Consider the following 201,956-nt stretch of genomic DNA (forward strand, 5'->3'; position numbering starts at 1 on the left):
TTATCACGAGAAAAATTATCACGAGAAAAATTATCACGAGAAAAATTATCACGAGAAAAATTATCACGAGAAAAATTATCACGAGAAAAATTATCACGAGAAAAATTATCACGAGAAAAATTATCACAAAATTGTAAGTTCCGTGTTGTTCACGTCTGCTCCGTGATTTTTTCTGTGAAATTTCCGTGTACTCTGTGTGTTCCGTGGGCGGAGCTACAAAAAATGTTTAGAGTTACCAATAAACGAATTTCTCGACAAAGCTGTTCGGAGACGGTCCTGTCTCCCACGAAAAAACCGAACACGTGAACTCCATCGATTGCCTCCCTTGAACACAAGTCTTCGACAACTCCTTTTATCAGCGTGAGAGGTCCATACTATTCAGAGAAAAATATGAAATATCTTCTGATTCTTGGAGACGGCATGGCGGACGAACCGATTCCGGAGCTTGGTGGAAAAACTCCGCTAGAGGTTGCAAAGAAACCGAACATGGACCGTATTGCCCGCGAAGGAAAATGCGGCATGATGCGTACGGTTCCGGACTCTCAGGAACCCGGTTCTGACGTTGCCAACATGTCGATCCTTGGCTATGATCCGGCAAAATACTATACCAGCCGCGGCGCTCTTGAAGCGATGAGCATGGGCGTTCCGTTTGGTCCAAACGATCTCGCCTACCGCTGCAACTTTGTGACGATTGAGAACGGAAAAATGAAGGACTTCTCCGCAGGCCATATCAGCAGTGCGGAAGGAAAGGAACTGTTCGCATCGCTCTCCGAGCGGCTGAAGGATTTTGATGTGAAACTGTATCCGGGAGTCTCCTATCGAAATGTTCTGATGCTGCCGAACGGTAAAGGTTCGGTAACCAAAGCACCGCACGATATCGTTGATGAAGTGATCGACCCTTACCTCCCGGTCGGCGAGGATGCAGCTGTGCTCCACCGCTATATGGTGATTTCCTATGATGTGTTCGCAAACCACCCAGTCAACAAGGCGCGTATTGCCGCAGGAAAAAATCCGGCAAACATGATCTGGCCTTGGAGCGGAGGAGCAAAACCTGCGATGCCGGCATTCTCTGAGATGTTCGGCAAGAAAGGTGCGGTCATTTCCGCGGTTGATCTTTTGTTCGGTATTGCCCGCTGTGCCGGCATGGAGATTGTAAAAGTTCCGGGCGCGACCGGCTATCTTGATACGGATTATCTGGGCAAGGCAAAGGCAGCAGTTTCGACGCTGAAAGGCGATGTCGACTTTGTCTATATGCATGTCGAGGCACCGGACGAGGCTGGGCATCTTGGATCTGTTGAAGAGAAGATTAAGGCAATCGAGCAGCTGGATGAGGCGGTCGGCTACATTCTTGACAACTTCGACGGCTGTGTGATGCTGATGCCGGATCACCCGACGCCTATTGCGAAGAAGACGCATACAAGAGATGCAGTGCCGTTCGCGGTGCTCGGTCTTGGCGAAAAGGATTCAGTCTCGATGTATACAGAAAAAGAGGTTGCCGCGAAAGGCGGGTACGGATCGGTTCAGTCTGTGGATCTTCTTCGGATGATCTTTGCAGAAAAATAATTTTTTTTGATATCTGTGCAACCTTGCGGGAAAGATCGTTTGGGATCAGTTTTCTGAATTTGTTTTTGGTTTGTATTTTTCTGGATGATATCCTGTCTTCTGATAGATCATCTGAATACTTTCGAACGCGTCAATGTCTTTTTGTTTTGCTTCTTGATTCAGGCAGGAGTATGGTATCATGTCGGGATGCAACATCTGTTGATCATCCCGCCTTTCATTCAGATGCCATCCGTTCGCAAGCATAACTGCCCACCAACGGTTGTGTTCGAGTTCCGCGAGGAATGAGATGCCCTCTGTCGTGAGCTGCTGCTGGAGCTGATTCCATTTCTTCGGATCTTCTCCCGGACAGATGCGATAACCAAGGATTGCAAATTTGATGAGATGATGTGCGGCCTGGCAGATGTTTTGATCCTGCTGAGTTGGTGTTAGTTCATTCCAGTGGATTGGTTTGTGGTGTTTGTGTGCGTAGCGGCTGTGTACTGCTTGTGCGATAAATTCAGTTTGGTCTGTTTCTCCAATGTCGGTAATTTCCTCGGTCAGGATAGATGTTTTTGAAGAGATGAATTTTGTTTGATCGAGATGATTTCGATCGATGATCACTGCGTATTTTGTATTTTGGATCGGGGATATAGTGAGATCCGTCAGTTTTTTGAAGGTGATTGCTGGAAGGGGAAGGCAGGCATCTGATATGCCGGTAAGATGGCGAATTGTTTCCTGTTCTTTTTTCTGCGTGTCAGGATGGAGAATGGGAAGTCTGGCGACGATTTTATCTCGCACTGCTTCAGGTGAGTCAGCGAAGACAATTATCACAAGCGGGTGACAGAAGTGTCCGAGTTTGGTGAACACTTCTGCTGTATCGAGGATGAAACTATCATCACCTATGAGGAAGATCAGTTCAGGGAGGGAAAGGCATAGCTCGGTGATTTTTTGGGTGAGTGTCAGTGATACCGAGGTTGTTGGGTTCATATTCGTTTTATGGGAATGTAATCTGCGTAGCTGAAGGAAACCTGCATCTCACAGACGGCGAATCGGTCTTTGTCTTCATCTCCTTTGTCGTGGAGATCTTCAAACGGCAGCATGTTCGGGTGATGTTTTAGAGGGTCATTGCGTACTGGATTGTAGTGCCAACCTGCCAGGAGTTGTTCTGCCCACCATCGCTGGTGTTCCAGACGGGAAAGCCACTCCACATTAGATTGAAGTTCACTCTGGATTTCTGTCCATTCCACCTTTTCATATCCGTCAGGGATATTTTTTCCTTCTTTGAGTTTTTTCTCTGCGATGACTGAATAGCCAAGGAGATTGAGTTTGATGTAATTGTGATACACCTGATCCCTGTTCTGTTTTTGTTGGATCTCTGGAAGTTCATCCCATCTCTTCTTCCTACTCATTTTTAATTCTTCACGTGCTTTTTCGTCCAACGATTCTTCGTTGTCCAAAGGTTCTATGTTTGGCCCTCCTGAGGAGAAGATGTCTTTTGTGTAGTCGTGACGACTGTAGCAGGCGTCAGCTCCCTGAGCGATTATGTCAACTTTGTCGTGTGTGCTGTCTTTGTGATAGGTAAATGCAGACCAATTCGCCAGCGGCTGGATATGAGTCGGGCAGCCCGAGGGACCCGGGGTAGTTTTGCCGGAAGGATGTCTGATTATTTTGGTGTAGGCAAGACTGAGTTTGTTGTCGCGAGAGTTTCCAAAGAATGCATCAAAACCACCGAATTTTTCGTAGTAGATAGAGATGATTGGTCTTGTCGCATTTTGATCTGGGCCGGCGAGAGTATCAAATTCATGTTCAATGGAGAGAGCAGTTGATACTGTTTTGGCATCATCTCCTGTGGCGATGATGACTGCGTCCGCTTTGTCTTCAAGAATTTTCGCTGCAAGTTTGTTGAGATTGTAGGGAAGTGCAATGTCGCATGTATGGAATGTAATATCGGGAAGCGGGAGAGTCAACGGATCGGTTTCGATGGGAGTTCCGGATTTTTTAATGGATGCTATTTCATCTTCCGCAGAGAGCATAGAGATGGATACATTGATTGGTTTTATTTTTCGAAGAATGGGATATGCCTGATAGAGGTGTTCTTCTGCTTCCTGGTCTTTGTCGATTACATGAATGACAGCGGGTGTGTGATAGGTATATCTTTCTGTCACATTATCATGTTGAACCGAGTTTTTGAGGTGGCAGAGACGTGCAAGATCTGCAATGATCTCCTTGCCAATGTGCCCGGCACCGATTACATAGAATACTGGTGGTGTTGTGGTGTGGTCTTCAAATCTTGGATTTTTCGCGATCAGGTTTCGTATGCCTTTTGTTACGGCACGTTGCGAGAGGTACTCATGGGAGTAACAGAAATCAAAATCGATTGGAAGCTCGATATCGGACGCCTCATTGCTGCGGATGGTGATCTTTCTATCCATGAGCTGACGGTGGAGATCAAGGTTGTAGATGGATAGGTAGCATTTGATCCTATTCTGGGATATCTGTTCTTTGAGATAGATGTCTGTGAGAGTGTTGGCAACAGCGATGTTGCAGCCGTCACTCGGAAGGAAGCAGAATATTTTTGCGGCATGTTCGGGCCGTGCGAGCGTGAGGATGTCTGCGTCGCGTGCATCTCCGATGAAGACAGTGATTCCTTCGTCCTGGCAGGTTTTGATTGTCGGGTTGTTCGGATCTTTTTCAATGACGATAATCTTCGGAAGTTTTTGTTTGTTTCGCTCTGTTTCCCGGACTGCATCTATAATGAAGGAGGTCCCGCGGTCGCCAAGGCCGCAAATGATGGTGTGATGTTTGAATCCATGTGCCTGAAACCGATGAAGATATACTCTGATCAGGGCGAAGAGACCGACTATCGCGGTAGGTGGATGAGAGGAATATCCGTAGCATAATTGATAAATTGATGTATTGATAGATAGAGGTTACTATTTGATGGATAATGGGGTGATGGAGAGATCTACCCCTCTTTTTTCGGTACATCGGGTGGATGTACCAAAAATATCTGCAATATGCCATTATTTTGAGATTTTAGGTAATACTCTGATGATATTAGCATATTTTTGGATGGAGAAATAACCTTCCGAAAAAAGATCTCATCTCTATCGCCGTATAATGAGGTCGGTGGATGGCAGTTCATAGAACTGCATCCCGGACATGTTTTTTGCCGGACTTTCTTCCTTCCGACATTATCCGATAGATACTGTGCGTTCTATCGGATATTATCAGCAGGGCAGTGCTGTTTCCACCGAGATTTTGGCCTGTTCTGATTGGAATTTTAGTTAGGATTCATCGAATTCTTTAACTTCCATCCGATGGATTCCACGAAGAATTCGTTGTACCTCATCCTCCTGTTTTCCGAATCTTTGCTCTTTTTCGGCGATGAGTTCTCCGGCAAGGAGTTTGTGAAGAGTAAACCGGAAGGAGTCCAGCTCTTTAGTTAGGAATCGTGTTTCCGCATGAGCGTCATGTCCTTTTTCATCAGCACTCAGATGGAGAATTTCGGTTACGGTACTATATGATGCGGTAATCGTTGAAGGAATATCTATCACGGTCATGTTTCCATCCCCGTCCATCGTATAGCGGAATTCAACACCCCGAAACTGTCCATTTTTAATATATCCACTCCTGGGTACATTTTTGGTGTAATATGCCCAGATGTTTTTACCCAGATTCGGCCCGATTGTTTTTGGAAGAAGGATTTCCATGCGTATCTTCTCCTGATCCGGATGATGAGTTTCTTTGGTCTCCTGATCTTCAAATCCTTTGCCGATATTTTCCCAGAACCGGAGAATGAAGTTGTTGACATAGCCGTCTGCGGTGGAGACTGCAGCTCCGATTACGATAGGCGAAATATGTCTGGCATGTTTGCTGATGTGTGCGAGAACGTCGTCGAGTTTTTTTTCCAGATCGTGAGGAATTTCATTGGAATATGTGATGTTGGTGACACCGATTTTTCCAACCTCGATGCCGCTGAGATCTTCAGGTATGCGAATGTCATCTTCGATGAGGAGAAGGACACGGTCTGTTCCTAAGCTCATGGTACAGAGACCGGCTTCAAAGAGTACGTTATCCCGCATAATTCTCTGTCTTTCTTCGATGGTGAGTTCTTTTCCCCGGAGACTTTTGAGTGTGTCAACTCCGTCACTGAGTATTATGGCGAAGTCGAATGTGGGAATTTTTTTGAGCAGCATGGGAAGAAGGGCGATCATGTTCGCATCACGTGCGGTGGCAAACAGTTCCCGCCAGTCGCAGGCGTTATGTCCGTTTTTCTGCAGATAGGATTTTACGATCGGAAGGTTGCCATTTTTCTCGGATTCTCCGGCTGAGAAGATAATGATGTGTTGTGGTCTGAGTTCGTTTTGTGTCATGATGTTTCCTTTGTTGGTGAGATGGGGCTGTTCTGCCTCCATGATGCGGCGTTTGTACTCCTGCTGTTTCTGATGTTCTTCTTCAAAGATGTCGGGCATGATTTTAGAATCCTCTTGATTGGATCAGAAATTCTCCAATGCATTTTTTGCCATTGCATAACGCTCGTGATATACCGGATGATCAGTATTTTGGGCGAGTAACTCCCAGATTGTTGCTGCTTGAATGAAATGTTGTTTAGCTTCTTCAATAATCTCCAAACGCAATACAACGATACCAAGATTCCAGTGGGAAACTGCCAGATCGTCATACGCTTCAAGTGTTGTGAATTGTATTGCGAGCTGTTCACGAATCTCCATCGCCTGTTGATATTTTTGTTGTGCCTCTTCGAGTTTCCCCTGGCTCTCGAAAATATTTCCGATATTGTTCAGACTGACTGAGAGATCTCTCTTTGCCTGTGGTGTTCTGAGTTGTTTTTCGAGCTGTTCACAAATTTCCATCGCCTGTTGATAGTTCTGTTGTGCTTCTTCGAGTTTCCCCTGCCTCTCGAAAATATTTCCGATATTGTTCAGACTGACTGAGAGATCTCTCTTTGCCTCTGATGTTCTGAGTTGTTTTTCGAGCTGTTCACAAATTTCCATCGCCTGTTGATAGTTCTGTTGTGCCTCTTCGAACTTCCCCTGCCTCTCGAAAATATCTCCGACTTTTTCCAGACTGACTGAGAGATCTCTCTTTGCCTCTGGTGTTCCGAGTTGTATTGCGAGCTGTTCATCAATCTCCATCGCCTGTTGATAGTTCTGTTGTGCTTCTTCGAGTTTCCCCTGGCTCTCGAAAATATTTCCGATTTTGTTCAGACTGACTGAGAGATCTCTCTTTGCCTCTGGTGTTGTGAGTTGTATTGCGAGCTGTTCAGCAATCTCCATCATTTGTTGATAGTTCTGTTGTGCTTCTTCGAGTTTCCCCTGGCTCTCGAAAATATTTCCGATTTTGTTCAGACTGACTGAGAGATCTCTCTTTGCCTCTGGTGTTGTGAGTTGTATTGCGAGCTGTTCACGAATCTCCATCGCCTGTTTATAGCTCTTTTGTGCCTCTTCGAACTTCCCCCGTCTGTCGAAAATATCTCCGACGTTGTCCAGACTGATTGCAAGATCTCTCTTTGCCTCTGGTGTTCCGAGTTGTATTGCGAGCTGTTCATCAATCTCCATCGCCTGTTGATAGTTCTGTTGTGCTTCTTCGAGTTTCCCCTGGCTCTCGAAAATATTTCCGATATTGTTCAGACTGACTGAGAGATCTCTCTTTGCCTCTGGTGTTCCGAGTTGTATTGCGAGCTGTTCAGCAATCTCCATCATTTGTTGATAGTTCTGTTGTGCTTCTTCGAACTTCCCCTGCCTCTCGAAAATATTTCCGATTTTGTTCAAACTGACTGAGAGATCTCTCTTTGCCTCTGGTGTTCCGAGTTGTTTTTCGAGCAGGTCAAAAATTTTCATCGCTCTTTGATATTTTTGTTGTGCTTTTTTGAGTTTCCCCTGCTTCTCGAATACTTCTCCGACTTTGTTCAGACTGACTGAGAGATCTCTCTGTGCTTCTGAATTTTCCTCCACATTTGGCAGAGCCTCCAGTCCATACCGAAGTTTATTCATCAAAAAGAGACTAATTGGCATCTCCTCTATGGAGTCTATGAACTGTTCATCTACCTGAAACAGGAAAAACTGGATGCATCCTTCTGCATATGCTCTTCCTGCAGCTTCTGCCAGGCCGCCAAACCATTCACTGCCTCCGGAAAGACAGATGTCCCTGACTGCGGATGCGGTGATCTGCAGAACCTCAGATTCATGCCGAACATATATGTCACCAAAGTACGCAATCAAAAACTCCTGTTGATCTGCCGCGTACGCATGGTACACCATCTCGCTTATTCGAACCGGATCATCATCTTTCAGTTCTGCAAGATGTGAGAAGATCCATTGCCGATACTCCGGCAGCCGCTCTGTGTCATTTCGCAATCCCTCCCGAATACTTTTGTGCGTGAAGTTGACTCTCCCATCCCCCAGCTCCATGAAATAGATCGCAAGATATCGCTTTAACAGCGTGAAGTCCACAGTATCCCAGACAAGATCATGCGCAGAAAAAATCTCGGCAAGATCCGTCTCCCTCAGTCCATACCGTGAGGCTGCAATCAGATCTGTGGCGGTATCGACAAGACTTGCATTAATCCGCTCTCCTGCCTCATCGATGAGTGCAACACACATCCCCTCAAGATCCTCTGGCAGTTCATGGATGATTCTGATCATGTAGTTGCTGACGGCATCATCTGGATTCATTTCCTTTTCAAGAGCGGCAATCTCTGCAAAATCCTCAGTATCAAACATTATCAGCCGCTGCAGAACCATACTCAGATACAGAATATTTCCTGTTCCGGATTTTTGCAAAAGCTCCTCAATCACCCGTTTGTCCAGCTCCTTCCGGTTTGCGAAAAGAATACCATGAATTGCATCCCTGATATCCTGATCGCTCAACTCCGGCAGTTGCCACTCTTCCGCAGACCGCATCAACGGCAGATGCTCGGAAATTCTGTGATTCGCAAGACAGGAGATAAGAACAACTGATCCTTCCGGCAAAATTTCTGGTAAAAACTCCAGATTTCTGGCATTCTCATCCTGCAGCAGCTGGTCAAGAGCATCGATCAAAATAACCGGTGTTTTTTTGGTCTGGAAGATGTACATACCCATCAGTTCTCCAAGCCGATCCCGCCAGTCCTTGAGTGTAGGTGTACTGTTTTTCTCACCAGACACACTTTGGTCCAATTCTTTGGAATGTTTCTCTGTTCCAAAGTGATCTGTGATGCCAAGCATCTGTTCAAACCGGTACACCAGACTCTGTAGTACATTCCATCCAGTTGTTGAGTATGTACTGTTCCCGCAGAAGATCGAAACAACCGCATGTTCCTTATCAGCAAACTCCCGCGAAAGCTGACACATCAGAGAACTTTTTCCTGATCCTGCCTCCCCGCGGATGATCAGAAGAGAGGTATTTTTTTCCTCAACAAACTTCTTGCAATGCGCAACAGCTTCCTTGCGTCCTACAAAATGACTGCACTTCTCTGCAATAAAACACCGATCAGAGATCAGTTCCCGATCCTGCCAGGTCAGTTCTTTTGGTGACTCTCCCCACTCCTCCAATAAAAGCGTCTGCAGATCCTCTGTAATTTTTTGGGCAAATGCATCCAGTCCGGTTATTCCCTCTTCTTCATCCCATTTCACATGATACGTACAGATCCTTCCACCTTTATCCATGATGGTTTTTTTGAGTTTCTCTATCTTCTCTCGATCCTCTTTCTCCCCATAATACATTTTTTTCTGTTCTTCCGTCATCCGTCCCTCTGGAAGCGGTTTGCGAAAATAAAACAGACAGCGATCCAGTTGATCAGGATTTTCCAGTGCCCCGAATCGGATCTCAAGCTCTGTCATACTGATCTCTTCATCTATCTCCGATGATGAAGAAAATTGTATCTTTTCTGCAGAGGTGTTGATCAGTTTTCGTTCGAATGTCGATCCATATCGATCCCCAAGAAGTACAATCATATACGGACGGCAGCGGTTGATCTCATCAAGACATACCTTCAGAACCTTTTTTGCCCCTTCGTTCGATTCAAGATCTGTCGTGTTGACTCCCCACCGTAGATCCGTAAACCGCACCGATCCGCCGTACTTTCGGGCGAACTCATTCAGTTCCGGAACCACTCGCCTGTGCAGCACATCTCGTTCCTTCTGCATATCCTTGAACGTACTTGACACAAAAATCGATTTGCTGAATGGAAACGTGTACTCCTGGCGGATGGAACTCGCCATGGATGAAAGAAAAGAATCGGTATTTGAATTTTCTTTTGGTGTTTGTATTTTTTTGAATGTATCAAATAACTTCATGATCAATCATATTTCATTATGATCTTCGGCATACTTATATCTTGCATCTGTTAAATTGAGGAACAAAACAAATGTCTGCACAACTTATATCATTTACAATACCCAATTAACCAATACCAAAAACGGAGCACATACCAGAATGTTTTTGACCACTGCCCTTATCCTCTCCTATGCAATCCTTGCTGCGACTCTCATCTTTCTCATTGTTTTTCGCCTGTTCCGGAAAAAATGGTACCGATCCATTCCGGTTCTCGGCATCTTCCTTGCCGGAGTTGCAGCCTACTACCCGTTAAGCCAGGAGTACAGCGTCTTCTCAACACTCGTCCATGCAATCGTTGAGTCTTGGCAGATGTTCCTCTTAGAGATCAACTACGGTGACGTCCTCTCACATCTTGCTGGAAACTCCGAAGAGCTCATCACTGGTTACGAAATTCTTCTCGCCATTCTTCATCTCCTTGCCCCTGTCTGTACTGCCGTCATCATCTTATCCGTCATCGGCGACTATCTTGCCTACGGAAAAATATGGATATTCCGATTCACCGATCGTCACATCTTCAGCGACCTCAACGAAAAAACCCTCTCCCTCATTCGGGACATGAAAACACACAAAGTTCCAGGTAGCTACATCATCTGCGGCCTTAGCCGCAGTGAACGCGAAGAAAATCTCCTATATGAAGAAGCAAAAAAATGCGGCTGCATCATCATCGACAGATCAGTACAAAACGTACCTCCTGCACACAAAAAGAAAACCTCCTACTATCTCATCTCCTCAGACGGAAGTATCAACCTTGATCTTGCTCTCTCCCTCATGGAAAAATCTGCATCCCACAAAAATCGTGACAACATCCGCATCTATGTAACCTCCAATGAAACCGAAGCTGAATATCTGCTCGATCAAAAAACCCAAACCCTCGGAAACAATGCAGTCTACACCCGCCACATCGACGAGCCGCAGCTCATGGCCTACGAACTTCTTTATGACAATCCACTCTACCTCGCTGTAACCGATGATTGGAAAAATGTCTCCATGCTCCTTATTGGTGCAGGATATGTCGGCCTCGAAGTTCTCAAAAGCTCTCTCTGGTGTAGTCGAACAAATGGCCAGTACACCTTCTCCGCAACCGTCGCCGACAAAAACGCTGAACGAACACATAGCCTCTTTGTCCGTGACTGCCCTGCGCTCGAACCCAACGACTACAATCTCACCTTTTTGAAAGACGATATCGATGCCGAAACCGCAGACCTCATCAACCTCCTTGAAAAAAACAAAGGCAATTATAACTACATCGTTATCGCAACCAATGACGATGAAATCAACATCCGTGCAGCCCTTGACATACAGGCATGGTACTATAAACAAAATTATCCGGCGTACATCTCTGTTGTAATTCGTGACATCCAGAAGTACAAACTCTTGACAGAGGTCCAGAAGAAATCCCAAAACACCTCCGTCAAAATATTTCCTTTCGGCTGCAGCGAACGCATGTACTCTCATGAAAAAATCATTGAAAACAAACTCGAACAGCGTGCAGTCTGCATCAACGAAACCTATAACCTTGTAGGGAACAGCAATCCTGACAAACCTGATTATACTAAAGCGCTTGCATCCTGGAAGGAACTTCCACTTCTCAAAAAACGTTCCTCAACAGCACTCGCTGTATTCATCAAGTACGTACTCTGGATGAGAGGATATGAAATCAGCACAACAGAAGAAAACGAAACATATCAGATAACCGATCACGAACTCGAAGAGTACTCCCAACTTGAACATCAGCGTTGGAATGCCTATACCCTCACTGAAGGCTACTATCCCTTTGAGTACGACAAACTCATCAGTCATAAGAACAACCTCGCCCACATCAATGGTGACCTTACTAAAAAACTATACGTCAAAGATGAAAACAAACGTCTGCATGGATGTATCACTGACTGGGACACTATCTGTAAAATTGCCAAAGATGTAAATGGAAATTATGCAGAGTACGACCGAAATTTCATCCGGAGAATCCCACAGATCATCAGTGGTTACAATGGAACATTTGGCTACAAATACTATATCCGAAAAAAATAATCTCCTTATTTTTCAAAAAAATCGCCTCACCATCCGTTCACACTGCACGAGATCAAGACCACTTCACCTCCTCAAAATGATCTTCTCCCAAAAATAATTTTTTTTTAATAACAGGGCTTGCCGGTCAGATACCGGTACAGCACCATGTATTTTATCGCCGAACGCGGATAATCGGACTGCACTTCAAAATAGGTTCCGTTTTTGCAGGAAAATAAGATCTTCATCTGTAAGGAAAATGCGAATCCTGCAATCTCCTCAAACAAAAATATCCGTACCTCATCACCCTCGCCGAACTCAAACCTGTCCGTGAACAGAGCAAACCGGCCGGTCGCAAGATGCTCTGTTTCTCCATCCTTGATCTTGTACAGACGTTGATCAGCATCCGAGACGATTGGCTCAACGGACGTTGTCTCTAAGAATGCCGGAATCTGATCCTGCAGATACCTTCTCTGCCACTTGTCCCAGTCAGCGATGTTATCAAACGGCATAGCATACTCGCAGGCGTTTTCAAACAGACCGTACTCATTGTACCGGACCGCAAACCCGCAGTCGCAGGAAAAAAGATCATCTTTGCTGTGGAGTTTCGCGATCCCGCAACAGTGCGGGCAGACATACAGCACCGTCTCCAGATCCTCGGCAAGCCGCTCGCCATGGTAAACTGCCGGACGGATCTTTTGATCATCGAACGCGTTGACATAGAGATCACGACGAATCGCCGCATTCACCTCATCAACACTCATCTCTGCAAGCTGGTCTCTAGTGTACTCGGCAACCATCTCGCCGTGCATCGGACCTTTTCGCTTGACCGCAGCCCATCTCGGACTGCGGAGATAACCGCCGTGAATCCGGTAGGTCACAAGTCCTGCCCCGCTCTCCTTCACCAGTTTTCCTGTCGCAGGCGAGATGAATGCGGTCTCGCCATTGATGGAACGAACACCTTCAGGAGACATCCAGACATTTGCTCCTTCGGCAAGTGTGGTCTTGATCTTTTCGACGACCTCGGTTGCCGGAACACCTTTTCGTCTGATGATCGGCTTCACTGTGCCGTTTGCCAGAATTCTGAGCCAGCGTTTGCGAAACAGATGTTCGCCGGCAACAAAGTACATGTGTTTCGGACATGCAGCACCGATCAGCAGATGATCCCAGAGTGTTGTGTGATTGCAGAAGATCAGTGCAGTGCTGCTTTTTTGCACACACTTTTCGTATCGATAAGAGAGACCGAGCCGGACGACCGGAATTATGCAGAGTCTGGCTGTTTTATAGACGATTACATGCCAGAGATGATATTTCAAAACGTTGCTCACAGAAATTTCGCCCAATGGAAAATCTACAATCTGTTTGCCGTATTGGATAATTATATTACCGCTTCGGCAGGACTCAAAAAAAAAGAATCAGGCGGTTGCCCGTCTGACCAGATCAAAGGCAACTCTCTCGGACTTTGCAAGAATTTCCTCAGCACCCGGAATGAATCCTTCATGCATCAAAACAGCTCCGTCGCAGATCGTTGTGTCAACCGCAAGCCCGGAGGTTGCATAGACCGCATTCGACGTCGTATTGAACGCAGGAGTTGTAGTAACTGTTTTTCCAACAAGAATGATGTCTGCGAGGAATCCCGGCGCAATCACTCCGGCATTGATGCCAAGAGCCTTTGCCCCGTTACGGGAAGCAATAGTGAGCGCTTCGCTTGCCGGCATGATGGTCGGGTCGTTCCAGAAGAACTTCTGAAGAATTGCTGCGGTTTTCATCTCGCCGAACATGTCGAGGTCATTGTTGGAAGAAGCGCCGTCAGTTCCAAGAGTCACGTTGACGCCTGCTGCTTTCAGCTCCGGGTACGGCAGGGCACGACCGACCGAGAGTTTCATGTTGCTGACCGGATTGTGAACTACAGTTACACCGCGGTCTGCGAAGAGACGGATGTCATCCGCATCAAGCCAGCAGCAGTGAGCGGCGATGCAGCGATTCGAGAGAACACCGCAGTGGTCAAGCCACTGGGCAACACGCATGCCGTGAGCTTTGATGCAGTCAGGATTTTCATCGGTCTCGTCGACATGGATGTGGAGCGGGATGTTCTCCCGCTCGGAAAACTCGGCACACCAGCGGAGGCCTTCTTCAGAAACGGTGTAGACTGCGTGCGGGGAGACGCCCGGGATGATGCGGGGGTTTGCACGAGCTTTGAGGGTGGCGACGGTTTTTTCCATGACCGAGCACTCCTTCTCGAACTTTTCATGGTCTCCTCCGTCGATCATGCAGTAGGATAAACATGCCCGGATGCCGGCTTCATCGACAGCTTCTGCGACATTGTTCATCATGAAGTACATGTCGTTGAAGGTGGTGGTGCCTGTTCTGATCATCTCCAGGCAGGCGAGTTTTGCTCCCCAGTAGATGTCTGACTCTGTCAAATGGGCTTCGGTTGGCCAGATTTTGGTGGACAGCCACTCAAAGAGCGGCATGTCGTCTGAGTAGCCGCGAAGGAGACTCATGGGGGAGTGGGCATGCATGTTGACCATGCCGGGAAGGGCGGTTGCGCCGTTTCCGTCGATGATGAACTCTGCGTCATGGTCTTTGATTTTTTCTCCGACGCTTGCGATGTTTCCGGTTCCGTCAAGATAGATCTCGGCCGGTTTGCCGTCAAGGCGGATGTTTCTGATGAGGGTCTGGGTTTTGGTTCCAAAGATGTCGGGGTCTGTTTGTGTCATGAGAGTTTCTCCACAATGCTGGTGATGATTTTGCTGATCCGATCGCCGTTCTGTTTTGCGACGGCGACGATTTCGTCATAGTCAGGGGCATCAGCGCCGCCAATGCCGTTTGCGTAGTTGTCAACTGTGCAGAGGGCAGCTACCGGAATGCCGAGTTCGTTGGCAAGCGTGAGTTCGCTGGCAAGCGTCATGCCGACGATGTCGGTGTGCGAGGCATAACAGGCAATTTCTGCCCGGGTTTCAAATCTTGGGCCGTGCGCCTGGAAGTAGGTTCCAGAGACTGCGTCCGGAACGATTTTGTCGAGCGCCTGCCGGAGCGTGTCGTCCACGGACGGGGGGACGTGATGAATGCTGTTGTCATGCATGGTGGGAATGTCCCAGGGGCAGAAGTAGTCGTCCGGGATGACGATTGATCCCGGGCGAATGGTTTCTTTCATGCTGCCGGTGGAACCGATCAGGATAAGCCGGTCAACACCGAGTATTTTGCAGGCTGCAAGATGCGCTTTGTGGTTGAGGTTGTGCGGCGGGGTGGTGTTCTGATGCCTTGGAACGAAGACGAAGGAGCCTGCGAGTACTTCGGTTTTTCCAAACGGTGTTGCGACTGTTTTCTTTTCGAGAGGCGGGAGTTTTGCTGCAAGGAGTGCGGTTCCTCCGATGATTCCTAACATTTCTGTGTACTCTTTTTTTCGGCTGATACGATAAAGTGATGGCTCTTGCTTTTGCGGAGAAAAGCAATATCTATTTATTTGTGCTGAACGAATGTATTAAAGCACAACTTGGTTGGGCCGGTAGATCAGTGGTAGATCGCGTCATTGGCATTGACGAGGCCGCGGATTCAATTTCCGCCCGGTCCATTTTTTCTTTTGATTTTTTGTCAATCCGGATAAAATACAAGGGATGTCTACTTATTCAATCTTTCAGACATCCAATCGGAACTACATATACACCATCATCACGACGGTAGGCGAACTCGCCACCTGTAAGTACAAGCAAAAATGATGGCTCATACATTTTCTCTGCATTGATTTTACTTTGCAGCTTTTGGAGATTTTTTGCAGCTTCATCGATCGAACGTGATCCGAGTTTTACCTCGACCGCACCCCATCTACCATCCCGCAGCTGGATGATGGCATCCGCTTCCAGATCATTTCTGTCATGATAATGAAACACTTCTCCATCAATTGCTGATGCATAAATGCGGAGATCCCGTATGCACAATGATTCAAACAAAATTCCAAAGGTATTGAAATCTTCCAGAAGCCGTTTTGGGGTTGCACGCAGAACCGCTGCTGCAATGGAAGGATCCACAAAATGCCGTTTCGACGATGTACGGATGGCTGTTCTCGATCGAAGTGCAGGACTCCACGCAGGTTGTTCTTCAATCACAAAAATACGTTTGAGAGCATTGATATATCCTGATATGGTTTTTTCGGAGATGCTTTCTTCATCTGTGGCCATATCACTTTTTATGGTTGCTATTGTCGCCATTGTTCCTGCATTTCGGGCGAGTGAACGCAGCAATGCACGTACACGCATCGGATTTTTTTCCACACCGTCAACCTTTGAAATGTCATAGTTGATTACTGCTTCCGTGTAATCAACAGCTCGTTTCAATGCGGTTTTTTCCGAACCTGTTACCGAGGCAGGCCAACCTCCGCGGGCAATGGCGAAGGCAAGTTGTCTGATATCAAGGGAGGAGATGCCGGAAATGTTTGTATTTCCAGCAAAGAGGGAGGAGAGGGAGACAGATCCATCTGATTCACCAGATTCAAACAGGCTCATCGGACGCATGAAGATCCGAGATATTCTGCCAGTTCCGGTGTGCTGAACCAGATTGTCCTGTGGGGATGCAGAGCCTGTCAAAATAAACTGGCCTGTTTTTTGCCGTTGATCAACTGAAAAACGAACTGCATCCCAGAGAACCGGTGCCATCTGCCATTCATCAATGAGACGCGGGGTTTCGCCCGCAAGAAGGAGTGATGGTTTGGTGTCAGCTATCTGAAGATATGAGGATGTTTTGTCAGGGTCCTGCAGGTAGAGTACGCTTGCTGCTGCATGGTTTGCGGTCCATGTTTTTCCGCACCATTTCGGCCCTTCGATAAGCACGGCTCCAGAGGTGGATAGAGCCTCTTTAAGAGTGGCATCAGCGATTCGAGGAATATATTTTGGCGTCATGAGTTTTTTTGATAGTAATTATTTCCGACTTTTGCAGTATTTCACTTCCGACTTTTGCAGTGTTTCACTTCCGACTTTTGCAATTGTTATGTGGTGGTGGATATTATATATGGATTGTGCTGCGAGATGTTTGTACCTAAAATCAGATTAATTTTAGCTCAAGACCTGCATTCAATAGAAAATGTGTCTGGCAAGAATCTCCATGCCGGAAACCTCCCGTAACCTTCATTACCTCTCCCCAACCACCAAACACAGACAAAAGGCAGACAACACATGCTTATCAAAACCCCATCCAGACTGCACATCGCCTTAATCGATCTGAACGGTTCCTACGCACGAATCGACGGAGGAATCGGGCTCACCCTCGAAAACCCCAAGTTCATCCTTGAAGCCGAACCTTCAGACGCAACTGCCATCGAGTTCGCGAAAACCATTTCTAACTGTCCGGAGAGGTCTGCCTGCATTGGAAAAGTCACCGCTGCCACAGAAAAAATCATCTCCCATTTTTCGCTTGAAGAAGGCTATCATTTCACCGTTCACCAACTCTATCCTGCCCACTCTGGTCTTGGTTCCGGTACCCAGATGTCCTTGGCCGCAGGAAAACTCATCACTGAACAGATCGGTGAGACGATCTCCAGCGTAGAACTTGCAACCATCATCGGCCGCGGCGGAACCTCCGGTATCGGTGTTCACGCCTTCGATCACGGAGGATTCATCGCCGACGGGGGGCACAGCTGCAAGGAAAAGAAAACCTTCATGCCTTCATCCGCCTCCGACGCAAACCCGCCCCTTCTCCTCGGCCGCTACGAATTCCCTGAAGACTGGGGAGTCCTTCTCGCGATACCAAACAAAGGAGCATGCTTCAGCGGAAAAGAAGAGCTCGACATTTTTCAGACCCATTGTCCGCTTCCCAGACATGACGTCGAACAGGTATCCCACCTCATCTTCATGAACCTCATCCCCTTCCTGCTCGAAAAAGACATCGAATCCTTTGGTCATGTTCTTGATCAGATTCAGGCAACCGGCTTCAACAAGGTCGAACTCACGCTTCAACCGCCGGAGGTCACAAATCTCATGAACGCCATGAGGGATGCAGGGGCTTTTGGTGTTGGCATCAGCTCCTTTGGCCCGGCCGTGTTCACCGTCTACGACCGGTCAAATCAGGATATTGTTGCGTCAACGCGGGAGTACCTCGGAGATGGCGGCATGGTGATCGCAACCAAAGCCCAGAATCATGGGGCAGAAATTTTCAGATAAGGCCAAACATTATTCAATGCGTGTATGATTTTTTTCGATGGTTTTGTTTGGGGTAACCACGCCAAAGAATTTCAAAAAATGATTTTTTTTGTGGAACAAATAATTCGTGTTCCCTCCTTCAGTGACATCACGAAAATATTTCTGCGAAATTTTTTTTGAATAGGACTTACGCGGTGATGAGTTTCATCGTTTGAGATTTTTCTGTCCTTGGCCTCACTCGGATTATTCTAAGAAAAATCATACCGTGTAACTCCTATTTGAAAAAATTCCTGGATGAAACCAATGAAATTTTTTGTGAGAGTACAGTGTTTCAAAAAATCGAATGACTTCTCTTGAAAAAAAATTATTCTGCATCCAAAATTTCCGGATGGTTGGCTGCAAGGATCATAAGAAAAATTCCGGCAACAGTACAGACAACTGCTCCAAGGCACCGGAGCATAAATCCAACACCTGCACCGGAATAAAAGTTCGCGAAACCCAAAAGACCGCAAGTCAAAGCAGCAAGAAGAATGAGAGGAGAGATTACGCCAAAAAATCTGGGAAGCCCGGGAGATTTTACGATAGGAATGGTGAACCAGACAGGAATGAAGAGGAGGAGGACGAACGGAAGAAAGACGTAGACTATTGTTGATACGATGCCGGAGAGATTGGGAAGAATGAAGCCGTAGCCGGTAATGCTGCACAGTACGAAATAGATCGCGAGGGCGATTGAGGAAACTGCGGCAAGCATGTATTTTTTCGCAGGCTTTGCGACTCGGACATATCTTACTGCACCGTCAGCAGGAAGAACAAGGAAGAGCAGTACTACAATGAAGGCCGGGATGCTGAAGAGCAGCGAGCCGAAGAGGACTGAGTACTCCAGTACAATAGTAGGGATTTTAAAAAATGCCGTGGCGAGGTAGTGAAGGACGAGTGCGAGAAGCGGGATGAAGTAGATGAGGGAGAGCTCCAGTACGGCGAGGCGGGCTGATTCGGTGCCGGTGCTTTTTTTGGTGTTCATACAGTAGTCCTTTTGATGAAATGGGTTGGGTGGGTGATCAGAAATATTATTTGATGTCCGGGTGAGTGATGCCGCGATAGAGGAGAAGGATGCCAAGGATGATACTTACGATTACTGTTGCTCCGAAAAAGATCGGCATTACGAGCGGGGAATAGGCAGGAGAGATTGCACCGACCGGACAATCTGGGCGCTGGAAGTAGAAGTAGATGAAGAACAGGGCCAGAATTGGTGCAAGGACTGCAAGTATCTGTGGAATGCGGAGCGGCTCGTCTGCATGCGGGATGGTAAACCATGCGGGAATGAGGATGAGGAGGAAAATCGGGAGGAGGAAGAAGAGGAAAATCTGTACACTGCCATTAATGCCCGAGGGTGTGAAGCCGCTTGCGAGGGTGAAGAAAATGAAAACGACAGCAAATACTGCTGATGCAACTGCGAGAAGGATGAATCGGTTGTCCGGGTTGGCGATTTGTACGTAGAGAAGTGTGCCTATTCCTGGGAGAAGGAGAAACAATGCTACGATGATGAAGAGGAGGTAGGCGAGGGCAGGGATTTCACGGAACGGGATTATGTGTCCCATAAGGAGCATGGTTATGAGCGGTAGAAAGTAGAGAAGCGAGAGAAAGACTACACTCAGTTTGGCGGTTTGGGTTTGATTCATGATAAGTTTGGATGTTGTTTGTTTTCGGGTGACTGACGGTTAATGGAATATTGTTCTGAGTGGTATATAATTACATTGACCAAAGTGTGATGGGATGAAAATGGAGTTTGTGTTGTCATCACATTCAGAATATTACAGAAATCATGGCAGCGAAGACTTCGTCTGAGGTGTGAGATACCTGCCACAATGTATTTGATTTCAGCGATCTATAGATAAGATCACCATGACTGAGGCAGTCACCATTACCCTTCCACCGGAAATTGTGCGGAAATTAGACGAGCTCAAGTTAGAAAAGGATTCCAGCTATGAGGATGTCATCTCACGAGTCCTTGAGTACTTTATGGATGCAGACAACTATGTCACTGAAGAGGAACGGCAGGAGATCCTTGCAGCATTGGCAGATGTTGAAGCGGGGAATTACTATACTTCTGAAGAAGTTGACGCGATGCTTCAGGCTAAAATCGAGTGAGATTTGTGTATCGTCTCATTTATACATCCCAAGCGGTAAAATATCTGGACAGTCTTGAGATATCTACTGCATTTCGGATCCGGGATAAAATCAAGAGTATTCTTATGGAACCTTGGCGATATACTGAACCTCTGGTCGACATGGACGGGATGCGTAAACTCAGGGTCGGTGATTATCGGGTAGTTCTCTCCATAGATCGTGAACAGGTGATAGTTACTATCGTCAATATCGGTCACCGAAAAAATATCTATAAGTGAATTATTTTTATTTTTGACAGGACTTACGTGAAGTGGTGCTGCAAAAAGATCTTGTTCTTTTTTCTGAAAAAAATTATGGAGTCAGGCTCTGGAACATGACGGCGAAACGTGTGATGAGGACAGCAAGAAGGAAGTAGCCGCTGAGTACCTGAGCTGCGAGAAGGAGTCTGCTTGGCCCTTCGAGTTGATCGTAGAGACTGCCAAAACCGAAGGTGGCAAGAATGGTGTCGGCAAAAAGTTCCGGGTTGCATATGTTTGCAACGATGGTATCAACGAGGAGTTCCAAACTACCTATGTTTGTAAGGATAGCACCAGTAAGGAGTTCCAAACTACCTATGTTTGTAAGGATGGCACCAGCGAGGAGTGCCAGACTGACGATATTTGTAAAGATAGCACCAACGAGGATCAGATTACCTATATTTGCAAGGATAGCATCAATGAGAGGCGCTAGACTATCCATGTTTGTATTGACGGCAATGACACAAGAATAGATGAAAAAAGCCATTATGATCAAAAAAACGAATGCTTTTATGCAACGGGTGGAAATGGTTCCATAGTCTGAAAGCCACCAGAAGAGACGGGTGGGCCACTCCAGAATTGCATGTTCATCATACCACTCTTCCCACTGTTTTTTTCTGATATTGCATTGCAATCGAGTTAATGTACGTGGGTCTATACGCGTACAGGAAATAGATGTTGAAGTAAAATCGGTGTCCGTATCATAGGTACAATCCATAAAGTGAGTATTTCCATCCAAACATGCATCACGAAAAGACGCTCCTTGTAATTTTGCTTTTTTAAAATCTACACCTTGTAAGTGAGCTCCATCAAAACAGGCATTTCTCAAATCTGCTTTACTCATGTCCGCTCCATCAAGATAGGCTCCCTCCAGATGTGCACCCCTCAGATCCGCTCTCCAAAATCGTGACTCTTCCAGATGTGCGTTCTCCAAATGCGCATCCATCATATCTGCTTTAGGAAACTGCGCTTTTTTCAGATAAGCTCCCTTCATGTTCACAGATTTCAATTTACCTCCATTAAACTTTGCCTCGTTCAATAGACCATTATCAACATGCGCTCCCTCCAAATGCGCTCCCTCCAAATGTGCTCCCGTTAAATCAGCTTTTTCCAAATATGCTCCATTCAAATGGGCATCCTTCAGATATACATTTCTTAATTGTGCTTTGTTCAATTTTGCAGATTCCAGATGGACATTATACAATTTTCCGTCAGTCACTTTCGCACTATACATTTCCACATTTTCAAGATGTGCACCATTTAGAACAATATTGTCCAGATATGCATTATTTAATTTTGCCCCCTCTAAACAAGTTTTTTTAAGTGTTGCACCCTCAAGATGAATTCCCTCCAAATATGAATTTTTTAGATCTACTTCACTCATCACTGCCTTTTCGAGATGTGCATTATTCAGATGAATTTCTCTGAGGGAGGACCCTTTTTTTAAAAAAAGTCCCTGCAGATATAATATTCCACCTTCATTATTACTATCAGCTTCTTGATACTTTCTATACCATTCATTCCACTCCGATGTGTCACCCCCCACAATCAAAGTCCTAAATAATCCATAGCACTTATTATCGAATTTTAGTTTCTTATCGTAATCGTTCACACATCAATATATCAACCACATGAAAAATAAAGTTGACGGTCAACAAAACTATCCACAACATTATCACCCATTCACACACCATCAATCCGCATAAGCACAGCAAACCGCCATCCCGAGACAGACTACACCCCGCTATCCACCAAAACCCTTACTCAAACACCCAAAAAATCACATACCACCACCGCAAAACCACTTCTAAGAAATACAACCAAACCCTTCATCACGAAAAAAATAAAAAAAATTGATCAGAGTTCAGGGATCCCAGGGAGTAAACATACCAGTCGTACTGCCCAGCCGATAATATTTCCCATCGATCTCGATGAAGGCAGGGTTGGCAAAAGTTCCGCTGAACTTCGAGGAGACATGCTGTAAATAGAAATCCTCGGAGTACGTTTTCTGACTGAGTCTGACCTTTCCTTTCGGATTTTTCATGAGTCCACGCAGTTCAGGAACCTTCAGAAAATCTTCTTCGGTAAACTGAACAATGGTTGAGCCGGGATCCTTTTCCATTCCATTGGAGTTCACAAGATAAAGTTCCCAGTAGTACTCAGGCTGGTAGTTCGGATCATCATCGTATTTTTGTCTTTCTTCCATGACCCATTTGACCCAGGGGTCATTGGCAAACTCAGGATCCTGCATGCGTTCATCCCATCCGGGCTGACGAACGGCAACATGCAGCGGGTGAGTGGTGTTTTCGGTGAAACTCCTGCTCTGAATAGGAGTGAGTTCAATTGAGGAGGAGTTCCAGAGGAAGTCGGTTTGTACGAGATTGCCGGGACCAAAGGTTATCCAGAAGTCAGAGGCTGCATCACTCATGGTGATTCTTCCTCGGTAGGTAACAATCGAGGGATCATGGCCGAAACTTTCTTTCTTGAGAATGCGGTGATAGGGTTCTCCGTAGATGGTGAAGTCCAGAGCGATGACCTCGTCAAAGGATGCGACCGGTTTGTCGAAGGTGAGGAATACAACATCCTTTGCTCCTTCAGGCATGGTGACCCGACCATACTCTTTGGTGAAATCCCAGCTGTCAGTATTCATAGAGGGAAGGATGGTGGTGTGACCGTCAATTGCAAAGGGGACCTGGGAAATATCAGGAACGAGATTTCCTGAAGGGGTCGGGGTAGGAGATGTGGTTGAAAACCCGGGCTGTGAAGCCGGGCTTTGATCCAACAGCCAGACGCAGGCGATACAACAAGCGGCAACCAGAATAACAATGACAATTATGAGGAGGGTGGAGGATTTTTTTGAAGATGTCATGTTTCCTCCGAGATATTACACGGTCTGCATGGTATGTATCCAAGAGCATTGATCGTTTTGCTACTGAGAGTGTTTGATACCTGTTTCATGTTCTTTCATGACTCCAAAAATCCGTGAACCAGCTTGAAGAATGATCCCGGATTTGCCACTTGAATCTATGACGAGTCATTCATTATAAATAATCTGACCAAAGTGTGATGGGTTTGATGTGTACTTGATCATGATGAGATCATGAATATGGAATTTTATCCAACCTATCACACTTTGGTCAGACTATTTATAATGAATGAGGGTAAAATATCTTCGCATAAGATATATTCAGACCGTGCCGATAATCATCATTTACTCAGAGAATCGGATACCGTTTGAAATTCTGACAGAAAAACAAAGTTTTGTTTAGAGGATCTTTTGAGGCTGCTAAATATGGTACGAGAACAGTTGCGGGAAGTCGGCATTATCGCACTGGTAATATTGATTCTCTTCAGCGCAGTGGTTGTTCTGTTCTTTGCAGAGGGCGGAGAGATTCGCGGGATCAATCACGATCCAAATGGTCCGGCAAAACCATTAGTACATAGTAAATATGTGATTGAAGTGGTCGAGGAGGAGATTGTTCCGATTTACGACGGAAGAGAGATCAAAACTGTCGAGTTATGGGAATTGCCGCCAAAAGAGATCATCAGGCATCTCATAGCAGCCCCCACAGCCTACATCCCACCAATTACCGGACAACTCATTACCTTCTTCATCTCTGCTCTTGGTTTTGGTTTCGCCTTCCTCTACCTCCAAGACACCGGCAGAAAAAATCAAAACGAAATCAATCGTCCGGAAAAAATTCTTGCCTATATCACGAAAAATCCCGGAGAGTCCATGCAGCAGATAGCTGCCGGAACAGAGATTCCCCGCAGCAGTCTTCGCTATCATGTTAATAAGATGCAGAAAGCAGGACAGATTTCACAGAAAGAGTACTGCGGCAACCCGCATTATTTTTCTCTGGAAAAATCCTATTCGGCAACCGAACGGCTGGTACTTGCGGTGTTCTCCCGGGAGAATGAAAAGCAGGTACTCGTGGAGCTGCTCAAACATCCTGAGAGTACCAGGCAGGATCTCGCAGAACGCCTGCATATGAGTGAGATCACAGTTCACTGGTACCTCCACAGGCTGGATGCCGCAGAGCTGCTGATGGTTCATGCTGAGGGAGGCAGGAACCACTACCAGTTGACAGGGGAAGCGGAAAAAGCATGCGGAAAATTTCTTGAGATGGAAGCCGCAGCTCAGGCCAAGTGAATTGCAAATATATTATAACAGAAAAATTCTGCCAACCCATCACACTTTGGTCAGACGATTTATAATGAATCGGGAGAAAATATTTTCGCACGAGGTACGTTCAATCAATATTGATTGCAGAAAGTTTTCAGGGATGTGATGTGATCGATGCACATGGGCAGACAGGCGGACGAACATTTTGATCATTAACAGCTACTAAAAATGGAAAAAGAACAGCTGCGGGAAATTGGTATTATCATACTTGCAATACTGATTCTCTTCAGCGCAGCGGTTGTTCTTTTTTTTGCTGAGGGTGGAGAGATTTACGGATTGAATCATGATCCAAATGGTCCGGCAAAACCATTAGTACACAGTAAATATGTCATTGAGGTGGTTGACGAGGAGATCGTTCCTATCTATGACGGAAAAGAGATCAAAAAAGTAGAGTTGTGGCAGTTGCCTCTTCGAGATATTCTTGCAGATGTGATAACTACTCCAATGGCGTACATTCCCCCTATCACAACACGGCTCATCACCCTCTTCATCTCTTCCCTCGGTCTTGCATTCATCATCCTCTTCCATCGGGAAACCAGGAAAAAAGATCAGCAGGATAGTGAACGTCCGGAAAAAATTCTCACCTACATCACCGAAAACCCCGGGCAGTCCATACAACAGATCGCCAACGGAACAAATATTCCCCGCAGCAGTCTCCGTCATCATCTCAGAACAACACGGATGAAGAGTCAGATCCTAGAGTTCAGGTACTCCAAAAACCCGCACTATTTTTCCAAGAAAAAATCCTACACTGACATTGAGAAGCTGGTGCTTGCCGTACTCTCCCGCGAAAGCGAGAAGGCGGTGTTCGTTGAACTGTTCAACAATCCGAAAAGCACCAAGCAGGATCTCGCAGAGCATCTAAATGTCAGCGAAAGTGCAGCGCACTGGCATCTCAAGAGGCTGAATGCCGCAAAACTGCTGGTGGTCGAAACTGACGGAAAACAGATTCGTTATCGACTGACCGAGGAAGCGGAGAAAACATACAGGAAATTTCTTCAGATGGAAGAAGCCGCACGGGCAGGATAAATTGCAAACACATTTTCATTGGGAAAATAATGTTGGCCGAAGTACACAAGATGAAAACATAATCATCAGAAAAATTTTGCCAACCCATCACATTTTGGTCAGACGATTTATAATGAATCGGGAGAAAATATTTTCGCACGAGGTACGTTCAATCAATATTGATTGCAGAAAGTTTTCAGGGATGTGATGTGATCGATGCACATGGGCAGACAGGCAGACGAACATTTTGATCATTAAGAGCTACTAAAAATGGATAGAGAACAGCTGCGGGAAATCGGCATTATCATACTTGCAATACTGATTCTCTTCAGCGCAGCAGTTGTTCTTTTTTTTGCTGAGGGTGGAGAAATTCGCGGCATCAATCATGATCCGAACAATTCCAAAACATCCTTGGATCCCCAAGGGATTGTTTTTGAAGTGGTTGATGAAGAGATTGTTCCCATTTATGACGGAACAGAGATTAAAACCATCGAACTATGGCAGATGCCTCCAAAGGAAATTCTCAGAAGACTCATTGTGTTTCCCATGGGATACATCCCCCCAATTACAGGACAACTCATCACCTTCTTCGTCTCTGCTCTCGGACTTGCATTCATCATCCTCTATCATCGTGAAACCAGGAAAAAAGATCAGCAGGATAGTGAACGTCCGGAAAAAATTCTCACCTACATCACTGAAAACCCCGGTCAGTCCATACAGCAGATCGCCAACGGAACAAATATTCCCCGCAGCAGTCTCCGTCATCATCTCAGAACAACACGGATGAAGAGTCAGATCCTAGAGTTCAGGTACTCCAAAAACCCGCACTATTTTTCCAAGAAAAAATCCTACACCGACATTGAGAAGCTGGTGCTTGCCGTACTCTCCCGCGAAAGCGAGAAGACGGCGTTCGTTGAACTGTTCAACAATCCGAAAAGCACCAAACAGGATCTCGCAGAGCATCTAAATGTCAGCGAAAGTGCAGCGCACTGGCATCTCAAGAGGCTGAATGCCGCAGAACTGCTGGTGGTCGAAACTGACAGAGGTCAGAACCGCTACCGTTTGTCCGTGGACGCGGAAAAAACATACAGGAAATTCCTTCAGATGGAAGAAGTCGTCCGTGCCGAGTAAAACGGTAGCCGGCATGCGGTTACAGAAAAATCTGATGAATTATTACTCGAATGAAAAACAAATCCTGGAGAATCAATTTTGCGAAAAAGTGTAGCCGATGTAGCCGGAAAATCAGTACTGTTCTCTTGAGAAAATATTTACTGAAAACCACAATAACAAAATACCTGCTACACAAAATGCAACTCGCCGAAAACTGAATTATTTTTGAAATAAGGGGTTGGAACCATCCTGATTTGTAGCCTCATGTATCGACTACATCGGTTTCAGTTACGCGATGCTGGAAAAAAAATTTTAGTTCTTTTTTGAAAAATGCAAGTTGGTGAGTGGTGAGTGTGGCCTCGTGAGAAAAAAACGCCACGGATTCACACAGATATTTAATTTGCCAATCGTCATTATCTTGCGTTCGGTCGGGACTCCGGCTAATCGCCTCCGTCCATTTCGACCTCACTGGATAATGGCTGGCAAATTTTTTTTGGTTTTTTGTTGAGTGATAGTGGGAACGATGAGAAAAAACAATGATGGATTCACACTGATTGCATTTTTTAGAAAATGTGAGCGGGTGGGGGGTGAATGAATATGATGAGAAAAAACCACACTCACCACTCCAACAAAAAAACGATGAAAATTTGCCAGCTGTTATCCAGTGAGGGCGAAATGGACGGAGGCGATTAGCCGGAGTCCCGCCCGAACGCAAGATAACAGCGATTGGCAAATTTGGAAATCTGCGAAAATCTGCGGTTGGTTTATCCTGTGCGTCCACACTCACCACTTACCCGCTTACGTTTTCCAGAAAAAATATCCACCACTAACCTCACCGCTTCGCAACCAACTCCCTCAGCTCCTCTACGCTCCCGACCGGAGCAGAACACATCCCGTCACAACAGAAGTACAGCATCACCCCACTCTCAGGAACCGGATACGCAGCAGTAAACGACGCAACCTCCGCAAGAACATCAGCAGAAGACGCCCTCTTCAAGAGAACAGCAGCATGCGACGCTTCAGAAAACTCCAACACATCCCGTAAAACCTCATCTTCAGCAGAACAGCACACAACCTCGCCCGCAGGATACAACATCTCAAGCATCGCAAGAAGCAAAAGACAGTACCCGGCAGGATACCGCTCCGCAACTCCCGCAGCAAACGAAAGCTGACGCTCCGCAATCTCCTGCCATCGTACATCACCAGTCAGACGGAAAAGCCTCACAAACACCAGAGCCGCCGCAGAATTTCCCGAAGGCATTGCCCCATCATACACCTCCTTCGGCCGCCCGATCAACTGCTCGGCATCAGACGCATACAAAAACAGACCGCCGTTCTCCTCATCAGAAAACAGCTCAACCATTTTTTCCGCCAGACGAACAGCATCCAAAAGACACGAAGCATCAAAATTCGCCGCATACAACTCAAGAAGCGACCAGGAGTAAAACGCATAATCAGAAAGTTGGCCCAAAACAGCCGCCTCACCATCCCGGTACCGGACAAACAAACGCCCGTCAGCATCCCGCAGATATTGATCAACAAACTCACGGCAGCGAACGGCTGCCGCAAGATACTCCTCGTTTCCAAAAACCCGGTAACCTTTCGCAAACGCAGAAATCATCAGAGCATTCCATGACGTCAGCACCTTATCATCAGTCAACAGTTTCGAACGGTCTCTCCGATAATCGTACATTCGCTCGCGAAGCAGCGCCATATGCGGAGTTTGCTTCGCAAACTCCGCATTCCCCAAAAGATTTGGCACACTCTTCCCCTCAACCATCCCGTGCTCCAAAATCCCAAACCAATCGCAGAACTCAGATCCGTCCTTCGGACCCAGAACATCCAGAACCTCAGAGCGGGAAAACAGATAGAACCTCCCCTCAACCCCCTCACTATCCGCGTCCTGCCCGCAGAAAAATCCTCCTTCAGGACTCTGAAGCTCCCGCAGAACATACGAAAAAATTCCAATCCCAACATTCTTGAAAAAAGAATTCTTCGTCAGACGAAACATCTCCGCGTACGAATACGCAAGAAGAGCATTATCATACAACATCTTCTCAAAATGCGGAACAAGCCAGGACCCATCCGTCGAGTAGCGCGAAAACCCTCCGCCAACCTGATCACAAATCCCTCCGCGGGCCATCTGCGTCAGCGTCTTCTCAGCCATCGATCTTGCAAACGCATCATGCTCAACCTCAAAATACCGCATCAGAAACAACAGATTATGCGGCATCGGAAACTTCGGAGCCGGACCAAAACCCCCGTTCCCGGAATCAAAACTCTGCCGGAACTGTCCAACCGCAGACCGCAGAAGACTCCTGTTCACAGCTCCCGGGCGGCCGGCGGCCACCTTTGCAGCAAACGCTGCAACCTCATCAGCCGCAGAAAGAATCTGATCGCGGTCCTTTTTCCACAGCCCGAGCACCTCAGGCAGAAATTCCAGAAGTCCGGGCTTCCCGAACTTCGCATGCTTCGGCAGATAAGTTCCGGCAAAAAACGGCTTCTGATCAGCAGTCATCAGAACTGTCAGCGGCCAGCCGCCCGAACCCGTCATTGCCTGGCACACATTCATATATACTGCATCAATATCAGGCCGCTCCTCACGATCCACTTTGATCGAAACAAACCCCTCATTCAAAACCGCAGCAACCTCACAGTCCTCAAACGACTCACTCTCCATCACATGACACCAGTGGCAGGTCGAGTAGCCGATGCTCAGAAGGATTGGCTTTCCTTCTGCCGCAGCCTTCGCAAAAGCCTCCGGTCCCCACGGATACCAGTCTACCGGGTTGGTGGCATGCTGCAAAAGATACGGAGATTTTTCTTGGGAGAGATGATTGGGCATGATGAGGGACCTTTGTTCAACAGTTAGCGAAAAACAGAGAAAAATGTATCAGTGGCGGCATGATTTTTTTATGTATGAACCGCCCACGGAAAAACGGAACACACAGAATATCACGGAAAAAAACATCACGGAGCAGACGTGAACATCACGGAATTTGAAAGTAATTCAGTTTCATGATGTTTTCGTCTCATAGTGATGTTTTTTTCTGTGAAGTTCTCTGTCTTCTTTGGGCTATTCAGGCGAACATCACAAAATTCGAAAATTCATTTCCGTGATGTTCATGTCTGCTCCGTGATGTTTTTCCGTGTAATTTCGTGTGTTCCGTTTTTCCGTGGGCGGAGCAACAAACAATGCCGGACATTGTTTGCCAATAAACGAATTTATGGGCAAAGCCGATTTTTTCGCAAGAAAGAGAGACACAATAATTCAAGATCAGGATTCAGGATATTTTTATATAGAAACAGGTAAATTTTCATGTATTATGAATGAAATTGAAAAAACCGAGATCAGAAATTACCTGTCAGCAGCAGGATTTCTCCTCATCGCAACGTACCTGCTCTATCTTGCGGTGTCTCTTGGACTGAATCTTCTCACCAGTCCGGGAATACTCAGTGCAGGTTTGGCCCTGCCGTTGATCATCCTCGGAGTTCTCCTGCTTGTTATGCGAAACCGGGATCTGACCGCCATCACATTTCTGATGTTCGGACTCAATCTCGGCATTCTGTATCTCAGGCCTGAGAAGGTCTTCCCTGACAACGGAATTTTGACGGTCGGAGTCTTCTTTTTGATTCTTGCAGCAGTTCTCTTAACCAGCACGGAAAAGAAAAAGTATCTGCTGTTCCTGTTACCACTGTTTATCGGTCTGGAACTTATCGGAGGAGGACTCGGAATAAAATCGCTCGCAATCTTCACCGCCGCAATTGGCGGTCTTCTTGCACTCTACTTTGCCCTTGCCGTGTCTGCTGAGCGGTGCAATCTGCCGTGCGGCACTCTGCTGAAGTCTGATGCCCAGACTGATTTCAAAGTAAGCGGAGCAGTGCTTGGCTATCTTATCTTCGGGCTGCTTCTTGCAGTGGACGTGGTCTATTACTTCACCAACAGTGTCGGAACCCCGCTCGAAAATGTTGTCGCCGTAAAAATGATGGGCGGCATCATGCTCTGTCTTGTCGCGGTCCTTCTCTGGACGCTCGGTAGGATGAAGTACACACCGGCCATGTTTTTCCTGATGGGAGTGTTCTTCTTCCTCGGCAGTCAGATTGCAAATGTTACCGTCGCAGGAGATGCTTTTGTTGTGAGCGAAGCATTCTATCTGATCGCTGTCATGATGGCGGTAGTAGGCATCATCACTCTGCTGAAAACCGAGTCGAGAGTTCTTCCTGCGGTTATGATTTTGGTAACTGCCGTGTCCTACGCACTGATTGGTGTGTTTGTTGTGTCGCTCTCTCCGATTCAGGGAGTTGTTGCTCTGATTCCAACACTCATTGCGATATATCTCGCGTTTGCGGTGTTCAGCCAGAGTAAGAAACTTCCGCTGTTCTGAAAGGAACAGCCACTTTTTTTGTGAAACGCGAAGCGGTGAGCAGGCCGAAGGCATGCGATTCGCGTTTCCTATTCAAAATATTTTTTTTCACACACCTGACCGTCTTCCGCGGAAAAGTCCCGCAGTAACCCAGTACACAACACCGATAACCACACCCACAACACCGATCGCAAGGAACAGACCCTGATAGGTTCCGGTCAGCGCCAGAAGCTCGGCTCCGACAAACGACGACGCGAACACACCAAAGTAGACCGCCACAATCTGGCCTCCCATGATCTTGCCCAGATACTTTTGCGGCGTAACCGAAGACAGCCACATCGCCCCGGTCGGTGTTCCAAGACCAAGACCAAAACCCACAATAGCCGCACCAAGCGCAATGATTGGCACACTAACTGCAGTCCCGATCACAAACAAACCCAGTCCCTCCATCAGAAACATCAGTGAAAACATCTGAAGAGACGTAAACCGTCGTGCAAACCGCCAGAACGAGTAGCTCGAAACCGCACTGAAGAGAGCACAAAGACCAAGAACCAGACCGCAGACCGTTGTCGAAACATCCGCTACCTGCGTCAGCAGATACGCAATCTTCGACGAAACCAGATACATCATGATCAGCGAAAGAAACAGCGTCACGTACACAATCAGCACCGGCTTGATATCAAGCTTCGTCGGCCTGCTGCTTTTGATATTCAGGCCATCATCATACACAGACTCCGTCTCCTCCTCACGCTTCGGCTCCTTGATGAAAAAGAACACCAGAGGGATCACCAGAATGCCGAACAGATAGATCAGGAACGGTTCGCGCCAGGAGATCTCAGCAAGAATGCCGCTGCCTGTCTGCATCACAAGCCCCCCCACTCCCATCGCCGCAGACATGTATCCCAAATAGCGTGCACGGGTAGGGCCATTATAGTACTCGGTCAGAAGCGTCGTGACCGTCGGCATGAGTCCTGCAAGGCCAATGCCAAGCCACATCCGCCAGAAGATAATTGCCGTAACCGAGTCAAGGAAAAATCCGGAAACTCCCGCAAACCCGAACAGGGCAAGGCTCACCAGAAGGACCTTCTTGCGCCCGTACTTGTCAGAGATGGCACCGACAAGAAATCCCGACAGAGCGGTCGCAAGAGGAGGAAGGGTGATGATAAACGAGATCATCGTCTCCGACACATCAGGAAACGCGGCACTGATCAAAGGAAGTGCCGGAGCCACCGCAGCAGTCCCGAGAAGGGCCGGCATCGCTGCAAGCAACAGAACAATGAGCGTCCATTTTCCCGGGACAAATGGTTTGTCGGAGCCAAACATGTGCAGAGAGATTCACACTGTAAATATATCAATATGATGCAGCTTAGTGAGTCGTGTTTTGCTGCCGCCCACGGAAATTTCACAGAAAAAATAGTTCAGACCATCTGTTCAGGCGAGCCCTGCATGTACTCGCGGCAGACGGTTGTTGCATAATGGCCGGGCGGAAGCGTAAACATCAGCGTGACATCACTTCCTGCGACCGAGTACTCGATCTCGGTGCGGAGCGTAATTTTTCTGTGAGCTCCGTCGAAGTTTGTTCCGGTAAATGCAGCAGCGTCGGCAAAACTCTGCATCGTGACGCCATCTGCTTTCATCAGCGAAAACATTTCTTCTTCCATTGGTCCCGGAGTCACGGGAAGTGTTGAGCCCGGCATCCATGCGGCGACCGCACACCGTCCGCGTTTCATATGCTGACGGGCGGTTGCGATATTTTTCTCAGTCACGGTATCGATGCGGTCGTTGGTGAAGATGAGATGTTCGCCTACCGCCGCGTCTTCGAGGGGCACGCCTCTCGCACAACGGGCTGAGAGTGCAGAGTTGAAGAGCCAGGACTGGTACGCGGAGACAAACATCGAGAGAAGTTTGGGCGGCATCGCCTGAAGTGCACGGCCGTAGTCGCCCGGCTGCTTCATGAGCGAGTCAAGCATGATGCGTTCGTAGGAGAGCTGGACCGGAAGGTCATGAAGAGCTGCTTTTGCATCGCCGGTCTCGGCGAAGGCACGCCGTGCGGCTTTGACTTCGTCGGACTCTCGCGGGAACACGTCGCCGACGTACATTTTCACCGCTTCCTCGTACTCGCCGCGGAGAATGTGGAGGCCGACGCGGTGGGTGACCGGCTTTAGTGCGCCGAATCGCTGGATTCCATAGTAGTTGGGGATGCCGGACTCAAGGATGTCTTTGGTGATCGATTCAACGCGGGCGGTGAGGTCTTCTGCTTCGCAGCCGCGAAGGGTTATGGTGAAGCGGTTTCCTTCAAGACTGCCAAGGCCGAGGGAGAACTGATGACGGGTGATTGGTTCAAGCGTGATGTCTTTGATGGCAACTTTGGCGAGGTCTTCTTCGGTGACGTCATAAAGGGAGATGTACTGGGTGGTGACTGCGTTGCGGTCTTTGGTCCCTCCCCATGCAAGCCGCTTCGGACTGATCCCGAGGCGTTTGGTGATCTCCCGCATGGTATGCTGGTGTTCCCAGGATCGTTTGGTAAGTTTTACGATGAGGTAGGGGCCGGTGCCGGTAAATTTGACCGGCAGTTCTTCGACGATGAAGTCTTCGGGGCTGTTTCTGAGAACGCCGCCGATGCCTTTGGCGTCGGTTGCGTAATAATTCATGCCGAGGGACTGTTCGAGTGGGTAGGCGGATGGTTTCATGATTGTTAGAGAAGCGGGAGACCGCCGGTGATTTTGTCGATGAGTTCAGCTTTGGCAGGGCCGATGCCAAGAGCGGTGACGGTTCCGGGCGGTATTTCGGTGTAGCCTGCGTCGATGATTAAGGAGACGGGGAGTCCCTGTATTTCAGCGGTTGCTTTGAGTTCGTAGAGTGCCCGTTCACTCACCGCTTTGAGTGCTACTTTTTTCTGGCCTTCCCGCATCCATGCTTTTTTGTCAAGGAGTGAGGCTTTTTCAAAGGCTCCTATTGAGGCATGGGCTGCCTGGGCACACATTTTGCCGCAGCTGAGTTTGAGGTCGGTTCTGAGGATGAGGCATTGTTTGTATTTGAAGACTTCTTCGCCGCCGGTCATTGCTGGGATTGTATTGGACGGGAGGGAGGATAAAGAGAGTGGGAATGGGGGATGGACAAAAGTAACCAATCATACTTTGGTCAATCTCTTTATCATGTCTTACGGAAAAAAAATACTACTAAGATACCCATGTCCCGCAGTACCGTCGCAATGACTGTTGTCACTCTCATCTGTTTTTCTGTTGCGATCATTTTCCTCGGACTTGCCACGTTGTACACGGAACCTGACGGACTCAGTGTTGTCTCTCACGGTCTTCGCATTTCACCGGAAAATTCTGCTGAGCTGAAAGAAAAACTGGAGATACTTGCCGGAGAAAATTATCAGTACTGGCTTGCTACCGATTACTATGATGGTGTCCGCGGTAAATTATTTGGAACGGTAGTCACGATAAACTATCCAACACCTATCGACATAACGTGGACGGAGTATACTGCGGACTCCGATCCGGAGATGATTCCCGTTACCGTGAGTAAGATCATCGCAATCATCCCTGACAACTCAGATGAGTGTCGTCTTATTGTGTATCGTCCGGCTCCCGAAACCGAACACTCCAATCCAAGTGTCTATGTGTTTCGCATGCTGCCTGATCAGGCAAACGAACTGCTGAAACTGATCTGACTTGAACCAGTTCAACAAAAGTAATTTTTTTATTCCAAATGTTCCAGCTTCTCAATCAGCGTACACGCCGCACACAACCTGTTCTGCGTCGGCTCGCCGCATCGCTCGCAGACACCCATCTCCGTCACCTCGCCCTGTGCAGTCCCGAGTTTTGCAATCAGTCTCTCCTGACCTGACACAATATTAAATAGAGTTCCCGGATACTTATGCTCCAGAATGCCGAGTTCGGTCCGCACATCAGCCCGGAGGGCATACTTTGTGTACGGACACTCAGGCAAAGGTGTAAGCAAACGATTCACAATCCCGTAAGCAACCGTCGCCCGTTCCGTGCAGCGGCAGAGCGGCTTGATTCTTGGAATAAACAGATCGCCTGCATTCGTATGATAATTCTCAGCAACTCTCCTGATATCACCACGCAGATAATTCATCAGAACAGACTGCGCCTCATCATCCATACAGTGGCCGGTCGCAATCAGACTCGCCCCCGCATCGCGGGCAGCAGCATTCAACGCCCGCCGCCGAAGCGTCCCGCAGACCGAACATGCCCGTTCCGGCGCAGACACTAAAAGATCATCCAGCGTTTTTCCACAGACATCAACAAACGAAACAATCCGGTGCTCAACACCAAGCCGCTTCACCAGTGAAACGGCTGCCGAAATCGTATCATCGCGATAATTCGCAATCCCCTCATCCACCGTAATCGCCACAAACTCTGCATCAAGATTCAGCTTTGCAAGAACAGTCAGAAGAACAGTACTATCCTTCCCGCCCGAAAGCCCGACCGCCACCCGGGAACCGGAAGGGATCATCGCATACTTTTCAATCGCATCCCGAACGCCCTCTTCATACCATGCCGAAAAATGATCCCCGCACAAAACCGCTCCGCTCGCAGGATCACGCCAGACAGCCTTTGATGCGCAGAGATCACAGACCGCCACTACTCATCCTCCATGTACTATAGATGTGGTCTCAAGTATCTGATCTTCTGCGACGAAGTCGTCAGCAAGAAGAAGCTCGCCTTCAGAGGTCACTAAAATCTCATATGGATTCAAACCAAGACCTGCTAAAATCTCCTCAACCGTTCCTGCCTTAGCATCAGCGACCGAACCGTTCGGGAGATGTACCCTAACCATGAACAAAAGTATTGGCTTTGTGAAAATAAAGTCATCACCCCCTACAGTGCTATATCCCGCAACTCTTTATCACCAGCAGTAAAAGTACTATCGCAATGAAAAACCTGACCATAAAGGGTGCCCGCCAGCACAATCTGCAAAATATCACCCTTGAACTCCCGCGTGACAAACTCGTCGTCGTCACCGGAGTTTCAGGATCCGGCAAATCCACCCTTGCCTTTGACACCATCTACGCCGAAGGCCAGCGGAGATATGTTGAATCCCTCTCATCCTACGCCCGCCAGTTCCTTGGCATCATGAACAAACCGGATGTTGACAGCATCGAAGGACTCTCCCCCGCAATATCCATCGAACAAAAAACCACCTCCAAAAATCCCCGGTCGACGGTTGGAACGGTCACTGAGATCTACGACTATCTGCGTCTCCTCTACGCAAGAGTTGGTGTTCCCTACTGCCCGAAACATCAGGTAAAAATTCAGTCGCGAACGCCTGAACAGATCGCAGACGCAATCACCGCAGAGTTTCCCGCAGGCTCGATGATTACTATCTTCGCGCCGATCATCCGCAAGAAAAAGGGAACCTACGAACAACTCTTCCGCGACCTCAATGCCGACGGGTTCACCAGAGTTCGGGTCGACGAAGAAATTTTCCGAACTGATGACGAGATCAAACTCGCCAGATACGTCATGCACAACATCGACATCGTGGTCGACCGGCTCGACCCTGCCGACCGCAGCCGGCTTGTCGAAGCAATCGAGTCAGCACTCAAACGTGCAGAAGACGGACTCGTCTACGCTGCCGGAGCTGAAGGACCGGACGCAGTTTACTCCGCAAGAATGGCGTGTCCAATCTGCGGCCTCTCCTTTGAAGAGCTTCAGCCCAGAATGTTCTCTTTCAACAGCCCATTCGGCGCATGCCCGACCTGTAACGGCCTTGGCATCCAGATGAAGTTCGACCCTGAACTGATCATCCCTGACAAAACCAAATCCATCGCTGACGGAGCGGTTGCAATTTACCGAAACTTCCTTGACGGCTACCGTGTCCAGTATCTGGACGCAGTAGCCAAACATCTCGGCTTCACCATGATGACCCCGATCGAGGAACTGACCGAGAAACAGTACAACGGTCTCATGTACGGAACAGACGACACCCTGAAGTTTGTCATGTCCTCGAAAAATGCCGAGTGGTCGCATAACGGCCAGTGGGAAGGACTGCTTCCCCAGACCGAACGGCTCTACCGCGAAACAAAGTCCGAGTACCGCAAAGAGGAACTCGAAAAGTTCATGCGTGTCCTTCCCTGTCCCGAGTGTCACGGCAGAAGACTCAAAGATCATGTGCTTGCCGTAAAGATCAATGACAAATCGATTGCCGACGTTGCCGACCTCTCGATCGATGACGCACTCGTGTTTTTCAACACTCTGCCCTTGACGGAAAAGGAGGAGGAGATCGCAAAGCTGATCCTTCGTGAGATCAACTCACGGCTCTCGTTCCTCCAGCAGGTCGGCCTCGGCTACCTGACGCTCTCCCGCAACGCTGGCAGTCTTTCCGGCGGCGAGGCACAGCGTATCCGTCTCGCGACCCAGATCGGATCGAATCTGATGGGTGTGCTCTACATTCTTGATGAGCCTTCGATTGGTCTTCACCAGCGTGACAACCAGAAGCTGATCGGAACCCTGCAACATCTCCGTGATATCGGCAACACGCTGATTGTGGTGGAGCATGATGAGGACACGATTCGTGCTGCCGATTATGTGGTGGATATCGGTCCCGGAGCCGGAGTTCACGGCGGTCACGTTGTGGCAGAAGGAACTCCTGACCAGATTGCAGCAGCGCCCGAATCGATCACCGGCCAGTATCTGTCAGGCAGACAGGTGATTCCGGTGCCGGAAACCCGAAGGCCTGCGAAAAAGTTCATCAGAATCAACGGGTGCACAGAAAACAATCTGAAAAATATCGATGCGAAAATTCCGATGGGAACCCTGACGGTTGTCACGGGAGTTTCCGGCTCCGGCAAGTCGACGCTGATTTACGACACGCTCTATCAGGCGCTGATGAAGGAGATCTATAAATCCCGCGTGACGCCCGGGAGTTACAAGGATCTGATCTTCGAGTCCGAGATCGATAAGGTGATTGTGATTGATCAGTCTCCGATCGGACGAACACCGAGATCGAATCCGGCAACTTACACGAAGGTGTTTGATGACATCCGTAAACTTTTCGCTGAGACGAAGGAGGCGAAGCTTCGCGGTTACGATCCGGGACGGTTTTCGTTCAATCTGAAAGGCGGACGATGCGAGGCATGTTCGGGCGACGGAGTTATCAAGATCGAGATGAATTTCCTGCCTGATGTTTACATCGAGTGCGAGGAGTGTAAGGGAACCCGCTACAATGCAGAGACGCTTGAGGTGAAGTACAAGGGCAAGTCGATCTCCGATGTGCTGAACATGAGTGTGGACGAGGCGTTGGAGCTGTTTGCGAATGTGCCAAACATTCGTGCAAAAATTGAGACGCTGGCTGATGTTGGTCTCGGCTACATTAAGCTCGGTCAGAGTTCGACGACTTTGTCAGGGGGCGAGGCACAGAGAATCAAGCTGACGAGGGAACTTGCGAAGCGTGCGACCGGAAAGACGGTGTATCTCTTGGATGAGCCGACTACCGGTCTGCACTTCCATGATGTGAAGAAGCTGATCGGTGTTCTTGACAGTCTTGTTGCGAAGGGCAATACGGTTGTGGTGATCGAGCATAATCTGGATGTGATCAAGTGTGCGGATTATGTTATCGATCTTGGACCGGAGGGCGGTAATGCGGGCGGAAAGATCATTGCGGAGGGAACGCCTGAGGATGTGGCGAAGGTGAAGAAGAGTTATACCGGACAGTTTTTGAAAAAGATGCTGTGATCCTGCACTGGGGGATAATCCCTTACGTTTTTTTTGTTTATTATCTATGATACTTTTCCTCTTGTTCCATGAGGAGGTCGAAGTCTGATTTGTAGAGTTTGTCCTGCGTGATGCGATACTTTTCGTACTCAGACTCGGCGTGTTCTTTTGCAATCTCTGCGGAGATGGTTCCTGAATTTTTCAGGATGTTTCGATCATCTGCAAGGAGAAATTTATCGATCCGTTCCGCCCAGTCCTGCATGGTCATGGGTATGCGTTTTTTTGCTCTGGCTTCGGCGAGGTCAAGGAATGCACTGACAATCCGTGACAGGTCGCTGAGCTCTTCTGTGTTGAGATAATTTTTGGCAATAATGACATCGCTTTTGAGAATTTTTCCATCAGGCGAGTTTTTCCATGAGGTCAGTCCCATACATGGTTTTTCAGCCGAAGCACGGGTATAAATTATTTCAGGGGCGGTCTTTTGGGTTACTGCGTAGTGCATGGCGTTTTGTACTTTGGCGAAAAACTGTTTGGTAAGGGTTGAGTCTTTGTCATAATCGATTGCAGTCGCGTAGAGGTCAGTGATCTTTTGGTAGAATCTTCGCTCGCTGATACGGATTTCCCGGATCTCTTCGAGAAGTTCTTCGAAGTAGTCTTCGCCAAGGAGTCCTCCATTCTCCATGCGTTTTTTGTCGATGATGTAGCCTTTGATGGTGTATTGTTTGAGGACTCCTGTCGCCCAGCGGCGGAACTGGGTTGCCCGCACAGAGTTTACGCGGTAACCAACAGAGATGACGGCGTCCAAATTATAATGAATGATGTCCCGGGTTACCTGACGATCCCCCTCGGTTTGAACTACTCGAAAATTTCGAGTAGTTCGATCTTCGAGCAGCTCGCCGTTTTGGTAGATGAGGGTCAGATGTTCGCTGAGGGTAGATTTACTGACGTCGAATAGCTGTGAAATTGCTTTCTGCGTGAGCCAGAGTGTTCCGTTTTCGTAGCGGACTTCGATGCCGTCGGCTTCATTGTGGAGAGAGAAGATGAGGTACTCGGCGGTACTGCTGGTGAGGTAGAGATTTTTTGTCATGATTGTGGCCGGGCAACTGTTCGGAATTTCCGAACAGTTGGAATGGAAGAGGTCGAAGATTTTTCTGGAGGAGATGCCTCATGTTCTTCTTATTCATCTAATATATTTTTCAGACACAAATAGCTATCCCCCGTAATTCAATTTAATACAGGTAATATTCTAAAAATAAACAAATTAACTACGAATCTCAGTAATACTGTTTTTCGGTCTAACTCTGATATAGTAACGTACGTCAACCTGTGACAAGATAAATTCCCACTACTTTTATCCTCTCCCGTGTCCCATACAAAGTAGGTATGTACGAGGGAACGGATGTTGGAACGAGCAGCTGGATAATTTTTGCGGTGGTCATTATCGGCTGCCTCATCCTGATTGCAGTAATCTCCCGCATCGAAACAAAATACAACAAACGATTCGTGAGCAAGCGTCAGGAAATAATTCTTGAGAATGCAAGTGAACGTGCGCAGGAAATGTTTTCCGAGGAAGAGCAGCCAGAGTTTGTCGTAGGACAGGTGTATCAGATGGAAGACGGAACACTTGCAAAGTATGCGGCCGACAAAAAATTTTACAAAATCAAAATGGAAAAATAATTTTTTTCACATCACGAAATAATATTTCCAATACTTGCGTACCCGTCGCCCCGCTCTTCAGCACAACCAACCGCAGACGCCTTCGTCACATCGATCTCTTTCGTTGTCCGCTCCCGCAGACAAAACGCAAGAGCCGGCGAACGTTCCGCAACACCCGCAATCACAAAGTAGCGGGAGTGCAGACAGAACCTGCACTTCTCCGGCGTTACTGATGTACCATCAGTACACCGAAGTTTTCCCTGCTGAACAGAAATCTCATTCACCGTCATAAAACAACACCGAGTATCCATGACCGCGGAGGAGAGCGGTGATCTCTTCGCGTGACCGATCTGGTTGCTTTTGCACACCATCAAGCCAGATATTTTTCAGATCCTCATCCTGCGTCACCAGCGAAACCTTGCCTTTGACGCGGGCGACCTCCTCACCATTTTTGCTGATGCGTGCAGCACAGCAGTGATAATCCTTACAAATGAAAAGCCTGCCCGGATGCACCGTACAGACATACTTGCCGTCCGCACGTTTGCGAACAAAAAAACAGGCTGAACGATGTTCATCCTGAATTGAGTGATCACTGTCAAAAATGTCGCGGTACTCAGGCGTGACGAGGACAGCTTTTGTCTCACCCACCACTTCATTTTTGATATAAAATCCGTACTTGGAGATCTGGCGGTCCATCCTGACAATCTCACCGATCCCCAGGCAGCACAGTCCACACTGCGTACACTCAAAACAGCTCATGGTACTAGTATCATCGACGTTTCAGCGTAATTAAAGTATGAGTTGGGTCATTTCAGACCCGGTGCATCTCAAACGGTATATCCATATTCAAAATCTCTGACTCCACCACACCAAGCTTCTTCGGATTGAGAGTCATGGTGAGGACTTCGCCGTCAAGTGAAAACTCAAGGGTCTTATCGCCGTACGTCCCAAGATACTTTCCGTTACCGAGATTTTCCCAGATGAAGTTCGCATCAAATATTTCGTCACGGCCTGCTCCCTGGAAATCGCCAGCGGCAGAACCTGAGTAATCGTCACGGAATGTCGCCGTCGCAGAGCCGTGAGCACTTACAAAAACAATTTTCATGGTTTTCTCTCCGGCCCAGTTACCGAGAATAGGATCACCTGTAGCAGGAGCTTTGGCAGGTGCTGCGGCAACCGTCTGGGAAACGGTGGGGCTCGTACTCTGTGCTGCTGTGGTCGCGGTCGGCTGGGCGAGCGTTTGTACAGTTTCCGTCGCTCCAAGCGTGGTGGCTGCCGGCACTGCTGATGTGGTCGAAGCAACCGATGGCGCTGTTGTCGGTACCGGAGATGTCATCATTTCCGGTGTCTGGGTAACTGTTTCGTTGTCCGGATCTGCGATTGTCTGATAGCTCTGCAATGCAGAAATTCCCGAGGAGACAATAAGCAGCACTCCCACACAAATCACTGCAAGAATTAGAATCGTTCCAAGTTTTGTATTATCTGCCATATATTCACCACACTTACACGGAAAAACAGTTACGAAAAACGTGAGTCGGAGTGATAAGCCTCCTCCTGTTCGTTGCGGCATTCGGCTAAGCGTCGTACCCGGACCATGGCGTTCAGGCGCCGCACGAAGGTCCTGTTCCGACTTGCACCCGCAGGGATTCGCCGTTCCATCGATCCCTCTACATCAGCGCTCGACGGGTTAGGTGCCGTCTCATTACTCCGCAGAGGACGTGTCGTTTCTGTTCCAGAGCCGTGACTCTCGCCACCCGTGCTTGCACACGGCTGCGTTACCTGAATGGTGGGAGGACTTTCCTCAGCAATCCCGAAATGATCACCGTCGGCCGCATGCTCCCTCTCACGTGAGAATTATATTGGAGTTCGCGGATTATGAATATGTCTGACGATGGGGAAACAATATTTTTTTGAGAGTAATGGTATTCGTACCATTTCAGAAAATTTCGCCGATTTACTTTTCACGAAATATCTGGCCTTCAAACAAAAATATATTGCACGAGCTCTCACGCCATGCCGACTGCGGAAGGCCGGCCTTGATGCAGGTCTGGCTGAGAAACTCTGCCGGCGTCCAGCCGTACTCGGTTGCAACCTGCGGCAGAAGAAGTCCGCTTCTGCTGCCGGCTTTTGCAATCAGTCCGTGACGTCCGACCTCCACATGGTCGGGACGCTCAGCAGGACTACAGATCAAAGCTTCGGGCGGTGTCAGCACAGTTACTTCGATGCTGATATCTGCAAGCTCTGCTGGCGAGACCGGCCGGAACCTTGGGTCCCGGACGGCTGCAGAAACCGCCGCATCCTCCAGAGCTTCGGAGAGCGGCATCACAGGATAAGGAATCCCAATGCACCCTCGAAGATCGCCGAACTCACTCAGCGTTACAAACACTCCGCGCTTTGCTGAAAATGCCGGAGGGTATGCAATCTCTTCCACCGGTTTTCGCTTCACAACCCCCTCGACAAGCGTTCTTGCCCGGGAAAGGGCGAGCTCTCCGTCCTCGTCAGTTAGCAGGTTCATGATACTCATATTGTTCGGATGGGTTATCAATTCGCGTTCCCGGGTGTTTGATCTTTTTTCATGAGAATTTTGTCACCGATCAAAGTACGGACTTTTCCCCGTGACCGAGAGGGGAATTGCATACGCAATCGTTGAGTGGGGGAGATGGCCGAGGGCAAGAGCCGCACAACCTGCAGAGTACATGATGCGGTTGTCGACGTTGAGGATTGATGCGGTTTTGACCGCAGAGCCTACGGCTATACCGAGGTCGGATGATCTGATGGCACAGACCGGACCTTTGAAGAGGGTGTCGGTTGGTGCGATGGCTATAGCAGATTTCATTTCCGCACAGGTTGCGTGACCGCATGCTCCGCAGTTGAGACCGAGCGTGGAAAATCCGTCCGCACCGATCACGAGACAGGTTTCGCTGTTCCGAATGTTTCCAGCATCACGGAGAAAAAATTTCATGCCGGTTGTTGCTGCGATTGATTCCATTTCAACGGCGAGGGCTTCAAGCTGATCATGTTTGAGAATTTTTATTTCGATGACGTCAGAGCCTTTGCCTTTGGGGGCTGTCCGTGCAGATATTGCCATGAGTTCTGCAGCGGTTGTGAGTGCTGAAGAAAATTCCATGATGATGTGTATTGCAGTAGCCGGTTATCTTTGTTCTGATATCACCAAAAATCAATATAGCATCATTTGGTTTATTCCATCTGCGTGCGAAGTACTTCGATTGAAAAAGTGGAGGGTTACTCTCCACCCGAGGCGAGTGGGAAGTAGTTCTGGTATGCTTTTCTGCGTTCGTCAAGGTCGGTGTGGATGTATATTTCGGTGGTCTGAATGGAGTTGTGGCCGAGGTTTTCCTGAACGACACGGAGGTTATGAGATCGTTTGTAGAGTTCGCTGGCGTAACTGTGCCGGATTTTGTGCGGCGTTATGCCTGCGGGAGCGTAGAGGTTGAAGATGTGCTGAACGGTGCGGGGAGAGATTGCAGCCCCGCGGTTGCCGAGAAATACCGGGCCTTCGATTCTTTCGCCCAGATGTTCTCTGATCATTGCAAGGGTGTCAGGGTCGCAGAAGACGATTCTGATTTTGCCGCCCTTACCTCTGACGCGGATGGTCTGTTCGTCGAAGTTGATGTGTTCGGCACGAAGGCCGCAAAGTTCGGAGACACGCATGCCGGTTGCGTAGATGGTTCTGATTAAGAGTGCGTCGCGGGGATTTTCAAGGGAGGCGATGAAGGTCATGACTTCTTTATGCCGGAGATATTTGAGTTCGCGGTCTTTGATTTTGGGCCGTTCGACGCGATCCATGGGGTTTGCGTCAACGATGTTCTGGGAGATTAAGTGACGGTAGAAGGAGCTGAGGGCTGAGTCGTACTGGTGCAGGCTTGCCGGGCTGAGGTGGCGTTCGTTGCGGATGATGGTGAAAAAGTCGCTGATTTCGTAGGCGTCAGCGTCGATGTCAGCACCCATGCCGCTGTTCAAAAGTGCGGCGAGGTTTTCCGGGATTTCTCCGTCATGGTCGAGGAGGTAGGTTTTGTAACGGGCGAAGAGTTTGAGGACGCGACCGTAGGCTTCTATGGTATTCTCAGAGTAGTTTTTGGTTTCGATGCTGCTGAGGTAACGAGGTATCCAGATGCTGAAGGTTCGTTTTGGCGGGGCCATGATGCACTCAATCAGGTATTTGGTCTGTATGCAGATAATGTTTGCGCATAATAGACATTATGCGCAATATTTCAGGGGTTTTTGAGGGTTTGAAACGACGACAAATTGGACGTTAAATGAAGAATTGGTCGTTTTTATTGGGTTTTTGGATTTTCGTTTCCGAGGTGATTTCAGTGCCCGGAAAATATTCTGATGAGATCCTGCTGAGATGAAAAAACAGGGTTTTGAGGCTGACGTGATCAGATATGATGAATCACCTTGGCAGGAGAGTGAAGTGGGCTTGAATGCCGTTTATGAAGGCTGGATTTTTCGGGTGCCGGGGAAAAATTCGTATAGGTTTCTTCGATGACGGATATTGTGATGTTGAAGATAAAAAAATCTTGAGAGAGAAAATTGCTGTTGGGTAATTGGGTGCGGCGAAAATCATCAGAGCCGTGAAACTATTTCGTCATAATTTTTTCTGAGAGATACTGCGATTGAGGGCAGGTGGTAGAATGAAGATCTGATATGCCGAAATGAGATAGAAGTTACGCGGTGTGATTCAGGTACATGCGGTTGTGTGAAGTAAACACGAATTACACGAATCGCATGCCACTTCGCGGCCTGCTGGACTCTCACAAAAAGATTTAGTCCGTTATTTTTCTGAAAAATGTAAATGGGTTAGTGGTGAGTTGGCATGATGAGAAAAAGAAACCGCAAATCCACGCAAATGCGGCACGGCGCAGACGTGCTCAGCTAAGCGAGCCCAAAGGGCTTGCCGCTCTCGCCCTTCGGGCTCCGCAAATCGCATTTGCGAACCGTCGCTCTCCTTCCCGCCCAGAGCTGGGCGGGTGGAGCACCTAATCGGTGACGCGACTGCAAATGCTGGACGGCGCCTGTCGGGCGCCGCCATGGGTTGAATGGATCGCATCTGAAGTGTGGGACAATCTGAAAGTTTTCAACTCAATGACATTTCACGCAGTTATACACCATGAATATTATCGATAAACAATAGGCGGCGCCCGACAGGCGCCGTCCAGCGTTTGCCGGAGCGGTTGCGATAGCAACGAGCCCGCCGGAATCCGGCGGGATGAGAGCGACGAAATAGCAAACGCGATTTGCGGAGCGAGCATCAGCGAGCGAGATTTGCGTGGATTTGCGGTTTCTTTTTCTCATCATGCCAACTCACCACTGACCCACTTACTTTTTTCAGAAAAAAAACGGACTAAATCTTTTCCACAGCATCCCATATCACCTCCTAAAATATTCCAAAGAAACCAAAAACAAAAAACATCATCCACCAGACCAACCTCACCCGCACATGAAATAAACCACATGATGCTATACAACATTTTCGCACAAAAATAACTCCCAAACCCTCAATACCAATCAACTCCCAATACACTCACAATGGACTCTGACCCGTACCCGACTATCCCTGATGAAGAAGACCGGACAGAAGAGATCAACAAATATCAGAAATTCAAAAAAGTTGACGGAGCCACCTACCGCAAAGTCAACGTATTCCTTCGCAAACGCACCTACATCACCGCACGCGAATGGGCAATCGCCCGCCTCTGCTCAGACTTCAAAACACCCTACGGCGCAGAAATGACCTTCATCGGCCAGCACCTCCCCGAACTCGTCCCCTTCATGGAGGAACCCTACAGCCCGCAGGCAGTCAACCAGGCAAGAAACGCATTCAAACGAAAGGTACGAAAATCCGGAGCAACCTTCTTCTATGGAGCCATGTGCGGATTCTTCACCCTCGACGAACTCGACGACATCCTCTTTGAATCCAGCGAGATCGCCAGATTCCTGCTCGAGATCGAAGGAACCTCACTCTCCATCGACGACGAACTCGACATCGAAGACAAAATCACCGAGATCATGCGAAAACTCGGTGAGTCTGCAAACGTCCTCCTCAACAGCCGCAAAGGATCAACCGTCGACGAAGACGAAGACGATGATGATGACGACGACGATGAAGAATAACCCACTCTCTTTTCGACACGTATAATCTACACACCCGCCAATACTAATCCAAGGAAATTGGTATGGCACTCGCAAAACTCGAAAAACAGTACTTCGGCACTAACGGCGTCCGCGGCGTAACCGGAATCGACATGACCCCGACGCTCGCACTCGAAATCGCAGAAGCGTTTGGCACCATGCTTGGCCCCGGAAAAACCGTCGGCCTCGGCCGTGACACCCGCACCTCAGGACCTGCACTCGCCGCAGCAGTTCGGGCAGGCCTTCTCACCTGCGGCTGCAATGTCATCGACTTTGACATCGTCCCAACGCCTTGCCTCCAGTACCTCGTCCTCGACCACCACCTCGACGGAGGCGTCATGATAACAGCCTCCCACAACCCGCCCGAGTACAACGGCATCAAAATCGTCGAAGCTGACGGCACCGAGATGGGCGACGAGCGAACCATCCAGCTTGAACAGACCATGATTCACAAACAGTTCGTTGCCGCGCCCTGGAATAAACTCGGCTCACTCTCGGTCGAACCTGACGCACGTGAACTCTATATTAGTGCAATTGTCTCCCAGTTCCCCAAAGACTGCGGACGAGGCATCACCATTGCTGTTGATCCCGGAAACGGACCGGCAGGCGCAACCACTCCGGAAATTCTCCGAAGACTCGGCTGCACCGTTCACGTCATCAACGAACCCTTCGACGGAAACTTTCCGGGACGGCTGCCCGAACCAACCGCCGAAGGACTCAAGGAACTCTCAGAACTTGTGGTCAAAACAGGAGCCGCGTTTGGCGTCTCCCATGACGGAGACGCGGATCGCGCCATCTTCGTTGATGAACACGGCGTCTTCATGGACGGAAACATCACGTTCGGTCTTGTTGCCTCCTACTTCTGCCGAAAAAATCCAGGGGGCGTTGTCGTCACTCCGGTCAGCACCTCAGGCGTCGTCGAAGCAGTCGCAAAAACCTGCGGCTGTAGTACCAGCTATACGGTTGTCGGCAGCATTTACGCAGCGCGTACCATGCGTGCACTCATCGAAGAGGGACAGCCGGTCATCATCGGCGGCGAAGGAAACGGCGGTATCATCTATCCGAACCATCAGTTCTGTCGTGATGGCGCAATGACTGCGGCAACGATGCTTGACCTTGTTGCCGAACGAAAACAGCCGCTCTCATCACTCATCACAGAGCTGCCGGTCTTCACGATGTATCAGGAGAAAAGAAAAACCAAACGTGCCGCAGAGATAACTGAACACATGAAAAAATACTTCGCAAACTGTCCGATTGACTCACGCGACGGCATCCGCATTACCCGCGGCGGCGCATGGGCATTGATTCGTCCGTCAGGAACCGAACCACTCGTTCGCGTCTATACCGAGTCCAAAGATCCTGTGGAAGCAAAGCAGCTCATGGATGAAATACTTGGAGAGATCTCCGGTTATCTCGAATAACTTTTTTTTTCAATCAGAGAGGAGTTCATTTCTGTGAACGGTTCGGAATACTCATGCAGCGCTAACAATACTACTAATACCAAAAAACGCAAAAGAGATAGCTATGAAGATTATGGGATGTTCTGACAGAACTGTCAGACTCACCGCAGTGCTTGTCCTCCTCTGTGTCGCATTCTGTATGAGTGCAGGATGCATCGGCGTGGCAAACCCGACGCCCAATCAGGCCATGGTCCGGGAAAATCTCATATTTATGGACCCTGACTATGTGGACGCGGAGTTTATCTGGAGTCTCCTGCTGAGTCCGAATGCATATGATGCGGAACTTGTTGCTGCTGTTGACAAATATATGCCGATAGAAAATCCGGTGATTGAGCTGGGTGCAGGAGTTGGTGTTCTGTCAACGTACGTGAATGATCGTCTGATACTGCCGGTAAACCAGATCTCGGTAGAGCCGAACCCGTATCTGCAACCATCTCTGAGCCAGACCAGAGATGCCAACATGGCAGGGTTTACGATTGTGCCAAAAGCGGTTGCGTATGGTTCGCAGAATGTAACCTTCGCGGTAGGTTCCAATATTGTCAAAAACCGGATTACGGACAACTCGATCTTTGTGGAGACGGTGACTGTTCCCACAACGACAGTTCAGCAGCTGGCATCCGATGCAAGGTTCTCAAATAACATCACCCTTATCATGAATATTGTTGGATACGAACATGATGTTGGACAACGAGAGCCGGAGTTCCTGAAAAATAATGTTTCAACGATTATTTCTGCTGTGTATACGGTAGGGAAAAATACTCCTGATACGTTTTCCGAGCGGATGAAGTATCTTGGTTTCACGGAAATGAGCAGGGCAAATGATGAGGTGGGCGGCTATACGGCGATGACATTCCAGAAGCTATAATATTTTTTTTATTCGCGTTTCGAAATATTCGTTACCGCGTAATTTCTATCTAAGTTATTTTCAGCAGAAATTTTTTTCAGAAAATATTTTGAATCGAAAACATTTTTTTTCAAAAGAGTTTTTTCAAAACGTGGGGTCGGTGAGATTTGAACTCACGATCGACGGGTCTCTCCGACAAGCGAACATGTGGAGAACAAATTTTGCATCAGTGCTCCAACGGGTCATCATCTATCAATCAGTAGACCCGATAGTTCATCATACGCTAAGACCGCTGGAGCCCATCGCCATTCCGGACTAGGCCACGACCCCCATCGTTTGCGTAATTAATGTCTATGTCTACTCATTTAAGGATTACTATTTTTCAAGAAAAGACAGCGCCGAAACGATCAGCACCGGAAAAGTCCGCGCCCTCGCATTCGGCAAGCCTCGCATACATACCAGAGAGATCAGCATTACGAAAATCCGCATCCGCAAAAACCGCACGCTGGGCATAACAGCGGCGAAGGTTTGCGGAGGTAAAATCTGCTCCGGTAAAGTCGCCGCCCGACAGATTTGCCAGAGAGAGATCTGCTTCATGGAAAACCGCAAACGCCGCAAAAACTCCTGACATATCTGCGGAAGAAAGATCTGCGCCGGAAAAGTTCGCTTCATCAAGTGAAGTACCGCAAAGATCAGCTCCCGCAAGAGAGGCCCCCGCAAAAACTGCCGCAGTCAGATCAAAGTTTCTGAGGCATGCGCCGGAAAGATCTGCACCGGTAAAGTCCTGACCAAGCAGGATCATGATTCCCTCATCAGACTCGCGAAGATATTTTGTGTACCAGCTGTTCCACTCAGTGTAGTCATTGTTTTCGACTGCCTGAAAGAAAAGCTGGTGTGCGTTCAACGAAGTCCACCACCGAAGATGACCGCACAAAGAAACACGGCAGCAAGGATGATGAAGATGAGAAGAAAAAGAATGTCATGCTTTCCGTCTCTGGCATCTTCAGGAAGAGGAGGAGTCCGTACTTTTTCCTCATGCTGCTCGATGTAAGGATGGTCCAGTTCAAGTTGTTCAAACTCCGCATGCTCTTCTTGCGTAAAGTCAGGATCAAGTTCGAGCCCTGCAGAAGTATCAGGATGGGGACGATTCAAAGTACTGAATATGTGCGAGCCAACAGGTCTAAAAGGTTTGGCAGAGGGATAATTTCGGAACATCCGAAACTTCCGAAACAGTTTTGGGAGAGATATTTGGCGACCTAAGCGTCAAGTATAGTATGGAGTTTTACACTCCATGCCATGTATGATCAAGTGAACAAATTCCCTTCACGGGACTACAAGGAGGATACCATTGACCTGGATTCGCTAACAGTTGATAAACCAGCCACTATTCGGATATAACCTCATCCTGCAGTTGCAGGTTACTACGAATGTCCATTCCTATACAATAGTATCTCGGTGAAGGCTGAGAGCTAATTTCTTTTCTCTTGCGGTTTCGCGTTTTTATGTATTGCTCCGCCCACGGAAAAACGGAGTACACGGAAATTTCACGGAAAAAATATCACGGAGCAGACGTGAACATCACGGAAATATTTCTGATACCTCGTATCAAATACTCCCACTACGAAAAAATTGTTTTCAAATTCTGTGATGTTCACGTCTGCTCCGTGATGTTTTTTTTCAGTGTAATTCCGTGTGTTCTGTTTTTCCGTGGGCGACTCAGAGATTCAGAAGCCAGAACACCCAAAAACCCATGGACAAGAGAGACTCAGAATCAGTCACAGAATTAAAGTTGTCCAAGAACCAATAAGTACCCGTATATTCTCAAGCCAGTAGCGGAGTGAACAAATTTGTACGAGATAGTGAAAGCACACCCCTTGTCCGAGGCGGTTTTTGAAATGTGGATTCGTGCACCGCAGGTTGCACGCAATGCACAGGCAGGACAGTTTTGTATCATTCACCCCGACAAAGCAGGCGAACGCGTGCCCCTGACAATCTCAGGAACCGACGGCGACTTAATCCGTCTCTCGTTCATGGCAGTTGGCACGACAACAAAACTGCTTGCATCCCTTTCTGCGGGCGACTGCCTGCGTGACGTGGTAGGTCCCCTTGGCATGCCAAGCGATATTGCACAAGGTCCTGAGACCGTAGTCGTTGTTGGCGGCGGCGTTGGCGTTGCCTGTACGCCGATTATTGCCCAGGCAGCAAAAGATGCCGGCAACCATGTCATCGGCATTATCGGTGCAAGAAACAAGAGTCTGTTAATTCTTGAGGATGAGATGCGGGCAATCTGCGACGAACTGTTCGTCACAACCGATGACGGATCGTATGGCATCAAAGGATTTGCAAGCGGCCCTCTTCAGACCCTATGCGAAAACGGAAGAAAAATCGACAAGGTCTGGATTATCGGCCCCGGCATGATGATGAAGGTAACAAGCGGCGTTACCAAACCGTTCGGCATCAAGACCTATGTTTCGCTGAATCCGGTTATGGTGGACGGCACAGGAATGTGTGGATCTTGCCGGGTTACCGTTGGCGGCAAGATGAAGTTTGCCTGTGTTGACGGCCCTGAGTTTGATGCCCATCAGGTTGACTGGGACGATCTTCTGGCACGTCAGCGGATGTATGTTCCTGAGGAGAAGCAGTCGGTCGAGTACCGCGAAGCACATCACGAGTGCAGATGCAGGAAGGTGGCGTAAATGGACAGAGATGCAAATCTTCGCGTAGCAGACTTCGCCGAAGTGGATCTCGGATTCACGGAGGCCGAGGTTATAGCAGAAGCCGCCCGGTGTATTCAGTGTAAAAAGCCGAAGTGTGTGGGCGGATGTCCGGTGGGAATTGACATTCCGGCATTTATTCGTGCATGCGAGATGGGTGAATTCCGCGAGGCTGCCAGAATCATCAAGAAGGACAATATGCTGCCTGCCATCTGCGGACGCGTGTGTCCGCAGGAAACCCAGTGTCAGGGCGAGTGTGTGCTCGGCAATAAGGATACGCCGATTTCGATCGGCCACCTCGAGCGGTTCGTCGCCGACTGGGAGCGGGCGAATGGTATTGAAACACCGGTCCGCCTTCCACCGACCGGCAAGCGTGTTGCGGTTGTGGGTTCAGGACCGGCCGGTCTTTCAGCAGCCGCGGAGCTTGCACGGTTCGGCCACTCGGTGACTTTGTTTGAGGCGCTGCATGAGGCCGGCGGAGTTTTGATGTATGGTATTCCGGCGTTTCGTCTGCCAAAGGATATCGTGCAGGCCGAGATTGATCAGGTGAAGAAGCTTGGTGCTGAGATCAAGACGAATCATGTTGTCGGCCGGAGTGTTCCTGTTGAGGAGCTGCTCGGCTACGATGCGGTTTTCCTTGGAACAGGAGCCGGGCTGCCGTACTTCATGAACCTCCCGGGAGAAAATCTCTGCGGCGTCTATTCGGCGAACGAGTTCCTGACACGGGTGAATCTGATGGGTGCTGCAAGTTTCCCGGCAAATGATACGCCGGTGAAGTTCGGGAAGCGGGTTGTGGTGATTGGCGGCGGAAATGTTGCTATGGACGCAGCCCGTGTTGCCCGAAGGATGGGAGCGGCAGTGACGCTGATGTACCGCCGCGGAGAAGCTGATATGCCGGCGAGACTGGATGAGGTCCGCCATGCGAAGGAGGAGGGCGTGGAGTTTATGTGCTGCACGAATCCTGTCCGGTTCGTGGAAGGCGAGAACCGATCGGTCAAAGGCGTTGAGGCGATCAGGATGGAACTCGGTAGTCCGGGAGATGACGGTCGTAGTTCGTTTGAACCGATTGAGGGAAGCAACTTTGTGGTGGAGGCGGATGTGGTGGTCGAGGCTATCGGTCAGGGACCAAATCCGCTGCTGCTGCGGATGCTGCCGGATCTTGCACGCAACCAGAATGGAAGTGTTGCGGTGAACTGTCTTGGCCAGACTTCGATTCCAACGGTTTACGCCGGAGGAGATGTTGCAACAGGAGCTGCAACGGTGATTCTTGCGATGGGTACGGCAAAGGATGCGGCCCGTGCGATTGATAAGATGCTGCGGAAAGTTCCCCAGTTCTGAAGAGTGCTGATAGGCATTCTCGGAAATTTTTTTTTGGCGGTGGCTTTGTTCGTAAATTTATTTTTTGGCAAACACTGTTCGGTATTGTTCGTTGCTCCGCCCACGGAAAATCTGAAAACACGGAGCTTCACGGAAAAAAAACATCACGGAGCAGACGTGAACAACACGGAAATGAATTGGTTTCGGATTCTGTGATGGCAGTGACGAAATAGGTCATCAACTGAATTCTTGCTGACGTCAGATGTCAGACTTCAGATGTCAGATATCACATCGGTTTTATGAAAAGATATAACTGGAAAATTTTTGCATCTCCTCTCTTCATCGAAGATGAGTGAGAGAGAATATCTCCTCTTGTGGTATAGTTATGACATTGAGTATATAAATAGAATCACTTTGTCTCGATTTTTGGCAAGGGAATTTTTTCGGGGATGATCTTTTTTTTCAAAAACATAGGTGATATCTGACATCTGATATCTGACGTCTGACGTCAGTGAGAAAGCACCACAGCCAAACATTATTATTCAAATAATGATAATCTAAATAATGATAATTCAAATAATCATTTTCAAAAGATATGAACTTCATTGGCAGAACACAGGAACTCGCAGCGCTTGAGGAAAACTACCAGAGAAACGCAGGTTTCGTTGTAATTTACGGTCGGAGACGTGTTGGAAAAACAACCCTCATCACCGAGTTTATCAAAAACAAATCCGCTCTCTACTACCTTGCAACCGAAGAGCGAGAGCCGCAGAACATGCAGAACTTCCAGCAGCAGCTTGCCGCATTCACAAACAAAGACTACCTGCGTGCGACTCCGATCACCGACTGGACAGCACTGCTCTCCCTCTTTGCCGAACACAACCCGGGCGAGAAAAAAATTCTCATCATCGACGAGTTCCAGTACCTCACCGAAATCAACCCGGCATTTCCCTCGATCCTTCAAAAAATCTGGGACGAAACACTCTCACGCCACAATATCATGGTTATCCTCTGCGGATCGTACATCAGCATGATGAAAACCCATGCTCTCTCATACGAAAGCCCGCTTTACGGAAGAAGGACAGCACAGATACGCCTGCAACCACTCACCTTCACCGAACTCGCCGCATACTATACCGACAAACCGTTCAGCGAACTCGTCACTCTCTACGCTATAACCGGCGGCGTTCCCAAATATCTGGAGTTCTTCGACAACGATGCAGACCTCTTCGAAAACATCAGCCGCCACATCCTCAACAAAAACGGCTACCTCTACGAAGAGCCGCTCTTCCTCCTCGAAAAAGAGGTGGACACCTCGATCACCTACTTCTCCATACTCAAAGCCATCGCCGCAGGAAAAACCCGGCTTTCCGAACTCGCCGCAGCTCTTGAGATGAAAACAACCACGCTTGTTCCTTACCTCACCACCTTAATCGACCTCCACCTCATCGAACGCCGCGTTCCGGTAACAGAACAGACACCCGAACACAGCAAGAAAGGCAGGTATCACATTCAGGACAGCTTCCTCAGGTTCTGGTTTCTGTTCGTTTCCCCAAACAAAAGCGAACTGGAGATTGGAAAAACCGATGTCGTTCTCGAACGCATCAAACCGCATTTCATCGACCGGTTCGCAAGTTTCGTCTATGAAGATGTCTGTCGAGAATTTTTCTGGGATTTATGTGCCAGCAAAAAAATTTCCTTCGAGCCCGCACGTGTCGGTTCCTTCTGGGGAAAAGGAGATATTGAGATCGATGTTGCGGCAGTGAACCGTTCAGAAAAAAAATTGTTCGCCGGAGAATGCAAATTTTATTCCGGCGAAAAAGTCGTTGACATGAGTGTCTATGCAGATCTACAAAAGAAATGCCGGACACAGGAGCTTGCCGGATATGAAATAGTCTACGGACTCTTTTCAGTCACCGGTTTTGATCAGCGGCTCAAAGAACTCGCAAAAAATAATCCTGATCTGTATCTTATCAACGAAAAAAAAGTGGAATGATTACTCTTCCATCTTCGGAAGAATTTTCTTGAAACAGACGATCTCAAGCACACCATTATGCAGATGCGTCTCGGTCAGCGCCGGATCGATTGGCGGCACCGGAATCACCGCCGAGTACTCCCGCCGCTCGCCTGCATTCAGCTGCAGTTTTCCATCCTGATACGCGATGAAGAAATCATCCGGACAGGCATGCGGCAGCTCGGTCTGAATAATAACCGTCCCTTCATCCTCAAACACCTCGATAGGAATCGTCTTTGGCTGAGGATTGATCGGGGCAAGATGAATCGTGCCCCCGTTCAACACAAACTTCACTCCCATGATCGGCGGGAGCTTCTCCTCGCCATCGCCCGAAACATGAGCAGTGATAATCTGATGGATAATATCCATCAGATCTTTGTAGGCATCATCCGGTGACTCTGGCATTCTCTTTCACATCCGAAAACCGGGGCTGGGGGGTGACCCCCACCAGCTTCAGTTTTCCATCTTCTTAAGTATCTCTTTGATTGCGCTAAAGTCTTTCTGATGACTCATCAGCAGCTTGTCCAGCTTTGCAGTCTGCTCCTTTACAGCCGCATCCTCATCATCAGCCTTGTACTCGGCCATCTTCAGCGCAGTTAACGCCTTGTCAAGCGTCGCACGCTCCTCCTCATTGAACCGGTACGGCCAGGAGTCGCGTTCCGCATTCCTGCGTCCTTCCTTATCCAGCGACGGACGCACGCGTTTCAGCGCCTCGTCAAAGTGGCGTTTATAGATCCTCACACTGCCGACCGCAAGCGAGATCTCCTGTGCCTCTCTGCCTGCCATCGCCTTCACGAACTCGCGGATGGCAACCATCTTTGCCTCGCGAACCAGAGCCTCAATGTCTGCTCCGACAAACCCGTCGGTTGCGGCAACCAGATCGTCCACATTCAGATCCTCGGCAAGCATCTCCTTCACACCCTTGAGGTAGACCTCAAGAATCTGCTTTCTCCCTTCCTCATCCGGCGGCGGCACAAAAATGTGCTGCTCAAGCCTTCCGGGACGGAGCAGCGCCGGATCGATCATATCCGGACGGTTGGTCGCACCGATCACGACCACGTTCTTCAGCTCCTCAAGTCCGTCAAGCTCAGTCAGGAACTGACTGACTACACTTTCGGTTACATGGGACGAACCCTCGTAGCTCCCTCGTTTGGGAACGATCGAGTCGATCTCATCAAAGAAGATGATCGACGGCGACGCAAGTCTGGCCTTGCGGAAGATCTCCCGTACGCCCTTCTCGGACTCGCCAACCCATTTCGACATCAGCTCAGGACCTTTCACCGCAATGAAGTTGCACTCGGACTCGTTCGCGACAGCTTTTGCCAGCAGCGTCTTACCGGTGCCGGGCGGTCCGAACATCAGGAATCCCTTCGGGGATTTGGTGGCAAACTGTTTGTAGACGTCCGCATACTTCAGCGGCCACTCGACCGCCTGCTGGAGCTCTTCCTTGACACCGTCAAGCCCGCCGACATCAGACCAGTGAATGTCCGGCACTTCGACAAGCACCTCACGCATTGCGGAAGGCTGGACCATTTTCAACGCGGACTCAAAGTCTTCGGCGGTGACCTTCAGACCTTCGAGCTTCTCCTTGGAGATGGTCTCGTCAGGATTCATGCCAGGGAACTCGCGGCGTAATGCATGCATTGCGGCCTCTTTGACGACGAGTGCGAGATCCGCTCCCACAAATCCGTGAGTGGTGTTCGCGTACTTGATCAGGTCAACGTTCTCTGCGAGCGGAACGTTTCTTGAATGGATCTGAAGAATCTCTTTTCTTCCTTCTTTGTCAGGCACGCCGATCTCAATCTCGCGGTCGAATCTTCCGCCGCGACGGAGAGCCGGATCGATTGAGTCCGGCAGGTTGGTTGCGGCAATCACGATGACTTTGCCGCGGCTCTTTAAGCCGTCCATCAAAGACAACAGCTGGGCGACGACACGCCGTTCCATCTCGCCTTTGGACTCCTCACGTTTGGGTGCGATGGAGTCGATCTCGTCGATGAAGATGATTGCTGGAGAGTTCTCTTCTGCTTTCTGGAAGATGTCACGGAGTTTTTCTTCGGAGTCTCCGTAATATTTTGACACGATTTCAGGACCTGAAATCGTGTCAAAGTAGGCACCTGCTTCGTTGGCGACTGCCCGGGCGATCAATGTCTTGCCGGTTCCGGGTGGACCGTAGAGGAGGACGCCTTTTGGCGGTTCGATGCCGAGCTTTTCAAAGACTTCGGGGTGTCTGAGCGGATACTCGATCATCTCGCGAACCTGGGAGAGTTCACGACCAAGTCCGCCGATGTCTTCGTAATGGATGTTGCCTGCGGATTTTCCTTTCGGGGCATCTTCGCCTTTGTAGACCGAGTCTTTGTAATGGACTGCGGTTTCGGATCCAATGATTGCGATGTCGCCCGGAGAGACGTCAGAGATGACGAATGCATAGTATTCGGTGCTGTAGCTGGAGAATCCTCCCCATCCTGAGAGGAACGGGTCTTCTCTCGTCTGCTGGGTTGCGAGCGGGATGGAGATTATCTGACCTTTGGCGATCGGTTTTCCGGCGTACTGGCCTTGGATGAACTGTTCCAGCTGGCGGCTGTCAAGTTTGATGCTCTGGGCTGCGGGCTGGATGGTGATTTTGGCGGCGGTCTGCGGTGCGGTCTTTTCCACCATGACGGTGTCGCCAATACCTGCTCCTGCCGCACGACGGGTGTCACCGTCAATGGCAATAGTGCCAGAGCCGCTCACTGAAGAACGCATGACTTTGGCGACGCCGGTTCTCTTGCCGGTGATTTTTACAAAGTCGCCGGAGTCAACGCCGAGTTTTGCCATGACGTCGTTGTTGATTCTTGCGTATCCGCGTCCAACGTCGCTGCTGTCTGCCTCCTGTACAATGAATGGAAGAGTAATTTTGTCAGTCATGAAATTGTCACCTGCATGTTATTGCTTACTATGCGTAAGCGTTAAGTCATATTTAAAGTATTCGTGCGGGCAAAGACATTGAGGCAGTAAAAAGAGATTTATAGAACCACATTACGCGAACGTTTCGGGCGCGCGGGATTGCAGGTGATAATTCCGTTTTCGGTGACAATCCAGTCCATTTTCCGGTCGTAGGGTTCTGCCGGAATCCGGTCAGCTTCCTGACAGGCATAGGCGAGACCGATGCGGGGGATGTCAGGATATGCGTCGAAGAATCTGTCATAGTATCCTGCACCGTATCCGATGCGGTTGCCGGAGCGGTCAAAACTGATCAGGGGCAGGAGGGCGATCTCGATTTTGTCGATGTCTGCCGGAATTTCTGCGGAGAGGGGTTCAGGCACCTGAAAAGTTCCCGGTTCAAGGTCTGCGACTGAGGTAAGGTAGGAGAGGCGGAGTGTTCGTGTTTCTGTCTGAATGATCGGAACGATAACAGTTTTTCCTTCGTCAAGAAGGCAGTTGATGATGACAAGCGATTCGACCTCAGGTTCTTTGGAGACATAAGCGAAGACTGTTTTATAGGGCTTGAGGAATTTTCTGAGATGCTCGGTGATGTAGTAGCTCTTTTCGCGGCGTTCTTCAAGCGTCAAAGCATCGCGAACGGATCTGAGGTGTTCCCGTATCTCTGCTTTGCTGGGCATAGTTGAGTTATCAGCGTGGGAATGGATAAACATTCGGGTTGTGTAGGTATTGCCCATTAATTCCTGCCTCCCACGGAAAAGCGGAAAACACAGAAATAAAAATATCACGGAGCAGACGTGAACATCACAGAAATGAATTATTTTCGAATTCCGTGTTGTTCACGTCTACTCCGTGATGTTTTTTTTTCGGTAAAGTTTCCGTGTGCTCCGTTTTTCCGTGGGCTGAAATTTTAGAATGATGCATTTCGGTATTGTTTCGGTCTGTCAAATTTTTTCAGAAGGGAGTTCATGAAGCACTGCTTATCACTTCCAAAAGAGCACTTTCAGTACGCGCGGTCCTGGGTTTAAATCCCCTCATGCCGATCATAATGTGTAATGTCGGAGCTGATGCAGAAAATCGAACGGGCGACAAGTTCAACCTTCTTCGACCAGACCGGTCGCAATGAGGGGTCCAGCAAATGCTGCAAAATCATGCGGATTCTGCTTGAGGGAACCTGTTCGTTTGACTGTGCCTACTGCGGCGTCTGTGGTAAAAAAACCGGCGTCAGCTTTACTCCAAAAGAACTTGCCCACGGATATCTTACTCTGCATCGACAAGGACGCGTCGGCGGTCTTTTGCTCAGTACCGGAATTCCCCGGGGCGATGTGGATCTTGGTATGGAAAAGCTGACCGAGACTGCACGCCTGATTCGTTCCGCCGGGTATCGCGGGTATCTGCATCTGAAGGTTCTTCCGGGAGCGTCCCGCACCGACATTGCCGAACTTGCAAAGTATGCAACTCGCTTAAGCATCAATCTGGAAGCGCCGAACTCCTCCTATCTCGCAGAGATTGCAACGGTGAAAAATTATCGATCTGATCTCCTTACCCGCCATCAGTGGCTTGCGGAGATTATGCCGGACCGCCACTCAACCCAGTTTGTGGTGGGAGCTGCGGGAGAGAGTGACAAGGATATCTTCGACACTGTTGCGACGTCCTATGAAAAGTATCATCCTGCAAGGGTTTACTACTCGGCATTTTATGCAATTTCCAATACACCCCTGGAAAAGCATGAGAATACGCCGGTGTGGCGGGCAAACCGCTGGTATCAGATGGATGCTCTTCTCCGGCTGTATGGCTACAGCCGCGGGGAGCTGACTCCCGCATTTGATGAGGAGGGGATGCTGTTGAACACCGATCCGAAAGTTCTTCTCGCACAAAATCTCCCTCTTCTCAATCCGGACACGGCAGAGAAGTCCGAGCTGCTTCGGGTGCCCGGTATCGGTGCGGTCAGCGCTGAGGCGATTGTACAGACAAGAAAAGTGCAGAGTGTCAGAAACACATCAGCCCTTCGGGGCTGTGGTGTGGTGATGAAACGGGCACTGCCGTATCTGTCACTTGGAACAACACGCCAGACGACTTTTTCGTCCTGGTGCTGAAAAAATATACTGAGGTATTTACATGAATTATACTGCAGAAGTAAAGGATCTCCCCTGCTGTACGATCTACTATAAACAAGGGATGATCAGATCCTTTGAGGAAATTCCTGAGTTTGTTCTCGGGTCAGCCGAGGAATGCCGGAAGGTAAATCCGGATCTCCGCTGTAATGAGTACGGCTATACCGCTTATCTGGAACCCTGCGATGTGCTGCCGGAGAAGGAGATCATGATCGAGTACGGTCAGGCGGTGGAGGCGGTAGGAAAAGAAACCGAAACCATCCGATTCAGAGAGCTGGAGGCGGTTCCTGCTGTTTGTGTTCTGCACAAGGGAGATTATTCAAGTCTTGGCGATGCATATGCGTTCGCCTTTGCCTGGGCTGACGAACATGGTTATGAACTTGCGGCCCCGCCAAGAGAACAGTACATTCACGGTGTCTGGGACAGAGAAAATCCTGATGAGTGGGAGACCGAGGTTCAGATTCCGGTGAAAAAACTGTAGAGTTTTTTTCATATTACTTTTTTGAATATTACGTTCTGCCTCCCACGGAAAAACGGAAAACACGGAAATATCACGGAAAAAACATCACGGAGCAGACGTGAACATCACGGAACATGAAAATAATTAATTTCTGTGATGTTCACGTCTGCTCTGTGATGTTTTTCTGTGATATTTCCGTGTTTTCCGTTTTTCCGTGGGCGACTAAACAAAAAAATATTTTCAAAAAAAATTACTGAAGTTTGGCAAGGACGCGGTCCTTCTTTTCCCGTGCTGCAACAGCCGCCCGATCAATACCTTTCTTCATCTCCTCAAAGTCGCGGCCTGACCGGTCGACAACTTTTTTCAGCGGAGTGTAGGGAGCCTCGCGGAACTTTGGCAGAAACTCTCCTTCAACACCGTTTCTGATGAGGCGAGACACACCGGGTCCCTCGCGGACAAATCCTATTCTTTCCATCCGAACACCTGCCTTTCCAACGGTTGCAATAATTTCATCCGCATACTCTGGCGGCGCCACAACTAACAGAGCATCCAGACTCACGCCAAGATAATCGATGCCGAGCTTGTCAAGAAGAGCCAGAACCTTCGGGGCGACAAGACCGCGAAGCGGAGCATCATCCACAACAACCGTACAGCTCGCCGTCTCTGCCATCTCAAACACATCGCCGCGAAGACCGCCGTTGGTCACATCGGTCATCGCATGAATCCGGGAAAACACCGGCGATCTGATCAGAGCATCGCAGGCTTTGAGGAAATGCAGATTGATCGTCTCCTCCACAACCTCAGCATTGCCTGAGTAAATCGCCGCGGTCGCAATCGTCCCGCCGCCCGAGCCGGTCGTCATCAGCAGCACGTCTCCGGGAGCTGTCGACTTTCTGGCAGTCACGTGATCGGCTACCCCTACCACACCCACACAGCCGGTCATCCGGTCACCTATCACCATATCCCCGCCAATGCGAAGTGTGGACCCCGCAATCAGAGGGACATTCAGGGCATCCGCTACCGTAGTGATTCCTGCCGTGTAGTCAAATAATTTCGCCACATCGCCGTCATCAGCGATGTGAACATCGGAGATGAGGCCTACCGGCCTTGCTCCCATCACATACACATCGCGAAGCGTCGCACGGGTTGCATGAAATCCGGCAAGGAACGGAAAGTCAGACAGCCGCGAGTGCATGCCGTCAACCGTTGTGATAACATACGTCCCATTCGCCCGGACAACGCCGCCGTCATCCATCTGGTCCACGCCAACATCAGCCGAAGTCTTGCCGATCACCTCGGCAATTTTTCTATGAGCGTAAAAATCCCCGGACCCACGTGAACCGACACCGAACTCTCCCATGGTCACGCCGGCGTGTTCATAGGAAAACAGATCGCCGGTCAGCCCTTCGGTTATCTTCACTTCGTCGATGACCGCACTGGCAAACTCGGCAGCGTAATCTGCATCGATATTTTTTATTTCAAGAATGCGTTCCTGCAGCAGTTTCAGAACCTCTTCTTCAGAGATCCCCTTATGCAGACTGCGGCGGACATATCCTTCAACATCCATATGATACTTGCGAGATAACAGCCTATAAAGATAGTCAATTGGAAGGATGCGAGAACTCTTATGTTCCAGCATACAAAGGATATCAGTATGAGATATATGCCGGATACACCGGAAAAAAATCCGCAAAAGTCTGCCGGGGATCCGCTCAAGGGAGTGGCGTTTGCTGTATCCGTTGCCGGTTCTGACCCGTCAGCAGGTGCCGGACTGCAGGTTGATCTGAAGACGATGACGGCATGCGGTGTTTGGGGAATGACAGTCGTTGCTGCTCTTACCGCGCAGAATGCAAACCATGTGACAAGCACAGCGTCTGTTGAGCCTGAGTTTATCGGACAACAGATAGCAGCTCTTGAGGAGGATTTTCCGATCGGCTGCTACAAGACAGGGATGCTGAAGAATGCGGAGACGGTTCGTGCTGTTGCGAGATCTCTGCCGGAGGATCGGGAGCTTGTTATTGATCCGGTCCTTCTTGCGACCCGCGAGTACCGGCTGCTGGATGAAGGAGGAGAACGTGAACTTGTCGAGTCGCTGATTCCCCGTGCGAGTGTGGTTACGCCGAATCTGCCGGAGGCAAAGGTTCTCTCAGGTATCGATATTGTCGATGCCGCATCGATGGAGGAGGCAGCAAGCTGGTTCCTGGATCTCGGGGCAAAGTCTGTTGTCATCAAGGGAGGGCATGCAGATTTCCGCAAGGCAACGGATGTGTTTGCGGATAAAAACGGAACAGTGCTTCTCCACGGCAATGTGTATCCGCTTGAGGATGTTCACGGTTCGGGCTGCTGTTTTGCATCAGCCATTGCATCCCATATCGCCCTCGGCTATCCGGTCAGGGAGGCATGTGCGGAGGCGAAGCTCTTTGTGGATGGAGCAATCCGTTATGCAGTTGAGTATGCTCCGGGAAGATTCACGATGAATCCCGGATGGCAGCAGCATACAAGCTACGGTAAAAAATTCTAAACGCGAATAGCGCGAATAGCGCGAATAGCATGCCTGCGGCCTGCTCACCGCATCGCGGAATAAAAAATCGCCAATGGCGATTTTTTTTTATAATAGGAGTTACGCGGTGTACTGTTGAGTAATGAAGTGTTGCCTCGCGAGAAAAAAACCGCCACGGATTCACACGGATTCCAAATTTGCCAATCGTCATTATCTTGCGTTCGGTCGGGACTCCGGCTAATCGCCTCCGTCCTTTTCGACCTCACTGGATAATGACTGGCAAATTTTTTCGGTTTTTTGTTGAGTGGTACATGTGGCTTTATTTGAAAAAAAAATCAATTGCAGATTCACAGAGATTGTATTTTCGGAAGAGTGGGCGTGAGTGAAGTAAGAAAAAATCACACTCGCCACTTCAACAAAAAACCGAAAAAAATTTGCCAGCTGTTATCCAGTGAGGGCGAAAAGGACGGAGGCGATTGTCCACGTGCTACGCACGTGAGACGTCTCACGAGGTCATAGACCTCGTGGACATTAGCCGGAGTCCCGACCGAACGCAAGATAACAGCGATTGGCAAATTAAACATCTGTGTGAATCCGTGGCGGTTTTTTTTTCTCGTAGTTCCCACTCACCACTAACCCGATCAACATTTTTCAGAAAAAAAAAACGGATAAGTTTTCCTTGACATCACACCGCGTAACTCCTATAATAAATAAAATTACATTTTTCAATACCACTGTGGACCCCGAGGCGCGAAGCGCCGAGTGCGTCGGAATTTTCGATTTCTGTGGGGCTTTCCCCTGCCGCGTTCGCGGCAGGAAAAGCCCCACATTAGAAATCGGAAATTCCGACTCGCAACCTTAACAATCTCAGAAGCCAACATATACGATAATGACTGATGTGAAGGTTCCTCTGGACGTCCCCGAATGTATGCGGGACCAGTATATTGCAAACTACAATATGATCACCGCAGGATCCGGCCGGCTCATGCTGTTTGCCGGCGATCAAAAGATCGAACACTTAAACGATGACTTCTGCGGCGACGGAATCCCCGCAGACGACGCAGATCCGGAACATCTCTTCCGCATCGCATCAAAGGCAAAGATCGGTGTGCTTGCCGCACAGCTTGGACTCATCAGCCGCTACGCAATGGATTATCCAAACGTCCCGTATCTGGTGAAGATGAACTCAAAGACCCACCTTGTCGGCGTCTCCCAAAAAGATCCGGTCAGCCCGCAGCTCTGGACTGTTGATCAGATCGCAGACATTGCAGACCGCGGCGTAAAAATCGCAGGAATCGGCTACACCATCTACCTCGGCAGCGAAGAAGAAGCAGACATGCTTGCAGAAGCAGCCCAGCTGATCAACGCAGCCCACCAGTACGGCATGGTCACCGTCCTCTGGATTTACCCACGCGGCAAAGCAGTCAAGGACGAAAAAGACGCACACTTAATCGCAGGAGCTGCAGGTGTTGCCGCATGTCTTGGCAGCGACTTTGTCAAGGTCAATGCACCCAAAAAAGAAGGAACAAACTCTGCAGAACTTCTCCGCGAAGCAGTCAAGGCAGCAGGCAGAACAAAGCTCGTCTGTGCCGGAGGCTCATCAACCTCGGAAGAAAAGTTCCTCAAGGAACTCTATGAACAGATTCACGTCGGCGGTGCAGCAGGTAACGCAACCGGAAGAAACATTCACCAGAAGACACTGGATGAAGCAGTAAAGTTCTGCAACGCAATCTATGCAATCACGGTTGAGAACAAAACCGTCGCTGATGCAGTTGCCATGCTCAAATAAATTACAAAAAAATATTTTTTTTATTTTTACGAATGTGTTCCGGAAACCGACCAGGCACCATTTGCACTGACCGATACCAGACACACAACCGTTCCGCCGGCCTTTGGATTTTTCAGCAGATACTTGGAATCAGTAGCGCCCGCAGGAATCACCACATCGCCGACAACCGTTCCATCAGCCTGATAAAATATCAGCTCGGCAGGAACGGTGCCTGAGTTTGACATGGTCAGCATCTGATCGCCGGTGATGGCATAATACTGCGTCACCTCATCGCCGTTGCCGGAGATGGAGGAGAACGGAATCGGATTCACCGGAAGCGGCTGGGTGACCTCAAAGCCCCAGCTGCCGGTCGTGTCTACGTTCAGTGTATAGGATCCTGCTACCTGCACCGGATACACAGCTTGCGTTTTTGCAGGACCTCGTGAATCCGAGTCAATCATTCCTGCCGACACCCCGTTCACATACAGGGTTGCCGAAATCGAATCTGTTCCCTGATAGTAGCCGTTAAACACTGCGACCCCTTTTTCCAGAGTGAACGGTGCAGAGGTCATGGAGTTTGATCCGGTAATGAACATAATCCCGTTCGAACGATACGTATTGAAGGACGCAATGCTCGCATCGTACGGCCCGTCCACTATGAGCTGCCAGGTGCCCGAAGCGATCACATCAAACGTGTAGTATCCGGCATCATCAATCTCAAACGCGGTCTTTCCTTCGTACGAGTTGAGTTCATTGAACAGCATGTCCACATGCTGACCGTTCTCACAAAGCCAGACAACAAAATTTCCGGTGCCGTAATTTTTGCCGGTGATGATGGAGACTCCGGGATCCAGCCATATCTGCCAGGTCTGCATGGTTCCGGACCCGTCAATCTGATGCATGGGCATCTGAGTCATCTGGGGTTTTGGTGTCTGGGTCTGAACAGCTGTTACTTGGGTAGGAACATCTGTTGGAATCTCCGTCATCGTTTCGGACGGAGTCGGGGTCGGCGTTACGGTCTGCCCCGGAATATACTGGATGCATCCTGCGCCAAATGCTGCGGCGGCAATAAGCAGCACGACGGCAAGGATCAGCAGATATTTTTTCATATGCTATTCTCCTATGACGGCAGAACTGATAATTATTCGGGAGGAAGGAAAATCATGATCACAATATTCAAAAGAGAAACACGCTGATTATTACCTATTCACGGGAATTTGAATTTCCGTGGCGTTAGTAAAAGTGGAAGTGATGTTTTTGAAAAAAATTCTCTACATGATTCTTATGGTGTTCGCCGTCCTGCTGCTTGCCGCAGTATCTCCTGTTGCAGCAGCTGGTGAGAACAGCGGTTATATTGAGGTTTCCTGTAATGTTGACGGAGCCTGGGTCGAGTTAATTGATGTAAACGGCAATGTCGCAGACAGCGCATACTGCTACGGAAGACTGACGTTTGACGTTCCTGTTACGGGAACACCGATTACTCAGGTCAGGGCAAGCAAGAGCGGCTACTATGGTGACAGCTCTTCAGTCTCCATGCCCGCAGCCGGAGAGTATGTCTCGGCATCTCTTACCCTTGTGTCGATTCCTCCGACATCGGTCGGCGGCGATGTTGGATACATTCAGGTGTCCTGTAATGTTGACGGCGCATTCGTCGAACTCCTGAGTGCATCAGGTTCAGTTCTCGACAGCGGATACTGTTATGGTCCGACAACGTTCACGGTCTACACAACCGGAACGCCGGTAACCGATGTCCGGGCAAGTGCCTCAGGATTTTATGAACAGACTTCTCCGGTCACGATGCCGGGAGCTGGACAGACAAGCTACGTGTCCATCACGCTGAGTATGCTTCCAGGCCCCATTCCGACTCAGTCGCCAATGGGCTTTGCACTCTTCGGACTTCTCGGTCTCGTCGCAGTTGCCGCGGTTCTGAGACGTAACTAAAATAATTATTTTTCTTTTTTGGGAGTATTAACGTTCGTCGCAGCTCCGCCCACGATTCGCATGCCTTCGGCCTGCTCACTGCTTTGCAGCTCCGCCCACGGAAAAACAGAACACACGGAAAAACATCACGGAGCAGACGTGAACATCACGGAACTTGCATCTGAAACAATATTTCTGTGACGCCACGAAAATAATTCATTTCCGTGATGTTCACGTCTGCTCCGTGATGTTTTTTTCCGTGAAATTCCGTGTGTTCTGATTTTCCGTGGGCGGAGCTGCGAAAAAATCGCAAAAAAAATCAGGGACTCTGGCCCTGGAACATCACCGCAAACCGCGTGACAAGAGCAGCGAGGATAAAGTATCCGAGCAGAACATGCACCAGAGAAAAGAGCATAGGAATGTATCCCAGATTCTTCGTTGCAATATCGGTGATACTGAAAAGAATCATCGTCGTCTGCATGAATCCCATTACCGGCCCTGACGTATTTGCAAGAAGCGGCACAGGATCAATACCGCTCGGCGTCAGCGCAGGCAGAACAGGCACAACATACAGATACAGGAACGTGAACACCAGATTCAGCAGGATGAACGCTCCGACAATCGGCCAGGTCTTACTGCCGTAGTCAGAGATTTTCCAGAAAAGTTTCACCGGCAGGTTCACGAACACCGACTCAAAGACCTGAACAATACCTTCAAAAAGTGTCCGGACAGGTTTCTCGGAAAACCGTTTCTTCCACTGATCGGCTCCTGACGATGAAGATGAGACAAAATTTCTCAGCCTTGCAGCGACCGAAGAGTTTTCGGGAACGTACGGCTGCTTGATCTTTGGAAGCTCGGGCTCTTCGGGAACTCCTGCCTGCCTGCCGATCCAGCGGAGAATTTTTTTCTCGGCATACCACTCGCCCCACCAGATCTTGCGGATATTGCGAAGAAGTCGGGACTGAAGTTTCGGATCGACTCTCGCGGCTGATATGCCCACACCGGTAAAGTCGGTGTTGCCGTCAATCGCACACTTCGCAATAACGGTCCTGCCGTCAACACTGGCAAGGTAACAGGTCGTACCGAACAGCGTTGCGTTGCGGAATTTTACGCCTTCGAGGTACGCCTCGGAAAGATCAGCGCCGGTAAGATCAGCACCGGAGAGGTCAGCCTCCTTGACGTCAGCCTCGCGAAGGTTTGCCTCGACAAGTTTCACCCGCCAGAGAACTGCGTCCTGCAGGTCGGCCTGTCTGAGATCAGCCTTGGTCAGGTCGGCTCCTTCAAGCCTTGCCTCTTCGATCACGGCATTTCTGAGATCGCATCTTGACATTTTTGCTCCCCGCATCTCAGTACGCATGAACGTTGCGTTTCGCAGATCAGCAGCAGTCATGTCAGCGCCATCCATCACGGCACGACGGAAGTCGGTGTGTTTTGCAGAGACACCGCGAAGAACAGCTCCTGAAAGAAGGGATGCTTCAAAATTTGCGTTGTCAAGCCGGCATCCTTCCATGTTCGCCTGAGTCAGATCAGCTTCGCCAAGGGCAGCGCCCGAGAGATTTGTTCTGATAAGCGTGGTCTCGCGAAGTGTTGCTGCCCGCAGATGTGCGCCAACTAAATCAGCATCGGTGAGGTTGGCATTTTTCAGATCGGCCCGGTCAAGTTCAGCGTCATGGAGGTCAGCACGGAGAAGGTTTGCGCCGATAAGTTTTGCGTCGGAGAGGTTGGCACGGGAGAGTTTTGCGCCGTCAAGTTTTGCCTCCGTAAGATCTGCGTCGCAAAGATTCGCCTCGCGGAGGTCAGCTTCGCTGATCTCTGCTTCGGTAAGTACTGCGCCTGAAAGATCTGCTTCATAGAGATTAGTTCTGAGAAGGACCGAGTAGGAGAGGTCTGCGTCCCTGAGAACGGCAAGGCCGAGTTTTGCTCCGCGCATTCTGGCACTGCCGAGTTTTGCACCGGAGAGGTCAGCCTTGAACAGGTCGGCTCCTTCAAGGTTTGCCTCGCGAAGATCTGCACCGGAAAGGTTTGCTTCGCGAAGGTCAGCGCCTGAAAGGTTTGTCTCACGAAGGTCAGCGCCCGAAAGGTTCGCCTCCCTGAGGTCGGCTCCTTCAAGAACTGCGATGCTGAGTTTTGCACCGGAGAGATCAGCTTTGAACAGGTCAGCTCCTTCGAGGTTTGCTTCCCTGAGGTCGGCATCGCAAAGGTTTGCTGCTTTGAGATCTGATTCGACAAGGTTTGCTTCCCGCATGTCAGCACCGGAGAGGTCAGCTTCATGCAGGTCTGCTCCGGTAAGGTTTGCACGAAAGAGTGAGGATTTGGCAAGGTGTGCACGGGCGAGTGAGGCTTTTTCCAGATTGGTTTTGTAGAAGTTGGCACGTTCCAGCCATGCGTCCCGAAGTTCGATGCCTTTGAGGTTGAGTTCTGCGAGGCCCGCGCCTTCGAGGCGGACACCATGATCTCCGGCGCTATCGTAGACGGTGTCGTGAAGTCCTGCACGATCCATCCAGATGTCTGAGCCTGAAATGGATTTGAGTTCTTCGACGACGGCGAGGTATGGTTTGTTCCACTCGCTGAGGTCGCCGGTCTTTGCGCAGTGAATCAGCCGGTTGTACTGGTTTTGATCGAATCCCGGTCCGGGATTCTCCGGACATCCTTCTCCCTCTCCCATAGATATCCGTTTAATCTGACGGCAGATATCATAAGGGTAACGTGTTGCAGCGAACGCTTAAGCGTCCTTGCAGACAAGGTACATATGAATGCAGCTTTTTCAAAGTGTGGAGACCGCAGTTGTTACGGAAGGATTTCTGCTGATGATGACGATTCTCGGGTATTATCTGATCAGCGGACAGGTTGCAGGCACGGGAGATACGCAGCCGCTGGATGTTTTTGTAATTATTATGGCTGTTCTGCTTTCAGTTCCTCCGCTGTGGATCCTTCGGTATTATCAGGGGAAAATGGTATGAACGCTGAAAAATATTTCTCCATCTGTCTCCTTCTCTTCGTAGTTCTCGCAACTTTTACCGCAGGATGCATTCAACTCCCGGATCGAGGGGATGCGTATCTGAAAAATATCTCAGAGTATGTCATCATACAGGCAGACCGATTGAATGTAACACTCTCCGACGAAGAGATCAATCGTATTGCTGACGAAATTGCTGAAAAATACGCTGACACCTACAACACCAAACGGGAAGGATGGTACTCAATAGATCACAACGATCTCCACATCACAATCGGTCGTGCATTCGGCCTCAGCAACAGAGAGATCACATCCTACATTGAAGAGATCAATCGCAGAGATGCGATAGCCTATCATCATCCGCCAGTTACTGGTTAGAGATATGATCTAAAAACAAAAAAATCGAATTACTTCCCATCAATCATATTCAGGAAGTAGGCATGCACTCGTGTATCGCAATCAAGCTCAGGATGAAATGCCAAAGCCAGCTGATTTTTCTCGCGGACCGCAACGATGCGTCCGTCAACGACTGACAAAATCTCAACATCCGCTCCAGGCCCTTCGACGCATGGCGCACGAATAAACGTCATCGGAACATCCCCCACATCCGCGAACCGTGAGACCGTCTCAAAACTTCCAAGCTGTCTGCCGTAGGCATTCCGAACCGCCGTGATATCCATCGTTGCAAGACAGGGAACTCCTCCCTCAACGCGTTTTGCAAGAACGATCAACCCTGCACAGGTACCCATCACCGGCAGACCCGCAGAAATTTTTTCCCGGAGATCAGAAAAGATCCCCAGGTCATGCAGAAGTTTCGTAATAGTGGTGCTCTCGCCTCCCGGAATGATGAGACCGTCAAGCGGCTGGTTGAGATCAGATCTCTTCCGAATCTCAACAGCCTCAACACCAAGCGAGCCAAGCATACAAATATGCTCGGCAAACGCTCCCTGCAGTGCAAGAACACCGATCCGCATGGAATTATTTGCCCCGTTCTGCCATCAGAATCGAGATCTCTTCAGCATTGATGCCAACCATCGCAGGACCAAGATCCTCGGAAAGTTCGGCAAGAACTTTTGCATCATTGAAGTTGGTGACAGCCTTCACTACAGCTGCCGCACGCTTTGCCGGATTGCCGGACTTGAAGATACCAGAGCCGACAAACACACCTTCGGCCCCAAGCTGCATCATAAGAGCTGCATCAGCAGGAGTCGCAACGCCGCCTGCGGCAAAGTTTACCACCGGAAGTTTGCCGTTCTCGTGAACAAAGCGGATGAGATCGTACGGGACCTGCATCTGCTTTGCCGCTTCGTACAACTCGTCGCCACGCATGCCGACAACACGGCGGATATCGCTGTTCAGATCACGCATATGGCGGACTGCCTGCACAACATCTCCGGTACCTGCCTCACCTTTCGTGCGAATCATCGTCGCACCTTCAGCGATGCGGCGAAGGGCTTCACCGAGATTTCTTGCGCCGCAGACGAACGGCACCTTGAACTGGTTTTTGTCGATGTGGTAGACATCATCAGCCGGAGAAAGTACCTCGCTTTCATCGATGTAATCGATCTCAATTGCCTCAAGAATCTGGGCTTCCACAAAGTGACCGATGCGGACTTTTGCCATGACCGGAATAGAGACCGCGGCCTGAATGCCTTTGATCATCTTCGGGTCGCTCATCCGGGATACACCTCCTGCTGCACGAATGTCAGCCGGAATGCGTTCCAGTGCCATAACTGCACATGCGCCGGCAGCTTCTGCTATTTTTGCCTGTTCGGGAGTCGTCACATCCATAATGACTCCGCCTTTGAGCATTTGTGCAAGCTCTTTGTTCAGTTTCGGACGATTTTCAGTCATGATTTTCACATCAGTATTGGTTTTTGAACGGGGAGAAAACTCAGCCCCCAGAACTGTTTACATTTATTTTGCTGACATGATATGAGACTTCCGAAAGTGCCCACTTTTGGGAGGGAAAAATTTTGTAAAAGGTGTCGTTTCCTTTATCGTATTCTGGGTGCAAAATGATCATCAGATGCAGTTTTCACAGTTCCGTTTTGCTTCGGTTCATAAAAAATATCTGATAGTCGAAGGCGATGTCCCAAATACCTGCGGGTATGAGTATCCGGGAGATGGAAACAGTTTTCTTGCGTACTGTTTCTATGATACTGCGAAAGGGCTGAGCTGTTTTGTGCTCGGGACCACCATCTTCGCAGACCAGAAGCTGACCTTTGTCTCAGAAACACCCGAGGACTCTCTGGTTACGCTTGACGGAGGTGATATTGCGGAGAGAGAGTGCACGCCGCTTCGCAGCGATGTATTTGATCTCTCCAGATTTTCATACATTGAAGCCGAAGCTGAGAAACGTGACCCTTCACCAAAGACGGTGGAGAAAATTCTCCTCAGCAGACTCTGCGGTATCTGCATTCACCATCACGGACGAAACGGCTGGCGTACATGTCCGGCATTTTCAACAAAAATTCCTGATGAAATATGGAACGCAGAAGCTGATCCAAAAGTTCCCTGCAGTGAAGGTATCGGTTTTGTCCAGAAGGAGCCGCAGCTGTTTCTTGAGGTGATCGATGCGGTGTCCGGAAAAGTGGTCTACCGCTACGAGGCAGTTGGTGATCCTCTGCATCCAAGAGAGATCTATGAAAGCTCAGATCTTGGCGAATCCATTCTTGCAGCATTCAAAGATATGATGGATGACTGGTATGATCATGTCTCAGAACCCATGAAGGAACTCCTTCACTGCAAAACAAGTGACGGAGCGTTTGTTGCGGAACTGTCCGCAATCAATGTGGCAATGACCATCAACAAACAGATGGGACGGGAAGTATACCGGATCATCGACGAGTTCCCCGAGTACCCTGATGATGAATGTCTGAGAATCTGAACCGCGAGGAACGCTAAGAACGCGAATAGCACGAATAGCGCGAATAAAAAATCGCCATTGGCAATTTTTGAAAATTTACTAAAAAATATTTCAAACAGATTTTTTTGTTCCAAAATGTAGAGAGAATTTTTTTTGAAAAATCGTCATTGGCGATTTTCGAAAATTTACTAAAAAATATTTCAGACAGATTTCTTTGTTTCAAAATGTAGAGAGAATTTTTTTGAAAAACCGCCATTGGCAATTTTTGAAAATTTACTAAAAAATATTTCAAACAGATTTTTTTGTTCCAAAATGTAGAGAGAAATTTTTTTTAATTCGCGCTATTCGCGTTATTCCGCGAAGCGGTGAGCAGGCCGAAGGCATGCGATTCGCGTTTCATTTTTCAAAAAAAAATAATTTTCAATCAGCCGAGTCTCACATACTCGGCAGAGTCGCCGCAATCAGCGACGGATGATCACCCTTCGCAAGTTCTGCGACCCGCATCTGATCAAGTCCCAAGGCCTTTGTCATCCGCTCGCCGTACTCAGGATCAGCCCACACGCAGTGAACAGCGTGGCGGTACTTGATGTTCTCAGTACATGCCTCAATATTTCTCGCAGTGTTTTCGATCAGAAGAACTTTTTTGTCCTCTGCAAGAACTCTCCAGAGATCTCCTCCGGCACGGAAACAGTCGTCGGTTGGATCATCGGTCGGGTCATACGCATACATTGCGCCCGAAAGATCAAGCGGCGGCTCCAGAACATCCGGCTGCGCAGTCCACACACCGTAACTGTTCGGCGTGTAGGCAGGAGTTCCGCCATAATTTCCGTCGGTTCTCATGTGACCGTCGCGGTGATAATCATGAACCTCACACTTCGCACGATTGACCGGAATCTGATTGTAGTTTACCCCGAGACGGTATCTCTGAGCGTCACCGTACGCAAACAGACGACCCTGAAGGAACTTGTCGGGACTGAAACCAATTCCCGGAACAACATGGGCTGGCGTGAATGCGGACTGCTCGACCTCGGCAAAGTAGTTCTCAGGATTGCGGTTCAGCTCAAGAACGCCGACTTCAATTAAAGGATACTCGGCATGCCGCCAGATCTTGGTGATGTCAAACGGATTTTCGTAATGATTTTTCGCCTGCTCCTCGGTCATGATCTGTACATACATCGTCCAGCGAGGGAACTCGCCGCGTTCGATCGCCTCAAAAAGATCACGGCCATGACTCTCGCGATCGTTTGCAATGATCGCGGCGGCTTCTGCGTCAGTGAGATTTTTGATTCCCTGCTGGGTTTTGAAATGGAACTTGCACCAGACACGTTCGTTGTTTTTGTTGTAGAGGCTGAAGGTGTGTTCGCCGAAGGTGTGCATGTGGCGGTAGCTTGCAGGAATGCCGCGGTCCGACATAACGATGGTGACCTGATGGAAACACTCCGGCAGCATGGTCCAGAAGTCCCAGTTGTTCTGGGCTGAACGCATGTTGGTCTTCGGGTCGCGTTTTACCGCACGGTTGAGATCAGGGAAGTGATGAACGTCGCGGATGAAGAAGGTGGGTGTGTTGTTGCCGACGAGATCCCAGTTGCCTTCTTCGGTATAGAACTTGCAGGCAAATCCGCGAATGTCGCGTTCTGCATCAGCAGCCCCCCGTTCTCCGGCAACGGTGGAGAACCTGACAAACAGATCGGTCTTTGCACCGGGCTGGAGAACTTTTGCTTTGGTGTATTTGGAGATGTCATGGGTTACGGTGAGCGTTCCGTACGCCCCGGATCCTTTTGCATGCATTCTTCGTTCCGGGATGACCTCGCGGTTGAAGTGGGCGATCTTTTCAAGCAGCCAGACATCCTGCAGCATGACCGGCCCCCGCGGTCCTGCGGTAACGGCGTGATCATTCTGGCCAACGGGAGCACCGACTTCGTTGGTAAGTTTGCCGTGTTCTGACGGTTTCATAATGTTAGATGATTGACGGGTCATTAGTTAAAGATTGAGATAGGGGATATTTTTTCGTATTACCCATAAACTCGTTTATTGGCAACTAACGTTTGTCGTAGCTCCGCCCACGGAAAAACGGAACACACGGAGTTTCACGAAAAAAAAACAACACGGAGCAGACGTGAACATCATGGAAATATTTTTTTGAGTAGGAGTTTCGTGATGTTTTTTTGTGGACGACTCGGGATCAAGTACCACTAGTGAGCCAATCAAAAAATATTTTTCAAAAAAAATATTTTACATTTTTTTTATTTGTTCAGCCAATCCTGATCTGCGATGCGGTTTCAACTCTGGTCTGCAGAAGTTCCGTAGAGGCTGGAGCTGGGACTGTGATGATTCACCCGATCGATTTTCTTTTGCTCGGTATCTGCAGTAACGAATGCATCGAACTGTTCTTCGGTAAGGCCGAGGATGTTTTTCACGGCATGGTGGTAGTCGCTGATGTTGGTGATATGATAGCCCATCGCTCCTTTTTCCCACGTGGCGTCAAGATGACTGTTCAGCTCTTCTGCGTATTCGTCAAGTGTCTGGTCGGTAAGGTTCCAGCCCATTTTTTCGTTCCAGTAGGAGAGGTATCGGTGTGTGTCGCTGATCCAGAAGGTAGGTTCCCCTGACGATGGGGGAGCTGTGGGGATGGGTGTAGGAGAAGGCGCCGGTATCTGCGGCTGTATTTCCGTCGGCTGGATGCAGCCAGAGGTAAAAGCGGCGAGGACAACGAGGAGGAGGAGAAGCGGGAGGAGAGGTTTCATTTGTGTACGTCCTATGATTGGTTGAAAATTTGTCACAGGGAGTATATAATAAATATGGACAAACTCTCGTTTTGAAAAAAAGACTATCTTATTTCAAATATCTATTCAATGGAACGAATCAGCTGATGGATTTGGAGATTTTTTCGTTGACCGAAATAATTAGGATTCAGGGTAATGTTGAACATTTCGGTCGAGATCACGGTAATGCAAACCAAGTGATTACTGAGTGATGCGACGAATTTTTTTGAGAAGATGGGAATTTTTCAGGAATTACAGAAACCCAACCGGAGTCAGTATCGAATGGGCTCGATACAGTAATAATTTTATGAAAGGTGCCAGACATATCATTTGCCTGTCTCAAGATATTGGTATATTTTGAAGACGTATGATAAGCAATATGAACAGATATCGATCTATTTTCCGATAGGATCTTCTCAGGAAGATAGAACATAGTCACATATTTCGAATCAGATGAACTTCCTTGTTCAGAGTCAATAGCAATTTGCGGTGAGAACTGCAAGTCCGCAAAATCAGCTACAGGAACCTGAAAGACGGGAGGATTAGATTGTTGAACAAGTATTTCAAGATCTTCGAGTGGAGAAACGGTTGAAGTGAAGGCAATCATTTCTCCAAACTCTGTTTGGGTGAGAGATGAGTTCCAGCTGTCAGGAGTTCGTGTGAGAAGATCACTTTGGAAGGCAGGTCAGCCGCATATGAGAGGTAATGGTACTAAGATTGTTACCGGTTCGATAACTGAGAAATTTTCCAGACCGGTGATAGATATTTCATAAGATATACTTGCATGCGTCATGTTGAACCAAAGGTTCAGCATCATTGGAGTACACAGTATGGCTGTGAGAATGATACCTATGACAAAGAGAATAATCCATTTTTTCTTCATGATACTGGAAAATTATTCAGTCGGATTACAGGATATGATTGCGGTCGCACTGGGATCCAACCGGAAATATTTCCGGGAATCTGTTCGATGATAACTGTGGTGTAATATCCTCTCATGTTGTTTGGTTCTGTGAAGAGATTTCCGTATTTTGATCTCGTCTGATATTCGATGAAGATGCTGAGGTTTGAGATATTATGATACAGAGTATCTGGAATGTAGACGAGAGTTGGACCGATGTCTTCCCTGCTGGAGTACCTTGGACCTCTCTGATAGGCTGGTAATGATGGGTCTCGGGTGGCCACGATTACACTGGGAGGAAATGTGCCGATCTGCGTATCTACTGGCAACGAGGGCTCAGTAATCCGGTCATGCAAGGAGTACGGCGTTGTTGTTTCGGCAGTCTCCGGAGAAAATCGTTGTCCGGCGAGTGTCGATACAGGAACATCATCAACAAACATGTTGTATCTCCCGTACGTTGCACGTAGATTTTTGAGCGGAGAGGAGACTGAGGTGAACGAAAGCATTGGGCCGTATTCGGTCAAAACGACAGAACTGTTCCAGCCGTCAAACTCAACCGTAAATGATGCGTTTGAAAATGCAGGCTGATCATTCATAAGAGGTAATGGTACCAGAAGGATCACCGGATGATTTTCGGCGGAGACTCCTGCAAGACCTTGTATTTCAAGGCTGTATTCAACATCTGCGTTGTTGAGATTGTAACAGAAGGCGAAGAGAGCTGGAACTGCGAGTATGAACACAACGACGCAGACAATACTGATGAGAAAAATATGTTTTTTTGTGAGTTTTTTTTTAATCATGATCACGATCCTATCCCAGAACATATATTGCAGTACCACGACAATAACGTGTAGCCTCTCTCACACAATCAGATGTAATACTGATTAACTCCGTGTTTGAGGACCAGGTGTTTTCATTGGTACCCATAATATAATCTACAGTACTGAGATATGGATAAATATAATCTGCTAGGTTGTATGCTGAGATTTCAACATCTGTGACTGCATAGTAATACGGCTCATTATGCATAATATTGGAATAATTTGCATTTAAGCTCCAGTTACTATTTAGATATTCTTCGTATCGCGTGTGTCGTATGTAATTCTGAATACCACTCCCAGTATGATATGGTTGAGACATGTCTGACATCATGTGGATAGAATGGGCTAATCTTCTAAACCCTTCAAATGTATTAGATTGATCAAGGTAGTTTTTCGCATCATTTGCATAGGTTTTGGCCAGCCCAGGAGCCCCAGTCCCAGAATAATGTGTTGCACAGTCTGCTCCTCCCCACCATGTATCCGGTTCTTTTCCATATATCCCGGCAATAATAGCATTTTCTGCACTTGCTCCTGCATACAAACAGGCATCTCTAGCAAATTCATTGTGGGGCCCTCCTTCAATGATACCATGTCCAGGATCATATCCTCCCCAATATGGTGTGATTCCAGGATCAGGTGCTTCAGATTGATCAATTTCAGCTAAAATATCGGACATGGCCAATCTGATAAGACTAACGTCGTTTTCAGTTACATCCGGAAATACAGCTTTTATTTGAGTTAATGCAGATACACGTTCATCTATCTCACTAGGTGTCAATAAGGCACTGGAATTCGTTCTCTCAATAATGTCATCAATAATTCCGACCGTAATTCCTCCTAGATGTACTTCATTGGAATTGATGGGTTCTGGGATTGCTATGAGTTCATTGGTTGCACTTACAGGCACAGTCATCACCACCGCTGCGAGCAGCAGGACGAGCAGTACCAATTTCGTTGAAATGATCTTTTTCCATTTCATTTTCGTTCACGTTTCCTGCAAACCCTTCCTTCATACCACACACCTGTTTGTTCAGGAGTACGTCGGATTTACAAACGAGCATATCTTCGATAACCCTATATGAAAAGATTGGACAAAACATAGTTTTTTGAAAAATATCTCTCAACCCAGTGTACTCCGGCGCATGGACGTTTCTGAAAAAACTATATTTTGACCAATGTATTCATATCATTTTATGAAAAAAAGTAGTTCATGAGATTTTCAATCTCGATTCTGGTAAGTATAGTAGTAGTACTGGCCGTTTGTATACTGCCTGTAGCCGCTGCCTCCTGTTCTGCAACAACAATTGACATGAAAACAGTTGAGCTGGGTGTGATATCCGTAACAAAAGCGCCACCGATTTATGGAGAAGTAAGACAGGGAGAAGTTGATCCCCACCAGTATTATGTACCCTCCGGACACAGGACTCTTGAAGTCTCACTTCAGTGGGATCATACAACAAACAATGATCTCTCCCTCGCCATGTATCCTCCCAATGGAAACCCATTAGTCTGGAATGATGCAAACGATGGACAGACAGATGGTGAAATATCATTGAGTACTCCCTTACCATCCCAGATGACTGGGAAGTACTGGAGTTTTGATGTCACCGGTCTGAGAGTTTCAGGAACACAAAGTTATACTCTTACGATAAATAGTTACTAATACGAATGTTTCAGAAAGAGAAACTTTGGGACCTTGTTGTGATTATCATCATAGCATTGATAATTTTTATTCCCTCAGTTTGTCTTTTTTTTATTGACGGTGGACAGATACGAGGCATCAATGATGATCCTGCCACCCGTCCAAATCTTCTTGGACAAAACATTGACGGCCTCAATTTCACTTCAGCTACCGGAAAAATACAACCTATCTATGACGACACAGAGATAGTTCCCCTTTCGTTTTGGCAGTTATCACCCAGAGAGATACTGTTAAGAGTCATTACCTACCCAATGGCGTACATTCCTCCCTCAACGGGAAAAATCATCTCTCTCCTCTACCTCGCATCCGGTCTCGCCCTCATCATACTCTACCGGAGAAAAACCAGCCGAAAAGATCCGGATCCAAACTCCCGCAGAGAACAAATTCGCAGATACATCAGTGAACATCCAGGAAAAAATACACAACATATCGCTGATGCCCTTTCTTTACCCCGCAGCTCTCTCACCTATCATCTGAACCGGCTTCAGGAAACACAGGACATCAGGCAGGTCCCATACGGCGGACGTTCACATTTTCTTCCGGCCAATACCGGTCTCACCGAAAACCAGAAAATTCTTCTTTCCCTTCTCTCCAAAGAAAAAGATCACCTGATACTTCAGACATTAATAAATCAGCCATCCCTTACCAGAAAAGAGATCGCCGCACAACTCGGTATTTCCACAACCACTGCTCTCTGGTATATTCACAGACTGGAACGGTCTCATCTGCTCACCGCAAAAAAGCAGGAGAGAAAACTTCGGTACAGTCTCACCCCTGAAATTGTGACGGAATATCAGGAACTTGCAGAAATATTTACACCGAAATCTGACGATCACTCGACCTGATCTTCCTCTTCTCAGAGCATCCATTCTCCGGTATCTTCAATTATGTCCATAAACTCGTTTATTGGCAACTAACGTTTGTCGTAGCTCCGTCCAGAGAAAAACGGAACGTATGCCTGTTTACTGTTTCGCAGATTCACAGGAATACACGGATATTTTCAGCATCACTACGAAACGAAAACATCACGAAAATATTTTTGAATTTGAGTTCCGTGATGTTCACGTCTGCTCCGTGATGTTTTTTTTCTGTGAAACTCCGTGTGTTCCGTTTTTCCGTGGGCGGCAAAACCTGACAGACAAAAACGGTATCTCCAAAGAAACTACCTCTCCTCAGAGTCACTTTTTGCATTATAACACTCGAACGCCAATATCACTGCAGAGCATCATGAAAAAAACATTCAGAATGGAAAACCTTGAATGCGCCCACTGTGCAGCACTCATGGAAACCGGCATCAGAAAAATCGACGGCGTCAGCGAAGCCTCGATCAGCTTCATGACCGAAAAACTGATCATCGACGCTGAGGAAAACAGATTCGATGAGATCATGACAGAGGTCAGAAACATCTGCAAAAAAATCGAGCCTGACTGCAGAATCAGATAAGAATGATCACAACACTCTCACCAAAACAACAAAAGACACTGATCAGAATCATCCTAGCCTTTGCAATCCTTGTCTCTGTGATAATTTTACAGCAGACGAACATCGTCAGCGAAACAGCAATCCTTCTCGTGCTGTATCTTGTACCGTACGCAGTTATCGGATATGATGTACTGACTCGTGCAGGAAAAAATATTTTTCACGGAAAAATTTTCGATGAAAATTTTCTGATGACAATCGCAACAATCGGAGCGTTTGCTCTCGGCGAGTATCCTGAAGCAGTCGCCGTGATGCTGTTCTATCAGGTCGGCGAACTGTTCCAGAGTTATGCGGTAAGCAAATCGCGAAAATCCATTGCCGCACTGATGGACATCAGGCCGGATCATGCAAACATCGAATCCAATGGACAGCTCATCGAAGTGGACCCAGGCGAACTGAAAACCGGAGACGTAATCATCATCAAGCCGGGCGAACGCGTGCCGGTTGACGGTGTTGTCATCTCAGGCTCCTCAGATCTGAACACCATGTCTCTGACCGGCGAGTCACTGCCGCGACCGGTTGATGCAGGAGACGAAGTCATCAGCGGATGTGTGAATATGTCAGGACTTCTTCGCGTGAGAGTTCAGAAACCCTACGGCGAATCAACCGTTGCCAGAATTCTGGATCTGGTGGAGAATGCCGCAGCAAAAAAAGCGAAGACCGAGAACTTCATCACAACCTTCTCCCGGTACTATACGCCTGTGGTTGTCGGAGTTGCGGCAGCTCTTGCAGTGTTGCCACCGATACTTTTCGGCGAGCCGTTTGTCGACTGGGTTGGGCGTGCGTTGATCTTTTTGGTGGTATCCTGCCCCTGTGCTCTGGTGATCTCAATTCCTCTGAGTTTTTACGGAGGAATCGGCGGGGCGTCGCGAAACGGAATTTTGATCAAAGGCGGAAATTATCTGGAGGCTCTGGCAAAGACAGAGACTGTTGTGTTTGACAAGACCGGAACGCTGACGACCGGTAGTTTCCGCGTTAATTCGATCAAACCTTCGGGAGAGATGACCGAAGAGCAGCTGATTATGTATGCGGCACTCGCGGAAAGTTCGAGTACGCATCCGCTCGCTGCCTCCATTCGTGCGGCGTACGGAAAAGAAATTGATCGGAGCGTTGTTGCAAATGTAACAGAGACCGCGGGAAGAGGAGTCTCGGCAGAAGTCTCCGGCAGAGTTGTTCTTGCAGGAAATGCAAAACTGCTTGCGGATGGGGGAGTCGCAATTCCGCCTTCAGCTCCGGCAGGAACAGCGATTCATGTGGCAGTTGATAAAATCTATGCAGGCTATCTTTTGTTTTCTGATACGGCAAAGCCGAGTGCAAAAAAAGCGGTAAATGATCTGAAAAAACTCGGCGTGAAACACACCGCAATGCTCACGGGCGATGCGGAGGCTGCGGCAAAACTGACGGCTGAAGAGCTTGGTATTGATTCGTATCGTGCAGGACTTTTGCCGCAGGAGAAGGTGTCCGGTCTTGAGGATATCATGGAAAAGTTTGGCGGCAGTACTGCGTATGTGGGTGACGGGATTAATGATGCCCCGGTACTTTCACGTGCAGACGTCGGTATTGCGATGGGGTCGCTCGGCTCGGACGCTGCCATTGAAGCGGCGGACGTTGTTCTGATGGATGATGATCCGGCAAAGGTTGCAACAGCGGTGAGAATTTCCAAGAAAACATTCTGGATTGTTCGGGAGAACATCGTCTTTGCTCTGGGTGTGAAGTTTTTCGTACTCGCTTTTGCTGCGGCAGGGTTTGCGACGATGTGGGAGGCGGTGTTTGCGGACGTGGGTGTTGCGGTGATTGCGATACTGAATGCTATGCGGACGCTGGGATTTTCGGAAAAATAATTTTTTTATTCGCGTCATTCGCGTTTCATATCCTCATCCTACCCTACCCTACCCTACCCTACCCTACCCACACCCTCATATTATCCAAACAACATATTAACAGACAGAAATCACATGTCTGCCGCAGAATATCGTTATCGTCCCTCAGAGTTTCCCGCCCCGCCTGTAGTCGTCCGCCACATCAATCTCACCTTTGACATCGCCGAAACACAGACCCGCGTCATCGCCGAGACCACCTTCACCGTTCTTGCAGAAACGCTCGACGTCCTCACTCTCAACGCGAAAAATCTTGAGATACGCAAAGTCCGCATCAACGGGAAAAATGCCCGCTACCTCTACGAAGACGATCTCTTAAAAATCCAGCTCTCGCACCCCTCCCACCGCGGAGCACACCTCACCCTCTGGACCGAAACCATCTGTCGTCCAACCTCGAACATTCTTGAAGGACTCTACTATGACGCAAGTCCTGCCGGCCTTCCCAAAACCCAGATAACCCAGTGCCAGCAGTGGGGATTTCAGCGGATTGCTCCCGTCATCGACGACATGCGGGCAAAAAGTACCTGGACCACCACCATCATCGCCGACAGCAGGTACACCAATCTCATCAGCAACGGCGACATCAAAAGTCCTCGTACATCCCATGACGCGACCCGCGACATCATCACCTATCAGAACAACTACCCCATGCCGCCGTACCTCTTTTTCCTCGGCGTCGGCACCTGGGACACCTTCACCCGCAGCCTCGAGTACCCTGACGGCAAAAAGATCAGACTCGAACTGCTCGCAGAAAAGGGAGCGGATCCTGCCGGAGCACGTGCTGCTCTTGACATCCTCGCCGACAGTATCCTCTGGACCTGTCTTTTCACCGGACCCGAACGCTACGAATCCCCTGACGTCCGGCTCGAACTCTACCGGCTGTGCAGAACCCGCGACAAAATTATTTCGGAAAACCCCGGCAACCCTGAAGCAGCCCTTGCCCCGATCCGCAGACAGATCTCAATCCTTGCCTCTGACCTCGTCTTCGGCTACCAGTACCCTTATGATGTTTATCGCGAGATCTCCATGCAGAACAGCGACTTCGGCGGCATGGAAAACACCGGCAACACCACCATCATCCAGAGCAGGATCATGCCGACTCCTGAGATCACCGACGCGTCGTATGAGTACATGATCGGCGTCAAACAGCATGAGTTCTATCACAACCTCAACGGCTCAAGCGTGACGGGAGACACTCCGTTCTCCATCTGGCTCAACGAAGCGGTCACCGTCATGATGGAGGATGACTACCTTTCCTTCCTCTTCGGCAGCGACTATATCCGGCTTCAAAACATTCTTCAGATTTACACTCCCGGCACCGGCACGTTTTCTCTTGACACGGGGGCAGCCGCGATGCCGATCGAGCCTGAAGGATTCAATGATCCAAACGATCTCATCACCTCGGTTACGTACGTCAAGGCTCCAGAGTTTGTTCGCATGATTCAGGTAATGCTTGGCAACCGTGCCTTTACGTGGGCACTGGACCTCTACCACCGCAGGTTTGCCGGCGGTAACGCTTCTCCCCGCGACTGGTTTGATGCGATGGAGAATGTCAGCAAGATTGATTTTTCCACCATGGCAGGACGCTGGCTCAAGCAGACCGGATACCCGACAATAACGGTGTCGGCAGCCTACAACGCAGAGGAGGAGGTCGCAGAAATTATTGTGGACCAGACAGGTTTCGGTGACCAGAGTCCTTGGATTTTTCCGCTGGTTGGAACACTCATCACCGACAAGGGTGTTGCCGTTGCTGAGTTCGTAGAAAAAATCGACGGTGCTCATCATGAGTTCACCGTCCCGTGCGTGGGAGCGTTCGCTGCCGCCATCTGGAATCCCGGCCATGCGGCCTACGTCCGCATCGCGAATGACGCTTCAGACAGCGAGCTCTATCTTCTTCTCAAGTATGATACTGATGTGGTGAGCAGGTTCCTTGCGTATCAGACCCTCGTCGACCGCGAGATGGCCAGACTCTGCCGTGACCCGGACTATGTTCCTGACTCCCGTCTCGTTGACTGGTATGTTGCTACGCTCTCAGACAACAATGCGATGCAGAGCACTGGGTCACTTTCCCTCACGATATTTGAGTCGGTGAATGATCCTGAGTTCACGCACCGCTATGCTGTACTCTACTCTGCGAAAAAGCGGTTCATGCGTTCTGTTGCCGCCGCTTCCGAGCAGCGTCTGCTTGCCCTCTACACGGCATACAATACTGCGGAAAAGCCGACGACTGCTCCGGCAGATCTTGCCAGGATCTTTAAGACACGCGCTGTCAAAAATCTGATCCTCTCTCATCTCGCAACACTTGACACGCCGGAGGTCTGGGATTTGATCAAAAAATCCTATGAAAAATCCTCGAATGCGACCAGCCGTATTGCGGCTCTGTCCCTGTATCTCTCAAGCACTGCGCCCGACCGCTTCGAGGTCCTGACGCTTGAGCTTGACCGGTCCAAGGCCGACCCTGTTGCATGGGAAAATTTCCTTGCCGCAGTTGCCGGTACTTCGTCTCCTGATACGGTTGCGTATCTCAGGATGATTGAGAAGTCGGAAAATTTCCATGTGGAGCAGGCAGGACAAGCCCGGTCTCTGTATCTTCGGTTTGCAAACAATCGCAAGTTATCTCTGGAGACAGAGGAGGGCCGAGCCTTCCTGCGTGATTCACTGATCTCGCTTTCCCGGGTAAACGAGTACATCTCAACCGGCATTCTCTCGGTCTTCTCGCATCTCGACAGTTACGATCAGCCAGTTCGCGATGCATGTTTTGCGATCCTTTCTGATCTGGTGGCAACAGTTTCTGACACCGAGGCTCCGGCAGTAATTCGCACGGCCCGCCGCATCATTGCGGGAAGTCCGAAGGCTCAGGAGGCGTCTACGAAATAATATCCGGAACCACTCCGAAAAACCGCGCGAAAAAAGTATCATGAAACGCGGGGAAACCCCTTCCCCACTATTATAATAAACAGAGAAAATGGTTTATATATCTGACTGAGCGCACCGCTCCTGAATGCCTGATTTTTTTATTCGCGTCAAATCATGCCAATTATGATTTTATTGAGTATAATCGTGTGAAATTCGTTTTTCTCAAAATATACTCACCTGATTGTTAATTTGAGCAAATAACTCTTTCAAATGCTGTTTTTATCAATTTTGCAGGGTTTTCCTCTTACGTTAATTTTAAATATGCATACACTGACCTATTATCATCCAAAGTTTGTCGGCGTAATATATTCTGAGTGTGGCCGCAGACTTTGAAAAGTATGGAGAAATCCCAGTCTATGAAACAGATGGTAGCAAATGGTATGACCGATCAGGAGGTCATTACAAGATTTAAAGAAGAGAACTGCTGGGGACTCTGCACCTCAATTGATCTCAAGGAATGCGATCCTGCAACGATCCGCGATGCAGACAAGATTCACCAGTTCGTGCTCGAACTCGCTGATCTCATCGACATGAAACGCTTCGGCGAACCGCAGATCATCCACTTCGGCCCCTGCGACCGCGTTGCCGGATACTCAATGACCCAGCTCATCGAAACCTCGCTTCTGTCGGCACACTTTGCCAACGACACGAACGCAGCATACATCGATGTCTTCAGCTGCAAAGAATACATGCCGAGCGTTGCCGCAGAATTCTGCAGAAAATTCTTCGGTGCAAAGGCAATGAACACGACGGTCTTCTTCCGCACAATCTAATCGCCGCACAAACGCTGCGGTGATGTGCCGCAGAATGCCGCACTCTTTTTTTTATCTGATAGTCTTCTCACAATATCTGAAAAATAATTTTTGTAGGTGGTCTCGCTTGGGGTAACCACTGAATGCACAGAGCACACAGAACCTCACGGAATAAAATGCACGGAATATATTTTTTTATTTTTTTGAAAAGGCAAGTGAGAAATAAATTTTAGCGAAAATCTTTCCGTGCATTCCGGCGCCGCAGGCGTTCTCCGTGCATTCCCGCGAAGCGGTGAGCAGACCAAAGGTATGTGATTTTCAGTGAAGCTCCGTGAAATTTCCGTGCATTCTGTGGTTACTCCAAGCGAAGCCAAGGACAAAAATAAAATCAACCGAATTTTACGAGAACACTCAACCCAAACGCACTTTCACACCGCGCGGTCTGATCTTTATATCACCACTCGGCATAGTAGTTGTATCACATACCCGAGGTGACCACAAAATCATGAAAACGCTCCACCTTCCCCCGCGCTTTGTCTGCAGGAGAACATCAAAATATCTCTCTCCCGAGAAAACCTACCGGCTGCCTGACGGCCGCATCATGTACATCAGCTACCACTCTAACCCAATTGCAAAAACCGCACGTCCCTACATCGCCGCAGACTGTATTGGAGAATCCGGCCACTGCGCATACATCCCTCCGCTCCCAATGCAGATCCTGCAAAAGTATCCCATCCTCAATCCAAAAAACATCCGCACCGTGACCGCAGCACAGCTGGAGCTTGCCGGACTTCTGAAAATTCCGCGGTCAGGAAATATCGTGAACAGCGCTGACCGGCTTGCTGAATTAATCGACTGGCTTGCCATCATGTACCGGCTTGAAGAGACGGTGGCCTCCGGCCAGAAGGACGGCGAGACCGCACTATTATAATACTCAGGACTCAGGCCTGCGCATCATGCAGGTCACCCCTGATTTCCTGCACAAAAATCCATCAATCATCATGATAGAGTAGTAACTCTTTTTACCCCAAACAACATCACCACTAAACTACTATTTACAGGTCGCAGAAAAATGGTCTCTGAAAACGATGTTCTTCATATAGCTGAACTCGCTGATATCGGCATCGCCACAGCAGAGCTCGGCAAATTCACCGAGCAATTCAACGCAATTCTCGAGTACTTTGATATCCTTGACACCCTTGAGGCAAAAGACTCCCTTGAACGCCCGCTCGTCAACGTTTTCCGCGAAGACGAAGTAAAACCCTGTCTTTCGCAGGAAGAGGTTCTCAGAAACTCTCACAACCCTGAGGACGGATACATCCGCGCACCGAAGGTGATCTAACAATGCAGGACACATACAACGCCTTCCTTTCCACCGTCGAAATTCCATCTTCGGCCAAAGGAGTACTTTCCGGCATCCGCGTCGCCGTCAAAGACAACATATCCACCAAAGATATTCCAACAACCTGCGCCTCCAAAATTCTTACCGGATACATTCCCCCCTACGACGCCCACGCAGTCGAACTCCTCAAAGCTGCCGGTGCAACCATCGCAGGCAAAACCAATATGGACGAGTTCGGTATGGGCACAACCACCGAAAACAGCGCGTTCGGTCCCGCCTTAAACCCGCGCGACACCTCCCGCGTGACCGGCGGTTCGTCCGGAGGCTCTGCAGCAGCAGTTGCCGGCGGACTTGTTTCGATGGCACTTGGCTCTGATACCGGCGGGTCGATTCGCTGCCCGGCATCCTACTGCGGCATCGTCGGACTCAAACCATCCTACGGCCGCGTCAGCCGCTACGGTTTAATCGCCTACGCCAACTCCTTTGAACAGATCGGCCCGATGGCAGCAAACGTCACCGACACTGCAAAACTCTTCTCGGTCATCGCAGGTCACGACCGCCGCGACTCAACTTCTGTTGCAAAGCCCTACGACTTCGCAGGACTTCACGCAGAGATCAAAGGAAAAGTCATCGGCGTGCCAAAAGAGTACTTCGGCGAAGGCGTCGACAAGGACGTTGCCGCATCAGTGGAAAAATCAATCCAGAAACTCGAAGAGCTGGGTGCAGTCACCCGCGAAGTCTCGCTGCCGTCCATGCAGTATGCACTTGCCGCCTATTATGTCACCTGTACCTGCGAAGCAAGTTCCAACCTTGACCGGTTCGATGGTGTTCGGTACGGACCCGAACCTGAGATGAACCTCCCCTGGCATGACGCATACACCAAAGTTCGCGCAGCAGGATTTGGTCCTGAAGTGCGGAGAAGAATTCTCCTTGGAACCTTCGCACTTTCCGCAGGCTACTACGGCAAATACTATGTCAAGGCCCAGCATGCAAAACAGTTGATCCGCCGCGATTTCCTGCGAGTGCTGACCGACTGCGACATTCTTGCAGGACCCACCATGCCCAACGTCGCACCAAAGCTTGGCGAGATGACCGCAAATCCGCTGCAGATGTACCAGACCGATATCCTCACCGTCCCAATTAACATCGCAGGAATTCCTGCAATCTCAGTTCCCTGCGGTACCGCTCACGGCATGCCGGTCGGTCTCCAGCTGATGGGACGGATGTTTGGCGAAGAGGCACTTCTCAACGCTGCACTTGCATTCGAGGAGGCGGCGTAAATGGCTGATGAAGAGATGAAAGTCATCATCGGACTTGAAGTCCACTGTCAGCTTGACACCGCTTCGAAATTATTCTGCGGTTGTTCCGCAGATTTTCGTGCGGACGCTCCAAACACGCATGTCTGTCCGGTTTGTCTTGGATTGCCAGGCGCACTGCCGGTCCTGAACAAGAAAGCGATTGAGTACGCGCTGAAGGTCGCCAAAGCACTCAACTGCACCATTCCTGAAGAGGGAGAGTTCTGCAGAAAAAATTACTTCTACCCTGATCTTGTCAAAGCCTACCAGATAACGATGGGCGACGACCCGCTTGCTATCGGCGGCTACATTGAGATCGAAGACGACGCCGGCAACCCGAAGACCGTCAACATGACCAGGATCCATGTCGAGGAGGATCCTGGCCGACTCGTTCACATGGGCAACAAGGAACGCGGACACTACACGCTTGTCGACTACAACAGATCCGGCATTCCGCTGATTGAGATGGTCACCGAGCCGGAACTCTCCTCGCCGAAGGAAGCACGTCGTCTCTTAAACAAACTGAGAGCGACCCTTGAGTACCTCGACGTCTTCGATCCTGAGAAGGAAGGCTCCATCCGAGTTGACGCAAACATCTCCATCAAAGGCTACGAACGCGTTGAGATCAAAAACATCTCCTCGTACAAAGGTGTCGAAAAAGCGCTGACCTTTGAGATCACCCGTCAGAAAAATCTCATCCGCAGAGGCGGAACCATCGCCCGCGAGACCCGCCACTTCCAGGAAGGAAAAGGTACCACCACCAGCGCACGGTCCAAGGAGACCGCAACCGACTACCGCTACTTCCCGGAACCCGACCTGCCGGTCATTCGCGTCTCGGACTGGGTAAAGGACATCGTCCTTCCCGAGCTCCCGGACGCACGCCGCGACCGGTTCATGCAGCAGTACGGCATCGCTGTAAACCATGCCCGGACTCTGACCGGCGACCTCCGGCTTGCCGAGTTCTATGAAGCGGTTGCTGACGTCGGTGCTGCAATTGCCGCGTCATGGATTGCCGACATCTTAATCGGCGAACTCAACTACCGCGACATGGCGCTTGGTGTTGTCACCGCGAACACACCTGCATTCAAGGAGATCATTATCCTTGTTCGCGACAAAAAGATCACTGATAAAGCAGGTGTTGAGGTCCTTCGTGTCTGGCTTGACAACCTCCAGACCGGAGCGAAGAGCGAGACCCCTGCTGAGATCGTTGACCGTCTCGGACTTGCCCGCGAGGAAGGAGAGTCTTTCAGAGTAATCGTTGAACAGATTCTTGCTGCCAATCCGCAGGCTGTTGCCGATCACAAAGCCGGAAAGAAAGGAGCTCTCAACTTCATCGTCGGTCAGGTCATGAAAGAAACCAAAGGAAAATCCGACCCGCGTGAGATTCACGCAATGATTGCGGAGCTTGTAGGAGAATAACCCATGCATCTGATCATCGCCGAAAAGAACATTGTCGCAGAACGCATCGCAGCCTTTCTGTCAGGAAAACAGAAAGTCCAAACCAAACGCGACGGCGTAGCAACCGAGTACACCTTTGGCGACACGATTGTTATGGGACTGCGCGGTCACGTGGTGGAGCTGGACTTCACCAAAGGCTACAGCAACTGGCGCAGCGAGGAACACCCGCCGCGTTCCCTCATCAATGCAGAGATCGAAAAGCATCCGACCGAGAAAAAGATCGTTGCCCTGATGCAGAAGCATGCAAGAAAAGCAGACCGCGTCACGATCGCAACGGACTTTGATACCGAAGGAGAGCTCATCGGCATGGAAGCCTTTGAGCTGGTCCGCGCTGTCAACAAAAATGTCAGCGTGGATCGTGCGAGATTTTCTGCAATCACGAAGGATGAGATCACCAAAGCAATCGATGAAGCAAAGTCGATCGACTTCAACCTCGCAAAAGCCGGCGAGACCAGACAGGTGATCGATCTTGTCTGGGGAGCGTCCTTAACACGTTTCCTCTCGATCGCCGCCCACCGCGGTTCCGACAGTATCCTTTCCGTCGGTCGTGTGCAGAGCCCGACTCTTGCGATGATCGTTGACCGCGAGAGAGAGATCGAAGCGTTTGTTCCGGAAAAGTACTGGATGCTCTCCCTTGCTGCAAAGAAAGGGAAGGAGGAACTCTCGTTCCGTCATGCCCACGGTCGGTTCACGATCAAGAGCGAGGCGGACGCAGCGTTTGCCGGAACGAAAGATCCTCTCACGGTGACCGAGGTCATCACCGGCAAGAAAACCGACAAAGCCCCAACACCGCTCGACACCACTTCTCTGATTGTTGGTGCAGGAAGGCTTGGCCTTTCCGCGGCGTCGGCAATGAACCGGGCTGAGGATCTCTACATGCGCGGATTTATTTCGTATCCGCGTACCGACAACACGGTGTATCCAAAGAGTCTCAACCTCCGCCAGCATCTGAAGATGTTTGCCGGCGACGAGTTTGAGCGCGATGCAAACACGGTCCTTGCGAACATGAGGGCCGCACCGACTCGCGGCAAGAAAGAGACCACCGACCACCCGCCGGTCTACCCGACATCGAAAGGCACGAGAGAAGAGATCGGCGATGATGCGACGTGGAAGTTGTATGAGTTCATCGTCCGCAGATTTTTCGCAACGCTCTCGCCTGATGCAGAGTGGAAAACGCTGAAGGTCAACATGACCGCAGCAGCCGAGCCGTATACTATTACAGGCGGGCGGCTCACGGTTCCCGGCTGGCGTGCGGTCTATCCGTACAGCAAAGCTGAAGAGAATATTCTTCCCGAGTTTACGGTCGGCGAGAAACTGACGCTTGCTGATAAATTCTGTGAGGAGAAGGAGACGCAGCCTCCTGCACGTTACTCACAGAGCAGACTCATTCAGAGAATGGAAGAGCTCGGACTTGGCACGAAAAGTACGCGCCATGAAGTTATCAGTAAACTGATCGGCAGAAAGTACATCGAAGGAAATCCGATGAAGCCGACAATCGTCGGCAGAGCGGTTACTGAGTCGCTGGAACAGTTTGCCGGAACCATCACTGCTCCCACCATGACCAATACGCTTGAAGAGCATATGGAAGAGATTGCGGCAGGAACCAAAACCATGAACGCGGTCCTGACCGAGTCCAAGACGATGCTCTCCTCCATCTTCGATGATCTTGAGGCGAACAAAGACGCGATCGGTCAGGATCTGATGGACCGCACGATCGAAGGACAGACGGTCGGTCCGTGCCCTGTTTGCGGCAAGCCGCTGCGGATTCGCCGTGCCGGCAGCTCGCAGTTTATCGGTTGTTCAGGATATCCTGACTGCACCTTCAACACGAGCCTGCCGCCGGCAACCTGGGGCAATGCGGTGCGGATGGATGAGGTCTGCCCAGTTCACCAGCTGAATCATGTGCAGCTCCTCCGCAAAGGCGCTCCTGCGTGGAAAATCGGCTGTCCGCTTTGCTCCCACATCCAGACCAATGCCGAGGCGTTCCGCATGCTGCCCGGCATGACAGAAGCTGGGATTGAGAAGCTGAACAAAGTTCACATCTATGCAATCTCGGAACTTGCGAGTATATCGCCTGACGAGCTGATGAGGCGTTTGTCAATCGCCCGGCCTGAGGCTGAACAGATGATCGCTGATGCGGAAAATGTTCTTGCACTCCTTCGCAAGCGCACTGAGCTGAAGAAGTTCATCTCAGCTCACGTTGCCCCACGACGCGGACGCGGCCACTCGAAGGTCAGCAATGCATTCTTCTCCAAAGGAATCGTTGATGTTGCGGGTCTCTCAAAAGCAAAGATGAGTGACATGACCTCGTCTGGTCTTTCTGAAGCGGAAGCAGAGACTCTGCTCTCCGAAGCCAAAAAAGTTGTGAACATTGCTCAGATGAAAGAGTACGGTGTTCCAACCGTTACGCTGAAAAAATATGTTGCCGCAGGGTATGAAAATCCTCAGATCTTTGTTGCGGCAAACCCGGCAGGTCTTGCTCTCGCAACAGGAGCGTCGGTTACGACGATCTGCAAACATCAGAAAATTGTTGCAGAAAAAATTGGCGTTGCTCCCGCAGAAGCGGTCAGCAAAGCTTCGTTTGATGAAGGAGTTGCGACTCTCGCTCCTCTTGAAATTGAGCCTGAGATGCTCGCATCTCTTGGTCTTGCGGGAGTGTACAGTTGCGATCTTTTGAAGAAGGCGAACATCGAAAAACTTGCCCGACAGACCGGCATTGATAAGGAAATTCTGTCGGACTTAAAAGCAAAAGCAAAAATGGTGTGTGGAAAATGATGAACTGGAAAGAGTGGAGACATATTACCAAGCTTGATCCTGACAAGGTTTTAGGCGATGGTGCGATTGCAGAGATTGCGGCAAGCGGAACTGATGTTCTGATGCTGTCAGGGACACTGGATGTTACGCCGGAAAAACTTGCAGACCTGTACGATCAGGTCCGCGACTCAGGACTCCCTGTTGTGGTGGAACCTGCTGACCCGACCGGCGCAAGATTTGAGGGAATGGATCTCGTGTTTGTGCCGACCGTGTTCAATGCGGCGCATCCGATGTTTGTCTGCGGCCTTCACAAGGAGTGGGTGCAGCACTTCCCGATCGACTGGAACAAGGTTGTCGGCGAGGCATATGTGGTGCTGAACCCTGCGTCATCGGTTGGCAAACTGACGCATGCAAAGTGCGATCTGACTCCTGAAGAGGTCGCGGCCTACGCGGTGGTTGCTGAGAAGTACTACCGCATGCCGGTGTTCTACATTGAGTACAGCGGAACCTACGGCAATCCTGCTGTGACGAAGGCGGTCTCTGAGGCTGCCGAGGATATTGTGGTGTTCTACGGCGGCGGCATCAACTCTGCTGAGAAGGCGGCGGAGATGGGGCAGTATGCTGACGCGATTGTAGTGGGCAATGCAGTCTACGATGCGGGACCTGCGGTTTTGAAGGATACCGTTAAGGCGGTCCGATAACCCGATGCCGCAGGTTGATATCGTTCTCGTAGAGCCGCTCTACGAAGGAAACATCGGGTTTGCCGCCCGTGTCATGAAAAACTTCGGGTTTCACAATATGGTTTTGGTGAACCCGCCGAAGATGACGATGGAGGCAACCGCCCGTGCTTCTCATGCGAAGGATGTGCTTGAGTCGGCCGAGGTTTTAACACTTGAAGAGGTGTTTCGCCGCAGCGATCTCGCGGTCGCGACAACCGGTGGTCTGGCAAAGTCGGTGTCGCATCCGATGCGGATGCCGTACTACTCTCCCCCTGAACTTCGTGAGATGATCAAAAATGTGGACGGCAGAATTTCAATTCTGTTCGGTCGGGAGAACTGGGGCCTGAACAATGAGGAGATCGCACGCTGCGATATCGTTGCTACGATTCCAACGTCTGCCGAGTATCCGGTTATGAACATCTCGCATGCGATCGGTGTTGTCTGCTATGAGCTTGCCCATCTGCCGAGGGGCGAGTATCTGCTTGCAAACAAAGTGGAGATGGACGCTCTGTATGCACATTTTGCAAGATTTTTGGAAGGCATCAGCCATCCGATTGAGAAACGGGAGACGACACTTCTGCTTGCAAAGCGTGTGCTCGGCAGAACGAATCTGACGGTTCGCGAGGCAAGCACGATTCACGGCGTTCTCCGGAGAACCGAGTGGCATCTGAAGCATCCCGGCATGGCGTACGAGGAGAAGAGCCGCGAACACTGGGATGAGGAAGAGTAATTTTTTTCGGATTACCGGACTTCGCATTATTATTTTTGAGTCACTGTGATATTACAAAAAAGATTTAGCTCTTTTTTCTGAAAAAAAGGAAACTTAATTTTTATCGCATCACACACGTGATGTTTCTTCAGTGTGCTCTGTGTTTTTTCGTGGGTGTTGAAACACAAAAAGATCTTCTGCGGCTGTTTGATCAATCAACCGCGATAGATGAAGGTGTAAATGTGGTGCGTGAAGGTGTAAATGAAGGTGTAAATTTCGATGATGAAGGTGTAAACACTCTCCTTGATCTCATCCGAACTGAACCAGGCCTCAATGCCCGCACCCTTGCAGCAAAAACCGGCAAAAGTCTTTCCACTACCGAGCGTCATATACGAAAACTGAAAAATGAAGGAGCGATCGAGTTTCGTGGTGCGCCAAAAAACGGCGGGTATTATTCCCTCACTCCCAAAAAATAATTACTCTTTTGGATGCAGATACCCGCCGGTATAGGTGGAGTCCAGTGCGGCATTCGAGTTTTTCTGCGTCAGCAGACTCACGATAATCATCGCTGCAATCGAAAACATCAGTGCATAAATCGAAAAGTGCATCGGCAATTTTTCCACAAACTGATCATAGTAGCCGAACCCTAACGCAGTTACAAGACCTAACGCCATACTTGCAATCGCTCCCGCAGTCGTTGCCCGCCGCCAGTAAAGTCCTGCAATAAGCGGCACCGCAAACGATGCGAGGATGAGACCTATCGCAAGGAAAATCAGAAACACCAGAACCTCCGGTGGATTGATCGCAAGAAGCAGAGAGATGATAACCGCGACAAGCATTGTAATCTGACTGATCCTGATAACCTGCTTTTCTGATGCTTCGGGTCGTAAGATGATCTTGAAAATGTTCCAGGAGAACTGGGTTCCAACCGTGAGCATCAGTCGGTCCGTCGTCGACATCACTGCTGAGAGGATCATCACCGCAAACAGCCCCATCGCAAACATTCCGCCGGCAGCAGCACTGATGCCGTAGACAAACGAGTAGTCCGCGGCATTCACAACATCAGGGAGCACCACCGTTCCCTCTTCAACAAGCGTCCTCACTCCCATGCCTGAGAATCTGACCAGCATTGAGATCGTCAGATACACCGCAAACGCAATTAATGGTGCCCAGCGGAAGTAACGGATGTCCTTTACCGCAAGAACATTGGAGACCACATGTGGAGCACAGGCAAGGCCAACGATCAGCAGAACGCCGAACGAGAAAATGATCTCAGGCGTGATGTATGCATACGCCGCGTACCTCTCGGGGAACGCAGGCATCACAAAGTTCGGGTCGATCGAGGCAAGCACTATATTGATGTGTTCGAGTCCTCCTGCATACATCACAATCATTGGTGCAAAAATGAGCATGCCAAAGATCAGAATCAGTCCCTGAATCATGCCGGTCCATGAGACCGCATACAGACCGCCGAGGACGGTGTAGGTTGTGATAATTGCGGCCGCAATCAACAATGCCTGCCAGTGTGCAATGCCGAACAGCCAGACAAGCACGATGCTGATCGCCGTGTACTGACCGACGAGATAGACGAGCGAAACTAAAATTCCAATCACCGCAGACAGCATCCGAAGCTCGCGGGTGTTTTCGTATCTGAGGGAAAAATAATCTTCGAGCGTTACGATCCCTTGTTTTTTTCCGATCAAATTCAATTTGGATCCAAAGAACACAATACAGAACACCGCAGAGAGCGGAACAAAGATCTGATCCCAGATGCTTGGCCAGCCGTACGTGAATCCCATGCCGCTTCCACCGATGAGAGTCACTCCGCTGCAGATGGAGGTGATGAGGAGCAGGAGAAAAATCCAGAACCCGAGACTTCGTCCGGCAAGAATGTAGTCCTCAGAGTTTTTGATCTTTTTTGCTGCCCAGACGCCGATGCCGATCAGCAGGGCAAAGTACATCACGATGAGAAAAAGGGCAATCCAGGTGTCAGTCGTCCAGTTCATGTCAGCTCCATTTTGATCACACCAGTATGCACACGTGACCGAAATTTTCGTTGCCGAATTTATCGGTTGTTAGGATATAAGAGTGTAATGGTTTTGCGGGGCTTTATGTTGGATTATTACCAAATAGTAGAGTATGACTCTTACAGGCCGCAGCATCTCAAAAGGTGTCGGAACCGGCGAACTTCTCTATACCGATACGCCGATCTCCTTCCTTGGCGGTGTCGACGCGAAAACCGGCATAATTATTGATCAAAAACATCCTCTGCACGGCAAAACTATCGCAGGAAAAGTTCTTGCATTTCCGTACGGGAAAGGATCAACTGTTGGATCGTATGTGATGTATGGTCTGGCGAAAAATAATGTCGCGCCGGCAGCGATCATCAACACCGAGTGCGAGACGATCATTGCGATTGGTGCAATCATCTCCGGCATTCCGATGGTTGACCGGCTGAACGGCGATGCTGCACAACTTTCCGGAGTCGTTACGGTTAACGGCGACACCGGCGAAGTGTCTGCCGCACAATGATTGCGGTCTGGCGTTACACTCCTGCATCACGAAACAGCTACGCGGTTTTGTATGCTGCCTGCGAGCAGTACGGTTTCATCCTTGAACCGGTCGATGCGCCAAAAGGCGACATCGTCTGCTACAGTGTAAACAGTGTGGAGTTTTCCCGCTGTAAAGATGAAATCGCATCTGCTGATCAGATTACAATCTCCGGCGGTCCTCATGCTTCTGCCGAGTGGGAGGAGGTTGCCGAAGTTGCCGACTATGTTATAGTCGGCGAAGGAGAGCGAACGCTACCTCGTCTGCTCTCCGCACTTTTTTCAGGAAACTCCGGTGAGGGAATTCCGGGCGTTGCAACGAAAGCAGGCCTCACTCGAATTGATCACTCTGTCCGCCTCGACGGTTTCCCCTGTTTTACGCGGATGAAGGGTTACATGGAGATTTCCCGTGGCTGTCCGTTCCACTGCGGCTACTGCCAGACGCCCAGGCTTCACGGAACAAAAATGCGTCACCGGTCACGCGAGTCGATTGTGGAGGTGGCGAGCAATTACCGCGACGCACGATTTGTGACGCCGAACGCGTTTGCATATGGATCACCTGACGGCAGAACGCCTGACGTGGAAAAACTGGAGCGGCTGTTGTCGTCGATGCCGAAAAATCATCTCTACTTCGGAACATTTCCCTGCGAAGTGCGGCCAGAGTTTGTGAGCCGCGATACTGCGGAACTTGTGGTCCGGTACTGTGCGAATACGAAACTCCACTTCGGCGCCCAGTCCGGCTCAGACGCAGTTCTCGAAAAAATGGGACGCGGCCACACGCTTGCCGATGTGTATGCGGCGCTTGATGTGTGTAAAGCAGTTGGTCTTGAGCCGGTCGTTGATGTTATCTTCGGATTTCCTTTTGAGACCGATGAAGATGAAGAGGCAACGCTTTCACTCGTGAAGGATGTTGTCAGGTTCGGCAAAGTCCATGTTCATTACTTAACGCCGCTGCCGGGAACTCCGCTTGCCGGTGTTCAGCCACGCGATGTAATTCCTGCGGTTGACCGGGCGCTTGGAAAACTTGCGCTCGGCGGACGCGTCACGGGGACGTGGCATGACAAGTTTGGGGACGCGTAAAAAAAGAAAAAAATCTCAGCTCTGAACAACCGTCCAGTTGCCAAGACCGGTCACCGTCACGTAATAATACTGCGTTGAACCGATATCAATCGTCACCGTCTCATCAAACGCACCGCGTTTGTAGAACGGCTGCACTACATCCGCACCATGCAGCGTGATATCCATCGTAAACGTACCCGGCCCGTCGAAGGTTGCATGGAACGTTGTCGGCCCTTTTTTCATCAGCACGCTCTGGTACTCATGCGTCCCGTATCCTGCGGCATTCAGCGTCTCATCCTCGGTCAGACCGGTTGGTGAAAACGTGGGCGTCGGTGTGGGAGTTGGCGTCGCCACAGGTTCAGGTGTATCTGGCGTTGTAACGCATCCGGCAGAAAACACCAGTCCTGCGCACACAATTAAAACTACAATCAACAGTCTCTTCATTATGCAATCAGATTGATTTCGATGCGGATAATTATTTGGATACCGTCTTCGTCTTACAGGAAAACGACAGGGCCGCAGCAATCAGACAAAAGATCATTCCGCAAAAGAATGACCAGTGCATCGCATCAAGAAATGCATCAAGGTTTGCCGCCATATCAGTAGTGGTTCCCAGATAGATTGAGATAAAACAGGTCGCCAGACCCATGGACAGAACCATTCCCATCTGCCGCATCGTTCCGATAATACTGTTCGCACTGCCGTAATCATGGCGCTGCACGGTCCCGAGGATCATGTTGTTGTTGGGGGATGCAAAAAGCGCGACTGAAAATCCCATCACCATAAGTGTTGCAATAAGCGTTGGAAGACTTGCTTCCCTGCCAAGCTGCAAAAGAACAGCCAGTCCTCCGGACATCACCAGCATTCCTGCGGTTGTCAGATACCGAGGCTCTATTTTATCGGAAATTTTTCCTGCCAGCGGTGAAAAGATCATCTGCGTAAACGGCATCGCAACAAGCACGATCCCTGCCTCTGCCGGTGTGAGTTTTCCTGCGAACTGCAGGTACATGCTCAGGAAAAAACTGATCGCATACGTTGCTCCGAAGTTAATCACCGTTGCAATGTTGCCGCGGGTGAACACCGGATTTTTGTCGAACAGCCGGATTGCGAACACCGGGTATGCGGTTTTTTTCTCCACAAAGAAAAACATCGGCAGAAAAACACACACGCCTACTGCAAATAATCCGACTGCCCAGAGTTCAGGCAGATTGATCAGTCCGAGCACGATTGAAACGATCAGAAGCATGTACACCAGCGTGCCCAAAATGTCATACGGCTCTCCGGCACTTTCCTGAATATCATGTGAGATGGAAAACCATATCGTCGCCAGCGAAACTACGCAGAGCAGAACAACAAAGTAAAAAATGCTGTGCCAGCCAAACATCTGCGTCAGAATGCCGCCGAGTACCGGACCTGCGGAGAGTCCGAGAAACACTGCTGACACCGCAATGCCGATCACTGCTCCGCGTTTTTGCGGCGGATACACTGCAGACAGGAGAGCAATTGAGTTGCTTGTGATTGCTGCAACTCCGACTCCTTCCAAAATTCTACAGAGGATCAAAATTTCTATCGTGGGAGAGTGAGGGGCAAGGAAGGATGAGATCGCGAGAATAAAAATTCCTGCGAGAAATATTTTTTTTCTGCCTACAATATCTGCTACCCGGGCGGCAGGCACCATGAACACGACGGAGCTGATCAGATACGCGGTTGAGAGCATCGCCAGCGACTCGGCGGACGCGGTATATGTTACACCGATCGATGGGATTGCGACGTTCACCATCGAACCAAGAAACGGACTGAGAAACGAGGCGAGCGCAGCAGCAACCAGTACCATCCGCATTTCCCGAATGCTGTACTGGTAAGCCGCCTGCATACTTTGTTATCGACGCGGACTCGTATAATAGTTATGAATGGGTAGAACAAATTTCCGAAACGCGAATCGCAGGCCGGAGGCATGCGATTCGCGCTATTCGCGTTCTTCGCGTTTCAGATTCAGATCACCCTTACGAACTCTTCTTCGCCGTCCAGCCAACCGCAGCCGCCGCAAACGACAGGACTGCACTCACCGCAAACGTCGCATGCATTGCAGCAACCAGTCCTACGCTTGAGTTGTTGCTGTAGAACAGAAGAATAAAGCAGGTTGCAATTGCCATGGAGACCACCATTCCCATCTGCCTTGTCGTTGCAAGAATACTGTTTGCACTGCCGTTATCTTTTCTCTCCACCGACCCAAGAACAAGATTCGTGTTCGGTGCGCCAAACAGTGCAATACCAAAACCGACAACAGCCAGATTGATGATGATGCCAATCTGATTGTAATCGGTTCCGATAAATCCGAACAACGCCATCCCGATACCGGTCACAATAAGACCTGCGGTCATGATGATCCTCCCGTCGATTTTATCAGATAGTTTTCCGGTGATCGGAGAGAATATCATCTGCACCACCGGCATTGCCATCATAACAAAACCTGCTTCCATCGGCGTCAACGCACCGATCTGCTGCAGATACAGACTCATGAAAAAACTCACGGCAAACGTTGCGCCATAGTTGATCATCGTTGTCAGGTTCGCTCTCGCGAACACCTTGTTCTCAGTAAACAGCCGAACCGCAAACACCGGATAGGGAATTTTCTTTTCAAACCAGACAAACATCACCAGAAAGACTGCACCTATCACCAGACTCACGATCGCTGCGGGCTCCGGGATTCTGATGAGGCCGGACATCAGAAAGAGAATGGTTACCCCGTACAGAATGGACCCCCGGAGATCAAACGGCTGACCGGGTGTTGCAATGATCTCAGACTTTACCGATACCCTGATCATTACTGCGGTCGCGAGGCACAAAACACAGACAAAGAAGTAGATGCTTGTCCAGCCAAATCCTTGCGTCAGCGCTCCTCCGATCAGCGGTCCTGCGGTAAGACCAAGATAAACTCCGGCAACCGCAATACCAATCGCCGCCCCTCTTCTCATCGGCGGATAGGCAACCGAAAGAATGGCAATCGTGTTGCTGATAACGCACGCAAGTCCGATGCCTGCCACTGCGTGGCAAATCAGCAGCATACCAATCGAGGACGAGAACGGTGCAACAACTGTCGCAAGAGCCGTGATACAAAGACCGGTGACACACACTTTTTTCAGACCCACAATATCGGCGAGCCGTGCTGCGGGGACGAGAAAAATTACCGAGCTGACAAGGTACGTGGTCGAAAGTATGGCGAGTGTCTCTGAAGGAACAGCGAACGCTGCACCGATCGCCGGAAGTGCGATGTTTACCATCGCAACAAATATCGGAATGAGAAACGACGCGAGGGTTACGGCAATGAGGATGACCACTAATTCGTGTCTGGTATAGGTAGGTGTTTGCATCATTATCACATCCGTCGCCGGCCGCCGCATCACGAAAACCATTCTGGCTCTCCAAAAAACCTGCATCAGTCTGTTTGCGGTTAATGGTATGCAGAAAAAATGCGTGATGCAGAACCCGTGACTGCGATCAAAACTGATCCGCGATTCGGGTATTATATTTCTCCTCAGGTTATATCTGTATTTCTTTTAGCTCATCGCTTTGATTTTAATTTTACCGGCATACTTTCTTTATTTACGAGGTGTTTTTCATCATAATCATACTATTTCAATCACCAATGATCCAATTATCAGGGGTTCATATTATTATTTCTCAAAACGAAATTTATAGGATACACTCTCTGCATAGCTTGGGTGTAAAGAGATACAATGAACCGGAAAATTGTTGCTGGAGTTGTAGTTGTAGTTGTCCTCGCCTTTGCCGCGGTATTTTCCGCCGCATGCATCGTGCCCGGGTCTGACAATGAACTGGAAGTGAAGTATGCAGAACAGATGGATGCAGTCGTTTCCCTTGCCGACTCCATGACAAAAAATCAACTCACATACATGGATCTGATCATCCCCGGAGCCAGACTGATCGCAAGTGATCCTGACAACATGACGCAGACAACTGCCATTCTCTCAGATCTCTACTCATCCATTCCCACCTTCACTATTGTAGCTTTTTCAAACGAGACCGGTCATGTGGCCGCTGTTTTTCCAACAAACTATCGCGACACGGTGATTGGAAACTGGTCTGAACACCTGAACCGGTACAATACAACAAAATCCCCCGCATTTGATATATTCAATGTAAGAGATCATTCCGTGCCCGGAATTGTGTCCCCCTGCATTTCTGACAACGGCACAACCATCGGGTACATTATCTCCATGATTGACCCAACCTATCTCTTTGGCGAAGTAGCGGCGAAGTACGAGAATGCCTCATCCTGGCGGTACTGGGTGGTCGAGGATGATGGTCTGATCCTCTATACCGAGTATCCGAAATTGTACGGCAAAAATATGCGCAGCCTCGACACCCCTGACAGAGCAGGACTGTACCGCGTGTTTGAACTTGCTCGTGAAAATAAATCAGGTTCTGCTGTCTACACCGGTTACAGCTACAGTGATCTGAAACTCATGGACTATTTTGTAACCTGGGACACGGTCCCAATTGATGAGACCGGCGATCATAAGCACCTTGTTATGATTACTGCCAAACTGAACGGGAGACAGAACCAGGTCCGGCCGGTGTCGTCCACTGATCAGACGCTGGAAGAGTTTGTCCACTCAGCGCTGATATTTGCAAATGATGTCGGAAAAGATGCAGCTCTTGCGGAGTTCTCCCGCCCGGACGGACAGTTCACCACAAAAGAGTACAGTGTCTTCGCCTTTGATCGGAACAAAACCCTGCTTGCCGATGCCTACACCTACAATATCATCGGAAATTCTCTCAGCTATGTTGTTGACAGCAACGGAGTTGAAGCAGGAGATCTCATCCACAGGCGGGCGATGCAGGGAGGAGGATATGTTCTGTATCTGTATCCGAATCCTGCAGAAAATATGACCGAACAGCTGAAACTGAGTTATATTGTTCAGGCCGACGACGACTGGTACATCGCAGCAGGTGTCTTCATAGACGACTCCAACCTGCACGTTCCAGCCGAGGTCAGGGAAAATGTCACCAGTTATCTCAGGTCTGTGCAGAAGTATGCCGGATCAGTCGATAAAGATACGGCGGTCGCAACTCTCAATGATCCAAACGGTCCCTATGCTCCGGAGGATCTGCGATTTTTTGCCATGGATTATCATGGAACCATTCTCGCAGACCCCCAGTATCCGGAGTTTGTCGGAGAAAATTATCTGGGTATGACAGATGTCTTTGGAAGCTCCATCACCAGAGACGCGATCATTCTTGCAAAAGAGGGAGGCGGCAAACAGTATGTCTACTCCCCCAAAGAGAGAGATGAAGAAGGGTCTGAACTCAGGCTGGAGTATGTTCTCCCTGCCGGAGATGACTGGCTGATTCTTGGTGCGGTTACAATAGAATAACTTCTCTTTTACTGATGTTTTCCATGAAATTCTGTCTCCCACGGAAAAGCGGACCACACGGAGCTTCACAGAAAATAAAATATCACGGAGCAGACGAGAACATCACAGAAATAGATTATTTTAAAATTCCGTGTTGTTCACGTCTGCTCCGTGAAGTTTCCGTGTTTTCCGTTTTTCCGTGGGCGGAGCTACGATCAATGCCGAACACTGTTTGCCAATAAACGAATGTATGGGCAAAGCCCATTTTACTGTTTTTCCACACCGCGGAGATAGTGCGCAGCGGTCACGCCGCCGGATGCTATTTCTTTGATCTGTTCCTTGAGATCTTTTGGATTTTCCCCTTCAAGCACAGCGGTGTAGGCTGCCGTCATTCTTCTGATGTACTCAGGTGATCTGCCGCGGGCGTCGATTGAGATGACGTCCACTCCTGCTGCGGCAAGTCTTCCAACATGATCGATCAGACATATCTCTGCTGCGTTCAGAATATGGCCGCGGCAGTCTGCATCGGTCCGCACGCGGAAAATGCGGCCGGTACTGTCCTTCAGCGCCCATGACTGGTTGCAGCTCCGGCATCCGAGAGCGGTTGCAGGGATACAGTTCTGGGTAACCATCACCTCAAGGTTGCCCTGAACGATCACTTCGGTCCTGGGCGGGTGAGAGTATGCGGCAAGATGTTCAATGAGGGTTTTGATCTGTTTGCCGGAAAGCTCAGGCGACAGGCAGAGCTGTCGGCAGGTTTTGCCGTACACCATTGCGGCACGGGCATTGGTGATGTTGAGTCCGGCACCGCCGTACTTGGGTATCCCTTTGATCTCTTCGGCAATACCGATGCCGTCGACCATGACCCCTGCGGCTGATGCAGGAATTTTTGCCAGAGCTTTTGCCAGCTGTTCCTCGTGAAGGATTCGCGGAAGTTTGTAGATGATCGCATGATCATAGATCTCGTCAAAACCTTCGTAGACAACCTGCGCAGCCCCCGCTGAACACGCGGTCTTTGCGCCGACAACGCTGTCGGTGTATACCTGAAGAATCGGTGTTGTCTTTGAAACTGCCGCGGTTCCTTTGTCGGTGAACGGCCGGTGGTCGCGAACCTGCGGTGTTGCAAGCAGACTCTCGCATGCGGCAAGGTATCTTCTGCGAAGATCGTTGATTGCTCCCATCGGCAGGAACTTTGACCCGTCATAGTTCATCGCAATACTGCGGATGACAAACGGTGTGCCGCCGGTCTTCTCCAATTGTTGCGCAAGCGCGTCGGCCGTGACCGGCCGCGTCTGTGCATCCTGCATCGGAGTTTCGCTGACCGCAGCAGCCCCGTGGCCGATGATCGCGAGATGTCCTTCGTCATTGATGCCGACCGTGATGTCGAGCGGGATTCGTCCCTGCCGCTGGCGGGAGATGATCGCGGCTGCCTTTCGCTCGGTCTTCATCCGGCGGGTGATCCACAGCTCGCTGCCGACGACCACATCCTCAGGCGCCGGAATTTTGTAGGCATCGCCTTCCGGGAAAATGTACGGCTCTTTGTTTAAGGCAAATCCTGTCTCACGGCCAGCGAACCGGAAGACAAGTCCGTCGCCGGTGTCAGGGATCGGGCCGTCGATTTTTACGATGACTTTGCCGCGCCGGTCGTCAATACCGTTGACGACTCCGGCATACACTCCGCGGTTGTCCGGTTTTTTGGTGTTGATGAACGCAGGCCCTTTGTCTCCGAGAAGATAGCCTTTGGTGAAGCCGCGGTTGAAGGCAAAGGCGAGGTCTTCCATGACCTCGGTCTCTGGTTGAAACTCTTCTCCTGCGGCAATGGTGTCAAGCGCATGACGGTAGGCGTCGGTAACAATTGCAACGTACTCAGGGGTTTTCATCCGTCCTTCAATTTTGAGTGCGGCAATTGGTGCATCACAGAGCTCTCCAAGGTACGGGTAGAGGCAGAGGTCGCGGGGCGAGAGCGGATAGTTTCCCTGCGTGGCGACAACGTCGCCGTCTGCGAGGAGAGTGTAGGGTTTTCTGCACGGCTGCGCACACATGCCGCGGTTGCCGCTCCTGCCGCCGATGACAGAAGAGAAGAGGCACTGACCCGAGTATGCGTAGCAGATTGCGCCGTGACAGAAAACTTCGAGCTCAACGCCGTACTCTTTTGCCACTTCTCCGATCACTCTGATATCTTCGATCGGCAGTTCTCTTGCAAGCACCACGCGGGAGATGCCGTGTTCTGCTGCGAACCTGATGCCTGCGGTGTTGTGAATGGTCATCTGGGTTGAGGCATGCAGCGGGAGATTTGGCGCAACCTCGCGTGCTGTTGCAAGCACTCCCTGATCCTGCACAAGGACTGCATCAACACCAATTTTGGAGAGAAAGATCAGATACTCGGCAATTCCTTCAAGCTCCTCGTCGTCAGCGAGTGTGTTGACGGTGACGTAGATTTTCACGCCGTTCTGGTGTGCGTAGGTGACTGCGTCCGTGAGCTCCTCGCGGGAGAAGTTTGCTGCGTACTGGCGTGCTCCAAAGGTCTTGCCTCCGAGATATACGGCGTCCGCTCCTGCGGCAACTGCGGCTCTGAGGGCAGCGGGTGAACCCGCGGGGGCAAGAAGTTCAGGGACTTGGGGCATAGATGACAGATATATTGGTTGTGCGAGAGGTTAAGGACTCTGCCGAGTGGGATGGATAAACATTCGAAACGCGAATAACACGAATAGCGCGAATCGCATGCCTCCGGCCTGCTCACCGCTTCGCGGAATAAAAAAATCGCCAATGGCGATTTTTCAAAAAAAATTGTTCCTCATTGAATGAATTTGGGTGTCTGAAATAAGTAATATTAATATAACCATAAAATATAATCCTAAAAATCGCCATTGGCGATTTTTTATTCGTGCTATTCGCGTTTACCAGCACTTACCCGCCGACTCAAAAATTAGCGCCCCACTTCCCAAATGCAATAATGTAATTATTGTCCGCACCCAATACATACACCAAGAAATGTATCTTAAAATCCACAATATCCCGGGACAGGGTGAGGTCGTCGCAGTCTGTGACCGCGAACTACTCAATACCACGCTCACCTGCCCTGCCTGTGACATCATCGTCGACCCAGGATTCTACGGCAGCGTACTTGCCGAAGAAGCCGCAGTCCTCGCCGCCCTCACCTCCGCAGCAAATGCCAACCTCATCGGAAAACGTGTATGCGAACTCGCCATCGCCGCAGGACTCATTGACAAACAGTGCTGCATCATGATCGGCGACATCCCCCACGCACAAATCTACGGACTCTAAACAATGACCCTCACCTCAGGATTCTGCCCCAAATGCGGAGCACCGTCGGAAAACGGAGAGCTCTGCGGAAAATGCCGCGTAAAAGACACCATATGGGTAACGATGGAACCCCGCGTCATCTGCACCTACTGCCCGACCTGCGGCTCCACCAAAACCGCCGGCCTCTGGACCGACTGCCCGGTCGACCGTGAAGAGCTCGCCTACAACCTTGTCAACGGCGCGATATCCCTGCACAAAGATCTCCGGGATATCCAGAAAGACATCCATATCATAGACCTCAGCGTCAACCGGTCCATAGCCACCGTATTTGTATCAGGAAATCTCTACGGCATGCCGGTCGAAGTCACCGAAAAGATCAAAATCGTCTGGGCGCGTGAACAGTGCGACCGGTGCTGCAGAATCTCCGGCAGCTACTACGAAGGAATCATTCAGGTGCGTGCAAACGGAAGAAAACCCACGCCCTACGAACTCCGCAGAGCTGCCGAGATCGCCTACCAGATCGAAGACCAGCTACAGACCGCAGGCGACCGCTTATCCTTCGTCTCCGACATCGACGAACAAAAAGACGGACTTGACATCATCTTCAGCTCGCAAGCGATCGGCAACGCAATCTCTGTTGACATCTGCGGAGCGCTCGGCGGCTCCTTTACCACGCACCCGAAACTCGTTGGTGAAAAAGCAGGCATCAAACTCTACCGCGTCACCTACTCAATTCGGCTGCCCCGCTTCTCCCGCGGCGACATCATCAGACACGGTCGCGACTACTTCCAGATTCTCCGCCAGACCAAAGACATGCTCTTCGTCCGCGACCTAAAGACCGGTCAGTCCCGCAACTTCCGCGAGGATGTGGATGACCCGCTTTTTGGAAACATCAGAACCGCAGAAGTTGCAACAGTCATCTACCGTGACGCAGGTATCCTGGGCGTGCTTGACCCTGTCACCCAGAAAACCGCAGAAATGCCGGACCACGCATGGATCGGTGCTGACGCCGGAGACTCTGTTTTCTTTGTGCGTGACGAAGAACAGCTGATTCCGGCAGGCAAATCCAATGAAAGTCCGCAGGATATTGAAGAGTTCACTGCCGAATCTGTCCAGGACTGAAACCTGGCGCGACAACAGCCGCAGCATCTACTGCGACGGCGAGTACGCTTACGTTCCGGTTTTGGACGGCTGGCCGTACGATCTTGAGATCCCTGAGCGTGCGCCGTACAAAGGCCCCGGGTACCAGCGGCTCGGCGACACTCTGCTTTTGCACGGCGCGTCGCCGACGGATGACGAGCTTAATGATCTCATCGCATGGGAGCAGCCAGCCTGCATTCTGCATCTGCAGGAACACGCAGGCGTCATGCGGCTGCCAAAGGCTGTTGTCCTCTACGGCAAACCGCATGACGTGACATTCTCTGAAGCAGGAATTTTTTACACGCTCAACCCTGCAGAGATTATGTTCTCGCAGGGCAACCGGCGCGAAAAGATGCGGCTGCGGTCTCTCGTGCGGTCAGGCGAAAAGGTTGCCGACATGTTTGCCGGCATCGGCTACTTCACTCTCACCGCCGCATTCAAAGGAGCCGAGGTGCATGCGATGGAGATCAACCGCGTCTCGTTCGTGTACCTGATCAAAAATATTCATGACAACTATGTTTCCAAAAACGTTCGTGCCCAGTGCGGCGACTGCCGCGACCTGCTATCCGGCACCTACGACCGGATACTGATGGGACATTTTGACGCAGTCGATTTTCTGCCGCACGCTCTTGCTCACGCCGGACCCGGGACCATCCTGCATGTTCACGGCGTCGGCGACCGGTCGGCTGAGGTTGCCGCTGCTGTCGAAGGAGCAGGTTTTAGGTATTCTCTCAGCGAACATAAAGTAAAGAAGTACGCGAGCCGCACCTGGCACTGCGTATGGGACGTTGAACTGAGATGAACCGGACGCTTGAACACAAACGGATTGTGCTTGCGGTCACAGGCAGCATTGCTGCGGTTGAGACCGTGAAGCTTACCCATGAGCTGCGGCGGCGCGGCGCTGAAGTGATTGGCATTCTGAGTCCTGCGGCATGCGGCATCATCCACCCTGATGCGCTGACCTATGCGTGCGCGAGACCGGCGCTGACGAAGATCACCGGCATGGTCGAGCATGTCCTCTACTGCGGAGAGGGCGGTGAGGCCGACCTCCTTCTCATTGCGCCGGCAACCGCGAACACGATCGGAAAAATTGCCTGCGGTATTGATGACACCATTGTCACCACGTTTGCAACGACCGCTATCGGCAGAGGAATGCCGGTCGTCGTTGTTCCTGCAATGCATGAATCGATGTACCGCCATCCGGCTGTGGTAAAAAATATTGAGACGCTTCGTTCGATGCAGATCGAAGTGGTTCCGCCGCGAATGGAAGAGGAGAAGGCAAAGATTGCCGGCATCGAAGAGATCTGTCTGTATGCGGAACGTGCACTCTCGTCCTGCCCGCTTGCAGGAAAACGTGTTCTCATCACGAGTGGTTCCTGCCGCGAGGAGGTTGATGATGTGAGAATTCTGACGACCCGGTCGTCAGGGACGATGGGACGCGCCCTTGCACTTGAAGCGTTCCGGCTTGGTGCCGAGGTGGCGGTTGTTGCAAACACCGCGGTCCACGGCGTGGTCCCGAATGTCAAAAACATCTGCATCACCAGCGCTTGCGATATGCATGAGGCGGTGCTCCGCGAGGTTGCCGAGCACAAGCCGGATATCTATATCAGTGCTGCGGCAATCTCAGATTTCTCGCCGGTCCGCACCGCGGGGAAAATTCCAAGCGGTGAAGCATGCGATCTCAGGCTCACACCGCAGCCGAAACTGATCTCCAAACTCTATCATCAGGGAATCAAAGTTGTCGGGTTCAAGCTTGGCGAAAACGCGGTTACCGAGGCAGAGAAACTTCTCGAACAAGAGGATGTTGTTCTTGTTGCGGCAAACAAGCCTGTCGTGATGGGGTCCCTGTCGGGAGAGTATCTGCTGATGAAGAAACATGCGAGCCGGACGGTCTCCGGCAGTAAAGCAGAAATTGCTCAGGAATTATGGAAGGAACTGCTGTAGCTTTTGCGCCGGGCCATATCTCGGGATACTTCAAACGCATCGACGGTGACTCGCCGAAGACCACCGGCAGCTGCGGCGCAGGCATTGTGATCGACCGCGGCGTTACCGCATCAGTAACTCCTTCTCCGAAAACTTCGGTCATTGTCACCGACCGAACGCCTGCCGGCGAATCCCTGATCAGCTACGGCTCAGGTCTTATCGAAGAACTGCTTTCCGGTCTTGGAGTTTGTGCAAAAGTTGAGACAACGTCCGGTCTTCCAATTGGTGCAGGGTTTGGCATGAGTGCTGCGGCAATTCTTGCAACACTCACTGCGGCAAACGCGGTGTTTGAACTTGGCATGAGTGCTGAAGCGATCTCAGAACTCGCTCATGAGACCGAGGTTGCGCACAACACCGGCCTTGGCGATGTGGCGGCGGCAAGCAGCGGAGGGGTTGCGGTCCGGACGGCCCCGGGGATTTTCGGGGTAAGCAGCCGGTTTTTCCCGGATGCTGAGATATGTTCGGTGACGTTTGGGTCGATATTCACTCCTGACGTTATCGGATCGCCCGAAAAAATGGCTCAGGTCACTGCGGCGTTTCCTGTCGGGGAACCCGCAACGTTTACGGAGTTCATGATGAAGTCCCGGCAGTTTGCCGAGGCAAGCGGTCTTATCCCTGCACGAATTCGTCCGGTGCTTGATGCCTGCGATGAGGCTGGCATCCTCGCAAGCATGACGATGCTCGGCTGCGGCGTGTTTGCCGCATCCGATGCTCTTGAAATTTTGTCAGAGTTCGGGACTGCGGTTCCTTTGAAGGTCTGTCCGCACGGTCCGACTCTTTTGGAGGTGTAAAGTATGTCTGATATTCCGAAAAGTCATCCGCGCTATAAGTCGCTTATGACAAGACAGCGGCTTGCCGAGCATGCTGTAACTGGTGTTGTGTCCATGGAGGGGCTGACCTCTCACGGACGCGGCGAGGCATTTGATTATCTGATCGGGGAAAAAACTCCGGCCGTTGCTCTTGAGGCAGAGAAACTCGCGGCCCGCGTGCTTCTTGCGGCCCGCCATCCGGTGCTTTCGATCAACGGAAACACTGCGGCTCTTGCGGCCCCACAGATTGCGGAGCTTCAGCAGGCGTCGGGTGCTGAGGTTGAGGTGAATCTGTTTCACCGGACCGAGGAGAGGATTACTCTGGTGACCAACGTTTTGCGGGATGCGGGCGTTGTGGTCTCCGAAGGACCGGTCGAACGGTGTGTTCCACTGCCGCATGACCGTGGTCTCTGCAGGCCTGAGGGAATCGGCAACGCTGATGTGGTGCTTGTGCCGCTTGAGGACGGCGACCGGTGTGAGGCTTTGGTTGGTATGGGCAAAATTGTGATCACGGTTGATCTCAATCCTCTTGACCGGACCTCAAAGATGGCGACGATCCCGATCATCGATGAAGTCACGCGGGCACTGCCAAACATTGCTGCCGAGTGTAGGAGGCTGCGTGCGGCCGGGGATACTTTGGTGATGCCGGAGTCGTTTGACGGAAAGTACTTCCTTGCCGGAGCAATTGACGCAATTGCGGAGACGCTGCATCATGCTCTGGATTGAGAAGTACCGGCCCAAAACATTTGATGAGGTGCTTGGTCAGGAGCCTGCGGTCCGTCAGCTGCGTTCGTATGCTGCAAGCGGCAACCTTCCACACTTAATGGTCATCGGACGATCAGGCTGCGGGAAGTCATCAGCCCTTGAGGCATTTTCGCGGGAGTTTTATCCTGAGTCTGCATCAGAGAACACAACTGTTCTGCCGGTGTCGGTGATGTTTTCGCAGGGGCATGCGTATTTTTCCGAGAACGATAGGTTTACCGCGCTCTACCAGAAGGACAAGTCGGTGCTGGCGAACTTCAAGTACATCGTGAAGTGGCATGCGTCACTGAAGCCGCTGTCTGCTGAGTTCCGGTTGATCATTTTTGACGGGGCTGGCGATCTGCCGAAGGATGCGCAGGCTGCTCTTCGGAGAATTATGGAGCGGTACAGCAGGACATGCAGGTTTGTGTTTGTGGCAAACTCGATGAGTTCTTTAATTGAGCCGATCCGTTCACGATGCGTGCCGCTCTACTTCCTGCCAATCGAAGCCGCACTGATGCAAAAAAGGCTGCTTGAGATTCTCGCCCGCGAGGGAGTGCCGGGAGCGGTGTCTGAAGAGAGTCTTGAGATGCTGATTCTTGGTTCGGACGGTGATCTCCGTCGTGCGCTGGTGTGGCTTGAGCTGATGGCGCTGCACGGGGTTACGGAGCTTGCAGAGCTCTCAGACACCGAGACCGGAACGCTTGCGAATGCTGTCGCTGATGCATGCAGACGCGGGGATGATGAGGCGGCGCGAAAGATTGCGGAAAATCTGATGATTGAGTACGGGCTTTCAGGATCCGAGGTGCTTGGTCTTATCCGGGGAGCGTTCCGTGGCACGCTTACGCCGGACGCGGCACTGCTGTTTGCGGACGCAGATCTTGCGATTCGTGCGGGCTCAAATGAGTATCTCCAGATGAATGCGTTTGTTGCCGCACTTTCTGCGATGGTTCGCGGATAAGTTCGGCATGGTATTTTGAAAACGCGAATAGCGCGAATCGCATGCCTCTGGCCTGCTCACCGTTTCACGGAATAAAAAAAATCGCCAATGGCGATTTTTCAAAAAGAAATTTTCTGTGTATCTTAATACGAAAAAAATCTGAAAAAATTATTTTGATAAATTTTTAAAAATCGCCATTGGAGATTTTTCAAAAAGAAATTTTCTGCGTATCTTACTACGAAAAAAAAATCTGAAAAAATTATTTTGATAAACTTTTAAAAATCGCCATTGGAGATTTTTCAAAAAGAAATTTTCTATGTATCTTACTACGAAAAAAAAAATCTGAAAAAATTATTTTGATAAATTTTGAAAAATCGCCATTGGCGATTTTTTTTATTCGCGCTATTCGCGCCATTCGCGTTTCATTTTTCAAAAAAAAATTACAACGAGCAGTACGTCGCAAGTTTTCTGATCAGATTGTCCACCTGAACCTCAGCAAGACCGATGTATGCATCAGGATTCAGGAGACCGACAAGCTCCTCAGCAGACACGTACTTCACCACATCATGCTTTGCAGAAAGAATTTCCGCGAGCGGTTTTCCTGCGGCAAGGGCCTCCATACTGCTCTCGCGGATGATCTCATGCGCATCCTGACGCGGCATTCCCCTTCTGGTCAGCTCAATCATCACCGACTCCGCAAGCGTAATCCCGTGCAGCATCAGAAGATTTCTTCTGATGTTATCAGTATTGATCACAAGATTTTCGAGAACTCCGGTCATCAGCTTCAAACAGTGATCACAGAGAATCGTTGCCTCGGGAAACGTAATCCGTTCGCATGACGAGTTCGTCAGATCCCGTTCATCCCACAGAGTATTGTTCTGCAGGGCAGGCTCGATCATCGCACGGACAATTCTTGCAAGACCGCAGACCTGTTCGCTTTTGATCGGGTTTCTCTTGTGCGGCATCGTGGACGACCCGACCTGTTTCTTGCCGAACGCCTCTTCCACCTCGCCGATCTCGGTTCTCTGCAGAGATCTGATCTCAACACCGATCTTATCGAGGGTGGTTGCAATGTTTGCAAGCATGAAAATGTACTCGGCATATCGGTCGCGGGCGATGACCTGGCTGGACACATCAACCGACCCGATCTCCAGATACTTCATCATTGCAGCCTGCACTTCGATGCCGTGAGTACCCATCGCTGCCATCGTGCCAACCGCTCCGGTCATCTGACCAACAACAACACGCGAACGGATCTCACGCAGACGATCGATGTGGCGGGCGACTTCCGATGCCCAGTTCGCAAACCGCAGACCATACGTTGTCGGGACCCCCTGCTGACCATGCGTGCGGGAGGCGCAGACCAGACTTTTTGTTGAGCCGGCACGGTCCAGCAGCACCGTGAGGAGAGCAACCAGCTTTTTTTCAAGCGTGGTGAACGCATCTTTGAGCTGCAGACCGGTTGCGGTGTCTAAAATATCGTTCGAGGTAGCCCCATAGTGAATCCATCGTCCTGCATCGCCGCAGACCTCAGAGATTGCCCGGATCATTGCCATGGTGTCATGGTTGATCTCAGCTTCAATCTCCTTTGCACGAAGGAGGGATGCAGAGAGAGCATTCTGTTCGATGATTTTTGCGTCATCTGCCGGGATCATGCCGACCTCGGCCTCGGCATGGGCGAGTGCAATCTCTGCACGGACAAGACAGGTAAAACGATGCTCTTCGCTCCAGATGCTCCGCATCTCAGGAGTACCGTACCGGAAATCGATCGGATGGATTGCCATAACTGATGAAATTATTGGTGCTGAAATCATATCAAAGGTCTTGCTTGGACAGTTTTGGTTATGATGCCGGGGCTTGGGTGAAGAGAGCTGGCGATATTTTTTTCGCGGCTGCTTCACGGGGTAGCATACAAAAAAATTTACAAACGAAAATTATTTTTCAAAAAAAAATTATTGATCAAAACCTGCATCACAAAAAATTTTTCAAATAGGAGTTACGCGGTGGTGAATGTTTTGTACTGTGAAAAATATTGATCGAGTTAGTGGCGAGTGGGGCCTCGTGGAAAAAAGAACCGCAAATCCACGCAAATCTCGGTCGCTTCGCTCCCTCCGCAAATCGCGTTTGCTGTTCGTCGCTCTCATCCCGCCGGATTCCGGCGGGCTCGTTGCTATCGCAACCGCGACGGCAAACGCTGGACGGCGCCATTCGGGCGCCGTCTTGTGGATGAGAGCAGATTTTATCCATATACCTGTGACTGAAAAACAACCCCCCAAACAATAAAATATCCTAATTCATGAGAAAAGCTATCCCATTTTCAAGGCGGCGCGCGAATCGCGCCGCCAGCGTTTGCCGTCGCGGTTGCGATAGCAACGAGCCCGCCGGAATCCGGCGGGATGAGAGCGACGAACAGCAAACGCGATTTGCGGAGGGAGCGAAGCGACCGAGATTTGCGTGGATTTGCGGTTCTTTTCTCCACGAGGCCACACTTGCCACTCTCCCGATCTACATTTTTCATAATGCGATACAACAGTTCCACCACCTCATACAATCACACCGCGTAAGTCCAGCTAAAAAAAATTTTACAAACGAAAATTATTTTTTCAAAAAAAAATTATTGATCAAAACCTGCATCACAAAAAAAATTTCAAAAAAAAATCAGATGCAGATCATAAAGATCAGCAGCGTCACCAGAAACGAAACCAGCAGCAGCAGCACCGACAACGGCAGAAGATTTGTCACCATCGCATTCACCGTTGAAGACAACTGCACAGTTCTGGTCGGGCCGAACACCTCCACATCGCGACAGAGACCGGTTGCAACCGCAGCCTCGGCAGGAGAGAGATCAGCGATCGCCTCAAGAATTGCCTCAAGCAGATGCGGAAGAATTTGTTGCGGAGATACCGCCATGCCGACCGGATTTCTGCCGGAGATCGTGTTCACCACATGCGAATCGGTCGTAAGAATCTCGGCCTCATCAAGGCCCAAGCCAAGTACAGCGTTTCGCAGCACTTCCCGGACACCCATGTGAACATTGTTCCCGTCAAACAGCACATACGCAGTTTTTGCGCCGAGAACTTCTGTAACCATCACTAAAACACCCATATCGCCAAAACCCTCCTCGCGGGAGAACGGCAAAATCTTCTGGGACACACCAACCGAAAACGAAGTCAGCTCCGCATTCGACTGAAGCTCCATCGCATTTCGCGACGCAGTAATGTACTCAGCTCCGGTTTTTGAAGCTGGCAGCACAACAGACGTTACCTCAACCATACAGTTGTGCGCATCCACAAACCCGATATTCTCATACCAGTGATGACCTTCCGCCATCACAATCGCCCCGACCGAGTAATCGAGATCCTCGGTCATCTCAGGAGACCGGGTGGTGACCAACAAAATTGAGTTGCCAAACCGCTGGGAAAGTACCGACACCGTTCCAAAGCTCGTCCGCTTCGGCATACTTGCGACCGGTGTATAGACAAGACTCTTCCGCGTCTCATTGATCGCGTCGGCAATTTTTTCGCACTCATCTTCAGAGACTAAGTTAAAATCATGCGTCGCACAGCCGTGCGAGATGAACACCGTCTCATTCTCGGAAAACTCATCATGCAGATGCTTCGGATAGTTGCCGCCGCCAACTTCAGACAAAGGTCCCGGGTGAAGATTCGGGACAACAAACAAAATATCCTTCTTGCCCTGACGGCGGAAGAAGAAACTTGTCTCCGGCACCGTGACTGCTTCACCGATCGTGCGGAAATAATCCTCCAGAGACTTCGAGCCGTCCGTCAGATGTGCAAGAAATGCATTGATGAACTGCATCGCAGAAATCCCGTGGGCTTTTCGAAGCGGCCGGTCGAACAGGATCAGGAAACTGATGATGCCGATCGAAAAGATCACAATCGAGAGAACCGCCGGCAGAAGGTACGAGGTCCCAAACAGATACACACCAAGAACAACACCAGCAATCGTCTGAACAGCCGCAGGCAGGTACATCCGAACAATCCGGTAATCGGAAATTGCCGTCAGCACCAGCAGACGAATCGCAAGAATAAATCCGAGACCAAACACATACGCAAGTGCTGCGTCCAGCACAAGCCCGATCAGCATCCAGAATAAGGAGAAGATCATGCCGGCAAGAGCTACAAGAGCCGATCTGTTCCAGGTAAGCTTCTCGGTTCCCAGCAGATCGACCAGAGGTTTCGTGAGAAACAGCGCAATAACTGCGGCAACGGCAAAGACCGTGCCGTACATCATCTCCCCCGGTCCCCCGACCAAGTATCCGACCGCGTCCACAAGAGCGCCGATCACGAGAATTATTATCAGCGACTGCCACCAGACCGGCGCTGAGAAAAGATATTTTGAAAGGTTTTCCGTTTTTGCTTCAGTAGCCATTGTATTTTCACCAGAATTTTTCTATATGGACGATTCCTCTGCCGCAGGAGAGTTCGGTTGTACATCCTGCATACAGAACAGGCGAGGAGAAACAGGGTGCCGCAAGAGTCAGCGACTCATACTCACCGCCTTCTCCTGCAATGTGAATTCTCCGTTTCGCAGAAATTTTGCAGAGCACATCGATCAAAGAATCATCGATGCGTTTGCCAAGAACATTTTCTCCAAGACCGTCAGCCGCGGTTACCACAATGAGTACATCCATGCGGTCTGCAACCTCGCGGAGAAGAGCGAGAGGATCCATCTTCCACAGCGGAGCAAAGAGCGCGATGCCAAGTTCATCACAGATTGCCGCAACCCGTGATCTTTGGTACTCAGACTCAATTGCGCCGACAATGACCCCCTCAATGGGAAGAGCGGCAAGACCGTTCTTCAGATCCAGCAGCTCGGCCTCCTTCTCGCCGTCACTCGGGATGCCGACATAGATAAGACCGCACCGTTCGGCAATCACGGGAACCGCGGCAAGGTTTGCCGAGTGGAACATGTAGGAGTCAGGATTTTTCGGGACGACCGTGACCATGTAGGTGACATCCATTCCGGCATCAAGTGCTTTCTGCAGGGCAAGTATGGAATCTTTTCCTCCGGATGTCAGCGCTGCCCAGGTCATGATCACTCGTTCTTTTTCAGCGTGCCGAAATGGTCGGCATACCGCTGCTCCATCTTCGTCCAGTCAGGAAGATTGGTCTGTGTTCCAACTTTTTCCACCGCAAAGGAAGAAGTGACGGCACCAATCTTACAACAGATGGGAAGCGCAAAGCCCTTCCTGTATGCGGTGAGAAGTCCGGCGCGATATGCGTCTCCTGCTCCGGTCGGGTCCACCAGCGTCACCGGACATGCAGGGATTGCAACCGCATCACCATTTTTGTGAAGGACGCTGCCGTCCTTTCCCTTCGTGATGATGGCTGCGGGAACTGCGGCGATCAGATCAGTCTCGGTCCAGCCGAGCTTTTCACACATGATCTCAACCTCGAAGTTGTTACAGATCAAAATGTCAATCGATGCAAACAGCGATTTGAGATGATCTGCTGCATAGTATTTGACGTCCTGGCCCGGATCAAAGGTGGCAAACTCTGCCTGCTCGGCAATTCTCACATTGAACGCTGCGTCACCGGTCGCCATGTGAACGAAAGAGAGAGCCGGAGCAACTGCTGCCTCGAACAGTTCGCCTGCCCCCCACTCGAAGTAGGTGATCTGGTTGCCGCCGGCGTCGTTGACCATGAAGGCGGTTGAACAGTTTTTGGCATCTGTTGCAAAAAGGCGGGTGGCAACACCAGTCTCTTTGAGGTGGCGTTCGTAGCTGCTGCCCGGATAATCCCTGCCTACTGCGGAGATCAGTTCAGCAGAGCCGCCAAGTTTTGCAATACCGACCGCGATGTTTGCCGCTCCTCCGCCAAAGTAGTTCCGGCGGTCGAGGACTCTGCACGAGGTACCAAGCTTCGGGTACTCGGCGATGGAGAGGATATAGTCATTGCAGAGATGGCCGGTGACGGAGATGAGCTGATCAGGCATGCTCTTCTCCTTCGATTGTATCGATACAGTAGGTCGCAAGCGGAATGTCGCGGACTGCTTTGCCGATGACGGATTTTGCAATCCGCTCTGCGTGGTCTTCGCCTTCTGCGTTGAAGACTTTCATGGACAAAAGAAGTCCGACCATTCCGGTCCGGGCAACGACTAAGGCACTGTTGATCTCATCTCCGCAGTACGGACACGGCATGACCATGACGTCAACATCCACAAACTTTGCCGAAGGGTGCAGACGTTTTCCTGCTTCACTCACGGCAATGCCGATGACGTCCTGTGTGGTCGTCACATCCTTTACCGTCCAGGCTGCTTCCAGTGTCACTCGATAGTCCGGCATAATTATTATGGTACTATTGGTGCCTGCCAGATATCATAGTGAGCATGACCTGAAGGGGCCATCCGCTCAGGTCCGCGAGCCGGAGCTTCGCCTTTTCCGACGCAGAGGAGAGCGACCGGGCGGATATGAGCAGGGAGATCAAGTATTCCTTTGACTTCGCTGTCATCGAACGCCCCGATCCAGCAGGTGTGAAGCCGACGTGCGTGGGCTGCGAGCATCATGTAGGTCGCGGCAATTGTTGCGTCTTCGACAGCAAACATGATTCCGCGGTCGCCGTACCGTGACATGGAGCGGATATAGTTGGCACAGACGCAGAAAACACAACCCGAGTCTTTGATCTGGTGCTGGTTGCCGGCAGCGTCAGAGAGCAGTTCAAGCTGGCCGGGGTCGGTGACGATCACAACATCCCATGCTTCAAGGTTTCCTGCTGACGGGGCTTTGGATGCTGCCGCGAGGAGATACTCAGCGTCCTCTTCGCTGATGCAGTTTCCGTCGTACTCGCGGACCGAGACGCGGGTTGCGAGGAAGTGGAGGAACTCAGAGGAGTCCATGGCTGTGGAGTACTTCCCATGCGGCGGCGGCGGCAGTGGTGATGGGGACCATGGCTTCTCCCGCTTTTTCAGATGCAAGACCAAACTGGTTGGACTCTGCGAGGTTGATGACTTCGTCAAGGACGCCGGCTGCTTTGCCGAACTCTTCACTGCCGGTGAAAGAGGCGGCGGCATTTGAGTCTGCGGCAAGGGCTTCGGTGATATTGATGAGTATGCGTTTTGCTCCTGCTTTTTCTTCTTTTTTGAGGGAGGGGATGGTAAGGAACTGGTGGGCAAGCATCATGATGTCGAGCTTGAGCCGCTCGGCAAAATGATACTGGGTCAGGGCGTCCTTCGCTTCAAGTGTCATGCCATATAGTTAGGAGGGACGATTCAATAAAAATGTGGTATTGGATGAGGGGTGAATAGTTCTGTCCGGGTCACTCCCGGAAATAAATTCAAATAGGAGTTACGCGGTGTACTGTTGAGTGATGAAGTGTTGCCTCGCGAGAAAAAAATCGCCACGGATTCACACGGATTCCAAATTTGCCAATCGTCATTATCTTGCGTTCGGTCGGGACTCCGGCTAATCGCCTCCGTCCTTTTCGCCCTCACTGGATAATGACTGGCAAATTTTTTCGGTTTTTTGTTGAGTGGTACATGTGGCTTTATTTGAAAAAAAAGCAATTGCAGATTCACAGAGATTGTATTTTCGGAAGAGTGGGAGTGAGTGAAGTAAGAAAAAATCACACTCGCCACTTCAACAAAAAACCGAAAAAATTTGCCAGCTGTTATCCAGTGAGGGTGAAAAGGACGGAGGCGATTAGCCGGAGTCCCGCCCGAACGCAAGATAACAGCGATTGGCAAATTAAACATCTGTGTGAATCCGTGGCGGTTTTTTTTCTCGTAGTTCCCACTCGTCACTAACCCGATCAACATTTTTCAGAAAAAAAAACGGATAAGTTTTCCTTGACATCACACCGCGTAACTCCTATCCAAAAAAAAATTACCTCTTCAGTACACCCATCTCAGACAACATATTCGGCAGATACTCTTTCGTCACGAAATCAAGACCATGACTTGCGAACGCCTGCTGTTCAGACTTCAGCCCCATCTCAAGCTGAAGATTGATCTCCTTTCGCCAGAAATCATTATCAAACCGCGGGTCGGAAAGCTCAGCCCGAAGCGCCGCAACATCCTGTTCACTCAGCTTATCAGCCGGCAGATTATAATCACGAATATCAGAAGGCTTCACCCCGACAAACTTCGCCGCAGGAGTTGCCAGATGTTCAGACATATGAGCCGCCTTAATCGAGCCGTACGCAACAGACGCATAAATACGGTACGACCAGGGATCGCCGTCAGTGAAAACAACCACCGGAATATGCATCTCCTCATTCATCCGCTTCAGCATCCGCCGTGTTGCCCGTGACGGCTGACCGCTTAAGTGCAGAAGGATCGTGTTGTATTCTTCATCAAACCCGTTCTCCTGCAGACGCGAAAACATACCACCGGTCTCAATCGCAATCACACACGATGCATCATGATCCACCAGCTCCACATTCTCCACATTGTTCGGAATATGATAACCAGCCTCGCCCACATCATCCTGACAGTGAATCTCCTTCATCCCGCGGCGGGTACTTTCTCGCACCCGGATAGGACCAAATATCGAAGCCCCGTCCTCCTCAGGACGCATATGGAAAAACTCACGCTGAAGATTTGTAATGATCTCCAAGTCCTCAACAAGATAGTTGCTCTCGTTTTGGGCACTGAACTTCGCCTGCTTCCAGCCTTCCGAGATGTAATACATCTCTCTGAGCGTTGAAGACCGGTTTTCCGCAAGCTGCATCTTGATGAACCCCATCACATACGCCATCTTCAGCATATGAACAGCAGATTTCGCCGTTCCGGCGTTCCTCGTACTCTCCTTTGAGCCGTACGTCCATACCTCGGACGAATCATTGAACTCAAGATTATACTTCGTCCTCGTCGGCAGAGTAATCGACGGCACATCTCCAGCCCCCATCTGATCATACCAGACCTGGGCAATTTCCATCAGCCGCTTCGTTGTCGCGACATCACGTGCATTTGGTTCAGACATCCAGATCCACCACCACTTTCAGATTCTCGGCAATCCCTTGCAGATCCACAATACCGCCGCCGGCACCCGTATACGTAACCTCAAAGTTATCTCCAGAGTGCAGCAGACGTTTCCAGATCTTCGTGTACTCACCGTCCATCTCGGTCACAAAATCCGGAGGAACAGTTGCATCACCGGCAGAGTCGCCGGAAATATCATACAACGCCATCTCCTGATCTTTTGTGGTATAGTTGTCAACCCTGATCAGAATTTTCCCGGCTGATGATCCCTTCTTCAGCACAACCCGACGCATGATACGTCCTTCGATCAGCGAAGTGTCAGGAGCCGGACGTTCCACAATCTCGCCAACTTTCTGGGCGATCAACGGAATCACCGAACAGATTGCCCGGGCACGGTCCTCCTGTTCCTTGCTTTTGTCGCGGCGCGACAGAAACATCTTCAGATCGCGGCCAAGCTCCTGCAACGCAAGTGTAACTTCCTTCTCAACCTCGGGAACCGAGGCGACCGCATCCTTGGACTCGCTCGTGAACGGCACATTCGTTGCCGCGACATGCACGAGAATCAGAACCGGACCCATCGGGAGCCCCTGTTGGGAAACGCCGTAAGCCTTCCAGTTCACGCCGGAAACCGCAGACGTAATCGCACACGCTCCCTGCTGATACAGCAGAGGCACGCGGTTGGCAAACCGAAGAAGCATCGCACTGCCTTCAACCGGCAGTTTTCCGCCGTAACCGATAGCGGCTTCCACGATGAAGGAGTTGCCGCCAAACACACTGCTCGGACGCGTTCGTGCTTTGATGAAGTCAAGCTGGAACTCTTTTTCCATTCCCTTCACGATCAGCTCTTCAGTGATCGGGGAGAGACACTGCAGGGCAGAAGGAGCCGGAATTTTGACGGTCTGCATTGCTTCAAGCAGAGGGTTGAGCTGTTCGAGCGACAGCTTGTTTGCCGAAACTTTCGAGTCCAGTTTTGCAACCGCACAGATCTCAAGAGCGGTTTTTTCGCCAACTTTGGAAAAACTTTCAATCAGGAACTCTTTAAGCGGCAGATCGGACGCCGCGGTCATGCGCTTTAACACGCCGAGTTCAATGCCGTACGGATGCGGCTTGATGGCAACCGGACACGGCGGAACGTCGTGTGAGACACGGTCAAACGTGAACGACTCGTCATCGATCTCGACACGGAACCGTGCATGCGGGTTGACGATGGAAGTGTACTTGAGATACTCCAGCATCTTCTTCTTCGCAGCCATGGAACTTTTGAACTCAAGCTCGATGCGGGTTCCGTGCGGAAGCACCCAGTCGATCTCTTCATGCGAGAGAACTTCAGGCTCGTTGGTCTCAGTCTTGATGACGAGCGTCATCTTGTGTGCCGGAGATTTTGCATCGGTTCGGGAGATGACAAGCGTTGGCTTTCCGGTCGTCAGCTGTGCATACAGAACTGCCGCGGAAATGCCGATACCCTGCTGACCGCGGGTCTGGCGGACCTGATGGAACCGTGAACCGTAGAGAAGTTTTGCAAAAACCGCCGGCATCTTATCCGGCACAATGCCCGGACCATTGTCTTCGACCACCACGCGGTAAACGTCGCCGCCGACTTTTCGTACCGAGACGAGAATGTCAGGCAGAACCTCGGCCTCTTCGCAGGCGTCAAGCGAGTTGTCGATTGCTTCTTTAATGGTGGTGATGATTCCCCGTGTCGGGGAATCAAACCCAAGCATGTGTTTGTTCTTTTCGAAGAACTCCGCTACACTGATGCTTCGCTGTTTCTTGGCGAGTTCGTCAGCAAGTGCCATTGATTACCTCAGCGACAGCGTCCGCAAGAGGCATCTCTTTCTGGCTTGCGGCGGCAAGATTTTTCAGCGTGACCGTGCCTGCGGCTGCTTCGTTTGCGCCGATAAGGACCGCATACGAAGCGCCGGACTTGAGTGCAGAGGAGAGCTGGGCGCCAAAACTCCGGTCCATTAAGTCCATCACTGCGGTGATGCCGGCCGACCTGAACGCGGCGGCGGCGGCGTACGCCGGCCCCCGCGTTTCTGCGGTCGCAACGACCGCAACGACCGGAGCGGCAGCAGGAACGATCTCGCCGAGCGAGACCATCACACGGTCAAAGCCGATGGCAAACCCGCAGCTCGGGACATCTTTGCCGCCGAACAGATGAGCAAGCCGGTAAACTCCGCCGCCGAGGATCTGGTTCTCGGCACCGAGATTGTCGGCGAAGGCTTCAAAGACCATGCCGGTGTAGTAGTCAAGACCGCGGGCGATACCGAAATTTTGCACGAACGGAATGTTCTGGGCTTTGAGGTAGCTGAAGGTCTCTTCGATTCGTGCTTTTTCAGGAATGTCTCCGGTGACGGCAAAGACCTCGTCAAGGGTTTCTGCGGTGATGAGCCTGACGAGTGGTTCATAGAGATCCGCATGGCCGATTGAGGCAAGCGTGTTTTCCAGAAGTTCCATGTCACGCTTGTCAAGAGCTGCCATGACTTTTTTCTGTTCGACTGCGTCAAGGCTTGCAAGCATGTGTTTCATCGGGGAGAGGTGGCCGATCTTTAAGACGAACCGAACGCCGGAACAGTTCAGAAGTTCAGCTGCAAGGGCGATGACTTCAGCGTCAGCTGCCGCAGAGTCGGCACCGATCAGTTCGCAGCCGAACTGCCAGAACTGCCGGTAGCGTCCTTTCTGCGGACGTTCGTACCGGAAGCATTCGGCGAAGTAGAACCAGCGGAGTGGTTTTGGTGCGACCTGGGCTTCGTTTACATAAGCCCGGACAACTGCTGCCGTGATTTCGGGGCGGAGTGCTATTTTTCTGCCGCCTTTGTCTTCGAAGGCGTACATTTCGCCGATGATTCCTTCGCCTGATTTGACGGTGAAGAGTTCCTGCTCTTCAAACATGGGGGTGACGACTTCGCCGTAGCCGAATGAGGCGGCGACGTCTCTCATGCGGCGTTCGATACTTCTCCGCTGTGCCATTTCTGCGGGAAGGAAGTCCCGCGTTCCGCGTGGTTTCTGCAGCATTCTTATTTCCTCTCAGGAACGCGTCGTGGGGCGGCTCCGGTAAATCTCTGCCATGCTGATTCGTCTCCTTTCCATACGTTGCCTCGGGTGATTCTGGACTGCAGGTACATTGCAAGCAGTATGAGACCGCAGGCGAGGTAGAGGAAGGTGTTGTCGGAGAATCCTGCAAGGGCTGCGGCGAACCAGCCGAGTCCGGTGAAGAGTACTCCCTGGTAAGCTGCCTTGCGGTATCCTTCAATGCCGGTCCTGACAAAGATGCGGGTGTCTCTAAGCCAGAGGAAGGAGACGACGATCGCACCGAAGGCGACGATGTAGGTTATCGGATCAACGAAGGGCATAAATGATAATTATTTGGTGCGAGTTGTCTTAATGCTGGGGGTTTGTGCGGGATGTTTTATGTGGTTGTGTTTCCTATATTCTGGATAATGAGTTCCGGAGTTCTGATCTGAAATGAGGCCTGGCTCTTCTATTAAGTTGTTTCAGGAGAAGACGATCCGGTCAACATGGAATGAGGAGGAGGAACTCTGGTATTTTTCGCTGGTGGATATTGTCGAGGTGCTGACGGATTCGGTAAACCCGCGAGATTATCTGAAAAAACTTCGCCGACGCGATCCTGAACTTGACGGCTACCTGGGGACAAATTGTCCCCCTGTAGCTATGGTCACCGAGAGCGGGAAGATGCGAAAAGTTCTTGCGGGAAATGCCCGGCATATTTTCCGTCTGGTTCAGTCGATTCCTTCGCCGAAAGCTGAGCCGCTGAAGCTCTGGCTGGCACAGGTCGGGTATGAGCGGCTGCAGGAGATTGAAAATCCTGAACTTGCTCAGGAACGGATGAAGGTTCTGTATGAGGAGAAGGGTTATCCAAAAGATTGGATTGATAAGCGTCTTCGAGGAATGGCGATACGTCAGAATCTTACTGATGAGTGGCAGGAGAGAGGTATTTCGTCGGACAGGGAGTTTGCAATTCTCACGGCGGAAATTTCAAAGGCAACGTTTGGAATGACGCCTGCAGAGTACAGAACATTGAAGGGGATTGCGAAAAAGAATGAGAATCTTCGGGATCATATGACGGATCTGGAGTTGATTTTTACGATGCTTGGCGAGCGGGTGACGACGGAGATTTCGCAAAAGGAGCAGCCGGAGAGTTTTCCGAAGAGTCGCGAGGTTGCACGCCGCGGCGGAAGGGTTGCGGGTGTTGCCAGGACGGAGACGGAACGGGAGCTTGGGCACAGTGTTGCGACATCGGATAATTTTCTTGATGAGAGTGATTCCAGTAAGAGACGAAGAGTTGCTTCTGGTAAGAGGGACTGATTTGTCTCTACCCGATCTTTTATCGTCTGCGTTCGCGTAGAGTTTGCTATGCAGCAGAAGGATGAGGTAAACGAAGCATTCAGGGAAATTTATTTTGCCGGCGGATGCTTCTGGGGTGTTGAGGAGCTGATGCGTTCAGTCCAAGGAGTTGTTGATGCAGTATCCGGATATGCGAACGGCAGAAGCGGCCCTGCTCCATCGTATGAGGAGGTGTGTTCAGGGAGAACAGGGTTTTCCGAGACGGTGAGGGTTGTCTATGATCCGGCCCGAGTAAGCCTATCAGGATTAGTGTTTTTGTTTTTCCGGGCGATTGATCCGACAGATTCAGGGGGTCAGGGAAATGACCGGGGAACACAGTACCGCTCAGGTATCTATTATACTGATGAGGAGTCGGCAGTTGTTGTCAGGCGTGCGGCAGATGTTGAGCGGCGGAGGCATTCTGCGTTTTATGTGGAGATTTTGCCGTTGCTGAATTTTTATCCGGCAGAAGAGTTTCATCAGCGGTATCTGGAGAAGCACCAGGGCGGATACTGTCATATTCCAAGAGAGTTGTTTTCCTATGCCGGATCGATGCGGGTGGATCCGGAGCTGTACCCGCGGCCAAGTGATGCGGAGATTTCGCGTCGGCTTTCGTCTCAGGAGTTTTCCGTGACCCAGGAAGGGGCAACTGATCTGCCGCATTCGCATCCGCTGACGACTGAGGTGCGGCGGGGATTGTATGTGGACGCGGTTACCGGCGAGCCGTTGTTTTCCTCAAGAGATAAGTATCAGAGTTCCTGCGGGTGGCCGGCGTTTTCAGAGCCGGTTGATGGAAACACGATGGTGTTTTCCGAGGACCGGTCGCATGGGATGCGCCGGACTGAGGTGCGGAGCAGGGCAGGAGATTCACATCTGGGACATGTGTTTGGGGGTGATGAGGAATCTCCTTCAGGAGTGAGGTTTTGCATAAACGGCTCGTCATTGAGATTTGTGCCGTATGAGAAGATGGAGGAGGAGGGGTATGGGGAGCTGATGGATCTGGTTTGAAAAAATGTGTTTTGTTGGGTTGTGATATCACGAAAAGAGATCTTGCGAAAAATAGTTCCGGGAGTTGTTTACTCCCGATTTTCATTGGCGTTCTGTCGATTGGATGTTTTAGTCCTTATCTTCCCCAGCAGTCGCCCGATGTGTCCGGTCAAGCCATCGATCGTTCCATGCGTAAATAGGGCCGGCGAGAATGAGGACGGCGCCGGTAATGCCCTGTGCAGCAATGCCGATAATGAGGATAGTGGTAATAGTGTCCATGATGTTTCTCCTTTTTAGTATTTTTCAAATATTTCCAATCAACGTGGTCACCGAGTCCCGAAGGGACTCGAGATGCCGAGCCGGTTTAATCCTGTGGGGGTTTACCGCCTGCGGCGGTAAACCCCCCACATTAGGATTGAAGCGGGGCGGTCAGTTGAGGTTTTGGATGTTGTCCGCCCACTCCTCAACCTTAGCGAGAATCGCATCACTCTCGTAAGAACTGATCTTCAGATCCTTTCTGGTGAAGCTGAGGAAGTAGATCTCGCCGGTCGGATCATGAATCTTGAGACGAACGTTCCAGGAATCCTTAGTGTTGTCGCGGTCAGCGACAGCGTTCTCATCAAAGGCAGCGGTGAGAGTGTCGTCTGCAAGAATGTGGGCAACAACCGCATCGTAAACAGCACGAGTCGGAGCATCAATAACAATACTGCCGATTACCTCGCCGAGGGGAGAGAGGTAAGCAATAGTTGCCTTGTAGTATTCGTTCGCAACACTGACACCGTCGATAGTCTCACCGGCGGTCTGGTAGGCAGTTGCGCCGAGCGGATTATCGACTGCCTTCAGCGCAGCAATGTTTGCATCAAATGCAGCAGCAGTGGTGATCGGTACAGTAAAGCTGCGTCTTGCAGCCTTCACAATAGAGGTCGGGGTGAAATCGAGTGGCATATTCTATCGTATCCATGAGAATGCGGGCGTATTCGTAATCGTGCCGCATCACTCAGATAACTATAGACAATGAAAAATAATAAAGCTAAATTTTGTCTTAGCTTCTAATTTGGAATCAAAACATCCGAAGTTTTCGCCTCACCTCCTCAGGAACATCCGCCACATAGGGTCGTGCAATCCGGTGGTTTCGCAGAGCAGAAACAACCGAAGTTTTGCCGCATCCAAGTCTCTCTGCAATCTCTCTGACGGTGAGTTTCTCCTCAACAACCAATCCAAGAAGCCTCTCACGACTGGCAAGATCAGGATACAGATACCATCTCACGGAGTCTCCCCCAGAGGAACAATCATCGGCAGCTGCGGCTTTTTCACGACACTGATATACGCAGGAATCTCACTTTCAGCAAGGACCTGCCGAAGATCCCCGAGATTCACCTGTTCAAACGCAATGACCCGGTCCGGAGATGCCGCTTTCGCAAGTTCGTAGAGATGTTTTCGTCCGAGAATCTTCTCTGCGTCGCAGGATCTGATGAAGACGATTTTTTCAAACACTTCCGGAAGATTTCGCCTGAGTTTGCCGATGTCAACCATGCGGGTGAGCGTATACGGGGTTTCGATGGTGTAGTGAACAGAGGTCAGGCCTTCGATGCAGATCCGATCGATTACTGCTGCATGCTGCTCCTCAAACCTTTCGGCAAGCTGCCGGAACACCTCGGCAAACTCTGCCGCCCAGATTGCATTTTCAAAAGGATCGCATGGCTCAGGATAAAAGATTCCGATCTTTTCGGCGAAAAGAATACCAGGATTGATGGGAACTTTTGTCATACTCCATCCCTCAGGCTGATGTTTTCTGCGGTGCGTTCAGCGATGATCTGTCGTACCTGTTTTTTTCGGATCAGATATTCGGTGATTGCAGTACGTTCCTCAGCTCCGGTGCGAAGCGTCGGGCCGCCGCAGTTCGGACAAAGGAGAATCGGAGGATGGTCGGGGGACGGACCATCCGTCCAGTCAGAGAACTCAAATGCGGTGCCGCAGAGCGGACAGCAGTAGCCGGTGAGATGATAGGTCCGCTCAGTCATCGGTCTCCACCTCGGTGTAGGTTACCCAGCGGATGATGCGGGAGACGGAATGACGGGAGATGCCGAACTGAACCGCGAGTCGTTCCTGAGTTACCCCGCCTGCGGCATAGAGCTTGCGAATGGTTCGGACGGTTTCAGGACTGAGGGCGGTGGGTTTGGCACGTTCGTTCTGGAGATGGGTGACGAGCCTGAGGTTCTGGATTCTACAGTCGGTTTTGTTGTGGTTGATGTGATCGATTTCAAGGGAGGCATCTACCGGAAGACCGAATCTGATGTTTGCAACTACCCAGATTGCCCGATGTTTGAGAATATCGGTTCGGACGCCTTTGTGCAAAACTGATGTTGTGAGGTAGCCGTTGGACTGTTTGCGGAAGGGGACTGGACCACCTGTTCTGCGTGAGTAGATTTCTCCTGCGGAGAGATCGAAGATCCACTGGCCGCTGGTGTATTTTTCGCAGGCAAGGTAGTCGCCCAGATGGATGCCGGGAACCGGCTGGTGGACGAGTGTCATGGAGCGTCCTCCGCAAGATACTGTTCTTTGAGGGTTTCTGTCCGGTGTTGAATGATCTCGGGCATATGGATCTCTTCAAAGATGCGGGCGAGGGTTTCCATTTCTTCAGATGGCGGGATCATGCCGCAGCGTTCAAGCATGCCGCGTTCGAGGTCTTTTCTGAGGAGACGATATGCAGGCCTGCTTCCACGCATGGCGATTGCAGGGAAGGCAAGTTCATGGAGCAGATCGAAGTAGGTTTCGCGGATTTTCTCCCGAACTGCTGCTGCGTCATGAAGGTTTCCGAGCCAGTTTTCCATGAGGGGACCGGGTGTTCTGGTTTTGTCGGTGTGTTTTCCGTAGAGGAAGACGCGGGTGCATGCGGTGAGGAAGTCGGTTCTTGATTCAAAGGGGGTTTGTTCGAGTTTTTTGTCGAGAAGCTGTACTTCGTTTTCGCTTACGGCGATATAGGTAGTAATTCTCATGATCGTTTTGATGGGGGATCTGCTGACATCAGATGTCAGATGTCAGATATCAGATATCAGATGTCAGGCAGATCTTTTTCGTCAGAGGGGTCTGACGTTTTTTTATTTTTCGTGTGTGTTTTCCGAGACAGATGAGTTATATATATACTATCAAGGACAAAGAGTACCTATGAACATGCAGTAATGCAGTTGTTCGTTCTATTTTGAACAATGCAGGAATTTTTGTGATGCAGGGGTGATATCTGACATCTGATATCTGATATCTGTTGTCAGGTACTGTAGTGGGATGAGTTACTGCCGGTACGACGACGACGAGAAAGGAGTTTGGAAAAGAGCTGAGTTTTGGCGAATGGTACAGGGACGCGGTCTGCGATCCTGGTTCTCCGGTGAGGGAGAGTTTGCTTTTGTGTGTCGGTTCATGATTTTTGTCTCAGGTCAGGCATGTCTGGTGCCTGCCCGATTTTTTTGTTGGGTGTGAGAATATTTATGTGTTCATTTTGTCTTAGTATTTTGTGAGTGAGCTGTTGCCCATGCAGGTTTCGGGCGGTATTTTTCCGATTCGGCCAGTTCTTCTAACTCGTCATCGAAACCAATTATCTGTATTTTTGCGGGATGCGTGAGTTTGTAGTCAGGACACCATGTCTGCTCTCCCTTCCACATGAGATATCTCAGCCCGCACTCGGTCAGATATGTGTATAAGGCGTCTCTGTCATCGCTTATTTCCGGAGGCAGTTTATTTTTGAGTGCCGCTAACTTCTCTTCATTTGCTTGTATTTTCTCTTCAGTGTAGGGAACGTACTCTTTTCTTTGGTAGGTTTCCACTGTTGCCAAAAATGAGATGATGTCGCCTCGTTTTAACTCCAATTCTTGAAATCCTTTGGTGAGATTGAACGAGAGTTTTTCTTTGATGGAATTTCCGTTTTCATCGGTGATGTTGATAAGCATGACGACGTCTTTGATATACCGGGTATTTTTCATTTTTATGGTATACCACCCGAATCGGGAGAAGGTTCCAATGAATGTGCATCGTTTCCCAACGAGCTCACGTAAGTTTGTTGGTTCTGCCATGTCAGTAACTTATCATTCAGGGGTTATGTAATTTCGGTTCGTCAGGGGTTTTTGGTTGGGGAAAAGACAGAACATCACGAAAATGCGAGAACGCGATGTAATTTCGTTATTTTTTTAGTAGGAGTTACGCGGTGTACTGTTGAGTGGTGAGGTGTCGCCTCGTGAGAAAAAAACAGCCACGGATTCACACGGATTCCAAATTTGCCAATCGTCATTATCTTGCATTCGGTCGGGACTCCGGCTAATCGCCTCCGTCCTTTTCGACCTCACTGGATAATGACTGGCAAATTTTTTTGGTTTTTTGTTGAATGGCACATGTGGATTTGTTTGGAAAAAATCAATTACAGAATTGCACAGATTGCATTTTCAGAAAAAAATCTGAGTGGGTACGATGCGAAAAACCATAATCACCACTCCAACAAAAAACCGAAAAATTTGCCAGCTGTTATCCAGTGAGGTCGAAAAGGACGCAGGCGATTAGCCGGAGTCCCGACCGAACGCAAGATAACAGCGATTGGCAAATTAAATATCTGTGTGAATCCGTGGCGGTTTTTTCTCACGAGACCACGCTCATCAGTTACTCGATCAACATTTTTCAGAAAAGAACGGATAAATTTTCCTTGACATCACACCGCGTGGTTGAGGAAGTTGTTTTGTATGTATTTTACGCAGATAACATGACTGGCTTCTACGATCAATATTTTTTGTGAATGTCGCCGATTGTTCCAAACGATACGATATTTACTTCCTTTTTTTCCTTGTCGATCTCATAAATTGCCGAGTAGGATCGCCCGATATGTATCCGGTATCGATTCTGGTATCCTTTCAGTTTTTCTTTATCTCCGCCACTGCCTGGATACGGATTGATTGCAAGAAGACCGAGAGCTGCAGAACATTGTAGATATTCATCGTCGGAAAGATCGTTTAGTGCTTTATCTGCTTTTGGATGAAGAAATAACTCAAACATTTCCCTTGCCTTTTGCTGCGGCCCGGTGTTTCATGCTCTCTTCCAAACTGATCCGGCATTCAGGATGTTCCTTCATCTCATGGGAGCGGCGATCAAGTTCTTCCTTGGAAATATCATCAATACACGGGATCGCGGTACGGCGTTTCTTCTCCTCAAGTGCAGTTATGGAAGCGGCAACTACATCTCCATACGTCTCATTTCCTTCGCGGAGTGCGACGATTCGCCGGTGGACATCAGCGGAGACGGTGACGGATTTTTTTTCTCTGTTCTCAATCGCCTGCATGATAGATAATGAGATTGACATCATGAAAGACTTTTTGGCATGGGAAAAAGTGGCGGGTTACTCCCGCTGCTTTGATTCAGATGGTCGTGTATTTATTGATAGGTATTCGTACAGGATGGCTGCAGAGAGGGCGATCATTTTGTTCACTCCGTAATGAACTCTTTATGATTTTTCGCCAGAGATGTACTTCTGTGGTGAAAAAATATGACAAGGACCTAATCGAGGGAGGCGAAGGTTTTGACATCCGGTGTTTCATTCTTCGGGGAGGAGGGATTCATTCGATATCCGGGTTCGTAAGAGCTGGTACTCGGTCCGGATCTGTTTGAGTTGATTGGTTATCCGCTGCATTTCTTCATGGATGTCCGTGATCTGATCTGAGGTAGTTTCCCCAGTGTTTTCACCGATGGTGAGCCGCATTTCCGCTTTCCGGTACTCCTCCTGCATGTCTCTTTTGCTTAAGCGGCGATAGGAGCCGGAGAGGTAACCGGTGTGTCCGGCAAGTTCTTCGGCAACTTCTGCAGAGGCGGCGAGTTTGAACTCGGTGAGGAAGAATTTGCGGAACGAATGAAAGTGAATAAGGGAGCGGCGGGTTTGCGGGTCGATACGATATGTGCCGGATGCCTGAAGGAGTCTGTTCAGTTTTGCGGTTTCATTGGTAACAGAGTAGGGAAAAATGCGGTTATCGGCAGCCGGTTCTTTGCCTTTCAGCATATGGGGACCATTGCGCACAAATATCCATTCCCGCAGGGCAACTGCTGCTTCTTTGCTGATGAATACAGTACGGGAGGTTTCGTTTTTGGTGATGTGGGAAGGGATGTAGATTTCTTCAGGAGATGCAGTCAGGTTGATGTCATCGAAGGTTATCCGGAGAATTTCTCCAATCCGCATTCCGGAAGATGCGGCGATGAGTATTTCGGCACGCTGGCGGACGTCGGCATGAACAAGAATCGTACGGATAATCTCGCGGGTGAGTTCTGCCTCTCTGGTGATGGGCCGGTTTTTCGGGCGAATTTTTTTGAGTCTGCGAAGCTGCGCCTCATCAGAAGCAAGTCCGCATTCCCGGAGATACAGCAGAGTTACCTGAAAGTAGAGATTGATGGTTTTGGGAGAGAGGTTATGGTTCTTGCACTTTTCTGGAAACAACTGCAGGTCATGCATGATGTTTCTGCCGGAAAAGAGGTAGATGTTCCACAGTTCGTCAAGATTCTCCTTTGTTACTGAGAGTCCCAGAGTTATCCGGAGATAACTGCACAAAGCAGATGTGTAGGCCTGTCTTGTCGATTTTTTCGTACAGTACTGAAGAAATTCGGATATTGCTGGCATGCAAAAAATAGGGTATGACATTACGTGAAGATATGGACGGGAAAACAGACTTGTTTTGAGGTAAGATTAAGCTGCCGAAGTAACGAAAGAGGTGGAAACATCAGCAGCCATTTTATCGATGTCTATGGTTACGACATCTTTGGGGTGAGAAGATTTTCCGGATGAGACTGATTGGTATTCTACAGCATCATCCTTCAGTAATCTATCTCCAGAACTCCCCTATAATTAATACTTATTAATTTCGATATCGTGGGTTTTGTATTGGAGTTAATCTGTTATTTCGTATGAAAAACTGCCACATATTTATACCACATTCATTAAACAGAGCATATTCGACGGAATTTGTTATCTTCACTAATTCGGACTTTTAGGAAAACATATCATTAATATCCATACCGCATAGTTTTTTATATTTTAATAAGTATTAATAAAACAACCAATACTTGTATGGTATTTGGAATAAAATCATATTTCTCCTGCCCTATGGGAGATACGATGAAAATTTGTCCGGAAAGGGCGCCTGATTTCCAAAACCCTGACGGTGGTGATCTCAATGTATCAATTTAATGATGATACAAGATTCCATCTGGGATGGCTGTCAGCTCTTCTTCTTTTAGGTGTGGCTATAATTCTGGGCTATCTTGGGCTTGCCCCCATTCTTTGCCTGGGTATATTTTCCCTTGGACTTGGACTTGTATTGATCGTTCTCGCCTTTTTTGTCGGTACTGTTGAGATGGTGCTGGCGGGTTTTGGCGTCCTGATTGCTGTAATTGGAGCAACAGCTATTATTACCACATTTACTCATGCAGCACTTATTCTGGTTCTTACCGGTATTCTCATTGTTGCCGCAATTGTGGGAATCATCAGTCTGCTTGTTATCAGGAGGCCAACGTAAAACATATTTTGAGGTGAATATATGGTTGATTTACGAGAAAAAATTGAAGAGGAACGCGGACTGCACAAAAAAATTCAGCTCGCCTTCCCTGGCTATCGTGGTTATCGTCTGGAAGAAGATGCCCGCGCATCTGATCTCGAACTGAGAAAACAACTCGGAAAAAAGATTGAATCAGATGTTATCGCCGTTCTGCAGGAAACTCAGGCAGCATTACTCGCTGACGGGGAGTTTATGTCCGCTGGAGAGGTAAAAGATGCAGTTGATCCGGTCAGACGAATACAAATTGGAGTAACCCGACTTCAGACCGGCGGATTCAGTTTCGGTGTTATGAACAATTTCTACATGACACCTGAACGAATCAATGCCCTGTATGATTACGACTGGTCGATGATTGAAACTGTCATTCATCTGGAAGAAACCGCACAAAACATCTCGAGTGACGCTGCAGCTGGTGATCTTTCCCGACTGAAGAGTTACCTCAAAGAGATCCGTGAAGAAGTACAGCTTTTTGAGAAAACTTCCCGGGAACGAATGGATACCATTCAGGGAAAAAAGGTGTTTGAGTGACGCAGGAGAGGTGAAGTATGGGATTATTTGGATTGAGTAAAAATGCCTATGTGTGGGATGACATTGACAAACCGGTTACGGTCGTAAAAAAAGTCAGGCCAAGAAACGGGAAGTTCAATATCAATGATGATATCATCATTGGCCCGACTGAAGCAGCGATCATCGTCTATAATGGTGCAGTCAAGCAGGTCTGTACCGGACAGCAACGAATTACCCTAAACAGTGACAACGTCGGTATTATCAAAGCAATCACCGGAGCAGTCAGTCAGATTGATGTGTACTGGGTCAATACCCAGCGGTTTATGGACAAGTACGGCGGTTCAGCCCAGATCAGAGATCCGACGATCGATGATGACGACGCCTTTGTCGATATTCATGTACACTACTCCTACTCGTTCAAGGTAAATTCCGAGGAGATCTCGCTACAGCTCTTATTTGATGCATTTGGTTTCAATGCAGACATTTCCAAAAGAGAAATAGTGGAGCGGCTGAACAAAGACACCGAACTACAGATCGGCACGGTTCTTGCAACGGAACTGGAGCGGGTGGATGAAAACGGGAAACGGGTAATGTCAGTCTTTTCCATCAAACGGGAAAGTATCAAACTGGCAAACGCATTCTCCGCCGCATCGGACAAATCCTGTATGGAACGGTATGGAATCCACATTGTTGACATCAACAACTTCGAAGCCAAACCTGACAAAGAGTACGAGGAGATGAACCGTGCCAACGTTACTGCCGGCTCCTTTGCGTCACGCGGCAGCAACCAGTATGCCAAAGCCAATGTCGGCGGTATTCAGATGCAGCAGATGCTCAATCAGAACAAAGTTCTGGAGGGAATGGCCGCAGGAGCCGCAACAGGAAACAGTGGAAGTGGGGGAATTGATGCTATGGGAACCATGATGGCAATGTCCATGATGAACCAGATGCAGCAGCAACAGCAGATGCAGTCAGGTTTCCCAATGGGGCAACCTACGGAGAAGTGCAGCAATTGCGGCGGAAACCTGCTTTTCGGAGCAAAATTCTGCCCGACATGTGGTACATCAACTGTTCGAACATGTTCTTCCTGCAGTAAGGAAGTTCCTGCAAATGTGGCATTCTGCCCGTACTGCGGGGAAAAATTAACTTAAGGAGGTAAAATACAATGCCAATTATTAAATCAGATTCATTCTCCGGAGGTTCATCCGGAAGCAGCCCATCAGGAGGATATCGGCATAAAAGTCCGTTTCTGGCCCTCATTCTGTCGTTCTTTATCGTCGGTCTTGGTCAGGTGTACAATGGACAGATTCTCAAAGGAATCGGATATTTTATTACCGGGGTTATTCTCGCTCTCCTGGGTCTGGTGACCCTCGGACTCTTGTTCTTCCTCCCGCTGATCTGGTGGATCTGGAACATGTATGATGCATATCACACAGCTGTTAGAATCAACGGTGGATACTAAGCGAAAAGATGTTCCTGTGAGTAATAAACGGAGACAAAAAACATGCAAATAGATTGTCCCAAGTGCAGAAACACCTTCGAGTTTACCCATGCAGCAGATCAGTTTACCTGTCCTTACTGCGGAACGATCACCAGTCTGAACAAAGCAGATACCCTGTATCTGTACACCATGCCTTTTACGATCACCGATCAGCGGGCAAATGATGTGTTCAAAAAATGGGCAGCATCATCGGATAAAATTCATGATCTTCTGGTAAAATGTACCGACAAACAATGGAACAAGTATTATCTTCCTGTCGGAAAAATTGTTCGTATTCTGGATGGAATGGAACAGGTATCCATTTTTTCTCTCAGTGAGAACAATCCCGTAAATCAGGATCTTCACATTGATACAATCCCTCCCGGAGAACTTCTCTTCTACGAAGGAGGAATTCTGGATGCTCAGGCCATTATGCCGGATAGAGACATGAATGTTCTGCTGACCGAGTACATGGGCAAACCCAAAGAACAGGCTGTGATATTTGTACCGGTATATCATCTTCAGTACAAATACGGTGGAACTCCCTACTCTCTGCTTATCAACGGAGTGACAGGTACAGTTTATACCGATGCCTTTCCTAAAGCCACGGACAATATTTACCGTGAGTGTACAAAAAAATATCTCTATATAGGGATAGTATGCGGAGTTATCGCAGGGATTATAGGTTTATTCCAGAATACTATCTTTAGTTATGTGAATGGTTGGATGAATATGTCATACCTTCTGGGCGTGAATCCTTGGTTTGCACTGCGAAACATTGTATCCTTGATTATATTCTTAGGATCCATCATTGGTGTGATCTACTTCTCCCATCGTGATGGTTCGGTTCTTCTTGATGAGTTGGAAAAGAATCGTTCCTATGAGGAAACCACGGAGACTGAAGCATGAATGCCGATGTAGTCCGGTCAGCATCAACCGATATGAACAGCAACGTTGAAGGATATTTCTGTACAAACTGCGGTTCGAAACTGGTACTGAACGAGAAAGAGCCTGTTGTGTATTGTGAAAGCTGTCACAAAGCCTATGTTTCTACGAATTTTTATGGATTAGAAAAGTATGTTGCCAGAGCAAAAATTCTGGAGAAAGATGCATGGGATAGAGTAAACCAATGGTTCAAAGAAGGAGGAGCACGGGATCTGGCAACCTCTGCGGAACTTGCCAGTGTCAAAACCATGTATCTCCCGTTTTGGAAAACCAAGACAGAAACACGGACAGTTGTCTGCGGATACAATGTGTACAAAGACAATAAAGGAAACCAGAGATACGAGTTCCTTAAACGCATGTACAAAAAGAACTATGTATGGGACGATATTGCCTGTGATGGTTCTGAATACGGAGTCCAGACCTATGACATATCAGTCCCTGTAGTCCCATTGTTTGAGATTCAGGAACAAATTTCCCTTGTACCGGTAACCATATCCGAATCTGATGCAAAGAAGGCCAGTACAGATGCAGTTATTGATACCGCACAGGATGATGCAGGTGCCGGGATAAGCAACGTAACGTTTCTCAGAATATTTCCCAAGTTAAAGGACTTCAAACTGATATACCTGCCGTATGTTGTTGTCCGTTACAAGTATCACGGACGTGAGTACTCGGTTGTCCTTAATGGTCGTACCGGAAATGTTGATGCCGGTACAAAACCAGGGGACAAAGGACAACAGGCCACAAACTTCAGTATCTGTTTCGGTATTGGAAGTACACTGATCGGTGCAGGAATTGGTATCCTCGCAGCTGAACTGATTACGATGATATGGTGGTATTCGATGTTGGATGACTATTTATTATTCCTTCTTATGTCCGATAGCCAACTTCTCCTTGGGTTTATCCTAACAGCGGTAATGGCAGTTATTCTGATATGGATTGGTCGCAGCCTTCACAAGAAGAGTCTCCACATCCTCCAGTACGGATCAGAGATCACCACCGGCAATCAGAAAACCGAATCAAAAACATCCAGTGAGGTGAGATAAATGGCATTAAAAGCACTTTCCTGCCCGGAATGCGGACATGAGATAACAGGGGAAACAGGTTTTGGTGTGGTACTGGAGTGTCCCAACAATCATTATGTAGGCGTCTCCCGCGATACACATGACGTGTACTCTGTCCCAACCCAGCTGGTAAAACCCAGTGGGCTTGATCCCAAGAAGGGAAGACTGATATTTCTTCCATTCTGGGGATTTAACGTATTCATCAATGTACGTGATCGGAAGATTCAGGGAGGCGGACTTTGGAGACTGTTTTCCGGACAGAAACTCCTAAGCGGCGATTGTGCGATGTACGTCTGTGCCGCACAACTCCCGGATGACGACGTGGATGAACTCAGCAAACACTACTCTCTCAACAATCCTCCGGGCTCCTCCAACCTGGAGGATAGTTATCGGGATGATTTTGAAAAACTTCCTGTCTTTATCGATGAGAACACCGCATTCCAGCATGCCGAGTTCATTTTCCTCAAAAATGAGTTCGACGTCTCAGGAACATTGCAGTGGATAGACTACACCTTTGAATTCAAAGAGTTCGGTCTTGTTTATCTGCCGTTCTACATGGACACCAAGCGAAAAGACACCTACCATCAGATCATCTAAAAGGGTTATACATTATTATGCAGATCGATGGAAAAAGCGTTGCTGTTGCCGCAACATGTATCCTTCTCGGACTTTGTTGCGGTGTTCTCCTCACCCTCGTCCTTGTGCCTTGGGGTGCGGAAAATCATGCAACCTTCGATTTTTTGGAACAGAAAAGCACTCTTGAACCTGTGATAGGAACATGGTTTGGTTCCACCTCTTTTGCCGGAATTTTTACTCTTCAATCAACCCTCGTTTTTTATGATGATCAGTCCGGCAATGTGGTGTATGAACTCAGTTCTCCTTTGATATCTGTACAGAAAACCGGTTTTGACTTCACTTGGGAAAAAGCGGATGAACAAACTTACACTGCAAAAAATTCGGTTTTTGTCATGCCGTACTCCCTTTCGGACGGAAAACATACACTGAAGACCATCCTCAATCCTTCAATCATCGGAATGTCAGATCTGGATGTTCTTTCCATTGATCTCCGATATGTAAAACAGAATGCCGGATAGAGGAAAGGATATCTTTTCTGTAAAATGTCGAAACCAATGGGCACTCCCGAAGAAGATCTCAGGATTCTTCGGGAGATACTCGTTCCTGAGATGATTCTTGAACCGGACACCGGCACCGACGGCAAGCCCCGTCTGAAACTCACCGATCCTGACAACCCGAACACCTGTGTCACGATCACGGGCCTGCTTCCGCATACGATCGCCGTAAAACCCGATGTTGCATCATGTACAGGCAGGTGTTTTCAAAGCAGCAGGGGTGAGGCAAGACGTTCGGACTACATTCTTATCTGTGCCGGAGAGAAGGAGAGATGGGTGGTCTTCATTGAACTGAAGGGGTCCATGAAGTATGCGTCCCTGCATGGGATTGCAAGCCAGCTGCTTGGTTCACGCTGTTTTTTTGAGTATGTACGGTTTACCGGCAGGGTATTTTGGGAGTGTCCGGATTTTCTGAGTGCGTATGCGGAGCGGTATGTGGTGTTTCCCCGTTCGTCAAGGAAAGGGGATGGGGGTATTGATGCGGGGTGTATGGAGGCTCTCGGGGTGATTGAGGTACGGAGGATAGGGGAGAGGATGGGGGTGCGGTTTCGGAGGATGGTGTGAAAAGGGTCAGTGTTTATTATTTACATTCCATTCTTCGATCTTATTTGGCAGTGAATCTACCGTACAGCTCATTATCTCATTTTGAATCCATTTCGGAAGATTTTTCTTAATATATCTCTGTAAATATCGTCCATCTCCTAGTATGAGCAGCCCGCGATCATTTTCAGTTCTGAGAACACGGCCGAGTGCCTGAAGTGCTTTGTTCACTGCTGGTAGATTATAAGCGATAAAACTACCATCCTCAATCCCATATTTTATAGAATATTGATCATTTATGAATATTTGACTTGCTGAATATACGGACAGTGGAAGCCCAATGACGAGTGCAGCCACAAGCAATTCACCCTTGAAATCCAATCCTTCACTCCATTTACCCCCGCAGACACCAAAAAGAATTCCAGATTTACCACGTTCTGGAAGTTTCATAAACTTCTTAATCTGTCGGTCCGCTTCATCTGAATCTCGAGGTTCCTGAAACAGGATTTTTTTATTTATTGATGATCCCAACTTCCTTTTATAATAATTCATCTGATCATAGGACGTAAAATATACAGCCACATTGCCAGGATATTCTATCAATATTCGAATATACTTCAGGATGTTCTCAACATTTTCCGGTTCAGATCGTCGATTCAGCTTTGAACTAATATCAGAGCCACAGAGAATCAACCTATTTTGTGGAGGAAAAATATTTGGTACTGTAAAAGACTTAACGTCCAGATCATTAAAATAATATTTTTTATAAAGATGAATTGGCGACAGAGTACCGCTTGCGAGAACTACCGATTGAAATTTCTGAACAAAATTTTGTATAAACTCTCCCGGATTGATGTACTTAATATGAAGAGAGGGTTTATCCTCGTTCTTTGATAGATAAAACAGGTATTCTCTGTTGTTTTGAATCTGGGCAAGTTTCGAAACGAAAGAATGTATCGTGTCAAGTACCGAATTTTCATCATCAAGCCCAATGATGAGATCAGAGATATTTTGAAGAAGAACTCCAGGATTTTTCCAGTCAGAATTCGTGACTAAATTCTGCAAAATGCTTTCAGGATCAAGTATCATTTCCTGTTCGGTTATTGGTACGGGCGTTTTTAAGAGAGCACGTAATCGATTTAGAAGATGCATTGTAGCAGAAAGATCGAATTTATCTTTGTTTACACCTTTACGCAGCATCTCCATTTCTTCCTCTGCTTTATTTATAGTTATCTCTGAAAGAGTATTTTTTAGGATGGACTGTACTGTTTCCCCAAGATTATGTGCTTCGTCCAGCAACAGCAGAACATGATCCGGCTCGGTGATAAGATTTTTGAATAGGGCATTTTGTATGTCAGTTCGGAAAAGATAGTGATAATTGACAATAAGAACATCTGCCTTTGGAGCAGCTTGCCACAGGACAGCATGAGGACAAAAACTACCGGAAAATTCCATGATGTCCACAGGATCGACGCGATGGGTAAGTAATTCATTACATTTGCCTATCATTGATTGTACGGGTTTTTTTGTGCTATATTCATCAGACCAGTCCTCTGTATCTGCTGAATAGTCGTAACTGTTAAGATAATATTGACAAATGGTAGGAGATTCCGAATCCTCTCTCTTTAAAATTTCTTTGAGGAGAGTACTTTTAAGGGGATTTATACCCGGATCCTGATCAAGTATCTGATTCAGAAGAGTAAGAGTATGTCGTCGAAGTTTTTGACATTTTTTGTAAATGTTTCCAGATGCTGTGGTAGCATAGGGACACAGTTTTGATTTACCAATGAGATAACTATAGGTAAGATCACTCTGCTTGTTTTGACGAATTTGTTCCAGTTCATTAATGAATATTTTAAGTTGTGAATTTGTACGAACTGCCACAATAATTTTATTCCTATTACGCTCAGCTAAAAATGGAATAACAATACTGGATTTTCCAGTGCCTGTAGGTGCATCAACCATCAGAATACCCTGTTCTTGTATCGTTTCAGATACGACTCTAAGCATCTCTTCCTGATGAGGACGATAGGATTCATAGGGAAAATAGTCTGATATTGCAGGCATTGAATGATAGTTATTCTTTCAAGAATATATACTGATAACCACGCACAGTGAAAGTGCATTTTGTTTGAAAAATATTTTATGTTGGATTTTTACAATCATCTATTGTCTGCTTTATGACCAATGCATATTCAGTGACATCAAGATAGTCAGCAATAGTATTTCCCTCTTCAAATAGATTATCATAGACTGCATCCGCAATTCCTATTGCTTTTATCTCTTTTCCTTTTCCTGTAAGAATAGCCAATCCTGCGGGTGTATAATAATCTTCAAGTTCTCCTTTTCTTAGGATGTAGATATGTTCTTGCTGAAATAATGCATCCAGAATATCTTCTAGAGAGTCACTAAATTTATCCTCACCAAGTGATCGAAGAAGACTCAGTGACATTTTCTGTTTTAGGTGCTTTTGTTTGAGGTACTCCCAAATATTTTTGAGGTCATCGCCTACCTCACCGGTAAGGCATGCTGTTTCTATAGCATCGCAGAAGGCTTTTGCATCAAGACTCTGGGAATTCGATACAGATCTTTTGAGAGAACCACAATTTTGAGGTAATTTGCTAGAAATTGTTGATATTTTTGAAGACAATGCGTTGAGAAGATCACTCCTATCGTACACTTTGCTTTCCGTACTCGGTAAATATAATGTTGCATCATCGGATTTCAGAGATAATAACTCTTTTCCACCATGTAAATAGTCGAAATCTGCAATTACATAATATCTTATCCCGAGTTGAGTTAGTAACCAGATATATACAGAGAAATTGCTTTTCCCACCCACATTAATCACAGATATATTATATTTATCCAATGGATTCTCAGGATATCCACTTTCTTTTTCCAGATCCGCAATTAGTGGTAAAAGATACTCCTCGCCGCCCTCGACAAGAATTACAGCATCAGCAAAGAATAATTCTGAGGATTTAGAATTTATGATCTTCTCCAACTTTTGGTTATATTGTTTGTAATCACCTTCATTAGGAACACCAACAATGATTGATTCTCCCGTTTTTGGATCTTTTCTAACTACTTGGATATTCTCAACAGGAGTATTTTTCAAAAATTCAGTAGAATGTGTGGTGAGAATTATCTGATTATCAGGTTTGCCTCTATCATCGCCATGGATAAAATCATCAAGAGAAGATGACAAAGAACGTCTTGCGTGAGGATGCAAATAACATTCAGGCTCCTCGATTGCCAACAATGATCCTGATTTGTGGATCATTTTACAGTAATGGGCAAATAATGAGATGATAACTGTACTCTGTGTACCAGTACCCTTATGATCTAATGTTGTTTCAAATCCACAATCATCAACGTAAATAGAGGCTGTTCTGTACATTTCATTAGTATGCTTTGTCATCAACTGAAAATTGACGGATGTGGCATTGATAGTATTACAGACCTGGGAGGTAATCCCATTAATACACGGAGAGAAAATTTCATTTGCTTTTTCTCTGACACTGTGATTCAGTTCTTCTAATTCATGCCGAAGAGTATCATCGCTGGAATACCAACGCTCTTTTAACATTTTAGAGTACCAGGAATAATTATTTATTTTCAAATTAGAATAGGGACTCCGCACAGCCGGAATAATCACGCTGGTAATTAGAGCGTCTCTCAGATATTTATTAACACCATAGATAAAATCATAGGAATTATCTTTTTTGATAACAATTCCATAGTTGTTTAAAAATTCATCCTCATTATGTTGAACATGTAAAAAGATAGAGATAGAATCAGCTGAATATAATAGAGGTGAAATGAGATCAGCTTTTTTCCAATTTACAGATATACCAGGATATTCTCTTCCATCATAATAGAGATATCTCTCATCAATATCTCCAGAATCATTTATAATCGGCACATCAACAAATGTGTAAAAAACTATATTTCGAGTATATTTCAATAACTCACCCTCGTTAAATGCGGATGCCCGTACTTCCCCATGTTTCAACTCTACGACGACAGTGAACGAGTCAGCATACTGAATGTTCCCAGTGTCATCTTTTTCCGCATGAAAATCATCTTTTTGAAAGGTCAGATATGTGGGATATTTTTCTCCAATGACCAAATCAATTGCCTTAATTATATTACTCTTACCAGAGTTGTTTTTTCCTACAATAACATTCTTACCTTCATGAAAATTCAAATCCATTGATTTAATACTGCGAAAATTCCTGATCTGCACTTTGTTAATATACATACCAATCTCCAAAATTACTTATTAATCCCACGACAATCACACTGACATTCAGTTTGACATATACTTTTTTTATAATATGAGTATTAGATGGCAAATGGGATTAAAGATTGTACTTTGAAAAGATACATACTAAATGGAGTGAATCGGGTGATATGATCTATTGCACGTAAAAAATGAAATTATACATGTAATTTACGGTATACCAAAAGCACTCAATCTCGTTACAAGGTTCCGCAGCCCACCAAATCATATATTCAACCACTAGCCTCATCTTCCTTCAAGCAATCACATAATACATATCATTTTTGCGTCACACCACTGCAAAATACATATGAAAAAATGTGATGAGAGTACATAAAATGGCACATATCCCATTAAATCTCAGAATACTGAGAAAGGAAAACAACAGTCTGCTTGAACTTCCGCTCCCGCTCGTGTGGAAAATGAAGGATTTCGCAGAAGAACTCCTCACGCCGCCTTAAGCTTCTCCTCATCCAGCATATCAAGCTTCGCCGCCACCTGCACCATATCGATTGGAACCGCCACCATATTCAGCGCCGTACTCAGGAAATCCAGCAGAATCTCAAGCACTACTGCAATACCCAGTGCCTCAACAGGAATCCCTAACTGCAGAAAAAGAATCGAGTAACACGCAATACCTCCTCCCGGTACCGGCGGAACCGCAAGAGCCAGAAGACCGCAGGTCAGAATCGCCATAAAAATCCATGACAACGTTATTGGAACCCCGTAATAACTTGCCATAAACATGCACACGCAGAAAAAGATCGCCGCATGCCCTGGCCTTGAAAACGCAGTTCCAAGCGGCACACCAAAGTTCACCAGTCTCGTTGAGATACCGAGCCTCTCTTGACACGTCTGCATGTTCGTCGAAAACGTTGCCGCAGAAGAAGCCGTTGTTAAAGCAATCAAAAACGAAGGGAACAGTTTCTTTGCAAGAAGCACCGGAGAAATTTTTCTGCCGAGAACAACACCGCCGCCCATCAGAACAAGGTTTACCGCAACGCAGAGAAGAATCACGGCAAACAGTTTCCAGAGATCACCGAGATTCTCAATATCGGTCAGCATCAGATGCAGAATACTCACAAAAATGATCACCGGCAGAAGCGAAGTTATCCACTCCATCACCAGCTGAATCAGTGTGCTTGCCTGCCCGACCAGCTGAACAAGCGTTGGAATCTTCTTGTTCAGAATCAGCATCGCAAGACCGAACACCACCGCAAGGAAGATGATTTGCAGCGTGTTTCCTTCCGCGAACGGTGCAATGATGTTGGATGGGACGATGGAGAGCAGCATCGTAAAGATTGCCTGGAATTCGCCGATCCCTTGCGTTCCTCCCGAGGCACTGAACGGGAAGAAGAACAGACAGATGAACGTACAGACGACGAGCGTAAAGTAAATTCTTCCGAAGTAGCGGCCGATAACTTTGTTGCCGATGTTTCCAAGAGTCGCCGTATCCCCGATACTGTAGATACCCCAGAGCAGGGAGAGAAACATCATCGGAAGAGCGATTGCGATCAGAATGCCGATGAAGGTGTCAAATAAGGGAGTGACCAGACCTTCGGCGATGGCATGCGAAACATCGGACGGAAGAGACCGGCAGGCGAGACCGGCGATGAGTCCTGCAATCACGGAGCAGATCAGGTAAACGATCGGGTTGATCTTTTTCCGTTTCGGCATCAGGGCGATCTGGTTTTCGCCGTTGACGTAGTGATAGGACGGGACAAGGCCGATGTTTGCAAGAAGTGTCTGCACCGAGTTGCCGCCGGTTAAGACGCAGTCCTCTTCACCGCCGAACGGGTTAACCCGTGGGCCCGGAACTGCGAGTGTGATGTACTGGCGGCCGAGTCTTCTGCCGCTGCGGAACGTACACTCGCTTCCTTCGCCTAAGACGGAGAGCCATTTGAGAAGAACTTTTTCAACTGCTATCTGCAAGTTTTTGGCATCGTCTGCGTCGATCTGTCCTTCCTTCAGGGTTTTTGCGGTGAGGGAGCTGAGTTCGGTAACTGCCGTTCCGGAGAGGCGGTAGGTGAGGGTTTTCGGGGTGATGTCAAGCTGCATGGATAATCGGTTGTGTAAGTGTACTGTTTGTTGTGGGGGGATAAATAGGGGGGGAGTTGTGAGAAAGGCTGGTCTGTTTATATGGGAGAATTGCCTATATTGTGGTAATGATCACCGGGGTTTTGAGGAATAAGATTGACGGGTTGTGGGAAGTTTTTTGGACAGGAGGTCTGACAAATCCTCTGGATGTGATTGAGCAGATTACGTATCTGATGTTTGTTCACGATCTGGATGATATGGATAATGAGCGATCGAAGGAGAGCGTGATGCTGGGGTTGTCGTACTCAAGCATTTTTGATCGGAAGGTGAGGATTTCAGAGGAGCTTTGTGATGCGAAGATTTTGAAGTGGTCGGTGTTTCGGGATTTTCCGGCAGCAAGAATGTATGAGGTGATGCAGTCCGGCGTTTTTCCGTTTATCAAATCTCTTGATTCGAATCGTGATAGTGCGTACTCGCAGTATATGGGAGATGCGATTTTTAAGGTGCCGACTCCGGCGAAGTTAACGCAGATTGTGGATGCTCTGGATGGGATTTATGGTTTGATGAAGCAGGGGGAGATGGATGATACGAAGGGGGATGTGTATGAGTATCTGCTTTCAAAGATTTCAACGTCGGGGACGAACGGGCAGTTTCGTACACCGAGGCATATTATCCGGATGATGGTGGAGCTGATGGCACCAAAGCCGGGAGAGGTTATCTGTGATCCGGCGTGTGGGACTGCCGGGTTTTTGGTTTCTGTTGGAGAGTATTTGCGTGAACGATATCTTGAGGAGATCTTTTATGATAAGGATCAGCTGAGCCATTATCATGCGGGGATGTTTTTTGGGTATGATATGGATCGGACGATGCTGCGGATTGGGGCGATGAATATGATGACGCATGGTGTTCGAAGTCCGCATATTGAGTACCGGGATAGTTTGTCGGATCAGAATACGGATGCGGGAAAGTTTTCTTTGATTCTGACGAATCCTCCGTTTAAGGGTAGTCTGGACTTTGATATTGTGTCGAGTGATCTTTTGCGGGTTGCGAAGACGAAGAAGACGGAGCTGTTGTTTCTGGTTTTGTTTTTGCGGATGCTGAAGGTTGGCGGACGGTGTGCGGTGATTGTGCCGGATGGTGTTTTGTTCGGGTCGTCTTCAGCACACAAGGCGGTGCGGAAAGAGTTGGTGGAGAACAACCGGCTGGAGGCGATAATTTCGATGCCATCCGGAGTGTTCAAGCCGTATGCGGGAGTTTCAACTGCGATTGTGATCTTTACGAAGACCGGACATGGTGGGACGGATAAGGTGTGGATGTATGATATGGAGGCAGACGGTTTTTCTCTGGATGATAAGAGATCTCCTGTAGGGGATAATGATATTTCTGATATTGTGTCAAGGTTCCATAATCTGTCGGGAGAAGAGGGACGTGCGAGAACGGAGAAAAGTTTCTTTGTGCCAAAGGAGGAGATTGTTGGCAACGGCTATGATCTGTCGGTGAACAAGTATCGGGAGGTTGTGTATGAGGCTGAGGAGTTTCCGCCGACGATTGAGATTTTGGCGGAGATTCGGAGGATTGAGGGGGAAATTATGAAGGGGATTGATGAGCTGGAGAGGATGATCTGAATGGAGGAGAAGAAATCCAATAGACACCTCATATCACAGGGAGATCAATATTTAGAATATTTAATGTCCCTAGAGTTCAAAAAAATATTTGATGACATTAACCAAAATATGTCAGAATTAAACTTAAATTTACAGAAAATTCAATTTGGGTTCGGCGAATGTTTCAAGCTCTGGGAAAATCTAGTAAATGATGTATCCTATTCACTGACTAAATCACCATATGCATTTCATCATCGTTTGGGAGAATTAAATTGGGTCCTTCCAACAAAAATATGTGATATCCCGCGCGACTTATTAGATTCAAATACATTATCTGATGACATCGTAACACTTTATATGAGAGATAATGCCAAAATATTCAATCGGGTTGTATCCGATATTCATGATAGATTAAGTACTGAATTTCAAAAAAAAGTATTTTCAGAATCAATATTGACCTTTAATGCAAAATTATATCATTGTTGTTGTATATCACTATCTCCATTGATTGAGAGTTTATTGATTGATCAAAACAACGTAATGAAGACCAAGATCAATAAAATGTTTCAAAACACGTATCAGAAAGTCTTTCACATCGAGATTGCCGACCCCAATGCGTTGCTCCTCCTCTCATTGAGAGGATTTATCGAGAACTATTCCGCGCATAAAATGTTTTCAGAAGCTGAACCAGCCCACTTAAACAGACATTGGTTACTTCATGGGAGAATGACAGAACATCTTACGAAATATCATTGTTTACAACTATTTGGGGCATTATGGGGTTTAACAGAATTAACCCATTATCTTGAAGATGAGGCGGGTACTGTGGATGATGTCGGAATAAATGTCGGAATAAATGAGAGGCAGGTGCTTGAGGAAATTTCGAAGAATCCGTTGGCTACAGCAAAAAATATTTCGCAAAATGCAGGGATTACGGACAGACAGGTCGAACGTATTCTGTCACAGCTGAAGGAGAAGGGGGTTATCAGGAGAGTGGGGTCGAAGAAGACCGGGCATTGGGAGGTCGTTTTGGAAGGTGATTTGCATGAGTAGGTGTTTGGGGACATGCCGATGTCACTGTAAATATCACGGTAAATGTCACCATTGTCAGGATATGATTTGCCGCATCAGAGAGGTGGAATACAATGAGTGAAATGGAGGGAGGTGATAGTATGAAAGGAATTGAGAGGCGGGAGAGGATGAATCTAACGGGAGGGAAAAAGGAAAAATGGCCGATGGTGCGACTGGGGGATGTGTGTGACATTTTAGATAGCCAAAGAGTACCTGTTACCGAATCAAAAAGAGTAAAAGGTCCTTATCCATATTATGGAGCAAACGGGATTCAAGATTATATCAATGACTATATCTTTGATGGTGAATTAGTCCTGCTTGCTGAAGATGGTGGATATTTTGGGGACAAAACGCGACCTATTGCCTATCGCGTGTCTGGGAAATGTTGGGTAAATAATCATGCACATGTTCTTAGACCAAAACAAGACTCACATTTAGATATAGATTATCTCAATTATTCTCTGATGTATTATGATGTATCGAAATTAATTAATGGGACTACACGCTCAAAATTAAATCAAGCTGCAGTTAGAAGGATGACAATCCCTCTCCCTCCGCTTCCAGAGCAGCAGCGTATCGCGGCGGTCTTAGATCACATAAGTTCGCTGATAGCTCTGCGGAAGGCGCAGATAGAAAAGCTGGATATGCTGGTGAAAGCGAGGTTTGTGGAGATGTTCGGTGACCCAGTGAAGAATGAGATGGGGTGGGATCTAAGAACAATTGGATCTTTTGCCAATGTTGTTACTGGAGCAACACCCAATAGAAACAATTCAAAATATTATGAAAATGGAGTTGTCCCATGGATAAAAACAGGTGAAATTGAGGCTGGATACATTTATAATTCAGAGGAATATATTTCTGAAATGGCTCTAACAGATACTAATTGTAAGCTACTGCCCGTAAATACGATTATGGTTGCAATGTATGGCCAAGGAAAAACCCGCGGACAAGTTGGCATTCTAAAAATTGAGGCGGCAACAAACCAGGCGTGTGGAGCAATATTACCAAACAATAAATATTGTCCAGAATATCTTTATTATCATCTTAAGCTAGAATATAATCAATTAAGAGGATTAGGAAGAGGTTGCCAACAAACTAATTTAAATTTATCAATAGTAAAAAATTTTCCAATAATGGATGTACCTCTTGATATCCAACAAAGATTCATACCAGTTATAGAAAGAATAGAAAATGAAAAATGTATCTGTATCCAAGCATTGGAAAAACTAGAAATTATGAAAAAATCCCTCATGCAGGAGTTTTTTGGATGACAAAAGAGATAAAAACATATATCTGTAACTATCCCTACCATTCCAATATCCTGGCCTTTCAAAATTTTTGTAAGAGAAGAGTGTTTGGAATTGATCTACTTTGCGGCATTGGTCTCTCATTGGTTGGTGGGGCGATCCTACTCATATTCATCTCAGGTGTATTTTTCAGTTCTCAGTCCTTAGAACAGATATTACAGATAGCTCTTTCTCCCCCGATTCAATTTATCTCTCTACTTTGGCTTCTCTGTATGTTGTTTGTCATTATATGTGAGAAAAAGCACTGGGCGAATTTCAAATTTTATATAATATTTCCGCTCATCACTGCTCTCCTTGCCTCAATCTATTATCTATATCCGACACAAATTCTCTCTAACTGGTGGTACCTCAATATCTGTCTTTCTGGATTGTTGCTTTGTGGAGGGGTAATGTTCGCAATTGGACTTTTATCCTCTTATTCAGTTATCGAAGGACACCTGATTGCAAAAAAAATCCTGACCTCCCTCGACGAATATCACTCACATCATCCTCACACTGGAATTCTCATCCCAATAAACATTCTACGTCTGGCAGATTTTTCCAGCATCGAAGGAATATCTCCATTGGCAGAAGGCTTTTTCAAATCAAAAAAAGAACCATACCGAATTTATTTCTGTTTCACTAAAAATGAAGTTGCACGTGTCATCGAAGATTCAAATGTCATTAATCTCTGGATATTTGGTCATGGAAGTCGGGGCGGGGTTGATGTGAATGATGGACCATTTTACTATGACAGTCTGAAAAATTCAAACATCCCAAAAAAAGGATATATCCACCAATATCATTGCAACTGCTGGATAGATGAACATGATAACACCTCTTTGGTCGATCTGCTTGTGGACGCAGATGATAAGAAGAAATCAACCGATACTGGAACGCAAAACAGGATCCTGAAACTGTTTTGCAAAATACCTCTGTTATCATATATTGGAAATTATTTCCTGAACTCCAGAAATCCCTGGATCAACAAAAAAGGGATAAAACAGTATCTGCAAGAGCAGAAAAGTATTGAAAAATCCGAAATTGAATCATAACATACATATCATGAAAGAAGCATCAGTTCAAACTGTTCCCTGTCCCATTTGTGGTCAATCTTGTTCCTGCAACCTCTACGAAGGAAAAATACCGTTATACAACTGTCCGGTGTGCCATCAATTTGAACTTGCGGATGAAGAAATACCATATATCCAGGAAATAAAATCGACATTAGCAGGATACCTGTATGAAACATATCTGGAAAGGAAAGACCCTATTCTGATAAATGGCGATACCATTCCAAAAATTCTCTCAGATCCCCACATCCCTAAAACTGCAATGCAGAAACTGGATAAGATCATCCTGACCATGTATCGCTCTGGAGGAGATTTCACCCACATTAATTTTTGGGAAAAGACTCCTCCTGCAATGGGGTACGCCAGAAATTTAAAAGAATTATTTTCAATGATGGGGGCATTGGATGATCTTGGATATGTGAAATCGAGAAAAGTCATGTATGGTATGAACTCAGAATACCCCAGCCATGCGGAATATATGCTCACGATTCAAGGCTTAACCTACGCCGAATCTCTTCTCACCACCAACATAAATTCCACCAAAATATTTGTCGCCATGAAATTTTCCGACGAACTCTTCTCTATCCGTGACGCTGCCATCAAACCTGCCTGTGAAGCATGCGGCTTCACCGCGTTTACCGTCAACGAAGAGGAACACAATGACGACATCACCGATAAAATCATCAGCGGAATCAAAACATCCCGGTTCATCATCGCCGACTTCACGTACAACAATCTTGGTGTCTACTACGAAGCAGGTTATGCCAAAGGGCTGGGTAGAATTGTTATCAAAACATGCAAAAAAGACTGGTTCGAAGAGACGGATGCAAACGGACTGCGGAAAAACCAGCTGCATTTCGACATTGCGCATGATAACCTGATTCTCTGGAAGGATGCGGACGATCTACGCGAACTTTTGGAGGCAAGGATACGGGCGACGATACTGTGAAAATATATTGATATCACAATGGAATAGCTTTCGAAAAATGAGGAACACACAATAGTTTCTCACCATTCTCTAATACAAACGCGTGATGGGGTATTGACTATACTTCCTGTTCCACTCATCAATAGACACAATATCAAACTCATCAATCAGAGATTTACTTCCCTCAGGCATACAGGGGAATTTTCGTGGCAGATATTTAATGATTTTATCACGAATCAACTTCCGCGACGTCCGATCTACTCTTGAAGTTGTTTCAAGAACATATAGATATATGTATTTTTTCTCCTTCCGGGAAACTAACGGGTATAACACACTGTGATAATACTTTCCCGCAATATCCTGACAGTGTTTATCTGTTTTGATCTTCTCGCCTTCAAATACTTCAGGACATCTCGCACCAGCATATGCTGAATTTTTTATTTCTACAAAAAAAATCTCCCCTTGTGTCTCCACAATAAAATCCACATCCTTTAACAGGGAATTACTACAGATTCTGTAATGATCATGCAAACTCTTCGTAGCCCAGACAGCCCCAGAAAAATTGAAACGCACATTACTTTCTTCAAAAACCATATCAGGACTCATTCCTGACAACTCCATTCCTTGGCAAAAACCTCATCAAGAAGTTGATCATATGCAGCAGCAATGGGATTATGGGTCAGTTCGCCGAACACACTCCTGCTTTCACACAGCACCAGTTTTTTTGCATTCTCATCCTGAAAATAGAGAGAGTGATAAATTACCTCGTTACCAGGCTGTATTTTCACCTCAAAATACTTCGCCAGCAGATAATCATGAGTGGAAATAAACACCTGAACCCCATCCTTTTGCAGTTGCAACAACAGATCTACCAGAACAGGAATATACTTCGGATTAATATTTGCTTCCGGCTCATCCCAGAACAAAACAGAACCATGCTCCAGAGTTCCATTCTTAATCAACTGCCACAGTAGTGCAATTTTTCGGATACCCTCTGCAACAAGGGCAAATTCCAGTTTATTATTCCCTGACATCAAATAGAACTTCTCATTATCAACGAAAACTTTCCCAGAGGTTATCTTTTGCAGAATTTCAAGATATTTCTTCCTGCTAGCTGGATCTTTTCCCCGTGAAATATCCACCTTCGCAGACGCGATAATATCCACGTACGTTGCATCAAAATCCACGTTATTCTTTGCAACCGCGGCCTCCAGATTCCAAGCATTCGATAAAATTTCCTTTGCCGGAATAAAAGTACTCGTCAAATCTCCCATTTGCTTTTCCCATCTGTCCTCTCCGGAAACCATTGCATCCCATTTTTTCGTTTTTCGATCAAAGGTACAGGAAATATTTGCTTTTTCTGAGAATACTGTAATTTTCGCAGTAACTGCTCCATGCGCCCTCTGTGCAATCCTCTGGATCATCATATTGTCCGGTTTGAACACACGGACAAGTTTCTCATTAAAAGAAACATCTGGTCTGGTTGCCTGGCAAGCACTATAGAGTATTTTCATAAGATGAGTCTTACCAGTACCATTTTCTCCAAGAAAAATATTAATTCCATTCACCAAAGGTAAATCCAGCGACTGGAATACCGTAACATTCTCTAATGAAATCTTGGTAAGCGTCATCTTGTCAGGCTCTATATTAGTAATATGGGATGAAAACTATAATAACTATCGTCAGAAAATCTCCCCTATGCTACACATCTTTGAACCTCATGTGGGAAATCTCCTATGAGCATCCATCTAATCTCTGCATTCCTGATACATCCGAAAAACCGGCATATCCAAATTACTAAATCCGAATTACTAATTGTCACAAATTGGTAATTCTTAGTAATTCTCCAACTCACAAAAAAATACCCGACCCATTCACCCAAAGCCTTTAACCTCTCTCACAACAAATACCAAAAACATCCAAAACACATGCCACCAGCATCTGATAATCAACCCCCGAAATACCAAGACATTCTTCAAACAGCTCAGGCCGCCGAAAAACTCCGTTCAATTGACACAGCAGCTGCAATCATCACCTGCCGCAGAGCACTCGAACTCTCTCTTAAGTGGCTGTATGCCCACGATAAAACACTCATACCTCCCTATCAGGACAATCTCGCCGCTTACCTCAACACTCCCGAACTCCGAAGCCTTCTCGGACCCGACCTCCACAAACGCATCAACTACATCCGAATCCTCGGAAACACCGCAGCGCATAGCACCACCAGTCCGGAACCGGAACAAACAGACCTTGCCTGCCAGAATCTCAACGTTTTCCTTGATCACCTCGCTGTCAGTTACCTCTCGGATGAAATCCCTGCCGGACAAAAAATATCATCTCCAAAACCCCTCAACCTCTCAGAATACAAAACCCGAAAACTCTACATCGACACCCTCCTCATGGATGCAGGATGGACACGCGGCCGCGACTGGCTCGAAGAGTACGAACTCGCCGGAATGCCCAACAAAGCAGGCCTAGGTTACGCTGACTATGTCCTCTTTGGAGACGACGGCAAACCCCTCGCAGTAATTGAAGCCAAAAAAACCTGCAAAGACCCAGCGATCGGACGTCAGCAGGCAAAACTCTACGCCGACCTCCTCGAACAAAAATTCGGCATCAGACCAATCATCTTCCTCACCAACGGCTTTGACACCAAAATCTGGGACGACGCTCACTACCCGGAACGTCCGGTCTCCGGCATCTACGCCAAGTTCGACCTCCAGAAAGAACACAACAAACATACCCAGAAAACCTCTCTAGATCAGATCACCATCAACGAAAACATTGCCGGACGATACTATCAAAAAGAAGCAATCACCGCAGTTGCCGAAACATTCGGCAGACAAAACCGCAGACATGCCCTCCTCGTCATGGCTACCGGCAGCGGAAAAACGAGAACAGTCATCGCCTTAGTTGACCTCCTTCTCCGTTCCGGTTGGATCAAAAACATCCTCTTCTTAGCAGACAGAACCAGCCTTGTCACACAGGCAAAACGATCCTTCGCCAACCTCCTCCCCGACCTTGCCGCAGCCAACCTCTGCGAAGAAAAAAATGTCGCAACCGCCCGGGCAGTATTCTCCACCTATCAGACCATGATGAACGCCATCGACGATATTCGGGATGAAGAAGGAGGAAAACTCTTCACCTGCGGCCACTTCGATCTCATCATCATCGACGAAGCCCATCGCAGCATCTACAACAAATACAAAGACATCTTCACCTACTTCGACGCTCATCTAATCGGACTTACCGCAACCCCAAAAGACGAGATTGACAAAAATACCTACGAAACCTTCCGCCTCGAATCAGGCATCCCCACCTATGGCTATGATCTCGCTCAGGCAGTTGCCGACGGCTACCTCGTTGACTTTGTCTCCATCGAAACAAAACTCAAATTTCTTACCGACGGAATCATCTACGATGAACTCACCGACGAAGAAAAAGAAGAGTACGAAAAACTTTTCCTCGATGAAAACGGAGAAATTCCTCAGGCAATCGACAGCTCCGCACTCAACGAATGGATATTTAATGCCGACACCATCAAAGAAGTACTTGCAACACTCTTTACCCACGGCATAAAAATCGGCTATGGAAGTAAAATTGGAAAAACAATTCTTTTCGCCAAAAATCATGCCCATGCCGAAAAGATCTACGAAATCTTTGGAAGAGAGTACCCAAACTATCCGCCCGGCTACGTCCGTGTCATTGACAACTACACCAACTATGCCCAAAGCCTCATCGACGAATTTTCAAATTCCGAAAAGTACCCGCAAATCGCAATCTCCGTTGACATGCTGGATACCGGCATTGATATCCCTGAAGTTGTCAACCTTGTCTTTTTCAAAAAAGTTCTCAGCAAAGCAAAGTTCTGGCAGATGATCGGACGCGGCACACGACTCTGTCCTGGCCTCATCGATGGCTCCGACAAAGACAAATTCTACATCTTTGACTTTTGCGGCAACTTCGAGTTCTTCCGCGTCAATGATCACGGTCGCGAAACCAACACGATCATGACTGTGCAGGAACGCATCTTCACTCTTCAGACTGAGATGGCCTATAAACTTCAGGAGTACGAGTATCAGACAGAATCTCTCCGCAGCTTCCGGCGTGATCTCATCTCTGATCTCCTGACAAAGGTCAGGGAACTTAACCGAGATAACTTCGCCGTCCGTCAGCATCTGCGATACATTGATCGGTATCGGGAAGAAACTGCCTGGCAGGCTCTGACCTACGAAGACACGCTCAAAATCTCTGAGGAGATTGCACCTCTCATCCTTCCCAATAGCGATGAAGCATCAGCCGTACGATTCGATGCTCTATTATATGGTCTCGAACTCGCATGGCTGGTAAGCAAACCCTACCCAAAAGCCAGAAAAGATCTTCTGAAAAAAGTCAGGGCAATTGCCGACATCTCAACCATCCCTGAGATTCTTGCACAAAAAGAATTGATTGGAAAAATTCTCCACACTGACTATGTCAAAAATGCCGGTATCAGTGAACTTGAACATATCCGGAACAAACTCCGTGACCTCATGAAGTACCTTCCGGCAGGATCCAAAACAATCTATGACACAAACTTCAGTGATAAAATCCTGGAGACAGAATGGCATGTATCTGATCTGACCGAGGATTACCTGAGAACCTATAAAGAAAAGGCGATAGCATATCTGCGTGAACATCAGAATGTTCCGGTCATTTCGAAACTAAGAACAAACGTTCCATTAGATAGCAATGACATTACTGTTCTTGAAAATATTCTCTGGAAAGAGGTGGGAAGTCATGAGCAGTACAAAGCAGAATATGGAAGTAAGCCCCTCGGAGTGTTTGTGAGGGAGATTGTTGGCCTTGACATGAACGCGGCTAAAGAGGCATTTTCCGTCTACTTGCAGGATGCCCGTCTCAATCAACAGCAGATATATTTCCTCAACCGGATTGTTGAGTACATCGTCAAAAACGGCATGATGACAGATATGTCAGTCCTTCAGGGAACACCGTTTACTGACAAAGGAACTGTCGTAGATCTTTTCTCAGGGGACCAGGGTCTCTGGAATGGCATTCGGCAGACCATTGAAAAGATCAATGCAAATGCCCAGACCGTATAGTCCATCACCCTAATATCTCCTGCCGCCCTACTATAGTACAACCATGCCGGAACATCACACCCTCCCTGAAATACTCGCACAGGTACGGGACGGCACCCTCTCCCCAACAACCGCCGAACAGCTCATCGCAGGTCTTCCGGTGGACGAAGTCGCAAACCTTGATCTTGCCAGAACCGACCGCTGCGGCATCCCTGAAGTCGTCCTCGCCGAAGGAAAGGACACAGGTTCCCTCATCAAAATCATGCACAGCTACGTCCGTGCCGCAGGACGCGTTATTGCAAGCCGCATCACCCCCGAACAAACCGCAGCAGTACTTGCCGCTCTGCCTTCAGGCATCACCGCAGACTATCGAGAGATCTGCCGTATCCTCATTCTCTCGGACGGCACTGTCCCGAAATCCGTAGGCGGCACTGTTGCCATAGTAACCGCCGGAACCTCAGACATCCGCGTCGCAGAAGAAGCCAGAGCCATCGCCGAAGAAATGGGGACCGCTGTGCTCACAGCCTACGACGTCGGCGTTGCAGGAATTCACCGGCTCTTCCCTGCACTTGAGCGGCTCAAAGAAGCCGACATCTACATCGTCTGCGCCGGACGTGAGGGGACTCTTCCCTCAGTCGTCGCAGGCCTTGTCAACAAACCGGTCATCGGCGTTCCGGTCAGCACCGGCTACGGCTACATGGGCCACGGCGAAGCAGCTCTCGCCTCCATGCTCCAGTCCTGTGCCGCAATCACCGTCGTCAACATCGACGCAGGATTTACCGCAGGCGCAGTAGCTGCCAGAACCGCAGCACTCATCGGAGGAAAAAAATGAAACGAGGCCTCTACGTTGGAAGATTTCAGCCCTATCACAACGGCCACAACGCCGTGATTGACAGCATCGCCCACGACGTCGACGAACTCATCATCGGAATCGGCAGTGCAGAGATCAGTCACGATCTCCGCCACCCTTTCACCGCAGGCGAACGCGTCCTCATGATCAGTCGCGCCCTCAAAAATATCGACATCCCCATCTACATCATTCCTCTGGAGGACGTCAAGCGAAATGCCCTCTGGGTCTCCCATGTCAAATCCATGACGCCGCCCTTTGACACCGTTTATACCTCAAACCCGCTCGTCATCCAGCTCTTCCGCGAAGCAGGAATAACCGTCACCTCGCCTCCCATGTATCAGAGAGAAATGCTCTCCGGAACATCAATTCGTGCCCGCATGATCGCAGGCGAAAACTGGGACGAATGCGTTCCGCCGGAAGTCGCAGACGTCATCCGGGAAATTCACGGCATTGACCGTATCCGCCAGATCGCCAAAACCGACTGACAACTCGTTCGAGATAAACTATATCGTGACGCGCATCGCAGTAATCGAAAAAAATCGGTGAATATTTGTGAATGTCATTGAAAATCCACTCTATCAAAAACTCCTTCTGACAGCCGTTGCCATAGGTGTTATTATGGACGGACTTGACGGGTCCATCGTCAACGTTGTCCTGCCGGTGATAGCAGCGGATTTTGGAACCGACACCGGAACAATCTCCTGGGTCATCATCACCTACCTCCTCATGATGGCCGGATTTCTTCTCGTGTTCGGAAAGTTCGCCGACCGCGGCCATATCCGCAAAGTCTTCGTCGGCGGATTTGTCATCTTCACCATAGGCTCTGCGGTCTGCGGTCTTTCAACTGATCTCTCATGGCTGCTTGGGGCACGTATGTTTCAGGGCGTGGGCGCTGCAATGATTGCCGCAGCCGCCCCCATGCTCTGCGTCAAATGCCTGCCGGCACGAATGCTCGGGTTTGCTCTTGGAGTTTTAACCATGGCAAGTTCGATCGGATTTGCGGCAGGTCCGGCACTTGGAGGAATCCTCACGCATTACCTCTCCTGGCACTGGATATTTTTGATCAACATCCCAATCGGCATCGCCGCAATTCCTTTCGCTCTTCGCGTCATCCCCAAAGATGTGCCGGCAGAAAAGAAACCATTCGATCTGATCGGTGCCGTGCTGCTGTTTGCCATGATGGTCTTCGGCATCTATGCACTCGAAAGAGTTCCGCATCTGGGACTCTCCAATCCGCAGATCATTCTCTGTGCCGCATTCTGTCTGATCTTTGCCGTACTGTTTGCGGTCCGGGAGCTGAAATGCAGATCGCCTCTGATCAACATCAGAGTGTTTACCGCCTGGAAATTTTCGTCGGTCGTTGTGGCATTCCTGCTCATCAACGTGATCTACATGGGAGTCATTTACCTCCTGCCGTTCTATCTGCATACAGGAATGCATTTTGACACGGCGGCAAGCGGCATGTATCTCCTGATTCCTCCAGCACTTACGGCAGTTCTTGGAATTCCGATCGGCAGATGGTCGGACAGAACCGGACGGCGGAGCTTTGCGGTCGCTGCATGTGTTATGCTGATACTGTTCAATCTGATCTTTGTCATGATCATGCCGGAGATGGGAGTTGTTCCGCTTCTCTGTGCTCTGGTACTGATGGGGGTTCTCTGGGGTCTTGCCGGCGGACCTGCCGCAAGCCGGATTGTGGAGAATGCGCCGGAAGGAGAGCGGGGAACCGGCTCGTCACTGATGGCGGTCTGCATTTACCTCGGCAGCGTGATTGGAACCGCATTGTATGCAACAATCTTTACCTTCGCAACGTCGCCGTCCGGAACCGTGGTGGCGTTTATGGATCTGGATCCCGCAACATTTCTGAACGGATTTCATTTCACGATTTTCGTAGGTCTTGGTCTTGCGGTGCTGGCAGTAGTTCTGTCGGCGGTTGTCCGTGACCAGAAGAGAGAAGAGGTAGAGGCATGACCGCAGTTGGTGTGGCACGATGTGATTCCTATGAGAGGGACGCGGCAACGGCAGCGGTTGCAAAGGCGGTAGCCGCGGCCTGCGGTCTGCCGATGGTTGCGGGAAAAAAAGTTCTCATAAAACCAAATCTTTTGTCTGATGCCGGACCCAACTCCTCGGCAACGACGCATCCTGAGATTGTGTATGCGGTCTGCAAAATGGTCCTTGAAGCAGGCGGGACACCAATCATTGCAGACAGTCCGGGGGCAGGTATTGTGTATACGCCGAGGACTCTGCGAAGAGTTTACGAACGGTCCGGCATTACGGCCGCAGCAGCTGATCTTGGGATTGAGCCGTTCGTTGACACAGAGTTTTCCGAGGTTTCCTTTCCGGAAGGAAAAATGATGAAACGATTTTCGATCATTCGTGCTGCAACCGAGGCGGATGTGATAATCTCGGTCTGTAAGCTGAAGACGCATATGTTCACCGGTTTTTCCGGGGCGGTGAAAAATACGTTCGGCGTAGTCCCGGGGCTGGAGAAGCCGGTGTTTCATTCAAGATTCCCAAAGTCTGAGGATTTTTCCGAGATGCTGGTGGACTTAAACGAACTCATCAGACCGGATTTTGTGGTGATGGACGCGGTTGTCGGGATGGAAGGAAACGGTCCCATGGGAGGCGAGCCAAAACATTGCGGGTACGTGTTTGCCTCCTCTTCGATCTATGCTCTTGATGTTTCGGCGCAGAAACTGATCGGTATGGAGCCGGAACGGATTGGAACAACTGCTGCTGCACAAAGACGCGGTCTTTTGGATCTGGATTTTGTGGAGGAAACCGGAGACGAAGTTGTGAGAATCGCTGACTTTGCTCTGCCGCCGACCTATTTTGTGCCGCAGAACAATACCTGGTTTCGCAGGATGATCTTATCACGCCTGTTTCAGATGGGAAAAGTCTACGCACCTGCTCCACACATTGCAAAAGAGAAATGCATCGGCTGTGGTCAGTGTGTACGAATCTGTCCGAAGAAAGCGGTTCTACTGCGGGAAGGAACGGCGGGTATAAACTTGCGAAACTGTATTCGCTGCTACTGCTGTCATGAGATGTGTCAGGAAAAAGCGATTGATCTCAAGAGAGGTTGCTTGGGCGAACTTCTCCACAAATTCGTGCGGTGAGTTCACCGCCGTTCGTATCTGACCTCTTCTTCCCGCACAACCCACTCTGAAAGCAGTTTCGCGAACTCCTCCTCTTTTGGGAGACACAGCATATATTTTGACGCAAACACCTGCGACTCTCCTTCGGGCAGCGTGTACTTTACGACGGCATCAGATTTGTCTGCACACAGAACGATTCCAATCGGGGAACTGTCTCCCTCGTTCATCAGTTCACGCGTGTAGTAGTTCACATACATCTGCATCTGGCCGAGGTCCTGATGCGTCAGATCGCCAAGCTTCAGATCCACCAACACGAAACATTTCAGAATATAGTTGTAAAATACCAGATCGATGTAAAAATGCCGGTCATCAAAACTTATCCGCTTCTGTCTGGCAACAAATGAAAATCCCCGGCCGAGTTCCAGCAAAAAATCCTGCAGTGAGTCGATCAGTGCCTGTTCAAGATCTTTTTCGTACCAGTCTGATCTCCCTTTCAGATCCAGAAACTCCAGGACATATGGATCCTTGATGATTTTTTCATACTCTGGTTTTGGTTCCACACGAAAAATTTCCTCTGCGACTCCTTTGGTGTCCCTGCTTGCAAGCAGTCTCTCATAATAGAGTGTTGATATCTGACGTTCCAGCTGACGCGTACTCCATCCCGCCTCAGCACATTCATGCAAGTAAAACAAACGTGCTTTTTCGCTTGAAACACGCATCAGCAGGCGATAATGCGTCCAACTCAATTCGAGACGCAGTGCGTCTCGAATTGGAAATAATATATAAAACTGTCGCATCTTACGAAGATTGGTGGAGTCAAATCCGTCTCCAAACTCCTTAGTCAGCCGTTTCGCAAGATATGCAATGAGCGATGCCCCGTACTCGGCCCGGTCTCCCACAGCCAGAAATATTTTTTCGCCGATCTCATGATACGCGAGAACCATCGAAACATTTACTGCAGAGTAGACTCTTCGCTGTGCTGAAATCACTGAGCCGCGAACGTCGCGGTAGACAGCATCAGAATCGGGAAAAATATTTTCCGGCATAAATATCTCCTCTCAAATTGCGGGTGATAAAAGTAAATGGACCTGAGGGAAGATAAAAAGAACTGACAAAAAATAATTATGGAAAAATATACCGCGGAAAAATTATTTTATTTCATATTTGTTCCCGGCATTCTTCCGAGACTCCATGGGAGTAAAATATGATTTGTTTTCATGAATATGAATTACGCGGTGTACTATTGAGTAGCGAAGTGTTGCCTCGTGAGAAAAAAACGCCACGGATTCACACGGATTCCAAATTTGGAATCTGCGTGAATCTGTGGTTGATTTTTCCAAGTAAAGCCAACTCACCACTAATCAGTCTACATTTTTGTTTCGTGTGTTTCGTGTTTCAAAAAATCGCATCGCGTAACTCCCATAATGAAATCATGATTCATCGCCATCAAATGCAATTTTAATCAGAGATGGATCCAACTGAAATTTATCAAAATTATTGTTCATACAAAATCGATTATAGTCATTAATGAACCAGTGATGTTTTGCACGAACTCTCGCTGAAGAGATATCGGGTTTTGTGGGTAATTTGTCAAGAATTTCTTTATATGTATCTCTAAATTTCATCAGTTTGTTTTTTTTACCTGCTTGCATAGCAGGAGAGTCATCCTCATATTCTTCAAGCATCAGAGTCAAAAAATCCAGATAATATATTCCATCGAAATCCTGTTCAAATTTCAAAAATATTACGACCTCTGATTTGGAAGTTTGAACTTCGTGTATTAACTCATCAGTAATAATTACTCTTGGATAAATGGAAATATTTTGCTCCGCATTATATGCATCGACAAGCCCTTTACCCCAAATCATATCTGAATCAAGATAGACATCCCCACAAGCGATCGCTCCTCTAAACATCCACCCACGTTCTATTAACGCATAATATAAGAGATCACTCACTACCCCAGATATCCTGAACAACCCCTCAATGATATCAACAGGATCGGTTTTGTTCGTAGTTAATTCTTGGACAAATACAATGTTGTCTGAGAATATTTTAAATTGAACAGTCTGAAATTTTCGAAAATTTGGATTATTATCTTTTTGAAGTGCTATAACCTCATCATAGATCCCACGCATTTTATTCAGATTTTGTTCCTGTGAGTCGTCACCTAAAATAAGTTTAGTTGCCCCTAACAAATCCAAGAATGCAATTATACATTTTTTTGAATGAACTGGTTTACTCATAGTATTTTCTCCTTTGTACTAAAATCATCGAAGAACAGATCTCCTGATATGTCATATCCACACTCATCAAAAATTCGTTACCCGAATCGAATAACGATGACAGAAATAATTACGCCCTCACAACAGATAAAGAAAACGAACCATCCACGTGAAAAAAAGACAACAGAATCAAAAACGATTCTGCGGAAAAAAATTATTTCTTCCCGTACTCCTTTCCGGCGTACTGGTACTTCTCCGAAGTTCCCCCGTGCCTCACAATATACAGCCACTGGTAAATCGACTTCATCGCCCCAAACTCAATATACCGCCGCATCGAAAACCCGACCTTCAGATTCGTATCAAGCTTCACCTTTCCATACAGCTTCATCCGGCGGGCAATCTCAAAATCATCACCCGCATCAGCCGTAATATACATCCCGGCCTCCATAAACAGATCCTTCCGGAACGCAGTATTACAGCCGAGCGTCATATAGATAGTTCCCGTCCAGTAGCCGAGTCTTGACACAATATTGTATCCGAGAAGAGACAGCTTATGCTTAATTCCCGGCTCAAGCGGATACACAATTCCGTAAATTGTGGATGCATCAGGATATTTTTTGAAATCCGCAAGAACTTTCTCCAGCCAGTCGCGGGGGAGAAAACAGTCCGCATCAGTTGTCGCAAGAATATCGTACTTCGCAGCCATCGCACCATCATTTCGTGCGCCACCAACCTTCTTGCTCGTCTGAATAAACACCAGATCCGCATACTTCTCCGCAATCTCGCGGGTCTTATCCTTCGAGTTGCCGTCCACCACGATGATCTCGTATTGATCTCGCGGAAGCGTCTGATCACACAGACTCTGAAGGCATGCCTCCACGCCCTCCTCCTCATTAAATGTTGGAACTATAACAGAAATCATGCCAAAAGCCTCTCATACAAATCCACATGCATCTTTGCAATGCGATGAATATCAAACTGCTCAACCGACGCCCGGGACGTTGTTGCCGACCGCCGCCAGAGATCCTCGTCCCGAATCAGGGACTCAGCCTCCTCATTGTTCGAGAAAAATCCGCAGATGCCGGAGAACACCTCGCGGAACTCAGGCAGATCACGGGAGATAACCGGCAGACCGCTCGCAAGCCCCTCCAGAGCAACAATCGACATAATCTCGCCGTAGGAGGGCATGAACAACAGATCTGCTCCGCAGTAGACCGCCGTAATATCAGGAACAAAACCGGTGAAGATAACATTCGAGCCGGCCTTCGCCTTTCGTTCCTCAATCAGCTTGCGGTCGCTCGACAGCAACCCGTACGGATAACCGCCAACCCACACAAACGTGTACTCAGGCATCGTGTCTGCAATGTTCAGAAAATCATAGATTCCCTTTCGAGGGGTCTGCTGGGCAACAGTCAGAACAACCGGCCGGTCATCCGAAATTCCGAGGAACTCACGAAACTCACGACGCTTCTGATCTGACGGAGCAAAACTGGTCAGGTCCACGCCGTTTGGAATCATCGTTATCGGCATATCGGGAAGCATGTCCTGCACCTCGCGGGTACTTGGCGGCGTAATCGTTACGATGTGATCAAACTTCCGATAGATCGGCGGGTAAAAGCGATTGATGTAGGATGCTCCGGCAACATTGCCGGTGTTCAGACGAGGCGTTGAGTGAGCGGTCAGAATGCTGATGCCTTTGTTACGCATCCGGTTGAGATGGACGCCAGGCCCGAACGAGTGGTAGTGCGTGACATCCATCGAAGGACTTGAGCTGTTGTAGTAGGCCTCAACTCCCGGAACTGCGGCGATGCCTTTGTAGAGCATGCGGGCGAGGGTGGAACAGCCGATGTACTTGAACACCCAGTAGTCTTCAACGTAGATGTTGACCTTCATTGCCGGTTCACAAAGTCCAGAACGCTGCGAATGCAGCCGTCCATATTCAGATATTCAAACTGGGAGAATCTGCCGACGAGATCAACTCCGGCAGTTCCTTCCAGATAATTTCGAACGGTTTTGATATTTTGCAGATAGTCGAGGTCGTAGACAACGTAGGCGAACTTGAAGTGATCGACTGCGGCGTGAACGACATCAGCCTTGCCTGGAACGATGCCCATCCGAACGAGACCGTCAACCGTGTGAGAAACAAGTTCTGCATCGGTCATCTTGGAGATGTCGTCGCCTTCGTTGTAGGTGATCTCGGCGAGAACTGCGGCGCAGCCTTCAGGAGCTACGTGATGCGAGAAGTTGGAGGGGAAGGAGAGGCGGTTGAACATTCCCCATTCGTCTTCGGGGACGTACATCCATGAGATGTCTGGGGCAGTTCCTTTGAATCCTACGCTGATGCAGGCGATGGAGTTGTACCGGAGAGCGTCACAGGCGATCCTGACGGAGTCAGGAACACCTTCAAGCATCGGAAGAAGAATCTGTAAAGGAACAGTGGAGATGAACCGGTCTGCTGTGATGGTCTGTTTTCCGTTGCTGATCTCCCAGCCGTTCGCAGTCTTTTTGACGGTTGCTGCTTCGAAGTTGGTGATGATCTTGTTTTTGATCGGAGCAGCAATTGCGGTGACCAGGGATTCAATGCCGCCGTCTATTGGGTAGGAGAATACTGCCTGATGAGTGTATCCTTCGGTTTCGATGCCGATCGCGGATTTGATGATGTCGTCAACCGGCGGGCGGGGAACTCTGCCGTCCATCCAGTGTTTGGACATTTTTTCGGTCGGGTAGTTCCAGATCTTTTCATTGTAGGGAACAAGGTAGCACTCGGCGATTCCTTTGCCGAAGTTTGCATAGATCCAGTCGCGGAAGTTTTCCGGGACCGGGACTTCTCCTTTTTCAGTGGCGATGAGATTTTTGATGTACTCGCTGATGCAGAAGTAGAGGTCTTCTTTGGGCAGGTCGGCGAGGCCGTTTTCAAACGGGTATTTGATGTACCTGTGTTTATAGTAGATTTTGGTATTTCGGTTGCGGGTGTCCCGGTTGTCTTCGAGGACATCCTGCATGAATCCAAGGACTTCGGTGTCCTTGGAGAATATGATATGTGACCCGCCGGAATCAAAGGTAAATCCGTTGCGTGTTTCTGATTGACAGAGTCCGCCAATCTTTGTTTCTTTTTCAAGAACGGTTACGTCATCGCCGCGTTCCGCAAGGAGACGGGCGAGGGTGACACCGGTTAAGCCTCCGCCGAGAATTGCCCACTTCACGGTACTATAATGTGTGTTATAGGATTATACTCTTTATGATGATTTGGTGTTGCGGCGTTATTCATGAGCAGCCCACGGAAAAGCGGAATACACGGACATGTCACGGAAAAACATCACGGAGTAGACGAGAACATCACGGAAATGAATTATTTCGGATTTGGAAGAGATTGTGTCAAAGAATGTCTGAAAGTTCATCCAGCATCCACCAACGCAACTCGTCTCTCGTTCTGCGGTAGTCGGAGAGTTCATCTTCACCGATCCATGGTTCGGGAGATCGGATCGGATGAAAAAGTAATTTTTTTGTTTTGGGAAAATGATCTCTTGCTCCCCATGCATTTTCGCAGAGGACGATGATTACGTCATACGTTTGGTCCGGCAGTTCGGTGAGATGTTTTGCCTGCATCTCAGAACAGTCACATCCTGATTCTTCGAGGCACCGAACGACGTACGGAGAGATGTTTCCTCTGGCAACTCCTGCCGAACAGATGTTCCAGTCAGGATGAAGTTGTCTGCATACGCCTTCGGCGATCTGGGAGCGGACAGAGTTATAGGTGCAGATAAAGAGAACCAAAGGCATTGAAGAAGTATGTACTGCGGTCAATGATGAAATTGTTTACTGGAAAAAAGTGTAAAAAATCTCAGGTTTGAAGCCGTGCAGTCAGAAAATATATACACTCTCGAATGAAACAGAAAAACATATTCTCAAAAAATTGTGTGATTGGCATGAAATATACAAAAATCCTCATCGTTCTCCTCGCAGCAGTCCTTTTTGCCGCATGTCTCTGCGCGCCGGCAGCTGCCTGGCATTCAAATACCGATGCAAAAGTGTCCCCCACAGGCGTTCTGATGCCGGGCGACTCTGTGACTGCTGATGTAACCATCACCTATCTCCGCGGCACGACTGTGTACCGGCTGCCCCTCTCAACAAGTCTTTCCAATCAGCAGTGGACAGGTAAACTCACCCGTGATGACGGAACACTGATCACCGAGTTCCCTGCGGGAAAACGGTTCATTGACGGTTACTCGATCACCAAACTGCCGTATGAGGCAATTCTCACCGTGCATCTGGAAGGAACCGTGCCGGAGGGGACCGTTGGACAGGAGCTGACGATCATGAAGGTGGAGGAGATCACCAGCGGCAGCATTGTTGTTTCCACCTATGAAAAGAAGGCCGTGATCGGATCATCATCAGCTACGGCAACACCGACAGCGACCTCCACGGCAAGCGTAACACCAACGGCAACCCAGACTACAACGACCACGGCGACGCCAACAGCGACCGCAACACCGAAGCCAACTCCGTCAACTGCGACAGTTATCATCTCCTCAAATCCGTCAGGCTCTGATATCTTCATCGACAACAACTACAAAGGATTCACACCAACCACACAAACAGATGTCAACCCCGGAATGCATACGATTCTTCTGAAGAAGGAAGGCTATCTGGATGATGCACAGACGATGAGGTTTGATGCGGGCGTCACGTACGACATGAGCTTCACCCTCGCGCCCGAAGCAAAAGCATCCGAGGTAGTGATTGATCTCATCAAAGAGCATCCGACCGCTTCACTTGTCGTGGTGCTGATCTTTGTAGTCGGCGTTCTGATTCTGATCCTGCTCGTCAGAAGACGCTGAACTTTTTTTTTTATTTTTTATTTTTTTGATTCAGAAAAATTATCTGATGAAATTTATTTTTTCATATGGGAGTTACGCGGTGTGATTTCTGAAACGCGAATAACGCGAATAAAAAAATCGCCAATGGCGATTTTTAAAAAATTACCAAAATTATTTTTTTGAACATATCTATCCATTTAGAAATGTATAGGATTTTTTTATTTGTGCTATTCGTGTTATTCCGCGAAGCTGCGAGGCGGTGAACAGGTCGAAGCGACTCCTGAAAGGAGGAGTTGAACACGACGGGATGGCGTGTGGAAGGCATGCGATTCGCGTTTTGAAATATTCGCCATCGCACAACTCCTACTCAAGAAAAAAAATCATTTCATGACAGTGAATTCAACTGCCTCGAATTCGAGGCAATAAAAAAATAAAAAAAGAGTTCCTCTTTACTCTACAATCTGACTCTCGGCGAACCGGTCCTCAGTTGCGAGCAGGAACTCATTACTCATGGACAACGCATCCTTTGAACAGATATCGATGCACTGTCCGCAGAAGATACAGCTGGCAACATAAATCCGAATGCGTTTTTCCGTCTTCGTCTTCTCAGAGACATTGCCTTCAGCATCGGTCACCGAAATTTTCACCGGCGGATAAACCACCTGCTCAATCGCATGAGCAGGACAGACCTTCAGGCAAAGCCCGCATCCATTGCAGGCCGCTCTGTCGTAGACAATTTTTCCGCGGAATGCTTTCGGCTCTGCAACCGGCGGAGTAATTGTTGCTTTGCCGTTTGCAACATCTCCCAAAAATCCGGTGATGGATTTTGGCAGACGAACGGCAGGGAACAGATTCGTCACCGGCTTTTTCACGGACTGCACAAGGATCTCCTTGAGCATGGGAAGTGACCCGCGACGCGGGGAACGAGGCAAATTTTTGGTTTGCGACTGTTTTGCCATTCTCAGATCACCCCAAGCAGATATGCATCAGCCATCATCAGAATAATTGCAACAGCGCCAAGACCGCCCAGCACCAGCCAGTAGAGTCCCATCACCTGCGTAATTCTGAAACGTGCCATCATCGTCCGGACGACTGTGACTGAAACAACCGCGACGAAGATCACCTTCAAGACAAAGAAGATGAGATCCACGACGCCCGCGGCAACTCCGGTAAGACCAAGGAACGGCGAAAGATTCCAGGGCAGCAGGAGAATAATGCCGAACGCCGCCATCGCAACAGTCTTCACTGCCTGGGAAAGCGTGAAGAGACCAAGGTTTCTGCCTGAGTACTCAACAAGAATACCGCCGGCAAGCTCGGTCTCAGCTTCGGGCGAGTCGAACGGAATCTTCGACAGCTCTCCGGGCGTAACCCAGGCGAGCATCACGAGAAGCAGCAGGAGGGCAACAATGCCTAAAGGTCCCACAACATCCCATGCAGAAGTCTGCATCAGGGTCAGCATCGAGAACGGATCCGCAACGCCTGCGGCCATCAGCCGCCAGGCAATCGCAATCACTGCTGCTGCAAGCGGCAGTTCATACGCAATCATCGAAACCATCTCACGCTGGGCACCAACCGTTGCATATGGAGAACCGGATGCAAAACCGCCGATAACCAGAGCAAGTGAGGGGATGATCAGCAGATAGAGCACGAGGATAACATCGCCAAGCTCGCCGAGAATCGGAGCAAAGCTGCCGAACGGCAGATACATCAGAATCGCAATCGCTGATGCGAGGGCAACGATCGGCATGGCATTGAACAGCCAGGGGATCGCATTCGCCGGAATAATATTCTGCTTTGCAAACAGTTTGCGAACATCGGTGAACGGCTGAAGAAGCGGCGGGCCGATACGTGCCTGCATGCGGGCGACAATTCTCCGGTCGATTCCGGAAAGGATCAGACCAAACACAATTGCAAGGATCGCAAGAACAATGGTTCCGCCAATTGCTGCAAGAATTACATTCATTGTCTCATCCTCCGCGTTTTCTCATACGACAAACGGGTCAGCTCCTCTTTGGTGAAGATCTTTGTTCTGGATGCGTCAGCGTCCGTGACAGCCACACGATCAGTGCAGGAGAGACAGGGATCAACCGAAGCAACGATCACCGGAATGTCAGCAAGCTGGGCGCCTTTCAGGATCAGCGGCCAGACATGCAGGTTGCTGTAAGACGAAGCCTTCACTTTCCATGCGATCGGGGAGTCTGATTTGTCCATTGCAACATAATGCAGACATTCGCCGCGGGGAGCCTCATGGCGGCCGACAGCTTCGCCTTCGGCCTTCTTGCATGCGGCAAGAATTTTGGCAACTTTTTCTTCCCAGAGTGTCGGCCCCGCCGGCATGTTTGCAAGACACTGTTCAATGATTTCAATCGACTGGGCGATCTCAAAGATGCGGACAACGATCCTGTCATACGTATCGCCGTTCACTTCGCTGCCGTAAGCAGTGGGTAAAACCGGTTTGAGATCCAGATCTCCGTAAGCTGCATATGGATAATCTACACGAAGGTCAGCCGTGCAGCCCGAAGCTCTTGCGGTCGGACCGACCGTTGAGTAGGCCATGGCTTTTTCAAACGAAAGAAGTCCGGTTCCTTTACAGCGGGAACTGATCACCGCATCTTCGAGGAAGAGAGTCTTGAGTTTGCCGAACAGATCCTTGTAGTTGTTGAGACAGCGAAGGATCTGTTCATGCTGATCCTCGGTGATGTCGCGACGAACTCCTCCGATCTGGATGATGTCATAGTTCACGCGGTTGCCGGTGATGAGTTCGATTGCATCCATCGCCTCTTCGCGGACACGCCATGCAAGATAGAACAAGGTGTCAAATCCAAGTTCGTGTGCCGCAACTCCTGCCCAGAGCAGGTGGGACTGAATGCGTTCAAACTCTGCGATGATTGTTCTGACATAGTCTGCCCGTTCGGGAACCGTGATGTCTGCGATCTGTTCGACTGCCCGAGCGAATGCGAGCGAATGCGTCACGCCGCAGATACCGCAGATGCGGTCGGTTAAGTGAACAATCTGTACAGGATTTCTGGACAGACCCATCCACTCAATACCGCGGTGCGTCTGGCCGGGAGTGAAGTCGGCAGAGATTACCTCTTCACCGACAACCGTCAACTCGATGTGAACCGGCTCTTTTAACGCCGGGTGAATCGGGCCGACCGGCACGATGTAGGGTGCTTTCTTTGCCATGTTACTCATCCCCTCCGTCGAGCGGGGCGGGCGGCCTGTTTACAGGACGGCCGCATGCCCAGAGATCCTTTACCATTGAGTCGGGAATTTTTTTGTCGTCTTTGCGGAGCGGATACACACCGTTCGGGAAGTCCTGCGGCAGGAAGAACTTATGCGGAGCCGGTGCAAGGCCGTCAATAGTGATTCCCAGATACTCGGTCTTCTCATGTTCGGTAAATGCAGCGCCTTCGAGAATATCAGTAAGCGTCGGCAGGCGGGCATCGTTCTTTGGAAGATCCAAAGAGAAGATCACCATGTACTCTCCTCTCGCAACGCCGCCGTAGATCGAGAAGATGTACTGTATCCGAAGATCAGGCGAGTCTGCACCCTTGTCATATCCTGCAATGCAGGAGAGATGCGGATACCAGATCTTCATCAGCTCTTCAGCTGCTGCGTGAACCGCGTCTCGGCGGATCGTTATCCAGATATTGATGTTTTCAATTTTTTTGCTTCCTTCAGCCCGCCGTTGAATGCGGGTGTCAAGAATCGCCGAACCAAGGGCGGCGGTAAGTTGTGCCGTGACCTCTTCAGGCGAGAGAATTTTATCGGTCATGCCTCACCTCCTCCCTGTAATCGTTCAAGTTTTGCAATTGCGGTCACCACGCCCTGAATGATTGCCTCCGGACGCGGGGCGCATCCGGGGACGTAGACGTCGACAGGAATGATCTGATCGATCGGACCTGCAAGGTTGTAGGAGGTGCTGAACACACCGCCGGACTGACCACAGGTTCCAACAACCATCACCAGCTTCGGGCCGGGCATCTGGGCATACACGAGACGCAGGCGGTCCGCCATCTGATTGGTGACGGGACCAGTTACCAGTAACACGTCTGCATGACGCGGGGAGCCGACCAGTTTTACGCCGAAACGTTCGGGATCATAGCGTGGCGTAAGGGTTGCGACAATTTCAATGTCGCAGCCGTTACAGGACCCGCTGTTGAAGTGGAACACCCACAGCGACCGGTTCAGTGAAGTTGTCAGCTTCATAACAGAACCACCACCGCGAAGAGAACAACCACACCGATCAGGAACCATGAGACGTAATCGTTCACAATTCCTGAGTGAAGCGGGATGAGTTTGTCATAGTAGGACTTGAGAGCTGCGGTAAATCCCCAGTACATGTTGCCGGCACGAACGTGGACGGCGCCTTTTGCAGGCTCGGCATTACCGGAGAGGTAGGGCGAAGTCTGTTCGGTGTCCTCATCATAGTCTGACTCGCCGCATCTCCAGATTATCCAGGAGAAGAGGAGAGCGACAAGAATGACGCACAGCCACACGAGAGGATTCCATACGCCAAATCCTGTTGTAAGAGTTCCGATCATAATCCACCTCCAAGAACGGATGCAATATACTGACCCTGATTCAGCAGGGCATCAGCTGCCGGAGCGACCAGAGTATTTACGACGAGGTCAGGCACAAGACCGAACGCGACCACAAAGAATGCGAGAATTGCCATGCCGGCGAGCATTCGTTTTGGGACCTCGCGGACTTTTTCGTACTCGGGCAGTTGTGGGCCCATGAACACGGAGTGGAAGACCTTCATGAACGAAGCAAGCGTCAGGATACTTACGACCATGGCGATTACGGCGATTGCCGGATTGAACGCGAACGTTGATTCATAGATCATCAGCTTTGAGGCAAAACCGTTGAACGGCGGAATGCCTGCGATCGCAAGGGCACCGATTAAGAAGAAGATCATCGTCCACTTCATTTTGTGGCCGAGTCCTCCCATCTCGTTGAGATTCCACACGCCGGTACGGTAAATTACTGCACCAACCGCAAGGAACAGCAGTCCTTTGTACATCGCATGGTTGATGATGTGGAAGAGACCTCCTTCCATTGCCATCCTGCCGAATGCGTCGGTGAGTGCAATATCGCCGAGAACTGCGAGGGCAACGCCGACTCCAAGCAGCATGTATCCGGTCTGGGATACTGCGTGATACGAGAGCAGGCGTTTGATGTCCTTCTGCGGAATTGCCATCGTGACACCGATAAACATCGAGAGAACACCAAGGATGATGACGACCCAGCCGACAGTTTCTGAAGTGAACACATGTCCGTACACCGAGAAGAGAATACGAAACATTCCGTAGAGTCCTGCCTGGCTTGCGACGATCATGAGTGCAGTGATGCCGGACGGTGCAACCGAGTAGGCGTCGGGCGTTGCAAAGTGGAACGGTACTGCTCCTGCTTTGGTGCCGAGTCCTGCGATGAAGAGGACAAGTGCCAGAATGTTTAAGGATGTCAGTGTAAGCTGGGATGCAATCACCGCCATGTTCAGTGAGTTGTACTGGGCGTACAGCAGACCGATGGCAAAGAGAATCATCAGTGCGCCAACCGTGTTGACGATCAAATACTTCAGTGCCCCTTCTGCGGCAAGTCCGCCGTTGCGGTGGTACGCAATTAAGGCGGACGCGGCAAGAGAGTTGATCTCAAGGAACACAAAGAAGTTGAACATGTCGCCGGTTGAGACCATACCGAAGATACCTGCGGTGAGCAGGAGATAGAGGGCATAGAACTCTGAGCGGTAGCTTCTCTTGCTCTGCGAAAGGGTGAGGTAGAGAATTACTGCAAACGAAACGATCGCAGCAGATATCAGCATCAGTGCGCCGAACCCGTCGATCGTAAACAGAATGCGGATAGGAATTCCGCCCGAGTCGGCAGGAATCGTGCCGACGCCGGGAGCAGCGCCAAACACGTAGACGATTGTGCCTTTGGCGTACACCTGTGCCGCAAGAAGAATGGCAACGAGTGATGAGACAAAGGATGCGAGAATCACCCATGCGTCACGGATACTTGACAGGAATCTGCCGATGACCGGTGTTAAGAATGCGCCAAACAAGGGAACTGCGATCAGCAGTGCCGGAAGGTTTGCAAGAAGAACGTCAGCGTTCATTCTTTGAGCCTCCGCATCTCGTTCGCATTCACGGTTCCGTACTTCTTGTAGATCAGCATCACAAACGAGAGCATGAGTGCTGTTGTTGCAACGCCGATAACGATGTTTGTCAGAGTCAGCGCCTGAACGGTCGGCATGACCATCTCAACGCCCTCCGGAGCGCTGGTGAAGATTGGGGCAATGCCTCCTTCACGGTAGCCGAGGCTGACGAGGAAAAGGTTGACCGCTGCTTCAAGGATGCCAAGACCCATGATCATTTTGATCATGTTGCGTTTGAGGAGAACCATCGCAAAGCCGATGCCGATAAGAACAGCGACCGCGATGAACGGAAGGTTTGCGATCATGACTCATCCTCCGTCTGGGCAAAGCTGACAGTTTCAGTTTCGTCCTCTTCATTGAGTGACTCTTTGAGTCCTGCAAACATGTAGAGGAGAACAACCGACAGACCGCCGAAGACTTCGATACCAACCGCAAAGTTGAGCACCGGAATAATTCCTGCGGTGAAGAGGTCTCCTGCATTCACACCGTACTCGACCGGGTTGCCGAAGAGTCCGCCGCTTGCGTTCAGCCAGTTGAAGAAGAACGAAGACGCGAGCACGAGTCCGGCAAGGGCTGTGCAGATGAAGAGGATGAGACCTGCGGATTCAATGAGTTTGAAGTTTTTGGCCTCGATGAAATTTTCCATACACTCGCGGTAGTAGTAACAGACAAGAACAAGGGCAACGCCGGTGGCGATCACTGCTCCTCCCTGGAATCCTCCGCCCGGAGATATGTGGCCGTGAGCTACGACGTAGAAGCCGAAGATGAAGATGAACGGAATAAGCAGGCGTCCTGCTGATCTTCCGATAAGACCTGTTACCATGTTAGTGTCTCCTCCTGAAGAACATTGATACGCCTAAGACGGCGATGAAGAGAACGGTTGCTTCGCCAAGCGTGTCAAATCCACGGAAGTCGAAGACGATTGCGGTGACCGCATTGTTTGATCCAGTGTCAACCTGCGTGTGATCGATGTAGTACTGATCCGTGTTCGAAGTAAGCGGGTGGCCAAACGAGAGGCCGAACGCCGGCAACAGCAGGATCAGCGTTATTGCAATCACGAGGAAAATGGCAAGTTTTGGTGGTACCGAACAGCGTGCCATGTTATTCACTCTCCTCGCGGGTTGTTCCACGGATGGCAATGATGAGAATTGCAGTCGAGATTCCTGCACCAATGGCAGCTTCTGCGATTGCAACATCAGGTGCCTGCAGGATGAAGAACTCGAGAGCGAGCAGGAAACTGAATGCTGCAAATGCGATTGCTGCTGCGATGAGATCTTTGAGGAAAAAGACGGCGATCGCACAGAGAATCATTGCTGCAAGGAAGAGAATGTGTAAGATGACGTAGCTTGCAGGGAAGAGTTCGATCATTTTCGTGCCTCCTGCTGTGCGGTCATTTTGTGTTCGTCCTTTTTAAGGGCGTCCATCTGAATCTTCGGCGTGTTTCCCGAGCGGTATGCACTGCGGGCGATTGCATGGGTCGAGGTTGATGCGGTGACAACAACGATGATTAAGGCAAGCAGCACGTGTGCTCCGTAGTTGAACCATGCTTCGTCTCCTGCGGCATATAATGTGTATGCGTAGAGGAGGACGCCAAGTCCTGCGAAGAGGAGACCAAAGCTTCCAACCAGGCCTGCGGCATGGATTCTTGTGTAGAAGTCCGGGAACCGGAAGAGTCCAATAACACCGAGAACACTGAAGATTATGGATATGACGATGAAGAGGATGATGATTTCGTCAATCATTCGAGGTCACCTCTGATGAGTTTTGCGACATAGAGTGTTCCAACAAAGGAGAGCAGGGCGTACACGATTGCAACGTCGATGAAGCCCGGCTGGGCAAACCGAATCGAGAGGATGATCATGATGATGACAACGAGTGCGTTGATGACGTCAAGTGCGAGCATCCGGTCAGCGTTGGTCGGGCCCAGCCACATCCGAATTCCGCATGCGAAGATGAGGAGGACGAAGATGATTGAGGCTATCATGAAGATGTCAATGTCCATCATTCGGTGATCCTCCGAATCCATTTAACAAGGTTGAGTTTGGCAAAAATATTACCGGGTTCGCGGATTTCTGCCGGATCGTCACCGATGTCAAGGCAGTGGATGTAGAGTTCGCGGGTTTGTTCGTTGACGTCAACCGTGGCGGTTCCAGGCTGGAAGGTGATGGAGGTTGAGAGCAGGAGTGCTCCGGCATCAGTGCTGAGTCCGGGACTGAGTTTGATGATTCCGGGTCTGATGTTTTTGAGAGTAATGATCTTCCAGGCAACGGTGAGGTTGGCGATAATCAGTTCGATTACAAACGGAATGATATAGACTGCAAGCAGCAGCCAGCGAAGCGGGTTAGCCATGGCGTAGCGTTTGCCCTGCCAGAGTTTGAGACATAGCAGCCCGGTAATAATCGAAAGAATTAGCCCGATTACGAGCTCTGATACTGACCAGAGCAGGATTGAGTTGGTAGGGCCTGCGGAGCCGACAGATAATACAAGATAGATGATAAATGCGGCGATAGTTGCCGAGATGAAAGGGATGATGCTTTTTTTGGTCACGGGACTATCTCCTCCGTGAGGTTTGTGTTCAGCGATTTGTTCATACACACCTCCCCAAGACGGGGTTCGAGCAGGTCCGGTTTGGATCTGCATCTATTATAATAGAATGTTCATGCAATTAAGGTGTGTGTTCACAGAGGGGGTAGTGTTGTTGTTTGGGTTGCCTCTGAGTTTGTCTTTGAGTCGTCTCCGAGTTTGTCTATGAGCCGCCCACGGAAAAACGGAAGACGCGGAAGTCCACAGAAAAACATCACGGAGCAGACGTGAACATCACGGAATTAGAAAATAATTTATTTTTGTGGTGTTCTCGTCTGCGTGAGAACGATGAGTAATCTCTACAACCCGTTCGATAGAAAATAAATCATTTCCGTGATGTTCACGTCTGCTCCGTGATGTTTTTCTGTGGACTTCCGCGCCTTCCGTTTTTCCGTGGGCAGAGCGGAAACGTACTGCAACACCAACCTGATCGAAAAAAAACGACTCAGAAATGTTCAGCTACAAATGATCTCGATCTCTTCGGTGATGTTTTCTCCTCCCCAGGTACAGAGCTGGTCGAGGATGGGCATGATTGATCTGCCTTTGTCGGTGAGTGAGTATTCTACTTTGGGAGGGATCTCAGGGTAAACGGTTCTGGTGACAAGTCCGCTTTTTTCAAGGTCCCTGAGTTCTTTGGTGAGCATTCTCTGGGTGATTTTTCTTGGAAGGGCCGGCTGGATCTGGCTGTATCTGAGTGTTTCGTCCATTAAGGCGTAGAGTATGTGGGCTTTCCATTTCCCTCCGATGATGTCAAGGGCTGCGTCAATTCCGCAGATGTATTTTTGTTTTTTGGCGTTTGGAGGGATATTGTCCATTAGTATCATTTGTGTGTGAATAAGACAAATATGTTCCTACCATCTATATGTGGCATACCTGCAAAAAGTATACTTCAGAAGATGCGCCGATTTTTTTGGTGCGTCGGAGCTGATGGTATGAAACAGGTTCTGGTTATTTCGGCAACTCCGCGGAAAGGCGGAAATTCGGATGTTTTGTGTGATGAGTTTGTTCGCGGTGCAAGGGAGGCTGGACATTCTGCAGAGAAGATCTTTTTGTGTGATAAAAAAATCGGGTTCTGTACTGCATGTGATTACTGCCAGACGAATGCGGGCGAGTGTATTCAGGATGATGATATGGCTGAGATTTTGGAGAAGCTTGTTTCTTCTGATGTGATTGTTCTTGCGAGTCCGGTCTACTTCCACACGCTGAATGGCCAGATGAAGACGCTGATCGATCGTGTGTATGCACGATTCACTGAGGTTCGCGGAAAAGAACTGTACTTTATGGTGACTGCTGCGGATACGGAGGTTGCAAATATGCAACGGACGATCGAGTGCTTCCGCGGTTTTGCAGACTGTCTGCCTGAGTCAAAGGAGATGGGTGTGATTTATGGTACCGGAGCGGTGGCAGTTGGGGACATCAAGAAACTTCCGGCTATGGGGCAGGCGTACGAGATGGGCAAGGCAGTGTGAGAGAGGGGATTTTTTGAAATATTTTTTTGGTGAAATTATTTTTGGATGAATTTTTTTTCAAAAAAAAAGAAACGGGTCAGAGTCCCAAGAAAAAACTCAGACAACCGGTTTTATCATATCACTCTGTGATGCCGGAACCATTCCTGCCGGATTCACTGTCTCAGAGATAACCTTCATCAGCACCTCAAGGCCCTGAACAAGCTGCTCATCCTCAATCACCAGCGGCGGCATGATCTTCACAACCGTATCCTCTCTGCCCGACAGCTCAAGAATCAGACCATTCTCAAAGCATGTCTTTCTGATCTGCTGCGTGGTTCCGCACGGATACGCCCCGAAATCAATACCCCACATCAGACCAAGACCGCGGAACGTCAGGGCAGGATCAATCTGCCGCAGGCGTGCTGCCAGATACTCCTCGACAATTCTTCCCTTGCGAACCGCCTCGGCCTCAAGACCATGCTCCACCATGTACTCGATTGCTGCCTTTCCGGCAACAAACGCCAGCTGGAACCCGCGGAACGTCCCGTTGTGTTCGCCCGGCAGAAGAACATCATACTCAGGCTTCACGAGAGCAATCGAACACGGCATACCAATACCGCCGAGCGACTTTGCCATCACCACAATATCAGGGACAATACCCGCACGCTCGAACGAGAAGAACGAACCCGTTCTGCCGCAACCGGTCTGAATCTCATCAAGGATCAACAGCATATCATGCTTATCGCACAGCGCCCGCATATCGCGGAGCCACTCGTTCGACACAATATTAATGCCGCCCTCGCCCTGCACAGACTCAAGAATTATTGCGGCCGGCTTGTCCACACCGCTGTGGTCATCGCTCAGCAGCATATCGATGTAGGCGATCGTATCAAATCCCGGCATCATCGACGGATGCGGAACATGCGTCACATTGCCGAGTGCGACCCCGCAGGCATCGCGTGCCGACCTCTCGGTCGTTAACGCAAGCGAGCCAAGCGACATACCATGAAAGCCGCCCATTAAGGCAAGCACATTCGATCTGCCCTTCACTTTCCGGGCAATCTTCAGTGCGACTTCGACAGCATTCGTGCCGGTCGGCCCGGGGAACAGGACCTTATAGTCAAATCCCCGCGGAATGAGAATCTCTCTCTCCAGACACTCAATGAACTCGCCTTTTGCGATCGAGTACATGTCAAGGCCGTGGAGAAGTCCGTCTCCCATTAAATATTCAACAACTTTTCCCTTGATATAGTCATTATTATGACCATAGTTGCAGCTTCCTGCTCCACAGAGGAAATCAATGTATTCTTTCCCACTCTGATCGATCAGTACTGACCCTTTGGCTTTCGAGAAGATAACCGGATATTTTCTGCAGTACGATCTCACGTTGCTTTCGAAGGTTTCGAATACCGTTGGTTCCATTAAGACGTCGTTTGTGTTTCTCTGACCCATAGACCACACCCCCACTTGGAATAGGATAGTATGAATTTACAGGCAATCTTACTCTGCAGAATTCACTGCGCCGAGATTACATATTCATGTTGCCGCCCTCACGGCTTAAAGGTGTCCCTTGAAATAAAAGGCCTATGGCCTGATTTATGGACTTTCGGACGTTTTACTTGGACTTCAAATACCCCCCTGAAAACCCCAATTCCCCATCCATGACACGGGGGGGGTTAAATGGTTTTTGGCAGAACATTTTTTCAAAAACTCTCTCGCGCATACAAAAGTAATCTCAGCTGTCCTGAATCACTGAAAAAAAGAAAAATTATTTCCCAACGGTGATTTCACCGCGTTCATTGACGCCGATTACTTTTTCACCGGATTCACGAAGGGTTTTGATGTAGAGGATGACCTGTTCGGTGAGTTTTTCTCCCGGACAGATGAAGGGGATGCCGGGCGGATAGGGGATGATGGATGATGCACAGATTCGTCCGGCACCCTGTTCGAGAGGGATGCGTTCTTTGTTTTTGGGGATAGGGAAGAGTTCGAGTTTTTCTTCAAACACGGTGTTGACGGATTTTTTTGGCGTTCTGGCCGTGCCAGTATGTTCGCGGCTGATTGCAGTAAGAGCGGCAATCAGCCGCTCCATATGCTGTCTGGTGTTGCCGATTCCGGTCATGCACATGAGGATGTTGCCGGTTGTGAGTTCTGCGTAAATTCCTTTTGCGATGAGGAGTTCTTCAAGTTCTGCGGCGTCGAGTCCTGCATCACTCATGTCAAGGTTGAGTTTGGTGATGTCGAGATTGATTGATTCTTTGGCATCAAAGGGGTTGCCGATCACAACAAGCCCGGGGATGTTTCCCGCCTCTTTGTAGAAGTAGAGGAGAGCGTCATGCCATTCATGCATCAGCTGATCTTTGTGCTGGTCGAGAATTGCGGCATTGATGTCAAGCGAGGCCATGAGGAGGTAGGAGGGGCTGGTTGACTGGATCATCTGAAGTTTGTCTTCGAGGGTGTAGCGGTCTACACGGTCTGAGTTGAGGTTGAGGACTGCGCTCTGGGTGAAGGAGGCGAGTGTTTTGTGAACTGAGTTGACGATGATGTCTGCTCCCTGCTCTTCGGCAGATTCCGGCATGTCGGTGCATCCGGCATCCCGGAAGAATTTGAGATGAGCTCCGTGCGCCTGATCCACGATGAGGATTTTTCCATGGGCGTGGACGACGTCTGCGATTGCCCGGATGTCAGAGCAGATGCCGTAGTAGTTGGGGGAGGGGAGGATGACTGCTTCTGCTTCAGGATTTTCTCTGATGCATCGTTCGATTTCGTGTGCGGTGATTTCTCCTGAGATGCCGTACTCGTGGATCATCTCCGGATATGCGTAGACCGGCTGGATGTCTGCAAGAACGAGTGCGTTGAAGATGGCTTTGTGGGAGTTTCTGGCCATGATCAGTTTTTTTCCTTTGGGAACTGATGCCATGATGGCGGCGATTACGCCGCCGCTTGTTCCATTGATGAGGAGGTAGGATCTTTTTACGCCGTAGAGGTTTGCGTAGTTTTCCTGTGCGGCTTTGAGGATTCCTTCGGTCTGAAAAAGGTTGTCTGCGCCCGGGATTTCGGTGATGTCGCAGTCCATGATTTTTTGAAGGAAGGGCTCAAAGCCGAATCGTTTGTAGATGGCAGAGCCTTTGTGTCCCGGCATGTGGAAGGATACGGTCTGTTTTTTTGCGTGATGAAGTAGAAAATTGTGAATGGGAAGGTTGGTCATGACATCTCCTTGTTGATAGAAACGTTGACACGGGAGAGAGATTAGTATTGCGATGCTTTGGGATCTTTGCCCATAAATTCGTTTATTGGCAAACACTGTTCGCGATCGTAGCTCCGCCCACGGAAAAGCAGAACACACGGAAATTTCACAGAAAAAACATCACGGAGCAGACGTGAACACCACGGAAATGAATTGTCGGATTCCGTGATGTTCACGTCTGCTCCGTGATGTTTTTATTTCTGTGTTTTCCGTTTTTCCTGCGAAGCAGTGAGCAGGCCGAAGACATGCGAATCGTGGGCGGAGCTACGATCAATGCCGAAGATTGGTTTCCAATAAACGAATTTATGGACATGTCGATTTTTTCGAAAAATAGCAGTGGGATATTTTTGCGAACTCAAAAAAAAAAATTTACCGCTGCACCCGATAGCAGCCACTCTCTTCCCGAACAAAAAATCCTTCATCACACATCTCGCCAAGAATTTTTTCAACACGCTCGCCCGACTCTCCCACCGAACATGCAATCTCTTCAATATTTTTTCCATCGCATGCAAGAAGTGCCCGGAGAACCGCCCCCCTCACCTGCCGGTCGGAGCCTTCAAAGGCTGACTGCTTCACATACTGGCGACTCCGACGGTTCGGATTCGGCACTGAGGTCTTAAGAGCAGTTCCAAGATCCATTAATGCCCAGTACCACTCGCGTGAGCGGTCCGGTAGAAGGCATGCTTCAACAAGCGGGAGAATATCGCGGTCATCCACGACGAAATCGTCAGCGAAAAAGTAGTGGATGAAGACACGGCGGATGTTGGTCTCGATAAACACGACCGGGCGGTTGAAGGCAAATGCAGCGATTGAGCATGAAGTGGCCGGGCCAATTCCCGGAAGTTTTTCCAGCAGTTCCGGATCCTCCGGCAGAACGCCGCCGTATTCATCTGTTACCTGCCGTGCGAGTTTCTGCAGCCGCAAGGCACGACTGTTGTAGCCCATTCCCTGCCATGCGGAAAGCAGTTCGGTCTGCGGGGCTGCTGCGAGTGCGGCGAAGTCAGGAAACTTTTCGATGAACTTCGGATACATCACTGCAACCCGTGGTACCTGCGTCTGCTGGAGCATGACTTCAGATACCACAATCCGGTACGGATCAAACCGCAATCGCCACTCCATCTCATGCCGCCCTTTTGCTTCGTAGAACTCCATCACTTCGTCCTGAAAATCGCGGACGAGATCAGGCGTCATACCTGAACTGGCAAAACGCTGACGAAACTCGGAGATGAGATGAGGGGACATACTAATTTCATTCGTATCAGTTGCGAAGTAAGAAAAGCATTTGGGATCAGGATGCTTTGATGATTTTCAAACGCGAATAGCGCGAATAAAAAAAATCATCAATGACGATTATTCAAAGAGAAGTTACACAGTGTGATTCTGTGAAGTGACGCATGACCTCAGAAGAGTTATTTTTCAACGTGATGCAGGTAACTCCTGTTTAAAATAAAAAAATGAGTACTTTTCTAAAAATCGCCATTGGTGATTTTTTATTCGCGTCATTCGCGTTTCGAAAAAGTGAGTCGGTGAGTAGTTTATCGAATCACTCACTCTCTTTTCTGCCCTTCGCCCCTCTCCAGTATCCGAAGAAGTAGCCCACAATAATCGCCCCGATCGCAGTCTGTACGCAGAAAAACAGCGACTCAATCTCTCCGCTTGGCGGCTCCCAGATTGGATTGAACCATGGTTCATACCCCGTACTGTCAATCATATCAGCAGCTCCGCCGTCAGCTCCACCCCAACCCTCCTCTCCCTCGCCACCGGAAGGAATCAGCATGAGAGTACCGACAACAAAGATCACAATGACTGCAATACCGAGAATAATTTCGAGCGTTGCCCGGTTCATGCTGCCTCACCCTGAATTTTTGCGATCTCTTCATCACCAATAACGCCGAGTCCTTTCAGAATATCAGGCTTCACGCGAACGATGTACTTCGCCACAAGACCGCAGATGATACCCTCAATGATCGCGAGCGGAATCTGGGTGACTGCAAAGATTGCCGCAAACGCAATGAATGCCGAAAGAATGCTGCCGTCAGCAGGGAACGCAAGAGCAAGCTGGAGTGAAGTAACCGTATAGGTCACAAGGTTTGCAACCGCAGCAGTCACAAACACCGCAAGACCGAGACCAACCTTGCCGGTTTTTCTCAAACCCACAAACACGATCCATGCAACAAACGGTCCGGCAATTGCCATCGAAAACACATTTGCTCCCAGCGTCGTGAGGCCTCCGTGCGCAAGAAGAATTGCCTGAAAGACCAGCACGATGGTTCCCAGAACCGAAGTTATCCATGGGCCGAAGAATGCGGCGGACAGACCGGTTCCCGTAGGATGAGAACAGCTCCCCGTAACTGACGGAATTTTGAGTGCAGAAAGTACGAAAACAAATGCCCCGCAGACAGCCATCAAAGGAAGAACGCGTCTGTCCTGCTGTATCATCTGTTTCATTCTCCACAGGCCGTACATAACACAAGGTGCCGAGAGCAGAGCCCACAGCACGCACCATTCGATGGGTAGATACCCTTCCATAATGTGCATCAAAAATAATTGATCTAACGAGTATTTATTTGTGATCAAATAAAGTTGCAATGTGTGTAAGAAATATTACTTGTTTTATGATGCGGAAACAGAGCTGTCTGAATGGCGCATGAGGGCATCCTTTGATCAGATTTCAGGTTTGTGCCCTATTCCAGATGCATGACCGGGACGTTTTGATGATTCCGCCGCAAAAATCCAATTAATTGATGATCTTACTGACTCTATTTTATGGGGACTCATAGAGGGCAAATAAGGCTCTGAAAACATCGGGCAGGGTGTTTGATCGTCTGCAAAAGCCCCGTCCGGAGGGGGTGAACGGCCGAATCACCGAATAACACTGTATATGGGAGTATTTTTGCATCCCTATCCGGTATTTTGAAAAAAGGAGGGGTTAGACTGCTTTCCAGAGGAACTTTTCGCTGCGGAGCCCCTTCTTTTTCTGGCCTTTCGGCGTCTCGGCAAGATCATCCACAATGCTCCTGAGCATGGAACTCGCCCCGTCGGCCTGATTCACGAGCCATGCCTCGGCAGTGAGCGGCACGACATCGCCGTAGATGCCGTGATGGGACTGGATGATGTGGCGGAGCTGCAAGAGCTGGGATTCGGAGATGAGATTTTTGTACTCATCGATGAACATGATTCCCATGGTGATGTGTTCGATTAAGTTGTAGGTGTCGTTGGGCACGTAGCCGTAACCGACTTTGTCGAAGCAGAATATTTTTCCGATGTCATGCAGAACCGCTCCGGCAATGACCATGTCGCGGTTGATCTCGGTCCTCGGCATTGTTTCGACCAGATTGAGTGCGATCTTTACCGTCTCAAGGGAGTGTTCGCAGAGCCCGCCGGTGTATTCATGATGGCGGCGGATTGCTGCCGGGCATTCATAGAATCTCTGGTCCAGACAGCAGGCAACAAACAGCCTGAGGTCTCCGTTGATGATGCCTGCAACAATTTTCTGCAGTTCGGCTGCGTTGCCTTTGATGTCAGCCGGCGTAAAGATGAACTCGGTGGCCTGGCCGTTCATCAGGGTGACCGGTTCGTTCATCAGCGACTCAAGCGTCTGCTCTGAATCGGAAAATATGTACAGCTCGCCGGTCTGTTTTGTTTTGCCGACACCGTTTACTGCGTAGACAGCTCCGGTTTTTACCGCCCGTGCGGCTTCTGCTACACGATTGCCGTAGACTTTGCACTCGATTGTTCCGGTCCGGTCAGCGAGTGTCATGTAGAGAAACTGTTCGCCGTGTTTGCTGCGGAGATCAGCACGCTTGATCAGAAAAAGTGATCTGACCTCGGTTTCGTTCGCGATATTTTCTATGTAGAGGATTTTTTCCATGAATATTTCCGTGCGTATGTAGTTGGGGGTCCGGCAATAAATGGTTGTTTGATTCAGAATGTGTTGAGTGTTGTCTGGGGAGATTTTTTTCGTGACGCATGGTTTGCCGAGGAGATCCTCATAAGCGCTGGTCTCACCGGCATTTTGCGGTGCTTGCGGGCCTTGGAACGTTCGGGGTAAACAATATGCTGATTACGAGGATGGGATGCTACGGAAGAGTGAGTTCGTTTGCGGCGAGTATTCTGTGATACCACAAAAAGATTTAGTAGTTCTCTGCGCCCATCTCGGTGTGCTGTCCTGCAACGAATAAATCTTTTTGTGGCATCACATACTTTTTCAGATATTATTTGCACCATATAGAGATTGCAGAGAGATACTAATATCCACACAGATTGGGGAAAAAAGAATTACTATATTTATATATGAAATACGATGATATTCATATGTGAAACCAGTGAAATACAATGCAATATGCCAAACATGTACAATATATTTTATAGGACTTACGCGGTGTTTTCGAACCGCAACCTTGAGGTACTTTGGAGTTGTACTCTTTCCTCATTCAGTCTCTCTTGTATGACCCGCTCTAAGACAACCGATCTGGATTACATCCATTTTCTCATCTCCGAATATTGTAGTTTCAGCTGCTGTGAAGCTGAACGTTGTCTTCACTATGATTCCCGTCACCCATATCATGACTCATTCGGTCGCCTTCTGGAAGAACGTACTCCTCAACACACTGAGGCTTTGTGGAAGGATGTTGGCCCCTTTGTGTCTCTTACTGGCGGTTATCTGACATCATTGACGACTCTACTTTGGACAAGCCCCACTCGCGCTCCATCAGTCCCACTGGCATTCATTGGAGCGACAAACATCACAAAATGTTTCAGGGAATAAGTCTGGTAACACCCGTCTGGACTGATGGTATCTCCACATATCCTCTGGATTTTCGTATTTATCACAAGGACAGCGATGGAAAAACCAAAAATGATCATTTCCAGGATATGTTGAGAGAATCTGCTGCAAGAGGCCTCAATCCTGATTGCGTCCTCTTTGACAGCTGGTATGGAAGTGTTGACAATCTTCACCTTGTTCGAAGATTGGGTTGGCACTTTCTTACCAGACTGAAGAAAAATCGTCAGGTAAATCCTGATAAGTTTGGTAACAAGCAAATTCATGAGATTTGCATCCCGAATGGAGGATGTGTCGTCCATCTCAAAGATTGCGGAATGGTGAAGGTGTTTCATCGGGGTGATGATGGAAATGGAGTTCAGTTTTGGGCAAAAGATATTTTGAATTTAGAGGAGAAAACCAGACAAATATATGCAGTATATGCCTTCAAGATCCAGAAATATCATCGAAATCTCAAACGATATTGTGAGTAGAACGGTGCCAGGCAAGAACACAAAGATCACAGAGAGCACATATACAAATGGCAATCAGGGCGTTTATACGAATGGAGTGGATACGAACAAGGAGAGGAATATCAATGTTCCAACAAAAGATGAAGACAGCAAGAATGGCAGTATTCAGTAAAATGCAAGAGTTGGCCGGTGAACTATTCAGATTTCACGAGGAAAGAAACACCGCGTAACTCCTATTTTAGTATTTTTTTCTGAAATTCATAAAAAAATTATGAATAATAAATAGAAATACCATATAAATTCAATAGATACACCTAAAGGCGTATCTCATGCTGATATATCGCAAATAGGAATAAATAAAATGTACACCTGCAAGTAGATTATGGGAAAAAACATATACATCACAACACCATAATTATAAAGATGAAAAATGGATTACATAATAAATAAATTAAACAACCAGATAAGTATATCTGACCCCACAACATACGACTATATTATACATTTGCGGATGCGAATAGAATACAGCTTATTTTTATGTTTAGGGTATCTCTGGAAAAATATCGAAAAAATTCCCGCCGCACAGCAAAAAAAAATAGTTTCAGATCTGAGTAATTTATCCATTGGACATGTTGTTGAAGCTATTCGAACTTTAGATCTCAATAAAGAAGTATTTAGCAAAAAATCTAGTATAGAAATTCTAAATAATTATCCATCTTTGCGCAATAGCAAAATAGGGCACGGATATGCAATGGGGAATGACGTTGCTTCCGCATTAATTCCTTTGTATGACAATTTATACGCAGAAGTTCCTTTTTTACAAGAAAAATATGATTTAATTGTTGTTGAAAATCAAATGAATGAGATATATAAAGGAGTTAGATTTCCATATGACAGAAATGGGGAAGGAGAAAGATGGTCTTGTGCGGCAGATTGTTTTCAAACTCAAGAGAGTTATTTTCCAAGAACATACATATGTATAAATGGAAAATATTGCAAAATATCCCCATTTATTCATATTACGAGAAGCTCTCATATCCACTTATTCAGCTCTCTTCAAGAAAAACTTCTTGGAAAATCTAAGATGTGTCATTTGTTTAGTGAAAGCGAAGATAGCAAAACTACTATAAATTTTCCAGAATTGATCTGTATTTCTGAAATAGAGGATACACGACGCCGCAGCTCTAATGGAACACTAATGAGTAATTTTAAAAATAATTATTTTCAATACATAGATGTTGGAATAAATACACTTGTATTGGATTTTCTTAAAAAAAATCGCGCATCAGTTTCAGCTACAATATGGGGCCATGGTGGTGTTGGAAAAACAGCATGTATACAAAGCATATGCAACAATCTATTTAATGATACAAATAAAACATTTTCATATATTATATTTATTTCGGCGAAAGACAGACAATATAATACCAAAACCGGTAAAATAGATACCAATAACGAATCTGATATAACATACAAATATTCGGAGATATTAAATAAAATTATTGAAGTAATACATGGAACAGAGAATCCCATTTCAGAGGAGAAAGAAAATTTACTGAGTTATTATGAAGAAAAAATACGATCATTTGATGATAAGATACTTATAGTTATTGATGATTACGAGACATTTGACGATTTCGAAAAGGCAAAAATAAAGCAATTTATAAACACACTAGATATTAATTATCATAAAGTAATAATCACTACAAGAAATAAAAGATTCATTCTTGGAGAGTCTATCCCGAGTAATGAATTAGACTTAGATAAGACAAAAACATTTTTGAAATCAGTTGTACAAAAAGAGTACCCTGAACATTATGATAGTATTCAAAAACTAATTTCCGATAAAGAAATAATACAAAAAATTTATTCCGCTACATCAGGAAGACCAATCTTTATTTATCAATTTGCACATCTCTATGTTCAGAGAGGCTACAAAGAAGAATTTCTCAATCTGAAAGACGACAGTAATGCTAAAGATTTCCTCTATGGCCGTATATATAATTACTTGAGTAATGATGCAAAACATATTTTTGTAACATTATCAACACTTGCTGATGAAAATTTAACATTTAGATACGACGTGTTGAAATTTTGTTTATCTAAAGTGATACCAGATGACGACAAATTCGATGAAGGAGTATCTGAACTTGAAGATCAACGGATTATCGAACCATATAGCGAAAGTTCGGGTCGTATATACTCCACAGAATTACGCGACATTATGCTTGAACATTATAACGCATGCCCTCAATCGTTCCGCAATATGGTTAAAAGTATGATTGAGAATTTGGGAGGAAAAAATATCGATGGAAGTGTAGTAGAGGCTCTTCTTTGTGAAGCAGATAAAAGCCGCCCTCTGGGAAATGAACAAGAAACAACTGAAAAGTATCGTCATATCCTAAATACCAAAACATATCCAATCCAAACTCGAAAAACGGCACTAAAAAATCTTGCAGATTATTTGAGTAATTCTAGATTATCTCTGGATCGAGCCATTGTTATCTTAGAAGAATATATTTCTGATTTTTCAGATGATGCAGATATACACCGAATCTACATCTATTATTTATGGGCACGAAAAGGGGATGATAAGACCACATTAAATGATAAAACCAAAGCGGACCTCACAATACGTCGTTTTTTCACAAATCACGATAAAACTGACCCCAATAACCTCGCATTTTTTGCCCTTGGAGTAGGATATTGTATTGATTACGACCTTAATCTCAGAAAATATGAATCTTTCAAATTGAAATATCGGTCTCTCAATACCACATTTACTGAATACGGGATGAAATTATTCGAACATATACAACAAGATACAAACTATAAGGCAATACCTGCAGTTAAACACAATGTTCGAATGGCATTAATTCAGATTATGAAAATATGTTATGAATTAGGGAAAGAAGAACAGACTTCAGAAAAAATAAGATATGGTCTAAAAATTTGCTCATACATGAGTCATACAGAACTACCTGAACCATTTAAAACCCAAGTACCAAATCACCAAAATCAGTTAAAAAATTTATTACGATCACGTTTTCCACAAGAAACAAAAGATATAGAGCATAAAGACTACTCACCATTAATTGGCTCTTGGGCTGAGACAGTATCGTCTTTGTATGAGGTTGGGATGACAGTTGATGTTGTCATTAAGCAAATTCTTCCGTACGGTATATTTGTTGATCTTGACGAACACATAGTTGGTCTGATACATATCTCAGAAATAGATTTCCGTTTCATTGAAAATATATATAATGAATTTGAAATTGGTGAAACATGCCCTGCAATGATTACTAGTATTAATTTGTCAGAAGAGAAAATTGCATTAAGTACAAAAGGGCTCGGAAAATTCGCAATATAAGCATGAAAAAAAAATATTTACACATCGTATAGTAATTCAGAAAAATGTAATCTGAGATTAATCAGAGAGAATAATGTGAGTCCAGAAGTTGTCTAAAAACATCCACATCTAATTTTCAGAGTTGGACTAATTTAAAAAATACTGATGTTCTATATGGGCACACAGAATCTGACAACAAATGCAAATAAAGATCTTTCAAAAAAAAGTTATGAAAATTCCTTACTCGGAGTCGCCGTGGTGCAGCTCCTGATAGCGCCGCATCTCACGTTCGCGAAGCTCCACTCTCCGGATTTTTCCGGAAATCGTCTTCGGCAGATCATCCACAAACTCAATGGAACGCGGATACTTGTACGGAGCAGTCGTCTTTTTCACATGATTCTGCAGCTCTTTCACCAGCTCATCAGATGGAGTCCATCCATCCTTTAAAATCACAAACGCCTTCACAATCACACCGCGGATAGCATCAGGACTGCCGACAACTGCCGACTCCTTCACCGCAGGATGCTCGATCAACGCAGACTCCACCTCGCTTGGGCCAATCCGGTACCCGGAACTCTTAATGATATCATCATCGCGGCCCATGAACCAGAAGTAACCGTCCGCATCCTTCACCGCCTTGTCACCGGTATAGTACCAGCCGTTCACAAACACCGACGAAGTTGCCTCGGGATTATCCAGATACTCCTTGAAGAGACCGACCGGCTTTGGATCCTTCGTCTTGATCGCAATCTTGCCTTCTTCGCCTGTCGGCACCTCATTTCCTTCGTCATCATGCAGCTCAACACACCATCCGGGCGCAGGCTTGCCGATCGAGCCCGGTTTATTCGGCATGCAGGGGAATGTACCAATAACTGCGACCGTCTCGGTCTGACCGTACGCCTCATAGATCGTCTTACCGGTAGCCTCCTCCCAGACACGCGTCACCTCAGGGTTCAGCGCTTCTCCGGCAGACACACACTGGCGGAGCTCGGAGAAGTCAAAACCTTTCAGATCCGCAAGTATCAGCATGCGGAAAATTGTGGGCGGTGCACAAAATGTTGTGATCTCGTACTTCTCGATCAGCGGCAGAAGTTCGGTTGCGTTGAACTTTCCGCGGTAATCATAGACAAACACACAGGCCCCTTCCATCCACGGCCCGTAGAACTTGCCCCACGACGATTTGCCCCATCCGGTGTCAGCCACCGTGAAATGCAGATCGCGTTCGGTTAAATCATACCAGAACCTGCCGGTCACAATGTGGCCGAGCGGATAGGAGTGCGTATGTAAAACCATCTTCGGCTCACCGGTCGTCCCGGACGAGAAAAAGATCAGCATAGGGTCAGACGCCTTCGTCCGGACAGTGCGTGCCAGTGGAATAAGTCTGGTTGAAGCACGGGCAGGATGAACAAGTTCGGTCTGATAGTTTATCCATCCGGGCAGTCCGCCGTCAGTCATAAACTTTACCGAGAGCGTCGGGCAGTCGGGGAGGATCTCCTCAATCTTCCACGCGTTCTCAGAGTCGGTCACGATCATCTTGAACTTGCCCTGATTAATACGGTACTTCAGATCGTGCGGAGTGAGAATGCAGGGGGAAGGGCAGAATACAGCGCCAATTTTAATTGCTGCAAGCGCAAAGGTCCACCACTCCGGAACCCGCGGCAGCATAATCATTACGCGATCGCCTTTGCCGATATGCTGCTTGAACATCATATTCGCAATCTGATTGGACAGGTTCATCATGTGGCGGAAGGTGAAGTACTTCTCCTTGCCTTTCTGATCAGTCCAGATCATGGCGAGCTTGTTTCGATCTTTTTTCGCCCATGCATCGACTACGTCGAATCCGAAGTTGTAATACTCCGGCACGGCAATAGAAAACGTGGAGTAGGTTTCCTCGTAATCAGTCATATTGTGGGATGCCGTTTCGGTCATGCAGTACTAATGTTGAACGCATGCGGTGATAAAACCTCGCGGCAGGGTGAACTTTTGTTTACTTATGAGTCGCCCACGGAAAAACGGAGCACACGGAAATTTCACAGAAAAACATCACGGAGCAGACGTGAACAGCACGGAAATGAATAACGGCTCCAAAAATAATTATTTCAATAGAGTTTACGCGGTGGCGAATATTTTCAAAAACAATTCATTTCCGTGATGTTCACGTCTGCTCCGTGATGTTTATTTTTCCGTGATATTTCCGGGTGCTCCGTTTTTCCGTGGGCGGAGCAGCGCTCACAAACAAAATCCTTTTCCAAGAGAACGATTATACACAAACAGTACCGAGAAAAAAATCATGGGACGAAGGATTCAAAGGCTCTGGATAGCAGTTGCCACCTGCTGTTTTCTTGCAATATTCGCAACTGACGTTCTCCTCAGCTCATTTTTTGAAACCTACGGCATGCCGATCATCGACACCGCCATCCTCAAAATGCATGCATACGAAGGCTCTCCGCTTCAGACAATCCCGGCAGAATATGTCAACATCTTTCGCGGCAGCCTTCGCTTCCTTTTCCCGGTCACCACCGCAGTTGCCTTAGCTATCCTCTGCTGGAAACTCATAAAACTCTACCGCAAAAAAGATCCCGAGGAAAACTCCGACAAACCAAAACCATAACAAACCCTCTGCGCCCCCTTACCTTTGGTAACTGTTATAGAGATCTGAATTTTCCAAAATTCTCACAAAACAACTTCTTTTCTCGAACTGCCAAATATCCATAATATCTCACAAAACAAATGTTTATATAGAACCGCAATACAAATAATTAGTCGTAACAAGTATTCAGGTAATTACCATGGAGAAAAAAACAGCAGCCCCGGAAGATCCAAAACCGGTGGAAGAGGAAACTCCGGTGACTACCGTTGAAGAGACTCCGGTTGATCCGATCGCAGAACTCACCAAAAAATGTGACGAAGCAAACGATCGGTATCTCCGTCTCGTCGCAGAGTTTGAAAATTACAAAAAACGCAATCAGCGTGACGCAGAAAATACCATTCGGTATGCAAACGAAAAGTTTGCCCGCGACATGGTTGACGTTTTGGACAACTTCGAACGTGCACTCAAAGGTGGTGACGACGATCTCCGGGCCGGACTTGAACAGATACACAAACTGTATCTTGCTGTCCTTTCCCGCAACGGTGTAGAACCAATGAATGCCGAAGGAAAAAAGTTTGATCCAATCAATCACGAAGCAGTCGCCCACATCCCTTCAGATGCCCCCGAAGGAGTAATCGTGGATGAAGCAATACGCGGCTACCTCATGCATGACAAAGTTCTCCGTCACGCAAAAGTCGCAGTCTCCGCTGGAAAACAATAAAAAATCACACAGGTGAAATCAATGGCAGATAAAATCAGCAGCAAAGTAATTGGTATCGACCTTGGAACAACCAACTCCTGTCTCGCCGTCATGGAAGGCGGAAGCCCGATCGTTATCGCAAACTCCGAAGGATTCAGAACTACGCCGTCAGTTGTCGGCTTCTCCAAAGACGGCGAACGGCTGGTTGGAAACGTTGCAAAACGTCAGGCAATCACCAACCCGACCCGCACCATCAGCTCAATCAAACGTCACATGGGAACTGACTACGCAGTCGACATCGACGGCAAAAAGTTCTCACCGCAGGAAATTTCCGCAATGATCCTGCAGAAACTCAAAGTCGATGCAGAGTCCTACCTTGGCGAAAAAGTCAAGAAAGCGGTCATCACCGTTCCCGCATACTTCAACGACGCACAGCGTCAGGCAACCAAAGACGCAGGAAAAATCGCAGGCCTTGAAGTCCTTCGTATCATCAACGAACCAACCGCGTCCGCTCTCGCATATGGTCTTGAAAAGGAGAACGAAGTCACCGTTCTTGTCTACGACCTTGGCGGAGGAACCTTCGATGTATCCATCCTGACGCTGGACGACGGACTCTTTGAAGTCAAGTCGACCGCAGGAAACAACCGTCTCGGCGGTGACGACTTCGACCAGAGAGTCATCGACTACCTCGCAGACGAGTTCAAGAAGAAGGAGGGCGTTGACCTCAGAAAAGATCCGGTCGCTACCCAGCGGTTAAAGGATGCAGCAGAAAAGGCAAAGATCGAACTGTCGTCTCTGCAGAAGGCAAACATCAACCTGCCCTACATCACCGCAGACGCGTCCGGACCAAAACACCTTGACATCGACCTGACCAGAGCAAAGTTCGAACAGTTGATCGACGACCTCGTACAGAAAACGGTCGAACCGGTCAAGCAGGCACTTCGTGATGCTGACCTCAACGCATCTGACATCGACCACGTGCTTCTCGTCGGAGGATCAACCCGTGTACCGGCAGTTGTGGACACGGTCCGTAAACTTCTCGGCAAAGAGCCTGACAAGAACATCAACCCTGACGAGTGTGTCGCTCTTGGTGCGGCAGTTCAGGGAGCAGTCCTTACCGGAGAGACCAAGGATGTTGTCCTTCTCGACGTTACCCCGCTGACCCTCGGCATTGAAACTCTCGGCGGCATTGCAACCAAACTCATCGAGAGAAACACCACCATCCCAACGAGAAAGAGTCAGATCTTCAGCACCGCAGCAGACAACCAGACCTCTGTTGAGATCCATGTTGTGCAGGGAGAGCGTCAGTTCGCCCGCGACAACTTCAGCCTCGGCAAGTTCCAGCTGACCGGTATCCCTCCGGCACCACGCGGAATGCCGCAGATTGAAGTTACGTTCGATATCGATGCAAACGGTATCGTCCATGTCTCGGCAAAGGATCTCGGTACCGGTCACGAGCAGTCGATGACGATTACCGGCAGAAAGGATCTCAAGAATGATGAGATCGAAAAGATGGTCAACGATGCAAAGCAGTACGAGGAGGAGGACAAGAAGCGCCGCGAGGAGATTGAACTCCGCAACAATGCGGACAACGCTGTCTACGCCGCAGAAAAACTCGTGAACGATAAAGAGACCGCTGACAAGATCGATGCCGAAGACAAGGAGAAGATTGAGGCAGCAGCAGCAGAGCTGAAAGAGGTTCTCGCCAAAGAGGATGCGGCATCCGAGGAGATCAAACCAAAGATGGATGCTCTGCAGGAGGTTGTGTTTGCGGTGACCTCGAAGATTTATCAGAAGGTCCAGCAGGAGCAGCAGGCACAGCAGGGTGCGACTGGCGAAGGATGCGGACCTGACTGCAGCGGCGACTGCGGCAAGAGTGACGACAACGTGGTTGATGCAGACTACGAAGTAAAGAAGGACTAAACCCCTTCTTTTCAGGTGACCACAAATGGGTTCGGAATCGTACTATGATGTTTTGGGTGTTCCCCGCAATGCGACGGAGACGGACATCAAAAAGGCATACCGCAACCTCGCCAAGAAGTATCACCCGGATGTCTGCAAAGAGGCGGGAGCTGAGGAGAAGTTCAAGTCGATCAATGAGGCGTATTCGGTTCTGTCGGATGATGGAAAGCGCCACCAGTATGATCAGTTAGGACACGACAACTTCACGAATGCTTCGAAGGGAAGCTACGGCGGACCGGGCGGCGGCGGGTATACTGCTGACTTCTCCGGGTTCGGCGATATCTTTGATTCGTTCTTTGGCGGGGGAGGGGGAGGAGGACGCAGGTCCGGCCCCCGTCAGGGCGATGATCTGCTGATGCGTATCCAGATTACTCTTGAGGATGCGGTGTTTGGTGCGCAGAAAGAAATTGAAGTGATGCACACCGAGCAGTGTCCGGAGTGTGATGGTACCGGCAGCTCGACGAAGAAGACAACGACCTGCCCGAAGTGCGGCGGAACCGGTCAGATCAAGCAGGTAAGAAACTCTATCTTCGGCCAGATGGTGACTGCGGCCCCTTGTCCGAACTGCGGCGGACGCGGAAAAATTCCTGAGTCGGCCTGCAAAAAATGTAACGGAACCGGCCGGACAAAAGTCAAGCGAAAGGTTACCGTGCATGTGCCGCCGGGCATTGAGTCCGGAATGCGGCTTCGGATGGAAGGTTACGGCGAGGCCGGAGACTACGGGGCTCCAAACGGGGATCTGTATATTGAGGTGCGGGTCGCATCGAACGCAAAGTTCGACCGCGAGGATGATGATCTGGTAACTCAGTATGAGATTACTCCGGCGCAGGCAGCTCTCGGATGCGAGGTCGAGATCGAGACGCTGGATAAGAAGAAGGTGTCTTTGAAGATTCCGTCAGGCATTGCTTACGGCACACGCCTGAGGATTCCCGGCGAAGGAGTGCGGAGACGCGGAAACTTCGGCAATCTTCTGGTGAGGATTGTGATTGCAACACCAAAGAAGCTGTCTTCAGCAGAGCGGGAGTTGTATGAGCAGCTCTTAGCAGCGGAAGGAAATGCTCCAAAGGAGAGACCTGCAAAGGAAGAGAGAGAAGAGAAGAAGGAAAAGAGTTCTTCGGAGTCTGAGACGCCGAAGGATGAGAAGAAAAAGAAGCGCGGCTTCTTTAAATAATATTTTTTTATGATGAGTATTTGTTCCCATTATCTAGTACTGTGCAATTCTCCTTCATTATGTTAGTAACAAGCATGCATTGCTAGATCCTATTTGAACAGGATCCATAAGCATATCTGATATAACGGCATATTAATTATCCAAGTGTGAGGTATGTCAAATCGTAACATTCTGCTAGTACAACCAAAATACTATACTCAGTTTCCACCAGTAGGTTTACTCAAAATTTCCACATACCATAAACGGAGAGGAGACAATGTACAGTACGTTCAAGGATGTCAAAGTCTCGAATATGATCCAGACATTATCTATGTAACGAGCCTTTTTACGTGGACATGGAGACAGGTTTGGGAATCCATTAAATATTACAAAACGTGGCATCCATCTTCAAAAATAATTCTCGGCGGAATTTATGCATCAGTCATGCCAGATCATGCGAAATATTCTGGCGCAGATCAGATCAGATCAGGAATTTGTGATAAAGTCGAAAATATGCCACTAGACTACACATTAGTTCCTGATTGGGATGGAAGCATCTTATTTACTTCTCGTGGGTGTGGTAGGAAATGTGGTTTTTGTGCAGTTCCAAAAATAGAAGGAAAACTATGCAAAACACGTAGTAGTATTAAAGAATATATTATTGAAACACACTCACGCATTATTCTGTTTGATAATAATTTTTTACTGAATCCACATAAATATGAAATTTTTCAGGAGTTAAATGAATACGATAAAAGGGTGGATTTTAACCAAGGCATCGATGCTAGGCTCATTACTGAGAAGATAGCAAATCAGATTTCAGGACTCAAATTAGATAGTACGATCAGAATTGCATATGACTCAAGAAAAGACCATGATGCAGTTGGCAATGCAATAAAAATATTAAGTGACGCCGGTATCTCAAAACGGAACATATTTGTATACACGCTGTTTAATTACACTGATACTCCTGCTGATTTTTTTGATCGAACAAGAGATATTCTAAATTGGGGTGCAGTTAGTTACCCAATGAGATATGAACCGCTTCGTGCAATCACAAAAAACAGTTATGTTTCACCCAATTGGACTATTGAGGAAATTGAAGCAATACAGGCAGCGAGACGTGTCATTGGATATGGTGGAGCATTTCCAGCATATACAGGACTAGTTGATAAAATTACAAATGCATTTGGATTTGAGGATGCTTTCGAATTAAGGAGGGTAAAAGAAAAATGAAGAAAATAATTTGTTCGTCTTGTGGTCGCGAGATATTAGATAAAGTTCATGGACCTTACAGTGATGACCAATATGTATGTGATAAATGCTGGAATGACCCTTCCTTATTCTTTGAAGATAAAATTGCATCCTCGTTCAAAGTAAATTCCCATGAATCTTTGAATTTGACTAATATTATGAATCAGATTGAAACAATAGATATGTACCTTTCCGCTATGAAGGGAGACAATTCTGAGATTTCTGAGACATGGTTGCAGCTAATTTCATGCCAAAATCTCCATATCCCAGTTTTACGGTTCAGTCAGAAAAATGTACCGTTATTTATAGGAAAGATACATCCTGCTGAACTTCTTGTAATGAGTTCGATTGATCAATGGAACGAAGAAAAACTTGAAGGATATCAAAGAGAACGCATAAAAGAAAAAAACAGGGAAATAAAGGAATTTTTGAAAAACTGTGCCCTCCCTATTGTACCACCTATCATTGCAAGCGTTCGAAATTCGACATTTCAACCAATTAGCGATGACTATGGAACTATGGAAACTCCAATATATCCGGGCAATATTGTACTAATCGATGGCCAACAAAGAACAGGTGGATTTTTTGAATTATTCCATGAAATTAGATCTGAAATTCGCAAATTCAATCAAGATACATCAAAAATAGTGGAGAGATACAATGAATTTTTGCAATTCGAAATACCAATATTACTTATTAATCCAAATCAGATAATACAAAAAATGCATAAATGTGATGAATCCTCATTAATTCGACCTATCGATATTGAACGTGCTTTCTTTTTCGTGATCAATAAAACACAAAAATCAGTAAATTCTTCCTTAAAAGATGAACTTGCGTATCTAACGTTGGCGGCAGGTATCACAGGGATCCCCGCGATTGAAAAAGAAAAATGGCGTGCAGAACTCGTACCAATTGTCAATGAACTTAACAAAAAGGGATCACCACTTCACGGGTTAATTAGTTTAGGTGGAATAAGTGGGTTACGCCGTCCAATTCCATTAACTTCATTTGTTTCATCTCTAAAGCCACTTTATGATAATACCGTGTTCCATGAATATTCTCAGGATCAGAAATTACAATTTTTGAGTGGTTATTGGAGTGCAATAAAATCTGTGTTTCCTTTTGCATTTGATGAAAGTAAACGATATCTTCTAACAAAAACCATTGGAATGTATCCCATGAATTCTCTTTCCGTGGATATATTAAATAAAATGCTTGAAGACGGAAAAGACCCATTGAATGGGCAAGACATCTATTCGTATGTATTATTGTTGAAAAATATCGATTGGTCTGTGGAGACCTCCGACTTCAGATATTATATTGGTAAAAAAGGGACGGGAAAAGGATATCAACAGCTAAAAGATTGTTTTTGGTTAGAATTAGCTAATACTTAATTTTTCTTTGAGAAAGAATTTTGCCATATCACTCAAAAATTCAGATATAAATAATACATTTAACCCACAAATATCTCTTATTTCTTAAAATTTTAAGAAAAAGTCAATGATGTTTAAGACATTTGGAATAAAGCAGAATATTGCAATATACTTATATGTAGACCACCCCATAATATTATTAAGGCGATTCTTTTGAAATCTATTGGTGATGATTTTACTCTATCGGGACTTTCTGTTGGAGAGGAGTTAGATAAGGCAGCAAAAATCCGAGCCAGGATTTGGGATAAAACAAAGATTATTTCTCATACTGACCTCAAAAAATATGAAGACGAAGGATGGACAAAAACAAAATCTAGTCGAAAATTAAAAAAGGGTTCAGTTAAAATCATCAAATATAAGGAACCTTGGAAACTATTTGAGGATGAAATCTGGTCAATATTCTATAAACTAGGATTTTCAGAACTGAATAAAGAGTCCCCCTCATTTAAAATACCCAGATATAATACTGGTATTACAAAACAAATTGATATTTTTGCTCGAGAGGATAATACCATATTTGTTATAGAATGTAAATCATCATTAGAACAAAAATCTTCCTCAAAGGATGCGAGTATCCGAAGAACAATTTCTGAAATAGCAGATATGCGCCAACATATCAATGAATCCATCTATATGCACTATAAAAACATGGGTATCACTGATAAATTTACTGTTATTTGGGTACTGGCATTGAAGAATATCTCTCTTAGTGATGCTGATAGAATATTGTTAAATGAATCTGGCATCAAACTCATTGATACTGATTTAATGCAATATTACCAAAGACTTGCTGATGATTTTAGATCTTCTGCAAAATACATGTTTTTAGGAGATTTCCTCCAGGGAAAAGAGATACATGGTCTCATCGGCGCTCCAGTTCCCGCAATTAAAGGAGAAATGGGTGGACAAATATTTTATTCTTTTTTAATTGAGCCAGAAAAACTTCTTAAAATAAGTTATTTGGCCCATCGTGGAAAAACCAATGACGAGACTATCAAAACGTACCAACGTGTCGCAAAAAGATCTAGACTAAACAAAATAGCAAAATATATCCAAGAAAAACCAGGAGGTATCTTCCCCACAAGCATTGTTATCAATCTCGACGCTGAATCAAAATCATTTAAATTTGAACCATTTCAGGGTACAAAAAATGAAAATGCCATCATGGGGCATCTATATCTCCCAAATAAATATCACTCGGCATGGATTATTGACGGTCAGCATCGACTATATGCCTATTCTGATCTTCCTGAGGCATCAACTGCAACGTTGCCTGTAATTGCCTTTGTTAATCTTAAGCCAGAGTATCAAACAAAATTGTTCGTAGATATTAATGGAGAGCAAAAAAGTGTCCCTAAAAACCAGTTACTTTCGCTCTATGCTACATTAAATCGTGAGTCACCCTATCCAAAACAAAGGCTCCAATCAATGTATTCTACAATTGCATTAATGCTAAATGATCAAGACACATCTGTATTTTATCATAGAATTGATGATGGTACCTCAAACGGCTCTAAACCTATTACAATGAATAATATAACTGAGGTATTAAGTGAAACAAAACTTATCGGGAGTGTTCCCACATCCAAAGCCGGTCAAAAAAATATTACTTATGGGCCACTGTACTGGGAAAATTATGAAAAGACATGTGATCACGTTTCAAAAGTAATCTGTGAATATTATCGGTTCATGCAATCAAATGGATTGCAAGACCAATGGGACCTTGAGGGAAGAGATGGTGGTTTTCTCAATACAAACACTGGTATTAGATCAACGTTGAAACTGCTAGGTTATCTCATCAAAGAACTTCAAAGATTCGAAGGTAATGTTAGTTATCGGGAAGCAAAAAAACTTATACAAGATCTTGATAAATATCTGCAACCATTGATCTCCTATCTTCAAACCTCATCACCGGCTAAGTTAAATGATCTGAGAACACGCAGTGGTAAAGGGGGTATTAGTGAATGTGTTAATGAATTTATATTCATAATTAACAAACAAATTCCTTCCTTTTATCCGGAGGAGGCGAAAAAATATGCAGAAACTCAACTTACGCCAAATATAGAGTTAAACGCAAAAACAATTGAGATATGTTCCAGATTAACGGACAGTGCTAGAGAATATGTAGTTCAGAGTCTAGAAGAAAAATACGGTGATGATATCTCTGAATGGTGGGGAAAAGGAGTGCCAAATACTATTCGCCAAGATGTAGCAAAAATTGCCCAAAAGGAAGGAGATTATAGTCAAAACTATCAAAAACACATGACATTGACTCATTTACATGGAATTGTCCTTGAAAATTGGAATTTATTTGAAAATTCCTTCACAGTTATGTCAAAAATCACAGACAAACCAGAAACAAGAGTTAAATGGATAAAACGCCTTGATAGTATTCAAAATAAATATCAAAACAGTGGAAAAATAAACGAGGAAGATGCAAAATATGTTGAGGACGCATTCGCGGAATTTCAAGAGAATATTTCTGATGGAGAATAATTTTAATTATTCTTTTTTTGTCACATAATGTCATGAACTCCCACCCCAGTCCTCATAGTGACAATGTCGTAGCTATATTGAATATTTCCATTACTAGAAATATCTGATGTTCGTTGCGCCTGCTTACAAACCGGCGTCTATTTATGTTTCTACGTCATTGTATTTAGTGCAATCTTGCATCGATAGTGTAGTGGTTATCACTAGGCGTTGCCAACGCCTAAACTCGGGTTCGAGTCCCGGTCGATGCACTCTTTTTCTGATATGATTGTTGTTTTCGGTGTTGGAAATTCTCTGCATGGTGATGACGGAGCAGGGCCTGCTGTTGCTGAGAAAATTATTGCAGCAGGTCTGCCGGATGTTACTGCCTACAACTGCGGGACGGCGCCGGAGAATTTTACCGGACTGGTGCGCAGGATTCATCCTGAGTTATTGGTGATTGTGGATGCGGCGGAGATGGGGCTTTTGCCCGGTTCGGTTAGGAGGATTTCTGAGGAGAGGATTCATGATACTGCGATTGGTACGCATATGATGGCGCTTTCACATCTGGTGCAGTTTTTGGCGGATGCTGCGGGGAGAGTTGTGGTTGTCGGGGTGCAGCCTGAGTGGATGGGGGAGGGAGAGGGATTGAGTGATGCGGTGAGGGGGGGAGTGGAAGAGGTTGTTGGGGCTG

The 201,956-nt window shown here is 48.4% G+C and carries 188 protein-coding genes, 3 tRNA genes, 1 other RNA gene and 1 pseudogene; 87 read left to right on the plus strand and 106 right to left on the minus strand.

Annotated elements, in window-relative coordinates; all coding sequences use genetic code 11:
- Positions 1 to 390 precede the first annotated feature (390 nt).
- Positions 391 to 1,563: a cofactor-independent phosphoglycerate mutase gene (locus McpAg1_RS03960; protein ID WP_338093996.1), complete on the plus strand. Its 1,173-nt coding sequence runs from the start codon at positions 391 to 393 to the stop codon at positions 1,561 to 1,563.
- 45 nt (positions 1,564 to 1,608) lie between these two features.
- Here the strand turns inward: McpAg1_RS03960 and McpAg1_RS03965 are convergent, their stop codons facing one another.
- From McpAg1_RS03965 to McpAg1_RS03985, 5 genes and pseudogenes are all read right to left on the minus strand, one after another.
- Positions 1,609 to 2,529 (minus strand): RyR domain-containing protein, encoded by a 921-nt coding sequence (locus McpAg1_RS03965; RefSeq protein WP_338093997.1) that lies wholly within the window; start codon positions 2,527 to 2,529, stop codon positions 1,609 to 1,611.
- Complete coding sequence (locus tag McpAg1_RS03970; protein ID WP_338093998.1) at positions 2,526 to 3,974, minus strand: RyR domain-containing protein; 1,449 nt, start codon at positions 3,972 to 3,974, stop codon at positions 2,526 to 2,528. Before McpAg1_RS03970 ends, McpAg1_RS03965 begins: the two co-directional genes overlap by 4 nt.
- A gap of 138 nt (positions 3,975 to 4,112) precedes the next feature.
- A pseudogene (locus McpAg1_RS09600) lies at positions 4,113 to 4,463 on the minus strand (NAD-binding protein); the annotation flags it as partial.
- Between the two features lie 366 nt (positions 4,464 to 4,829).
- Positions 4,830 to 6,017: a TIR domain-containing protein gene (locus McpAg1_RS03980; RefSeq protein WP_338094000.1), complete on the minus strand. Its 1,188-nt coding sequence runs from the start codon at positions 6,015 to 6,017 to the stop codon at positions 4,830 to 4,832.
- Between the two features lie 24 nt (positions 6,018 to 6,041).
- Positions 6,042 to 9,764 carry a tetratricopeptide repeat protein gene (locus McpAg1_RS03985; RefSeq protein ID WP_338094001.1) on the minus strand — a complete coding sequence of 1,241 codons (3,723 nt, stop codon included), beginning with the start codon at positions 9,762 to 9,764 and terminating at the stop codon, positions 6,042 to 6,044.
- Between the two features lie 214 nt (positions 9,765 to 9,978).
- Here McpAg1_RS03985 and McpAg1_RS03990 point away from each other — a divergent pair, with 214 nt between their 5' ends.
- On the plus strand, positions 9,979 to 11,910 hold the full coding sequence (locus tag McpAg1_RS03990) for a hypothetical protein (RefSeq protein ID WP_338094002.1): 1,932 nt from the start codon (positions 9,979 to 9,981) through the stop codon (positions 11,908 to 11,910).
- Between the two features lie 104 nt (positions 11,911 to 12,014).
- Here McpAg1_RS03990 and McpAg1_RS03995 read toward each other — a convergent pair whose 3' ends face one another.
- The 3 genes from McpAg1_RS03995 to McpAg1_RS04005 all read right to left on the minus strand — a co-directional run bounded on the left by McpAg1_RS03995 (position 12,015) and on the right by McpAg1_RS04005 (position 15,274).
- Positions 12,015 to 13,214 carry a lysophospholipid acyltransferase family protein gene (locus McpAg1_RS03995; protein WP_338094003.1) on the minus strand — a complete coding sequence of 400 codons (1,200 nt, stop codon included), beginning with the start codon at positions 13,212 to 13,214 and terminating at the stop codon, positions 12,015 to 12,017.
- Between the two features lie 87 nt (positions 13,215 to 13,301).
- On the minus strand, positions 13,302 to 14,606 hold the full coding sequence (locus McpAg1_RS04000) for an amidohydrolase (protein WP_338094004.1): 1,305 nt from the start codon (positions 14,604 to 14,606) through the stop codon (positions 13,302 to 13,304).
- Complete coding sequence (locus McpAg1_RS04005; RefSeq protein WP_338094005.1) at positions 14,603 to 15,274, minus strand: MTAP family purine nucleoside phosphorylase; 672 nt, start codon at positions 15,272 to 15,274, stop codon at positions 14,603 to 14,605. The genes McpAg1_RS04000 and McpAg1_RS04005 overlap by 4 nt, the downstream gene beginning before the upstream one ends.
- A 114-nt stretch (positions 15,275 to 15,388) precedes the next feature.
- Between McpAg1_RS04005 and McpAg1_RS04010 the strand changes: the two genes are divergently transcribed.
- A tRNA-Ala gene (locus tag McpAg1_RS04010) sits at positions 15,389 to 15,460 on the plus strand.
- Between the two features lie 55 nt (positions 15,461 to 15,515).
- On the opposite strand, the gene McpAg1_RS04015 is transcribed toward McpAg1_RS04010, so the two are convergent.
- Positions 15,516 to 16,781, minus strand: coding sequence for an ATP-binding protein (locus tag McpAg1_RS04015; protein WP_338094006.1), 1,266 nt, complete (start codon positions 16,779 to 16,781; stop codon positions 15,516 to 15,518).
- A 273-nt stretch (positions 16,782 to 17,054) separates the two neighbouring features.
- Here McpAg1_RS04015 and McpAg1_RS04020 point away from each other — a divergent pair, with 273 nt between their 5' ends.
- Positions 17,055 to 18,038 carry a beta-ribofuranosylaminobenzene 5'-phosphate synthase gene (locus McpAg1_RS04020; RefSeq protein ID WP_338094007.1) on the plus strand — a complete coding sequence of 328 codons (984 nt, stop codon included), beginning with the start codon at positions 17,055 to 17,057 and terminating at the stop codon, positions 18,036 to 18,038.
- Positions 18,039 to 18,381: 343 nt separating this feature from the next.
- Here McpAg1_RS04020 and McpAg1_RS04025 read toward each other — a convergent pair whose 3' ends face one another.
- A complete protein-coding gene (locus tag McpAg1_RS04025; RefSeq protein WP_338094008.1) occupies positions 18,382 to 19,038 on the minus strand; it encodes a hypothetical protein in 657 nt (218 codons plus the stop codon).
- A gap of 46 nt (positions 19,039 to 19,084) precedes the next feature.
- Complete coding sequence (locus McpAg1_RS04030) at positions 19,085 to 19,696, minus strand: hypothetical protein (RefSeq protein ID WP_338094009.1); 612 nt, start codon at positions 19,694 to 19,696, stop codon at positions 19,085 to 19,087.
- A gap of 223 nt (positions 19,697 to 19,919) precedes the next feature.
- On the opposite strand from McpAg1_RS04030, the gene McpAg1_RS04035 reads away from it, so the two are divergent.
- Together McpAg1_RS04035 and McpAg1_RS09605 are read left to right on the plus strand one after the other, a co-directional pair.
- Entirely contained in the window at positions 19,920 to 20,165 is a 246-nt protein-coding gene (locus McpAg1_RS04035; RefSeq protein WP_338094010.1) for a hypothetical protein, read from the plus strand.
- Positions 20,166 to 20,170: 5 nt separating this feature from the next.
- Positions 20,171 to 20,422, plus strand: a complete 252-nt coding sequence (locus McpAg1_RS09605) for a type II toxin-antitoxin system RelE family toxin (protein WP_420847095.1) — start codon at positions 20,171 to 20,173, stop codon at positions 20,420 to 20,422.
- A gap of 73 nt (positions 20,423 to 20,495) precedes the next feature.
- Here McpAg1_RS09605 and McpAg1_RS04040 read toward each other — a convergent pair whose 3' ends face one another.
- Positions 20,496 to 22,052 (minus strand): pentapeptide repeat-containing protein, encoded by a 1,557-nt coding sequence (locus McpAg1_RS04040; RefSeq protein WP_338094011.1) that lies wholly within the window; start codon positions 22,050 to 22,052, stop codon positions 20,496 to 20,498.
- Positions 22,053 to 22,304: 252 nt separating this feature from the next.
- On the minus strand, positions 22,305 to 23,309 hold the full coding sequence (locus McpAg1_RS04045; RefSeq protein ID WP_338094012.1) for a hypothetical protein: 1,005 nt from the start codon (positions 23,307 to 23,309) through the stop codon (positions 22,305 to 22,307).
- Positions 23,310 to 23,732: 423 nt separating this feature from the next.
- On the opposite strand from McpAg1_RS04045, the gene McpAg1_RS04050 reads away from it, so the two are divergent.
- The 3 genes from McpAg1_RS04050 (at position 23,733) to McpAg1_RS04060 (ending at position 26,765) form a co-directional block, all read left to right on the plus strand.
- Positions 23,733 to 24,593 carry a winged helix-turn-helix transcriptional regulator gene (locus tag McpAg1_RS04050; RefSeq protein WP_338094013.1) on the plus strand — a complete coding sequence of 287 codons (861 nt, stop codon included), beginning with the start codon at positions 23,733 to 23,735 and terminating at the stop codon, positions 24,591 to 24,593.
- A 201-nt stretch (positions 24,594 to 24,794) separates the two neighbouring features.
- Positions 24,795 to 25,655, plus strand: a complete 861-nt coding sequence (locus McpAg1_RS04055; protein WP_338094014.1) for a winged helix-turn-helix transcriptional regulator — start codon at positions 24,795 to 24,797, stop codon at positions 25,653 to 25,655.
- Positions 25,656 to 25,904: 249 nt separating this feature from the next.
- Positions 25,905 to 26,765 carry a winged helix-turn-helix transcriptional regulator gene (locus tag McpAg1_RS04060; RefSeq protein WP_338094015.1) on the plus strand — a complete coding sequence of 287 codons (861 nt, stop codon included), beginning with the start codon at positions 25,905 to 25,907 and terminating at the stop codon, positions 26,763 to 26,765.
- Positions 26,766 to 27,006: 241 nt separating this feature from the next.
- Here the strand turns inward: McpAg1_RS04060 and McpAg1_RS04065 are convergent, their stop codons facing one another.
- Together McpAg1_RS04065 and McpAg1_RS04070 are read right to left on the minus strand one after the other, a co-directional pair.
- Complete coding sequence (locus McpAg1_RS04065; protein ID WP_338094016.1) at positions 27,007 to 27,525, minus strand: hypothetical protein; 519 nt, start codon at positions 27,523 to 27,525, stop codon at positions 27,007 to 27,009.
- A gap of 51 nt (positions 27,526 to 27,576) precedes the next feature.
- Complete coding sequence (locus McpAg1_RS04070) at positions 27,577 to 29,589, minus strand: thioredoxin domain-containing protein (RefSeq protein WP_338094017.1); 2,013 nt, start codon at positions 29,587 to 29,589, stop codon at positions 27,577 to 27,579.
- A gap of 481 nt (positions 29,590 to 30,070) precedes the next feature.
- On the opposite strand from McpAg1_RS04070, the gene McpAg1_RS04075 reads away from it, so the two are divergent.
- A complete protein-coding gene (locus McpAg1_RS04075; RefSeq protein WP_338094018.1) occupies positions 30,071 to 31,129 on the plus strand; it encodes a hypothetical protein in 1,059 nt (352 codons plus the stop codon).
- Positions 31,130 to 31,216: 87 nt separating this feature from the next.
- Here McpAg1_RS04075 and McpAg1_RS04080 read toward each other — a convergent pair whose 3' ends face one another.
- From McpAg1_RS04080 to pth2, 3 genes are all read right to left on the minus strand, one after another.
- Positions 31,217 to 32,431 carry an MFS transporter gene (locus McpAg1_RS04080; protein WP_338094019.1) on the minus strand — a complete coding sequence of 405 codons (1,215 nt, stop codon included), beginning with the start codon at positions 32,429 to 32,431 and terminating at the stop codon, positions 31,217 to 31,219.
- 95 nt (positions 32,432 to 32,526) lie between these two features.
- Positions 32,527 to 33,798: a tRNA pseudouridine(13) synthase TruD gene (truD, locus tag McpAg1_RS04085; RefSeq protein ID WP_338094020.1), complete on the minus strand. Its 1,272-nt coding sequence runs from the start codon at positions 33,796 to 33,798 to the stop codon at positions 32,527 to 32,529.
- A gap of 5 nt (positions 33,799 to 33,803) precedes the next feature.
- Positions 33,804 to 34,169, minus strand: coding sequence for a peptidyl-tRNA hydrolase Pth2 (pth2, locus tag McpAg1_RS04090; protein ID WP_338094021.1), 366 nt, complete (start codon positions 34,167 to 34,169; stop codon positions 33,804 to 33,806).
- Positions 34,170 to 34,298: 129 nt separating this feature from the next.
- On the opposite strand from pth2, the gene McpAg1_RS04095 reads away from it, so the two are divergent.
- Positions 34,299 to 34,787 (plus strand): hypothetical protein, encoded by a 489-nt coding sequence (locus McpAg1_RS04095; protein ID WP_338094022.1) that lies wholly within the window; start codon positions 34,299 to 34,301, stop codon positions 34,785 to 34,787.
- A gap of 29 nt (positions 34,788 to 34,816) precedes the next feature.
- On the opposite strand, the gene McpAg1_RS04100 is transcribed toward McpAg1_RS04095, so the two are convergent.
- A complete protein-coding gene (locus tag McpAg1_RS04100) occupies positions 34,817 to 35,725 on the minus strand; it encodes a TIGR00269 family protein (protein WP_338094023.1) in 909 nt (302 codons plus the stop codon).
- A 3-nt stretch (positions 35,726 to 35,728) separates the two neighbouring features.
- Entirely contained in the window at positions 35,729 to 35,920 is a 192-nt protein-coding gene (locus tag McpAg1_RS04105) for a ubiquitin family protein (RefSeq protein WP_338094024.1), read from the minus strand.
- Positions 35,921 to 36,015: 95 nt separating this feature from the next.
- Here McpAg1_RS04105 and uvrA point away from each other — a divergent pair, with 95 nt between their 5' ends.
- On the plus strand, positions 36,016 to 38,817 hold the full coding sequence (gene uvrA / locus McpAg1_RS04110; protein WP_338094025.1) for an excinuclease ABC subunit UvrA: 2,802 nt from the start codon (positions 36,016 to 36,018) through the stop codon (positions 38,815 to 38,817).
- Between the two features lie 40 nt (positions 38,818 to 38,857).
- Here the strand turns inward: uvrA and McpAg1_RS04115 are convergent, their stop codons facing one another.
- Complete coding sequence (locus McpAg1_RS04115; RefSeq protein ID WP_338094026.1) at positions 38,858 to 39,883, minus strand: virulence RhuM family protein; 1,026 nt, start codon at positions 39,881 to 39,883, stop codon at positions 38,858 to 38,860.
- 296 nt (positions 39,884 to 40,179) lie between these two features.
- Between McpAg1_RS04115 and McpAg1_RS04120 the strand changes: the two genes are divergently transcribed.
- Positions 40,180 to 40,473 (plus strand): hypothetical protein, encoded by a 294-nt coding sequence (locus McpAg1_RS04120; protein ID WP_338094027.1) that lies wholly within the window; start codon positions 40,180 to 40,182, stop codon positions 40,471 to 40,473.
- An 11-nt stretch (positions 40,474 to 40,484) separates the two neighbouring features.
- Here the strand turns inward: McpAg1_RS04120 and McpAg1_RS04125 are convergent, their stop codons facing one another.
- The 8 genes from McpAg1_RS04125 to McpAg1_RS04160 all read right to left on the minus strand — a co-directional run bounded on the left by McpAg1_RS04125 (position 40,485) and on the right by McpAg1_RS04160 (position 45,944).
- Positions 40,485 to 40,742 (minus strand): hypothetical protein, encoded by a 258-nt coding sequence (locus tag McpAg1_RS04125; protein ID WP_338094028.1) that lies wholly within the window; start codon positions 40,740 to 40,742, stop codon positions 40,485 to 40,487.
- Positions 40,729 to 41,148 carry a hypothetical protein gene (locus McpAg1_RS04130; RefSeq protein ID WP_338094029.1) on the minus strand — a complete coding sequence of 140 codons (420 nt, stop codon included), beginning with the start codon at positions 41,146 to 41,148 and terminating at the stop codon, positions 40,729 to 40,731. Before McpAg1_RS04130 ends, McpAg1_RS04125 begins: the two co-directional genes overlap by 14 nt.
- A 115-nt stretch (positions 41,149 to 41,263) precedes the next feature.
- Positions 41,264 to 41,941 carry a hypothetical protein gene (locus McpAg1_RS04135; protein WP_338094030.1) on the minus strand — a complete coding sequence of 226 codons (678 nt, stop codon included), beginning with the start codon at positions 41,939 to 41,941 and terminating at the stop codon, positions 41,264 to 41,266.
- 42 nt (positions 41,942 to 41,983) lie between these two features.
- Positions 41,984 to 42,297, minus strand: an RNA gene (rnpB, locus tag McpAg1_RS04140) — RNase P RNA component.
- Between the two features lie 109 nt (positions 42,298 to 42,406).
- Positions 42,407 to 42,967, minus strand: a complete 561-nt coding sequence (locus McpAg1_RS04145; RefSeq protein WP_338094031.1) for a TIGR00296 family protein — start codon at positions 42,965 to 42,967, stop codon at positions 42,407 to 42,409.
- A gap of 72 nt (positions 42,968 to 43,039) precedes the next feature.
- Complete coding sequence (locus McpAg1_RS04150) at positions 43,040 to 43,579, minus strand: ferredoxin domain-containing protein (protein ID WP_338094032.1); 540 nt, start codon at positions 43,577 to 43,579, stop codon at positions 43,040 to 43,042.
- Positions 43,580 to 43,695: 116 nt separating this feature from the next.
- Positions 43,696 to 44,613, minus strand: a complete 918-nt coding sequence (gene xerA, locus McpAg1_RS04155; RefSeq protein WP_338094033.1) for a site-specific tyrosine recombinase/integron integrase — start codon at positions 44,611 to 44,613, stop codon at positions 43,696 to 43,698.
- A 1,154-nt stretch (positions 44,614 to 45,767) separates the two neighbouring features.
- On the minus strand, positions 45,768 to 45,944 hold the full coding sequence (locus McpAg1_RS04160; RefSeq protein WP_338094034.1) for a hypothetical protein: 177 nt from the start codon (positions 45,942 to 45,944) through the stop codon (positions 45,768 to 45,770).
- 58 nt (positions 45,945 to 46,002) lie between these two features.
- Here McpAg1_RS04160 and McpAg1_RS04165 point away from each other — a divergent pair, with 58 nt between their 5' ends.
- From McpAg1_RS04165 to McpAg1_RS04175, 3 genes are all read left to right on the plus strand, one after another.
- Complete coding sequence (locus tag McpAg1_RS04165; protein WP_338094035.1) at positions 46,003 to 46,587, plus strand: DUF5806 family protein; 585 nt, start codon at positions 46,003 to 46,005, stop codon at positions 46,585 to 46,587.
- A gap of 62 nt (positions 46,588 to 46,649) precedes the next feature.
- Positions 46,650 to 48,026: a phosphoglucosamine mutase gene (gene glmM, locus McpAg1_RS04170; protein WP_338094036.1), complete on the plus strand. Its 1,377-nt coding sequence runs from the start codon at positions 46,650 to 46,652 to the stop codon at positions 48,024 to 48,026.
- 103 nt (positions 48,027 to 48,129) lie between these two features.
- A complete protein-coding gene (locus tag McpAg1_RS04175) occupies positions 48,130 to 48,930 on the plus strand; it encodes a hypothetical protein (protein ID WP_338094037.1) in 801 nt (266 codons plus the stop codon).
- A 131-nt stretch (positions 48,931 to 49,061) separates the two neighbouring features.
- Here the strand turns inward: McpAg1_RS04175 and McpAg1_RS04180 are convergent.
- The 3 genes from McpAg1_RS04180 to McpAg1_RS04190 form a co-directional block, all read right to left on the minus strand.
- Positions 49,062 to 49,239: transfer RNA gene (locus McpAg1_RS04180), tRNA-Trp, on the minus strand.
- A 52-nt stretch (positions 49,240 to 49,291) separates the two neighbouring features.
- Positions 49,292 to 49,813, minus strand: a complete 522-nt coding sequence (locus McpAg1_RS04185) for a pentapeptide repeat-containing protein (protein WP_338094038.1) — start codon at positions 49,811 to 49,813, stop codon at positions 49,292 to 49,294.
- Positions 49,810 to 50,061, minus strand: coding sequence for a hypothetical protein (locus McpAg1_RS04190; RefSeq protein WP_338094039.1), 252 nt, complete (start codon positions 50,059 to 50,061; stop codon positions 49,810 to 49,812). The genes McpAg1_RS04185 and McpAg1_RS04190 overlap by 4 nt, the downstream gene beginning before the upstream one ends.
- 743 nt (positions 50,062 to 50,804) lie before the next feature.
- Here McpAg1_RS04190 and McpAg1_RS04195 point away from each other — a divergent pair.
- The 3 genes from McpAg1_RS04195 (at position 50,805) to McpAg1_RS04205 (ending at position 54,936) form a co-directional block, all read left to right on the plus strand.
- Entirely contained in the window at positions 50,805 to 51,605 is an 801-nt protein-coding gene (locus McpAg1_RS04195; protein WP_338094040.1) for a sulfide/dihydroorotate dehydrogenase-like FAD/NAD-binding protein, read from the plus strand.
- Positions 51,606 to 52,961, plus strand: coding sequence for an NADPH-dependent glutamate synthase (gene gltA / locus McpAg1_RS04200; protein WP_338094041.1), 1,356 nt, complete (start codon positions 51,606 to 51,608; stop codon positions 52,959 to 52,961).
- 574 nt (positions 52,962 to 53,535) lie between these two features.
- The gene (locus tag McpAg1_RS04205; RefSeq protein ID WP_338094042.1) at positions 53,536 to 54,936 is read left to right on the plus strand and encodes an ATP-binding protein; all 1,401 of its coding nucleotides are present in this window, start codon (positions 53,536 to 53,538) and stop codon (positions 54,934 to 54,936) included.
- Here the strand turns inward: McpAg1_RS04205 and McpAg1_RS04210 are convergent, their stop codons facing one another.
- The 3 genes from McpAg1_RS04210 to McpAg1_RS04220 form a co-directional block, all read right to left on the minus strand.
- Positions 54,937 to 55,359 (minus strand): Hsp20/alpha crystallin family protein, encoded by a 423-nt coding sequence (locus tag McpAg1_RS04210; RefSeq protein WP_338094043.1) that lies wholly within the window; start codon positions 55,357 to 55,359, stop codon positions 54,937 to 54,939.
- A gap of 48 nt (positions 55,360 to 55,407) precedes the next feature.
- Positions 55,408 to 57,858, minus strand: coding sequence for a CDC48 family AAA ATPase (locus McpAg1_RS04215; RefSeq protein WP_338094044.1), 2,451 nt, complete (start codon positions 57,856 to 57,858; stop codon positions 55,408 to 55,410).
- Between the two features lie 98 nt (positions 57,859 to 57,956).
- Positions 57,957 to 58,553 (minus strand): 5-formyltetrahydrofolate cyclo-ligase, encoded by a 597-nt coding sequence (locus McpAg1_RS04220; protein WP_338094045.1) that lies wholly within the window; start codon positions 58,551 to 58,553, stop codon positions 57,957 to 57,959.
- Between the two features lie 375 nt (positions 58,554 to 58,928).
- Between McpAg1_RS04220 and McpAg1_RS04225 the strand changes: the two genes are divergently transcribed.
- Both McpAg1_RS04225 and McpAg1_RS04230 read left to right on the plus strand, forming a co-directional pair.
- Positions 58,929 to 59,969, plus strand: a complete 1,041-nt coding sequence (locus McpAg1_RS04225; RefSeq protein ID WP_338094046.1) for a radical SAM protein — start codon at positions 58,929 to 58,931, stop codon at positions 59,967 to 59,969.
- A gap of 22 nt (positions 59,970 to 59,991) precedes the next feature.
- On the plus strand, positions 59,992 to 60,468 hold the full coding sequence (locus McpAg1_RS04230; protein ID WP_338094047.1) for a GyrI-like domain-containing protein: 477 nt from the start codon (positions 59,992 to 59,994) through the stop codon (positions 60,466 to 60,468).
- Between the two features lie 229 nt (positions 60,469 to 60,697).
- Here the strand turns inward: McpAg1_RS04230 and McpAg1_RS04235 are convergent, their stop codons facing one another.
- A complete protein-coding gene (locus tag McpAg1_RS04235; RefSeq protein ID WP_338094048.1) occupies positions 60,698 to 62,014 on the minus strand; it encodes an AIR synthase-related protein in 1,317 nt (438 codons plus the stop codon).
- Positions 62,015 to 62,101: 87 nt separating this feature from the next.
- On the opposite strand from McpAg1_RS04235, the gene thiD reads away from it, so the two are divergent.
- Together thiD and McpAg1_RS04245 are read left to right on the plus strand one after the other, a co-directional pair.
- On the plus strand, positions 62,102 to 62,968 hold the full coding sequence (thiD, locus tag McpAg1_RS04240; RefSeq protein ID WP_338094049.1) for a bifunctional hydroxymethylpyrimidine kinase/phosphomethylpyrimidine kinase: 867 nt from the start codon (positions 62,102 to 62,104) through the stop codon (positions 62,966 to 62,968).
- An 868-nt stretch (positions 62,969 to 63,836) separates the two neighbouring features.
- On the plus strand, positions 63,837 to 64,736 hold the full coding sequence (locus tag McpAg1_RS04245) for a beta/alpha barrel domain-containing protein (protein ID WP_338094050.1): 900 nt from the start codon (positions 63,837 to 63,839) through the stop codon (positions 64,734 to 64,736).
- A 26-nt stretch (positions 64,737 to 64,762) separates the two neighbouring features.
- Here the strand turns inward: McpAg1_RS04245 and McpAg1_RS04250 are convergent, their stop codons facing one another.
- Complete coding sequence (locus McpAg1_RS04250; RefSeq protein WP_338094051.1) at positions 64,763 to 65,824, minus strand: hypothetical protein; 1,062 nt, start codon at positions 65,822 to 65,824, stop codon at positions 64,763 to 64,765.
- Between the two features lie 118 nt (positions 65,825 to 65,942).
- Between McpAg1_RS04250 and McpAg1_RS04255 the strand changes: the two genes are divergently transcribed.
- On the plus strand, positions 65,943 to 66,656 hold the full coding sequence (locus McpAg1_RS04255) for a hypothetical protein (RefSeq protein ID WP_338094052.1): 714 nt from the start codon (positions 65,943 to 65,945) through the stop codon (positions 66,654 to 66,656).
- Between the two features lie 298 nt (positions 66,657 to 66,954).
- Here McpAg1_RS04255 and McpAg1_RS04260 read toward each other — a convergent pair whose 3' ends face one another.
- Positions 66,955 to 69,300, minus strand: a complete 2,346-nt coding sequence (locus McpAg1_RS04260; RefSeq protein ID WP_338094053.1) for a pentapeptide repeat-containing protein — start codon at positions 69,298 to 69,300, stop codon at positions 66,955 to 66,957.
- 88 nt (positions 69,301 to 69,388) lie between these two features.
- On the opposite strand from McpAg1_RS04260, the gene McpAg1_RS04265 reads away from it, so the two are divergent.
- Both McpAg1_RS04265 and McpAg1_RS04270 read left to right on the plus strand, forming a co-directional pair.
- Positions 69,389 to 69,595 carry a hypothetical protein gene (locus McpAg1_RS04265; RefSeq protein WP_338094054.1) on the plus strand — a complete coding sequence of 69 codons (207 nt, stop codon included), beginning with the start codon at positions 69,389 to 69,391 and terminating at the stop codon, positions 69,593 to 69,595.
- Positions 69,592 to 69,969, plus strand: a complete 378-nt coding sequence (locus McpAg1_RS04270) for a hypothetical protein (protein ID WP_338094055.1) — start codon at positions 69,592 to 69,594, stop codon at positions 69,967 to 69,969. The genes McpAg1_RS04265 and McpAg1_RS04270 overlap by 4 nt, the downstream gene beginning before the upstream one ends.
- A gap of 29 nt (positions 69,970 to 69,998) precedes the next feature.
- Here the strand turns inward: McpAg1_RS04270 and pdxT are convergent, their stop codons facing one another.
- Together pdxT and pdxS are read right to left on the minus strand one after the other, a co-directional pair.
- Entirely contained in the window at positions 69,999 to 70,565 is a 567-nt protein-coding gene (pdxT, locus tag McpAg1_RS04275) for a pyridoxal 5'-phosphate synthase glutaminase subunit PdxT (protein ID WP_338094056.1), read from the minus strand.
- Between the two features lie 4 nt (positions 70,566 to 70,569).
- Complete coding sequence (gene pdxS / locus McpAg1_RS04280) at positions 70,570 to 71,445, minus strand: pyridoxal 5'-phosphate synthase lyase subunit PdxS (protein WP_338094057.1); 876 nt, start codon at positions 71,443 to 71,445, stop codon at positions 70,570 to 70,572.
- A gap of 175 nt (positions 71,446 to 71,620) precedes the next feature.
- On the opposite strand from pdxS, the gene McpAg1_RS04285 reads away from it, so the two are divergent.
- On the plus strand, positions 71,621 to 72,481 hold the full coding sequence (locus McpAg1_RS04285; RefSeq protein ID WP_338094058.1) for a hypothetical protein: 861 nt from the start codon (positions 71,621 to 71,623) through the stop codon (positions 72,479 to 72,481).
- Between the two features lie 414 nt (positions 72,482 to 72,895).
- Here the strand turns inward: McpAg1_RS04285 and McpAg1_RS04290 are convergent, their stop codons facing one another.
- The 6 genes from McpAg1_RS04290 to McpAg1_RS04315 all read right to left on the minus strand — a co-directional run bounded on the left by McpAg1_RS04290 (position 72,896) and on the right by McpAg1_RS04315 (position 77,957).
- Positions 72,896 to 74,413, minus strand: a complete 1,518-nt coding sequence (locus tag McpAg1_RS04290) for a catalase (RefSeq protein ID WP_338094059.1) — start codon at positions 74,411 to 74,413, stop codon at positions 72,896 to 72,898.
- A gap of 326 nt (positions 74,414 to 74,739) precedes the next feature.
- Positions 74,740 to 75,204, minus strand: coding sequence for a hypothetical protein (locus McpAg1_RS04295; protein WP_338094060.1), 465 nt, complete (start codon positions 75,202 to 75,204; stop codon positions 74,740 to 74,742).
- A gap of 196 nt (positions 75,205 to 75,400) precedes the next feature.
- Positions 75,401 to 75,829 (minus strand): hypothetical protein, encoded by a 429-nt coding sequence (locus McpAg1_RS04300; RefSeq protein ID WP_338094061.1) that lies wholly within the window; start codon positions 75,827 to 75,829, stop codon positions 75,401 to 75,403.
- Between the two features lie 272 nt (positions 75,830 to 76,101).
- A complete protein-coding gene (locus McpAg1_RS04305; RefSeq protein ID WP_338094062.1) occupies positions 76,102 to 76,863 on the minus strand; it encodes a hypothetical protein in 762 nt (253 codons plus the stop codon).
- A 70-nt stretch (positions 76,864 to 76,933) separates the two neighbouring features.
- Positions 76,934 to 77,851, minus strand: coding sequence for a phospholipase C/P1 nuclease family protein (locus McpAg1_RS04310; RefSeq protein WP_338094063.1), 918 nt, complete (start codon positions 77,849 to 77,851; stop codon positions 76,934 to 76,936).
- Positions 77,829 to 77,957, minus strand: coding sequence for a hypothetical protein (locus McpAg1_RS04315; protein WP_338094064.1), 129 nt, complete (start codon positions 77,955 to 77,957; stop codon positions 77,829 to 77,831). The genes McpAg1_RS04310 and McpAg1_RS04315 overlap by 23 nt, the downstream gene beginning before the upstream one ends.
- 197 nt (positions 77,958 to 78,154) lie before the next feature.
- On the opposite strand from McpAg1_RS04315, the gene McpAg1_RS04320 reads away from it, so the two are divergent.
- The 14 genes from McpAg1_RS04320 to McpAg1_RS04385 all read left to right on the plus strand — a co-directional run bounded on the left by McpAg1_RS04320 (position 78,155) and on the right by McpAg1_RS04385 (position 94,423).
- Entirely contained in the window at positions 78,155 to 78,607 is a 453-nt protein-coding gene (locus McpAg1_RS04320) for a hypothetical protein (protein ID WP_338094065.1), read from the plus strand.
- Positions 78,608 to 78,612: 5 nt separating this feature from the next.
- Positions 78,613 to 79,491 carry a winged helix-turn-helix transcriptional regulator gene (locus tag McpAg1_RS04325; RefSeq protein ID WP_338094066.1) on the plus strand — a complete coding sequence of 293 codons (879 nt, stop codon included), beginning with the start codon at positions 78,613 to 78,615 and terminating at the stop codon, positions 79,489 to 79,491.
- Between the two features lie 382 nt (positions 79,492 to 79,873).
- Positions 79,874 to 80,089, plus strand: coding sequence for a cation transporter (locus tag McpAg1_RS04330; RefSeq protein ID WP_338094067.1), 216 nt, complete (start codon positions 79,874 to 79,876; stop codon positions 80,087 to 80,089).
- A gap of 2 nt (positions 80,090 to 80,091) precedes the next feature.
- Positions 80,092 to 81,966 carry a heavy metal translocating P-type ATPase gene (locus McpAg1_RS04335; RefSeq protein ID WP_338094068.1) on the plus strand — a complete coding sequence of 625 codons (1,875 nt, stop codon included), beginning with the start codon at positions 80,092 to 80,094 and terminating at the stop codon, positions 81,964 to 81,966.
- A 114-nt stretch (positions 81,967 to 82,080) separates the two neighbouring features.
- Positions 82,081 to 84,879 (plus strand): aminopeptidase N C-terminal domain-containing protein, encoded by a 2,799-nt coding sequence (locus McpAg1_RS04340; protein ID WP_338094069.1) that lies wholly within the window; start codon positions 82,081 to 82,083, stop codon positions 84,877 to 84,879.
- Positions 84,880 to 85,274: 395 nt separating this feature from the next.
- On the plus strand, positions 85,275 to 85,691 hold the full coding sequence (gene speD, locus McpAg1_RS04345; RefSeq protein WP_338094070.1) for an S-adenosylmethionine decarboxylase: 417 nt from the start codon (positions 85,275 to 85,277) through the stop codon (positions 85,689 to 85,691).
- Between the two features lie 484 nt (positions 85,692 to 86,175).
- The gene (locus tag McpAg1_RS04350; RefSeq protein ID WP_338094071.1) at positions 86,176 to 86,601 is read left to right on the plus strand and encodes a hypothetical protein; all 426 of its coding nucleotides are present in this window, start codon (positions 86,176 to 86,178) and stop codon (positions 86,599 to 86,601) included.
- Between the two features lie 141 nt (positions 86,602 to 86,742).
- Positions 86,743 to 87,012 (plus strand): Asp-tRNA(Asn)/Glu-tRNA(Gln) amidotransferase subunit GatC, encoded by a 270-nt coding sequence (gene gatC, locus McpAg1_RS04355; protein ID WP_338094072.1) that lies wholly within the window; start codon positions 86,743 to 86,745, stop codon positions 87,010 to 87,012.
- A 2-nt stretch (positions 87,013 to 87,014) separates the two neighbouring features.
- A complete protein-coding gene (gatA, locus tag McpAg1_RS04360) occupies positions 87,015 to 88,292 on the plus strand; it encodes an Asp-tRNA(Asn)/Glu-tRNA(Gln) amidotransferase subunit GatA (protein WP_338094073.1) in 1,278 nt (425 codons plus the stop codon).
- On the plus strand, positions 88,293 to 89,726 hold the full coding sequence (gene gatB, locus McpAg1_RS04365; RefSeq protein ID WP_338094074.1) for an Asp-tRNA(Asn)/Glu-tRNA(Gln) amidotransferase subunit GatB: 1,434 nt from the start codon (positions 88,293 to 88,295) through the stop codon (positions 89,724 to 89,726).
- 3 nt (positions 89,727 to 89,729) lie between these two features.
- A complete protein-coding gene (locus tag McpAg1_RS04370) occupies positions 89,730 to 92,540 on the plus strand; it encodes a DNA topoisomerase I (protein WP_338094075.1) in 2,811 nt (936 codons plus the stop codon).
- Positions 92,540 to 93,220: a phosphoglycerol geranylgeranyltransferase gene (locus McpAg1_RS04375; protein WP_338094183.1), complete on the plus strand. Its 681-nt coding sequence runs from the start codon at positions 92,540 to 92,542 to the stop codon at positions 93,218 to 93,220. The genes McpAg1_RS04370 and McpAg1_RS04375 overlap by 1 nt, the downstream gene beginning before the upstream one ends.
- 4 nt (positions 93,221 to 93,224) lie before the next feature.
- The gene (locus tag McpAg1_RS04380; protein ID WP_338094076.1) at positions 93,225 to 93,968 is read left to right on the plus strand and encodes an RNA methyltransferase; all 744 of its coding nucleotides are present in this window, start codon (positions 93,225 to 93,227) and stop codon (positions 93,966 to 93,968) included.
- A 149-nt stretch (positions 93,969 to 94,117) separates the two neighbouring features.
- Positions 94,118 to 94,423 (plus strand): winged helix-turn-helix domain-containing protein, encoded by a 306-nt coding sequence (locus tag McpAg1_RS04385; protein WP_338094077.1) that lies wholly within the window; start codon positions 94,118 to 94,120, stop codon positions 94,421 to 94,423.
- Here McpAg1_RS04385 and McpAg1_RS04390 read toward each other — a convergent pair whose 3' ends face one another.
- Complete coding sequence (locus tag McpAg1_RS04390; protein WP_338094078.1) at positions 94,424 to 95,953, minus strand: sodium:solute symporter family protein; 1,530 nt, start codon at positions 95,951 to 95,953, stop codon at positions 94,424 to 94,426.
- Positions 95,954 to 96,086: 133 nt separating this feature from the next.
- On the opposite strand from McpAg1_RS04390, the gene McpAg1_RS04395 reads away from it, so the two are divergent.
- Positions 96,087 to 96,479 (plus strand): DUF126 domain-containing protein, encoded by a 393-nt coding sequence (locus tag McpAg1_RS04395; RefSeq protein ID WP_338094079.1) that lies wholly within the window; start codon positions 96,087 to 96,089, stop codon positions 96,477 to 96,479.
- Positions 96,476 to 97,576, plus strand: coding sequence for a TIGR04013 family B12-binding domain/radical SAM domain-containing protein (locus McpAg1_RS04400; protein ID WP_338094080.1), 1,101 nt, complete (start codon positions 96,476 to 96,478; stop codon positions 97,574 to 97,576). The genes McpAg1_RS04395 and McpAg1_RS04400 overlap by 4 nt, the downstream gene beginning before the upstream one ends.
- 15 nt (positions 97,577 to 97,591) lie before the next feature.
- On the opposite strand, the gene McpAg1_RS04405 is transcribed toward McpAg1_RS04400, so the two are convergent.
- From McpAg1_RS04405 to McpAg1_RS04415, 3 genes are all read right to left on the minus strand, one after another.
- A complete protein-coding gene (locus McpAg1_RS04405) occupies positions 97,592 to 97,999 on the minus strand; it encodes a hypothetical protein (protein WP_338094081.1) in 408 nt (135 codons plus the stop codon).
- Positions 98,000 to 98,030: 31 nt separating this feature from the next.
- Positions 98,031 to 99,428, minus strand: a complete 1,398-nt coding sequence (locus McpAg1_RS04410; protein ID WP_338094082.1) for an MFS transporter — start codon at positions 99,426 to 99,428, stop codon at positions 98,031 to 98,033.
- A 130-nt stretch (positions 99,429 to 99,558) separates the two neighbouring features.
- Complete coding sequence (locus McpAg1_RS04415; protein ID WP_338094083.1) at positions 99,559 to 100,968, minus strand: MFS transporter; 1,410 nt, start codon at positions 100,966 to 100,968, stop codon at positions 99,559 to 99,561.
- A gap of 324 nt (positions 100,969 to 101,292) precedes the next feature.
- Between McpAg1_RS04415 and McpAg1_RS04420 the strand changes: the two genes are divergently transcribed.
- Positions 101,293 to 102,954, plus strand: coding sequence for a cache domain-containing protein (locus tag McpAg1_RS04420; RefSeq protein WP_338094084.1), 1,662 nt, complete (start codon positions 101,293 to 101,295; stop codon positions 102,952 to 102,954).
- A gap of 245 nt (positions 102,955 to 103,199) precedes the next feature.
- Here McpAg1_RS04420 and McpAg1_RS04425 read toward each other — a convergent pair whose 3' ends face one another.
- A complete protein-coding gene (locus tag McpAg1_RS04425) occupies positions 103,200 to 105,557 on the minus strand; it encodes a U32 family peptidase (RefSeq protein ID WP_338094085.1) in 2,358 nt (785 codons plus the stop codon).
- A gap of 367 nt (positions 105,558 to 105,924) precedes the next feature.
- Between McpAg1_RS04425 and McpAg1_RS04430 the strand changes: the two genes are divergently transcribed.
- The 7 genes from McpAg1_RS04430 to McpAg1_RS04460 are packed head-to-tail and all read left to right on the plus strand — an operon-like array spanning position 105,925 to position 111,831.
- Positions 105,925 to 106,218, plus strand: a complete 294-nt coding sequence (locus McpAg1_RS04430) for a DUF424 domain-containing protein (RefSeq protein WP_338094086.1) — start codon at positions 105,925 to 105,927, stop codon at positions 106,216 to 106,218.
- Between the two features lie 3 nt (positions 106,219 to 106,221).
- Positions 106,222 to 107,319, plus strand: coding sequence for a 60S ribosomal export protein NMD3 (locus McpAg1_RS04435; protein WP_338094087.1), 1,098 nt, complete (start codon positions 106,222 to 106,224; stop codon positions 107,317 to 107,319).
- Positions 107,267 to 108,139, plus strand: coding sequence for a class I SAM-dependent methyltransferase (locus tag McpAg1_RS04440; protein WP_338094088.1), 873 nt, complete (start codon positions 107,267 to 107,269; stop codon positions 108,137 to 108,139). The genes McpAg1_RS04435 and McpAg1_RS04440 overlap by 53 nt, the downstream gene beginning before the upstream one ends.
- The gene (coaBC, locus tag McpAg1_RS04445) at positions 108,136 to 109,281 is read left to right on the plus strand and encodes a bifunctional phosphopantothenoylcysteine decarboxylase/phosphopantothenate--cysteine ligase CoaBC (protein WP_338094089.1); all 1,146 of its coding nucleotides are present in this window, start codon (positions 108,136 to 108,138) and stop codon (positions 109,279 to 109,281) included. Before McpAg1_RS04440 ends, coaBC begins: the two co-directional genes overlap by 4 nt.
- Positions 109,263 to 110,111 (plus strand): GHMP family kinase ATP-binding protein, encoded by an 849-nt coding sequence (locus tag McpAg1_RS04450; RefSeq protein WP_338094090.1) that lies wholly within the window; start codon positions 109,263 to 109,265, stop codon positions 110,109 to 110,111. The genes coaBC and McpAg1_RS04450 overlap by 19 nt, the downstream gene beginning before the upstream one ends.
- Positions 110,112 to 110,114: 3 nt before the next feature.
- Complete coding sequence (locus tag McpAg1_RS04455) at positions 110,115 to 110,855, plus strand: 4-phosphopantoate--beta-alanine ligase (protein WP_338094091.1); 741 nt, start codon at positions 110,115 to 110,117, stop codon at positions 110,853 to 110,855.
- Positions 110,842 to 111,831: a replication factor C small subunit gene (locus McpAg1_RS04460; RefSeq protein ID WP_338094092.1), complete on the plus strand. Its 990-nt coding sequence runs from the start codon at positions 110,842 to 110,844 to the stop codon at positions 111,829 to 111,831. The genes McpAg1_RS04455 and McpAg1_RS04460 overlap by 14 nt, the downstream gene beginning before the upstream one ends.
- A gap of 419 nt (positions 111,832 to 112,250) precedes the next feature.
- Here the strand turns inward: McpAg1_RS04460 and purB are convergent, their stop codons facing one another.
- From purB to McpAg1_RS04515, 11 genes are all read right to left on the minus strand, one after another.
- Entirely contained in the window at positions 112,251 to 113,594 is a 1,344-nt protein-coding gene (gene purB / locus McpAg1_RS04465; RefSeq protein ID WP_338094184.1) for an adenylosuccinate lyase, read from the minus strand.
- An 874-nt stretch (positions 113,595 to 114,468) separates the two neighbouring features.
- On the minus strand, positions 114,469 to 116,202 hold the full coding sequence (locus McpAg1_RS04470) for a DUF2070 family protein (protein ID WP_338094093.1): 1,734 nt from the start codon (positions 116,200 to 116,202) through the stop codon (positions 114,469 to 114,471).
- 7 nt (positions 116,203 to 116,209) lie between these two features.
- A complete protein-coding gene (locus McpAg1_RS04475; protein WP_338094094.1) occupies positions 116,210 to 116,866 on the minus strand; it encodes a diphthine--ammonia ligase in 657 nt (218 codons plus the stop codon).
- A gap of 2 nt (positions 116,867 to 116,868) precedes the next feature.
- The gene (locus tag McpAg1_RS04480) at positions 116,869 to 117,768 is read right to left on the minus strand and encodes a carbohydrate kinase family protein (RefSeq protein ID WP_338094095.1); all 900 of its coding nucleotides are present in this window, start codon (positions 117,766 to 117,768) and stop codon (positions 116,869 to 116,871) included.
- Positions 117,761 to 118,117, minus strand: a complete 357-nt coding sequence (locus McpAg1_RS04485) for a DUF555 domain-containing protein (protein WP_338094096.1) — start codon at positions 118,115 to 118,117, stop codon at positions 117,761 to 117,763. The genes McpAg1_RS04480 and McpAg1_RS04485 overlap by 8 nt, the downstream gene beginning before the upstream one ends.
- Positions 118,118 to 118,122: 5 nt before the next feature.
- Positions 118,123 to 118,668: a nitroreductase family protein gene (locus tag McpAg1_RS04490; protein WP_338094097.1), complete on the minus strand. Its 546-nt coding sequence runs from the start codon at positions 118,666 to 118,668 to the stop codon at positions 118,123 to 118,125.
- Positions 118,655 to 119,017: a hypothetical protein gene (locus McpAg1_RS04495; RefSeq protein WP_338094098.1), complete on the minus strand. Its 363-nt coding sequence runs from the start codon at positions 119,015 to 119,017 to the stop codon at positions 118,655 to 118,657. The genes McpAg1_RS04490 and McpAg1_RS04495 overlap by 14 nt, the downstream gene beginning before the upstream one ends.
- Positions 119,018 to 119,653: 636 nt before the next feature.
- Positions 119,654 to 120,751: a DNA topoisomerase IV subunit A gene (locus tag McpAg1_RS04500; RefSeq protein WP_338094099.1), complete on the minus strand. Its 1,098-nt coding sequence runs from the start codon at positions 120,749 to 120,751 to the stop codon at positions 119,654 to 119,656.
- Complete coding sequence (locus McpAg1_RS04505) at positions 120,744 to 122,546, minus strand: DNA topoisomerase VI subunit B (RefSeq protein ID WP_338094100.1); 1,803 nt, start codon at positions 122,544 to 122,546, stop codon at positions 120,744 to 120,746. The genes McpAg1_RS04500 and McpAg1_RS04505 overlap by 8 nt, the downstream gene beginning before the upstream one ends.
- Positions 122,533 to 123,765 (minus strand): histidine--tRNA ligase, encoded by a 1,233-nt coding sequence (gene hisS, locus McpAg1_RS04510; RefSeq protein ID WP_338094101.1) that lies wholly within the window; start codon positions 123,763 to 123,765, stop codon positions 122,533 to 122,535. Before hisS ends, McpAg1_RS04505 begins: the two co-directional genes overlap by 14 nt.
- Before the next feature lie 2 nt (positions 123,766 to 123,767).
- On the minus strand, positions 123,768 to 124,103 hold the full coding sequence (locus tag McpAg1_RS04515) for an ABC transporter permease (protein WP_338094102.1): 336 nt from the start codon (positions 124,101 to 124,103) through the stop codon (positions 123,768 to 123,770).
- A gap of 112 nt (positions 124,104 to 124,215) precedes the next feature.
- Between McpAg1_RS04515 and McpAg1_RS04520 the strand changes: the two genes are divergently transcribed.
- Positions 124,216 to 125,076, plus strand: a complete 861-nt coding sequence (locus tag McpAg1_RS04520) for a BRO-N domain-containing protein (RefSeq protein WP_338094103.1) — start codon at positions 124,216 to 124,218, stop codon at positions 125,074 to 125,076.
- Between the two features lie 48 nt (positions 125,077 to 125,124).
- Entirely contained in the window at positions 125,125 to 126,102 is a 978-nt protein-coding gene (msrA, locus tag McpAg1_RS04525; protein WP_338094104.1) for a peptide-methionine (S)-S-oxide reductase MsrA, read from the plus strand.
- A 108-nt stretch (positions 126,103 to 126,210) separates the two neighbouring features.
- Here msrA and McpAg1_RS04530 read toward each other — a convergent pair whose 3' ends face one another.
- From McpAg1_RS04530 to McpAg1_RS04580, 11 genes are all read right to left on the minus strand, one after another.
- On the minus strand, positions 126,211 to 126,360 hold the full coding sequence (locus McpAg1_RS04530; protein WP_338094105.1) for a hypothetical protein: 150 nt from the start codon (positions 126,358 to 126,360) through the stop codon (positions 126,211 to 126,213).
- Positions 126,361 to 126,510: 150 nt separating this feature from the next.
- Complete coding sequence (locus tag McpAg1_RS04535; RefSeq protein ID WP_338094106.1) at positions 126,511 to 127,026, minus strand: hypothetical protein; 516 nt, start codon at positions 127,024 to 127,026, stop codon at positions 126,511 to 126,513.
- Between the two features lie 115 nt (positions 127,027 to 127,141).
- Positions 127,142 to 127,348 (minus strand): hypothetical protein, encoded by a 207-nt coding sequence (locus tag McpAg1_RS04540; protein ID WP_338094107.1) that lies wholly within the window; start codon positions 127,346 to 127,348, stop codon positions 127,142 to 127,144.
- Entirely contained in the window at positions 127,345 to 127,848 is a 504-nt protein-coding gene (locus tag McpAg1_RS04545; protein WP_338094108.1) for a hypothetical protein, read from the minus strand. The genes McpAg1_RS04540 and McpAg1_RS04545 overlap by 4 nt, the downstream gene beginning before the upstream one ends.
- On the minus strand, positions 127,845 to 128,102 hold the full coding sequence (locus McpAg1_RS04550; RefSeq protein ID WP_338094109.1) for a hypothetical protein: 258 nt from the start codon (positions 128,100 to 128,102) through the stop codon (positions 127,845 to 127,847). Before McpAg1_RS04550 ends, McpAg1_RS04545 begins: the two co-directional genes overlap by 4 nt.
- Positions 128,095 to 128,613 (minus strand): HNH endonuclease, encoded by a 519-nt coding sequence (locus McpAg1_RS04555; RefSeq protein WP_338094110.1) that lies wholly within the window; start codon positions 128,611 to 128,613, stop codon positions 128,095 to 128,097. The genes McpAg1_RS04550 and McpAg1_RS04555 overlap by 8 nt, the downstream gene beginning before the upstream one ends.
- Positions 128,610 to 129,077, minus strand: a complete 468-nt coding sequence (locus McpAg1_RS04560) for a hypothetical protein (protein ID WP_338094111.1) — start codon at positions 129,075 to 129,077, stop codon at positions 128,610 to 128,612. Before McpAg1_RS04560 ends, McpAg1_RS04555 begins: the two co-directional genes overlap by 4 nt.
- A gap of 492 nt (positions 129,078 to 129,569) precedes the next feature.
- Entirely contained in the window at positions 129,570 to 130,145 is a 576-nt protein-coding gene (locus McpAg1_RS04565; RefSeq protein ID WP_338094112.1) for a hypothetical protein, read from the minus strand.
- Positions 130,146 to 130,839: 694 nt separating this feature from the next.
- Positions 130,840 to 131,112 (minus strand): type II toxin-antitoxin system RelE family toxin, encoded by a 273-nt coding sequence (locus tag McpAg1_RS04570; protein ID WP_338094113.1) that lies wholly within the window; start codon positions 131,110 to 131,112, stop codon positions 130,840 to 130,842.
- The gene (locus McpAg1_RS04575; RefSeq protein WP_338094114.1) at positions 131,105 to 131,395 is read right to left on the minus strand and encodes a hypothetical protein; all 291 of its coding nucleotides are present in this window, start codon (positions 131,393 to 131,395) and stop codon (positions 131,105 to 131,107) included. The genes McpAg1_RS04570 and McpAg1_RS04575 overlap by 8 nt, the downstream gene beginning before the upstream one ends.
- A 252-nt stretch (positions 131,396 to 131,647) precedes the next feature.
- A complete protein-coding gene (locus tag McpAg1_RS04580; RefSeq protein ID WP_338094115.1) occupies positions 131,648 to 132,718 on the minus strand; it encodes a tyrosine-type recombinase/integrase in 1,071 nt (356 codons plus the stop codon).
- Positions 132,719 to 133,337: 619 nt separating this feature from the next.
- Here McpAg1_RS04580 and McpAg1_RS04585 point away from each other — a divergent pair.
- Genes McpAg1_RS04585 through McpAg1_RS04625 form a run of 9 tightly spaced genes read left to right on the plus strand, consistent with a single transcriptional unit; the run spans position 133,338 to position 139,342 of the window.
- Entirely contained in the window at positions 133,338 to 133,613 is a 276-nt protein-coding gene (locus McpAg1_RS04585; protein ID WP_338094116.1) for a hypothetical protein, read from the plus strand.
- Between the two features lie 21 nt (positions 133,614 to 133,634).
- Positions 133,635 to 134,180 carry a hypothetical protein gene (locus tag McpAg1_RS04590; RefSeq protein WP_338094117.1) on the plus strand — a complete coding sequence of 182 codons (546 nt, stop codon included), beginning with the start codon at positions 133,635 to 133,637 and terminating at the stop codon, positions 134,178 to 134,180.
- A 17-nt stretch (positions 134,181 to 134,197) separates the two neighbouring features.
- Positions 134,198 to 135,310, plus strand: coding sequence for a double zinc ribbon domain-containing protein (locus McpAg1_RS04595; RefSeq protein ID WP_338094118.1), 1,113 nt, complete (start codon positions 134,198 to 134,200; stop codon positions 135,308 to 135,310).
- 14 nt (positions 135,311 to 135,324) lie between these two features.
- Positions 135,325 to 135,621: a hypothetical protein gene (locus McpAg1_RS04600; protein WP_338094119.1), complete on the plus strand. Its 297-nt coding sequence runs from the start codon at positions 135,325 to 135,327 to the stop codon at positions 135,619 to 135,621.
- Positions 135,622 to 135,663: 42 nt separating this feature from the next.
- Positions 135,664 to 136,548 carry a hypothetical protein gene (locus McpAg1_RS04605; protein ID WP_338094120.1) on the plus strand — a complete coding sequence of 295 codons (885 nt, stop codon included), beginning with the start codon at positions 135,664 to 135,666 and terminating at the stop codon, positions 136,546 to 136,548.
- Positions 136,545 to 137,630, plus strand: coding sequence for a hypothetical protein (locus tag McpAg1_RS04610; RefSeq protein ID WP_338094121.1), 1,086 nt, complete (start codon positions 136,545 to 136,547; stop codon positions 137,628 to 137,630). Before McpAg1_RS04605 ends, McpAg1_RS04610 begins: the two co-directional genes overlap by 4 nt.
- Positions 137,631 to 138,245, plus strand: coding sequence for a hypothetical protein (locus McpAg1_RS04615; RefSeq protein ID WP_338094122.1), 615 nt, complete (start codon positions 137,631 to 137,633; stop codon positions 138,243 to 138,245). It abuts the gene before it with no gap.
- A 17-nt stretch (positions 138,246 to 138,262) separates the two neighbouring features.
- Positions 138,263 to 138,742: a hypothetical protein gene (locus McpAg1_RS04620; protein WP_338094123.1), complete on the plus strand. Its 480-nt coding sequence runs from the start codon at positions 138,263 to 138,265 to the stop codon at positions 138,740 to 138,742.
- Between the two features lie 24 nt (positions 138,743 to 138,766).
- Positions 138,767 to 139,342, plus strand: a complete 576-nt coding sequence (locus McpAg1_RS04625) for a hypothetical protein (RefSeq protein ID WP_338094124.1) — start codon at positions 138,767 to 138,769, stop codon at positions 139,340 to 139,342.
- Positions 139,343 to 139,348: 6 nt separating this feature from the next.
- Here McpAg1_RS04625 and McpAg1_RS04630 read toward each other — a convergent pair whose 3' ends face one another.
- On the minus strand, positions 139,349 to 141,385 hold the full coding sequence (locus tag McpAg1_RS04630; protein ID WP_338094125.1) for an ATP-dependent DNA helicase: 2,037 nt from the start codon (positions 141,383 to 141,385) through the stop codon (positions 139,349 to 139,351).
- 76 nt (positions 141,386 to 141,461) lie between these two features.
- Positions 141,462 to 143,585 (minus strand): ATP-dependent nuclease, encoded by a 2,124-nt coding sequence (locus tag McpAg1_RS04635; protein ID WP_338094126.1) that lies wholly within the window; start codon positions 143,583 to 143,585, stop codon positions 141,462 to 141,464.
- 359 nt (positions 143,586 to 143,944) lie between these two features.
- Here McpAg1_RS04635 and McpAg1_RS04640 point away from each other — a divergent pair, with 359 nt between their 5' ends.
- Positions 143,945 to 144,067 carry a hypothetical protein gene (locus tag McpAg1_RS04640; RefSeq protein WP_338094127.1) on the plus strand — a complete coding sequence of 41 codons (123 nt, stop codon included), beginning with the start codon at positions 143,945 to 143,947 and terminating at the stop codon, positions 144,065 to 144,067.
- Here McpAg1_RS04640 and McpAg1_RS04645 read toward each other — a convergent pair.
- Positions 144,054 to 145,664 (minus strand): dicarboxylate/amino acid:cation symporter, encoded by a 1,611-nt coding sequence (locus McpAg1_RS04645; protein WP_338094128.1) that lies wholly within the window; start codon positions 145,662 to 145,664, stop codon positions 144,054 to 144,056. The two genes, McpAg1_RS04640 and McpAg1_RS04645, sit on opposite strands and share 14 nt — an antisense overlap.
- Positions 145,665 to 145,771: 107 nt before the next feature.
- Between McpAg1_RS04645 and McpAg1_RS04650 the strand changes: the two genes are divergently transcribed.
- The 5 genes from McpAg1_RS04650 to McpAg1_RS04670 all read left to right on the plus strand — a co-directional run bounded on the left by McpAg1_RS04650 (position 145,772) and on the right by McpAg1_RS04670 (position 151,626).
- Entirely contained in the window at positions 145,772 to 147,268 is a 1,497-nt protein-coding gene (locus tag McpAg1_RS04650) for a class I SAM-dependent DNA methyltransferase (RefSeq protein ID WP_338094129.1), read from the plus strand.
- Positions 147,269 to 148,300, plus strand: a complete 1,032-nt coding sequence (locus McpAg1_RS04655; protein ID WP_338094130.1) for a winged helix-turn-helix domain-containing protein — start codon at positions 147,269 to 147,271, stop codon at positions 148,298 to 148,300. It begins immediately after the preceding gene.
- Positions 148,301 to 148,419: 119 nt separating this feature from the next.
- The gene (locus tag McpAg1_RS04660; protein WP_338094131.1) at positions 148,420 to 149,589 is read left to right on the plus strand and encodes a restriction endonuclease subunit S; all 1,170 of its coding nucleotides are present in this window, start codon (positions 148,420 to 148,422) and stop codon (positions 149,587 to 149,589) included.
- Positions 149,586 to 150,659, plus strand: a complete 1,074-nt coding sequence (locus tag McpAg1_RS04665; protein ID WP_338094132.1) for a hypothetical protein — start codon at positions 149,586 to 149,588, stop codon at positions 150,657 to 150,659. The genes McpAg1_RS04660 and McpAg1_RS04665 overlap by 4 nt, the downstream gene beginning before the upstream one ends.
- Before the next feature lie 10 nt (positions 150,660 to 150,669).
- Positions 150,670 to 151,626, plus strand: a complete 957-nt coding sequence (locus McpAg1_RS04670; protein ID WP_338094133.1) for a hypothetical protein — start codon at positions 150,670 to 150,672, stop codon at positions 151,624 to 151,626.
- Positions 151,627 to 151,695: 69 nt separating this feature from the next.
- Here McpAg1_RS04670 and McpAg1_RS04675 read toward each other — a convergent pair whose 3' ends face one another.
- Together McpAg1_RS04675 and McpAg1_RS04680 are read right to left on the minus strand one after the other, a co-directional pair.
- On the minus strand, positions 151,696 to 152,211 hold the full coding sequence (locus tag McpAg1_RS04675) for a hypothetical protein (RefSeq protein ID WP_338094134.1): 516 nt from the start codon (positions 152,209 to 152,211) through the stop codon (positions 151,696 to 151,698).
- Positions 152,208 to 153,236, minus strand: a complete 1,029-nt coding sequence (locus tag McpAg1_RS04680; RefSeq protein ID WP_338094135.1) for an AAA family ATPase — start codon at positions 153,234 to 153,236, stop codon at positions 152,208 to 152,210. Before McpAg1_RS04680 ends, McpAg1_RS04675 begins: the two co-directional genes overlap by 4 nt.
- 297 nt (positions 153,237 to 153,533) lie before the next feature.
- Here McpAg1_RS04680 and McpAg1_RS04685 point away from each other — a divergent pair, with 297 nt between their 5' ends.
- From McpAg1_RS04685 to McpAg1_RS04705, 5 genes are all read left to right on the plus strand, one after another.
- A complete protein-coding gene (locus tag McpAg1_RS04685; RefSeq protein ID WP_338094136.1) occupies positions 153,534 to 156,707 on the plus strand; it encodes a DEAD/DEAH box helicase family protein in 3,174 nt (1,057 codons plus the stop codon).
- A gap of 43 nt (positions 156,708 to 156,750) precedes the next feature.
- Entirely contained in the window at positions 156,751 to 157,518 is a 768-nt protein-coding gene (larB, locus tag McpAg1_RS04690) for a nickel pincer cofactor biosynthesis protein LarB (RefSeq protein ID WP_338094138.1), read from the plus strand.
- Complete coding sequence (locus McpAg1_RS04695) at positions 157,515 to 158,021, plus strand: nicotinamide-nucleotide adenylyltransferase (protein WP_338094139.1); 507 nt, start codon at positions 157,515 to 157,517, stop codon at positions 158,019 to 158,021. The genes larB and McpAg1_RS04695 overlap by 4 nt, the downstream gene beginning before the upstream one ends.
- A 67-nt stretch (positions 158,022 to 158,088) precedes the next feature.
- On the plus strand, positions 158,089 to 159,507 hold the full coding sequence (locus McpAg1_RS04700) for a DHA2 family efflux MFS transporter permease subunit (protein ID WP_338094140.1): 1,419 nt from the start codon (positions 158,089 to 158,091) through the stop codon (positions 159,505 to 159,507).
- Positions 159,504 to 160,655, plus strand: coding sequence for a DUF362 domain-containing protein (locus McpAg1_RS04705; RefSeq protein ID WP_338094141.1), 1,152 nt, complete (start codon positions 159,504 to 159,506; stop codon positions 160,653 to 160,655). Before McpAg1_RS04700 ends, McpAg1_RS04705 begins: the two co-directional genes overlap by 4 nt.
- 2 nt (positions 160,656 to 160,657) lie before the next feature.
- On the opposite strand, the gene McpAg1_RS04710 is transcribed toward McpAg1_RS04705, so the two are convergent.
- The 6 genes from McpAg1_RS04710 to McpAg1_RS04735 form a co-directional block, all read right to left on the minus strand.
- Positions 160,658 to 161,680 (minus strand): PDDEXK nuclease domain-containing protein, encoded by a 1,023-nt coding sequence (locus McpAg1_RS04710; RefSeq protein WP_338094142.1) that lies wholly within the window; start codon positions 161,678 to 161,680, stop codon positions 160,658 to 160,660.
- Positions 161,681 to 162,064: 384 nt separating this feature from the next.
- On the minus strand, positions 162,065 to 162,880 hold the full coding sequence (locus McpAg1_RS04715; protein WP_338094143.1) for a hypothetical protein: 816 nt from the start codon (positions 162,878 to 162,880) through the stop codon (positions 162,065 to 162,067).
- 193 nt (positions 162,881 to 163,073) lie between these two features.
- A complete protein-coding gene (locus McpAg1_RS04720) occupies positions 163,074 to 163,781 on the minus strand; it encodes a glycosyltransferase family 2 protein (RefSeq protein ID WP_338094144.1) in 708 nt (235 codons plus the stop codon).
- Entirely contained in the window at positions 163,778 to 164,752 is a 975-nt protein-coding gene (locus McpAg1_RS04725; protein ID WP_338094145.1) for a glycosyltransferase family 4 protein, read from the minus strand. The genes McpAg1_RS04720 and McpAg1_RS04725 overlap by 4 nt, the downstream gene beginning before the upstream one ends.
- Positions 164,749 to 166,062 (minus strand): protoporphyrinogen/coproporphyrinogen oxidase, encoded by a 1,314-nt coding sequence (locus McpAg1_RS04730; RefSeq protein ID WP_338094146.1) that lies wholly within the window; start codon positions 166,060 to 166,062, stop codon positions 164,749 to 164,751. Before McpAg1_RS04730 ends, McpAg1_RS04725 begins: the two co-directional genes overlap by 4 nt.
- Before the next feature lie 172 nt (positions 166,063 to 166,234).
- Positions 166,235 to 166,639 carry an arsenate-mycothiol transferase ArsC gene (locus McpAg1_RS04735; protein ID WP_338094147.1) on the minus strand — a complete coding sequence of 135 codons (405 nt, stop codon included), beginning with the start codon at positions 166,637 to 166,639 and terminating at the stop codon, positions 166,235 to 166,237.
- A 146-nt stretch (positions 166,640 to 166,785) separates the two neighbouring features.
- On the opposite strand from McpAg1_RS04735, the gene McpAg1_RS04740 reads away from it, so the two are divergent.
- Positions 166,786 to 167,697 (plus strand): PEGA domain-containing protein, encoded by a 912-nt coding sequence (locus tag McpAg1_RS04740; RefSeq protein WP_338094148.1) that lies wholly within the window; start codon positions 166,786 to 166,788, stop codon positions 167,695 to 167,697.
- A gap of 428 nt (positions 167,698 to 168,125) precedes the next feature.
- Here the strand turns inward: McpAg1_RS04740 and McpAg1_RS04745 are convergent, their stop codons facing one another.
- The 15 genes from McpAg1_RS04745 to McpAg1_RS04815 form a co-directional block, all read right to left on the minus strand.
- Positions 168,126 to 168,635 carry a 4Fe-4S dicluster domain-containing protein gene (locus tag McpAg1_RS04745; protein WP_338094149.1) on the minus strand — a complete coding sequence of 170 codons (510 nt, stop codon included), beginning with the start codon at positions 168,633 to 168,635 and terminating at the stop codon, positions 168,126 to 168,128.
- A gap of 2 nt (positions 168,636 to 168,637) precedes the next feature.
- A complete protein-coding gene (locus McpAg1_RS04750) occupies positions 168,638 to 169,639 on the minus strand; it encodes a respiratory chain complex I subunit 1 family protein (protein WP_338094150.1) in 1,002 nt (333 codons plus the stop codon).
- Positions 169,636 to 170,862, minus strand: coding sequence for a hydrogenase large subunit (locus tag McpAg1_RS04755; RefSeq protein ID WP_338094151.1), 1,227 nt, complete (start codon positions 170,860 to 170,862; stop codon positions 169,636 to 169,638). Before McpAg1_RS04755 ends, McpAg1_RS04750 begins: the two co-directional genes overlap by 4 nt.
- 1 nt (position 170,863) lies before the next feature.
- A complete protein-coding gene (locus McpAg1_RS04760; protein WP_338094152.1) occupies positions 170,864 to 171,454 on the minus strand; it encodes an NADH-quinone oxidoreductase subunit C in 591 nt (196 codons plus the stop codon).
- Positions 171,451 to 171,888 carry an NADH-quinone oxidoreductase subunit B family protein gene (locus McpAg1_RS04765; RefSeq protein ID WP_338094153.1) on the minus strand — a complete coding sequence of 146 codons (438 nt, stop codon included), beginning with the start codon at positions 171,886 to 171,888 and terminating at the stop codon, positions 171,451 to 171,453. The genes McpAg1_RS04760 and McpAg1_RS04765 overlap by 4 nt, the downstream gene beginning before the upstream one ends.
- Entirely contained in the window at positions 171,885 to 172,223 is a 339-nt protein-coding gene (mbhI, locus tag McpAg1_RS04770) for a membrane-bound hydrogenase complex subunit MbhI (protein WP_338094154.1), read from the minus strand. Before mbhI ends, McpAg1_RS04765 begins: the two co-directional genes overlap by 4 nt.
- A complete protein-coding gene (locus tag McpAg1_RS04775; RefSeq protein ID WP_338094155.1) occupies positions 172,220 to 173,797 on the minus strand; it encodes a proton-conducting transporter transmembrane domain-containing protein in 1,578 nt (525 codons plus the stop codon). The genes mbhI and McpAg1_RS04775 overlap by 4 nt, the downstream gene beginning before the upstream one ends.
- Positions 173,794 to 174,141 (minus strand): sodium:proton antiporter, encoded by a 348-nt coding sequence (locus McpAg1_RS04780; protein WP_338094156.1) that lies wholly within the window; start codon positions 174,139 to 174,141, stop codon positions 173,794 to 173,796. The genes McpAg1_RS04775 and McpAg1_RS04780 overlap by 4 nt, the downstream gene beginning before the upstream one ends.
- A complete protein-coding gene (locus McpAg1_RS04785) occupies positions 174,138 to 174,659 on the minus strand; it encodes a Na(+)/H(+) antiporter subunit B (RefSeq protein WP_338094157.1) in 522 nt (173 codons plus the stop codon). Before McpAg1_RS04785 ends, McpAg1_RS04780 begins: the two co-directional genes overlap by 4 nt.
- 1 nt (position 174,660) lies before the next feature.
- A complete protein-coding gene (mbhE, locus tag McpAg1_RS04790) occupies positions 174,661 to 174,936 on the minus strand; it encodes a hydrogen gas-evolving membrane-bound hydrogenase subunit E (protein WP_338094158.1) in 276 nt (91 codons plus the stop codon).
- 1 nt (position 174,937) lies between these two features.
- Positions 174,938 to 175,204 (minus strand): hydrogenase subunit MbhD domain-containing protein, encoded by a 267-nt coding sequence (locus tag McpAg1_RS04795; RefSeq protein WP_338094159.1) that lies wholly within the window; start codon positions 175,202 to 175,204, stop codon positions 174,938 to 174,940.
- The gene (gene mnhG, locus McpAg1_RS04800; protein ID WP_338094160.1) at positions 175,201 to 175,578 is read right to left on the minus strand and encodes a monovalent cation/H(+) antiporter subunit G; all 378 of its coding nucleotides are present in this window, start codon (positions 175,576 to 175,578) and stop codon (positions 175,201 to 175,203) included. The genes McpAg1_RS04795 and mnhG overlap by 4 nt, the downstream gene beginning before the upstream one ends.
- Entirely contained in the window at positions 175,575 to 175,841 is a 267-nt protein-coding gene (locus McpAg1_RS04805; protein WP_338094161.1) for a cation:proton antiporter, read from the minus strand. Before McpAg1_RS04805 ends, mnhG begins: the two co-directional genes overlap by 4 nt.
- On the minus strand, positions 175,838 to 176,383 hold the full coding sequence (locus McpAg1_RS04810; protein ID WP_338094162.1) for a Na+/H+ antiporter subunit E: 546 nt from the start codon (positions 176,381 to 176,383) through the stop codon (positions 175,838 to 175,840). The genes McpAg1_RS04805 and McpAg1_RS04810 overlap by 4 nt, the downstream gene beginning before the upstream one ends.
- A 491-nt stretch (positions 176,384 to 176,874) precedes the next feature.
- The gene (locus McpAg1_RS04815; RefSeq protein ID WP_338094163.1) at positions 176,875 to 177,234 is read right to left on the minus strand and encodes a winged helix-turn-helix transcriptional regulator; all 360 of its coding nucleotides are present in this window, start codon (positions 177,232 to 177,234) and stop codon (positions 176,875 to 176,877) included.
- Positions 177,235 to 177,351: 117 nt separating this feature from the next.
- Between McpAg1_RS04815 and McpAg1_RS04820 the strand changes: the two genes are divergently transcribed.
- A complete protein-coding gene (locus McpAg1_RS04820) occupies positions 177,352 to 177,888 on the plus strand; it encodes a flavodoxin family protein (RefSeq protein WP_338094164.1) in 537 nt (178 codons plus the stop codon).
- Between the two features lie 96 nt (positions 177,889 to 177,984).
- Here McpAg1_RS04820 and McpAg1_RS04825 read toward each other — a convergent pair whose 3' ends face one another.
- The 6 genes from McpAg1_RS04825 to McpAg1_RS04850 form a co-directional block, all read right to left on the minus strand.
- The gene (locus McpAg1_RS04825; RefSeq protein WP_338094165.1) at positions 177,985 to 179,319 is read right to left on the minus strand and encodes an aspartate aminotransferase family protein; all 1,335 of its coding nucleotides are present in this window, start codon (positions 179,317 to 179,319) and stop codon (positions 177,985 to 177,987) included.
- Between the two features lie 316 nt (positions 179,320 to 179,635).
- Entirely contained in the window at positions 179,636 to 181,075 is a 1,440-nt protein-coding gene (locus McpAg1_RS04830; protein WP_338094166.1) for an aminotransferase class I/II-fold pyridoxal phosphate-dependent enzyme, read from the minus strand.
- Positions 181,076 to 181,483: 408 nt separating this feature from the next.
- Positions 181,484 to 182,356, minus strand: coding sequence for an HhH-GPD family protein (locus tag McpAg1_RS04835; protein WP_338094167.1), 873 nt, complete (start codon positions 182,354 to 182,356; stop codon positions 181,484 to 181,486).
- A 301-nt stretch (positions 182,357 to 182,657) separates the two neighbouring features.
- Positions 182,658 to 182,960, minus strand: a complete 303-nt coding sequence (locus McpAg1_RS04840; RefSeq protein ID WP_338094168.1) for an energy-coupling factor ABC transporter substrate-binding protein — start codon at positions 182,958 to 182,960, stop codon at positions 182,658 to 182,660.
- Positions 182,957 to 183,652, minus strand: a complete 696-nt coding sequence (locus McpAg1_RS04845) for an energy-coupling factor ABC transporter permease (RefSeq protein ID WP_338094169.1) — start codon at positions 183,650 to 183,652, stop codon at positions 182,957 to 182,959. Before McpAg1_RS04845 ends, McpAg1_RS04840 begins: the two co-directional genes overlap by 4 nt.
- Before the next feature lie 391 nt (positions 183,653 to 184,043).
- A complete protein-coding gene (locus McpAg1_RS04850) occupies positions 184,044 to 184,985 on the minus strand; it encodes an HD domain-containing protein (protein WP_338094170.1) in 942 nt (313 codons plus the stop codon).
- Positions 184,986 to 185,083: 98 nt separating this feature from the next.
- On the opposite strand from McpAg1_RS04850, the gene McpAg1_RS04855 reads away from it, so the two are divergent.
- The 3 genes from McpAg1_RS04855 (at position 185,084) to McpAg1_RS04865 (ending at position 189,719) form a co-directional block, all read left to right on the plus strand.
- Positions 185,084 to 185,233, plus strand: a complete 150-nt coding sequence (locus tag McpAg1_RS04855; RefSeq protein WP_338094171.1) for a hypothetical protein — start codon at positions 185,084 to 185,086, stop codon at positions 185,231 to 185,233.
- A 501-nt stretch (positions 185,234 to 185,734) separates the two neighbouring features.
- On the plus strand, positions 185,735 to 186,370 hold the full coding sequence (locus McpAg1_RS04860; RefSeq protein WP_338094172.1) for a transposase: 636 nt from the start codon (positions 185,735 to 185,737) through the stop codon (positions 186,368 to 186,370).
- A 490-nt stretch (positions 186,371 to 186,860) separates the two neighbouring features.
- Positions 186,861 to 189,719: a S1 RNA-binding domain-containing protein gene (locus McpAg1_RS04865; RefSeq protein WP_338094173.1), complete on the plus strand. Its 2,859-nt coding sequence runs from the start codon at positions 186,861 to 186,863 to the stop codon at positions 189,717 to 189,719.
- Between the two features lie 219 nt (positions 189,720 to 189,938).
- Here McpAg1_RS04865 and McpAg1_RS04870 read toward each other — a convergent pair whose 3' ends face one another.
- Positions 189,939 to 191,627 (minus strand): AMP-binding protein, encoded by a 1,689-nt coding sequence (locus McpAg1_RS04870; RefSeq protein WP_338094174.1) that lies wholly within the window; start codon positions 191,625 to 191,627, stop codon positions 189,939 to 189,941.
- 361 nt (positions 191,628 to 191,988) lie between these two features.
- On the opposite strand from McpAg1_RS04870, the gene McpAg1_RS04875 reads away from it, so the two are divergent.
- The 9 genes from McpAg1_RS04875 to hycI all read left to right on the plus strand — a co-directional run.
- Positions 191,989 to 192,309 carry a hypothetical protein gene (locus tag McpAg1_RS04875; RefSeq protein ID WP_338094175.1) on the plus strand — a complete coding sequence of 107 codons (321 nt, stop codon included), beginning with the start codon at positions 191,989 to 191,991 and terminating at the stop codon, positions 192,307 to 192,309.
- 178 nt (positions 192,310 to 192,487) lie between these two features.
- Positions 192,488 to 193,009: a nucleotide exchange factor GrpE gene (locus McpAg1_RS04880; RefSeq protein ID WP_338094176.1), complete on the plus strand. Its 522-nt coding sequence runs from the start codon at positions 192,488 to 192,490 to the stop codon at positions 193,007 to 193,009.
- 21 nt (positions 193,010 to 193,030) lie between these two features.
- Positions 193,031 to 194,911 carry a molecular chaperone DnaK gene (gene dnaK / locus McpAg1_RS04885; protein ID WP_338094177.1) on the plus strand — a complete coding sequence of 627 codons (1,881 nt, stop codon included), beginning with the start codon at positions 193,031 to 193,033 and terminating at the stop codon, positions 194,909 to 194,911.
- A 25-nt stretch (positions 194,912 to 194,936) separates the two neighbouring features.
- A complete protein-coding gene (dnaJ, locus tag McpAg1_RS04890) occupies positions 194,937 to 196,121 on the plus strand; it encodes a molecular chaperone DnaJ (RefSeq protein ID WP_338094178.1) in 1,185 nt (394 codons plus the stop codon).
- Between the two features lie 153 nt (positions 196,122 to 196,274).
- On the plus strand, positions 196,275 to 197,336 hold the full coding sequence (locus McpAg1_RS04895; protein ID WP_338094179.1) for a B12-binding domain-containing radical SAM protein: 1,062 nt from the start codon (positions 196,275 to 196,277) through the stop codon (positions 197,334 to 197,336).
- Positions 197,333 to 198,751, plus strand: coding sequence for a DGQHR domain-containing protein (locus tag McpAg1_RS04900; protein WP_338094180.1), 1,419 nt, complete (start codon positions 197,333 to 197,335; stop codon positions 198,749 to 198,751). Before McpAg1_RS04895 ends, McpAg1_RS04900 begins: the two co-directional genes overlap by 4 nt.
- 192 nt (positions 198,752 to 198,943) lie before the next feature.
- The gene (locus tag McpAg1_RS04905) at positions 198,944 to 201,286 is read left to right on the plus strand and encodes a DGQHR domain-containing protein (RefSeq protein WP_338094181.1); all 2,343 of its coding nucleotides are present in this window, start codon (positions 198,944 to 198,946) and stop codon (positions 201,284 to 201,286) included.
- Positions 201,287 to 201,462: 176 nt separating this feature from the next.
- Positions 201,463 to 201,534 (plus strand) — tRNA-Gly (locus tag McpAg1_RS04910).
- Positions 201,535 to 201,547: 13 nt separating this feature from the next.
- Positions 201,548 to 201,956: hydrogenase maturation peptidase HycI (gene hycI, locus McpAg1_RS04915; RefSeq protein ID WP_338094182.1), on the plus strand; the 409-nt coding region annotated here is incomplete at its 3' end.

This window comes from Methanorbis furvi (genome assembly GCF_032714615.1).
Taxonomy (GTDB): Archaea; Halobacteriota; Methanomicrobia; order Methanomicrobiales; family Methanocorpusculaceae; genus Methanocorpusculum; species Methanocorpusculum furvi.

Excerpts from the sequence above, each read along its gene's own strand:
- McpAg1_RS04850 (WP_338094170.1), bottom strand. The coding sequence starts at position 184,985 with ATGGAAAAAATCCTCTACATAGAAAATATCGCGAACGAAACCGAGGTC.
- McpAg1_RS04025 (WP_338094008.1), bottom strand. The coding sequence starts at position 19,038 with ATGAACACCAAAAAAAGCACCGGCACCGAATCAGCCCGCCTCGCCGTA.
- McpAg1_RS04390 (WP_338094078.1), bottom strand. The coding sequence starts at position 95,953 with ATGAACTGGACGACTGACACCTGGATTGCCCTTTTTCTCATCGTGATG.
- McpAg1_RS04405 (WP_338094081.1), bottom strand. The coding sequence starts at position 97,999 with ATGAAGAGACTGTTGATTGTAGTTTTAATTGTGTGCGCAGGACTGGTG.
- McpAg1_RS04595 (WP_338094118.1), top strand. The coding sequence starts at position 134,198 with ATGGGATTATTTGGATTGAGTAAAAATGCCTATGTGTGGGATGACATT.
- McpAg1_RS04125 (WP_338094028.1), bottom strand. The coding sequence starts at position 40,742 with ATGACGGTGAATGAGATTTCTGTTCAGCAGGGAAAACTTCGGTGTACT.
- McpAg1_RS04235 (WP_338094048.1), bottom strand. The coding sequence starts at position 62,014 with ATGGATGTTGAAGGATATGTCCGCCGCAGTCTGCATAAGGGGATCTCT.
- McpAg1_RS04115 (WP_338094026.1), bottom strand. The coding sequence starts at position 39,883 with ATGACAAAAAATCTCTACCTCACCAGCAGTACCGCCGAGTACCTCATC.
- dnaJ (WP_338094178.1), top strand. The coding sequence starts at position 194,937 with ATGGGTTCGGAATCGTACTATGATGTTTTGGGTGTTCCCCGCAATGCG.
- McpAg1_RS04830 (WP_338094166.1), bottom strand. The coding sequence starts at position 181,075 with ATGACCAACCTTCCCATTCACAATTTTCTACTTCATCACGCAAAAAAA.
- McpAg1_RS04230 (WP_338094047.1), top strand. The coding sequence starts at position 59,992 with ATGAATTATACTGCAGAAGTAAAGGATCTCCCCTGCTGTACGATCTAC.
- McpAg1_RS04350 (WP_338094071.1), top strand. The coding sequence starts at position 86,176 with ATGAAAACGCTCCACCTTCCCCCGCGCTTTGTCTGCAGGAGAACATCA.
- McpAg1_RS04430 (WP_338094086.1), top strand. The coding sequence starts at position 105,925 with ATGTATCTTAAAATCCACAATATCCCGGGACAGGGTGAGGTCGTCGCA.
- McpAg1_RS03985 (WP_338094001.1), bottom strand. The coding sequence starts at position 9,764 with ATGGCGAGTTCCATCCGCCAGGAGTACACGTTTCCATTCAGCAAATCG.
- McpAg1_RS04780 (WP_338094156.1), bottom strand. The coding sequence starts at position 174,141 with ATGATCGCAAACCTTCCGTTCATCGCGGTCGCTGTTCTTATCGGCATC.
- McpAg1_RS03990 (WP_338094002.1), top strand. The coding sequence starts at position 9,979 with ATGTTTTTGACCACTGCCCTTATCCTCTCCTATGCAATCCTTGCTGCG.
- McpAg1_RS04840 (WP_338094168.1), bottom strand. The coding sequence starts at position 182,960 with ATGAACCGGGCAACGCTCGAAATTATTCTCGGTATTGCAGTCATTGTG.
- McpAg1_RS04265 (WP_338094054.1), top strand. The coding sequence starts at position 69,389 with ATGCAGCTTTTTCAAAGTGTGGAGACCGCAGTTGTTACGGAAGGATTT.
- McpAg1_RS04665 (WP_338094132.1), top strand. The coding sequence starts at position 149,586 with ATGACAAAAGAGATAAAAACATATATCTGTAACTATCCCTACCATTCC.
- McpAg1_RS04805 (WP_338094161.1), bottom strand. The coding sequence starts at position 175,841 with ATGATGGACATTGACATCTTCATGATAGCCTCAATCATCTTCGTCCTC.
- McpAg1_RS04630 (WP_338094125.1), bottom strand. The coding sequence starts at position 141,385 with ATGCCTGCAATATCAGACTATTTTCCCTATGAATCCTATCGTCCTCAT.
- McpAg1_RS04855 (WP_338094171.1), top strand. The coding sequence starts at position 185,084 with ATGGTTTGCCGAGGAGATCCTCATAAGCGCTGGTCTCACCGGCATTTT.
- McpAg1_RS04095 (WP_338094022.1), top strand. The coding sequence starts at position 34,299 with ATGTCCCGCAGTACCGTCGCAATGACTGTTGTCACTCTCATCTGTTTT.
- McpAg1_RS04635 (WP_338094126.1), bottom strand. The coding sequence starts at position 143,585 with ATGTATATTAACAAAGTGCAGATCAGGAATTTTCGCAGTATTAAATCA.
- coaBC (WP_338094089.1), top strand. The coding sequence starts at position 108,136 with ATGAACCGGACGCTTGAACACAAACGGATTGTGCTTGCGGTCACAGGC.
- McpAg1_RS04290 (WP_338094059.1), bottom strand. The coding sequence starts at position 74,413 with ATGAAACCGTCAGAACACGGCAAACTTACCAACGAAGTCGGTGCTCCC.
- glmM (WP_338094036.1), top strand. The coding sequence starts at position 46,650 with ATGGCACTCGCAAAACTCGAAAAACAGTACTTCGGCACTAACGGCGTC.
- McpAg1_RS04735 (WP_338094147.1), bottom strand. The coding sequence starts at position 166,639 with ATGCCTTTGGTTCTCTTTATCTGCACCTATAACTCTGTCCGCTCCCAG.
- McpAg1_RS04105 (WP_338094024.1), bottom strand. The coding sequence starts at position 35,920 with ATGGTTAGGGTACATCTCCCGAACGGTTCGGTCGCTGATGCTAAGGCA.
- McpAg1_RS04325 (WP_338094066.1), top strand. The coding sequence starts at position 78,613 with ATGTTTCAGAAAGAGAAACTTTGGGACCTTGTTGTGATTATCATCATA.
- McpAg1_RS04715 (WP_338094143.1), bottom strand. The coding sequence starts at position 162,880 with ATGAGTAAACCAGTTCATTCAAAAAAATGTATAATTGCATTCTTGGAT.
- McpAg1_RS04260 (WP_338094053.1), bottom strand. The coding sequence starts at position 69,300 with ATGGGAGAGGGAGAAGGATGTCCGGAGAATCCCGGACCGGGATTCGAT.
- McpAg1_RS04515 (WP_338094102.1), bottom strand. The coding sequence starts at position 124,103 with ATGCCCTTCGTTGATCCGATAACCTACATCGTCGCCTTCGGTGCGATC.
- McpAg1_RS04320 (WP_338094065.1), top strand. The coding sequence starts at position 78,155 with ATGAGATTTTCAATCTCGATTCTGGTAAGTATAGTAGTAGTACTGGCC.
- McpAg1_RS04505 (WP_338094100.1), bottom strand. The coding sequence starts at position 122,546 with ATGGCACTTGCTGACGAACTCGCCAAGAAACAGCGAAGCATCAGTGTA.
- McpAg1_RS04545 (WP_338094108.1), bottom strand. The coding sequence starts at position 127,848 with ATGACAAAAGTTCCCATCAATCCTGGTATTCTTTTCGCCGAAAAGATC.
- McpAg1_RS04530 (WP_338094105.1), bottom strand. The coding sequence starts at position 126,360 with ATGGACACTATTACCACTATCCTCATTATCGGCATTGCTGCACAGGGC.
- mnhG (WP_338094160.1), bottom strand. The coding sequence starts at position 175,578 with ATGATTGACGAAATCATCATCCTCTTCATCGTCATATCCATAATCTTC.
- McpAg1_RS04370 (WP_338094075.1), top strand. The coding sequence starts at position 89,730 with ATGCATCTGATCATCGCCGAAAAGAACATTGTCGCAGAACGCATCGCA.
- McpAg1_RS04675 (WP_338094134.1), bottom strand. The coding sequence starts at position 152,211 with ATGAGTCCTGATATGGTTTTTGAAGAAAGTAATGTGCGTTTCAATTTT.
- McpAg1_RS04415 (WP_338094083.1), bottom strand. The coding sequence starts at position 100,968 with ATGGTTTTCGTGATGCGGCGGCCGGCGACGGATGTGATAATGATGCAA.
- McpAg1_RS04605 (WP_338094120.1), top strand. The coding sequence starts at position 135,664 with ATGCAAATAGATTGTCCCAAGTGCAGAAACACCTTCGAGTTTACCCAT.
- McpAg1_RS04815 (WP_338094163.1), bottom strand. The coding sequence starts at position 177,234 with ATGGACAATATCCCTCCAAACGCCAAAAAACAAAAATACATCTGCGGA.
- purB (WP_338094184.1), bottom strand. The coding sequence starts at position 113,594 with ATGGCAATCCATCCGATCGATTTCCGGTACGGTACTCCTGAGATGCGG.
- McpAg1_RS04285 (WP_338094058.1), top strand. The coding sequence starts at position 71,621 with ATGCAGTTTTCACAGTTCCGTTTTGCTTCGGTTCATAAAAAATATCTG.
- McpAg1_RS04205 (WP_338094042.1), top strand. The coding sequence starts at position 53,536 with ATGAACTTCATTGGCAGAACACAGGAACTCGCAGCGCTTGAGGAAAAC.
- McpAg1_RS04165 (WP_338094035.1), top strand. The coding sequence starts at position 46,003 with ATGGACTCTGACCCGTACCCGACTATCCCTGATGAAGAAGACCGGACA.
- gatA (WP_338094073.1), top strand. The coding sequence starts at position 87,015 with ATGCAGGACACATACAACGCCTTCCTTTCCACCGTCGAAATTCCATCT.
- McpAg1_RS04565 (WP_338094112.1), bottom strand. The coding sequence starts at position 130,145 with ATGGCAGAACCAACAAACTTACGTGAGCTCGTTGGGAAACGATGCACA.
- larB (WP_338094138.1), top strand. The coding sequence starts at position 156,751 with ATGCCGGAACATCACACCCTCCCTGAAATACTCGCACAGGTACGGGAC.
- McpAg1_RS04160 (WP_338094034.1), bottom strand. The coding sequence starts at position 45,944 with ATGTTGTATAGCATCATGTGGTTTATTTCATGTGCGGGTGAGGTTGGT.
- McpAg1_RS04250 (WP_338094051.1), bottom strand. The coding sequence starts at position 65,824 with ATGAAAAAATATCTGCTGATCCTTGCCGTCGTGCTGCTTATTGCCGCC.
- McpAg1_RS04795 (WP_338094159.1), bottom strand. The coding sequence starts at position 175,204 with ATGATCGAACTCTTCCCTGCAAGCTACGTCATCTTACACATTCTCTTC.
- McpAg1_RS04480 (WP_338094095.1), bottom strand. The coding sequence starts at position 117,768 with ATGCCTGATCAGCTCATCTCCGTCACCGGCCATCTCTGCAATGACTAT.
- McpAg1_RS04670 (WP_338094133.1), top strand. The coding sequence starts at position 150,670 with ATGAAAGAAGCATCAGTTCAAACTGTTCCCTGTCCCATTTGTGGTCAA.
- McpAg1_RS03980 (WP_338094000.1), bottom strand. The coding sequence starts at position 6,017 with ATGCCCGACATCTTTGAAGAAGAACATCAGAAACAGCAGGAGTACAAA.
- McpAg1_RS04270 (WP_338094055.1), top strand. The coding sequence starts at position 69,592 with ATGAACGCTGAAAAATATTTCTCCATCTGTCTCCTTCTCTTCGTAGTT.
- gatB (WP_338094074.1), top strand. The coding sequence starts at position 88,293 with ATGGCTGATGAAGAGATGAAAGTCATCATCGGACTTGAAGTCCACTGT.
- McpAg1_RS04295 (WP_338094060.1), bottom strand. The coding sequence starts at position 75,204 with ATGAAACCTCTCCTCCCGCTTCTCCTCCTCCTCGTTGTCCTCGCCGCT.
- McpAg1_RS04590 (WP_338094117.1), top strand. The coding sequence starts at position 133,635 with ATGGTTGATTTACGAGAAAAAATTGAAGAGGAACGCGGACTGCACAAA.
- McpAg1_RS04520 (WP_338094103.1), top strand. The coding sequence starts at position 124,216 with ATGAGGCCTGGCTCTTCTATTAAGTTGTTTCAGGAGAAGACGATCCGG.
- McpAg1_RS04455 (WP_338094091.1), top strand. The coding sequence starts at position 110,115 with ATGTCTGATATTCCGAAAAGTCATCCGCGCTATAAGTCGCTTATGACA.
- McpAg1_RS04485 (WP_338094096.1), bottom strand. The coding sequence starts at position 118,117 with ATGCCGGACTATCGAGTGACACTGGAAGCAGCCTGGACGGTAAAGGAT.
- McpAg1_RS04625 (WP_338094124.1), top strand. The coding sequence starts at position 138,767 with ATGTCGAAACCAATGGGCACTCCCGAAGAAGATCTCAGGATTCTTCGG.
- McpAg1_RS04495 (WP_338094098.1), bottom strand. The coding sequence starts at position 119,017 with ATGACACTTGAAGCGAAGGACGCCCTGACCCAGTATCATTTTGCCGAG.
- McpAg1_RS04870 (WP_338094174.1), bottom strand. The coding sequence starts at position 191,627 with ATGACCGAAACGGCATCCCACAATATGACTGATTACGAGGAAACCTAC.
- McpAg1_RS04210 (WP_338094043.1), bottom strand. The coding sequence starts at position 55,359 with ATGCCAGAGTCACCGGATGATGCCTACAAAGATCTGATGGATATTATC.
- McpAg1_RS04555 (WP_338094110.1), bottom strand. The coding sequence starts at position 128,613 with ATGACACTCGTCCACCAGCCGGTTCCCGGCATCCATCTGGGCGACTAC.
- McpAg1_RS04005 (WP_338094005.1), bottom strand. The coding sequence starts at position 15,274 with ATGTTAGGAATCATCGGAGGAACCGCACTCCTTGCAGCAAAACTCCCG.
- McpAg1_RS04615 (WP_338094122.1), top strand. The coding sequence starts at position 137,631 with ATGGCATTAAAAGCACTTTCCTGCCCGGAATGCGGACATGAGATAACA.
- McpAg1_RS04645 (WP_338094128.1), bottom strand. The coding sequence starts at position 145,664 with ATGCAGCTTGACATCACCCCGAAAACCCTCACCTACCGCCTCTCCGGA.
- McpAg1_RS04335 (WP_338094068.1), top strand. The coding sequence starts at position 80,092 with ATGATCACAACACTCTCACCAAAACAACAAAAGACACTGATCAGAATC.
- McpAg1_RS04470 (WP_338094093.1), bottom strand. The coding sequence starts at position 116,202 with ATGGCTACTGAAGCAAAAACGGAAAACCTTTCAAAATATCTTTTCTCA.
- McpAg1_RS04865 (WP_338094173.1), top strand. The coding sequence starts at position 186,861 with ATGCGAATAGAATACAGCTTATTTTTATGTTTAGGGTATCTCTGGAAA.
- McpAg1_RS04380 (WP_338094076.1), top strand. The coding sequence starts at position 93,225 with ATGCCGCAGGTTGATATCGTTCTCGTAGAGCCGCTCTACGAAGGAAAC.
- McpAg1_RS04460 (WP_338094092.1), top strand. The coding sequence starts at position 110,842 with ATGCTCTGGATTGAGAAGTACCGGCCCAAAACATTTGATGAGGTGCTT.
- McpAg1_RS04440 (WP_338094088.1), top strand. The coding sequence starts at position 107,267 with ATGAAAGTCCGCAGGATATTGAAGAGTTCACTGCCGAATCTGTCCAGG.
- McpAg1_RS04300 (WP_338094061.1), bottom strand. The coding sequence starts at position 75,829 with ATGATTGCCTTCACTTCAACCGTTTCTCCACTCGAAGATCTTGAAATA.
- hisS (WP_338094101.1), bottom strand. The coding sequence starts at position 123,765 with ATGCTGCAGAAACCACGCGGAACGCGGGACTTCCTTCCCGCAGAAATG.
- McpAg1_RS04710 (WP_338094142.1), bottom strand. The coding sequence starts at position 161,680 with ATGCCGGAAAATATTTTTCCCGATTCTGATGCTGTCTACCGCGACGTT.
- McpAg1_RS04845 (WP_338094169.1), bottom strand. The coding sequence starts at position 183,652 with ATGCACATTATGGAAGGGTATCTACCCATCGAATGGTGCGTGCTGTGG.
- McpAg1_RS04620 (WP_338094123.1), top strand. The coding sequence starts at position 138,263 with ATGCAGATCGATGGAAAAAGCGTTGCTGTTGCCGCAACATGTATCCTT.
- McpAg1_RS04175 (WP_338094037.1), top strand. The coding sequence starts at position 48,130 with ATGAAGATTATGGGATGTTCTGACAGAACTGTCAGACTCACCGCAGTG.
- McpAg1_RS04395 (WP_338094079.1), top strand. The coding sequence starts at position 96,087 with ATGACTCTTACAGGCCGCAGCATCTCAAAAGGTGTCGGAACCGGCGAA.
- McpAg1_RS04835 (WP_338094167.1), bottom strand. The coding sequence starts at position 182,356 with ATGTCCCCTCATCTCATCTCCGAGTTTCGTCAGCGTTTTGCCAGTTCA.
- McpAg1_RS04375 (WP_338094183.1), top strand. The coding sequence starts at position 92,540 with ATGAACTGGAAAGAGTGGAGACATATTACCAAGCTTGATCCTGACAAG.
- xerA (WP_338094033.1), bottom strand. The coding sequence starts at position 44,613 with ATGGCCCCGCCAAAACGAACCTTCAGCATCTGGATACCTCGTTACCTC.
- McpAg1_RS04575 (WP_338094114.1), bottom strand. The coding sequence starts at position 131,395 with ATGCAGGCGATTGAGAACAGAGAAAAAAAATCCGTCACCGTCTCCGCT.
- McpAg1_RS04035 (WP_338094010.1), top strand. The coding sequence starts at position 19,920 with ATGACTGAGGCAGTCACCATTACCCTTCCACCGGAAATTGTGCGGAAA.
- McpAg1_RS04760 (WP_338094152.1), bottom strand. The coding sequence starts at position 171,454 with ATGACCGATAAAATTCTCTCGCCTGAAGAGGTCACGGCACAACTTACC.
- gltA (WP_338094041.1), top strand. The coding sequence starts at position 51,606 with ATGGACAGAGATGCAAATCTTCGCGTAGCAGACTTCGCCGAAGTGGAT.
- thiD (WP_338094049.1), top strand. The coding sequence starts at position 62,102 with ATGAGATATATGCCGGATACACCGGAAAAAAATCCGCAAAAGTCTGCC.
- McpAg1_RS04900 (WP_338094180.1), top strand. The coding sequence starts at position 197,333 with ATGAAGAAAATAATTTGTTCGTCTTGTGGTCGCGAGATATTAGATAAA.
- McpAg1_RS04225 (WP_338094046.1), top strand. The coding sequence starts at position 58,929 with ATGTCGGAGCTGATGCAGAAAATCGAACGGGCGACAAGTTCAACCTTC.
- McpAg1_RS04435 (WP_338094087.1), top strand. The coding sequence starts at position 106,222 with ATGACCCTCACCTCAGGATTCTGCCCCAAATGCGGAGCACCGTCGGAA.
- McpAg1_RS04490 (WP_338094097.1), bottom strand. The coding sequence starts at position 118,668 with ATGGACTCCTCTGAGTTCCTCCACTTCCTCGCAACCCGCGTCTCGGTC.
- McpAg1_RS04150 (WP_338094032.1), bottom strand. The coding sequence starts at position 43,579 with ATGGAATTTTCTTCAGCACTCACAACCGCTGCAGAACTCATGGCAATA.
- McpAg1_RS04750 (WP_338094150.1), bottom strand. The coding sequence starts at position 169,639 with ATGAATGTAATTCTTGCAGCAATTGGCGGAACCATTGTTCTTGCGATC.
- McpAg1_RS04425 (WP_338094085.1), bottom strand. The coding sequence starts at position 105,557 with ATGCCCCAAGTCCCTGAACTTCTTGCCCCCGCGGGTTCACCCGCTGCC.
- McpAg1_RS04895 (WP_338094179.1), top strand. The coding sequence starts at position 196,275 with ATGTCAAATCGTAACATTCTGCTAGTACAACCAAAATACTATACTCAG.
- McpAg1_RS04450 (WP_338094090.1), top strand. The coding sequence starts at position 109,263 with ATGGAAGGAACTGCTGTAGCTTTTGCGCCGGGCCATATCTCGGGATAC.
- McpAg1_RS03960 (WP_338093996.1), top strand. The coding sequence starts at position 391 with ATGAAATATCTTCTGATTCTTGGAGACGGCATGGCGGACGAACCGATT.
- McpAg1_RS04135 (WP_338094030.1), bottom strand. The coding sequence starts at position 41,941 with ATGGCAGATAATACAAAACTTGGAACGATTCTAATTCTTGCAGTGATT.
- McpAg1_RS04245 (WP_338094050.1), top strand. The coding sequence starts at position 63,837 with ATGACTGATGTGAAGGTTCCTCTGGACGTCCCCGAATGTATGCGGGAC.
- McpAg1_RS04685 (WP_338094136.1), top strand. The coding sequence starts at position 153,534 with ATGCCACCAGCATCTGATAATCAACCCCCGAAATACCAAGACATTCTT.
- McpAg1_RS04050 (WP_338094013.1), top strand. The coding sequence starts at position 23,733 with ATGGTACGAGAACAGTTGCGGGAAGTCGGCATTATCGCACTGGTAATA.
- McpAg1_RS04120 (WP_338094027.1), top strand. The coding sequence starts at position 40,180 with ATGTACGAGGGAACGGATGTTGGAACGAGCAGCTGGATAATTTTTGCG.
- McpAg1_RS04875 (WP_338094175.1), top strand. The coding sequence starts at position 191,989 with ATGGGACGAAGGATTCAAAGGCTCTGGATAGCAGTTGCCACCTGCTGT.
- McpAg1_RS04640 (WP_338094127.1), top strand. The coding sequence starts at position 143,945 with ATGGCACATATCCCATTAAATCTCAGAATACTGAGAAAGGAAAACAAC.
- McpAg1_RS04060 (WP_338094015.1), top strand. The coding sequence starts at position 25,905 with ATGGATAGAGAACAGCTGCGGGAAATCGGCATTATCATACTTGCAATA.
- McpAg1_RS04215 (WP_338094044.1), bottom strand. The coding sequence starts at position 57,858 with ATGACTGACAAAATTACTCTTCCATTCATTGTACAGGAGGCAGACAGC.
- McpAg1_RS04600 (WP_338094119.1), top strand. The coding sequence starts at position 135,325 with ATGCCAATTATTAAATCAGATTCATTCTCCGGAGGTTCATCCGGAAGC.
- McpAg1_RS04500 (WP_338094099.1), bottom strand. The coding sequence starts at position 120,751 with ATGTCTGAACCAAATGCACGTGATGTCGCGACAACGAAGCGGCTGATG.
- McpAg1_RS04755 (WP_338094151.1), bottom strand. The coding sequence starts at position 170,862 with ATGGCAAAGAAAGCACCCTACATCGTGCCGGTCGGCCCGATTCACCCG.
- McpAg1_RS04420 (WP_338094084.1), top strand. The coding sequence starts at position 101,293 with ATGAACCGGAAAATTGTTGCTGGAGTTGTAGTTGTAGTTGTCCTCGCC.
- McpAg1_RS04650 (WP_338094129.1), top strand. The coding sequence starts at position 145,772 with ATGATCACCGGGGTTTTGAGGAATAAGATTGACGGGTTGTGGGAAGTT.
- msrA (WP_338094104.1), top strand. The coding sequence starts at position 125,125 with ATGCAGCAGAAGGATGAGGTAAACGAAGCATTCAGGGAAATTTATTTT.
- McpAg1_RS04315 (WP_338094064.1), bottom strand. The coding sequence starts at position 77,957 with ATGAAGGAAGGGTTTGCAGGAAACGTGAACGAAAATGAAATGGAAAAA.
- McpAg1_RS04145 (WP_338094031.1), bottom strand. The coding sequence starts at position 42,967 with ATGAACCTGCTAACTGACGAGGACGGAGAGCTCGCCCTTTCCCGGGCA.
- McpAg1_RS04660 (WP_338094131.1), top strand. The coding sequence starts at position 148,420 with ATGAAAGGAATTGAGAGGCGGGAGAGGATGAATCTAACGGGAGGGAAA.
- pdxT (WP_338094056.1), bottom strand. The coding sequence starts at position 70,565 with ATGCGGATCGGTGTTCTTGCACTGCAGGGAGCGTTTGCCGAGCATATT.
- McpAg1_RS04045 (WP_338094012.1), bottom strand. The coding sequence starts at position 23,309 with ATGACATCTTCAAAAAAATCCTCCACCCTCCTCATAATTGTCATTGTT.
- speD (WP_338094070.1), top strand. The coding sequence starts at position 85,275 with ATGAAACAGATGGTAGCAAATGGTATGACCGATCAGGAGGTCATTACA.
- McpAg1_RS04075 (WP_338094018.1), top strand. The coding sequence starts at position 30,071 with ATGAATGAAATTGAAAAAACCGAGATCAGAAATTACCTGTCAGCAGCA.
- McpAg1_RS04070 (WP_338094017.1), bottom strand. The coding sequence starts at position 29,589 with ATGCCCAATCATCTCTCCCAAGAAAAATCTCCGTATCTTTTGCAGCAT.
- pth2 (WP_338094021.1), bottom strand. The coding sequence starts at position 34,169 with ATGACCGGCGGCGAAGAAGTCTTCAAATACAAACAATGCCTCATCCTC.
- McpAg1_RS04015 (WP_338094006.1), bottom strand. The coding sequence starts at position 16,781 with ATGACGCCAAAATATATTCCTCGAATCGCTGATGCCACTCTTAAAGAG.
- mbhE (WP_338094158.1), bottom strand. The coding sequence starts at position 174,936 with ATGGCACGCTGTTCGGTACCACCAAAACTTGCCATTTTCCTCGTGATT.
- McpAg1_RS04340 (WP_338094069.1), top strand. The coding sequence starts at position 82,081 with ATGTCTGCCGCAGAATATCGTTATCGTCCCTCAGAGTTTCCCGCCCCG.
- McpAg1_RS04580 (WP_338094115.1), bottom strand. The coding sequence starts at position 132,718 with ATGCCAGCAATATCCGAATTTCTTCAGTACTGTACGAAAAAATCGACA.
- McpAg1_RS04740 (WP_338094148.1), top strand. The coding sequence starts at position 166,786 with ATGAAATATACAAAAATCCTCATCGTTCTCCTCGCAGCAGTCCTTTTT.
- McpAg1_RS04705 (WP_338094141.1), top strand. The coding sequence starts at position 159,504 with ATGACCGCAGTTGGTGTGGCACGATGTGATTCCTATGAGAGGGACGCG.
- McpAg1_RS03965 (WP_338093997.1), bottom strand. The coding sequence starts at position 2,529 with ATGAACCCAACAACCTCGGTATCACTGACACTCACCCAAAAAATCACC.
- McpAg1_RS04745 (WP_338094149.1), bottom strand. The coding sequence starts at position 168,635 with ATGGCAAAACAGTCGCAAACCAAAAATTTGCCTCGTTCCCCGCGTCGC.
- truD (WP_338094020.1), bottom strand. The coding sequence starts at position 33,798 with ATGAAACCATCCGCCTACCCACTCGAACAGTCCCTCGGCATGAATTAT.
- McpAg1_RS04725 (WP_338094145.1), bottom strand. The coding sequence starts at position 164,752 with ATGAAGGTCAACATCTACGTTGAAGACTACTGGGTGTTCAAGTACATC.
- dnaK (WP_338094177.1), top strand. The coding sequence starts at position 193,031 with ATGGCAGATAAAATCAGCAGCAAAGTAATTGGTATCGACCTTGGAACA.
- McpAg1_RS04130 (WP_338094029.1), bottom strand. The coding sequence starts at position 41,148 with ATGGACCGCCAGATCTCCAAGTACGGATTTTATATCAAAAATGAAGTG.
- McpAg1_RS04825 (WP_338094165.1), bottom strand. The coding sequence starts at position 179,319 with ATGGGTCAGAGAAACACAAACGACGTCTTAATGGAACCAACGGTATTC.
- McpAg1_RS04820 (WP_338094164.1), top strand. The coding sequence starts at position 177,352 with ATGAAACAGGTTCTGGTTATTTCGGCAACTCCGCGGAAAGGCGGAAAT.
- uvrA (WP_338094025.1), top strand. The coding sequence starts at position 36,016 with ATGAAAAACCTGACCATAAAGGGTGCCCGCCAGCACAATCTGCAAAAT.
- McpAg1_RS04030 (WP_338094009.1), bottom strand. The coding sequence starts at position 19,696 with ATGAATCAAACCCAAACCGCCAAACTGAGTGTAGTCTTTCTCTCGCTT.
- McpAg1_RS04000 (WP_338094004.1), bottom strand. The coding sequence starts at position 14,606 with ATGACACAAACAGACCCCGACATCTTTGGAACCAAAACCCAGACCCTC.
- McpAg1_RS04195 (WP_338094040.1), top strand. The coding sequence starts at position 50,805 with ATGTGGATTCGTGCACCGCAGGTTGCACGCAATGCACAGGCAGGACAG.
- McpAg1_RS04680 (WP_338094135.1), bottom strand. The coding sequence starts at position 153,236 with ATGACGCTTACCAAGATTTCATTAGAGAATGTTACGGTATTCCAGTCG.
- McpAg1_RS04475 (WP_338094094.1), bottom strand. The coding sequence starts at position 116,866 with ATGACCTGGGCAGCGCTGACATCCGGAGGAAAAGATTCCATACTTGCC.
- McpAg1_RS04880 (WP_338094176.1), top strand. The coding sequence starts at position 192,488 with ATGGAGAAAAAAACAGCAGCCCCGGAAGATCCAAAACCGGTGGAAGAG.
- McpAg1_RS04560 (WP_338094111.1), bottom strand. The coding sequence starts at position 129,077 with ATGAGAATTACTACCTATATCGCCGTAAGCGAAAACGAAGTACAGCTT.
- McpAg1_RS04610 (WP_338094121.1), top strand. The coding sequence starts at position 136,545 with ATGAATGCCGATGTAGTCCGGTCAGCATCAACCGATATGAACAGCAAC.
- McpAg1_RS04655 (WP_338094130.1), top strand. The coding sequence starts at position 147,269 with ATGGAGGAGAAGAAATCCAATAGACACCTCATATCACAGGGAGATCAA.
- McpAg1_RS04080 (WP_338094019.1), bottom strand. The coding sequence starts at position 32,431 with ATGTTTGGCTCCGACAAACCATTTGTCCCGGGAAAATGGACGCTCATT.
- McpAg1_RS04400 (WP_338094080.1), top strand. The coding sequence starts at position 96,476 with ATGATTGCGGTCTGGCGTTACACTCCTGCATCACGAAACAGCTACGCG.
- McpAg1_RS04330 (WP_338094067.1), top strand. The coding sequence starts at position 79,874 with ATGAAAAAAACATTCAGAATGGAAAACCTTGAATGCGCCCACTGTGCA.
- McpAg1_RS04020 (WP_338094007.1), top strand. The coding sequence starts at position 17,055 with ATGCTTATCAAAACCCCATCCAGACTGCACATCGCCTTAATCGATCTG.
- McpAg1_RS04220 (WP_338094045.1), bottom strand. The coding sequence starts at position 58,553 with ATGCCCAGCAAAGCAGAGATACGGGAACACCTCAGATCCGTTCGCGAT.
- McpAg1_RS04535 (WP_338094106.1), bottom strand. The coding sequence starts at position 127,026 with ATGCCACTCGATTTCACCCCGACCTCTATTGTGAAGGCTGCAAGACGC.
- McpAg1_RS03970 (WP_338093998.1), bottom strand. The coding sequence starts at position 3,974 with ATGGATAGAAAGATCACCATCCGCAGCAATGAGGCGTCCGATATCGAG.
- McpAg1_RS04765 (WP_338094153.1), bottom strand. The coding sequence starts at position 171,888 with ATGAAGCTGACAACTTCACTGAACCGGTCGCTGTGGGTGTTCCACTTC.
- McpAg1_RS04785 (WP_338094157.1), bottom strand. The coding sequence starts at position 174,659 with ATGGTAACAGGTCTTATCGGAAGATCAGCAGGACGCCTGCTTATTCCG.
- McpAg1_RS04055 (WP_338094014.1), top strand. The coding sequence starts at position 24,795 with ATGGAAAAAGAACAGCTGCGGGAAATTGGTATTATCATACTTGCAATA.
- McpAg1_RS04775 (WP_338094155.1), bottom strand. The coding sequence starts at position 173,797 with ATGAACGCTGACGTTCTTCTTGCAAACCTTCCGGCACTGCTGATCGCA.
- mbhI (WP_338094154.1), bottom strand. The coding sequence starts at position 172,223 with ATGATCGGAACTCTTACAACAGGATTTGGCGTATGGAATCCTCTCGTG.
- McpAg1_RS04695 (WP_338094139.1), top strand. The coding sequence starts at position 157,515 with ATGAAACGAGGCCTCTACGTTGGAAGATTTCAGCCCTATCACAACGGC.
- McpAg1_RS04550 (WP_338094109.1), bottom strand. The coding sequence starts at position 128,102 with ATGACTGAGCGGACCTATCATCTCACCGGCTACTGCTGTCCGCTCTGC.
- pdxS (WP_338094057.1), bottom strand. The coding sequence starts at position 71,445 with ATGACTGAAAATCGTCCGAAACTGAACAAAGAGCTTGCACAAATGCTC.
- gatC (WP_338094072.1), top strand. The coding sequence starts at position 86,743 with ATGGTCTCTGAAAACGATGTTCTTCATATAGCTGAACTCGCTGATATC.
- McpAg1_RS04410 (WP_338094082.1), bottom strand. The coding sequence starts at position 99,428 with ATGCAGGCGGCTTACCAGTACAGCATTCGGGAAATGCGGATGGTACTG.
- McpAg1_RS04720 (WP_338094144.1), bottom strand. The coding sequence starts at position 163,781 with ATGATTTCTGTTATAGTTCCAACATTTAATGAGGAGGAGGGCGTGGAG.
- McpAg1_RS04570 (WP_338094113.1), bottom strand. The coding sequence starts at position 131,112 with ATGTTTGAGTTATTTCTTCATCCAAAAGCAGATAAAGCACTAAACGAT.